A 230,686-nucleotide genomic window follows, 5' to 3' on the forward strand; every position below is an offset into this window, starting at 1 on the left:
CTGGTTCAGCGCAAAGTGAAATGTTTCCATAGCCCGTTCCTGCGCCGTACGATTCAGGTAGATCAGCACATTGCGGCAGGCGATAATATCCAGGTGGGAAAAGGGTGGATCTTTGAGGAAATTGTGATTGGCAAAGAGGATCGTTTCCCTTATCTCTCTCCTGATACGATAAACTTCACCTTCTTTATTAAAAAAACGGCGCAGTCTTTCCGGGGAAATATAAGCCGCATCATTCAGGGTATACAGCCCGTCACGCGCATGATTAATGGCCACTTCATCTATATCGGTAGCGAAGATCTGTATCTTTGGCGCCTCCAGCTCGTTCTGAACCAGCTCTGCGCAAAGCATGGCAATGGAATAGGCTTCTTCGCCGGTGGCACAACCTGCCACCCAGATCCTCAGTTGCTGATCCGGGGTTTTCTCTTTGATGATCTCGGGAAGCAACCGTTGTTCCAGCACCTCGAATGCCTTGGTATCCCTGAAGAAATTGGTGACGGAAATCAGCAGGTCTTTCAGTAACGACATTACTTCATCAGGATTGGTTTGAAGAAAAGCAGCATAGGAAGTAAGGTCGGGCAGGTTACGGATATTGATCCTGCGTTCGATCCGGCGCAGCAGTGTTGGCCGCTTATAATTTGAAAAGTCGTGCCCCGTACGAAGCCTGAGCTGTGTAAAAATTTCCCGGAGCGCCTGTTGCATTCCTTCCGGTCTTTTTTCTTCGCCAGACGATATACTCACATTGATGATACTATTCCTGTAATCGATAATTTTCTGAGGGATCTGCGCTACAGGAAGTACTTCATCCACCAGGCCGGTAGCGATGGCATTCCTGGGCATGTCATTATACTCTGCTTCCCGTGGATTCTGTACAAAGGCAACGCCACCCAGTTCCTTGATGCGCTTCAGTCCCATGGAACCATTGGCGCCGATACCCGAAAGGACTACACAAACGGCGTTGGAACCGTGCGACTCTGCGAGCGACCGGAAGAAGATATCTACCGGCGCCCTGCGCTCCTCCAGTTGAATATTGGGAGACACCAGGATATACCCGTCGTCCATAATAAGATGCTTGTTGGGTGGGATCACATACACATGATCCGGTTCCACTATTATCTTTTCTGTTACCTGGCTTACCGGTATGGGGCAAACCGCCTGGAGCACCTGGGCCAGTTTACTGTCGTTATCCGGGGAAAGATGAAGAATAACCACGTAGGCCATCCCCGAATCAGGCGGCACGTGCTCAAAAAAAACCTGCATGGCCTGTATACCGCCGGAAGATGCGCCAATACCCACTATCAGAAATTCATGTTTCCGGTGGCTGTTGTCTTCGCTGTTAAATGAAGACATAGAGTTAGAAGAATCCATGATGTATTTTGTGAATGATATAGACCGGTACGCAACAACTGCCCCTGCGTCCGTTATCGCAAGTTAAATATTATGAGTGTATATTTCCACATTTCACTGTTCAAAGATGCGGTTGTTTTCCGGAGCGATGTTTTTGTAATGCTGCTTCCGTTTCACGTCTCATAAAATCGGCATTAAGCTTCTCCATTTCATGTAATATTTCCCTGATCCGTTTATTATAACCCACAGTATCTTTTGCTTTCTTAAAATACATCGCGGCAAGCGCAGGCTGGTTTATTTCCGCAAAATGATCTCCCATGTGGTTCAACAGGTTAACGCTTTCCTCCAAACCGCGGGCCGTATTCCACAAATTGTTTTCTATATTGTCCGTAATGGCTGATAACAGGCTGCTTTCAGAAAAAGCATGACCGGTATGGCAACGGTAACGTATTCTTCCGCCTTCACTGAGCGCAGACAGTGCGCCGTGGCATTCAGGGCAGGCCAGGGAGGTTGGAATTCCGAAAATAGTCCCTTCGTCCGGCAGCTTTTCCTGGATAGCTATGTCGATCTCTTTTTTCACCAGTTCGCTATTCCCCGCTTCATCTTTTCCTGTAAACCGCTCCTGCAGCGGTTCAGCGGTGAGCCTGATCAGTAGCTCCGCCATTTCCGATACGGGCACTACATAATCTACCGCCACTTCCTGTATAGCGCTTTGGGGCATAGAAGATACCTCCGCATCTTCCGGCGCCTGTACAACGGCTACGCCTCCACGTTGTTTGACAAACCATAATCCGGCAGTGCCATCATCCAGGGCTCCGCTGAGGATGACACCAATCACACGCGGTCCGTAAGCATAGGCGGCAGACCGGAAAAGCGGGTCTACAGCAGGCCGGAACCGGTTTTCTTTTGGCCCTCTCGTTACCCGCATATGCCCTTTTTCCAGGATCAGGTGCCTGTCTGGCGGCGCCACATAAATGTTTCCGGGCTTGATAGGCTCCCTGTCTTCCGCATTGGAAGCAGGTAATTTCTTTTGTAGATTAAGCACCCGGGGCAGGATTCCCGTCATGTCTGCAGAAATATGCCACACTATGAAAATAGCCGCCGGAAAGTGGGGCGGCAAACCGGACACAAGTGTTCTTATGGCTTCAAAGCCGCCCGCAGAAGCGCCAATCACTATAATATTCCTTGTTTGCATAACCGTAGATTTTATGGATCCGTTCGTCCTCTATCTCCATGAAAACCGGTCACTAAAATCAGGCCGTTATGCCAGCCTTATTGTTGCGCTCCTTTGTTACTGCTTATTCGCGGTAATAGTCTTTCACGCCGCCGGCAGGTGTAAAACTGATGAAGTACCGTTCCCTGCTGCCGTTGATAGACTGTGGATACCAGGTGAGCCCGTTAGCGCCGAAAATGCCATAAACATGCGTAAGCGGTGCGGCGCCCTCTATATTCTCTGCTTTGCGGTTGTAATTGCGGTATACCACGGAAGCACACACGAAACTGATATTATCCAGGCTGATCAATGCTTCAGAGATATTGTCGTGCACCGATAGCTGCACAGGTTTGGGGTTCTGCCATTTTCCATTACTGTAATTGTATTCATCAATATATTCAGGGTTCTCCGGGTGTTGGATGTTTACATTTATTCTTCCGTCGTTGTAAAAATGAATGGCTTTATAGAGATAGATACTTTTCCCTGCGAAGGCCGGCAATGCTCGCAGCGCCTTTTCGGCGTCAAGTAGCGCGATGGCATCGCTGAGAAAATTGCCTTTCGTGGTGCGGGAATTATGGATAATAGTAGTACCATTACGGTACTCAATGGTTGTAGTGGTAGTAGTGGTATTGCTGCTCACGCTGGCGCCTGAACTGGAAGAAGTGGTGGTGACCGCCTCGTCCTGGCTTGCAGGCAGGTCTTTATAACTGCTGTCGGTATCACTGCCATACAGGGTATCATGTATAGATTCCCTGAACTGGCTGCAGGAAACGCACATCATCACTGTTATTATAATTCCGGTTAACTGTTGTAAACGCATCTTCTTTATATTTTTATTCGGCTATATCACTGGCAAATGCTACCTGCTCAGGGTCTTCTTTCAGATAAAAAATCGGGATGGACTCCTGCTTAGTCATATTCAGATCCAGGAGCGGCACTATTTTCTTTAATGAAGCCGTATGGGTTTTACCCAAATTATCCTGGTAGCGCAATTCAAAGCGTACCTGGGGCTGCTCATTAATATAGGTACCGGTTTGCTCTGCGGAAACTATCTGCGCATCGGTACGCAGGCCGTAGTACTTCAGCTGCAGCCCATTAGCGGGAGCTCCTATAAAAAGACTTATCAGTTTTCCGAAACCGATACGGCTCACCAGTACAATAAACGGGCACAAAACAAGCGGGTGATAAAATTCCAGGAAACGCCAGCCCCGCCCATGGTTCTCTAACCTGTAAGAATATACGTAATACGCCGCTACTGCGGCTACTATCAGTAACCAGGCCAGGAGCGATATAATAAGCCGTCCGGTTTTCATCTCCACCGTTACGCCATCCAGCGTTAAATGAGGCTGCGCTTTGAGCTTATCGTCGATCAGCAACCGGATGGTTTTTCCTTCATCATAGCGGTGCAGTTCCGGCTTGGTATCATTTACTTCCAGCTGTTCAGTGATTTCCGTGCCAACAAAATTCTGCAGGGAACATACTATTTCCCTGGTATCCACATCCTTACCCGCTGCGGGCAATTTTTTGCTGCTCACTATACGCGCATCTTTCCTTACACCTTCTTTTAAAAGACGCATGATATTTCCCCTCATGGTAAAAGGCAGTACTATCCATCTCCTGAACCATCCCTGGATCAGTATCAGCCATAATACAGCTGAAAGGGCCAACAACACAAGCGCCAGCCATGGCCTGCTACCGCCATTCTCTCCGGCTGTTCCATACTCCGTGTTGTAGTAAATGAGCATAGGAAAAGGGATGGCAAAAAACAGCATGTAAATGATCCAGAAATAATTCCAAAAACCTTTCATTCAGCTAATTTAATTTATTTAGTTAAGTAAAGCTTTCTACACGCGCTAACCAGGTTAATCTTTTTTATAGATCACCTTATTTTCAAATTCACCCAACACCACGCGGCCATAGATCACTTTTGTCCACCCGTTTTCAAACCCATGGTTATTCGCTATCAGGTAGCCTTTGCCTGCGTCTTTCTTTATCACTTTATGTGCATCAATATAACGGCCTTTTACTTTGCAGAATACAATATCGCCGATGTTGTATTCCACTGCCTTTACAAACGTAAGCAGGGTACCGCTTTTCAGAATGGGTAACATAGACGTGCCAAAGGCTTTCATTTTTCCTGTGCCGGTGGTTTCCAGCCCGGACTTTAGTCTTTCATACTTGTTCATGTTTTCATTATTTTTTTTAATAAATCAGATGATCATATAGTAAAATGATCGTAGTGAAGGCTCATGGGGTATCTTAAGCCAAAATGCGGGAATATTTAACTGAAAGGGCAAATTCAATTGTAAGCATGATGGTAATACACTATTGGGCTACACAAGAAAGGCGGGTATAACAAATGGTATGCTGTGAAATAACAAAACCTGCGGGCAGCGCAGGTATCAAACTATTTGGGGATACTGCCGGGGCATTTTCTATAAAGAACAACTACCGCAAAAATAATGAAATTTTATATACGGCAAATTAAAATAGTGTTATCATCGCCTTCGGCGATGCGGATTTTGTCTGACTCAGGATTAAACTGATTACGCTGATTACGCTGATTTGATTTTTTGGATTTTGTAACTGATTTAAAAAGATTCAGGGAGATATGAGCGAAAATATCCGCTTATATCTCCCTGAATCTTTTTAAAATCTGACAAAATCAAATCAGCGTAATCAGCGTAATCAGTTTAATCCTGAGTCAGACAACATCCGCGTTATTTAGCCGGCGTGATCACTATATTCCTGAACTCTATAGGACCGTGATCGCCCTGGAAATAAATCGGGCCTGGCTCACCTTCATTGCTGTCCAGCGCACCACCGGTGATACCGGGAATGGCTGCGTTACAGATAATGGTTTTACCGTTGGCAACCACAGTTACCAGGCGGCCTACCAGCGTAATATCATAGGTTTGCCACTGGCCGGGGCCAAGTGTCACCATATCGTTTGGCACCAGGAAACCGTATATGCCTCCGAACAGGTGGCTGGAAGGTGCTTCTGTTTTGGGATTGTCAATGATCTGTGTTTCATAACGGCCTCTCAGGTATACGCCGCTGTTGCTGCCTGCCTGGTAACGGAATTCCACATGCAGCTTAAAGTCGGAGAAGGTTTTTTCCGAGATCAGGTTAGCACCGGAATGCGGGCTGGTAAGGATACCGTCTTTAACAACCCATTGGTTTTCTCCCAATGCTTTCCAGCCGCTCAGGTCTTTCCCATTGAACAGCTTTACTGGTTTTCCCCACACCGGAGGCGCCGTTCTTTTGAGATCCGGCGCTCTAACCCCTGTAAAAGAATAGGAATGCCCGTCGCTGGTATGGATAGTACCGCTGATGCCAGCGTCTGTTACCGTACCTTCCAGCTTCAGGTCGCGGTCTTCCCTTTCCCACTGTGGCGGTATGGAGAAGCTGAACTTACCGTTGTCGAAGTTTACTTTGGAGATAGGCCTGGCACTTCCGCCGGTGCTCACAAAGCGGCCTACCAGGGTACTAAACCCGGAAAGCTCCACTTCCAGCCAGGAGGGCTTATCTACGCCGTTCTCACTGACCTTGATATCCCAGGCGCCTATCAGGGAGCCGCCTTTAACGCTTTCGTTCTTGATAGCCGATACCTGTGCCATAACACCGGAAGGAGTTACCAACCCCAGTCCCATGCAGCATACCAGCCCCGCGATAATACTTTTTCTATTCATGTTCATGTCCATGTTTGTTGAAGAAAGCTATAAAGATAAATATTTGGCCTGTAACTTTTATTCCTGTATTTGCGTTAAAAGGTCAAACCTCTCCCCCATGCATATTTCTACCTATATCAGATTCCCGGTTATGATCGCCGTTATGATAGCTCTCGGCGGATGTGCAAAGGACAAATGCACTAAAATAGTCCAGCGAAAAGTATACACCCCCATACTGATGGCGGTGAAAGACTACTGGGCCTCCATTAAATCGGAGGCGCCCAGGGAGATCGGAACAACAGGCAAGATCTATGTAAAAGACCAGTATATCTTTGTAAATGAGCCCTACAAAGGCATCCATGTGATCGACAACAGTACGCCGGCATCTCCCAAAAAAGTTTCTTTCTTAAATGTAATGGGCAACATAGATATCGCTATAAAGGGCAACTATCTGTATGCAGACAGCTTCACCGATCTTACCGTATTCGATATCAGCGATCCGCGTAATATCACGTTTGTAAAACGGCTGCCGGAAGCAACCGGCTATCCCGTAAGCGCAGATGGACTGCTGATAGGATGGAAAATGGCCAGCGACAGTATGGTGATCGGTTTTACCAGCCGGGATACCTCTTATTGCGACTGCTCCAACGACGAGTATATGCTGTATTTTGCCAGCTCCGAAGCAGCTTCTTCTTACAACAACAAAACCCAGCAAACCGGCAAAGGCGGTTCAATGGCCCGTTTTACCATCACCCGGAATTACCTCTATGCCGTTAACTTTTCCCAGCTGAAAGCATTTGATCTCAGCAATGCAGCCGATCCTGTATTTAAAAGTTCACAAACCATCGACGGCGGTATTGAAACTATTTTCCCTTATGGCGACTATCTTTTCATCGGCAGCCAGAGCGCCATGCACATCTATGACATCCTGAATCCAGCCACTCCCGTCAAACGTTCCATGGTGACGCATTTCAGGGCCTGCGACCCTGTTGTAGTGGAAGGAAACAAAGCATATGTAACCATCAGGAGCGGCTCTACCTGTGCAGGCTCGCTCAACCAACTGCAGGTATTCGATGTTACCAATGTAGACAACCCCATAAAACTAAGCACCACGGAAATGAAAAATCCTCATGGATTGGGAATCGATAACGGGAAGCTCTTTATCTGTGAAGGGAATTTCGGGCTGCGTTTCATGAACGCATCAGATGTAACAAATATCACCACCACCAAACTGGTAGATGGATTGGATACTTACGATGTAATACCTTTTGAAAACCAGCACCGCCTGCTGGTAAGCGCCAGGGATGGCATTTATCAATACGATTATAGCACAATGACTGATCCCCGGCTATTAAGCAAAATTGCAGTAAAGGGACATTCATATTAAACAGAAGGCATGCTGGGATCAGCATGCCTTCAATTATTCTGATAACCGCTACACAGCAGTTGTATACAACTCATCTCAGGTTATTAATTTCATTAAACTGCTGTAGCGTATTATGAAGCACTGCGCCTTTCTCACTTACCATTCCTGACATTGTAAGCTGTTCCTTATTTAACTCCAGCAACCTGTTCAGCGCTATACTTGCTTTTTCCTTGTCTTTATCATACGCAGCTTCCCGTTGCACTATTTCCTTCCGTTCCATGGTTTTCAGATCCCTGAGCGCCGTATAATAATCAACAGCAGCTTTCTTCAGTTCATCTCCCTCCTTCACTCCTTCCGCTGGCAATGCTTCTATTGTTTTAACAATATTATTGAGCCCTTTCTCTATTTTATCAACAGCAGCCTGCGCTCCTTTGAAATCTTTGTTGATCAAACAATTCAGCTTTTCTTCTTCCGCTCCGCTTTTACCTACTAAAATATTGAATGCTGCCCGCTCCTGCTTAACAATAACAGCCCTGAGCTCAATAGCCTTTTCAGGCTTACAGGAAGTAAAACCAGTTAATAAGAAAATAATTATAAAGATGTTCTGCTTCATTGGCGGTTCTCTTTAACAATGACATAAACAGGTTAAACAAAAACAGTAAGATAGTTTTTTTTCTCCACTTAGCTGATGCTGCTGAAAACAGCCATTGAATATGCATTACCATTTCCCGGGCTAAGGGGCTGCAGCCAATTCTGCGACGCCACATGAGCCGTACATGGCCCATATGTAATAATCCTGATCTTCCGTTGCAGCGATTCTTTCTCCAGCGCATTCAGCACCTGCTGCAGTATCTGCCCTTTGAAAGGAGTAAACATAAAGAATACCGTTCCGTCTGAATAGCAGGCCGTTCTTGCGTCTGCGTTGATGAATGCAGTATTGGCCAGGTGAAGTTGTGCAGCACAGTTGTTTGCATAGTCGCAAAAAGCAGGTTCAAATTCTATTCCCCTGGCGGGAACACCGCTAAGCAGATGTACAAGCATGGCTACCTGCCCAAGCCCGGCGCCTATATCATAGAAAACATCCTCTTTTGTGAAACCGGCTTTCTCCACCAGCTCAAAAACAATCCTGGCCGGTGTTTTCTGGTAGTACACCATGTCCGGCTCCAGCTCTTTTGTTTGCTCAGGCATTGTTTGAAAAGAGAATAACCCATTCATAAAAACATCTACATGGTCATACTCCGTTGCAGCTTCCTGCCGGGCTGCATTAAAACCGGTGTATTCCCGGATAAGCTCCCTAAACCTTTCTCCCCTCACTTCTCCGGCCCTGATACGGGCCTGCAGCCGCCGGAACATTTTAGCATCGATGCTTTCCAGTTGCTGCTTTATACTTTCTGCACGGTGCTTTAACAACAACAGATCCTGTTGATCTTCCTGTAGCAGGAGCTCATCAAGGCGGTCAATCACCAGGAAGTCCACCCTGTCTACCGCTTCCATACGCCTTTCAAATTCTTCTTCCCGGGAAAGCAGGGAATCAGCGGCAGTTTCTTCTATAAACGATTGCATCTCGGAGATGGTCATGTGGCAGAAATCCGGTTAATGAAATGAAACTATTTCCCAATCACTTTTTTCCGGTGCGACTGCCCCCAATGATACAGTGCGTCCAGCACTTTATCGAGCGAAGTACCATGTTTGGTGATTGAATACTCTACTGTAGGCGGGAAGGTATTATGTACTTCCCTTTTGATAAGCTTATTTGTTTCCAGCACTTTCAGTTCTTTAGACAATGTTTTGTCTGTAATACCGCCTACTTCTTTTGATATCTGCTTAAAGCGTTTACTGCCGGTCGACAGTGAAAGCATAATTAACAGCTTCCATCTGCCTTCCAGGGCTTCCAGCGCATCTTTTATAGCAAGTACACTTTTGGGGCATCCTTCGCGTGTCAGCATTTTCCCGGTTTTTGGATTTCACGATACTATCCTGTTGGATAGCGCTATCCAACAGGATAGTACTATCATTTGGATAGCAAATGTAGATACTTTTACTACAGAATTATTAACAGCTCAAAAAAATTACAATGACGATCAAAGCAAAGCGCATTCTCTCTACGGTATTAATGGCGATCCCTATCCTTGTGCTTATTATGGGAGGGATTATGAAACTGATTGATGCTGAACCTGCATCAGTGGTTCAATTCCTGACCAGGTACGGGTTTGGTAATTATATGAAACTGCTGGGCGCCGGTGAACTGATCATCGCCGCACTGCTGCTTTATCCCAAAACAAATAAGATCGGGTTCCTGCTGGCAGGTTGTTACCTGGGCGGGGCCTTTTGCCTGGAAATATCCGGTAGCCAACCCCCTGCTTCCGCCGTATTCCTGGCCATTCTCTGGATAGGTATGTTTTTGAGATCCAGGGAAATGTTTTTGAATGCACCGGAAGCTTCCTGACTCAGTACAAATATGATATAAGCCGGGCATCTTTCACCACACCCATATCCAGTATGTACCGGACGCTTTATACTCCTTTTCATTACATTTCATAGCGGGAACTACCCATTGTGTGTACGACTTCACACAAAAAAGGGCCGCCGCGCTGCAATAATGCAGAGGATTATCTATATAGAAGAGCCCGTTCTCATCTGGTATGCTAATTGCATTTTCAGGTATTGAATCTTTATTGAGTAACCTAAAATGTGAATTATGAAATCGATTCTTGGTGTTATTGGTGTATTGCTGTTATCTGTAGTTTTATTCACCTCCTGTAGTAAAGACACTGACCCCGCAGACGTAGATGTTTTTGCCGGTACCTTCAGAGGAAAGATCGGGTATGTTGACGATGAAAAGAATATCAGCCAGGACAATGGCAGCGTTTTCGTTACAAAGGTGGGTACCCGGTACGACTTCAGATTTTCAGATGGTATCCCGGACCTTACCGGTGTAGAGTTTCAAAAGAAAGATGATAATACGATGGTGAGTATCGGATCTTCCGGTACCGGGCTTATCACCATCAATAAAGACAAACTTGTGATAGGTTTTGCCAGGAATGGCAGAAACTGGACAGCCGACTGTGGAAGATAAAGCTCTAAAAAAAAGTTGATGTGTGATAAAACAGATTTATCACACATCAACTTTTATATAAGCAGCTGCAGGGAAACATTATCCCTCGTTACGCGGAAAATAATACCTGCGTACAATAATAATTACAGGCAAGGCCAATGCCACCCAGGAAAACGCATCCCATGCGCCATCGCCTACCAGTGCTGCAATTAATCCCGCCAGCGACAATAAGGCTATTAGCAGCGGTTTTCCCCATAACCTCATAAATGGATTATTCTTCATCTTCGTATACTGCTTTTTCTGTGAGCCGGCTCCACTGCTGACTGGTGGCTTTTCTTCGCGCAAACCAGAGGTAAAGGCCCGTAATTAATACTATGATAGTGCCCAGGTCGAACAGCGCCCAGATGATCTTTAAAGGCATACCCCCATAATCGCCGAAATGCAGCGGTTCAGATAAGAACAAGGTGTTCACATACCAGGGCATCGTGCGGGCATCCGTTAACTCGCCTGTTTTGGCGTCTATCAGCGCAGGCATCAGCAGCTTCGATGTAAGCGCGGTATTGCCCCGCATAAATACAGCATAGTGATGTTTGCTGGAAAACATGGTTCCCGGGTAAGTTACTATACTGGGCTCCATATGAGGCGCCGCTTTCCTTGCGGTAGCCATGGCGCTGTCTAATGAGCTCATGCTTCCTGTAAGCGGCTGCTGGTTTGCATATGGCGCCACCATTTCTTTCAGCTGCCCCTGTTGCCATAAGGCCACTATTACGTCAGACAATGTATTGATGACACCCGTTAAACCTACCACACTGGCCCATGTAAGCGTTACAATCCCGATCAGGTTATGCGTATCCAGCCATTTAAGACGATTTGATTTGTACTTCCGCACCATACCGAAATCGTACTTTTTCATGATACGCCCATAAAGCACCACACCGGAAACTATGGCAATAACGAACAGGATTCCCATCAACCCAAGGAATAATTTGCCGCCAATGCCAAGAAACATATTCATGTGGATCTTCAGGATAATGTCCATGATGCCGTCGGTAGTTGGTTTGGCCAGCGCGGCGCCGGTATATGCGTTGAGCGTAGCATACCTGCTTCCTTCAGGTGGCGCATCCGGTTTGGCTGCGAGGTCAAATATGACCTTGCTCCTATCATCGTTGTCCCAGAAAATATAGCGTATCTTCTCCGCCGGGTACTGTTTACCTGCAAGTATGGCCAGCGAATCGAGGCTCATTTTGCGGGCCCCTTCCGGCACTTCCGCCACCACCTGTTTTTCCAGCAGCCCATCCAGCTCCTCGTGAAAGATCAGCGGAAGACCGGTGATGCACAGCATCAGCATAAAAATGGTGCAGATAAGGCTGGTCCATTTATGCCATAAAAACCAACGTTTGGCGGTCCTGATATTCATTAACTGACGATTTGTATTTTAGTTATCCGGTCTTATAAACCCGGACACAATTCAACTTCCAAAGTTGCCTTCTTCAGCAGGTTCCCGGTTTACGAGATCCGGAATTTGATTTTACAAATCGGGAAATTTTCTATGGCGATGATCCTTCGCTCTTTCAGCCGCACATCTGTTTTGAAAACTCCTATCGCCGGGAGCTGCCGTTTGCCGGGAAATAATAAAAAAACGTTCAGAATGGATAAACAGTATCCATTCTGAACGTTTTACAGGAAGCTACAATCACTTCGCCAATACTTTCTCCAGCGTTTCCTCCAAAGCCGTTCCCCGCAGGTACTTGGCAATGATCTTCCCGTTAGGATCGATCAGGAAGTTCATGGGAATAGCATTTACTTCGTACAATTTTGCCGCTTCGTTTTCCCAGGCCTTCAGGTCTGATACCTGTGTCCAGGGCAATCCATCTTTTTCAATAGCAGCCAGCCATTTATCCCTGTCTCCATCTCTATCCAGCGATACGCCCAGTACAGTGAAGCCTTTATCCTTATAAGCCTGGTATGCTTTCACTACATTCGGGTTCTCCCTTCTGCAGGGGCCGCACCAGGAAGCCCAGAAATCAAGCAACACATATTTGCCCCTGAAATCAGAGAGCTTTACCGGTTTACCGTTTACGTCCAGTTGCGTAAAATCAGGCGCCACTGCCCCTTCCTGGGTCTTCTTCACTTTGGCGATCCTTTCCTGCAGTTCTATTCCAAGGTCTGATTTTCTTATGGCCGGATCCAGTTCATTGAAATCCTTTTCTGCGGTAATGGCATCAAACTCAGGCGGCAGTGTGGAATTGAAGGCCATCAGCGCCATATACTTACCGGGATTGGCTTTCACATATTTCATCTTCACCGCAATGATCTCCTTTTGTATATCATTGGCCCTGCGTTCCAGGCTGGCGATATAGGCGGAATCTTTCTGCTTTTCAGGGGATTGTTCTTTAAACTCATTGTTCAGCATATCGTATTTGCCGTAATAAGGCTTCAGCAATGCTGTTACCTTCACATTGTCATCATTTGCCGGGCTGCCGGTGATCACCGCATTTTTAATGGAATCTTTGGCGGTAATGGTAATGGTCCTGTCTTCGATGAGGAACGGCAGGATATCTTCCACCGGGCGGGTTGTGGGGTCCGATGGCAGGTTGCTGTGCTTTACCACAATATGCGCTTCCTTCGGCGCCCCTACGGTACCACGGAAAACGAATTTCCCGTTCTTCATAATAGTAGAATCCAGCTTCCGCTCCCCATTCACCTTATAGGTCAGAAAAACTTTAACCGGTTCCTTTATACTGCTTACGCTGCCTTTAAGGGTATACGCTTGCTGCGCGCTGGTTACAACGGGTGCGCCTAACGCCGCCAGTATCATTATTTTATTGAAGTTCATGTTCGTTTTTTTGATGAATACTATTTCTTCTCTTTCTTTACTGCTGGTGATTTCAGCTGCCGGTCAAAACGCCCGGGCTCTTCCAGTAACCGCAATGCCTCCTGTATGCTGGTATTATCCGTATTGAGCACGCGGAGATAATAATCATTGCCTGCAAATAACTGGCTGGCCAGCTGCCCTTTAATTTCCAGGGAGAGTAAGCTGATAATCCTGTCTTTCCCGGCCATTTGCAAAGGCAGTCCTGCTTTTTCCGCGGCGCCCACTACCTGTTGCACCAAATACTCCGGCACCTGGTATTGTTTATTAAACATTCTAAAATCCTGGTAGCTGGATAATAAGGAAGCGCGGTTGCTGTCGAGGTAATCAAAGGTGATCTTCCCCGCCAGGTTCTGATCTGCAACATCCTGGAGCCAGCCGTTATATTCAACGGTATCTAATGGAATAAACAGGTCTGGCATAATTCCGCCGCCGCCAAATACGGTACGTTTATTTACCAGTGTAGTATACTTCAGTGAATCGGGGAAATGAAATACATTGGCATTCGTAAGCTCCCCACTGGCAAAACGCGTTTGTACGTTATCATTATAGCTGGCGCCATGATAGGGCTTTTGAATAGACCTGCCTGAAGGGGTATAATAGCGGGCGCCGGTAAGCTCCAGTACGGAGCCATCAAACACTGGTACCGGGCGTTGCATCAGCCCTTTGCCAAAGCTCCTCCGGCCTGCAATCACTGCCCGGTCCCAGTCCTGCAGCGCGCCGGTAAGGATCTCACTGGCGGAAGCCGTGGACTGGTCGATCAGCACTACCAGGTTACCTTCTATAAAATTGCCAAAGCCGCCGGTGTAGTAGTAATCTTTCCCTTTGTCTTTTCCAACACTGTAAAATACCAGTTTATCTTTTGGTAAAAATTCGTCTGCCACACCAATAGCCGCCTGTACATATCCGCCACCATTGCCCTGCAAATCAAGGATCAGGCTTTTCATTCCCTGTTCTTTCAGCTGTATAAGCGCTTTGTCCATTTCCGCGCGGGTAGTTTCACTGAAGATGCGTAACGAGATATACCCTACCTTATCTGTGAGCATATAAGCCGATTTCACGGACCTGTCGGCCACCACATCGCGTACAATCTCAGTGGTAAATTTTGCACCGTTGGATTTACGGAGCACTTCCAGCGTAACAGGAGTGCCCTTTTCTCCCCGGATCCTTTTCATTATCGCGAAGTTGGCAGCGCCGGTAACAGGTGCTTTATCAATGGTCAGTATCCTGTCGCCGGCCAGCAGGCCAGCTTTTTCCGCCGGACCACCGCTTACGATCTGGGTAATATAAAGACTGTCGTGCTGCATCATGAACTGGATACCTATGCCGGCAAAATTGCCTTTCATTGCTTCCTGCATCTGTGCCGCCTCTTCACCGGAGAAGTAGCGGGAATGAGGATCCAGCTCCCGCATCATACCTGCAATGGCAGCATTTACCAGTGTTTCATCTGTCAGAGAATCTACATAATTTCCCTGGATAGCTTTCAGTGTTTGCCAAAGCTTTTCCTTGGGGTTCACCTGCGCATTCACCTGAAATGAAAGCCCCGCTATCCCCAGCGCTGCAAGCGCATATTTTTTCAGCATCATCAATTATTTTTCTGCTTTTAAAAGTTCAATAGCGTACGACAACTCATCTACCAATTGGCTCGGGCTACCGGAGTAACCTTCGGCGGTATAGCGCATCACGCCATCTTTGAGGATCACTTTTCTGGGAATAGCGGAAGAATGAAAGAAAGGAACAAAAGATTTAAATACCAGGTCCTGTTCTCCCGTTTTTTTATTCACGGCATCATGCAACAGGTTAAACCTGAACCCTTCCTGTTTAACATATCCTTCAGATTTTTCCTTGTAGTTGCCTGTCTGCATAGTGCCCACCATATACACTGCTACCTGGGGGTCCTTCGCATATTTATCTACCAGCATCTGCATGCCAGGGAATGCGCTGATACAGGGTTTGCACCAGGTAGCCCAAAAGTCGAGCACCACAATTTTATTGTTCCAATCGCTGGACCGTACCAGTTTACCCTCCGGGTTTTCCAGTGCAAAAGGCACATATTCCTGGTTGGTCATATGCGCTCTCACTGATGCTTTCAGGGCTTCCTGTTCTTCCGCCGACTTCAGTGAAGCGAGGTACTTATCGTACGCACCCGGGGTTTTATCTTTCGCCGTGAAAATACTTTTCAGCTTATCATACATAGCAGCCGTCATGGCATTTGCTTTCACACAATTTTCCAGGAATGGCTGTATGGCTTGCTGGTCACCGGTTTGCTGAAGGATGTTCATGTGAATATGATTCAGGTCTGCTGAACCATAAGCGCCTTTGGGCGACAGGTACCTGAAGTATTCCTTTGCAGTGGCATATTGTTTCAGATCATACAGCAACGAGATATGCGTATTCAACTCATTATCCAGCTGCTCTCTGGCATTGTCTGCTGCTTTTTCCGGGGTAAACACGCCCGCTTCTTCATATGATCTGTCGTTTACTTTTTTTACCAGCTCATTGATCAGGGCAGTAGAAATCCCCGCAAGGGTATCGCGGCCAACTGTTTTAAATACATAGGCGCGCATGACATTCCAGCGGTATATTTCATTTTCTGTTTTGAAGTTGAGCGGCGTACAAAAAGCCACCAGCTTGTCAAACTGCCGGGTGTTCATATAAGCGGCACCCAGCTCCCGGTGCGCACTGTAGTAAATAAACTCCTGGTTGGTTGGATTGGCTTTCCAGGCATCATAAGGAAATGCCTTCAGGAAAGTTTCTGCAACCGTTATCAGCTCGGCTGAATTTTTGGCACCGGAAAGGCGCTGAAAGGCATTCAGCCGGGCCGTTGTGCCTGAAGGATATTTATGGAGGATCAGCTGTTGCAACTCCTGCCCTCTTTTGGTATCTTTCAGTTCAAACTGGTAATATCGCTGGATATCCGCCAGTTGTTGCTCGGACAGTGTGGTGCTTTTTATCAGTTCATTTGGATCAGCGTCCCTGTAGTCTTCCTTTTTCTGTGCAAACACCATTGTGGCGCCGAACAGCAGGCAACTTCCGATTAAGCTTATTTTCGTTCTCATATCTTTCAGTAATTATTGTTATCGTTGGTTCTGGGTTAACTCCGGGTTCAGTTCAATGTTTTTCGGCGGGATAGGATACACGTAGCGGTCGCCCGGCACCAACGTATAGGTAACGCCTTTGAATACACGCGATTCCGTTTCTGCCAATGCGGGCTCTGTGCTGAGCCTGCGCTGGTCGAACCAGCGCAATCCTGTACCAAATAATTCACGTCTTCTTTCATCGATCACCAAACGCAGCGCTTCATCATTGGTAGCAGCGGTGAGGGCGGTATACTGTGCAGGAAGGAAACGCTTCTGCCGCAGCTCATTTACCAGGGCCATGGCCTCGTCTTTTTTACCGGACCTGGCCAGGCCTTCCGCCTGTATCAGCATCATTTCCGGTACAGATACACCGGCTGTCACATTGTCCTGCAGGAAAATTTTATCCCGGTAAGATCCTCGTCCTGTAAAGGATGGCTGGAAAGTATTCCCGCCCCGTGTAAACAGCTTGTAACGCAGGTCTTCCGGTGTAAGTTTGTTCATCAGTTCCGTGCTTAATGGCAGGTCAATATTCCCCGGCTTGGACACTTTTTTGCTGAGTATCACTTCCGGGTTATCGAGCCGGCGCGGGTAAACTTTTGTGCCATCTGCATAATCTTCCAGGTCTAACAGGGTATGCTGTACGCTCAGCGATCTGGCGGCATAATCGGCTGCTTCACTGTAGCGTTGCATATAGAGATAGGTCCTGGCCAGCAGTGCATAACCGGCAGCCTTCCCCGGGTGCAGTTTGTTGGATGGGTTATCAGGCAGTAAAGGCAAGGCTGTTGTGAGGTCGAGAATGATCTGGTCGTACACCTGTTTTACAGAAGCCCTGGTAAGGGGCACAAAAAGATCCGGGGAAAGCAGTAAAGGCAAACCGGGATCTGTAGCTGCGCTGGCAGCATTATACACTCTTGCATAAAGATTTACCAGGGTGAGATAAGTGGCAGCCCGCTGCACCTGCGCCTCTGCATATATGCTCCGTTTCTGCCCATCTGTGCCATTCATGCTTTCCATTACGTTGGCAGTGATCTGGTTGCATACATATACCTGGTTATAGAGCTGATCCCAACCGGCATCACCCTGGTCGGAAGTATAATAGTCTGCCGCCCAGGTATAAATATTCTGCAGTTCGCCGGTAAGCAGGTTTTGTAAATTAATATTTGATTCCAGGTTGATGTCATCGCTGGATAACATAGGCAGACTGGCCGAAACTTCAAACAGGCTTACATTGTTAAGCAGCATCTGGAAATCTGAGGTATATTTAAACACACGCTGATTGGGTTGTTCCACTTCCACATACTTACGGCACGAGGTGGTTCCCATCGCCAATACCAGCAGCGTAATACAAAAGCGTTTCATTGTCATTTTGATCATTTTTTCCGGTGTTAGAAAGAAGCGTTCAGGCTTATGAAATAACTGGGTGAAGGTGGCAGGTTGGTATAGTTGCTGCTCATCGCATAACTGGGATCAATGCCTGCTTTGTTCTGTTTCCAGATAATGCCAAGGTTCCTTACGGCAAAGCTGATCCCTGCCGATTTCAGCATAGTGCGTGATAATGCCTTTGACGGCACCTGGTACCCCATTGAAATTTGCTGCAGCCTGATATGACTGGCGCTTTCCACCAGTATATCGGACATCTTGTACCGGTTGCTGCTGTTGGTAGATACATTTGCCAAACCAGGCACATTTGTGAACTGCTCATCACCCGGCTTCCGCCAGCGCTGCGCCAGATCGCGCTGTGTGCCTATAAGCCCGTAATAATTGCTGGTAGCGTAATCCGGGTAATTCTGTATAGACAGGCGGCGGAACACATGGCCCATTTCATAGGAAATGCGCACACCAAGTGTAAATGATTTATAGCTGAAGTCATTGAAAAAGCCCCCGAAATAAGGCGGTGTAGTACGCCCTGCATATACCAGGTCCTTGGCAGTAATTGCGCTGTTGGGCATATCTGCCGTCACTATCTTTCCATCGGCAGTATATACCTGTGAGCGGCCTTTGTTATCCAGTCCGGCCCAGCGGTAAGCATACAGGTAATCAGTGGGCATTCCCTCTATGGGAGCGCTGCTGGCTGCTGCAGTGCTGCTGGTAGGCCGTGTAAACCGCGCATCCGTTACTTCGTTGGTGTTGTAGGCGAAATTAAAAGTGGAGCTCCAGCCAAAGTTCCTGTTCCTGATGATATCCCCGCGGATGCCGACATCATAACCGTGTCCTTTCATACTGGCGGCATTATAATAAAGTGAGGTCCATCCGTAAGTGCTGTTGACGGGGAACTGCCACAGGATATCGCTGGTTCTTTTGCGGTAGGCGTCTGCACTGAAATGCAGACGATTGTTCAATACATCCACATCCATACCCAGGTTCCAGGTTTTGGTAAGCTCCCAGCTGATCTTATTATTGGCGGGAGCCAATACGCTACCATATGGTTCACGGGTCACCTGGTCCAGTCCTCTCAGATCAAGCAGGGCAGCGTTGCTGGCGCTCCTGGGCACAGCGCCGCCGGTACCGTAGGTAAGCCTGAGGTTTAATTTATTGAGCCAGTTTACCGACTTCATAAAATCTTCTGAAGTAACATCCCATTTCACACCAGCGCTCCATAATGGCCTTGCGCGCTGGCGGCGGGAAGCGCCTGCCAGTGTAAAATCATCAAAACGTACGCTTCCTGATACGATGTAACGGTTGTTCATGATAGAGAGGGCGCCATTTCCGTAATACGACAGGAACCGGTTGATAGACTTGTTAATGTTGCCATCGGAAAAACCGAGCGAGGTAGTCCAGCCCATCACGGTCTGATAATACACATTGGGATCCCAGGAGGCGGAAGAATAGGTATCACTGTTAAATCCGTAACGCGTTTGCTGATAAGCGGTAAGCTGGTCTTCCCGGATCTCTGTACCTGCCAGCGCATTGAGCGAGAAATTATTGCCCCAGGATTTGTTGACGTTTACCTGTCCGCGCAGCCCATAGTTAACCGCATTGGTATTTAAATTTGTCATTTTACCTCCATAAGGCACACCGTATACCAGGCGGCCATTTGGGCCTACAGTGGTGCCGGTGTTCACCAGCACCCTTGTATCGTAGCTCTCCAGTTCACCCAGGATGGTATTTTCGGCAAGATTACGTTGTAAGGTACCTGCTATGCTTACATTTAACCAGTCGGTGACCTTAGTATTGATATCCGTTGTGAAGCGGTAGCGGTTTTCTTTTGTTACCGAATTGCCGTAATTCAATTCCTGTAAAGGGCTGTAAGTCCAGGGGAGATAACCTTTGCTGAGGAAATCTGCCGCCACTTCATCGCGGTAATCGATAGAGCGGGCAATGGGATTACCGGCATTGTCCTGCAGCATTTCATAGGGCCGCAGTCCCAGGCGCCCGTTGCCAATGGCATTCAGGGCGGCTGTATTGGCCGTACTGCTGGCATAATTATAATTAAGCCCCGTGCTGATAGTTACCCTGTTGTTAAACAATTCATTGCTCAGGTTGGCATTAACAAAATAATTTTCTCCTTTATTATTTCTGAACACGGGAACATCTTTGGTATAGTTGGTAGACAGGTAGTAAGTGCTGTGCGGGCCGCCCCCGGAGAAAGAGAGGTTATATTGCTGGGAAACGGCGCGTTGAAGCAGCAGGTCACGGATCTGGCCCCGGTTATCCATTTTACCAAGGGCAGATAATGCGGAGTCGCGCTGGCCGGCAGTTGCGGTGCCACGGTCTACTTTAAACATCCATTCCAGTGCTTCACTAACGGGCCTGTTCTGGTTGAACGTCATCCAGCTGTTGTCCCAGATGGCGGGATCGGTAAAAAATCCCAGGTCCTTCATTTCTTTCTCCAGGTCAATATATTCCGCGGTGCTCATGCGGTTAAGGTTCTTCATATCTGCCGGATTGGAGATGCTGAGGTTGGTGCTGAAGTTGATACTGGATGAATTCTTCTTTCCTTTTTTAGTGGTGATCACAATAACGCCGTTGGCCGCTTTGGCGCCCCAGATGGAGGTAGCGGCTGCATCTTTCAATATGGTGATGGATTCAATATCTTCGGGATTATAACGGCTTAATACAGAGCCTCCGCTGGCATTCCCATTTGTTCTGCTGGTGATGTCCTGGTCCACTGCCGGGAACCCGTCTATAACGATGAGTGGCGTACTGCCCGGGCCAGCGCCCAGCGTATTCACCCCGCGGATATTGATCTTATTGTTCCGCACATCAAAACGGACGCCGGGCGCAGTGCCTTCCAGGCGCTCCATTAAATTCACCGCTGGCACGGCTTTTATCTGTTTACTGGTGATCTGCTCAAAAGCGCCGGTAGCCCTTTCCTTTGGCAAGGTCTGGTAACCGGTAGATAATACATTCACTTCCTGGAGCTGGTGTATATCAGCTTCCATCCGGGCGTTCACAACGTTGTTATCTCCCACATCGAGCTTCAAAGGGTTCATGCCTACAAAGGTGAAAACAACCGCCGTTGTTTTCTCTTTCAGCCGTAGCGTGTACCTGCCATCGCTGCTGGTGAGCGCGCCAAACCGGATCGCATATCCCTGCGGTATAACGGTTACGCCTACCAGCGGGCGCCCTTCTGTATCCGTTACCACACCTGTAATGGTTTGCGCATATCCTTCATCAGGGATCTCGGAATTTTCTGCCGGTGTTGTATCCGGGCTTTTTACCGGGCGGTTATCCTTGATAATGGTGTAATAATTTTCCTGTACATAGAGGAAAACAAATCCTTTATTATACAACAGGTCCTTCAATACGGCTTCTACCGGCTCTTTCCTGGTGAGCGGACGTTTAACGCTCACGTAAATATTGTCCAGCAGGTGCTCTTCGTAGGCAAACCTGGTACCATATACCGCTTTCACTTCTTCCAGCGCCGCTTTCAGTTTTACCTGCTGTTGTGCAAATAACTTCCCCGGCAGTGTTACGCAGAGGCAACACATGACAAATAACATCCGTTTATACATGCTACTAATTTTGGCTGATAATTAAATGATTTGCTTTTTGACTGATTTTAAGATTAAATACCTTCCTGATAACAAAAAGGATATCGTCTGCACTGGCTGCAGGCACTGTTCCTGAAAGCCTTTTCTGCGCCAGCTCCGGCGCATCTAAAGTAATACTGTAACCGTAGTTGTCTTCCAGCACGTTCAGTATTTCCCGGAGGGTATAGCCGTCCAGGTCTAATTCGTTGGCTGTCCAGGCTTTATTGGCCTGTGGCTTTCTTTCCATTTCCTTTAACAGCTGTTTACTGCTGTCATAAACAAAAGCGTCGCCCGGTTTTAGTATTTTGACAAATGCCCCGGGGCCGTTCTTTTCAATTCTCAAACTGCCCTCCAGCAGGGAGATCTCCGTGATGTTGCGGCGGTTTCTTACATTAAACTTAGTGCCCAGTACAGTGAGCGCAAGGTTACTTACATGTACATGGAACGAATCCGATTGCTGCCACCTGTTTTTGATGGCTACATGCTTTACTTCAAAGTAGGCTTCCCCGTTCAGCCATATCTCCCGTGGCTTTGCCGATTTCCAGGTACGGGAGTAGTGAATAGAAGAATTACCGTTTAAAGTAACTACAGATTCATCCGGCAACACCACCTGTTCATGCTTTCCAAATGCGGTGGTATAGGATCTCTGGCCATGGGACGACAGCTCCCTGACAACTACCATGAACAACAATACCGCTGCAGCAGCCGCTGTCCATTTAGCCACCAGTTTCATGGGCCGGTAATATCGCCGCTGCCGTTGCTCATCTGCTGCTATATTGCCGGCAATTTTTTCCCATAGCAGTGATTTACCTGTAGCAGGACTATAAGCCGGCTCCCTGTTCAGGAGCAGTATCCAGGCACGGGCTTCTTCCATTGCGGCCTTCTTATCCGGGTACTGCATGGAGAGCTGTGTCCAGTAAGCAATTGCCGCCTCGTCCCACTTCAGTATATGACGAATAAATGTTTCATCTTCAAAGAAAGAAGTGGTAGTATAGTCCGTATAGTTCCCGTGCTGATGTTCCATAGCTGATTATATATACACTGCACTTTGAAATTTTATCCCTCGTTCGGGTTAAAAAATCAATAAATTTATTTTAATGGTTAGATATTAAATATTTTCTAACAGTCGTACCATTAGATATGACTGTATTAGATTTTTTTCAATGAAACAACCGCCAGTAAAATAAGGAGATCAGATTTGGATAAGTATTGCCGGAGGGTATCTATTGCTTTATACAGCAATTTATAAGTACTGGAAACGGAAAGCTGCATGAGTGCAGCAATTTCTTCGTATTCCATTTCTTCATAGTAACGCAGGTGGATGATTTCCCTTTGCCTGGGTGTCATTTTTTCCAGGGCCGCCACCAGGTTGTTGCGGATGGTTTCCAGTCGCTCGCGGCTGATCAGGGTTTGGTCATACCCCAGTTCCTGCCCGGGCCAGGTCCATCCGTCCAGCACAGAGAAACTATACTCCCGCTGCTGCATTTCCAGCATGCGGAGCAATACACGGCGAAACGATTTATACAGATAATTTTTAACGGAGCCGGTATCTTTAATACCATCCCGGTTTTTCCAGAGCTTAACAAACAGGTTCTGCAGGGCGTCTTCTATCAGGTGATCATCTGCAGAAAATTTATGACCATAATTAAAGAGAGGAGTATAATATTTATCAAAGATCCTTTGCAGGGAGGATTCATCTCCGGACCGGAATGCCTCCCATATATCTTTGTCATCCTGCATTATCCTGGTCAATTCAGTTGGTTCAGCTGCGAAATTGCGGAAAATATTTCAAATATTTTCCCCCACAACTGCCATGAGTTAATAAAACGCAATATGAATAAGGATTTGGGAGCAACAACAGGGCAATATAAATAAACAATAATTATATGTGTCACATATACACTATAAATTCCCGGGAGGCCGGCCGCTGATCCGGGGGAACAGCGGTCTTATAATGCTTATCTTGCTTCACTGATCTTATCTCCCTTAACAGGGGAATAATCTGTTTTTGGAGCTCCGTTCACTTCCAGTTTACTGAAATAACATTTAACGCCGGTGGCCTTATTCAGGTTTTCAATGTTTTGAAGATGAAAGTGCAGATGAGGCTCGGAAGAATTGCCTGAATTACCACATAAACCGAGCAGCTGCCCCTGTTTCACCTGGTCGCCCTCCTTCACCTTTACGGAATGCTGTTTAAAATGTGCAAAGAAAACATACTCTTTATTCCTGGTTTTCATCAGTACCGCATTACCCGGAACATAGATGGGGTTCAATTCACCGGGGATATTGTCTTTAACGCCATCTACCGCCCAAACCACTTCTCCGTCGCAAGGCGCTATAATTGGCTGCCCGAACGCGTAATAATCATCATTTGTTTTTCCATTGGTCCTGAAGCTCCGTCCTTCCGCGTTATTTATCACAATATCAAAGGCGTTCTTCTGGAACCGGACATTCACGTGATAATTTAATTCTTTTGTATCACCTCCCCAGAACACTGTCCATTCGCCTTTAAAAGGCAGGTGCATAGCGGTAATGTTCCTTTGCAACACCGGCATAGTATCCGGCTCATATGGCTTTGCATACAATCCTGTAATAGCATTGTTATTGTCGGCTGCTATGCTGAGAGAAATAATCCCTTTCTCAAACTCCGTTTTGTATACGGCAAATGGGGCCTGGTTTTCAAGGAAGGTTCTCTTTACAATATTGCCATAGCCGTTCTTTAAATCGGTAAGAAAAGCTTTTGTTTTGTCTAACGGTAAACTGGTTTTAGCCTCCGGAGAAAATATAGCATAGATACTATCGAACTGACCAGCATTGTAATACTTTTCAAATTTATCAGCCGTATACCGGTTTGCTGCATTTTCAGTCTGGCAGAAGGCAGTAAAAAAAGACAGGGATAACATTACTGCTAAAACAAATTTCAGTTTCATTTTCATCATTTAAAAGGGTTAGTAGCGGAAAGTAGCAATATTATTACATATAGCTGTAAAATAATTTGCCCGTTTCATTATACCCGTTCCGTAATTCTGTGCTATTCTTCCGCTCATCCGGGTTATTTCCGCGGTAAAGCCGGTGGTACTTTTGTCTTATCAAGATTAACAATATTTAAAAAAAGATATCATGAGCAAGATCATTCTGATTACAGGCGCGTCCAAAGGATTTGGGAAATTATGGGCGGAAGCCTTCCTGAAACAAGGCGATAAAGTAATTGCCACCGCAAGGGATACCAGCGCATTAAACGACCTCGTTGCGGCCTACGGGGATCACATCTTACCCCTGAAACTGGATGTCAATAACCGGGAGGAGGTATTTGCCGCAATAAGCCAGGCCAGGCAACATTTCGGACGCATTGATGTGCTGATCAACAATGCGGGCTATGGCCTGTTTGGCACTACGGAAGAAACCACGGAAGCACAGGCGCGACTACAAATGGAAACCAATTTCTTTGGCTCCCTCTGGGTAGTGCAGGCCGTACTACCGGTTTTCCGCCAGCAAAAAAGCGGTCACCTGATACAGGTATCCAGCTTCCTTGGTTTAACCACCCTGCCATTACTGGGATTGTACAATGCCTCCAAATTTGCCGTGGAAGGACTTATAGAAACGGTAGATTCCGAAGTGGCGCACCTGGGCATTAAAACCACTTTGATTGAACCTAACGGGTATGCCACCGATTGGGCCGGGGCCTCCGCTACACAAACCAATGCCGATATTGAAGATTATGCCCCCGTTCGCGCGGCTTTTGCCAAATCAGGCGAAAACCCGGATATATGGGGCGTGCCCGCAGCTACAGTGGCGCCATTGCTGCAAATTGTTCAAAGCGCCAATCCTCCCAAAAGATTACTGTTCGGGAAGATTGCCTACCATGGCATACAACAGGTATACACGCAAAGATTAAAAGAGATCGAAGACTGGAAAGAAGTAAGCATTGCCGCACACGGGCATTAAAACAAAGCATCTTTAGCAGTACCGGCGCCCAGCGCGCCGGTACTTTATATTTCGCTAATTTTGTACTTATGAAGCATTACAAAACACTCAGTGAGCTGAATAAAGATAACGGCTGGCCCGCCCCGGAACATCCGTTGCTGAACATGGTAAGCTGCCAGAGCGATTGCCCTTTGGGCGACAGGGAATTCACCACTGATTGCTACATCATCGCTTTTAAAAAGCTGAAAGCCGGTGTGGTCATGTACGGCCGCACACCGTACGACAGTACAAACGGATCCATGATGTTCATGAAGCCCCGGCAGATCATGGAAATGAAAGGGCTTCAGTTTGAAGAAGCCGGTTTTATGATCATGATCCACGAAGATTACCTCAACGGGCATGAGCTTTTCCATACCATCGGGAAATATGGCTACTTCGATTACGAGGTAAATGAAGCGCTGCACCTTTCTCCCCGTGAAGAAGAAGTTATCTGGGAACTGCACGATAAAATAAAAGCAGAATACACCAATAACCCGGATGAATACAGCAGGGAAATTATACTGGGCCATATCGCTTCCATCCTGATGTACTCCCAGCGGTTTTATAAACGGCAGTTCATTAACCGCACATCGCTTTCCGGTAAAACAGTCACAAAATTCAACCAGGTGTTGCAGCAGTATATCAGTAATGGCAACCTGCAAAAAGAAGGGCTCCCATCGGTCAATTATATGGCAGAACAACTGTTTATATCTCCCCGCTACCTCAGCGACCTGCTTAAACAGGAAACAGGTAAAACCGCACTGGAGTTAATTCATCTTTCCCTGATCTCGGAAGCCAAACACCTGCTGCAAACAGCAGATCAGGGCGTTGCCGAAATTGCTTATTTACTGGGTTTTGAAAATTCATCTTACTTCACCCGGTTATTTAAAAAACAAACAGGCATGAAGCCGCTGGAATTCAGGAAAAGTATACAATTGAACAGGTAACTACCGGAACTTTTTCAGCAGTTCTTCCTTTTTCCGCCGCGCTACTGTTACATATGCGCCGTTCTCCAGTTCTATCTGCCCTCCTTCTCCCCGGATGTAACGTTTGATGTAACGGAGATTGATGATATAGGAATGATGCGTGCGGAAGAAAAGATCCGTGGGGAGCAGTTCTTCGAAGTCTTTCATAGTACGGCTCGCCAGTAAACTGGGATGGTTGGCGAAATGGATAGCTGTATAATTGCTCTTTGCTTCAAGATATACAATATCCGTGATGGTGAAGAAAAGCAGGCCATCTATGGTGGGGATGGCGATCTTGCCCAGGAGGGGTCTTGTATCAAGGTTTTGCTGTAGTACCCGGAGCTTTTCTTCGGTATGATCCTGCGATTGCTCCCTTACTCTTTCAACTGCCGATTTCAGTTCTTCAATATCCACCGGTTTGAGCAGGTAGTCGAAGGCCGCATACCTGATAGCTTTGATGGCATACTGGTTGTAAGCGGTGGTAAAAATAAGATGAAAATCTTTTTGCGGAAGAAGATGCAGCATTTCAAAACCGTTCATACTTGGCATTTCGATATCCAGGAAAACGATATCCGGTTTTTGTTCCCGGATAAGATGCAACCCTTCTGCACCATCGGCTGCTTCACCCAGCAATTCTATTTCCGGGCAATAGTCGTGCAGTTTTTCACGTAAGGCAACACGCCCTTTTTTCTCATCGTCAATGATTACAGCTGTCAGCATTACTGAATTTTTAATAGTACCTGAACCCTGGTGCCGGTGGGCTTTCCTTCGTTCTTCAAATCTGTTACCTCCACAGAGGCGTATTCCTCGTTATTGAAAAATCTTACCCTGTCTTCACTCATTTGCATACCATAGGAGTGATCATGCCGCTTGCTGCCGGTTTTAACGGTATCCCTGCCTACGCCGTTATCTTCAATAACATATTCAATATGTTCTTCGTTTTTGGTTACTGTAATCGTAAGCCGGCCATTATTATCCGGGCGATACCTCAGTCCGTGCAGGATGGCATTTTCAACATAGGGTTGCACCACCAGCGGCGGCACCTGGAAATCGTCCTGCAGGAGGGATTCATCTGCCCTGATAGATGCGGTGAACTTATTTTCGTCGCGTAGCTGTTCCAGGTCGATATATAATTGCAGGGTTTCCAGGTCTTTCGCCAGGCTGATCACATTTTGCTTGGAGCTATCCAGTACATTGCGCAGCAGTTTGGCAAATTTGTTAAGGTATACCGTGGCGTGGTATTTATCATTGCTCTGTATCAGCGCATCAATACCGTTAATACAGTTGAAAATAAAATGGGGGTTCATCTGCGCCCGCAGCGCCATCATTTCTGTTTCGGCGATCCGGTGTCTTAGCTCCGCTTCCCTCCAGATATTTTTAATTCTCCGTTTTATCAGGAATACCACCAACCCTATGATCAGGATCAGCGCAGCAATGCGGAACCACCATGTTTGCCACCATGCAGGATGAGCGGTTACAAACAGCGTAAGTGTTTGTTGCTGCAGGTTGGCCAGGTTATCAGCTACTGCTATGGTAATGGCATAGTCACCGGGCCTGATATGATCAAGGGATAATTCCGGGCGATGTCCCAGGTCGTGCCAGGTATTCTCATCACTGTACTTATACCTGAATTGTACTTTATAAGGATCGAGGTACGACAGGTCAGAAAAAAACAGGTACAGGGATGTTTCTTTCCTGGACAGCTCAATATGGGTATTATTCTCTGACCTGGCCACATCATTCACCCTGGTTTGGGTAAGTCGCAGGCGGTTGGTTAACCGGGTTTGCAGCATCTTTTCAGTGTCTATCAGCAATAGCCCGTCCGGGATGCCCAAAGCTAGTTTTCCATTAAGTAATTTTTTATGGGCATTTACCAGGTAGTCTGTAGGCAAACCATCTATCTGCGACAGGCGCACCACTTTGTTCTTCCCCTTCAGCCATACATGCAGCCCTTCGCGGGTGCCAAAAAATACGTTCCCGTGCTTGTCTTCCGAAATACCCACCACATAGGTATCCGTTATCCCATAATCATGTGTGTCTACTTTCTGGGTGATCCTTCCTTTTTCATTGGTGCGGTTCCATCCGCCGTAGGCGGAAAACAACAAAGTGCCATTAGCTCCCTGTCCAATGCTGTTGTAATAATCACCCACAAACACGCCCAGGTCCTTTTTATTGATGCTGGTATCAGAGATCTCAATAAATTGATTTTTATCCGGGTCGTAGCGCGCAATGCCCCAGGCTTTGGGCATCCATCCTGCCAGCCAGATGTTGCCGCTGTTATCCACCAGTATATCGTTCCAGGTATTGCCTGTCCAGAAAGCGGTGTCGTTGTTAAATGCTTTGGAGAATTTTTTAAGACCGGGATAACTGTACCGTGCAATAGGCTGACCTGAGAATACCACCCAGTACTCGTTCTGCGGGGTGACCAACACCTTGCGTATGGCGCTCTTTATTTGCAGGTCCGGTAAGTGAAGCGGCTGGAAATGTTTATCACGCCAAATGAGTATTCCTTTGCTGGTAGATAACATCACCTGGTGGTCCACTTCATCCAGTGCATAACATTTGCTGCCGGCCTGTGCTGCAAAACGTTTCTCCCAAATTCCGTTTCCGTAAAACCAGACATCGCCCGACCTGGTAAGCATCCACAACCCGCTTGTTTTTTGTTCCACCACAGCTATCACCGGGTCGTCTTTTTCATTGGTACGTGGAATGGTGAGCGTTTCAAGTGCATCGGGAAGCGGAGTTAATTTAACCAGTCCTTTTGTTGTGGCTACCCAGAAGAGGTTGGTACGTGTATCAAAACTTACATAATTGATCACGGCGGCATCAATGCTGCAAACTTCCCGGTAATTATGCTGCTCCAGCTGATATATTTTTTGTGTGGTGTAAAGAAACAATCCTTTTGCAGTAAGCAGGAATCCTTTTACTACATCGTGGTTAGGAAGTGAAGGGAGATCATTAAATTCCCCTGTGGCCGGCTTTACCCTGATCAGCTTTCCGTCGGTGGTAGAAAGGATCACGTCTTCGTTATTCAACCGGATGGCGCTTTCATAGCTTAACCGGTTGATGGCTGTTTCAGGATGCAGCGCCAGTTTGTTGCCGGCTTCCTGCCATACCCAAAGCCCTGACTTTGCAGGTACCCATATGCTTCCATCGGCAACCTGCAGTATGTCGGTATTGATCCCTGCATCTTTATTATCGGGGCCGATGAGGAAGGAAGAGATCTTACCCGTTTGCGGCAGGTAGTATTTTACATAGTTAAAATCTGTTGACCAGATCCTTCCCTTACTGTCTACAAAAATATTTCTATATGCATCATTATTCGGATCAGTATCTGTAAAAATATTTGCCGTCAGTAGCCGGGGCGCATTGTTAAAGCCCTGCAGGCGGTTCAGGCCCCTGTCGTCATAAAAGTAAAAGGCATCATGATCCAGGAACAGATCGGTTACCCCGGATTGTACTGACGGGTGGTTTACAAATCGGTAGCCATCATAAATGGAAATACCTCTTTGTGACGCGATATATAAATAACCGGATGAATCAGGAATGGCGGCATTTACGTAGTCGGACGGAAGGCCATCCATATAATTCAGGGTTTGTTTCCTGTAGTGATCCTGGCCGTAAACACTTCCCCTGAAGGCGAAGCAGCTACAGCATATTAACCCAAACAGTGCATGCGATATCATCCGCGGAAAGGCCACCGTTTTTTATTTAAATTTACAAACATTTACAGTTATCCTCCTATGTTTCTGCCCTGCTGCTTTTTAAGGCTACCGGGGCAAGGGCTGGGCTGCACAGGAGCCCCCTGATTTTAACCCGTAGGTAGCATTGTTAATGATATCATTGCCATAAGGTGTTAAGGTGCCAAATTCCCCGTTGGTGGTCATTTCCCGCGGTTTACAGCAATCCTGGGTATAGGACCAGGCCAGCCAGCCGATACCGCGGCTGCAGGCTTCTCCCAGGATAATACGATACAGGTTGGTTATATCATAAACGCAACAAACATTATCATCCTGCCAGTTACCTACTTCTCCGAAAACAAAACAGGTACCGGTGTTATTGATCTCATCCAGTTTTGTTTTAACTGCGGCCGCGGTGTTTGCATAATCTGTCCAATAGGTATGCGCGGAGAAAATAATATTCTTCCTGGGATCAGCATTAAGAATGTCTTTCGCTACCCTTGCCAGTGCAGAAGAAGATCTGCCGCAATCGGGAGCGTCAATCATCAGTGGAATAGTAATGCCTGCATTACGCAGCTTTTGCACCGCCTGGATATAATTATTTTTGAATATCCCCTGTGCGGCCACGGGGTCTGCAGCCCATTCCACATCGCCAAACTCACAGGCAATGTTAGCGATCAGGTATTTCTTATGTTTATTGATCAGGTCAATCACTACCGGCTTTTGCCACCAGGCTACGGCTACATTATTAAAATAATTCCAGTCGTTGCTGCACACCGTATTCTGGATCACCAGGATGGGGATCATGCCTTTTTCGTAGCAATATCCAATGATATCACTTAACGTTCCGTTGTTCAGCAGTCCATCCACCGTTCCTGGAGTTCCTTCTTCCGGATCATCCATAAAATGGGTGCCATTGGTATACCATTGGATACGGATAGCATTGGCGCCGGTTTTTGCTGCTTCATCAATTTTGAACTTATACCGGGCCGGGGTTCCCAGGGTTGGCAAGCCTTCATCGATAACAGGGTAATTGATGCCACGCAGCACGAACGACTGTCCACCTGCCAGTACCAGGTTTTTGCCTGATACGGTAATGGTAGCAGCGGCAGCAGGGGGATCTGCGGGATCGTTGTTATCGTGGCTGCAACCTGTGCTCATGGCCAGCACTACTGCAAGAAAAGTTAAAAAGGCGGATCCTTTCAGTGTTTTCATATTAACTGGTTTTATGTTTCACTACAGGTGAATCAATTACAGGAGTACTGGTACCTTATCTCCCGGCTGGAACCAGCGCCGCTGCCGCTAAGCGTAGCTACTTTAATTTTTCCCGTTTCATCATATTCGTAGTTCACGTTGATGATCGTTGTCCCGTCTGTAAGCGATTTCACCAGGTTTTTATTGTTAAATGGGTTTACACCGGTATTTATCAGGTTATCAAAACTTACAGCGCCTCCTTTCTGCGCGGGCCTGTCGGTATAGTATTCAAAGCTCGCTATTCCTCCACCGGTTACTTCCTGTTTTACCACATTGCCATTAGCCCAGGTGTAGGTAATGGTGCCACTGGAGTTGTCGGCAGGTTTGTCGATGTATTCATATTTTTGAGTAGAAAGCTGTAGTTCTCCTTTGCTGTTGTATTCATAAGTAGTGGTAGTAGTAGAAGTATGTTTGGGTGTTTGTCCCTGTGGGACGATTTTGTAGTTCTTTTCAACAATAAGGGTAGGTAATCCCATACTATTAAGTTCTGCGCGCAGCTGGCCTGTTAATTGCCCATCCGCATGGTCTGAATATGCATCACGCGTGAACTGGCCCTGTATATAATTAAACTGGTAACGCGTCTTATAAAAATCATCCAGGCTTATTTTGCTGATCCTTCCGTCGTTGTCGTAACTCAGTGTATAGATAACAGTGCTGGCGCCTGATTTCGAGGTGGCTACAGCAATGCGGCAATTTTTATCCGGAGGAGGCGCCGGGCCGTTATCGTCTTTATGGCAGCTCCCCAGTATACAAGCTGATATTAATAAGAAAGACCTGAAAAATGATGTAGGTTTCATGATATTGTGTTTTGAAATTACGGGATTTTTCCTGTACTGTTTATAATGGTAGGTATATTATGCAGCGAGCCAGTCGCGCATCCTGGCATACAGCTGGTTGGTCCAGTTCCCTCCGCAATGGCTGTTACAGCTGTTATCTGTCACCCCCTGGCTTTTCGACTTAAAAGGAGAATCGTTACGGATGGCGTCATAGAGGGCTTTACCTGAAAGTCCGCCGGGATCGGGGGAACCGGAACAGCTGATGGAATATACCGGTACATGAAAATAGGTGGCTCCTTCAATAGCGCCGCAGGCGGCGAGTACTCCCTGACAATAGGCCAGTTTGGCGGTCCTGGCCGTATTGTTCAGGAGCATATAGGCAGCATAGGAATAACCTCCAATTACAGCACGGTTCTTATTAAGCCCGGATTTCCCGGCCAATGCAGTGATGCACTTGTCGTAATCCTCAGCCACCATATCCGAACTGGCATCCCAGTTGGCCAGGCCGGGGGTTTTGCGGTATTGTACAATGGCGGCTATATAATTATTTTCCGCCGCTTTACGGCACAGGGATATTTCGGTATCGCCATCCATACTGCCGGGGCCGGGCTTCTCTGCATCGTTGCCGCTGCCCATCACCAGTATACCGCTATAACTTGCGAGGCCTTCTTTTACAAACAATTTATAGGTAACGCCGTTATTGGTTTCCACCACGCCTTTCATGCCTCCATCGGGATTATTGCCGGTTCTCTTGCTGCAGTAAGACAACAGGAAGGCAAATAATGCCGCGCAACAGGATAGCCTGAAATAAGCATGTGTTTTCATGAGTTTATAATTAGTTGTAAAAACGTACATCCACTGATTCAATTCAAAAGTCCACCAGAAACAGGGAAGGCGGAAGTGCCGTTTAGCAGATGGGGGAAATTATTGAGCCGGCGGAGGAATAATCATGAAAACGTATGGAGTATATTGGGGAGATGCTATTTCAGTGCAAATGACATTAATGGCGCCACCAGAGTTAGCTGGCACCTATTACCACTATCTCTTCCGGGCGTCTTTACCGGACAACAGCGCGGGTATCAATAAAAAAGTGCGCCTGTAAAATTTTACAGGCGCACTTTTTTACTTAATCAGCTCAAGGTTCGGATGAGTTACGTTGCAATGATTTCAGCAATTTATTATAGGTGCTGAAATCTGCTTCAGGCTGATTATCCAGCCATCCATAGGTAAGTCCCTGGATTCTTCCCTGGTAAAAATCAGCATCCTCAGGATACAGTCTTAACCCCTCATAGTATCTTTTCAGCATCGCTTCATAACCCGCACGGTCTTTCCTGCTGGCGTATTTTTCGCCTTCCGCATAACCGTAATTATATTCCCGGTCAAACTCAGAAAGTACAGGTCCGGTTTTGCTTGGCGGTGTAAGTGTTTGGGCATGAACCTGAGAAGATCCTAACAAAACAATTAACAGCACAACAGCTGCTTTTGCAACAGCATTCCATTTCAGAAATAGCTTTCTTTTATTCTCCATAAAATAGTATTTAGACAATAAATTTAGCTATCCTTACTATCTGACAATAGTACAAAAGCGACAAGTTTATGTATAGACTTCTTTATATTTTTTACTCAACCTAATAAAAAGATCATCTCCGTTACCATGTTCTGCCTCTAATTCCTTTAATACCCAGGATACATTAATTTTATGCGGACCGGCAATACGATTCAGGACATCGGGCTCGTTTTTCCCTTCTTCCAGGATTTTGCCTAAAACAAAAATGAATTCCCTGGCAGCGTTGTCCAAATCTTTCAGGCCCTGGGCACGGTCCCCTTTCTTCAACAGGAAATCAATATCATCAAGCGTTTCAGGTGAAGTCCAGGCAGAACTATTTGCAAAAATAGCGTCAAAATTGTTCCGGCTTTCCCTTAGCTCATCTGTATCACCAGCTACAAACGCCAGGGGATCTACCGAAGCTACGAATGAATAGCCATTTAAAACGTCGAACAAAGTAGTGAATCCCCATTTAACTACGCCCCAATATTCTTTTTTCCCGGATTTACAGCCTTCAGCATCAACAGAAGTCTGGAAAGAAAATACCGATGGCTTACTACTCACCGGGAAATCATGTAATTCAGTTCTTCTCAGCTCTCCCTTACCACGATTGTACCCGGGAAACTGTTGCATTATAATTTTTTCCGCACTAGGGTCTTGTTTTTGAGTCATCAGATCATAGTGATTCCGGACTTTATCTGTTTTGCTCATAAAAACTTCGTCCATACGATCTTCACTATTTCCTGCATTTCTTCTCTCCGCGTTGTAGGCCATTTCTACATTGGGTACGCCTGATTTATGTCCCCGGGGTGCAGTGTTTGTATAAAGCAGGTCAATAAAATGCTGGCTTGGCGAACTATTCCTTACCATATTTTTTACAGGATTTACGCCGTCGGTATCCAGGTTGGTCTCCTTCACTTCAGGGGGATCTTTTTCCCCGGCTGATTCCGGCATCAGGCTTTTCTCGTATGCCGCCTGTCCGTTATCGTTCGTTCTTAATGAAGCAATCTGTACGAGTTCAATCTTCTCTGCCGTATCTCCATCCGGAAACGGGTTGAATGATATATAACCATACATACCAGCCGAAGAGCCCTTAATCATCTCCTCAAAATGAATCAACAAATTTCCCTTCCCTGTAAAATCCTTATTGCCTTTAATTTCCTTTTTTGCCTGGATAATATTACCACCGGTGACGGCCTGTTTAACTGCTACCGGAACACCGGTATTATTTAACGCCATCGCTTTTTCTCCCATTATATCCGCTTCATTCTCGAGCGAGGAATCATCGTTGATCATGGCACCTTTCATCTGTAAATTGGGGACCACCCTCCCCTGCTTTTGTTGTACCACATGCCAGGCCTCGTGCGGCAGGTGCTTCTCCTGCCCCGGACCGATATGTATATCGCTCCCCTGTGCATAAGCCAATGCTGTTAGCCGGGCCGGCTTATCAGAGTTGTAATGCACCTTTACATCGTCCATGGAATAACCCGATAGATTTTCGATACCGGTTTTTAACTGATGCGGCAAGCCCGTATTATTGGTCTTTAACTGAAATGGGGGGATAGCGGCAGGTGCCGGGTTGTTTTCATTTATTGCGGGTATGGGAAATGCCTTCGTCTCCGGGATGGGCTCATCTTTTATCGGCAGGTAATCATCATGCTCATGCTGCTTTCTCTGAACAGGCTGAACGGCGGGTACAGATACTCCCCGGGTATTCCTGCTTTGTGCAGCAGCCGGGGACTTGCGTACAAACTGAGGGGTGCTTTCCTGTAACATAAAATAGGGGAAATAAATGACCGGTTAAATAAATATACGGAAAAAAGCACTTATCTCCACTTTATTTTAACGCAGCCCCCTGGGATCACCGGACGCCAGTGATCCCAGGGTTATTGTTACCACTTTATCTGCAGTTCAGTGCGCCTGTTCTGTTTGTATTCCTCTTCTTTACACGGCACACCATCTTTACAGCCATTCACAGGATCACGTTCTCCTTTATTGCTGTAGTAAAGACGTTTGGGATCGATGCCTGCATTCACCAGGTAATCTATTACTGCATAGCAGCGCAATGCCGACAGATCGGTATTATACTGGTCGGAACCGCGGTTATCCGCGAAGGAAGCAATCACGATCCGCCAGTCGGGGTGACGTTTCAACACCAGCGCCACCTGGTCGAGGATCTTCCGGGATTCAACGAGCAGCGATGCACTGTTGTAATCATACAGGAACTTCAGTTGTTCCAGCTTTTGTTTATCGGTCTCTTCTTCTGCAGTATGTTTTTTCACCACCAAACCCGGGCGGTCGCCTGTTACAGGCGGCGCTGCATGGTTTGTAATAACCGGCGATGGCTCGCTGGGATTAATCCTGTTAAAGTAATCAGCATCTGAGAAGAAATAAATATCATCCTTACCCATACCGCCGGGTTTATTGGAAGCCACGTATCCTTCATAGCCGTTACGTTTCAATATCAGCCCTATATCATCGGCTCCGGAGTTAAAGGGCAATTTCATATTCTGTGGTACTTCCCAGCTGGCCTTCGCCCCTTTTACCCGGTAGATATCATAACCTCCCATGCCTGCATATCCCCTGCTGGAGAAATAAAGAATACCTTCTTCATTAACGGTGGGAAAAGTTTCCGCTGCTACCGTGTTTACCTGGCTACCACAGTTCACAGGCGTGCCCCAGGTGCCATCGGCCTGTTTTTCTGCATACCAGATATCGGTCTGCCCCAGCCCTCCCGGGCGGTCGGATACAAAATACAATATGTTACCATCTGTACTTAACACGGCATGACTGGAAGAATACCCTTCCATATTAATGCCGGGCATCAATACAGGAGTGGCCCATTTACCATCTTTTTTTACAGCCTGGTAAATCTGCAGGTGGCGCACGCCATTCACGAAACCTTTACTGGTAACGGGTATATTGCCGCCCTGTATATTGATGGTGGCATACAACGTATCTTCCGTACTGTTAAAACATACCGGCCCGATATGGTAATCATATTTGCCCAGCAGCGCCGGTACCAGCTCTTCCAGGTATGTATTGGAATTGCCGCTGGAATATTGCTGGTAAACGTATGCTTTATAATAAGGCTGCTCAGTACGTTTGTCGACAGGCGGGTGCGACTGCGATCCACTATTTAGCGCAAGGGAACGGTACCCGTTCGACATCAGCAGCAGCCCTCTCTTCACTACACCGCTAACCAGGTCTGAGCCATAGGTATTAAGCTCTTTAAGTGGTTTTAACTGCACAGCGGGCGCCTGTTTACTCCATACAACGGCACTGTCGCAGCCCTGCAGGGCAATGTCTTTTAATTTAAGGCTATCTGCATTGGATGTGGAAAACAATGCGTATTGCTGCTTTGCCGCATCATACTGTTCCAGTTGCCGGAGCACCTCTCCATAGGCAAAATAAGCGGCAGCCGGATGGTCCGGGCGACTTATAATCTCCTGGTATATATCCGAAGCTTCTTTATAGTAACCGATCTCCTGGTAACTATGTGCCATTTTCATCAACTGATCCACGGGCATCTTTTTCCCTTTGTTACGGGCAATCCTGTTATAGAGCGCTCCTGCTTCTGCATACTGCTGCCTGGCGTACGCTGCGTTGGCTAACTGCGACAGGCTTTTCTGCTCCTGACTATACAGGCTGAAGGTACTCAACAACATCAGCGGGATAATAATAATACAACGTCTCATACGGGTAGTAACTAAAGTTTAAAAATACCGGGGGTTCTTTACCGTGAAATTTTTCGAAGGGATTAAAAAGCCTAATGATATTTCATGCGATCCTCCCTGGTAACCCGCCATTTTATTAATACTCAGATCATAGGAATAGCCGATGCGAAGGTTCTCTGTAGCGTAAAACTCTACCATCACACTGGCTGCATCCAGTTCACTAAGGTCCTTTTGCAGGTTGGTCTTGTTCCACAGGCCCACACCGGTACGGTAGGAAGCGCCTGTCCACAGCTTTTCACCAATCAGCAGGAAAGCATTGATGTCCACATTGGTAGGTCCCTTAAAATCTTCCTTGATAAGGATAGAAGGTTTCAGCTGCAATCCCTCACCCAGTGGAAACATAGCACCTGTAGTAACATACAGGTGCTGTGTTTTGCGGATGGTGGAATAATTGTTCCCTTTCCAGTTGTACCGTGTAGCATCTGTGTAAAGGGAAAGCAGGTCCATCACGGAAGCTCCTGCATAAAAACGGGAAGTATAGTAATAGATCCCGAAGCGTGCATCCGGTACCCATACGCTCTTTTTACCCAGGGGTATGGCCGAGTCGTCGTTATCGGTGTATTGCAGGGCTGTGCCATCAATGGAATACTGGGTAACACCACCTCCTATGCCAAAGCAAAGCCGGCGTGTGCCTTCATCGTCAAGCGGGATCCGGTATGCATAGGAGCCATAGAGTGATAAGGCTTCCTGCGGTCCCAGTTTATCAAACAACATTTGCAGCCCCAACCCTACCTTGTTGTCACTGGCGGGCGTTACTCCGTCTACCGATATGCCGCCTGTACGCGGCGCACCGGGAAATGAGGCCCACTGGTGCCGGTATACCGTGTTCACATACAGGTCTTCCTTATAACCTGCATAAGCGGGGTTAATACTTAACCCGTTGAACACATACTGGCTGAACTGTATGTTCTGTTGCGCCACTCCGCGCATCCCTGTTGCCAGCAACATCACCATTATTCCTGCTCTGAGTATTGTTTGCATCTTTTACTTTTTTTGTAGCAGATATTATTATTGTCTTTTACCGCAATATTGTTATCCAGCCTTTATACTTTTTAATACCGTCCGGTTTCTTCACTTCCAGTATGTAGTAGTAAGTGCTTTCGTTCAGGTTAGAACCGTTCCAGTCGTTGCGGTAGTCTTTGGATTGGTACACCTGTCCGCCCCAGCGGTTGAAGATATACAGTGATGATCCCGGATATTTTTCAAGTCCGCCGATGATGAACCTTTCGTTCTTACCATCGCCGTTCGGCGTAATCACATTCGGGAACAAGAGGTCTGATCCTTCCACTCCCACTGCAGATACTCCTGTGTTATTCGTGCTGTCGGCATCCGGCATATTGGCGCTGTAGGCTGTCGCTTCATTGATCAGCTGTCCGCCTTCTATTACGCGGGAGGTCAGCGTCATTTGTACACTAGCCCCTGCTGCCAGGTCCCCGATATTCCATTCTACCAGTTTAGCAGCTGGTGATACCACTACCTGTCCCCTTTCGGCGGAAGTATGAGAAGGCACATCCAGTTGTACCGGCAGGCGGTCTTCAGCTTTCACGGCAGTCATTGCCACGTTGCCTGCGTTCCTTACCGTGATGCGGTAAGTAAGGTTCTGACCCATGCGGTAAGGCCCTGTTACCGGCGCCACTATTTCTTTGGTAACGATCAGGTCACCGGTATATGTATCAGTGTCGGTAATTGTTACCGTTGCTTCACCGGTGCTGCCCTTTGTGAAAGTATAGCTGGCTGATTGTCCGCCGGTGAGCATGAACACAACTGTTTCCGGCGATTCTACTTCACTGTCGTTCAGCACACTCACGGGAACGGTTACACTGCTGGCTCCTGCCGGGATGGTAATTGTGCCGGTAATAGTTGTATAATCTGCATCCGGTGTGGCAGTACCGCCAATCATATATTGAACGGTGATTGGCTCTGATGTGCGCTTGCCGCTGGCCAGGCTGATGGTGAACGCGCCGTTTACACCCGGTTCAGTAGCATCCGGCCTGCTGGCGGTAACCACCAGGTTCAGGTTAGTGTGATCATCGTCTGCAATGGTTACAGTGGCGGTACTGTTAGCACCGGTTGTGTAACTCATGCGGGCCGATTCTCCACCGGTAATGGTGAGTACCACTGTTTCTGCCGGTTCTATCAGGTCATCGTCTGTTACTGTTACCGGTACCACTACGCCCGACTGGCCCGCAGGGATCACTACTGTGCCGGTGAGGGCGGTGTAGTCGCTGCCTGCTGTAGCGCTTCCTGCGATAGTATAAGTAACTGTGATATCTGCAGCCGGTATTTTACCGCTGGCCAGGCCGATGGTGAATGCTCCCGGTGTGGATGGTTCTGCTGCATTTGGCGCAGTAGCGCTAACCGTTATATCCATGTTCACGTTATCATCATCTGCTATATTCACAGTAGCCGTATTACTGCTGCCTGGTGTAAACACAAGGCCTGTAGCTGTACCACCGGTGCCGGTGATGATCACTGTTTCATTTCCTTCTATCAGCTGATCATCGGTTACGGTTACCGGTATGGTGATACTGTTCTGACCTGCCGGGATCACTACTGTGCCTGTGAGGGCAGTGTAATCCGTACCGGCGTTGGCGGTACCTGCTATGGTGTAGCTGGCGGTGATATCCACTGCTGCGGTAACACCGGTTGGCAGGCTAATCGTGAAGCTGCCGTTAGTAGCAGGTTCTGCGCCATCTGCATTTTTGATGACGTTCAGTACCAGGTTACTTTCATCATCTGTGATGTTCACCGTAGCGCTACCCCCGGTAGTGAAGGTAAAGTGGGCAGCGCTGGCGCTGGTAGGTGTAAGGATCACTGTTTCTGTACCTTCTATCACCTGGTCGTCGGTAACGGTTACCGGTATAGTAACGCTGTTCTGTCCGGCCGGGATCACCACGGTACCTGTGAGGGCGGTGTAATCTGCGCCCGGTGTAGCCGTACCCGTTATAGTGTAGTTCACCGTGATATCTTCTGATGAAGTGATGCCCGCCGGCAGACTGATAGCGAAGTTCCCGTTAGTGGCAGGTTCTGCGCCGTCGGTGCCTTTAGTCGCTGTTACTACCATGTTGGCCGGTGTACTGCTTTCATTATCGGTGATATTTACGGTAGCATTACCGTTACCCGCGAAAGTGAAGTGAGTGGAAGTACCGCCATTGAGGGTGGCTATCACTGTTTCTGTTACTTCTATGATCTGGTCGTCCACAACAACTACGGGAACGGCTATACTGTTCTGGTCCGCAGGTATTACTACGGTGCCGGTGAGGGTGGTATAATCTGCTCCGGCAGTAGCGGTACCCGCTATTGTATAATTAACGGTGATCGCTTCGGAAGATGTGATACCTGCAGGCAGGCTCACCTTAAAGCCGCCGTTGGTAGCTAGTTCAGCGCCGTCTGTATCTTTGGAGATGGTCAGTGCCAGGCTGGCCGGTGTACTGCTTTCATCATCGCTGATGTTTACGGTTGCACTACCGTTGCCGGTGAAGCTGAGGCCGGTGGCTGTTCCTCCGTTTAAGGTCATGATCACGCTTTCGGTCACTTCGATCACCTTATCATCTTTTACTGTTACCGGAACGCTTACACTGTTCTGACCTGCCGGGATAGTAATGGTTCCCGTGATGGCAGTATAGTCTGTGCCACTGGTAGCGGTGCCGCTTACGGTATAGTTTACCTGGATATTTTCAGAGGTAATAATACCGCCAGGCAAACTGATACTAAAGCTTCCATTTGCAGATGGCTCTGCGGCGTCGGTGGTTTTCACGATACTCAGTGTACGGTTAGCAGCGGTGTTTTCATCATCTGTAATGTTTACCGTAGCCGCGCCGCCGCCGGTGAAGGCAAAGCTGGCTGATGTACCACCGGTGAGGGTCATGTGCACTGTTTCAGTGCTTTCCAGGATCAGGTCATTGATCACAGGCACCGGTACGGTAACACTGTTCTGACCTGCAGGGATCACTACAGTTCCACTGAGGGCAGTGTAGTCTGTTCCGCTGGTAGCTGTACCGCTGATGGTGTAATTCACGGTAACTGCTTCAGATGAAGCCAGGCCGGCAGGCAAACTAATAGTAAACTCACCATTTGTGGACGGTTCTGCGCCATCACTGGTGGCCGTTACTGCGAGTACGCGGTTAGCCGCTGTGTTGTCGTCGTCCAGTATGTTTACAGTGGCATTGCTGCTGCCTGTGAAAGTAAAGCTGGCAGAAGATCCACCGGTAAGCGTCACCACCACGGTTTCTGTATTTTCTATCAGCTTGTCGTCGATCACCGGTACCTGTACGGTAACGCTGTTCTGACCTGCAGGTATCACTGCTGAAGTATTCAATGCAGTGTAGTCTGTACCTGCGGTGGCAGTGCCGCCTACTGTATAATTTACGATCACGTTTTCAGAGGCTGTAATACCAGCTGGCAGACTGATAGTGAATGAGCCGGCTGTGGAAGGTTCTGATGCGTCGGCAGTTTTTGCCATACTGAGCACCCTGTTAGCCGCAACGTTATCATCATCTGTAATGTTCACGGTGGCATTACCTGTACCGTCCGCAGTGAAGGCGAAGCTGGCAGATGTTCCGCCGGTTGTTGTCAATACCACTGTTTCGGTTGGTTCAATCACCTTATCGTCTGATACATTCACTGGTACGGCTATACTATTCTGGCCGGCAGGGATAGTAATGACCCCGGTGATATTGGTATAGTCTGTACCGGAGGTTGCAGTACCTGCTATGGTGTAGTTAACCGTGATATCTTCAGCAGCGGTAATTCCTGCAGGCAGACCAATACTGAAGCTGCCGTTGGTAGCCGGTTCAGCGGCATCGGCGGTGTTGGTTACCAGCAATACGCGGTTAGCTGCTGTGTTATCATCGTCGGCAATATTTACCGTAGCGTTGCCGCTGGTTGTGCTGGCAATGAAGGCGAAGCTGGCAGATGTGCCGCCTGTAACGGTCATGATCACGGTTTCATTTCCTTCAATGATCTGGTCATCGGTTACGGTTACCGGTACGTTCACGCTGTTCTGACCGGCAGGTATCACTACTGTACCGGTGAGGTTTGCATAATCGGTACCATTCACCGCGGTGCCTGTAATCGCGTAATTCACGGTGATATCTTCCGCAGCGGTGATACCGGCAGGCAAGCTTACATTGAAGTTGCCGTTCGTGCCTGGCTCTGCGCCATCTGCTGTTCTGCTCACCTGTATTACACGGTTAGTGGAGTTATCATCGTCATCATTAATATTCACGGTCGCATTACCGTTGGTAGCGCTGGCGGTGAATGCGAAGCTGGTAGAAGTGCCACCGGTGAGGGTCATGATCACGGTTTCGGTTGTTTCAATCACCTGGTCGTTGATCACACTCACAGGAACGGTTACACTATTTTGTCCGGCAGGGATCACTACTGTGCCACTGAGAGCATTGTAGTCGGTTCCACCTGTTGCCGTACCGGCTATGGTATAGCTTACAGTAATATCTTCGGCTGCGGTTACTCCGGCAGGTAAACTGATAGCAAAGCTACCGTTTGTGCCTGGTTCAGCAGCATCAGCCGCATTGCTTACACTCAGCACCCGGTTAGTTGTGGTGTTATCGTCATCTGCGATATTCACTGTAGCATTTCCGCTGGTACTGCTTGCCGCGAGCGTAAAGCTGGCAGAGCTAGCCCCTGTAGCCGTCAATATTACTGTTTCTGTATTTTCTATGATCTGGTCGTTGATCACATTTACGGTTACCGGCACACTGTTCTGGCCTGCAGGGATCACCACAGTTCCAGTCAGGGCATCGTAATCAGTTCCGCCTATGGCTGTACCGCCTATGGTGTAGCTTACTGTGAGGTCTTCTGCCGCTGTGTATCCTGCTGGCAGGCCAACGGTAAATGTTCCATTGGTAGCTGGTTCTGCACCGTTCACCGGGTTAGTTACGTTCACGATCAGGTTAGCCGGAACATTGTCATCATCCGCGATGTTCACCGTAGCATTACCACTGGTAGTGCTGGCTGTGAAGTTAAAGCTGGTGCTGGTACCGCCTGTAAGCGTGAGGGTCACGGCTTCGGTATTTTCAATTATCTGGTCGTCGATCACCGGTACGGGTACGGTTACACTATTGTCGCCCGCCGGGATAATCACTGAACCGCTCAGCGCTGTGTAATCTTTCGCGCTGGTGGCAGTGCCACCGACGGTATAATTCACGGTGATATCTTCTGTTGCAGTGATGCCCGCAGGCAGGCTGATGGTGTATAAGCCATTGGTACCCGGTTCTGCGGCGTCGGTGGTTTTCACTACGCTCAGCACGCGATTGGCCGCGGTGTTATCGTTGTCTGTAATATTCACGGTGTCTTTACCGTTGGTGGTGCTGGCCGTGAGCGTGAAGCTGGTGGAAGTGCCGCCGGTCAGTGTCATGATCACGGTTTCTGTAGGCTCGATCAGCTGATCGTCCTGTACCGGTACTGATACGGCTACACTATTCTGACCTGCCGGGATCACAGCTGTACCTGTAAGAGCGGTATAATCCGTGCCGCTGGTGGCGGTGCCTGATACTGTATAGGTAACAGTGATGTCTTCCGCTGCTGTATAATCTGCAGGCAGACTGATATTAAAGGTACCGTTGGTGCCAGGTTCTGCTGCGTCGCCTGTGTTGGCAACACTCAGCACCAGGTTGGCGGCTACGTTATCATTATCGGTGATATTTACGGTAGCATTACCGGTGCCTGTAAAGGTAAAGCTGGAAGATGTGCCTCCCGCGAGGGTTGCTATTACTGTTTCTGTATTCTCTATAATCTTATCATCACTAACAATAACAGGAACGTCTACACTGTTATCACCAGCCGGGATCACTACTGATCCGCTTAAGGCCGTATAGTCGGCACCGGAGGCAGCTGTACCAGTTACGGTATAGTTCACCGTGATGTCTTCTACTGCAGTGATATTTGCAGGCAGGCTCACAGTAAAGGAACCGTTGGTTGCTGGTTCAGCCGCATCTGCTTTTTTAGTGATGCCCAGTACCAGGCTGGCCGGATTGCTGGCCTCATTATCTGTAATGTTCGCTATAGCGGTGCCATTGGCGCCGTCTGGCACAAGGTTGAAGCTGGTACTGTTACCACTTGTTATGGTGACAACCACTGTTTCTGTATTCTCAATGATCTGGTCATCTTTTACTATTACCGGCAGGCTAATGCTGTTCTGGCCTGCAGGCAGTATAATAGAATTTCCAATAGAAGTATAATCATCGCCGCTGGCAGCAGTACCGGATACGGTATAGTTCACCGTAATATCCTGTGATGCCTTATACCCGCTTGGCAGGCTGATGGTGAATGCAGCGTTAGTAGATGGTTCCGCTCCGTCTGCATTTTTGGCAATACTCAGCATAAGGGCAGCTGGTATATTGTCGTTGTCATCAATATCCATGGAAGCATTACCGCTGGTAGTACCTGGGGTGAAGCTGAAGTTGGCGCTGGCGCCGTTGTTCAGTGTCATAACTACTTTTTCGGTGCCTTCAATGATCTGATCATCAGTTACGGTTACCGGTACCACTACGCCGTTCTGGTTGGCAGGGATCACTGCTGAGCCAGAGAGGTTGGCATAATCGACGCCGTTTACTGCATCACCTGTAATGGTATAGTTCACTGTCACATTTTCTGCAACGGTAACGCCTGTTGGCAGGCTGATCCTGAATGTACCATTGGTAGTCGGTTCTGCAGCATCTGCGGTTCTTACCACGCTCAGCTCCAGGTTAGCCGGTATGTTGTCGTCATCTGTGATATTCACAGTAGCGCTGCCACTGGTAGTGCTGGCGGTGTAAGTGAAGCCGGCGGATGTACCACCGGTAAGGGTCATGATCACGGTTTCCGGGTTCTCAATTACCTGGTCATCTTTCACATTCACGGGTACGGATACACCGTTTTGTCCGGCCGGTATGATCACTGTGCTGCTCAGCGCCGTATAGTCGTCGCCGCTAGTAGCAGTACCTGTTATGTTATAGTTTACGGTGATGGGCACTGATGCGGTATAGCCTGTAGGTAAACTGATACGGAACGAGCCATTAGTACCCGGTTCAGCGGCATCTTTTGTTTTAGCTACGCTGAGCACAAGGTTGGCGCCTGTGCCATCATCGTCTGTAATATTTACAGTGGCGTTACCATTGGTGGTGCTGGCAGTGTACACGAACGACGGTGAGTTGCCACCTGTAACAGTGAGTATCACCGTTTCTGTACCTTCTATGATCTTATCATCGGAAACGGTAATGGGCAGGTCTACACTATTCTGGTCTGCCGGTAATACTATGGAACCGGAGAGGGTTGCATAGTCTGTTCCGTTGATGGCCGTACCGGCAATGGTATAATTCACAGTTACCGGCTGTGCGGATTTAACATTCGCCGGCAAACTAAATGTGAAGGCGCCATTAGTACCTGGTTCTGCAGCATCGGCTTTCCTGGTAACGCTGATCACCTGGTTAGCTGCTGTATTGTCATTATCAGCGATGTTTACTGTTGCTGTGTTGTTACCATTTGCAGGCGCAAAGGTAAAGCTGGTGCTTGTGCCGCCTGTAAGGGTAAGCACTACGGTTTCTGTGCCTTCTATGATCTGATCATCGGTTACATCCACAGGGATCTTAACATCAGGCTGACCGGCCAGTATCTGTGCGGTACCCGACAGGGTAGCATAGTCGCCACCCGCAGTAGCTGTACCGGCTATCGTATAATTGACAGTGATAGTTTCTGAAGATGTATAACCCGCAGGCAGGCTGATGGTAAATTCTCCATCTGTACCCGGCTCTGCGCCATTAGCGCTATTGGTAACAAGGAGCACTTTATTGGCATTGGTATTATCGTCATCCGCTATATTCAATGTTGCCTGGTTACCGGCAGGATCTGCACTATACGTGAATGAGTTACCGTCTGTACCACCTGCGAGATTTAGTATAGCCGTTTCCGTATTCTCAATGATCTTATCATTTATTACAGACAGTGGTAAAGTAATACTGTTGGTATTTGCCGGTAACGTAATAGTAAAGATCGAGTAGTCGGTATTACGGGTTGCCGTACCGGTCATAGTATACGACAGCGTAGTATTGGCGCTGGATGTGTAACCGGCAGGTAGGCTTACCGTAAAGGCGCCATTGGCAGATGGTTCAGCGGCATCGGTAGTTTTCACCACTTTCAGTACCTGGTTGGCAGCAGTGGCATCATTATCCGCTATGTTCACGGTAATGTCATTGTTAGCCGGATCAGGCGGGAAGATAAACGCATTACCACCACCACCATCTGTGGCACTACCGGACAAGACGGTAAACGTCATTGTTTCTGTAGGCTCAATGATCTGGTCATCTTTTACATTAAGATTTACAGTTACGGAGTTGGTATTAGGCGGGATCACAACAGTACCCAGCGCCTCGTAATCCACACCGGATACGGCTGTGCCGGATACGCGGTATCCAACTGTAACAGGCCATGCGGAGGTGGCAACACCGGCCAGTTTCACGGTAAGGAAACCGTTGGTGGCTGGTTCCGCGGCGTTGCTGCCGAAAATTACCTGCAATGGTGTGCTGGCGGCGGCATTGGCGTCTATAATATTTACCACTGCCCCATTACCTGAAGGATCTATAGTGAACGGATAACTAGCGGAAGCAGCGCCGGTAAGCGTTAGAATCACTGTTTCGGGGCCTTCGATGACGCCATCGTTACCAGCATCTACATCTACATATACTTCGTTGGCGCCGGCAGGAATAACAATATTTCCACCAGACAGGCCCAGGAAATTATAGTCGACCGTATTGTCAGCTGTTCCACCCACAGGGCTATTGGCAAAGGTGATCACCACATCTTCGGAGCTGGTAACACCCGGCGGCAGGGAAATCCTGTACTGACCGTTGGTACCGCCTTCTATTGCGTCGGATACTTTGGTGAGCAGCACAATATTGCTGTTAGCAACATGATCATTATCGTTGATCGTTACTGTGGCGGAACCTCCTCCACCTGCAACAGTATAACTGAACTGTGTATCATTTCCACCGGAGATATTCAGGATCACGGTTTCAGCTGGCTCAATCACGGTATTGTCTATCACATTCACGGGAACGGATACACTGTTCTGACCGGCAGGGATGATGATGGTACCTGTAATAGCGCGGTAATCTGTACCAGGAGTAGCGGTACCTGCGCCTATACTATAAGTTACCTGTATATCCCTGGCTGCTGTAATACCGGCAGGCAAACTTACCTTGAAGCTGCCATTGGTAGCTGGTTCTGCTGCGTCGGTTACTTTGGTAACAGCCAGTACCTGGTTGGCAGCGGTATTATCATCGTCTGCAATATTTACAGTGGCGCTGCCATTGGTAGTGCTGGCGGTATATGCAAAGTTGCTGCTGGAGCCACCGCTGACAGTAAGGATCACTGTTTCCAGACCTTCTATGATCTGATCGTCTTTCACGGTTACGGGAACAACTACACTATCCTGACCGGCGAGGATAACAGCGGTGCCGGTAAGCGCAGTGTAATCATCGCCACCTGTGGCTGTACCGCTGATAGTATAGGTAACGCTGATGTCTTCCGATGGTACTAAACCAGCAGGTAAACTGATGGTAAACTCTCCATTGGTACCCGGTTCTGCAGCATTGCCGGTATTGGTAACACTCAGTATACGGTTAGCCGTTGAGTTTTCATCGTCTGTAATATTTACTGTAGCGTTGCTGTTAGTGCTGCTGACAGTGTAAGTAAGTCCGGGACTTGTGCCGCCGGTGAGGGTAAGTATCACGGTTTCGGTGTTTTCCACGATCTTATCGTTGATCACACTTACCGGCACAGAAACCCCATTTTGTCCGGCAGGCAGGATTACCGAGCCTGTTAATGCAGTATAATCTGTTCCGCTTGTTGCGGTACCCGCTATGGTATAGTTGACGCTAATTGGCGCAGCAGCAGTATAACCTGCGGGCAAACTGATAGTAAAGGCCCCATTGGTGCCTGGTTCAGCGGCATCGCCGTCTTTCACCACACTCAATACCTGGTTAGCAGCTACGTTGTCATCATCCAGGATATTGGCCGTCGCGCTATTGTTGGTAGTGCTGGCGGTGAAGGCGAAACTTGTGCTGGTACCACTGGTAATGGTAACGGTCAGGGTTTCGGTGCCTTCTATGATCTGGTCATCTGATACGTTTGCCGGAAGAACTACATTGTTCTCACCTGCAGGCAGTACTACGCTGCCGCTTAATGTCGTATAGTCTGTTCCGTTAGCGCCGGTACCGGTCACAGTATAGTTAACCGTTACCGCTTCTGATGTTCTTATCTGTGCAGGCAAACTGATACGGAACGATCCGTCAGTGGAAGGTTCTTCAAGATCAGACAGTTTCACTATACTGAGCACACGGTTCGCCACTGTGTTATCATCATCTGCTATATTCATGGTTGCCTGACCATTGGTTGGGCTGGCAGTGAAAGTAAGACTACCAGCAGTACCACCGGTAATTGTTGCCACCACTGTTTCGGCGTTCTCAATGAATTTATCATCGATCACATTTACAGGCAGTGTTACACCGTCTGCACCCGCAGGGATAGTAGCTGCGCCGGTAAGGCTTGCATAGTCTGTACCTGGTGTGGCTGTGCCGCTAATGGTATAGTTCACCGTAATAGGCTGGGCAACTGTTACCCCTGCAGGCAGGCTGATTTTGAAAGTATTGTTTGTAGCCGGTTCTGCAGCGTCGCCGGTTTTGGTGATACTGAGCACACGGTTTTCAGGCCGGTCATCATTATCAATGATGTTGCCTGTAGCGCTACCCGCCGCCGGATCAGGGTTAAAGGTAAAGCTGCCGGAAGAAGCGCTGGTAATAGTGATCACCACTGTTTCTGTACCTTCTATGATCTGGTCGTCTACTATATTGGCAACGATAGCGGTTGCTCCCGTGCCACCGGCTGAAATCGTTGCTACACCACTAAAATGCGCTGGCGTAATACCAGTATAATCTGTTCCCTTAATGGCAGTACCGCCAACGGTATAATTAACGATCACCGCTTCTGAAGAGGTGATTCCTGTTGGCAGGTGGAAATTAAACCTGATAGAAGTACCGTCTTCAGTTCCGTCCCTCATTAATTCTACGATCACAGTGCGGTTAGCAGGTGTGTTATCGTCATCCACAATATCAACTGTAGCGGTTTTAGCGGTTGGAGATGCTGTAAAGCTAAAGCTACCGCCTGTTCCGCCGGTGATATTCATGATCACTGTTTCTGTGGATTCAATGATCTTATCATCTATCACATTTACAGGTATTGCTACACTGTCTTTACCGGCAGGGATGGTGATAGCACCGGTGATAGCGGTATAATCCGTACCACTGGTAGCTGATCCCGCAATGGTATAATTCACTGTGATTGGCACAGATGAAGTTATTCCGGCAGGCAGGCGTACTGTAAAGCTGCCGGCAGTGCCTGGTTCTGCTGCGTTACCATCGTTGCTTACGCTCAATACGCGGTTCGCAGCGGTGTTATCATCATCTGTAATATTAGCGGAAGCACCGGCATTTGTTGTGCTGGCGGTATAAGTAAAGTTAGTGCTGCTGCCACCGGTGATGGTCAGCGTCACTGTTTCAGTACTTTCTATTACCTGGTCGTCGGTAACAGTAACTGGCACGGCTACACTGTTCTGGCCGGCAGGTATGGTTGCTGAGCCGGTTAACGTAGTATAGTCTATTCCGTTAGTGGCCGTACCACCTATAGTATAATTCACGGTGATCGCTTCCGATGCGAGTTTGCCTGAAGGCAGGCTGATGGTGAACCCTGCATTGGTAGACGGTTCTGCGCCATCGGCTGTTTTAGCAATGCTCAGTATGCGATTGGCCGGGGTATTGTCATCATCTAAAATATTTACGGTAGCATTACCATTGGTAGCGCTGGCAGTGAAGGCAAAACTGGTGCTGGTTCCGCCCGTGAGGGTGAGTATCACCGTTTCTGTGTTTTCCAGTAATTCATCATTTGCTACAACTACCGGTACCAGGATGCTGTCCTGGCCGGCGGGTAATATCACCGTACCTGTCAGCGTAGTATAGTCGGTACCGTTAGCAGCAGTTCCGCCGATGGTATAACTTATAGTAACAGGTTCTGAAGAGGTAATACCTGTTGGCAGGCCGATCTTAAATGCCCCGTTGGTGGACGGCTCGGAAGCATCGCCACCGGCGTTCCTGACACCTAAAACGCGGTTGGCGGCGGTATTATCATCATCATCGATGTTGGCCGTAGCGCTGCCGTTAGTGCTGCTGGCGGTGAAGGCAAAGCTGGTACTGGTACCACCGGTCACCGTGGCTATAACGGTTTCAGTGTTCTCAATGATCTTGTCATCGGCAACGGTGAACGGTAAGGATACGCTGTTCTGTCCTGCAGGTAGCAGCACAGTGGTTCCCAGGGCAGTGTAATCAGCGCCACTGCTGGCGGTACCGGTTGGTGTATAGGTTATGGTTATATCTTCTGATGCGGTGATACCAGCAGGTAAACTGATAGTAAACTCACCGTTGGTAGCTGGTTCTGCAGCATCTGTTTTCTTCACGATGCTCAGTACGCGGTTAGCAGCGGTATTATCATCATCCGTTATGGTAACAGTAGCATTACCATTGGTAGTACTGGCTGTATAATTAAAGCTGGTGCTGGTACCGCCGGTAAGCGTTACAAGCACGGTTTCGTTATTCTCAATTATCTGGTCGTCGGTTACACTAACTGGCAGGGCTACACTGGGCTGACCCGCCAATAAGGTAACTGTACCTGTGAGGGCGGTATAATCAGACCCACCTGTGGCTGTACCACCAATGTTATAGCTGACGGTAATGTCTTCAGAAGAATGAATACCGGCAGGCAAACTGATCATAAAGCCGCCGTTGGTGCCCGGTTCCGAAGCATCGGCTGTTTTAGCGATGCTCAGCACCAGGTTGGCAGGTGTATTCTCATCATCTATTACATTCACAGTAGCATTACCCGCAGTAGCAGCCGGGGTAAGCGTAAAGTTAGTGGAGCTGCCGCCTGTTATGGTCACCAATACCGTTTCAGGTTTTTCCACAAGCTGGTCATCGGCTACTATTACCGGTAATACTACGCCAGGCTGGCCTGCAGGGATCACTACCGATCCGCTCAGTACACCATAATCTGCACCTGGTGTGGCAGTACCGCCAATAGAATAATTCACGGTAATATCTTCAGATGAAGTAACACCTGTTGGCAGGCTGATGTTGAATGCCCCGTTGGTAACGGGTTCTTTGGCATCGCTGGCCCAGGTCACCCCTATTGTGGTTTTAGCCGGGTTGTTGCTGTCATTATCAGCAATATTCAGGGAAGCGGCGGCTTGTGTAGTGCTGATATTATAAGCGTTGCCGCTGCCGGCGCCGAAAGCGCTGTTCAGCGTAACGGTCACCCCTTCTGTTATTTCAAGGATGTTATCGTCCGTAACCGTTACAGGAAGGGTTATACTGCTGCTACCTGCCGGGAAGACAACTGAACCGCTCAACGCCGTATAGTCGGCGCCGTTAGCTGCCGTACCTGTTACCGCATAATTCACGGTGATATCTTCCGTAGCGGTTACGCCTGCAGGCATGCTGATGCTAAAGGAACCGTTCTGTGTGCCTTCAGCGCCATCCTGTACTTTGGAGATGGCCAACACCTGGCTGGCAGTGGTTAAACCGCCAAAGGTGGAGAAGTTTTGAATACCGCTGAACTCAACGTATTCCACACCGTCCTGCTGACCGGTAGCTGATGGGGTGATCTCAGTAATATTAGCCAGTCCCTGAGGAGCCAGATCGGCCAGGGTGGAGGTAATATCACCGGTATGTTTGAACCATGCCCACCGTTGTGCGCCGGTTACGCCGCGGGTACCGGACAGCATATTTTCTGCATTGGTTCTTTCCGCAGGATTCCAGAAGAGACGGAGGGTAATACCGCCGTTCTGTGTCAGGTCTGCACCCGTGTAACTGATTTGTACCAGCCTGCGCATTAACTGCGTACCATAGTCGGTACCGCTGTTCTTGCCCAATGCTGCGCTCATATCCCTGTTCACATCTACCAGTGCAGAGAGTTTGGTTACATCCATGGTGTTGCCGTTCAGGGCAATGGATGCAATGTATTTGTTCGGATCTGAAGGATCAATGAAATAAAGTGTATTGTTATCAATACAGGTAGCTGTTACTGTTCTCACCGTTGCATCCGGCACCAGGTTAGCAGTGCGCTGGAGGTGACTGGTGATGAGGGTAAACACAACGCCATCTTTCAGGGCGCTCAGGTTCTCAAAGCTCACAATACCGCCATTAAAGCTGGTGGCAGGTATCTCAGTTACCGTACCGGTAGCGAAGTTACCGTCGCCATCTTCATCTATCATGATGGTAAAGTCTTCAGTAGCGGTTCCTTTTACAGTGATGCCGTTCAGGTTGAACTGCAAACTGAGAGGCTGGGTACTGATATCATAGTTGGTGAATTGTGTTTTCCATTCCTGTGTAAGGCGCTCTGGGATACAGCTGCCCACCGGCAGGTCGGTACCTGTTACAGTGAGGGCGTTGCTGTTGCTGCCGAGCATCAGGTAACTTTTATCTGCATCGAAAATATTGGTGTTGTCTGCATTCGTAGCAGCGATATTACGCATTCCGATTGTCAGGATAGAACCTGTGTGGATACTGCGGGACTGTTTCTGTACCAGTCCTTCGCGATCATCGCGGCCAATACCGAAGATGTTGTTTTTATAAGTGCTGTTATTCGTTGCATTCCAGATCACGGAACCGTCTGTAGCGAGGTAATTCTGTGCAGCAGACTGGTCGAGCGTGATACCGTATTTAACGCCAAGATATGATTCTACCCGCTGTGCCTCTGTAGCGGTGAGGGCAGATTTGTATACGATCACTTCAGGGATCTTACCATTGAAGATACGGTTGGTATAGGTAGAACCACCAGTAGTCCGACCGCCTACTTCAAAGAAAGAGCCATCCGCCTGTGGTACACATGAGTTACCCAGTGGACCCTGTACTCCGTTCAGCCAGGTACTTCCATTCAAGGAGTTAGCGGCGCTCACATAAATCCCCCTGGCGATAATCGGGCCCGCATAAGGAGGAGTAGATGGAGCTTCCAGGCAACCGTTGCCATCAAGAGTGAACTTGCCGGTGTTGGCATATATCAGTCCCCTTCCGGAACCGCCAGCCGCCAACCAATTTCCATTGCTGGCGAAGATACCACCCAAGCCATTTGCCGGGATACCTTCAGGAGCACTCACAGAGAAAATAGAAAGATTAGCAGATGTATTCCAGTTAGTACCGGCATCTCCTTTCAGAGATTTTCCCAGCGCACCTGTAAAATCAAGTGTTGGGTTAAAGTTAATGCCATTAGCTACCTGGATGATATCTGCCGAAGCAGTGATCGCATCTGTGTGGCTAGGCGTAGCCGCGCGCAGTTCAGTTTTCATGGCCCCTGCCTGGTTCAGCCATTGCTGTACCTGGTTGCTGCCGTTCACCTGTACATCCGCATCAGCTTTTACCCACAGCATTTCATTGGGCACGCCGCCCGGTGCGGTAACAAAGCTGGCGAAAGTGAAGTATTGGTTATTGGTAAGATCAATAGTGGTTGAATAGCTTGGAACACCGTTCACATCTGTCTGGGACAGCTGTATAAACTGGTCTCCCCCATCAAAAGTAGCATCGCTGCTTACTACCAGGTAAGGCGTTTTAGCAATTAATGGCAGCTGATCTTTTGCGACGGAAATAGTCACTGTACCAACGGTGCCTGTTTCCTGCACTTTCCATACTCTTGCCATACGCGTGGTTACAGCAGGGTTGCCGGTGATAGCAGTACCAAATAAAGTGCTGGCGCCATCATCTCCCCAAACCAGGTATGATTTATCGGTAGCAAATGTATTGGTATTGGCGATGTTGCTTGCAGCAATACCTCCCAGGCCCACTGTGGGCTGGAAGCCTGCATTGATACTCCGGCTCTGTTTCTGAGTAAGCCCTTCCACATCGTCGCGGCCAATACCGGTGATGTTATTTTTATAGGTAGCGTTAGCAGTTGCGTCCCATACTTTGGTAGTGCCATCCGTTGCGAGGTAATCGGTAGCAGCGGTCTGATCTATCGTATAGCCATACTTGATAGCAAGGTAAGTAGATACACGCTGCATTTCGGTGGTGGTTAACGCGGTCGGATATACGATAATATCTCCCATGGTGCCAACCCAGGCCTGGGCTCTATCCCATGGCCATGCGCCTATACCTGCAGCCACGCTGCCTGTATTCCATGCTTTTGCCACTGGTCCGCCCAACGCTTTCATTTTGCTGTACAGCGTAGCATTGCCACCATTACCAGCCCATACGCCTACCATTTCATTAAACACGCCTGCCTGCCAGTTACCGGCAGGGCTTACCACATCATTGGCCCATCCTACGAAATCGGCTGTTCCGTTTCCGCTTATGATCGCAAGACCTGTACCCTGGTTGGTAGCTCCGGCCCCATATGCCAGAATAAATTTATTGCCGGCGGCGGTGGTAGCTGTGTTACCAGTACCGAAGAGTGTTCTGGCACTGGTACCTACCGGCAGCTTGGTAATATCAAGATCCATAAAATCTGTACCATCAAATTTCACTACCGGGTTAAAATTGGCGTTGTCTGTAATGTTGTTCAGGTACAGTGGCTGATTAGCCGGCGTCACTGTTTGTGTGGCATTGTTCAGCACAGAAGCATAATCCGTCCAGCCACTGATAGCGGTGTTATCCGTAGTACTGGAAGTACCTGCATCAGCGCGCAGCCACAGGCTGGTGCCTACCACGCCACCCGGTGTTTTGATAGATGCAGCGTAAGTAAAGTATTGTCCACTGGTCAGATCCACCGTAGCGGCATATTGTTTCACGCCATTAAGGGTAATTGCGGTTACAGGGATAAACTGGTCTGTTCCGTCAAAAGTGGCATCGTTACTGATAACGAGATAGGTCTGTGCAGCATTGGGCAATGCATCATAAGGCACGGCTACCTGTACGTTACCAACAGTACCGGTTTCCTGTACCTTCCAAACTCTCGCCATGCGGTAGTTTGCCACAGGGTGACCTGTGATCGCGGTTTTAAACAGGCTGCTGCCGGCGTTATCGCCCCATATCATGTAGGATTTATCAGCAGTAAATGAGTTGGCATTTGCCGTATTCGTTTCAGACAAACTGTTTAAGGCTATGGCCAGCTGCATACCAGCTGCTGTATTACGGGATTGTTTCTGGTTAAGATCTTCCGCATCATCGCGGCCGATACCGGTGATATAGTTACCATAACCGGTGTTGGTGGCGGCGTTCCATATTGTACTGCCATCGGTGGCCAGATAATTGGAGGCGCCGTTATTCAAACTAATACCGTATTTGATAGCCATGTAGGTGTTCACACGCTGTTGCTCATTTGGCGTAAGCGCATTTGCATAAACGATCAGGTCGCCCATGCGGCCATTGTAGGAGCTGGTGTTAGCGCCTAACTGGAAAATGCTGTTGTTACCACTAAATACACTGGTATTATTACCGGTAGCCACACTCAAGCCATTCCTGTAAATGGCCTGCTTGTTAGTAGCAAGACTAATATCGTCGGTCGCTGTCCAGAGAATAACCTGGTTACTGATATCTCCCGCGTTGTAAGTAAGACGGTTACTGATATAAGGAGCATCCCAGTAAACAATGTTATCGCCCCATGTGGCATGCAGTGTAAACTGAGTGCCTGTACCGGCTTGTTCGGTAAAAATAACGGTATTAACAGGCGTCTTTTGACTGGCTGCAAAGAAGGCGTTAGCAGCGGTATAATTGCCTGTCTTCAGGAACGAGTTACCTGTCATCGAATGAGGCGCACCATTAAACCTTACCACCGGGTTAAAGTTCATGTTGTTAGCGGCATTGTTAAAATACAATGGCTGGCTGGCCGGGGTAGATTGTGACATGTTATTCCCGTTAGGGCTATAGTCATTCCAGCTGCTGATCCCTGTGCTGTCTGTATTGGCGGAAGTTCCCAAATCAGCACGTAACCATATCAGGTTACCGCTGTTTACACCGCCCGGGTATTTTACTGCTGCGCCGAAGGTGAAATATACACCATCAGGCATCAGGCTGGAGTTGAGCGTAATTGTTTTGTTCGCATTCAGCGGCAGTTCCTGGCTGATGGTAGCAAAAGTGGGATCAGTGCTGATCAGCAGGTATACTTTCGTACCCGGAGCATCCGCTTTCAGTGTAATAGACTGATCAGCCCAGTTGGTTTTATCTACTTTCCAAACACGCGCAAGACGGCGGGTAGCGTTTGTTCCGCTTACAATACTTCCATAAGAGGTAGCTGCTAACCCATTGTCTCCAAAAACAAAGAAAGATTTATCGTTGGTAATAGTATTGGTATTCTGTTCATTGGTAATAGCAATGCTGCTACCCAGGGAGATGGTTACAAAACCAGTGTCTACACTGAGCGACTGCCGGGTATTCAAAGCAGTGCCATTATCCCTTCCTATACCAGTAATGCGGGATTTATAAACAGGATCTGCTGTCCAGTATTTAGTGCCATCAGTGGCCAGGTAATCAGTGGCGCCGTTACCGATGGTAATACCATATTTAAGACCCAGGTAAGATTCTACTGACTGTCTTTCTACATCTGATAATATGCGATTATAAGCAATCACTTCTCCTATATTTCCCATCCAGTAAAATGCCCTGGAGGCCATGGTACGGGAGCCTATTGAAACAAGGTTGGCAGTGAGTGGCGTTAAATTAATGGTGCCCTGGTTGTCGAGTGTATAGTTTTCAAACACCCGTACTCCGTTGGCTGTATTATTTGACTGACTGCAACTGAAAATATAAGGTACATCAGGCAGGATCGTCTTATTACCGGTTACAGATGTAATAGCGCCGGCATTTTCAAGGTACTGCAGTTTGCTGGTCGCGATACGGAATTCTATACCATGAGCGCCGCCTACTGCACCCGAACCCAAAATATCTCTTACGGTACTATAACCATTACCGCTGCCAACAGCAAAAACGGTAGACGTAGCAGGATCAATGCGCGTAGTAGCAATGTCCAGGAAGTCATCCGTACCGTCGAACACCAGGCCGTAGTTAAAGTTGAGCGCTTTCGCATTTGTAATAGGCTGGCTGCCCACTACGCTCTGGAAAGCATCATTGCCATAGTTACTGTAGTCACTCCATTGGGTGCCGCCGGACATACCATCATCTGCACGCAGCCAGAAGGAAATACCATCTTTTACCCCGTTCGGGCCGGTGATCATCCTGGCGAAAGTGAAGTAAGCACCATCAGGCAACAGGTTACTATTAATTGTAACGGTGCTGTCGTCATTCAATGCGTAGGTAGCATCTCCTGCACCAAAAGTAGCATCAGTGCTTACGAGCAGGTAAGTACGTGCGCTGCCACCAGACAACCTGAAAGTGATATTCTGGTCGGCCCAGTTATTTTTCTGTACTTTGAAGATGCGGGCCATGCGACTGTTAACAGTACTGATACCGGTAACAGGCGTCAGGTACGTAGTAGCCCCGCCATCGTCACCAAAGCTGAGGAAGGAAAGATCGTTGGTGATAACTGTTGCATTGGCTTTGTTGGAAACTGCAACTGCAGCACCCACCGCAATGGTCACCAGGCCTGTGTCTGCACTTACCGATTGTTTCTGGTACAACATGCCCCTGTCGTCACGACCTATACCGGTGATATGCCTGGCGTAGCTGCCACCAACGGAAGCTTGCCACATTTTTGTGGTACCATCGCTGGCCAGGTAATCCACGGGGGTACCTATTCCCAGCGTAAGGCCGTATCGCAGCGCCATATAAGATTGTAACTGCTGACGTTCCAGGGCGCTCAGTTTACGGGAGTATAATATTATTTCGGATATATCGCCATTGAACGGAGCATTATGACCAGCTCCCAGATAATCCTTGGCGCCTGCCGGTGAAAGGAAGCTCACCGCGTTGGAATTGTCTGTCAGCAACACTTTGCCATCGATACCCGCCGCCCAGTCATTAGTCGCGCTCCAGATATTCAGCATATGTGCATTACGCACATTTACGGATGCAGGGTAAGTGAAATTCCTGCGTGCAGTACCGGATCCAAAATACGTATAGTGATTATTGTTACTCCAGGTATAAACAGATTGGTTGCTGGCATAAGTACCTCCAAATTCGAAAGGATAAGTTGGTGTCGCAACGGTGTTATCTATATTTGATAATTGTACAGAGAAGACTTCGCCAGAGGTCAGGACATTTGCAAACTCTGTACTCCTGAAATAGTTGTTGGTGAAACCGATACCCGGATTAAAGTTGAAGGCTGCTTCCTTCCAGGGCATTGCTCCTCCACCTGCGGTGGGCCATACCCTGCGTGACGGGCTCAGCTCTGTCCACTGTGTAGCAACGTTGCCGCCCGCTACCCCGCTATCTGCTCTTGCCCATACCACCAGGCCGGCGGCTATACCTGCCGGTGCTGCCTGTGTATTACCAAAAGTGAAATAAGCGCCGTCTGGCAACAGATCGCTGTCGAGTGTCAGCGAGCCGGTTGCATCCAGCGTATATACTTTATCTCCTGCACCAAAAGTTTCATCCGTGCTAACCAGCAGGTAGTTAGTGTTGTCTCCTCCTGTCAGCACCAGCGTGATAGGGCTCTTAGCCCAGTTGCTGCGATCTGTTTTATAGATACGCGCCATGCGCAGGGTAATATTGCCCAGCCCTGTAACCGCCTGGGTATACGTTGCCGCCTGGCCGTTATCGCTGAAAGTAAAGAAGGAAAGATCATTGGCGATATCGGAAGGATTCTCTCTGTTGGATGCTGTAAGGCTGCTGCCTGCGCTAATGGTTACATTGGCGCCGTCCAGTTGCGATAAGCTTTGCTTCTGAAGCAAGGTACCGTTGTCGTCCCTACCTATACCGGTGATACGTTCGCCGTAGCCGGTATTTTTAGAAGCTGTCCACATCCGGGTGGTGCCATTGCTGGCAATGTAATCAGTGAGTGCGCCGGCTGCTGTTTTTAAGGTGAGGCCGTATTTCAGTGCCAGGTAGCTGTTTACCTGCGCGCGCTCAGTGGCGTTCAATTGCCGGTTATAGAAGATCAGCTCTGACATGCGGCCATTGAAATTGGCGAAATGCCCTGCACCAATGGCGGTGTTCATCGCTGTACCTCTCGAAAAATTAACCGGGAAAGCAGCGCTGCTGCCTATCGTTTTGCCATCGAAGTTCAATGCCCAGCTGCCGGGAGCGCTCCAGTTATTCAGGATATGCGCCTGTTGTATGTTAATGCCCGTTAATGCGTAACCAGGTCTTGTGTTGGTACCGAAGTGCGTATAGTGACTTCCGTTATACACATAGACCGGCTGGCCGCCCGTCGCCGCAGGATCACCGCCAAATTCAAACGGAAAGCTTGCCGTGGTGGAAGTTGCTGCCAGGTTGGAGAGCTGTACTGAGAATATTTCTCCCGCTGTATAACCTTCGGTAAACTTCGGTACGCTGAAATAATTATTTCCCAGGAAATTGATGCCCGGGTTATAGTTAATAGCGTTCTTCTGCCAGCCGAGAGGTGCGTTGGCAAGGGCCAGTGGCCATTCTCTCTGCGCGGCCTGGTCTTCCCACTTGAGGATGTTACCATCAACAACCGTTGCACCTTCATCTGCCTTCACCCATGCCTGCAGATTAGTGGCTACCCCACCGGGGAACCGCTGCAGCTGGCCGAACGTAAAGAAAGCGCCATTGGCCAGGTCGGCACTGGAAAGGGTTACAGTGCCTGTGCTGCTCAGTTTCAGCTCGCGGGTAACAGTACCAAAAGCAGCATCTGTACTGATGAGCAGATAATTATCTTCTGAGCCACCAGCCAGCTGTAATGTTACAGGTTGGGTATTATCCCAGGAAGCAGTTTTCTGCACTTTCCATACACGGCCCATGCGGCTGTTGGCATTAGTACTGGTCACTGCAGTGAAGTAATTGGTGCTACCATTATTATCACTAAATACCAGGAATGATTTATCCTGTGTAAAATCAGTTGTATTGGCGGCATTGGAAGCAGCAATAGTATTGCCCAATGCGATCGTTACGATACCGGTATCCTGGCTCAGCGATTGCTTTTGAAGAAGCATTCCATTGTCATCACGGCCAATACCGGTGATGCGCACGCCATAACCTGTGTTGGCTGCGGCGGTCCATATTTGCCCGGTGCCATCGCTGGTAATATAATCTGTTGCACCTGCTTTAAGTGTGATACCGTATTTCAGCGCCATGTATGATTCTATGCGCTGTACTTCTGCGGGAGTAAGATCCCGGTTATAGATGAACACTTCAGGGATCAGTATTTTTGAGTATTCCCCGTAGGCCCCGCCGCCTACGTCCAGCGTCCATACGCCGCCGTCAGAAGTGGTACCGCTGGTCAGCAGGGCGCCATTGCCTTTAAATTCATAGGCGCCGGCAGCTGTTCTTTCAAAGGAGTAGAGCTTGCCTTTTGAAGTTACCGGGTTACCGGTGTTCAGCCAGGCTTCTGCATACAGCCGGTTTTCCATCGAAGCGTGCCAGCCGAATAATTTGTTGCCGGTAGAACTGGTGAACACACGACCGGTTTGTGAGCCTTCCAGCTGGCCCATACCCATAATGGAATAAGCACCGGTTACTCCTGCCGAAGCGGGTACCCGGTGAGCATCGTTACCATCATAATAAATGGCAGGGTTAAAGTTTACCAGGCCGGTGGTGTTATCCGGGTCACCGATTACGGTCATGTGGTTGGCATTCCCGGAGATGTCTCCCCAGTTTATGCCATTCACGGCCTGATCGGCCCGGTACCACGCGAGGACGCCGTTGCTCACTGCAGCAGGTCCCCGGAACGTCATAGGTATGCTATTGCCAAATTCAGATGTACCGCAGGTATTCGCTGGTATACGAAGCGTGGCTGTCCAGAAACCAAGGCCGGTAGCTCCCGGCCCTGCATTGTAGGTAATTGTTTGGGTAGATGTGCCGGCAGATAATCCCGTTAAGGAAGTAACAAAATATTGCCCGCTCGTTTTGCTCGTAGCGGGATCACTGGCATAAATATCCACGGTATATTGTGCACCGGCTGTTATATTAGGTATCGTAAGTTGTAGCTGGTACTGTCCTGCTCCCTGCGCGGCAGACGACACCAGCACCGGCGTTTTGCCCGCGGCAGCCGTGTAGGTACAGTTACCGCCGGGATTTGCAATACCCAGACCGGCATTATTATAAATAGAGTTATTGCTGATGATTACCTTGGTAGGTGATTCATTATTAATACCTGCCCCACCGTTATCATGTATTACGCAACCGGTCACCTGTGCATCTGTTACACCGGCCCCACCGTAAAACCAGATACCGTGGCTGGTGCTGTTCACTACTGTATCACCTGTCAGGTCATAATCAGAAACGGCATTGGCGCCATTAAGCACAATGGCCGACCGCACACTGTTGCGGAAGGAAGAGTTGATAATATCTACATTATTGCGTGCAAAGTTCCCGGCGATTCCAATACCATCATTATTATAGTTAAATCTTGAATTGGTCACCTGGAAATTAGTCGCCGCCCCGCCTGCCACCAATCCTCCAATATCAAATCTATTTATGGTCACATTGTTGATGCTCACACCTGTTGCCGTACTCAGGAAATAGATCCCATAGTCCGAATCGTTCGTGTTACCGGCCTTATCACCATCCAGTACTGAATTATTAATGTTAACGCTGTTTACGGCACCCTCAAATCTTATATAAGACGAGGCGGGGTAAAGCCCGGGCACAGGGCTCTCCATCGTGGTATTGCTGATTGTAATATTGCTTGCAGCACCATTGAACCATACGTTATAAATATCATTTTCAACTATATCGATAGTGTCAAGAGTGATACCGCTGGTGGTATTGTCGAAACGGATAGCATAGTCACCGTCATCATCGGTGCCTGCTACATCCATATTCACCGTGGTCCGGTTGATCTCAAAATTGGTAGCCGGGTAATCACAATAGATACCCAGCGCTACCCCGCTCCACAAACTGTCGATGGTTACATTCCTTAACAACACGTTGTTGGCCGTTTCTACCGGGCCGGTGGTATTATCAAACATCAATGCATTCTGGAACCCGCTGATATTACTGTTGGTCAGTGTCAGTCCGTTCACGCCTGCATCACGGAATACGATACCTTCTCCCCCGCGCGTATTGCCGGCTGTGCGGAGTTGGATGTTATCCATTACCAGGTTGGTTTGCATACCGCCTGTAAAATAGAAGGCCCGTCCATTATATACGCCTCCTGCAGGTTCCACGTCGGTAGAGTATATATTTCTTACTGTCAGTCCCGTGGAGGCTCCCTGTACCCTCATAAATGCATTCAGGAAATTACCCACGGTACTGAAAGAGCGTATATTCTCCACCGTTACCCCTGTTGTATTGGGAAAAATGTCTACATCAATGTCCCCGCTGTTCTGCACGGTGAAATTCCGGATGGTCACACTGTCTGCATTAATCACAAAAGGATTAATAACAGAGTTGGTACCGGTGGCATACAATGTGATCCTGTTCTGACCATCGATCGTCAGCTTCTTTGCCGTAATGGTGGGCATAGAAGAAGCCAGCGTGATCTGTCCGTGCACATTGAACACGATCTCGTGCGGTCCTGCGCCTGCGGCGTTTGCATCCAGGATGGCCTGCCGGAATGAACCGGCCCCCGCGTCATTCGTATTGGTGACAGGGAAGCTGTTTGCCTTTGCAGCAACAGCTGTCATCATCCCAAACAGTGCCAGCAACAAATGCCTGCAGCCTTTGCTGAAAAATCTCGAATCGGGTTTCGTAACATTAAAGAGGGACATAATGCAATAAACTTAGGGTAATGAGGGTGCCTTTCCGCTATGTTGTACACAACGAACCGGCAGGGTTCTTTAGGAACCCATGCATGCTTGTATTCAGATATGGTTGCTCGTTAAAACCGGCACACGTCTTTTCTCAGCCGGTATTGACAGAACAGTATAAGGCTCACGATTTAAGGGATTTGTACCAACACACGATTCCAAAATCCGCATGTTGCGGTGGTTGGGTAAAAATTTCCATAGGAAAACATTAAAGTGACTAAAAAGGATACTGGTATTATTTCGGTCCTAAATTTCCCAGGATGTTCACATGACTCAACGGAACAAACTGTTTAGCGAAAATAGATAAACTATACCTACACCGTTGTCGTTATAGTTTAATATCAATGTAGTATTTACACTACAAGAAAAGTTGCGCTGAGCATCATATGAACATCTTAGTGTTGAAGTCACCCGGGGGCTAAATTATAGTGTCGTATCGACACCATAACGGACGGAACCACCTTCTTATCAAGTTATAGCTCAGCACAGGTAAGCGGAAGCAACCGGGCAGGTCTGTCTCAGAATGGCATTATGTCAATATTATTATCTAGCAAAAAAAATATTAAGATGAAAAAAAATGTTATTTTAGTTGCCGATAAACAACTGTGCTATCCGCGATTCCCTAACCTGAGCCAAAAATGATAAACGTATTAATAGCAGACGACCATTCTATAGTAAGACTTGGTATGAAACAAATTCTCTGCTCATTGCCTGGGGCAATGCTCGTTACTGAAGCAAAAACATTTGACGAAGCCATTTTCCTTATTGAAGCCCAACCTTTCAAACTGCTGATATTGGACATTAATATGCCTGGTGGAAACAACCGGCAAATGATAGATGCCGTTAAGCTGCGGCAGCCTGGTATCAAAATACTGGTTTTTTCTGCGTATGATGAAACACTGTACGCCCTTAATTATCTCCAGGCAGGCGCCGACGGTTACATTGAGAAAAATTCTCCGGATGAAGAATTCAGGACGGCCATCACCGCCGTTCTGGGGGGCGAAAAATATATCAGCAGGGCAGTCCGCGAATTATTGATCGGTAAATTCACCGGGCAGCAGGAACTTCGCAACAATCCATTCACAGTACTTTCTCCCCGGGAGATAGAAGTAATGAACCTGATCACCAAAGGGCTTCCCCTGATAAAAATTGCGGAAATGCTCCATTTACAGCTAACTACTGTCAGCACCTATAAAACACGCATCTTTGAAAAAGTAGGTGTAAAGAATGTGATAGCGCTGATCGAAAAAGCGCAGATGTACCAGGTTACAAGCCATTAATCCGGAGCTGCAGGGAAACGCTGGTACCTCCGTCAATGCCGGGATAAGCAAACAGCCTGCCTTTTATCAGCGGGAGCAATTCCTTTACCAGGATCAGCCCTATCCCGGCATTGCTTAAATTCCCCATGCCATCATTTTCGGTATTATTGATCCAGTCCCTTACTTCGGGCGGCATACCGAAACCGGTATCCAGCAAATGTATGGTAAGCATCCGCTCATCTTTCTCCCCACTTATTTTTACTCCTCCCCTGGCGGTATATTTTACGGCATTGTCTAACAAGTTGTGTAATACCACTGCCAGTAACTGCTTGTTGATGATCACTTTCATTCCCGCCGGAATATTATTGACGATATGAATCCCTTTTGAAATGGATACCGGCCTGAAGATCTCCATCTTTTCTTCCACCAACCGGCCTATGTCTACTATTTCTTCTGAAAATTCACCAGTGAAAAAGGAAATACGCATGTAATGTATCAGGTTATCTACCAGGTGATGCATGCGGTAAAGACTATCATAGGTCACGGTCTTTACTTCCTTCTCCTGCAGCATACCGGATGATGGCTCATCTTTATTCACCCTGAGCAAAAACTTCAACGGTGTTTTAATATCGTGAGTAATAGCGGCCAGCAAACGCTTGTGCATAAAGCTTTGCTTGCGAAGCTGTTCATCCGATTCCTGGAGTATGTTCATTGTTTCCTCAAGCTCCCGGGTGCGGCTCATTACATTCAACTCCAATTGCCTGTTCTTTTCCCGGATACGCCGGATGCGTATCTTGTAAAACAGCACTACCAGGCAGATCAGGGCGATCAATACCGCCAGCCTGAACCATCCTTTTTCATAAAAAGCTTTCTGTACACAAACAGCTATCACTTTTTCGGTATACTGGTCGTCCCCAAATCCTTTCAGCTTCCTGATGCGGATACGGTAATCGCCTGATGGTAAAGTAGAAAAGGTAATCGTTCTGTCGCTGCTCACTGGCAACCATATCTGTTCTTCCGGATTTTCTTCTGCTTCCAGGCAATAATAAAACTGCAGGTTCCTGGGATCTCCGAAATAGGGGGAGCTGATATGAAACCGGAAACTCTGAAAATTATTTGGCAGGCTAAATTGTGATGAGGCGGCTGCTGGCTTCAGGTTATGCTCGGCCCAATCTATATAGATCCCTTTATCCGGCATCTCCATCCGGATAGCAGATGGTGTGAACTGTACCAATCCATCCAACGACGGCAAGGAAATATCCCCGTCGTCATACTCAATGGAACAGGGCTCGCAGCCGCCATTAAACTCATTCGTGTTAAAGCCCTGGTCTTTCCCGAAGTAGTAATAATATAGATCCCGCTGCTTTCCATCCGCGAAATCAATGGCATCCTGCCTGTTGATCCTGAATAACCCCTTGTTGGTAGTAAGCCAGAAATATCCGTGGTCATCTTCTGTAATACAATGGGTGGTAGCCATATAACGCTGCCGGTCCTGCGGCAGCGCTGCCAGCCGTTCATTATGGTACAGAAAAACGCCCCGGTTATAAGTGGTGATCCAGACTTCTCCATATTTGGGTATATAGATGCTTCTTACATTCCCCTGCTCCAATCCTTTGATAGTATCGGTGTGCCCCGAGGGTAAATGTACCCGGTACAGTCCTTTACCGGTACCTACCCATAATATTCCCGGTTTCCCCTCTTTTATATAGGTTACGTCGTATACTGCTGCGGGGAGCGACTGTAACGCCAGGCCGGGATCGGCTGTTCTTATATAATACAGCCCGGGATATTTCCCTCCCACCCATAAGTTTCCTGCCTGGTCGGCATATACCTGGCTAATAAGGAATGGCAATTCAATTTTATGTAACACCCGGCTGAAGTCCCCTGATACAGCAACTAATGTTGTTCCATTCTTTCCCCAGTATCTACCCTCTTTATCACGGGCCAATGTGTAATTTTCCAACGGGCTTTCCTTGAGCGACAATGGTAGCCAGCGGTGTTTTCCTTTCTGGTTAAAAACCAGCCCTACTCCTGTTACCACCGCGTTTCCCGGAAAAGGAGCCTGTGCATAAAATACTTCGGAACCCGCAATATCAGACTTACGTGCAGTAAATTGTTGCCTGGTCCCGATATACAAGCCCTTTGTGGAGCTTCCAAGGAAAACCCGGCTATTAAGCTGATCATAATAGATCGAGGTGATATAGCTCTGGTAAAAATTAAAATCCCGCAGTACCATCGAGCTATGTATACGTTTTCCCTTTCCCGGCTCCAACAGGTAGCAACGGTTATCCGTATAAATAAAAACCTGGTGTGCCGCCAGGTTCCAGTATAACTCTATTTTACATTTACTAAATGCTGCGTCCGACAACAGGTCTCCCGTAAGAGACACCTTCACCGGCTTGTCTTTCTCCCACCCTGTTATATGCCCATCCCTGCTGAGATAAAAAAGCCGGTCGCCACAAACAAACAAACGCAACGGGTCCAGCTGTGACTGTATGATACGATACTCCACCCTCCCTTTTTTTACAAACGAGATGGTATCATGCCAGGCAGCAAAATAACTTTCCGTGCCGTGCGGCATCACTACAGGACGCTGTTTGGAGAAACGTGCGGCAAGGTCATCCGGCCACCCCCTGATGGGATAATAATCATTCTCAATATCCTTGTATCGCTGGTATTTGTATCCCGACAGCTCTTTTCCTATATCCTTTACCGTGCTTTCTGTAACGGTCAGGAGCTCGCCAATATCCGTTTCTGCAACTATGGCGGTATCATTTGGATAGAGCCTGGCAATCCTGCTGCTTTTCAAACCAGGTACATTATCGCTGCTAAAATTGAGAAAATAGCTGCCGTCGAACCTTGTTAAGCCGTTTTCAGTTGCCAGCCATAAAAAGCCGTTCCTGTCCGGCACAATAGCTTTTACGCTATTCTGCGGCAAGCCATCTTCATCCGTAAAATGCCTGACAGTATAATGCACCGACGTGTCCACTGTAGCAATGGGCGCTATCGGCATGAAGTCCAATAAAGATAGGCTGAGACAAAAAATAAGGTTCATCTTCGAAATAAAAGCATCACGACAATACTATATCAATTGCGATATCCACTATCACATCGGGTAAAGATATAAAACTTTTATTTGTATTACTGATGATGTCGCTCATACAAATATCTTATTTTGCCATTATGAATACTCCGCGCAACCATCCGGCAGCATTACCTTTCCTTTTTCTCTCCGAAATGTGGGAGCGATTTGGTTTTTACCTGATCCTTGGTATTTTCCAACTGTATCTTACCGACACGTCGAAAGGTGGCTGGGGCATGGATCGTGCTACTGCGGCGGATATATTCGGTACCTTCATCGCCTTCGTGTACCTCACGCCTTTCCTCGGCGGCCTGATAGCCGATCGTAAACTGGGTTACAGCAAATCAATTATTATCGGCGGGCTGCTAATGGGCATAGGATATATAGGCTTATCTGTACACCGCCTCCCTGTTTTCTACGGATCGCTGGCCCTGATCTGTATAGGGAATGGATTCTTTAAGCCCAATATCTCCACTTTGCTGGGTAATGTATATAACGATGATCAATACCGCAGCCGGAAAGACACCGGCTATAATATCTTTTACATGGGTATTAATATCGGGGCGTTTATCTGTAACTTCTTTGCCGCCTTTCTCCGGAACACCATCGGCTGGGGCGCGGCGTTTATTGCTGCCGGCATAGGCATGTTCCTGGGCGTGCTGATCTTCGTGATAGGGATGAAACACTACCGGCACGCAGATGTACGCAAACCGGTACAGCCCGGTGATATGCCGCTGAGCAGGATCTTCTCTGTGGTATTCCTGCCTGCTATTGTAGTAGGACTGGGCGCCTGGTTTATTCCCGGCAATATCTTTGGCTCGGACTCTACCGATGCTTTCATCTTCGCCTGCATTCCCATACTATTCTTTTTCCTGTCGCTGCTGCTGAAGGCAGATGCAAGGGACCGCAAGCCCATAGCTGCGCTGCTGGCCATTTTTGCGGTGTCTATTGTGTTCTGGGCCGTGTTCAAGCAAAACGGTACCGCTCTCACTACCTGGGCGCAATATTATACCGACAGGGAGATACCCGCAGTCATTGAACAACCGGCACAGCAACTTTACCTGGTAGAAACAGTATACAACAAACCTGATTCAGTGACCCGTTACGACGAAGAATTCAGGGTAGTGCGTGACGCGGCAGGCAAGCCGGAAAAAGTATGGGACAAAGTGCCTTACTTCAAAAATGTAGCGCCGGAAAAGATGCCGGCAACGGGAAGCAGCATCAGCCTGTACAATACAGAGTTGTTTCAATCCATCAACCCTTTCTTTGTAATAACACTCACTCCATTGATCGTGGTATTCTTTGCATGGCTGCGTAAACGGAACCGCGAACCTTCCACTCCGTCTAAAATAGCATGGGGACTGATGATTTCAGCAGTATCCACACTGATGATGGTGGGCGCTGTATATGTATGCAGCAACGGCGCGGTGAAAGCATCGCCCTGGTGGCTGATAGGATGCTACGGTATCATTACGGTAGGGGAATTATTCCTGAGCCCGATGGGACTGTCGCTGGTGTCAAAGCTCAGCCCCGCGCGTATCACCTCGCTGATGATGGGGGGCTGGTTCCTCGCTACATCTATCGGCAATAAACTATCGGGTATCCTGGCCACCTTATGGGATACTTATGATAATAAGGCGAATTATTTCCTGGTCAACTTCTTCCTGCTGGGAGGTGCGGCACTGGTGATATTTATGATGCTGCGCTGGCTGAACGGGATCTTCAGGGAGTATGTAAAATGATGTTACGATTCAAACCGCAACAATTTTCTCATCTGGTAAAAAAATCTTTCCAGTAGGCGCAGGTCCCGTGTAACTACTTCTGCATTGCCTTTTAATTCTTTATCAAAAGGAAGGGTTTTATGAAAAGATGTTTGCAGGCCGTTGGGAAGGATCACGTTCACATAGTAATTGCCATCTTTATCCGGTGCATTGGCCATATTCTTTACGCGGCCTTCCACCATACCAAATTCCTGGTAAGGATAATTGTCCAGCTTAAGCAGTACTTTCTGCCCTTCCTTTACTTTGCCCGAATTGGTAGCAGGGATCTGCAACCGGCCAATGAGCATATCCCTGTTGTTTGGCATAACAGACATCAGGATATCGCCTGCTTTTACAAACTGGTTCCTGCCCAGGAACTGCTGAAAGCTCACAACACCATCAACCGCCGATACCAGCAGGTAGTTTTGTTCCCAGGCATTGAGGGATTTTCTCAATTGCTCAAAAAGCTGTATGGTCTGGGAAGTTAAATTGATCTTATCTTTCTCTGCATTGATAGTAACGCCGCTCCTGGTTTTCTCAATACCAAGAATGCCTTCCTGGAGCTGCGATATAGTAATATTGATGTTTTCCAGGTTCTGTTCCGCCTGTAGAAATTTCATTTTTTCCTGGTTCAGCTCCGATGCAGAAACTACCTTTTCCTTAAAAAGCTCCTGGTACCTGTCGAATTCCCTTTTAGATAATTCATACTTTGTCTGCTCCAGGCTCCTCTGTTGTTCCAGCGTGCGTATCCTGCTGCGCGATTCTGCCAGGCTCCTGCTGGCCGCGGCATAGTCTGGCGAATAGGGCTGCAGCCTGGCATACAGCTGTTCTTCGGTTAATGCCTTGGCAAAGGCGTTATAATCCAGCTGGATGTCGCCCAGCTTGAAGCGGGCCGCTTCATCAAGCGGGAAATGCGCCAGGTTCCTGTTATCCAGCGAGTCAACGATGCGTCTCAGCGCAATCACATCCCGGTAGTCGGCCGTGGATTGCAATACCATCAGCACCTGGTTCCTGGACACAGCCTGGTGATCTTCCACAAATATTTCCGTTACCCTGGTATTGGTTCTTGCTTCCAGTTTCTCCGGCGGGTTTTGGGAAGAGATGATAACGGTGGAAGGAACAAACTCCGGGTATTTTATGAGATAACTCATGAGCAAAATAAGCAGGAGTATAAAAAAAATAGTGGTATTCCCCCAGCGCACCATCCAGTGCGGCGGTTGCGTGAGAATGTCCTGCACGCCTTCCGAATGCAGGTGAATAGTGTCTATTATATCTTTCTTAGTTTCCAAGTTCCAGTTGATTTTTTACCAGCCTGTAATATTCCTGGCGGAGTGATACCAGTTCATCATGACTTCCTTCTTCCACCACTTTTCCTTTATCCAGTACTATGATCTTATCTGCATTTTTCACGGTCGATAACCGGTGGGCGATGATTACAGCCGTTTTTCCTTTCAGGAACTGCTCCAGGTTGCCCATGATGGCTTTTTCTGTATTGGCGTCCAGTGCGCTGGTGGCTTCGTCAAAAAATATAAATTCCGGTGATTTATATACTGCCCTGGCAATAAAGAGCCGTTGTTTCTGCCCCCCGCTGATGCCGATCCCTTCGTTACCGATCTTTGAATTATAACTCAGTGGCAGGCTTTCCACGAAATCCCTGATACAGGCCACATCCACGGCTTTCCTGAGCTGCTGCCGGTTAATATCATCTGCGCCTACGGCGATGTTTTTAGCGATGGTATCATTGAACACATATCCCTCCTGCATTACTACCCCACACTGGTCACGCCAGTACCGCGCCGAAATATTCTGCAACTGTACATTCCCGATCTTCACTTCACCTTCCCCGGGCTCATAGAATTTCATCAGCAGCTTTAGCAGGGTGGTTTTACCACTACCGCTGGCGCCTACAATAGCGGTGGTTTTACGGTGGGGAATACGCAGGCTCAGGTGCTCAAACACGGGTGCGCCGGCGCCTGTGTATCGGAAGGAAACATTGTTCAGCACTATATCCTGTTCGGGTATTTCCGCTGCGGTTTGTATCCCGGGGCGTTCCTCATCTTCTTTATCATGGATCTCTCCCAACCGCTCCAGCGATATTTTTGCATCCTGCAGCTGCTTTACAAAATCCATCAGTTGTATCAGCGGTCCGTTCAGCTGGCCAATGATATACTGTACGGCCAGCATCATTCCCAGGGTAAGATTGCCATCCAGCACCAATTTGGCGGCAAGGAAGCTCACGAAGATGTCTTTCATCTGGTTAATAAAATTCGATCCCACTGTTTGCCACTGCTCCAGCGACAACGCCCTGATCTGGATCTTAAACAGTTTCACCTGCATAAACTCCCAGCCCCAGCGCATCTGTTTCTCTGCGTTGTGCATTTTGATCTCCTGCATCCCATTCACCAGTTCAATCACTTTACTCTGCTCCTGTGATAACTGCGAAAAACGTTTATAATCCAGTTCTTTTCTCTTCTTCAGGAAAAAAGAAATCCATCCCACCGATAAAACCGCGCCCAACAGGTAGATCAGGAATAAACGGTAATCGTACAGCAGCAGCACCACGCTGAAAATAACCAGGTTCACCAGCGAGAAAAGAGTATTCAGGGAAGAATTGGTCAGCAGTTGCTCTATCCGCTGGTGATCATTAATGCGCTGCATAATATCGCCTGTCATGCGGGTATCAAAATAGCTGATCGGCAATTTCATAAGTTTTATGAAGAAGTCGGACACAATAGAAATATTGATCCGGCTGGAAAGATGCAGTAAGATCCAGCTGCGCACAATGTCTATCCCCATTCTACCCATAAACAACATTACCTGTGCCAGTAGCACCAGGTAAATAAAGTTCAGGTCATGGTTCTGGATGCCTATGTCTACAATGCTTTGTGTGAGAAAGGGAAAAATCAGCGACAGTATGCTTCCCGCTAAAAGCCCGATGGCCAGCTGTGCAATCAGTTTTTTGTACCGGGAGAAATAACCAAACAGGAAAGAAAAATCCTTCCTGCTGCGCGGCGCCGCTGCATCTGCTTCATAAAACCCCGGAGTAGGATCCAGCAGCAGGGCAATACCTTCCTCATCCCGCTCATTCTTTCCTCTTCCTATCCATCCATCTATAAACTCCTGCTGCGTATATTTAAGGAGGCCATAGGCAGGATCGGAAACATGCACAATGGTGTCCCTGCCAGACTTCTTCACTTTGTAAACTACCACGAAATGCTGTTGCCCCCAGTGGCAGATACAGGGCAGTGGCGCCTCTTCCACCAGGGTGAGGAAATCGATCTTTACGGCCAGCGACTTAAAGCCTAATCCCTCTGCAGCTGCCGACAGGCCCAGTAAAGAGCTCCCCTCCCGCGTGGTTTCTGCCAGCGACCGGATCGTTTCTATTTCCGTTAACCTGCCGTAATGCTTACTGATAATTTTTATACAGGTAGGACCGCAATCCTTCCCGTCCGGCTGCATATAAAAAGGGAATGCTTTCAGCTTCATATTATTTTATTATCTCTTCCAGCCCATACCAGGCAATGGCGGATTGCTTCAGCGGGTTCTCCGCCCAGTTTTCCCAGCTGTTGGTATACGGATCGTACCCGCATTTCAGCGGCCTGGAATACATATCCTGCGGGTCTTCCACATATGCCCTGCAATCAGTGCATACATGCCGGAATTCACAATCTTTGCAAACGGTTATTTCATCTTTACGGATCTTCCCATACCGTTGAAATGCTTTATTATCCAGCACTTCCCGTACAGATGTTTTAGTGACATGCCCGAAGCTTTCCGGTAAGGAAGGACAGTTTTTAATATACCCGTTCCCATCTATGCTCAGCTTCCTGTTCAGGCAGGTGTTAAAGTGCTGGCTTTCGGTGAACAGTTCCATATTGGACATGAAATAGTCCGCGCGGATCTCCCCGCAGGCCAGGCAGGAATTGATATTGCTGCTGAAGAAAACCACCGGTACGGAACCATCGAATATTTTTTCGAGCTTGTCTACCGGTGAGGAATGTATCAGCAATGATCTCACACGCGGATACTTTTTCACCAGCTTATCCAGTGCCGGCAGGGCCAATGTTGTATCATAGGGAAGCACCAGCTTGATGAACTTCAGGGTAGTGCCGTTGAACACTTCCAATAATTCACGGATCCTGTCCAGATCCGTTTTATGGTAACACCTGATCTCCAGTCCCTGTACATGCAGGTCAAACAGTTCCCGGAAAAAATCCCCGGTATAGCAGATCTCTTCATTGAACTCAATAATCACATTGGTGATATCCGAGTACCTGTCCCAGCTGAGATCCAGGGGCGTTAATTCAGGTAACAGCCGGTTATCTTTAAAGCCCAGTTCCTTACTGAGCAGGAAACCGATGTAGCCGGCAATGGCCTCCCGGTTATCTTCCCCGTAATGCGTCATGCATTCTTCTATGGAATGCTGTTGCAGGAACAGGAGCACATCGGCCGTATCATTCGGGATATGATAAAATCTGCGCATCTGCAGATCGCATAGCAGCGACATGCGGGCGCCCTTTACGAGCTGGCAGTTTGCGTATAAATTAAAATATTCCATGATCAGAATTTGGAAATCACTTTATAAAAATTAAACAGCTCGTATCCTTCGGACTTTATTTTCCGGGCTTTTTCAAACTTGAGGATTGGCATGTTCTGCTGTCCGTTATTTTTTTCCAGGAAATACAGTGACAAAGGCAATCCTTCCTTCTCTTTCAGGTTACTGGTAAATTTCTTTTTCATGAGAGATGCTTTTACTGAGCAGCTGTGCTACTTTCCTTTCCAGGTAATAGTTGCAGGGATAAGATACCATGCCGAACTGGCCTTCGGGGTTAATTTCGAGGAAGTAGTAATTCCCCTGCATATCCACCATCAGGTCAATGGAACCTGTGCGGAAACACAGTAATTTCATCAGCTGGTCCAGCCTAAGTTCCAGGGCGGCCGGCAGTTTATAGGGCACTGTTCTGTTGGGCCGCTGGTTGTCGTAGTTCCGGAAATCATCTTTTGTTTTCCGGTTATTCTGTGAAAAGATAGCCATGGAATGGCATTCACCATCCAGGTAAAAAGTACGGATCTCGAACTTCTTGGTAATTTTTTCCTGGACCAGCGAAGGGAAAAATTTTTCGGGCACCAGGTGCAGGTTGGTTTGATGAATGGTTTTTGTAAGCATCTTGTATTGCCCACCTGCAGTGTCTTCAAGAAAAATGCATTCACTAACGGGCTTTACAATGATCTCATGGTAGTTGTTCAGCAGTTGTGCAATTGCTGCCCTGGTGGTTACCACCTCCGTGAAAGGTGTGCTGATACCGCATTTGCGGGCGAGGGCCAATACGTGCAACTTGTTCAGGTTATCTTCTGTAATGGGGTCATTCAACCATTTTTGCCGGTCAATGGTGTAGAACAGCAATGAATGAAGGCCGTTGAATTCATCTGCCAGGAAGCGTTTCAGGGTGTATTGCGTTTGGAAGTCGGCCTGCTTAAGACTGTACTTCACCGGGAAGCTGCTGATCTTTCTCCGGTACCAAACCACTGCTATCTCGTCGTTTCCGGGCAATTCGCCCAGGTGTTGCATATCGAACAGGTCCTCCCCATTCATCCGCAGGTAGGGTATGCCCAGGTGGCTCAGCCACTGGCACACGTGATCTGTGGTGCCTTCCAGGTGCGACTGGCTTAATATGAGGATCTGTTGAGACATGGTGCACGGTTAATTACTGGTAGTAAGGACTGCCGGTTATTGCCGGCAGTCCTCGTGTTTCCGGTCCTAATGGCGGAAGGAGCTATTTTTTGGGATCAGCCTTGTGATCACACAGGTAAACATCCGGACCTGAATAGTGGGTTGGGGTGTGAACAGTGGTGCCAGCCGCCTCGCCTGAATCATCCAGAGAGAAATCGGCTAACATGGCCCTGCCACCTTTAATTGTTTCCAGGGATTCAACTTTTTTTGCATTCAGTTTTTTCAACTTGTCCATAGTGTTTAATTTTTAGAGGTTTACGTTGTGGGTTACTTAGGGTCATTCCGGGTGTCTGTTACCCAATGCTGTCCGTTCCAGGAAGCATAGTTTTCCGTGGTTCTTTCCTGGTCTTCGAGGGCAAATTCCATCAGAGCTAATCTGCCGCCCTTCACAGTTTCCGGAGATGTTACCTTTTTGGCAACCAATTTTTCTAACTGTTTCATGTGATTCAATTTTAAATCCGGTCTAAAATTAGGCGACAGGATTAACTCTGCATCGGGCGGATGTATATTTGAATGCCCGGGGTTTATATTCGCGGCAGTTTGGGGGATATTTGCGGAGTAACTGTTTTTCCCGTAACAGATATCCTTCGCTTTTCACCTGCCTTTACCGTTACTTTGGGCCAATGGAGAAAAGCGGTATAACCCACAGGCCGCTTTGCTTCAGCGCTGGTTTCCGGCATAATGGTCACACTTGCATCGTAGGGAGTTGGGTTATATAGTTCCATTACCAGGCCTTTGGCCTCTTTCCTTATAATGCTGGCTTTTATATGGTCAAAAACATAACATGTTGCCTGGTCGGTGAGCACATACACACCTGGCAATTCGAGTGCCATGAGCATACCGTTTGTTTCCGTCCAGGAATTGCGGGTATGGATATAATTGCCAATGCTTTCTTTTCCTTCGGCATCACTGGGTTGGATCCGTTCCATAGAAGATCCTTCGAGATAGTTGGTGGTGATATGCCCGGGCATGTTAACTGCCTCTGTATGCGCATGCTGAATATCCCGGATGAGATCTGCATATATTGATTTCCCTGTAGCCCTGAACAATTTAAAAAGATAATCCCCGGAGGAAGTGCAGATACCCGGCGCTGCATGTTTGTTCTGTATACTGGCCCAAACAGCGCCTGTCATATTGGATTGCAGCTTCCCTATAGTGCTTGAGGCAGGGAATACCGGTGCATAAGACATTGTCCAGGTAGCGCAAAGCGCCGCTTCCACTTCCGCCTTTAACAACCATTTACGGTCTCCGGTATAATTGTATAATGCCATTAAGGACTCCAGGAGCCCAAAGGCCGATTCAGCATCGGCATCCTGCGAAATATCCCCGCAACCGCCGCCTGTAAGCCCCTGCCCTGCCACATCTCTCAGGTAGTAATAATCCGCTGCAGCAACGGCGGTTTTCAGCCAGGAAGTTTTTTTAAAGTAACGGGCGGCCAATACCAGGCCGGCCGGGGCAATGGCGCCTGCCGTAGAATTAAATACCGCAATATTGCCTGTTCCCGGCGCTATATACTGCCCAAACTGACCGTATTTTTCCCAGGTATTTTGAAAAGCGTTCGCCAGTTTTACAGCAGCATCTTCCCAATCTTTACTGATCATGGCGGCACGCCCGCTCTCCCTCAGCAAAAACAGGTGCTTCATCAGCCAAAATAAGGCATCGCCGTTCTTTCTTACCATTGTTTGTATTTCCGGGAAATCAGGCGACATCTTCTCTCCCCTGATCTCCCCGTTTGCGCTTATACTTCCATAAAAAAAACCGCTTTTCCCCTGTAGCCGGTGTACTACAAAATCAAGTTCCTCACCTACCCTTTTATTTTCCTTCCCGTCGTTCAACGCCAGCATCGGATAGGTGTTAATCATGCCGCTCACCCATCCCAGCTGGAAGTCGTTGCTGTTTTCCGGCTTATAATAACTACCGGCCGGTTGTTGTGTAAAGTTACTGCTGCAGATAGCTGTTCCCAGCTCCAGCAGCCTGCTCATAGGTACCAGGTTACGGGAAGCAACAGCAGTGGAAAGATCTTTCCGAACTTCCATAAATTTTGTCAGCAGACCGGGAATACCTTCTGCCTTAAATACATACAGGCGAAAACGGAGTGTTACTTCATCACCTGCTTCCCAGTCGGGCGCATGATCGCCGCTCTGGTGAAAATCCCCGAAACCTGCTGCCAGCTTACGGACCGCAGGCGCTGAAATATCAAAGGAAAAATGATCTTTACGGGCATTCTCTGTCATAGTCACCCCGCTGTTTCCCCACTTGGTTTGTTGTTCTGTAAGCAGGATAAATCCTGTTTGTTCCGCAGGAGAAAAAAAACAGACTGCCGGGGTAGCCATATTCCCCGTTTGCAATTCTACGAGGGAAGCCTCATTCTGCACTACCGATAAACGGGGGTTATTTGAGATGGTAAGCGGTACCTGCGGATTGTAATACATATCATGCGGGTAAGCAGGGTTATATCCGTTGCCTATTGAACGATAGCGATTGCCGTTATAAAGGGAAGCCGGCACCAGCACATAGTTGGCGGCGCTCCAGTTGCTGAAGTCAAATTTTACAGCTACGGCGGCAGCAGTGGCCCTGCCTGCAGTTAACCGGAATGTGGCCGCCACGTCTATTGCATCGCTACGGTCCTTTACCGGGCTGGCTTTCAGCGCCAGTTGCCAGCCTCCCGGCAGTTCGCCGGAACGGAAAACATGCGCTGTTACCAGGCTGGTACCATTATACTGCCTTTGTAAAAAAGTCAGGGATCCTCCTACCTGCTGTAGCATCCTGTTCACTGCCGGATCAGAGAGTTGGGCGAAAGAACTTCCGGATACGGCAATAGCTGCCAGGAACAATAAGCAATACTTCATGCTATACATACCTGTTATTTGGAATGAAGGTCTGATTCCCTGTATACGAATGCAACCCTTAATTTGACAATTTCGGATGCTATCTTTGCTGTATAGAACTTCCCCCGTATTTTATTATCTTTGGATTACCTGTAACACACAACCAGACCGACCAACCGATGCAGTACATATACGAGAATTTCACCTTTCCGCCGGACCAGTCATTCACAATAAGGTCTGAGATTTTTGAAATTAAAAAGCATACCGCTTTAAAATCGCATGTTAATTTTGAGATCGCATTGCTGGAGAACTGCAGCGGCAAAAGGTTTATCGGCGATCACATCGGGGATTTCGATGGATCGGAGCTGGTGTTGCTGGGCAGTTATCTTCCGCATTGCTGGCAATATTACAAGGCGGCAGATCCGCTTATCCCCACCCAGGCGGTAGTGATCCATTTCTTTCCTGATTTCCTTGGAAAGGAGTTGCTTGAAAAACCTGAAGCCAGGCAGTTGAACCTCCTCTTCGCGAAGGCTGCCAAAGGAGTATTATTTTCAGGCAGCACGCTCCGGGATGCCAAAATGATCATGCACCAGATGCTTTATGTATCGGGCTTAAGCAGGGTGGCGCTGATGATCCGCCTGCTGGATGTACTCGCACAATCCGAGTCATCAACGGTGTTATCATCTCCCTATTACAATACTGTTGAAAACTCAGGAGAAGCAAAAAAGATCAATAAGGTATTCGATTACATTTTTCAGCATTTTAAAGAGGACATTGTATTACAGGATGTGGCAGATCTTATTCCTATGTCGTCGGCTGCTTTTTGCCGTTTCTTTAAACGTAATACCAACCGGACATTAATCGACTTTGTGAAAGAGGTTCGCATTGGCCATTCTGCCAAACTTTTACTGGAAGGAAACCATAATGTGGCAGAAGCCTGCTACAACAGCGGCTATAATAATATCTCGAATTTTAATAAACATTTTAAGGAGATCAAAGGGCTTTCGCCCCGGGATTTTTTAAAGCAATACGAAGACAAAGAAAATAAAAAAGTTAGTGTTCATGACGAATGATCACTCTTTGTTAAACTGGTAAAATGGGGTTGCCTCTACCCACTTTTCATGTGCCCCTGCACCAGGTACACCGGTCTGGTAGCCATCCATTAACCTGTTCCACTCCGCGCAGCGCTTATCATAAGCTTCAGCTGTTTTCCCCATCTGGCCCAGGTCGGCCCCGGCCGGCACAGTAATGGTCATTACCAGCAGATAGTTGTACCGGTAAAGGGTTATTTTCCGGTAACCTGCTTTCTTAAACCCCGCTTCTACTTCCGGCCATATATGCTGATGATAATCGAGATAAGCCTTCAGTTTCTCCGGATCATGTACAATATTCACTACAAATACATGCTCCTGCAGCGCTGTCTCTTTCCGGGAGGTGTTACATGCGGTAAATATAAGAATAGCAGCAGGCAGCAATACGCGGCATAAAGCAGCAAATGATACTTTATTCATGAACCGTTAGTTTAATACTATATAGATCGTAATCATCAGGAATGCCAATGCCCCCCAGCCTGCCCATAACCATTTATCCATGGGCGATGCCGTTTTAGCCGGGAAAGAAAATGACACCTGTTCTTTTTCAGGTGCTTTAAATGTTACCGTTATCAGGGCCATTACAATGGCCAGGCAAATAAAGATATAAACGGAAAGCAACAGGAAATGTGGCCAGAACCCTTTGTAGGGATAATTCAACACGTAACAGACTCCTATCACCAGGCAAAGAAACCCGCCTCCGAACAAAACTGCTTCTGCGGCCAGCCTGTGGGTACGCTTCCAGAAAATACCGCCTAAAAAAACAACCGATAATGGCGGCGCCAGTATAGATACCAGTCCCTGTGTTAATTCAAAAAGACTTTTATCCGAATAAGAAAACAATACCGCAATGCCTCCTCCCAGAACAGCGCCCGCAGCCGTCATCCATTTTCCTACCGTGGTCTTATCCGCTGTTTTTAAAGACACAAACTGCGTCACCACATCCAGGGTAAAAACCGTGCTGAAAGAGTTCAGTGCAGACGATACCGTATCTATCAGGGAAGCAACAAGGGCCGCTATACAAAGCCCGCGGAGCCCCTGGGGCATCAGGTTGTTAACCAGCGTAAGGTAAGATTTATCCGGAGTGGTGCTATCCCTGTATAATAAAAAACAGATAATACCCGGCAATACGAAAATAAGCGGCGTAATCACTTTAAGCGCCGCCAGGAAAAGAATACCACGCTGCCCTTCTTTAACGTTTTTTGCTGCCAGTACCTTTTGTACGATCGTTTGATCCGCACACCAGTAATAAACAGCTACCACCGGGTAGCCCGCTATAATAGCCAGCCAGGAGTACTCCGGATCAGAGCTTGCATGAAACAGTTTCCAAAAGTCAGGAGGAACAGTGCCGGTGGCATCTTTCACCTTACCGAGTTCTCCAATAGCCAGTAACGTTAGTATAAGGGAAGATACAATTATGATCAGCGATTGAAAAACGCCGGTTCTTACCACGGCCTTTAAACCACCAATAGCGGTATAGCTGGTAGAGATAACCGTTATCAGCACTACGGCTTCCGGCAACGAGCATTGGAAAATTTCCGAGATAACAATTCCTCCTGCATACAACGCGCTTCCAAGCCATATAAACAGGATTGAGAACAGGCTGTAAACTACCAGGAAATTATAGGATCTGCGCCCATAGCGCAACAGCAGGAACTGCGGGATAGTGCTGATACCCGTTGAAATGTAATGCGGAATAAAGAATGCAGACAACAACAGCAGGAATATCCATGCCAGCCATTCAAAATTGCTGCCTACTACTCCCTGCGAAAAACCGAGGCTGGATAACCCGATCAGCATCATTGGCCCTACATTGGCGCTGAACATGGAAAAGCCGATCTGCCACCATTTCAAAGAGCGCCCTCCCAAAAAAATGTCTCCTCCCGATTGTACCCGTCGGGATCTCAGGTAAAAACCAAAAGTGAATAACGCTACTACATAAACAACGAGGACGAGATAATCAATTCCGGTTAATATTATCTTCACAGAAAATGCTTAAGGATTATAAAGATACAACAGGCTTGTATTCCCTGATGTTCTTTTTATTCCATACCCGCGTCCTGAGCAGCTGGCGGGTATCTTCGCTGTGTTGCCAATTTATCCTGACAGGTAAACCTGGTAGTTCCGGCAGGAAAAACCTGCCCTCTTTCCATGCCGGTTTTACACTAAAATATGTTTCCAGCCCACGCATAATAGAGTACAGGTACTCCACCTGGCATTGCTCAGAGGCGGTGGTCATCAGGGAAGCCGTGAACAGTGAATAGCCTCCCGATGAAAAATCCAGGTGATGCCTGGCGGCCAGGTCTTTCACGGCGGTCCATTCCCTTACGCCTGCCAGATGCCCCGGCACCGGCTGCAGATGCGCCACGCCTATGTTTACCAGTGTTGGAAACACCCTGGCGGTACGTTCCGATTCACCAAAAGCGATCTTCAACGGTGTTTGTTTGCACAGCGCTTCTATCTGGTCGTAAGATGCTGAATGAACAGGCTCCTCCAGCCAGGCCAGGTTTTCACCTGCCGTTTGATCAATAAACCGGAGCGCCTGCTCACAACTCCATATCTGGTTGGCATCTACTGCCAACCGGGTATTCTTCCCCAACAAACTACGTACAAACTTTACCCGCTTCACATCTTCCGTCATGCTCATCCCAAAGTCCTTACCTACCTTCATCTTATAACAATCTACCCCTGCTGCGATAAAATACGCTACTTCTTTTTCCAGCTCCGCATAACTATAATTGGTACCACCACCGCTGCCATATACTTTTACATTATCCCGGCCTGCGCCCAGGTATTTATATAACGGGATACCTGTCCGGCGGGTAGCCAGGTCGTGCAATGCCATATCCACCTGGCCCAACAGCGCAGAGGCAGGGCCTTTGAAGCCTTCGTTCCGGATAGACCAATACAGCTTTGAATACAGCTGTTTATAAGAAAGATTGCGGGAATACAGCAAATGAGGCACCAGGCAAGCTTCCAGTATATTGGTATAACTGCTGTACACCGGCGCTTCGCCAATATTGTGATCCTCATCTTCAATGGTGATCATCGACAATCCAAAAGCCGGGAACGGTCCCATAGTGGCGTCCTGGAATGGGGTGACCACCTGCACCGGGGCTAACTCCCTGATTTGTATACTCCGGATATTAAAGATCTCGTTGTCGATATTACACATCTTAAGTTCTTTTACCATTACTGCAATTCAGCATCTCTGCCAGGATACTTTCCGGCAACTTACCCTCGTTAAAATGTTCTATACTGGCCGCCAGCTCCTGTTTATCGGATGGCCCCAATACAATGTTAAAGTTGTAGGGTAAAGACAACAGGAACCGGTGGGCCATGGCCGGCAAGGCAAGCTGATGTTTCACGGCCACCTGTTCCAGGCGTATGGCCATTTCCAATGACTCCGCAGGCAGCCACTCGGGGCGCATCTGTTTAAACGATCCTATGCATTTTCCCAACAACCCCATATTTAAAGGACTGGCAGCATAATACTGTATACCACGGGATAAACAGTAAGGCAACGAATCTCCCAGGGCTGTTGTATTGGAGGCATTGAGACGGTTAAATTCCATTACCACATCAAAGATCCCCTCATCCAGGAAGGGCTTCAGCCAGGCCGGCCAGTTACCGCCAACGCCTAAACGTTTTGCCAGCCCCTGCTCCCTGAACTTTATCAACCTGGCTATGATCCGCTCCCGGCCTGTTCCCGGTATGGCCTGTGGATCGTGCAGGAACAGGGTATCGAGAGAAGAGATACCGAGCAAATACAAACTTTTCTCCAGGCTTTCCGTCATGGCCTCATCTGTATAATCGTACAAGGCTTCATCGGCAGCATAAGATTTTAACCGGCCCACTTTAGAGCTGATAGCAGGCATTCTCCCCCGCCATTGCTGTAATGCCTGCCCAAGGTAGTTCTCAGCATCTCCATAGGCCGGCGCTGTATCGATAGCAGCGATACCAGATTCCAGGGCAAATAAAATTGCCGATACAGATTGATGTGGATCAACCTTCCCCCAAACACCGCCTAATCCTGCAGTACCAAGTACCAAGCGTTCGTTGATCATAAACAAATGTAAATGCGGTTAACTTGTTTTATCCCGTTTCAATATCCTGGAAACACCCAAAGTACCATCTGCAGCCACCGGGTAAAGCTGCCAGGTATTATTGTCCAGCTGCTCCAGGTGATACCTGTTCTTTTCTTCCTGCATTTCTTTTTTCAATGCCCTTCCGAATACACCCGCGCTTCTTGCATCCTCCCAGGTACGGAAGGCTTTGAATATCGCCTGCTTATCGCTCCTTTTCTCTACCGCCTCCTGGCTCAGCCCCAGCATATAGGTAGCATCCCAGGCAACAGACTTACACTGAAGGTTCTCTATCACCTGTACATCCCAGCCGGGTTGCAGGTTTTGTATCCCAAAGGTAGCCGGGAAATAACTTCCGTTAAATGAATAACGGATATCTTTCCCCTCAATACCCCATTTATTATTTACCGGGTCAAACATATGATTGCCGCCGCCCACATTACATACGCTCATGTAATGCCAGTTGCCTTCAAAAACACAGGATCCCATCACCCTGAGATAGGGCACTCCCATTTTCTCAAGATCACCAAACATCTTCCTTAAAAAACGTTTAAAAGAATACTGCCCATGTCCCTGGTAAGTAAAACTTTCAAACCCGTCAAAATCGATATAATTCATACCTCCATCATGCAGCAGGCTGGCATAATAGGCTGCATACTCATCCTGAAGGGCGATACCGGGAATAAAACCTCCATAGCAGTTTGCCTGGAGCTTGGCCAGTTGCTCACCGGCATTATGCGCGGCCGCATTTGTTTTGAGCGCGCCCCGCTCCACACCGGTAAGTGTATAGGGTTTTGTGGTGGTTACGCCTTTATACCTGATAAGCTCCTTTCCAATTCTCAGCACATTTAACTTATTATCATCCCAACCGCCAAACTCATTCAGGTAGCTGGTATCTGCTACCTGGATCAATGTATCATTTGAACCGATCGCTTTTATGATACGGGTTTTCAATACGGTGCACAGGCCTTCGTTTGGCACGGGATGCACATCGCTGCTGAAAGGCTGAACAAATTCAGTTAACGTATGCAGGCCATAGGCGATGCCTTCCTTATTGGTTAAAGCGGTTAAATCACTGATAGGGCGTTTTTGCTGGTTAAGCGTTACTTTCTTGTCGCCCCAGCGATTGGCCGGATTGGTATAATACTCTCCCAAACCCTCGTCCTGAACGGCTTTCAGCCCCAGCTGGCTGGCATACGATACCAGGCTATCGTGCGGCCCCCACCAGGCAATATCAGTTTGATAATTAGACGGATCCTTCACCCACTTTCCATTGCGGGTGATATAAGGTAACCCTTCCTTTTTCACCACCTGTTCTATAGTCTGCAGCCCCAGTGAATCCGGGCATGCATAAAAGGCAATAGCAGAGCCTATATAGTCTACGTCAACCGGCGTTAGCTCCATATGCCGGGGCGATTTAATACCGGGAAAGTCATTAAAATGCGGGTAAAAAATGGTATACGGCTTTTTCCTGTCGCGCGAATGCAATACAATGGAAGACCCGTAGTCCGGCTCCAGGCTGGCGCCGTTGCCGTTCATATACCGGTAATATTCCTCCGGATGAGAATAAAATGCCACATCATTGATACCATCGCCGCCGATACGGAAGCGCTGCCCTTCTTTGAGATTGGCAGGCAACGGGTATTTCACCGGGTCCGGGGAATGAATGATGTAGCACGACTGGTACATGTCGCCATTACAGGGCGGGCCGCTGGTGGTATTGTCGTTAAGCGCCAGGATGCCGATGGCAAAGTTATCATCTCTTACCACCGACAATATTTCGCCGATGGTTTTAGAGATATTGGTTTTATAAGGCCCCCATACAATGTTATCAATACCATTACGTGGTACGAGTGACTGCAATTCAAACCGCAGGTACTCCTGTTCCTGGTTCACTTTTAACGTGGCCACCGCACCGTTGGGGAAGCTCAGTTTTAATTGTTGTCCCTGGAGCCTGGCAGCGGCCGGGTAAACATTTTTTCCATCCTTTTCCAGCACCAGTAATGGTGAGCTCAGTCCTTTGGGATTGTATTCCCTGTTCGTTTGTTTATCCCTGATGCTGGTAATGAACCCGCTTTTATTAACAGTAACAGACGCATACCTGGTGGCAAACGTAATATGCTGTGCGCCCAACTGCTTGCTAAAAGCCAGTAAAGTACAGATGATAATTCCTGCGCCCAGGCGCCTGCTACCATTCCCGCTGATCTTCTTCATTATGCTGTTATTGATTGATCCTGAAAACTATGCTTTTTATTTACGTTATTGCCTGAATAAAATCTATTGCAGGGGATCGAATTCACCACCCCAGTTATTATTCTGTTTTAATAATGGATTCCTGTCCAAAACGGTTTTAGGAATGCCATATATGTAGTACTGATCTTTAATGGCTATGTCAACTGCATCTGTAGGAATAACAGTAGATGTAAACCTGTTCCATATGGTATTTATATCCGACATGGGGCTTACATCCGGCTGACCTGCTTTCAGCAAAACAGCAATTCCATGACGCTGGGTAAGCCCTCTCAGGTAACCAAACATTTTCCAGCGGCGCAGGTCATTCATTCGTTTACCTTCAAAACAGAACTCCACAAAACGTTCTTTCTGGTAGGCCTTGCGTATATCCGGCTGCAGCAGTGCGGTAATACCATAGTTGCCGGCAACACCGGGCTGCACACCGGCACGGGCCCTGATCTGTTTTAATACATCCAGTGCCACGGCAGTATTGCCTGTTTCATTGGCGCACTCCCCGTAGTTCATCAATACTTCAGCATAACGGATTTCCACCCAATCAACGCCTGCATTGTAAACGCCTCCTTTATCAATGGTTTTATCAATTGCCTTTATACGGTAAAAACTGGAGTTTGACCATAATACATCGGGTGTAATAGCATTATGCACACCTTCAAGCCCGGTGTTGCCATTATAATTTGTGATGGAAGTAAAGTAAGTCCACAAGTAAGTTTTACCATCACGCATTCCCTTTAAATACTGGTTGGGAGATCCGTTATAATAAATATTGGCATAAAACCGGTCGTCCCTGTTAAAGAACAACGTATCATAGCTTCTTGGCTGGGATTCCCAGCTGGTGCCGTCTTTCATAGGAAAGGTATTTACCAGTTCCAGTGATGGCCGGTCATATCCCACATCATCTTTTGACCAGTCGAGTGGTATTAAACCTCCCTGGAAATAAACCGCCTGCGGATAATTGTAACGGCGCACCATCACTACTTCTTTGTTCAGCTCATCATCCCATATTTTACTGTAAGGACTATACAGACCTTTGCCACGCGCATCGAGGAATTCTTTAGCCGCTTTATTGGCGTCGTAGGCTTTCTGCCAGGAGGCAATGCCACCCAGGCCATTGAACAACGGGCTGGCATAAAATAATAATACCCTTCCTTTAAAAGCCAGTGCCACGCCTTTATCTACCCTGCCCATATCATCGTCTGTAAATGCATCCGGTAATAAAGCAGTAGCATCATCTATATCTTTCAAAATCTGCGTTACACATTCTGATGTTTTATTACGGGGCTTCTGCAGTGTTGTTAAATCTGAAGTAGGCAGCTGGGCTTCCAGTATAAGCGGCACCCCGCCGTAAGCGCTCACAAGACTATGATATGCCCAGGCTCTCCAGAACAATGCCTGTCCCTTGATCTTGTCCTTATCCGCCTGGCTGAAGGTGGCTTTGTCGATATTACCCAATAAAATATTAATGGTCCGTATACTGTTATACGTTGTAAAGTTGTTTTGTGAATCAAAGGTAGCAGTGCCCCTGAACCATTCATTGGTTTGTTTCTGATAGGGTACTCCCTCGTCTGTATTGTTCCCGCTGCCATAGGTATTACCGGGCATCAGGGAGGAATAGATCTGGTTTAAATAGGCAGTTGCGATATTTACATCAGACCATACCTGGTCGGGGCCTACAGCTGAAAGGTTTGTTTTGTCAAGCACCTTGCTGCAACTCATCAGCAAAAAAGGAATGAAAAAGATGAGTGTTGCTATATTTAACTTATTCTTCATTTTCTTGTTTTTTAATTTAAACACGCTTTTCTACAACTTTATATCAATTCCCACGGTAAATGTTTTCATGGTTGGATAACTCATGAACTGAGACACTTCAGGATCATACAACTTAAACCTGGAGATATTAAACAGGTTCGATCCTGCCAGGAAAATCCTTGTGTCCCTGATCGCTAATTTATTCAGGACAATATCAGGCAGTTTATAATTGATGTTCAGGTATTTCATCCTTAAAAAGCCGCCGTTGTATACGTTGAAGGTGGAAGTCCAGGTATAGCCGGCAGAGTGGGGATCGCCCCATGGGTACATTTTTGGAGTAGACCCGTTGGGGTTTTCGGTGCTCCAGGAATCAGCATGATACTGGGGCACTTTTCCGCCGCCGCCAAAGTTCCTGCCCCAGGCGTCGTTATAGCTTATCTTATATCCTGTAAGCCCGGAAAATAATGCTTCTACTGTAAATCCTTTATATGATAAGGAGATGTTTAACCCGTAGGCCATAGGTGCATTCTCTGCTCCGAAATATTTTCCCAGCACCATCTGGTCGTAGCTGTCTACCTTATTATCGGGCTTGCCATCGGGGCCACTAAGATCTGCCAGCAGCATGTCTCCCAGGGCAGGCGCCACTCCATTGATGGTATAACCGGCAGGCAGCTTATTCAGGTCTTCTTGTGTGCGTATTACACCCAGGGCCTGGTAACCATATCCATACGCCAGCGTTTTACCGATCGGGTTAGCATAATCCTGTGTATTGGCAGCAACATCTCTCCTTATGGCCTTATTGGTAGCATAGGTAAATACGCCCTTTACATTATAGCTGAAGTTTCTGCCGATGTTATTGCTGTATCCCAGCTCTATTTCAATACCATTGGAGCTCACCTTCCCATAGTTTTCCGGTGGTAAGGATGCGCCAAACTCATAAGGGATAGCGAGTATACGGCTGCCTAATATATCGTACGACTGGCGTTTCCAGTAATCGAAGCTAAAACGGACATTTTTCAGAACTGTTGCATCTATACCGAAGCCGGCGGAATTTGATTTTTCCCAGGTTAAATTGCTGTTGGGTAAACCTCCATATGCAAGTCTTGATGCAGGGATACCGGAAGCGCCAAGATAATAGGTGCCACCCTGGATAATATACTGCTCCATCCATCTCCACCTGCTGTTGGGATCATCCTTATCCAGAATATCATTACCGGTTGTAGCATAGGATGCTCTCAGTTTTAAGAAATCAACAGCCCTGCCAAGCGACGATCTTTCAAAAAATCCTTCCCTGGAGATCACCCAGCCTCCTGATACAGACGGGAACCATCCCCATCTCTTAGCCGGTGCAAAGTTGGTAGAACCGTCCCGCCTTACAGAGGCGCTGAAAAGATACTTGGCATCATAGTCATAGTTAATCCTTCCGATATAAGACAGTCTTCCTATCTGGCCTTCATTACCGCTTGTAGACCAGTCTGCGTTATTAGCGCTGGTATACAGGAACTGGTCGGTGGCCACCAGCGGGAAATTATACCGGTACATGCTGAAGTAATTGGTGTATCCTTCGTATTGCTCGTAAACAGCCAGTGCGCCTACCGTATGTTTTCCAAACGTGCGGTCGTAATTGATCTGTGCATTCAGCTGATAGGTATTGGATTTATTGTATTCATTTCCCAGGTATTGGGTGCCGGGATCACCGCTTAAAACAGTGCCTACCAGGGTATCCGTATAAATCAGACCATTAGGCCCCGTTTTCTTGAAATTGTACAGCTGCTGCTTTTTGGCAAAGGTTTTTATATAACTATTATCAAAGTTCTTACTGTAGGTGCCTTTTATGCTCAGTCCTTCTATAGCGGGTATCTTGTACTCGGCCGTTACCAGGGCGTCTATCTGCTGGTTGTTATTACGCCAGTAGCCCCCGTTCCTCATCATCTCTATCGGGTTGCCCAACCAACCGGGATTATTGGGTTTACCATCTATATACGGGGTTGCAAATACGTCCCAGTACAGGAGCTTGCCCCAAAGATTATTCAGATCATCGGAACCGTAATCATAGGTAAAGTTGAAACGGCTCCTGGTGCCATAACTTGTTCCCAGGTTTAAGCCAAGGGTAAGATTTTTCACGAGGTTAGCCTGCACATTTCCGCGCAGGTTATATTTCTTGTATGATACCTGCGGAAGAAAGCCATCCTCTTTAATATAGGAGCCTCCGATATATCCCCGCAGTTTTTCATTGCCCCCCGAAACGCTCAGGGCATAACGCTGGCTGGAAGGATTGGTATAAGCGGCTTTGTAATAATTATCGCCGTTAGGATTATTTTTAAGCACCCAGTTAATTTCTTCCTCGCTTAACCCGCCGTTAACTGCTTTGGATAAATTCAAACCATCTTTAACCGGCATGTATTCGGGCAGCTTACCCACGCGTTGTGTATTATAGGTAGCGTTAAAATTTACAATGGCCGTACCGCTTTTACCGGTTTTTGTAGTTACCAGGATAGCGCCGTTAGAAGAACGGGAACCATAAATAGCTGCAGAAGAGGCATCTTTCAGGATGGTGATATCTGCCACTTCATTGGGATCAAGTGCATCAAAACTGGTTTTATCCCGCACTACGCCATCAATTACATACAACGGTTCTACCGCACTGTTACTGAATGAGGAACGGGATCTTACTTTAACGTTAGAACCAATACCAGGCGTGCCTGTAGGTGAACTGACAAAGGTGCCGGATAAACGGCCGGCCAATACGTTCGATAAATTTGTAGCGGGGATGAGCTGTATATCCTTCGCGTTCATAGACGAAACAGCGGAAGTCATTTTAGCCCGTTTCTGTGTTCCATATCCCACCACTACCACGTCTGTAAGCTCTGTGGCAACGGGGTGCAGGGTAATGCTAATCTGTGAAGTGCCGGCAACGGCAAAGGCCGTACGAAAACCAGTCATGGTAATTTTCAGACGGCTACCCGGAGGAGCGTTTAACTCAAAGCGGCCTTCCGGGCCGGAAACTGTCCCGTTCTTCAGATTCCCCTCCTGGCTTACAGTAGCGCCAGGCAGCGGTGCACCGGTAGAATCGGCAACAATGCCTTTAACGCTGATCTTATTCTGGGAATAAACAGGCCTGGATTGCAGCAGTGTGAACAATAGCGCAATCGCCCATAGCAACGACTTAGTTTGGCTCATAAAAAAAATTGTACAGGTGGCAAATTTGTGGAATAGTAATTCATTGTTCGGTTGATGACATCTCTGGTCTACATAAAGATCTTATTAACCTGCCCGGTGTACAACACTTAAATTGACCATTACAAATGCTATTTTTGCAGGGCGGCGGCGGCATTCAGCAGCCAGCTCCCCGGTTATTTCCCCCAAATCTTCTCCTGATACGGTTTCCCGTAAAACCCGTTTCCCTGTCATGATTACTTTTGATCTACATTCAACCACAATACCATGACTATCAACTTGCAAAAAATCACACTGGAAAAGAAAGGCGATACCCATATAATCGATCTTTCCAAAAAAGCAGGCAGCATTACACAGGAGATCAACATCAACCTGAACTGGTCCAAAGGCACAAAGAAGGGCCTGTTCGGGAGTATGTTCAATAACGACATCGACCTGGATCTTGGTTGTTTCTATGAGCTGAATAACGGGGAAAGAAATGTGATCGACGGCTTACAATTTTCCCAGGGCCTGGGTGGCCCCAGAAACAGGCTTACCAGGCAGGGACAGTATACCGGTAAACCATGGATATGGCATACGGGCGACGACAGGGGCGCTGCCGCCGGATCAGGCGAAAACATTATCGTTAACCCCCAGGGCCTGCATGATCTGAAACGCATGGTCATTTACTGCTTCATTTATGATGGCGCCGCACGATGGCAGGAAACCAATGCCGTTGTTACGGTGAAAGTACCCGGAAGCCCTGAAATAGAAGTCCAGATGGGAAGCCAGGCCAGTCTTAATAAATTCTGCGCCATAGCGGAAATACTGTTTACTGCTGACTCCATAGGCGTAAGAAAACTGGTGACCTTCCACACTTCGCATGGCGAGTGCGACATCGCATATAACTGGGGCCTGCAATGGACTTCCGGTTCCAAATAACCAATATCGCCACCTCTCCGCTCTCCGCCATTCTAACAATTACCCTTAAAACCCAAATCAGAAAAGTCATGTCAATTAACCTGATCAAAGGACAAAGAGAAAATATCCAGTCGCCCGCATTTACCATCGGCCTGGGTTGGGATACCAATACCTCCGCCACCGGCAGCGCATATGACCTGGACGCATCCGCATTTATTCTGGGCGAAAATAAAAAGCTGCTGTCCGACCAGCATTTCATATTCTATAACAACCTGAAATCCCCGGATGGCTCAGTGCTGCACACCGGCGATAACCTCACCGGGAACGGGGATGGAGACGATGAGCAAATTCATGTAGACCTCTCCCGGATCGATGCAGGCGCCAGTGAAATATGCATCGTTATCACCATCCATGATGCCACTGCCCGCAGCCAGAACTTCGGACAGGTACGCAATTCATTCATCCGCATCTTCGATACCAACACCAGCCAGGAGCTGCTTAAATATGAGCTGGAAGAAGACTTCTCCGTTGAAACAGCCGTTGAATTCGGCAGGATCTACAAAAAAAACGGGGAATGGAAATTTGAAGCGGTTGGCGCAGGCATGAAAGGCGGACTACAGGATTATTTGAACAAATTCAATTAACGGCCTTCATCTGAACCCCACAAAGAAAACAACCCCCCTAATAAAAAACACTTCAGAAAAATGAGAAGACTACCCGTATATCTATTGTTGGATACCTCCGGCTCCATGACCGGCGAGCCCATTGAAGCCGTTAAGAACGGCGTGCAGATGATGATCCATTCACTGCGCCAGAACCCACAGGCCATTGAAACCGCCTATGTAAGTATCATCACATTCGATTCCGACGCCAGGCAGGTGGTCCCGCTTACAGACCTGGCTTCCTTCCAGATGGTGAATATCAAAGCCTCCGGCTTAACATCCATGGGGGCGGCGCTTTACCTGCTGGCAGATAAGCTGCAGACAGAAGTGGCCAAAACAACACCGGAACAGAAGGGCGACTGGAAGCCGATGGTATTTATTATGACCGATGGCGTTCCTACCGACAACTGGCAGGCCGGCTTTAATAAGCTCAAGGCGGTAAACAAAGGACTGGTGGTAGGTTGTGCAGCAGGGCACAGCGCGGATGATACCGTGCTCAAAAAAATAACCGATTCGGTAGTGCGTCTTGCCAATGCAGATGCAGAAAGCATTTCTAAATTCTTTCAATGGGTAACCGCCTCCGTGTCCACCTCCTCTACCAAAGTAGAGGAATCAGGGAAAGAAGTTACCGGCCTGGAGCAGCTCCCTCCTCCCCCTTCAGAATTAGTAGTAATAGCTTAGCCATGAACAGAAGACTCTTAGCCTATTTCCTCCTGGATACTTCCGGATCAATGCAGGGCGAACCTATACAGGCGCTGAACAATGGCTTTAATGGCCTTATCAGTATGCTGAGGGCCGATCCGCAGGCAATGGATTCCCTGCATATCAGTGTGATCACTTTTGATAAAGAAGTGAAAAACATTGTTCCGCTCACAGACTTAGCCAGTTTTCAACCGGTAGAAATAAAATGCCCGGAAAGCGGTCCAACCCATACCGGCGCAGCCCTGGAAATGCTTTGCAGCATCGTGGCCACAGACCTGGTTAAAGGTTCTTCCGACAGGAAAGGCGACTGGAAGCCACTATTGTTTGTATTTACCGATGGCAAGCCTTCCGACTTACAGCAATACCGCGCCGCTATTCCCAAAGTAAAAGCCCTCGACTTCGGCGTTATTGTTGGCTGTGCCGCAGGCCCGAAAGCAGAGATCAGTTTCCTGAAAGAACTTACGGATGAAGTAGCAAAACTGGACACCACTGATGTAAATACATTAACCACTTTCTTCAAATGGGTGAGCTCTTCTATCGAAATGAACAGCAAGTCGCAGGGCACAGGGGAACATATGGCACTGCCTCCCCCGCCCGGCGAATTAATTATTGTAGTGTAAACCAACATCAGCATGATAGTGGAAACATTTTTAAAACAGTTGATGAGCGAATCCAACATCGCACAAAATAAATTTTCCGATAACACGGTAGCCAGGCTAACGCATAATGCAAAGATCAATGAGCTGGCAAAATCCATTACCGCAGCCAAGAAACTGGCGCTAACCATTTTCCATATGTATAAAGAGACGGAAGAATTTAAAGACAGCACCATAATCCCACCGAACGCCGTTTCCCGGAAATACTACGAATACCGCTTCGATCTTTCCCTGTTCCCCAATATCAGCATCAGGGAAATAAAAAACCTGGATAAGGTAGGTTTAACATTTGACCCCGCATCAGTAATGATCTGCGGTATACCAACAGCGGCGCTCAGTATAGATCTGCAAGTCTTATTCACCAGCAGCCAGGAAAACAACCAGGTAGAAGATATCAAGGTAATCCCTTTCATTGTGAACGCAGATCCAAAAGATCTGTGGCTGAATAAACCCAGCAACAAAAATGATCTCTTTGCCAAAGACGACAGCGACAGGTATGCCGGTCCTTTCCTGGACAAGCAGATTGTAGTGGCCTCCCAGCGTGGCAGATCCCATGCACATGAAGGCACTTTCCGGGATGATCATTTCTGTGTCCGTAAATTACCTCTCGAATGGGAAATCATTGCCGTTGCAGATGGGGCAGGCTCCGCAAAATTTTCCCGGCAGGGCTCAAAGATAGCCACGGAATATATTGCCGAAAGCTTTAGTGATGAATTACTGTTGAAAGAACTGGATGAGCAGTGCACTCACTTCTTCTGCCCTGAAGCCGTTGCTACCCCCGGTAATAACCAGGAAACAGGTTCGCCCGGCGAAGATCCCCGGATAAAAATCAAATCATCTATCATCAATATCCTTTATAAAAACGTAAGAAGCCTGCATACAGCACTCGCAGATTTTGCCGGGAAGGAAGAGATACAGCTGAAGGATCTTAACACCACATTGATCTTTGCGCTGTTAAAGAAATTCGACTTCGGCTATGTGGTGCTTACATTTGGTGTAGGAGATTGTCCTATCAATATTATCACTGAAAACCCCGATGATATCAGGCTGCTCAACATGCTCGACATCGGCGATTTTGGTGGGGGAACACGGTTTGTGACCATGCCCGAGATCTTCAGCCATACCAATATGGCAAGCCGCTTCGGCATCAATAAATTTGAGCGCTTCTCAAAACTGATCCTGATGACAGACGGCATTTATGATCCCAAATTTGTTACCGAGAATAAACTGGAAGATAAAGAAGCGTGGGCAAATTTCCTGGATGACCTTAACGGGCAAAATGAAGATGCGCTCAAAGTAGATTTCCTTCATAATGAGAATATCCAGGATCAATTGCTGTTGTGGCTGAACTTCTGGAGCAAAGGCAATCATGACGACAGAACATTGGCCATAATTTATTAAAGCTATGCGTACAGTAAAGGTTACTTCTATCATAGATCCGGGAAAATCCTATGAATATATAGATGATGGGAATCCGAAGCAGGGCGGCGTTAAAGATGTTTACTTCGCGCCGGATAAAAAATATGTGGTTGCTTTTTTCAGGGCCCCGCTGGACTTCAATCAAAAAGACAGGATTAAAAGGATCGTCACACTTTATCTCGACAATATCAAAAAAGGCAATGCGGCAGATTATTTCCTGCAGGACATCTACCGGTGGCCCTATGATGCTGTGGAGCGAGATGGAAAAACAGGTGTGATAGTACCAATTTATGATACCAGGTTTTTCTTCTCCAAGGGTTATGGCGCCAACAACAGTATTAAAGGTGGGGAAAAGGTGGGAAAATGGTTTACAGCGCCTTCGTTCAGGAACAACCAATACCCGTTGTCGCTCGACAAATCCGAGTTAGGGGATTGGCTCAGTTACTTCCAGATTGCTATCAGCATCTGCCGGGGCGTTAAGAAAATGCACCAGATGGGGCTGGCGCACTCCGACCTGTCGTACAACAATGTGCTGGTAGATCCTGTTACAAAATCAGCCAACATTATTGACCTCGATGGTTTGGTAGTGCCCGGCCTCTTCCCGCCTGAAGTGATTGGCACTGCTGATTTTATTGCCCCGGAAGTACTTAAAACAAAGCACCTCAACATCAGTGATCCCGGGCGCATTCTGCCTAACCAGCGGACAGACCTGCATGCATTGGCTGTACTTATTTATATGTATTTACTGAGAAGACATCCCCTGCGCGGCGGTAAAATATGGGACCTGGATGCAGAAAAAGATGAGCTGATGGCGATGGGAGAAAAAGCACTGTTTGTAGAACATCCTACCGATCCTACCAACAGGGTAAGAACAGACCAGCTGCGCAAATGGGATGCCTTTTGGGGCAACCCGGATAAAATTCCCTATACCATTACCGGGCCTTACCTGTCCGACCTGTTCAGGAGGGCGTTTATTGATGGGTTGCACAACCCCATGCTGCGGCCTATCGCCAATGAATGGGAAACCGCCTTATTAAAAACGGTGGACCTGGTACAGCCCTGCAGCAACCCTGCATGTGATGAGAAGTCGTATATCTTCGACAATACCACCAAACCTGTCTGCCCGTTTTGCGGCACCCCGCACAAGGGAACATTGCCTGTGATTGATCTCTATTACAAATTTAAGAACGATGTCTGGAAGCCGGAAGGGCATCGTCTTATGGTTTATCATAACCAGTATCTCTTCAAATGGCATGTTTCCAGGAAAATTATCCGGAATGAAAGCCTGGCGCCCGAAGACAAAAAGCCGGTTGGTTATTTCTCCTTTTACCAGGATAAATGGGTATTGGTGAATCAGGGCCTCGATGGCATGAAAGACCTGACTGAACAAAAGGATATACCCCGTAATGCCATGGTGGAGCTTGGCAATGGTAAAAGAATTCTCCTCTCCAATGAAGAAGGAGGCCGGCTGTTGTATGCCACTATTGCCAATCAATAAGATCTTAGCTCATTAAAGTTTGAGCTTAAAAAAAACAAAGGGTGGCTCTTTGGAACCACCCTTTTGATCTTAATGATATATTTCCCTAAGCGCCAACATCGCCTGTTATCACCTCGCCGGCCCGCTTGTAACTGGCTACAATAACGCCTTTTGGCGTTGCCTCGCATCCTGTTAAGGTAAATGCTGCCGGGATTGCGCCATTTTCGAACAGTCTTTTTCCTTCACCGAGCGTCAACGGGTAGATTTTAAGCCGGATCTCATCCACCAGGTCATGTTTAAGTAACAGCTGTATGAGTTTACTGCTGCCCCAAACCTGGATATCGGCGCCCTCTGTATGTTTAAGTTTCTCAATATCTGCGACGCTTTTAAGGAAAACGGTATTTTTCCAATCTGATTTTTCCCTGGTCTGCGACAAAACATATTTGTTGCCATCATTGATGCCTGGCCAAAAGGCAGCATGCTGAGGCCAGTAGGATTCAAAAATATCAAACGTTCTTCTGCCCAAAATGTAATCTGCCGGTTTTAGCTCTTCTCCCATAATCCTGTTAAAAACCTCATCGTCATAAGATACGGTCCAGCCGCCATATTCAAAGCCGCCTGATGTGTCTTCCCCGGGGCCGCCTGGCGCCTGTATAACACCATCCAGTGTAATCATCGATATAACAGTTATTTTTCTCATTTTATTCAGTTTTTTGTGATTAAAATTAAAAGGAGTTACTTTAAAAAATTGTTCAGGTAGTTCAGGATTGTTCCCGTCTGCATCATCAGGCTAACATGCCCCTGTGAAGGAACAATGGCCAGTTGCGATTTTGGCATTGCCCCCATATCGGCAGCAACAGCGCCTCCGAGTAATTGGTATGTTTTTACCAGTTCAATTTTATCCAGCCCGTCGTTGTCGCCGGCTATGATTAATACAGGCGCAGTGATTTTCGAAATATTGGCGTCGCCAAAATCAAACGGCTCCTTAGCGGAAGCGATCATCTGCTCTAAGAACTTTGTCCATTTTGTTTTATCAGGGGCCACTGCATCGTATGCGGCTTGCATAGGCGTGTTCGTAAAAAATTCAGGTTTCATTCCCTTAAACGCATTGTTTATAACGGGTAGCCAGCCAGCGCTTTTATAGGTAGCAGAGATGATTACCAGGTTTCTTACCCGTTTAGGGCTTTGTATAGCAAACTTATAAGCTACGGCGCCACCAAAACTATATCCTGCTATATCAGCACTGTCAATTTTCAGGTAATCCATTACGCCTTCCACATCACTTGCCAAAGTAGCATGCGATAATTTTCTGTCTGAAAAAGGTGTATGTCCGTGTCCCTGCAGCTCAATGGCAATTACCTTCCTGTTTTTTGACAGCTCGGGGATCAATTGGCCCCAGTTCGTATTAATTGTCATAAACGCACCATGCAATAAAACGATAGGTCTGCCCTCGCCATACACTTCATAATAAACCCTGGTGCCATTAACAGGGGCGTAGCCACTGCTGGAGGGTTTGATCTGTCCGTTCGAAAGAGATGCTTCCAGCATAATGATCGCGATCAGTAATATTGATTTAAGAAGACCAGATGTTTTGAATGAATTTTTCATACCGTTATTTGAATTTTAGTTTGAATTTTAGCTTGAATTTTTTTGACAACACAAAGATGAAGCTCATTTCAGAATCAGACCCGGTGCAAAAACGACAACTTGGGGGATGAATGCGACAAAACAGGTTTGTTGATGTTATTGCCTGGCGGAAGTATGAGATGAATGGATTAGCCGGTAAGTACCCGCTAATTTTCATGCCATAACTTTATTACCTATTTTTGCAGCAACCTATAATTCCAGGCGTTAACTATCAACCATATGAAAAACACTAAACGCAAACTCTCTTCCGAACAATCCCAGTCACTGCTCAGCGTGTTAAAAGTCCGCTTTGAGAAAAACAAGCAACGTCATAAGGGGCTCGATTGGGCCATGGTACAGGCAAAGCTGGAAGCTAATCCGGCAAAGTTATGGTCGCTAGATGAAATGGAACTGACCGGTGGCGAGCCGGATGTGGTGGGGTATGATAAAACCAAAGACGAATACATTTTCTTTGACTGCTCACCGGAAAGCCCCAAAGGCCGCAGAAGTATCTGCTATGATCATGAAGCCCTGGAGTCAAGGAAAGAGCACAAGCCGGAAAACAGTGCCGTTGAAATGGCTGCCGATATGGGTATTGAGCTTTTAACGGAGGCGCAATACCGCGACTTGCAACAACTTGGCAGCTTTGATCTGAAAACATCAAGCTGGATAGTAACTCCTCCGGCCATCAGGAAACTTGGTGGGGCGCTTTTCTGTGACCGCCGTTATGATCATGTTTTTGTGTATCATAACGGGGCTGAGTCCTATTATGCCGCCAGGGGATTCCGCGGATGTTTAAGGGTATAGTCTTTTATAACTGTACAAATTTTGGCGTATGGCCGGTAGAGGGGATAAACTCGTTTATCACCCATGCTGTGCTAAGCTTGAGGTAACTGGTAGTTGTGCCATCACTGCAACCGTACCATTCCTCCGGGAGAATATCGTTATCGATTACCAGCTGCACGGCCATTCTACTGTCCAACATAAGGCCGAACACCGTTGCTGCGCCAATATCCGTACCCAGCACAGACTTAAGCAGTTCAACAGGGGCAAAAGACAGGCGGGAAATTCCCAGTGCTGCGCTCAGGTCTTTTGTTTTGAAAGGCTTTTGGGCGGTAGTGATCACCAGGTAGAAGTTTGTTTGCTGCCGGTTACAGAGAAAGAGTGTTTTCACTGTTTTCATGTTCAGTCGCTCGTCTATCCTGGTACAATCTTCCATGGTGATAGCTGGGTCTGTGTCTACCCGGTCAAATTTCACCCCTTTCTCCCTGAACATTTCATATACCATTTGTTGTAATGGAGTGTTGAACACGGATGGTTCGGTTTGTTTGGCCTCACTAACAAAAAACATATCAATACTTATTTACTATTCCTTTTCAATTGGCCAAAGATAGCCGATAGGGGCCAAAAAATGAACCTGGTCGCAAACCACCCTCCAAATTGTCGTATATCCCCACTGTGCAAATCTGATTTTCTTTTCACCTTTGTTATGTCGGTAAGAAATAAACAAGCGGCATAAAAATAAGTGGAGCAGCTACCACTTTAAAAACGGGCGAAACCGAAAAGCCAGATGAGTAGGAATAAAATTACATCTTATGTCAAACAACACTGTTTCATTGCACCGGGTTCTTAAAACATCGCCCGAAAAGGTTTATCGCGCATTTACTGAGTCTACTGCAATCGCTTCATGGTTGCCTCCCTATGGATTTCTTTGCACGGTTCATGAGCAGGAGGTAAAAGTTGGTGGCGCTTTCAGGGCATCCTTCCAGAATTTCACTACCGGCCACAGTCATTCATTTGGTGGCGTGTACCTGGAGATCAAGCCTAATGAGTTTTTGAAATACACTGATAAATTTGACGATCCCAATCTTCCGGGAGAAATGGTTACTTCTGTATGGCTCCGGAAAACTATTGCGGGCACAGAAATAAAGATCACCCAGGAAGGGATCCCGGCTATGATACCTGTTGAAATGTGTTACCTGGGCTGGCAGGAGTCCCTGGAAAAACTGGCGAAGCTGGTAGAACCTGAAATACCTGATGCATGAGGTATCAGCTCCATACAATAAGGCCTTCAAATCCGTTGATCTGAAGGCCTTATTTTTTTAATACTGGACCGGATATAAATACCCACAGAAGCACCAGGGCCAAAACAGCTATCATAAACAGTATTCCTGCCAGGAAATTCTTCAGGGCGCTTCCACTCCAATAAAACACTTCCGTGCTGCTAAAGAAACGGCTGCTGCCTGGCTGGCGATCATTTACCATGATCACGTAACTCCCCTGCTGTTGTAGCTACTTAAACCTCCGGGCTGCCTGGTCTCTTAAATAATCAGTTCTGGCATTTGAAAATATGGGGAAGGAATAAAATTTAAGCACCTCTTTCTGATGCTGTTGATAACCCTGGCCATTTACCTGGTAGCTATAATCAACGTTAACAAAACCGTATAAATTACTCCGTTGTTTATACACTCCATACCCGGAAACGGTAACTTCCCCCTGCACAGCATGATAGCCGGGGTGCGTCCATTGAAATTCTTTCAAACGCAGGTAAGGTGAAAGGGAATATAACGATACTGTTAAGAAATAGATCTCCCCGGTATAGAAAAGATACTTTCTTAAATGATACCTGCCTGATGGCTGCTTTCCCAGCTCCCTGGTGTTTAATATAAAAAAAATAACAGCGCCGATAAGAAGGCTGTAAATGGCCAGCTGAAAGGGATTCCAGATAACTATAAAAAAGATGCCAACGGCTGCAAATAATATATACGCGGCAATATTTCCTAAAAATTTCTTCTTATTCATTTAAATGATCTGTTCACTTAAATCCAATGCTATTTTTTCCTGCTCTTCTTGTTACCCTTTTGGGAAGATGCTTTTGTCTGTTTCTCCTCGGCGGGCTTGGTTTCAGCAGCTTTTTTCCAGTATGCAGAGATTCCATCTACCATGGCTGCAATAACACCTTTCCCGTCTTTCAGTTTCTCAGATGCCGCCACTACAGCTTCCCGGTTGTTGCCCAATGGGATCTTTGCAAAAGCCTGCAGGTCAAAACGCAGCTCCTCCAACCTGTCGGTACCGCTTTTCAGGAAGCTCAGTTCCTCTTTCAGGATGGAATCATCCCCTTTTATAATAGTTTCTAATAAGTTGGTTATGGCCAGATTTAACTCCTGTACTTCAGTGGAAAACTCATTGAGGGTGGCGCTGTTATATTCCTTGTCCATCGCCTCTTTTTGTTCTTTCGCCACTCTTTTCTTTTCTATATTTTCCGGAGACATTTCTTCTTCCCGGTATAACTTAAATTTATGGCTCTCTGCCAACCGTTCGTGCAGGCGTTTTTCCAGCCCCTGCATTAAGTGCTGGCAAGCCTTACAGGAAGGTACAATTTCACCACTGCCGTATTCTCTGACTTTGCCGTGCGCGTCGATAATAGGCACCGTACTGTTTTCATTAAGCGGCGACACCCATCTTTCCGTCATGGAAGCGTGCCGCATGGTAGTAGGATGAAGTTTCAGGCCGCCGCCCTCAATGACAGACCAGATCAGCTTTGGAGCTGCACAGGTACCGGTAGCCCCGGTTTTCACCTCCTTCTCCCCGACCCGTTCTTTCACAATGTTCTTTTCCTCTCCTGTTCCAAAACTTTGTTTGCCTATTTCTTTGGCAACAATTTCCCTGGCCTCATCCACGTCCATCACGGACCTCACATACTGCATACCCAGCGACTGTGCAATGGTTTTAAATCCCGCGGATGCACCGCCTGAACAGGTGGCAAATACATGTCCATCCATGATCAGTACGCCCAGCATATATCCCTTATAGGAGTCCTGCTCTTTATCATAACGTAACAAATTTCCCAATTCCGTTTTTGCACCATTATTTCCACCTCTTACCTCGGCATACAGTTGCTTCGCTTTCTTGTCAATGGCTTCATACAGTTCCAAGGAAAGCGTCTGGCTTCGCTCACTTTGCGGAATGGTAAACGGTTTGTCTGGTCTGTGGTCGTCCGTCACGTTGGGATAGGGCGTATGGCTCATAAAAACAGCATTCACACTTTTCGATAACCGGAGGATATGTTCAGTCATGGCGCCAACATTTTCCCCGGATAAGGATTCCTGCAGCAAAACCCATGTTTGGGGGATCGCCAGTTCATTGCTCAATTCCGGGAATAATTCCATCACTTCTTCCACCGCTTCCGCAAAAGTCTGCTTACGCGTATTTACCGGTATATTCAGGTAGTCTTCAATCGCTTTTTTATCACTTCCGGGATCCAGCATCGTGTCAATTTTAAGCTGCATAATCCCCTTGCCTTGTAATAAAGGCGGCGTAGCAACAGCCGGATAGGCAATACCATTACGAGGAACCGTTTGGTTAGCAGCGGCGCGGGAAGCGCCGGGAGCAGTTGTTTTGAGGAAACCTGATGACATATGGAGGGAATATATGTCTACATAAAGTAACCAATTGCTCCTTAATAAACAAATATTATTTGCGGGTGGCTCATGGATACTTTCCTGCCGCTGTTTTCGCAGCATCACTCATGGGCCAGCGCCAGGTAGTTACAAACAGGGTAGTAAGGTTCTTATTGGCAGCCGCGCATGCCGCCAGGATGAAGTTATCAACTGCATCCTGTGTTGTAAGCGCCGCAGGGCGGCTGCCAGCTTGTTTCCACACATTGCGGATAAAATTTTCCCCTCCATAATCCCTTGTTAACCGCATACAGAAAGAGGCAAACAAATCCGTAGCTCCGCCAAATCCACCGGGTACACCAGCGTTTACGCCCAGCGTATTGCCCCAGTTCAGCGAAGCATTGGCGGTATACTGATCCACTAATTTTGTAACAGCTCCTTTGAACTCGGCAAAAGGTATCACGGTACTGCCAACAAAAGGCCCTCCCTGTACCCCGGTAGCGTCAAGGCTCATGAAGCGCATCAGCACTGCATAACCGGTAGTAACAGGATCATTTGTTTTATAGGCCAGCTGATCTCCGTAGAACCAGAAATTCCTGCCGAACTCATAAAAAGGCACCTGGTCGAACTGGTTGTTGTTACGGATGCCATTATAAATAATATCGAAGTTGGTATTCAGGATCTCGATGCCCGTTGCCCCCAGGTAACCACAGCCAGAACCGCAGGTAGCAGGAACATCCGCAATCACACTACGGCCATTCAGTATTTTGGCAGGCCCGGGATCCCGTCCTGTACAGGTCCTGTAAAAACCATAAACGCTGTCCATAGTGCTCACCCATTTAGTCATTACCGCTGGATCAAGATTAAGGTTGCGGGATAAAATAACGACCCGGTTACCGGGCCAGGGGAACAGACTATACTGTTTGCCATCAAATGAAGTATAGGAAACTGTATTGCTGATGTTTAGTTCTTTGGACACTGTCGCTTCCCCGGTAGGATTTTTCACCGTTAGCTTTACGGTAAACCTGCCGGAGGCGGCGTAAGTATGCGTAGGATCCGGCAACGCTGAAGTGCTGCCATCCCCGAAGTTCCACAGGTAATCTTTTCCCCTCACCGCCGTACTGGTAAATGCAAGCTGGTTGGGTTTCAGGATATCAGGCGTGGCAAAAGTGAAATCCGCGAGCGGGCTTTTGATGTTGATGGTAACAGTTTTCTCTACAGAGTCTTTCCGGCTGCCATCCGCCGCTATGAGGCGCACCGTATAATTGCCGCTGGTGGTATAAATGACAGCAGGCTGCCGTTCCGTGCTGGTTTCACCATTCCCGAAAGACCAGGAATAGGATCTGGCATTCTGGGAAAGATTCTCAAAATTCACTTTAAAAGGATAAACAGCAGTATCGGCAATGGTATAGGAAAACGCTGCCGATATTTTCGGATCACTTACTACGGGAGGCGTTGAGTCATCGCCTTTTTTACAGGCGGCAACGCCGGTAATGAGGCATGCGGTCAGCAATATCTTTTTCATACTTCTTAATATAGCTGTTTGATGGTAATGGGAATGGAAATGGTATAATCCAGGGTACCGAGAGCGCCGTCGTTCCGGTCCATTGTAATGGCGCCGGTAATAACGTTGTCTTTTAGTGTGCCCGTGAGGGTTACATAACAGAAAGGGCGGCCGCTGGTCCAGGTGTATTTAATATTCACGCTATTGCCTGTGATACCTCCACTTGCATACGTATATACGTGCTGGTTAACAGGAATTACCGGCGTTGGGGAACAGGAAGGATTGATCTTCGTTTCTTTCTGATAGATGAAGATCTTTGAGCTGATGATGGAACTGGTTGATCTCTTCAGTTTGATATCCACAAAAGCATCGAAATATTCACCATTCAGCACACAGTAAATTCCTCCGCCGTAGCTGAACTGGAAAAGCTTACTGGTTCCCAGCATGTAATTGGTGGTTTCTGTCTGGTTGTTTCCCGTTTGTTCTTTCGGGCTGGGCGGCGCATCCACCGGAGCGTGGTCAATATCCATTTCACTGGCATTGGCCGCATCGGTGCCCACCATAGCTGCTGCTATACCTCCCGCAATACAGGCTGGCAAACTGATAGTACAACCAAGTGCGGATACGCCCAGCACTACCATGTCAATTAGTTTGACGGCTCCCTGTGTAGTGATCACCTGCGACATCCACGGATCAGGACTTGTAGCACCGGCCTGAAGCAATAATATGAGCAAGCCTCCATTTAACGAAGAATAACTTACTTTAGACTCGAGCTTACCGGAAGGATTATCTACCACAAAGCTGTACAATAACTTCGAGTCGTTATTGGAAAAATTATAATCAAATACCCTGATGGCGGTCTTATTGGTTTCATCGTAGTGGAAGCTCACCAGCCCGTTCATTTTAATGCCGGCAACACTTACAAAGCAATACTTTGGCCGCTGCAACTGGTCCAGCACAACGCTTACCGTTGTGTCGCCTGCCGTTTTCCTGAGCACCATTTGCCCGATCTTTTCAGGTGCGCCCTTGCTGTTAAAGTTACCATAGTAGTATATGCGGTAATTGTTATCTGCACTGGTGTAAATTCCTTGTAATTCATTGCTCTTATTAGCCAGGGAAGTGTTGCTGATCACTTCCAGTTTGCCCTGATCTTTGGGTGGTTCGGTAGATGACTTTTTACAGGTTACCGTAACATAGGCAAGGAATAACACAACGCCAACAATTTTGGTTTGATGGTATTTCATACGTAAATGGTTTATCCCGATGGGGTACCCCAAAGTTCAAGACCTGCAGCCATTTAAAAAATACCCACTAGTGGGTAATTAGCCAAACACCTGGTAGTACATCAGTTCAGCGTTATTCTCACATCGTAATTTGTAGATGATATTCTTTCGGTGGGTTTTAGCAGTATTCAGCGTGATAGTATATTTGTCGGCAATTTCCTGGTTACTGTAATGCTTTGTGATCAGTGATAAAATTTCTTTTTCCCGCTTGCTGAGAGCTGCATACAAGTGCATTTTCTCTACCAGGAATGCCCTGTTTTCAAACATCCGCCTGAACTCATGCAGGTAATCCGGCAACAGATCTATAGATACATCCAGAATGATCCGGGCCCGGTTATCTTCACAGTTCTTATCCACCTGCATGTTTACATCGTCAGGATGATGTTGTGGCAGGGTCATACACTGCATGGCCTGGTTGATATGTGAAAAGTACCTGGGGCGGTAACTCAAAGGATCGTTTTTGGAATAGATCTCCATCACAGATACCAGTGCAAATACATCAGGCGATACCACATGGCCTACGTTGAACTCCATACCGGTATCGCTGGCGGGCTTGTCGAGGAAGCCATATACCCACCGCTGCAAATCCGGGGGGATAACGAAATGGAAGTCCGACGAATCCCAAAGTATACCGGATGGGAATATGCGCTCAAAAACTTCCTTAAAGAGGGAGATCCCACGCATAAAATCTTCCGTACTTTGACATTGCACAAACCGGTTATGCATCAGGTCTTCTTTTTCATTATAACTCACCCAAAGGAGCTCGTTGTTTTGGAGAATCGCAGACATACCTTTTATAGATTTCGCTTGAAATAACAGTTTGCTGAACAGGGATAATTATTTATTCCGGGCGTATGGGGCGCTGTCTGTCTTACTGGTATTTCACAGGCAATGGGACCAGGGATAAACAAATATAAGGAATTTTACTGATTCTGCATTTTGCATCAATGTCATTTAAGGAAGATTACATTGCCGGCATATCCAGCCTCCTTATCTTCTTCGCAAAGCGCTCATTAAGCGCGGCCCACACTGCGGCATGTTCCGGCTTGTTATAACGCTGCTGTGCATAGGCATATGTCGTGGCCGACAGGTGCCAGTTAAATATATTCTCCAGGTACCTGATATCATCTCCCATTACCCGCTCCAGCACTTTATGTTTGGATACACCCGACTGCTGGCAGTACCTGTCAAGCCAGGCACCACGACCGGACTTCACGTACAGCACCAGCATATCTTCGGTCATAAAAGCAACAGGCACATGTTCCATCTGCCAGTCATTTTCTTTAATCACGGTGCATAGCAACGCATGTTCATAAAACTGTTCGGGTATATCCAGCCGTAATACAGCGCCGTGCCGTGCGGCAATATAGCACAGCTCCCGTGTGATCAGTTCCGGGGGCAGGTAACGCAGGGCTTTCCCATCGCGCTCAGCGGCGGCAGTAGCCAGCTCCATAGTGATGGAATCCGGCGGAAAATATTGCAGCGCCCCTATATTGTAGCTCATGGCTTCATAACAAAGGTTGGTGGTACGCATCTCCATGGGCACCCGCTTCAGGTCGCGCCAGTTACGGCGTACTTTATTGCGCCAGTATTCGGGTGTTCTTTCCCGGGGCTGCAGTACACTTTCCCCGGCGGCCAGGTCGCGGCGGATTTCTTCAAAGCTGGTGGTCATGGGATTGCTGAGCAACGCCCGCAGGTTTTCCGAAATCACCTGATCACCATCTTCATCCTCACTGCATTCGTTGGCTTTGGGGCTTTCAGGGTCGTTGTCGTTATAATAAAACCGGCTGATCTCTTTCCGGCAGGGCATCAGGTGATAATCATCCACAATCATCACGGGCGTCGTAATAGTACGGTCGCATTGCATCCAGCCGTGGTTGTAATGCAGCATGATCACTTCCTCCACCCGGATATCCCCTTCCACCCTCACGGGGGATCCGCCGATGAGCAGGTTGCGGCAGCTGAGGTTCCCGTTTACGTACAATGCCGGGCCATAATCACCCGTTTCGTTTAGCACGTTACCGTCAACGGTCAGGTGACCGATCACTATAAATCCCGACATGGGCCGGCCATCGGGCATTTGGTCAAGTTCCTCTGCTTTGAGTATTAAGTCGCCCTCCAGGTGCAGGTCGCCTTTATACACATAAAAATAGCCTTCTGTTCCTATGATATCCATGAAAGCATCTTCACTTTCAAGAATTTTTATCTGTACCTGGTGTTGATTCATCGCCTGCGGAGAGGGCACAATCTGAAATTCTTTAAGCATAGCGCTAAGATCGTATAAATATGATTACTATATTTGTGCTAATCCGAAGATCTCTTATAAAGTCCAGATTATCGATTCCTGATTAAATAGGTTGTTATATTTATGTCCACGTCTGAAGGATCACCTGCTTTTTTAGCCGACGGTGATAGAGATTTATTTAACGATTTATACAAACGGTATTGGGAGAAATTGTTCATTGTTGCCAATAAGCACCTGAAAGATGCTGTGGCAGCAGAAGACGTGGTGCACGACGTATTTTTAAGTTTGTGGAATAACAGGAAGAAAGTGGAAATAGGACAGTTCGAAAACTACCTTGTAACGGCTGTTAAATACCAGGTGCTCACCCAGATCAGGAAAAAGGCTTACGCCCGGAAATATACCAGGGATGCGGCCATGGACAAACATGCTGAACTGACGCCCGAAATCAGCGATGCGGTACATAACAGGAAAATACTGGAGCTTGTATATAAGGAAATAGACCAGCTGCCGGAAAAATGCAGGCTCATTTTTCAATATAGCCGGGAAGAAGGCATGAGCTCAAAGGAGATCGCCCAAACACTGAACATCAGCAAAAAAACGGTAGACAACCAGATCCACAAAGCCCTGGAACGTTTAAAATTCAGGCTGAAACATATGCTTTTTTCATTTTTAGGATAAATAAAAAACGCCGGTACATCTGCAAATGTACCAGCGTTTTTATTTGTTTTTACCAGCCGAAATTCTGCACCAGCTTACCACCTCCCTTATCTATTTCTGATTGGGGGATTGGCATGAGATAGTGCCGCTTTGTAAACACACGGCGTTGTATGGCGGTGAGTTTGTAGAACACAGCAACACCGGCTTCTTCGCTACCCGGATCAAAACCCGTGGCCTGTAGTTCGCCTGAAGACGGCCGTGCGTTCATACCATGCACATCCCCGTTATCTACATTTTCAGCAATCAGCCAGCGGCGCACATCCCAGAAGCGTTTCCCTTCAAAAGCAAATTCCACACGCCATTCATTCTGGATCCGTTTCCGCATTCCCGCTTTTGTATTATCATTTGTGCCGCTCACCGGTAATGCCGGCATCGATACGCGGGCCCTTACTTTATTGATAGCATCGTACACATCCTGGCTGGGAGCGTCCAGGTATTCATTCATGGCTTCAGCATAAATAAGATAAATTTCGGCCAGCCGTATTACCGGGAAATTCCGGTTACCGTTTCCTCCTCCTCTCAGGTTTACACCCGGATCGCACCATTTCCTCCAGTTATACCCGGTTTCGCAGTTGGTACCCGATTTGGGCCACCCGTCGGATGCCCCGCCATTGTTTCCAAAATAGGCATATTTCAACGGGCGCCTGTGGTTAGTGGAATCCCAGAAGGTATATTGAAAGTTGATGCTTGCATAGAAACGGGGATCCCTGTTTTTGTACATATTGGAAACGTTTTTCGCCTGCCGGTACGCTTTCCCGTCCCACAGCGGCCCGTCCCAGAAGCCATCTTTGGTATAACCTGAATTCACGTCTGTGATTGGCAGCCCGTTATTCATTTCATACGCATCCACCATTTCCTGGAATACGCTGAATTTGCCATTCCCCCCGGCGGATTGTGCATCCTGGCCATTCGGCTGCATCGTTTGATCCAGGTCCCTCGTGGAGCCTATCAAATAAGGTAAAATAGTTTCCTTATACTCCCGGGAGTAGAACAGGCGGGCGTAGTTATCTATTGGATTCGACGGATTAGGGTTGTTTAACGCATATACATTCATGTCCAATACCGCCCTGGCGGCATCGGCAGCCTTCTTCCATTTCTCCTTGTCATAAGTTTGCGGAAAGAGCTGTGCACCGTCTGTATTTTTTACACCAGCGTACATGGTGTTCCCGTTAAACAAAGGGCTGGCTGCGTATACCAGCGTAATGGCTTTTAATGCCATCGCTGCGCCACGGGTAATACGGCCGGTTTCCCCGGGGTTATCTGTATAATCTATGGGCAACACCGGCGCTGCCTGGTCAAGCTCCGCTATGATATAATTCACCACTTCGTCAACCGGCTTCCTCGTATTCAGAGCTTCAGGAATGCTTTCACTTACATCTGTAACATCATCGCCCAACAACGGAATTGCTCCATAGGACCTGAGCAGTTCAAAATATAATTTAGCTCTCAGGAAACGAACTTCCGCTTTATACTGGGGGATCCGGCTGCTGTAGTAATCAACCCTGTCCTGTGGAATAGGGGTTTTATCTATATTTCTCAGGAATATATTGGCTCTCCGTATAAACTGGTAAGCCCATCCCCAATTGTCCAGCGAGTTATCCGTAGGCCCCCATGCACCGGAGTTAAATTTCTGCTCCGGCACATTTTCCCAGTGATTTTTGCACTCATCTGTACAGGCGCCCAACACGGTATTATAGTAAATGTTGGTGGTGCTTGTGTTTAACGACGTATACATATTGGCCCAGGCCCGTTCCGCCGTATTTATATTATCGTAAATGTCTTTTTCTGTAACAATTTCCTTGGGAACAACATCCAGATACTTCTTACAGGATATGGCTGTTATCCAGAGAAATATGAGTCCGTGGAATAATATTTTACGTATCATTTGTTGTTGATTTTAATTTATTCAGATGATCAGTGCCTGAAAAGTATAATTGCCCGATCGCGTTGATATTATTAAAATGAAAAGGTTAATCCCGCATTGACCACCCGCTGCTGGGGATAAGTGCCTGTACCCTCATTGGATATTTCCGGATCAAAAATTTTCAGCTTATCCCAGGTGATGAGGTTGATACCATTTACAAAGATCCTCGCATTACTGAACCCTATCTTACTAAGCCAGTACCGGGGAATATTATATCCTATCTCCACTGTTTTTAAGCGCAGGTAATTACTGGAGTAGATCCAGAACGTGGAATTCTGCTGGTTATTGGTATTGTCCTGCGACGACAGGCGCGGATATTTATAGTCTCCATCGGGATTGGAAGCTACCCAGTGATTATCTTTGACTTCCGCCAGCACACCGGCAAATCTTGAAAAAGGAAAGATACCGGATCCATTCACCAACAGTGAGCCGCCATAAGCGCCCTGGAATAATACGCTCACATCAAAGCCGGCGTAGTGGTAGGAAAGACTTACGCCCAAAATAGAAGTAGGCTGGTTACGTTTTCCGGGCAGGTAACCGGCATCAAGGGAGTTAATGATACCATCGCCGTTAATATCCTTGTACTTGATATCGCCGGGCTGAACAGTTCCAAATACGGATTGTGAAGGGCTTTTTGCAATATCATCATTGCTTTTGAAGAAGCCGATGGCCGTATAACCATATATGGATCCCACTTCGCTGCCGGCCCTGGCCTGCCATTCCCTGCCTTTATATTCCGGTTGTGCATAATAGGCAATTTTGTTTGTTGCATAGGAATAGTTAACACGAACAGCATAGCCCTGTTTCCTGAATTCGTGCCGGTGCTCAACAGACAGATCGATACCCTGCTTATTCACAATGGCGGCATTCAAGGCAGGTTGGTTCATGAGCCCTACCGTGGCCGGCACCAGTTCGGAGTTAATAAGAATATCCTTTCGTCTCTCCCTGAAATATTCTACGGTCATATTCAATCCTCCATTCCATAATCCCAGGTCCAGTCCTACGTCGGTTTTATAGCCTTTCTCCCAGGTGAGATTGGGATTGGGAATCCGCTGCTCATAGGCGCCACCATAGCCTGTGCCATCGCGGTTCACCCCAAACTGGTACCCCCCATCATTGGGATTCCACTGGCTCAGGTAAGAGAACCTGCCGGATGGCAAAGCATAGGTTCCGGTGATGCCATAAGAGCCTCTTATCTTCACCTGGTCTACAAACGACAAGCCCGGGGCAGAGCGGATAAATTGTTCCTTTGCTATGTCCCAGCCTGCGGAAACAGCGGGAAAAAAACCGAAGCGTTTACCGGCAGGAAAGTTTTCAGCGCCGTTATAAGCACCGGAGAACTGTATGGTGTAGCGGTTATCATAGTTATACATCACTCTTCCTACAACGCCCTGGTTCTTGTAAGGCAGCCCCGGAATGGCATTGCCTATTCCACCGCCTACACCGTCAAAAAAGGAGGATTGGGTATAAAGCACCATGGCCTGTATAGTATGCCTGCCGAAAGTATTATCATAGTTCAAGTATGTTTCCAGCGTTGTGCGCCTGTTGCTGTTTGCATTCACATCATAGCCCAGGGTACCATCGCCGTTTTCAATTACCTGGTAGGTACCACTTTTTGCCAGGTCAGTAACCGTGTCTGCAACTACACCAGGCAATAACTTATAAAGGAAGGTGCGCCTGGAAAGGCCCCGTTTCATATTTCGATAACTGGTGTTATCAAATGAGAGTCTTACTCTTGAGCTCAGTCCTTTAAGGAAATAATGCATGTCCCATTTAAAGCCTGCGGTAGACTGAAGGTTCGTTTCAAAATTCCGTTGGTAACCGGATTGGGTTAACTGCACATATGGAGAGGCCGGCACCGTATTAAACGCAGCAGGACTGCCATCCGGATTGGTGATCGGGTACCACCAGGCGGGTGCTGATTTAATGGCGTTAAAAATATCGCTCGCATTGGCGCCCGGGTAGTTCCTGTCGCGCACAATGGCTCCCAGTCCCAGTTCCATGCTAAGGTCTTTTGAAATCTGCAGGTCTATATTGGAGCGGAAATTATACTTGTTAGTGATAGCCTGCATGTTGTACCCTTCAATCTGATCTTCATACCTGTACAACCCGTTTTGCCTTAAATACCCCATGGATACAAAGTACTTGGCGAATTCATTACCACCTGTAACATTAATATTACCCTGTTGCATCATGGAATAAGGCTTCAGCATGGCATCCATCCAGTTTACATTGGGATAGATGTATTGGTAAGCAGGCTTGCTCCTGTCGCGGTAATATTTTAAAACAGAATCCGTGTACTGTATGGCCACCGGCAGCCCGTCATTGATCAACCCTTCGCGGTACATGGTGAGCCCGTCGTACGAGTCGGCATACTCCGGCAGCCTGGTAGGGCTTTGCCATCCGTTTTGTAAGGTCACATTGATACGGGGTTTGGAGGTGGCGCCTCTTTTGGTGGTAACCAGTATTACGCCGTTGGCGCCGTTGATACCGTAAATGGCCGTAGAACCCGCATCTTTCAGGATACTGATGTCTGCCACTTCGTTTGGATCAATATCGCTGAAGGAGCGCTGAATACCATCTACCAGGATAATGGGACTGTTGTTGCCCGTGGTGCTCAATCCCCTGATAAACAGGTTAGATCCATCGGCTCCCGGCTCTCCGCTGTTTTGCACGGTAATGAGACCCGGTAACCTGCCGGCCAGCGCATTGCTGATATTGGCAACAGGGCTTTGTCTTAGTTCCCTTGGGCCGATAGAGGCTATGGAACCGGTGAGGTACTTTCTTTTTTGCGTACCATATCCTACCACCACTACTTCTTCAATACTTTTTGCATTCAGTTGCAACACTACATCAATGGGAAAGCGGGTGCTATTGAGCACACTGATCTCCTGGGAAATATAGGTGGCATAACTGATCACTAATGTAGCACCGGCATCAGGCACCTTTATAGAAAACTTGCCGGCATTGTTGGTGATAGTGGAGGTTTGTGTGCCTTTGATCACTACAGTGGCCCCCACCAGCGGCTCGCCGATATTGTTGTAAACGGTTCCTGTTGCCTGGAGATACTGGCCCTGCCCGGCTTCCGCCCTGGGACCAGGTTTTCCCCTGACCACAATTGTGTTGTACTTTAATTCATAAACAAATGGCTGGCTTTTGAATACCTGCAACAGTATTTCTTCCAGCGGTTTATTTATTTCGTTAATAGTTACCGGTACTGCTTTTTTAAGCAGGTCGTCCTGGTACACAAACGCATAACCGGTTTGTGTTTTGATCTTTTCAAATATGGCCGGCAGCGACATGTTCACCCCTTTTATTGTCACTGTTTGCGCCATGGTGCTGGCATTCACCTGGAAGGTGGCAACAAGAATAAAACAAGCAATTAACTTCATGGGTAGAAAAAACGAGGCATGGAAGGGCCGCAGATATTTAAATCTGCCCCAAATGGGAATAAGATTCATTATCTTTATAATGTTTGGGTGATAAATGGTTGTAAAGCGAAATTGTTACAGGCTGTTTGGACCCAAATATTCTCATCCGGAAGTGTGACCGCACTTCCGGATTTATTTTGGATCTGCATGTACGCGGAATTTTATGTACTGTTCATTGGCATTAAATTCTTATTTGGTTGATACGATAATTTTATTTCCTTCCAGTTGGTAATGTACGGCGCCAGTGGCTTCCAGGATATCCAGCATCTGGCCCACTTCACTTTTCCTGGAAAAAACGCCTGACAGGTAAATATTATCCATATTCCCCCTGTACTCTATTGAAACATCATACCATCGTGCAATTTGCCGCATGATACCTTTAATATCCAGCCGGTTAAACCGGAACTCTCCGTTTTTCCAGGCAAGCGCCCGCTCTATATCGGCTTTGGCAACTTTAAATTTCAGTTTGTTTTTTCCAGTATCGACTGTAAGCCCGGCGACAGCGAAGCACTGCCTGCTGAATAAGCAGTTTCTACTTTTCCTTCCAGTAATGTTGTTTCAATGGATGCTTCGTCGTTATAAGCCATCACGTTGAACTTTGTTCCAAGTACTTTTACCTTCATGGCATTGGGCAGGCCGGTGTTATGTACCGAAACCGTAAACGGCACCTTATTGCCCTGTTCTGAAAGCACGGTGGCTACTTCAAAATATCCTTCTCCGGATAATTCCACTTCCCTGCTACCCGCATTAAATACTACCGGGTACCGGAGAGACGATGCCGCATTGAGCCAGACCTTTGTTCCGTCAGACAATGTAACACAGTATTGCCCGCTCCTGGGTGTAATAATGGTATTATAAGCTACCGATGATGATTCCGGCTGTTGCCTGGTTGGCACATATGCCACTTCCCCGTCTTCGGACTTTATGATCTGTATCCCGCTTTTACTGTCGATGGTCCCATCGGCAGTACTATCCAGTGCTATTTCTTTTCCATTTGCCAGGATGAGTATTGCTTTGTTATTTCCGGCTCCTCCCTTTTTTACAGGAGTTGTGGCAGCAAGTACCGGTTTACGGGAGAACATGCCGCTTCTCTGGGCCAGGAAGAAGATTCCGACGCCTAAAACAATCGCCGCTGCAGCAGAGAATTTCAGCACCCTGAAGCGCTTTTCTTTCTGTTCCTTTATGGTCAGGTCTATACTTTTATCCAGGCGGTTATGTATTCTTTTACCTATTTGCTCTCTCAGGGCTGCCAGCGTCTCATCAGGGATATCCTCCTGTGCATCGACGGAATAGAACCAGTCGTTTACCAACCTGGTTTCCTCCTCGCTGGCTTCTCCGCGCAGGTATTTTTCTATAACGTGAATGGGTAAGTTCATAATAATAGAAGTATACTGAACAGGAGATTATACCCATCGGAAATAAAAAAAAAGTGCAGATATTTCTAATTATTTAGAATTCAGTTAATTATAACAGTGCGTTCATTTGCGCTTTTATCCTCGAAGCCTGGAAAGCAAGCCATATCCGGCGTGCCATGGCATATCATTTATCAAATATTGTTGTAAGTTTGGAGAAGTATCCAATACCCTGGTTATGTCCCAAAACCTTTACCAATCTGACACCTTTTCTGTCGAATACATTGCTTCGCTCAAAACACTCAAGGGCACTTTTTTTGAATGCCGGTCGTCCAACGACTATACCAGCGCTATGAGAGCATTCAAGGAAGTATATTACAAAGTAAAACCTGCACGTACCCTTTGGGATAATTCAAAGTTCAGCTATATCATCAGCCCGGAAGAAAGAAAATGGACAGACGAGTTTTTAAATGCCCCTGCCATGCAGCTGGGCATTACCAAAAAAACAGCGATCATAGTAAGCGGGCATGCCCTGGCCATGTTGTCGATCCTTGATATTTTTGAAGAAGGAGAAGCCCCGGTAAGACCTGGCTTCTTCGCCTATGAGCAGCAGGCCCTGGAGTGGATCAACCAAAAAGTTGTGCAAACGCCTCCCCCGCAAAAAGGGGGTGATCCGGTCATCACTTTGCAGCAACATATGGCAACGGGAAGGGCAAACATTACGCTTGACATTGAAATGAGCCAGCTGCCGGAATACCTGAAATGCCTGAAACATGTACTGAAGCATCATAAGTTTTTTGAGGAACATTATGTCCGTTTCTCCTCGCTGTCCTTCCAGGAGAAGAAAATACTCGGCCTGATCCTCAAGGGGCTGCTGAATAAAGCCATAGGGAATGAGTTATATATTTCCGAGGATACGGTAAAAACACACCGCAGGAATATACTTCGTAAACTGGAATGTCATACAATGACCGACCTGGTGAGGTATTCTATATTTTTATAAGGGTGTAAATTACCCCGGCTACCTCCTGTGGGTATTTGCTGACAAAGAACCTGGTAAAATTCCGGGTTCAGGTAAGGCTTCTTCTCTTCCGGTATGGCATCCACTATCCCTGGATGGTGGATGCCGGATACTTTATATACGCTTCCGAAGAAAGCAGGTAAACAGACAACAGCATAATAGCGGAGGCGGCGAACTAAGTCGACCTGCAATAACAGCTATCACTTATCAGCTACTTTATACGCTTCAACTAACAACGCGCTGTGTAAAGGTAATGACCGGATCACGTATTCATCTTTAAAATTACCCAGCTTCCTGCCTGTCCATTTGTTCACTAACCGGTAAGTGCCTTTGGGCAATTTAATACGGCGTTCTGCAGCCTGCTCTCCCCAGTTGAAAACCGCGAATACCAATTGGTCGGGCAATACGATGGTTCCCACTTCGAATGCTTCGTTTTCAAACCTTGCTGCCTTTCCTGTTGGAGGAATCAGCTTCTTTAATATCTCAAGCCGTGCCGGCGTAATTTTTGTAAGATCGTCGCCACTCAGCAACATTCCCCCGGAAGCATATACGGTGGCTGCATGAAACAGGTATTCATTTTCAGTTGGCCCTGCCGGTCTCTCCTGTGCATTTACGCTGTTGCCTGCCTGGTCCATGATATCGGTGGCTCCCCCGTTTGTTAATAAAATGCAGTCGGGATCATTCCACCATAACCTACCATTTTGCCAGCTCCTGAGCAAATTTTCCCGGCCAATATTCCTGAACGCTTCCCATTTCCGCCATATGTCCATTGAGCTGCGGGAACCGTGAATCAAGCCCAGGGAAGCCCATACAGGATGATTGCAGCCAAGTACAAATGCATCTCCTGCACCTTTCAGTATCGCTTTCATCCCTTGGCGATAGGCTTCAATCCTGGTAGCATTTTTATCGTAGTGTACGCCCCCATGGATAGCTCCCCAGTAATTGGCGTCCAACTTGAAATAAGTACAGCCCCATTCCTTTCTCATCCTGCTGAAAAGTTCCGTAAAAAAAGCCTGCACCTGCGGATGCGTACCGTCAAGTACATACCATGGGCCCAGGCGCCAGCCGCCAAAGCCAATTTTATCAGAGCGCAAGGGCAATCCCTGCTCATCTTTAACAAACCAGTCGGGGTGATTTTTAAACAACTGTGATTCAGGGCTGGCCACAAACGGAGCTACCCATATGGCAGGCTCCAGTCCTTTATGCTTTATTTCATTCAGCACATTTTGCACATCGCCGCCAAATGCGTTTCCTTTGCTCATCCAATCACCCATCCAGGGCTGATACCCGTCATCAATCTGGATATATTTGAGTTGCGGCAGGTGACCGGCAATCCAGTCTGTATTATCAGCCACATTCTTTGCGGTTACATTAGGCCCGAAACAATACCAGGAACACCAGCCCATTGGTACCGGTTCATGTTTCAAACGCGGGTGATGTTTAGCAATGGCTGCGGTTAGCTTATCATACAGCCCTTCGCGGTCTGATCCTGATATGGCCATAAACTCTTCCAGGTTCCAGGTTTCCCCGGGTTGCAATACAAGGTTCTCACAATCCAGGGATATACGTATACGCCTGCCATCAAAAGAAAACCTGGATATAAACCTGTTGCAGGAAGTGGTAGCCAGTAGCACCCGGTCGTTCTGCTGCAGTTGCAGGGTAAGCATACCATAGGTGGTACGCATGTTTTCGGGCTCGGGAATTTTATAATGATCCCTGTCTGTATAGGTCCCCAGGTCTGCCGGCTTGTCCAGGGTACCTCCTGTCTGGGCAAGTTTCTGAAATCCCTCTCCATAAATACCGGTATTGCCGGGCAGGCCATGCTGGAAATCGAACAGGATAATTTCCCGGATGCCGACAGGCTTCCCGGAATTATTACGGACTGACATGGTACAGATTTCCCGGCTCCATGTCCGCTGCAATGAAACCCCGTTATCCGCCGGCGTACCGGCAGCGGTGATAACTTTGGCTGGCGACTGTTTCAAATTTTTTATAAACACCTCTCCCGGCGAATAGGGTATGCCCAATAACTGGCCCGGGGCAACGATGATAGTAAGCAGTAATATCAAAAATATTCTTCCCTTACGCATATATTAATTTTTCCTGCCCTTGAGCGCGGGCAGGGTTAATAAATTTAATAAATCCCCGGCGTCTTCCTTCCTATAGTGTTATCATTCCGCCACTACCCAGGTGCTGCCGTTTGCCGGAATAGTGATACTGATCATTGCCTCCCTGCCGGAGTTTAATGTAACCGGGATGGGCGCTGCACCTTCTATACTGATCTTTGCGTTGTTTTTCAAACCTGCATAGTACAAAGGCAACCTGATGGTACGGGTAACAGGCTGGCTGAGCGGGTTGAAGAACATAGCAAACGCCTTTTGTTTCAATTGCGGGTCTGCATGCATAAAGCCATCCCAATCCCTGCCGGTAGGCCGCTGTAAGTGAATAATATCCGCATTCAGGATATCGCGGTACTTTTTATAGTGCGCAATTTCTTTCGTCACCAGCGCTTTTGTAGCTTCGGTATCATAGAGGCGGTTCCCGCGGTAACAGGCCTGTATACCGGCGCCATAGTTTTGCTTCATATGTGCCTCATAGGCATCCAGGTGTTCGGAAAGCGGCTCCAGCGTGGCGGCAGCGCCTCCCCCGTGATATTCCACCAAAGGTACAAAGGTCCAGTTCATACTGGGAATCCTGGTCCAGGTACCATCGTAATTATTCTGCCTTCCCAATATTATTTGCTGCGCGCGGGGCAAAGACCAGTTCACTTCTTTATACCCAACAGATACCTTGTTACTTCCTGATAAAAAGTAAAAATCAGGAAGGTTCATGTAAATGCCTTTCTTTGCCAAGGATGCGTAGAAATTGATACTTTGCTTCCATTGATTCCATTGGGAATCGCCGTACCCATGGTGCCCGGGATGATTTTCAGAGGCACAGAAATCGCCGGGATACGGCCCGTCGTGCTCCAGCAGGTCAAACCCGGTTGCTTCAAAAAATTTGTTCAGCTTCTCCAGGTAAGCAATGCCCCATTTGCTGCCAAGACAAGGCGCTGTTCCGAATATGGTACCTCCTGGTTTTCCGGTTTTAATATTGATAACATCATTTTCCGCATCTATGCTGCGACTCGAAAACAATGAGTATCCGCCTATCTGTATGCCTTTGGAATGCGCGTAAGCGGCAAGGGACCTGAATTTCTCCAGGTTGGCGGCACTGGTATCCTCCATATGCAACCCGCTTCCGAAACTCAGGATGATCATTTCATAACCGGTGGCCTTACATTGATCAACGGCCTGTTTTACTACTTCTGGTTTGGTAGAGGTAAGATGTAAAAAAATCGGGTTTTCAGTTGACCAGGGTGCTAATGTGCGATACATTTTCCGTTGACTAAGCCCGTTCCTTTCCCTGTCGGTACCATCAAGCGCCAGTAAATAGGTACGGAAAGTTTCCATTGCCTGGCCGGGCTGCAGCACCTGCTCCGGTCCCTTCTCCGGCATACTCTTCACTACGCAGGGCATAGATACGTTATAATCTGCCTGGGAAGTATAGGTTTTATCTGTTTGCCAGAAAATGGACTGGTCCGAGCCTTCGTAGGTAAAACCACCAAACGCATAATCATTTTCCAGATGAAAATTCGGTTTCATCCATTCCTGTTTTCCTATAGGTGAATTTGACGGTTCAATGTAGGCGATTATTTCGGAGGCAAAATGATTCACCTGCACTTTTTTATTTCCCTTGTTTTTTATCTCCACCCATTTTGAGATCAGCGGTATGTTATCATAAATTTCGTAGTGAACTTCCACGAAAACATCTTTCAGCTCAGGGTGCTCATAATAACAGGTAAGCTCTTTGCCACTGGCTTTCCATTGTGTACTGGCCAGCCACCGCTTACTGGTCCACTGAATTTTCGGCTTAAGCTCACTTACTGTAAAGTTTTTGAATAAAAAGGAATGGGGAATAACATCCATTTTATCGAGCCAGTCCGGCAACAAGTAGGCCTGGTCCACCTGACCGGTTAGGCCGCCCACCGGGTAATTTACACTGTCTATCATCACATCTGCTTCCGGTTTTACCGCACGCAGATATTCTTCACCTGTCACCAGGTTCCTTATACTGGTGGTAGCTATATTGGCGCTTACATAAAAAGTTCTGCTTACCAGGCCATTGCTCAGTATAATCTGGTGATCACCTATCCTGGAAACCGACGCTTTCTGCGCAGGTTTTTGAATCAGCCAGTCGGTTGCAGCTACTGAAAATGTGAAAGCGGGTAACGACAACAACCGGGCAGATAATTCTTTACTGATGCCGGCCCCGCTCTTTTGGGCTGCCGGTGAAAAAATTTCCTGTTTAATATCGCCGTTATTTAACTCTGAAAGAGGAAATTGTTGCTGTGCAGTAAAATACAGACTGCTCCAAAGGAGGGAAGCTGATAAACCTAATAAATATCTTTTCATACGTAGTCCTGTAATTTGAATAAGAACCGGTTAAGTCCGCAGGTACAGGACTTAACCGGTCATTTCTCTCCTGTTATAACAATGGATCAAAGGTGCCGCCATCCCATCCTTTGGTTTGCTGCAGGTTGGGATTTTTCTGGAGATGCTCCAGGGGAATGGCATAGAAATAATATTCGTCTTTATAATTAATCTCATTGTTCGGGTCCAGCATCTTAGGCGTTTCACTAAAATAGCTAAAGTAATCGGTAGCCAGGTTAATAGTTCCGGTGGCATATGCTGCAAAAAAATCTGCCGCTTTACCGCCGAACTTGATCAGCCTGATATCAAGACCGGTACGTTTCTTCCCGTTTAATACAGACGCGTACAACCGCCGTCTTCTCAGATCCTGATCGCGTTTACCTTCAAAAGCCAGTTCCAGTCTTCTTTCCAGGAGAATAGCCGCTCTCATTTCCGCTTTCGTCATGCCTGGTTTTAATCCATGGTTACCGTCTGTTCCGGCATCAATGCCCGCTCTTTTCCGGATGGCGTTCAGCATATCATATCCCACCTGTACATTACCAACTTCGTTAGCAGCTTCCGCATAATTCAGCATTACTTCAGCCATTCTTATTTCTATCCAATCGGTTCCGCTATGCTCGGCATCGAATGGTTTATATCCCTCAAAAATTGTTTTCCGGGTATAAAAACCGGAGAAAGTTCCGCTGATGGCTTCTCCCCCGCTGAATGTCCATTGGATACGGCCTGTTTTTCCTGAAAGCGCCCAGGGATCACCATTATGCACAATGGTGGTGGCAAAGCGCGGATCGCGGTTCAGCCAATATGCCTGCGGGTTATATCCCGATCCCTGCGCGGTGACAGGCAACCCGTTCTTCATGGGAAACGCGTTTACCAGTTCCAGTGAAGGCTGATCCCCGCCTGTAAAATTCTGCGACTCTTCCAGTGGCCTTACGGATGCATCATGTGTTTGCGCGCGACCCGGGTAGCTGAAACGGGTTACCATTATTGCTTCTGTATTCGCGTTGCCTTCAACAAACCACAGGTTCCTGAAATCAGGCATCAGTGCATTACCGTATTTAGTCAGCGAGTCCATAGCAGCTTTATTAGCGTTGTAAGCTGTTTGCCATCTTGATTGATCCTGTGCGGGATTGAACTGCTCGGAGGCATAGTGCAGCAATACCCTGCCTTTAAGCGCCAAAGCGGCGCCCCGTGTAGCCCTTCCTGCGTTATCTGTACTCCAGCTGGCAGGTAATAATGCCGCGGCATCGTCCAGGTCTTTTATGATCTGTGTAATACACTCGGATGTTTTATTACGTGTTACATTAAGATTATCTTCCAGGCTCTGCGGGGTAAGGATAATGGGTACGCCCCCGTACCTGCTTACCAGCTGGAAATAAAGCCATGCCCGGAGAAATAATGCCTGCCCTATCAGCGAGTTCTTATCGCTTTCAGTAAATGGCGCTCCCGGAACCTGTTGCAACAGGAGATTTATGCTTCTCACATCTGCATAAGGCCAGTAAGTAATTGAATTAACAGTAAGCTGCCCATATAAGGTACTGCCTCCCCCGGCGCCTTCATCGGAAACATGGTTAGTAGCATCCGGCCAGTTGGGCATTGCATTGAAATATATATTGTTCAGAAACGCGGTGCTCAGGTTCAGGTCCGTCCAGACTTCACTGCCCGGTATAGCCCCCAGGTCCGGCTTATCCAACACCTTTTTACAACCCAGCAAGCCGGAAACCGACAATACCAGGCCTGTGATAAAAACCTGTATTAAATTTTTGCAGCTGAAAAATCTATTCATAGCACTAAAGAATTATGATTTTTATAAAGTAACATTCACTCCTAAAGTATAATTGCGGTTAAGCGGGTAAGACACCAGGCTCTGTGCCTCGGGGTCATATACTTTGATCTTGTTTTTCAGGAGGAACAGGTTGGAACCGTTGAAGTATACTCTCACACTTTTGAATACGGATTTGCCGGAATGAGATAAAGGCACCGCCCAACCCAGGTTCAGGTTCTTTAGACGGATGAATGAAGCATTATCCAGCCAGAAAGTGGAAGCATTTCCCCCTCCTCCTTCATCCACATAAATCGGGTACCTGCCATTGGGATTCTGCGGGCTCCAGTGGTCGCCCCAGAACGCGGCACTACCTGCTTCCTGTGTAAGATATTGTGCGTTGTTAAGTAACGGGCTCCGAACTTTATAGTAATTGCCTGTGCCCTGGATCAGCAGATCTATACTGAAAGATCTCCAGGTAACTCCCAGGGTCAGGTTATAGATAGAGGGCGGCGTGGAATACCTGGCAATAAACTCCTGGTCGTTTGCGTCAATTTTGCCATCCGGTTTATCGGAAGTGGCGCCGCGTATGTCTTTGAAATTAAGCATACCAAGTTTGGGCACTGCGCCGTTAATGGTGTAACCGGCCGGCAATGCGTCAATATCTGCCTGTGTACGGAGAATATCTGTGGCGATATATCCCATTATACCACCTGTTGGCCTGCCAAGCTGATTCTGATAATCCCTGATATTCTGGGCCTGGTTAATACGCACCTGTTTATTTACCGCGTAGCTGTAGTTAATACCTGCATTGAAGGTTAAATGCTTATTGAGGGATTTCCTGTAGTCAACACTTATTTCATACCCTTTGGATTCCATTGCGCCAAAGTTTACCAGGGGATAAGTGGCGCCCCAGGTGGTAGGCACACTGGCGCCAACATCGCCGAGAATGTCTTTCCTTTTGGTCATAAAGCGTGTTGCGGAAATGTTTACACTGTTATTAAACAGGCTGGCATCAAAGCCGATGTCAATTGATTGTTTTTTAGCCCAGGTGATATCCGCATTGGGATATGCTCCCAGTGAAACGCCATTGGAGATACTGCCAAAGATGGCGCCCTGGTTCTTCCGGTAGTATTGCTCCCATTGCAACGTGGTGTTCAGTGATCCGTCGGCGTTCAGGTTAGGTTCTTCACCGGTCATACCAAAGGAGGCCCGGAGTTTAAGATCATTCACAAACCTTACATTATCCTTAAAAAAGGCTTCATCACTGATGCGCCATCCTGCAGATACTGCGGGGAAGAGGGCATACCTGTTACTTGGAATAAAATACCTGGAGCCTTCATACCTGAAAGATCCCTCCACCAGGTATTTTCCTGCATAGTTATAGCTCAAACGGGCAAATGCAGCCAAACGCCCATCGTCAAATTCACTGCCGCCAACACTATAATTCAGCGGATCGCTGCTGGCCAGGCTTAACTGGTCGAGCTGCCGGGAAAGCACAAACTGGTTCCTGGCATTAAACGCGTCGTTGTTGGTTTCGCTCTGCTCGTACATGGCAGTGGCTGAAATATTGTGTTTGCCAAATGATTTATCATAATTGACATAAAAGTTCAACTGGTAAAAGCTGCCTGCATTATAGGTTTCATTGATAGCATTGCCATCGTTCCGTTGCTTTGTACGCGAAAAATCTATCTCATCGCCTATGAGGTGGTTGTTGCTGCCAAACCGGTTGGTGATATAAAGGTTGTAAGGCAGATTGAGCGTTTTCCTGAAATCATGCCTGGTATAGTTGGCAAAGGTAGCTCTCAGCTTTAGCCCGTCTACCAGCGACGACAGGTTATAATTCACATCCACCAATGCCTGGTAATTACTCCATTTCTTACGGTTGTATCCTGTATTACCGTTGATCACTTCTCCCGGATGCCATGCCATCAGCGTTCCAACGGGATAGCTTTTACCATTGTATTCCACGTAATCCGGCGCCATTTTTCCCCTGGACAGTAATCCCTTGTACAGATCGGGCATATCATCGTTATCGTAATCATACTCCCAGTAAGGCTTCTGGTCGTTCCTGATATCCGTAGTGAGATTGAGGCCTATACTAAGATCCCTGGTGATCCTGGCATCTACCTTTGCCCGGATATTATATTTCTGGTAATCTATGTTGTCAAAGGAGCCGGTTCCCTTGTAAAAAGACCCGCTTACGAAATAGTTGATCTTTTCACTCGCACCGGAAATGTTGGCGGTAGTACGGTATTCTGTAGGCCGTTTGTAATACTTCTTCAGCAGGTTTACATCATGCGTTTTCCAGTAGTCCAGTTCATCTTTTGCGTAATACCTGGAATCGGTCTGGTAACCGGTAGGATTTACCTGCTGCAGGATATCATTTGAAAGTACAGCCTCATCATAAGCGCTCAGTGTTTTCGGTTGCACGGTGGGCTCATTAATGCTGTAGCTGGAAATAACATTTATCAGGGGCGGACCGGTGATACCTTTTTTTGTTGTTACCACAATTACCCCATTGGCGCCACGTACGCCGTAGGCAGATGCAGAAGCCCCGTCTTTCAATACGGATATGTTATCAACTTCGGAAGCATCCAGACCGTCAAACGCAAACTGATCGGAGATCACACCGTCAATTACAAATAAAGGAGGCTTGGCGGGGCCAAATCCATCGTAGGCGCGTACACGTATGCTGGATGATCTGCCTGGTTTTCCGCCGGTTTGTGTGATAACAAGGCCAGGCACCCTTCCTGCCATGGTTTGCGACAATGTAGCGGAAGGTACCTCCACTACGTCCTTTCCCTTCATAGAACTTACGCTCTGTAACAGGTTCCGCTTGCTGCTCTTGCCATATCCCAGCACCACTACTTCTCCCAGCTCGGCATTGGTTTTAAGGCTAACAATCAGGGATGATTGCTCTGCCGGTTTTAATACAAAATTATCAATGGTCCAGGTTTTATAACCAATATAGGACACGCTGATCTGGTAGGCCACTCCTGCTTCCAGGTCCGGTATAGTAAACTTTCCGTCCGGGTTGGTAAGCGCAGATTTCTTTTTCTGTACATCACTTTTGAGCGTCACCGTAACAGTGGCCGCAATCAGTGGCGTGCCTGATTCATCCTTTACGATACCGGTTATTTCGGGAGTTTGCGCCTGTAACATAGCGGTGCAGAGTATAAAGGATAAGATGAAGAACAGATTTCTTGTAATTCTTTTTTGCATAGTTTTTTTAGCAATTTTGGTTTTAAGCAAAAGGAACCCCTTCCCGGTAAACCGGGTAAATGCAAATTCTAAATGGCGCTGATTATTTCTTTATTATAAATCCTTTGTTGGTTCTGGCAGATGTTAAATTGTTCACTTCTGTAACATCTTTTAATATTTGATCAAGTGGAATTTGTAAATCTATTGTTCCCGTAAAATACATTGTTTTCAATGCTGCATCGTCAAAACTTATTTTCACCCTGAAATGGCGTCCCAGCTTATTAAAGACATCCGGCAAGGGTGTTTGTACAAAATTAAATGATACGGAATCTGTTAACGGAACAGGCGCCTGTTTGTCTGCCACCTTAACGGTTCCGGCATTTTTGTTCAGCACCAGCACCTCTCCGGGTGTTAGCACATTACTGAAAGAGGGCACGCCCTTCTCTGAAATAATGTTTTTAACCAATACCTTCCCGGTATGCAATTTAATACTAACAGTATGGCCGCCTTCCAGTGCCGTGATGGTGAAAGAAGTACCGAGCACGGTGGTGGAAACGCCGCCGGCATACACAATAAAAGGATGCTGCTGGTTGCCTGATACTTTAAAATAAGCGCTTCCCTTCAGGTATACTTCTCTTTTTTCCCGGATAAAATCACGCGTATAGCTGATTTCGCCTCCCGGGTATACCCTTACTTCCGAACTATCCGGTAGTATTACTATTTCGCTGTTATTACCATAGTTATAGGTAGATTTCCACGGTGTTACGTGGGCTTCTTCTTTTTGATGCTTCTCATTTTGTGCGATTTTAGGATTTGCCCGGGGCTTCATGAACAGGAAATATCCCACGGGTATCGATATAGCAATAACCGCTGCTGCCGCAACATTCCTGGCCCAATGTATACGCCTGGGCTCAGGGAAAACGCTTTCTTTTATCTTTGCAAAAAGTTGATCAGTCTTTTCGGCTGATAATAAGGCGTCTTCCACATCGTCCCATTCTGCTTTTGTAACCAGGTAATCCGGTAGCTCATCCACCTGGCACAAAAAGGAACTTACTGCCTGTTGCTCCTCCTGCGTACATTGGCCTTTAAAATATTTGTCCAGCAATTTATCGGTTATATCCATATCTCTAATCCTAATACGATCCTGCCTGCAGGATACCCGTAATCAATAAAAAAAAATTTCAGGAAATATGATACGCTAAAAAGATGATGACCGTTGCACTTCCATAACCACCTAATTGTTTTAATGCCAACGATATGTGTTTTTCAACTGTTCTGGGAGAGATCGACAGCCGGGCCGCTATTTCCGAATAGCTGTAGCCCTCTATTCTACTCAGGATAAAAACCTGCCTGCGGGTAGGTGGCAACTGGTTTAATATGGCAGTAAGCTGCTCATTCGTTTCGTAAGTGGTGGGAGAAACAGTGGTCCCAGGGAAATAATCCCGGTAATATGATTTCAGGTTCCTTTCTTCTGCAGCTACTTTTTTGAAATGATCCAACAATGTTGATTTAGCTATCCGGAACAGCTGTATATCCATGCTGATATTAGTTGCCAGCGTATGCCGGAAACGCCATAATTTTATAAAAGCAAGCTGCGTCAGTTCATCCGCCAATTCCGCGGATGCCGTCTTCTTAAGATAATAGGCATAAATTTTCCGGTGACTCAGTTTAAATACCATTTCAAATGCCACCTGATCATCATTTATGATATTTTGAATGTACTCCTGCATTAAGTCCCGGATATTACTTATTTAGTTCTTGGAAATTGGAGAGGTATTTCCGTTAAAATAAGTAATTTCCTGCAAAAACGAAATAAAAGATACCGGGCCACCTGCGTAATAAGCTGCACCTGGATACCTCCGGATAAACCAAAAGAGATTCCGCCGTAGTACGAAGGTACTGGCAGATCCCTTTTGGTTAACTTATACTTTGCACTTTGAAAGATGCTTTACTTTTCCCTCCCGTTTTAATTATCCCACCAAACTTTCGTGCTCTGTACAGCTGATTGTTGTGGCTGTGCATTCGTTAATATTTCGCTCTGCGGATACAATAACCGCCGGGGGATGTCTATCAATGCGCCGTCTACTTTCTGCAATTTTGGGAAACCTGTTCTCCTCCAGTCGTTATACGTTTCAAAGTTGAAAATATTGGCTACTGCTTTTTCTTCCATGATCAGCTGTAACGCATTGCCGGCAGTTAATTTACGGCTGTTTACATAAGCTGTGGCTGCGGCGGAAGTGGTATCAATACCGAGTTTGGACAAATGGGAATTGATGGCATTTACATACACCGGCTGCGCTGCAGCAAAACCATTGGTGATCAGCAGGGCCTCCGCCTGTATGAATAGGGTTTCTGAATAATTGAATATATAATTGGAAGATGCCTTGGCGCCATAAAACGCGGCGGGGTGAGAATACTTATCCAGGTCGCCCGTGGGAGTGCCTATCCTCCTGCCGGTATACAGCCCGGTTGTCTTTGCCGGGGCAATCATCTTCGGCAGCCGGGGATCATTCCGGTTACGCAATGTATCTACCAGCGTGGCATTCATCACGTAAGTAGTTACAGGAGTAAAGGTGAGGTACCAGATATTTTCCGATCCGGCTGCACCTGTGTAGGTGAACTTAAAATCGTCGTTGTTGGATGACATGCCGTTTTTCAGGGCGGCCATTGCGCTTTCTGCCTGTGTTTTGGCGGCATAGCCGGGCGCTTTCGTGAGATGCATATAATACCTGGCTTTCAGCGACCAGGCGAGTTTACGCCAGGCATCCATATTACCGTTGTAGAAGTAGTCGTCGCCTGCGGGGGTCTTTGGGCTGCTGTTCTTATCAATGTTGGCAATGGCATCGGTGAGGAGCGACTGTATACTTTTATAGATATCTTCCTGTTTATCGTAAGGCACTGTGAACACCCCGCTGGTGAACCCTTTGGAATAAGGGATATCTCCCCAGAAATCGGTAGCGGTGCCCAGTGTATAGGCAGTAAGTATTTTGGCGATAGCTGCATAGTTCCAGTTGTTATTCGCTTCCGCCTTTTTATTCAGGGTGATCAGGTTATTGAGCGAGGTCACGTAGAAGTTGGACCAATCGCCATCCATATCAATATTAAACAACTGGTAACTGCCCACGTAAGGATTCAGCTGGTTGGCAGCTATGTTCTGCACATAGTTCTGTATAATGATCCCCGCATTGCCACCCTGGATATTATCGGAAATGTTCAGCTCCAGCGGCGGCAGGATCAGTGATTCCTGTACATCCACCGGGTTGTTGGGATCTTTGTTAACGTCCAGGAATTTTTTACAGCCCTGTAAACAAAGACCTGTAAGCAGCAGTATATAAAAAGACTTTCTCATGTTGATAAATTTTAGTGGTGCTGGCATACTAAAAACTGAATTTCAGTGAAAAGTTGATAGAGCGGGATGTAGGCGTAGAAAACGCGTAGATGCCCTGCGAGCTGTTGCCTGTGCCATAAGAGCTTACTTCCGGATCAGCGCCTGTAAAATGCGGGCTGTAGATCCAGAGGTTCCTGCCGGTAACTGCCAGCGAAGCGGATTTGAAAGGAGTTCTTGCCAGGAAAGACCCCGGCAGGAAGTAGGAAAGGCTTACGTTCCGCAACTTGATATAAGTACCGTCCTGGATGGTAGATTCGTATTGCCTGGTCTGGTAGTAAGTTTGTGCATCTACTTCCACGTTGTTGGCCTTTCCGTCTACTTCACTGATCCCCTTCACTACTATTTTACCACGGTTAGCCGTTACCTTCGCAGTGCCATAGTAAAAGCCGGCTGATTCCACATCGTTTTGTACATCCCCGCCTTTTTTCATGTCGAAGAAAAAGGAGAAGCTGAACTGTTTATAGCGGAAGTTGTTATCCATGCCAGCCAGCCAATCCGGGTTAATATCGCCTACAATACCCTGTTGCGGGTCTACTACCGGCAAGCCCCCGGCGTCGATGAGCAATTCGCCGTTATCTGCACGCTTATAACGGGGGCCAAAGAAAATATTATATGGCTGGCCTTTGATCAGGCGCCCCAGCTGGTCAATGCCCGGTCCCAGCGTAAGCACCTCGTTTTTGATCTTTGAAAAGTTCAGGGTAATATTCCAGCTGAAATCTTTCGATTTCACAGGCGTAGCAGCCAGCAGCAACTCTATTCCTTTGTTGGATATTTCAGCGGAGTTAAAAGTGGTACTGCTGTAGCCGGTGGCATTGGAGATCTGTGAACCGGGAATAAGACCGTTTTTGGAACGGCGGCTAAAATAAGATCCTTCAAAGCTGATCCTGTCTCTCAGGAAACGCATTTCAAGCCCTGCTTCATACTCGTTGAGCCGTTCATTGATGAGCGACGGGTTACCCAGTGCAGGTGTGAGTAAAAATCCCTGTTGCCCCTGGAACGGGTACAGGAAGTAACCGGCATTGGTGTTCCTGCCTGCCTGTACATAGGGAGTAGACAGCGCATAGGCCCCTACCCCGTCGTTACCTACCGTGGCATAACTCAACCGCACCTTTCCGAAGTTTATGACACTGGAAGCCTTAGCGCCCAGGAATTCGGAAAAGATAAAACTGGCGGCTGCCGATCCGTATGGATAAAAGTTCTTATCAGGATTAAGCACGGAGCTGCCATCGTACCTGCCGGTGAGCGACAGGTTCAGGAAGCGGTTATACTCAATGTTTGCCTGTGAGTAGAAGCCCACTTTCCTGAGCTGGGTATGGCTTTCCGTACCGGTGATAGTAGTACCGGAGGATAAATTATTGAAATCGATAATATTCAGCCCGGTGCTATTGATATTCATATATTGGTTGTAGGTGGTATAGATATTATTACCGAGCAACAGGTTCACATTAAATTTGCCAAATGTTTTTGTAGCATTAATGATCAGGTCATTGTTGAATTGCCTGAAGTTGATGTTCTGGTTCCTGATCTGCCCGGTGAGCCCTATCTGCGGACTTGGATACTCTACATATTTATCGGACTCGGTGTAAATATCAGCGCCAAGTCTTTCAGTAATAGTCAGCCAGCTGGTGGGAGTGATATTGGCGGTAAATACCGGGAGAAACCTGTTTACTTTGGAATTGTTGCTGATATTATCGAGCGTCCATAGCGGCATATTCCTGGAATTGCGGTAGCCGCGCTGGCTGCCATCGGGCAGGAGCACGGGGTAAGGATTCCAGGATACCGGCTGCAGCAACAGCACAAACAAAGGCCCGTTGCTGGCGCCTTCCGGCAGCCTGTCCTGGTTGGAGTTGCTATATCCCATCTGGAAAGTAGTGCTTACATACTTACCTATTTTGGAATTATATTTTGCAAAAAACGAATGCCGCTTAAAATCATTTTCCGGCATCACCCCTTTCTGGTTGAAATAAGAATAGCTGAGGAAGTAGTTGGAACTGTTGTTACTCCCGGAAGCAGAAATAGTGTTGTTGGTAGTAATACCGGTACGGAAAAAATCGTATGGATCATAGGTTGGCGCGGGTTTGCCGTTTACTTTGAGCGTATCCATGCGGGGCCCCCAGGAAAGGCTTGTTTTTTTGTCAGCATCCTCCCCGTTGTAAAAGATACCTTCCGTGCCCTGGCCGTAAATATTCTGACGTTCCGGTAACAGCGGATGCTCAAAGGAGGCATCAGAAGAAAAACTGAACACCGGCTTTCTGTCTACCCCACCGTTCTTAGTGGTAATGAGCACTACTCCCCTGGCGCCGGAAGAACCGTATAATGCCGTAGCAGCAGCGCCTTTAAGGATGTTCACATTTTCTATGATAGCAGGATCAATATCTGAGATACGGTTTACACCGGAGCCAGCCGCCCCGCCGCCAATATTGCCGGTTTCCGTGTTATCTACAGGCACGCCATCTATTACAAATAAGGCCTGGTTCTCGCCGGTAGGAGAAGAATTCCCCCTGATCACAATGCGGGACGAGGCCCCTGCATTACCGGAGGAACTGGTGATCTGTATACCCGGTACCTTACCAGCCAAAGTGTTCACCAGGTTTGGCTCCTTGGTTTTTAACAGTTCCTCCCCGTTCAGCTGCTGGGAGCTGAACGTAAGGTTACGCTTATCCCGTTTTACACCCAGCGCCGTTACCACCACCGTATTCAGTGCGGATGTATTGCTGCTTAAAGTAATGGCGAAAGTGGTTCTGCTGCCCACCGGTACTTCCGCATTAAGGAACCCGACGCTGGATACGACCAGCGAATTCTTTTCATCAACGGTTAATTTAAATGATCCGTCGGCCCCACAGGTGGTAACCGCCTTGCCATTCTTCTCCCGGACGGTGGCGCCAATAACAGGCATACCGGTGGAATCGGCCACGGTACCAGTGATCGCCTTTTTCTGCGCCGCGGCAGAAAAGGAAAAGAAAGCAATAAAACATACCACGCATAGCGGTACAATACATCGTGATACTGCTGATTTTGCTGATAGTGCCATTTGAATAATGTTTTGGTTGACAGGTTGAAGGACCTCATAGAATAGTTAGCACACTAAAATTAGGAGTAAGCTGGGTAGATGGATTCAGAATAATTAACCGATTATATACGAATATTATCCCAAAGTTCTTTATGAGATTAATTTATACGCATGTTAAATGTCGTATTGACAATAATGTACATAAGAAGGGGAAGAGCAGTTACAGCAATATATTAAAACGGATAAACGTAACCCGGTTTTATACTTTCAGAAACTTCTCATACCCTCTCAGGGTAACTACTACCCACTTTAGCGGGAAGCATTCCCTGCTTTTTACCTGGTCATAACCCGGATCTTATAAATACAGGTTATATACGGGGCAACAGCGGCTTATATATGGGGGATATATGGGGGAACCGGGGAGTATCCATACAGTAGCCAGGGAGTAACCATATGGTAACATGGCTTTTCAACAGGCTGGAAATTGAGGTTAAATTAAGCGTCTAGGCTCACTGGGAACAAATTTACCCAAATCTCCGGTAATATAACACCCGGCAAGCGCATATTACATTAACAAAGGCCTCACAGCAGATGGAAATAAAAAATACTACCTGCCATACTGAATATTAAAATGTCGTACTTTATGTCCAACAAAAATTTAGTGCCTGCTGTGATTCTGCAGATGGTCTGAGACAACAGAAAACAGTTATTGTTATCACTAAAAAAACACCTCGTTGAAAAAACTATTCCCTATATTCTGTATGTTGGTCGTTGCACTGTCGTGCAATGAATCAAAATTGTCTAAAGGCCCTGTAGGCAGTCTGTCGCTCATCCGCGCAGAAATCAATATTACACAGCGTTTACATAGCAGGATCGAAAACCAGGTAGTTGTCATTTTGTACGATGAAGAAGGAAAAACCATAAAAAACGACGCTATTAAAATCTATGTGAACGGGGCGGAGGTAAAGTACACGGTCAGAAAGGAACTCTATTACACATCCAGCACTTATTATTTAAAGGATAGTGCTAACCCCGAAAACAACCAGTTCAATTTTGAAATAGTGCTTCCGGATGGCAAAAAATCATTCCTGGCCCGGATAGATGCCCTTGACCTGGTGGATGGTCAAAACATCAGTTATACCGAAAAGGGGAACCGGTATAAGGACTATGAAATAACCTGGAAAGGGCTCACCGGCGTAAATTACCTGGCCATCGCGAGATCCATGAAAGTAAAAAAACAGGAGGAGCCCAATATCACTACCTATGAAGGACAATTACCGGATACATTCAGCGTTCAGCCTGCAGGGCGTTACGTGGTATCCAGGTCTGCCTTTGATAATCCAACGCACCAGCTCAGTATACTCTCGTTTACATTTATCGCCCAAAAGAATGGAAAAGTAAGCCCGGAGCTGGTCAAAGGCAGCAGTATCAGTATTATCGGGACTATTGAAAGAAATGTGTCATTTGAGTAGCGGTCTAACCCTTTATAGAAAATCAATCAGTTACATCAGTCTGACATAATCTCACCAAAACCTCCAGTAAATATAACACCAGGCGACCGCATATAATGCCAGCCAAAGTTTCAGGCTTTGATACCAGGGACGTTTAACTTCGCCCTCTCCCCAGGTACGCAACCATGCTATATTCCAGATGAATGGCTTTATTTGCTCCGGCTGAGGGGCGGGCGTGTAAAGGGATACCACTGCTATCAGCCCCATCGTAAGCACCTGTGCGATAGCGCCAATATACAACCAGTGAAGGTTAATATCCATCGCATACAATGCCACGGCAAGTAACACCTGGATAACTACACCTCCCAGCAACCCGGCAATTGCGCCGCCATAGCTGGCTCTTTTCCAGAAGATGCCCATCAGCAATACTGAAATAAACGGCGTAGCGATATAGGTTACGCCGGTCTGAAAATACCTGAATAATCCTACCGTACCAACATACGGCGCCACCAGTGAAGAGATCAGTAAAGCAGCACCTCCCGAGAGCTGGCCTGTGGTGATTAACTCCCTGTCTCCCGCCTTTTTCCTCCAGAAGCGGCGGTACACATCCAGTGAGAAAATAGTAGCCACACTATTTGAAAGTGCGCTTACGCTCGCCATTACAGCTGCAAAAAAACCACCCAGGATAATCCCTCTCAAACCTGAAGGAGCAAAAAGCTGCAGTGCTACAGGGAATGCACGGTCCTGCTCATCGGGCAACAGGGAAGGGCCCTGCCGCATTATATCCAGCCAATGATAAATAATCAATCCTAATAAACAGGTTACGAGTGGCCGTATAATATTGATAAACCCTGAGAAGATAAGTCCCATCATCCCATCCCATTTGCTGCGGGCGGAAAGGATCCGCTGGATCATTACCTGGTTGGAAGACTGATAAAAAAGAAATACGCCAAAAGATGCAAGTATCAAACTTAGGAAAGGAGCCTGCGGATCGGATGGAGGATGGTAGAGATGAAATCTTTCGGGAGCCGCCGCCACCATGGCATTCCAGCCGCCGGGTATTTTATCCAATGCTACAAAATAGAATATTACGCCGCCACCAATGAGCATCACGCATTGAATTGCGTCTGTCCACATCACTGAGCTTAAACCTCCTGCCAGTGTGTAACTGGCGGTAACTAATATTATACCGGCCATGACATAATACCGTGGCCAGCCGGTCAATTCGCTGAGAGTGATACTGCCTCCGTATATTACGGGTGGCAGAAAAACAAAAATATACCCTATAAGGATCACTATACTGTATATCGCTCCACAGGCAGGGCCAAACCTGCGATTGAGCAGCTCCGGAACCGTCATAATCTTATTGCGCAGGTAGAGCGGGATAAAAAATATCATCATCAGCAAATAAGTGGGCAGGCTCCACCACTCCCAGTTTGCAATAGCCATACCGCCTTTGTAGGCGGCTCCTATCGTTCCCACGATCTGTTCACTCGAAACGCTGGTGGATACAAATGCAGCGCCGATAAGGTACCAGGGCATATTACCTGCAGCAAGGAAATATCCCTGCGTGGTACGCTTTACTTTCCTGGCCGCCACCAAACCAATGATTACCACTAACAGGATTTCCCCGGTGATGATCAGAATATCTGTTAATGAGAGATGAAATTTTTCCATGCTGTTATATAAATATGTGCCAGTGTTGCAGGTGTTCCGTACTGCAGCCTGGCGCGATCGTTTGCTGCGGGCCAAGTGTTTCCAGTTCCGCGTAATCTTTACAGACGAATACTTCCAGGTTATTATGCTGCTTTTCTATGTTATGATCTTTGTTCCGGATGATCAGTGTTCCCGCCGGTTGTATGGCGGCAAGCCACCCCCACTCTTCATACCATCCTGTTTTACCCCTGTGCTCCCCCGGTGCGGGGATCATGTACCCGGCAGCCAGTTCCCAGTTTCCCGGATCTGTACCCGGCCAGTAATTGACTTCCGGCGTATTACAGGAAGCCAGTATATCTGCGGTGCGGGGAACACAGGTAATGCCCCATAACGCCCCGGTCCAGTTTTCTGTTCCATTGTTCTCCAGGATATGATGTATATTAAAACCATCAGTTCCAGCTGTTGTGATCTTTATGGAAAACCTGAGGCCATCCGGCCTTTGCCGCGCCTTTATCAACAACCCGGCTGCTGTTTCCAACACTTCGCAGGGCGTATTGTCGGGATAGTAACTGGCTGCTGTTTCAGGTGCAATGGTGAAGCGATGCCCTCCGTACATCTTCCATTCCCCTACGCTGAAACCTGTATGATCCACGTACAGCAGGTTCTCCCCGCCGTTGTAACGCAGTGAAAGTATACGCGGGCCGGCGGATACGCCCACTATCATTTCGGTATCTCCTGCCGCGTATTTTACAGTACTTATCATGGCAGCACCCTGCTGGTTAGTCCACGCTGATAAGCATCCAATCTTGTGAAGCCTTCTGCATACCTGCAACCGGCGGCTAATCCTCTAAAGCGGGCCTGTACCGATACCATATCTGCCAGATCAGTAGCTGCCAGTTCTTTCATGGCTTCCACCTGGCTTTTATGACAGGCCAGCATTTGCTGTTTTACATCCATAACATCGCTGATATTCACATACTCCGACGGCAGAAATCCTATGCCCCCGAGATTGTCCATGTAATAAAGTGATGCATGACCGAAACGGCAGGCAGGTTTCGACTGACCAGGAATGAACGGCAGGCCTTTCTGAAAATATGCGTCGAACACCAGCTGGCTTACATAGCGATGATCCGGGTGATAATCGTTGGGAGAATGGGTGAAGATCACATCAGGATCTGCTTCGCGCAGGATGTCTATCATAAGCCGCCGTTGTTCCCTGTCCGGGAAAACGTGTTCATCCATCACCCCGGCCCAGATCACGTTTGCGTTTATAATGGCTGCGGCATCGCGGGTTTCTTTCTCTCTTATCTTTTCCAGCTCTTCCGGCGGGATCTTCGTATCTCCCATATTTCCGCTGGTGAAAATGGCCATTGTTACTTTATGGCCTTCCCTGGCGTAACGGATCAGTGTTCCGGCGCAAAGTATTTCTATATCATCGGGGTGTGCAGCCACACAAAGTATATTCATCATAATACACCGTATCTGTTGTATACTGTTCTTAAAGAGTCCCCGTTCAACAGGTCCCTTCTTGACTGGTCTTCTTTAGATCCTTTCTCAAAAGCAAGCTCCAGTACTTTATCTTCTACTTCTCGTGGGATCACCACAATACCATCGAAGTCGGAAAAGATCAGTTCCCCGGGATGTACCACCACATCCCCGCAACGAACGGGAACATCGTAAGCCATTACCCGGCCTCTTCCCAAGCTGTCAAGGGGGCGGATGCCACCATAGAATACGGGGAAGCTCATGTCCATGATCTTGCGGCAATCCCTTATCATGCTGTCACAGATGCATCCCACAGCGCCGTTGCGCTTGGCGATAGTGCTCATTAATTCGCCCCAGGGTGCATTGGTAGAGCCAAAGTCAGTGGAATGTACCACTACATCCCCTTTCCTGAGAGAGTCTACCGCCTCTATTTCTATGGAGTAGGCATCATCTTCTACATAATCCGTTTCCATCCACCGGAGCGTTCTGGCTCTTCCGATAATGGTGCAGTTATTTACATCCAGGGGCCTTAAGCGCTGGTGCATGGCCTGGTTCCTGTATCCAAGGGTATCCAGCACATCACAGACAAGAGGAACATAGAGGTGCTCTCTTATCCATGCAAATTTGTCGTCATCATTTAGTGCTATCATCTTTATATATTTTATACGCTACTATTTTATTCCCAAACAAAGGGTTGCATACGCTCAGGAATAATGCATTGTTCCTGCATATTCATTTTAGTGCAGTGCCATTTGAAAACACCAGGGTTTTCAGCATTTAAGGCCATCATATCGTAATGATTCGGCATCACGAATCTGGGCTGCAGGGCATATGATAATTCAGCGGCCTGCTCAGGTCCGGGGTTGCCCCATTTACCATTGACGGGTACCAGCATCACTTCCGGTGTCCGGGGCGCGGCAGCCACCAGGAGCGGGTGAAACTGTGTATCACTGGTGTGATAAACATTCCTGCCATTGGCAAACTTTATATGGTACCCGGTGGTATCCAACACATCGGGACCGGTGGGTAAGGCAAAGACGCCACTGACCACCAGTCCTTCGATGGTTTTACTTTCCCCAACACTTATTATAACAATCCTTTGTTCCGGGATGCCAATTGCTATGAGCTTCCTGGCAGCTAACAGGGGCGATACAAACCAGGTATCCTGCTTGTATTGATACCCCGAAAGGGTATCCGGATCCAGGTGATCGAGATGATCATGTGTGATGATACAGATATCTGCCATAAGATGTTCCGGCTGAACAGGCGCAGGATATAATCTTGTGAATTCGGGGGCGCCCCTTGCTGCGGAATCAGACAGGTAAGGATCTATCACCACTGTGAGGCCTGATGCCCGGATGATATACCCTGCCTGTCCCAGCCACCATATAGCGGCCTGTGAGGGGGAAAGTGCATACTCCAGGATCGATCTCATGTTATCTATCACATTTACAGGTTTACACAAAAACGTTTTACGGCTTTCTCATCTATTTCTATTCCCAGGCCGGGCCCGGTGGGCACTGCGATGTAGCCATCCTTGTCCATTTGCACGGGGTTCCTGATGATCTCCGTGAGCATGGGATTTTCGCTGACATTGTATTCCAGGAAAAGTGACCGTGGCAGTACCGCATTTAAATGAAGGCTTCCGGCAGTGAGGAGGTCTGTCAGCCAGGCATGCGGACAAACATCGATCCCTGCATATTCCGCTTCCCAGATGATCTTCCTGGCCTGTGTGAATCCCCCGCAACGGGTAAGATCCGGCTGGATCACATCTATTCCGCCTTTGTTGATCAGTTCCCGGAAGCCCCATGCAGTGGCCTCCTGCTCACCGGCAGCCAGCCTGGTTTTTACGCCTGCGGCTTTTGTTTTTGCATATCCTTCATAACATTCCGGGTGCAGGAAATCTTCCAGCCAGAAAATATTATACGGCTCCAATGCCTGGCAAAGCGCTATGGCATCGTATGCACTGCGGTTCACCATCCAGCCCGCATCCACCATCAGTTCCACATCAGGGCCAAGGGCTTCTCTTGCTGCTGCCACCAGTTTAATATCCTGTTTACGGTCCTGTCCAAAAACGCCCCAGCCAAACTTCACGGCGGTAAAGCCGCGCCCCAGATAAAATGCACAGGCGTCTTTGATGGCTTCCACCGTTGGGCGGAAAAGCGTGGAAGCATAAGCCCTCACGCGATCCCGTCTTGCCCCGCCGAGTATCTTATGAACAGGCTGGCCAATGGCTTTCCCTATAATATCATGACAGGCAATATCAAATCCGGACAATACCTGCATAGCTACTCCTCTTCTGCCAAAATAAATAGTGCCGCGGTAGATCTTGTCCCATAGTCTTTCCACATCAAAAGGATCTTCTCCGATTACCAGTGAGCGTAATCCTTCAAATACACCGGCCCCGCTTTCCGGCGCATTTACCACTGCTTCTCCCACATGCGGTGATGTTTCAACATCCGACCAGCCGGTAATCCCCTCATCTGTACTTACTTTTAGCAGCAAACAATGTTTTACTCCCCTTGCTTCATCACTGCCTTCAGGAGAACGTATCTCAAAAGGCGATTGCAGTATAAATGCTTCTACGTTTGTTATTTTCATGTGATCAGTTGAAAGTAATGGCCACTTTTAATGTTTTATCCTGTTTATAGCGTACCAGTGAAAATGCTTCTTCCCAGTTTTGAAAATGTACCTGGTGTGTGATAAGTGACGCGAGGTTGAGCGTTTCATCCTGCAGGCATTCCAGTGCTTCTTCTATCCGGTCTTCATCATTACAGGCGCCTGCGATCTCCAGCTCTGCCAAATGGAGTGTAAAGAGATCAATAGCTACGGGCTCTTTCAGTGCGCTGAAAACAACCAGCCTGCCACGCGGGCGCAATGCTTTCATGCAGGTGGCCACTGCATCCGGCGAGCTCACAGCCAGTATAGCAACATCTGCACATCTCACCGGGTCTGCATCCGGGATTTCAACGCCCGGGATACTTTGTAAGCGGAATGGTACCCTGCCGGTTACCATCACTCTTGCCGCTCCTGCCCTCTTTGCCAGGCGGGCAATGATATTTCCAAAGGGACCATCACCGGCAACCAATACCGTGCGTCCTCTTATATCGCCGGCACGTGCAATTGCCTGCAAACAAACGGCCACCGGTTCAAGTAATGCGCCGGTGGCGTTTGATATGCGCAGCGGTAATGCCGTTACCCTGTCTGCTCGTTGTGTAAAGTATTCTGCAAAGCTTCCATCCCTGTCGTATCCCAGGTGCCCCATATTGGAACAGATATTTGACAGTCCTCTTTTACATTCATTACAATTACCGCACGGAACAACGGGATGTACCGCTACGCGGGCTCCCAATGCCACATTCCTTACATCCTCTCCGGCAGCTACAATAATGCCTGCAGCCTCATGACCCAATACCCTTGGATAAATGATCCCGAAGGGATTACTTTTGAGGTCATGCAGATCTGAAGTACAGATCGTGGTGGCCAGTGTTTGTATCAGCACCTCTCCTGCCCCGGGAACAGGGATGGGCATTTCCGTTTTCACAAGGGTATCCGGCCCTCTCATTTGCAGTGCCTGCATAGTTTGTTTCATGTCCGGGCTTTTGTAGGATCAGGTAAACCCAGCAGCTCCAGTGTGTTCCGGTATATGATACCTTCTGTTACCTCTTTGGGGATGGATGGAAGGCCGCTGTTTGCCAGTATATGATTGATGTTGCGAACGCCGCTTAGTGAATCTGCGGTGGTAGTGAAGGGAAAGTCGGACCCGAATAACACTTTTTCATGTGCACGGTACTCTACCAGCAACTGCATGGAATTATAAAATTGCCAGGGCCGGTAATATAATGCAGATAAGTCTGCATATACATTCGCATGCCGGCGGATAACGGCAATTGTTTCCCCTTCCCATGGATGTCCGAGATGTGCGAGCACCATCCTGAGATCCGGGAAATCCACTGCTACTTTATCAAAGTGAACAGGGCGGGAATAGTCCAGGGGTGTACCGCTTACAAATGAGGTCCCTGCATGAAAGAGCACCGGCAATCCATGTTTCACACAATAGCGGTAAACCTGGTAACACCTGGGATCGCCGGGGTGCACATCCTGGTATAAGGGCGACATTTTTACACCCACTGCACCATCCTGCCGGTGGCTCTTTTCCAGTTCTTCCATAAAGCCCGGCAATGTGGGATCTATGGAAACAAAGTACAATAAACGGGAAGGAGCCTGCGCTACATGCGCTGCCACCATATCGTTCGGAATGTTCCAGCCGGTGGCGGCGGCCTGTAATCCGAATACGATAGCCACATCTGCTGCTTTTGTACTTTCCAGATGTTTTTCTCCCAGGTCCCTCCAGACGGTGGGATCTATGTTACACCGTTTCATATCGGCCAGCAACCCGGGGCCGAAATCGGTATCGGGACGGAAAACATGCGTGTGAATGTCTACGATCATATCTTATATCTATTCAAATGACCAGTAATGTACTGCCCATGGTTGTAAGGTTAGTTCTATCAGCTGATCCCCCTTTTTAATCTTTATAAACGGATCGGGCCTCAGGCGGTGGTTCTCATCGCTGCTGCCACCTTCAGCATCCAGTACAATGTGGCGCACCTGCATATCTTTTGGCAAAGCGCTCAGCTGTATTTTTACTTTTACCGGGTCTGCCGAGAAATTCCATAACATCATGTTATGCATTTGCAGCTGGGTGTCGTGCGTGGCGAAACCATGTACGGTTTTACTGTCTGTATTAAGCTCCAGTTTCCGGCCTGCCATACGGGATAACAATTTGAATGAGAAATACGCAGGGCGTATATAGCCCTGGTAATCTATCAGGCCGCTGAACTGTGCCTGGCGGTTCCACCAGCGGCTCATAAAAGCAGCGCCATGAGCGGAGAATATTTTTGCAAAGGTGTCATAATTCACATACCAGTCCCTGATCTGGTAATAACAGGACCAATCCAGTCCTGCGTCCTTCATCTGCCAGATGACTTCTGCAACGAAGCAAGGCTGGAAACGGGGATCCAAAGGAGGATTGAATAAATGCATATTCCATTCATTCATGATAGTTTCCGGATGAAGATCAGGATATCCTTTCAGCATTTCCTTCACATAATCTATCTGGCTGCGGATAAAGGCGGGCCTGTTATCATAATTATGCCAGGATACAAAGTGCAGGGGTATCTTCTCTGCAGCGCAGGCGCGAAGCAGTTCAGGGAGTATAGGTGATTTGTAATTTGCCAGTGCCGGGCCGCCTACTTTTGCTTCCGGGTCTGCTTTTAATATAGCAGCTACTGTGTGTTTGTAATAACGTGCATAACTTTCCGGTTTGAAACGGTAGGGCGTACCGCCATCTTCCCCAAAATCCACTTCATTACCTACTTCCCAATATTTTATTCCGGCTCCTTTATCTACAAAATGTTTTACCACATCATACACAAATTGTTCCCATCCCTTATAATCATCCGGCTCTACGATATCATGATCTACCACGGGGAAAAATACTTTTGGTTTCAGGCAAAAGCTCATGAAAGGTTTGCTGCCGGTTTGCAGGATGTTATTCACGGTGCTGTCCAATGTGGTAAAATGATACTTCCCTTTTTCCGGCAACACATTATAATACTCACTTACAAAAAGCCGGATAACAGCAGGATGTAAGGCCCTGATCTCATTAATATGTTCGCTTAACATCGGCTCTTCCGAAAGCCCGCCCTGGCCCAAAGCCATCTGGTTGATCTTCATGGGGCCAAGCTCCTTCGCAAAGTTCACCTCCACGGTTGTTTGCGAAAAGGCTGTCCGACTGATTATACAGGCTATAAAAAATATCAGCTTTCTTACACTCATTTTGGTCATTTAATACGTGGCGGTAACGATGAACTTATCTCCTTCCGGCGATGGTATTTTTATGTGTTCCTTTTTTACATCATAATCCATCCAGGCTTTCCCATTTACGGTTACGCTGCGTATCTGTTTATTGCCGGGATGCCTGAACCTTACCAGCAGTTCCTTTGGCGGGTTGCGCTTTGCCAGTTGCACGGTAGCGGTGATCTGGTGCTGATCGTTCTCTCCTGTTATTGTGAATGAAACAGGCCCGAAATAGGAAGGGGCATTTTTCACTTCGATCTGTTTTCCTTTTTGCAGCCATTCTCCCGGAACAGCCTGGCCGATGATGAGGGTATCTCCTCCCAATTCGTTCAACAACATTTTCCTGTATATTTCAAACCATGCACCGTCTGTACTGGGTGGCCCATAATATTGCCCCCAGGCCCACCTGTGCTCCAGCGGGGTTAATTGCCCATGTGAAAAACCGCAGGCCATGAGGCTGTAGAAAGAGCGGATAACTGCTTTGGGCTCATCTCTCAGTAAATAGGTATTGCCCTGCTGAACATATACGGGCTCATTGGCCGCTCCCTGGTTCTTAAACAACAGATTATCTTCCTGATCATGCAACAATGCAGTGGTAAGCCAGCTATGCGGATCTATTACGCCGAGCCTTGACATATGCAAGGCGCCGCAATCCACATCCGTAGGATACCATTCTTCCATGATGCGCCGGGGCGTTAAAGCATCTGTAGGCACATAATTGATCCAGGTGCCATCTTCCAGCTGCACAACAGGTGATCTGACGCTGCTGCGGGAAAATTCCTGTGTTACATCTTTCTTCATTTTTGCGGCGGCAGCCCGCACTTCATTTGCACGCGGGTGGCCATAGAGGGCTAATGCTTTTCCAAAGGCTTCCAGTCCTCCTCCGAAATAAGCCTGTATAAAGGCCCATTCTCTTTTTGCCGTGGTAAGGTCGTTGAGCGGCTGTTCTATCAGGCCCGTTTTATTTGCCTTTGCCAACTGCGCCATACACCAGTCCAATGTTTTGAGCGATTGCGGCAACAGGCTTTCGAAGCTTTCCCGGTTTCCTGTAAGTAAATAATTTTGTGCCACTGCATAGAGGTGACCGGGTGAATAAACGCCCCAATTGGCATTCCCTGCCATCCGCCCGTCCGGCTGCTGCTGTGTTTTATACATCGACGCAATTTCCTCCTGCGCAATTTGTTCATAGCCCCGTAAACCATAGATCATGTAATCTACATACACCGCCTGGTTGATGGGCCACATGGCATCTTTTTGCCCATAGCCGATGTTGGTATAAGGAAGGTCTATATGCCTGTTGCCTGTACTATCTGTTGTATGACGGGGCAATGAGAGAGCATGCCACAGGTTTGCACGATACAGGTTATTCACGGCTTCTTCCGGCACTTTGAAGGAAGCGCCTTTGTTCATCCAGTTTTCCCAATATTGTATGGTTGCCTTTCGTGCTGTGCTATAGGTTAACGCTGCCAATGTTCCCGTTGTATCAACTACTGGCGAAGGTAATTTCAGTATTAATTCCTTTGCAGTCCCCTCCGTTAATTCACCATTTACTGTTATCCCTGTTTCACCGGGCACTATATTTAAACCATCGGTCCCTTCCAGCATTAACCAGGTATTGCCTGTTGTATCTGTCATCGTCCAGTTGCCCCTGTTCTTTATTGCCCGCAGCGGCTGGTGATCCGGTTCACCTTTCAGGCGGATGCCAAAGCTTATGGGGCCGGCTTTCCCGGAAATGCGCACCTTGGTGAACATCACTGCTTCTTTATTTCCGAAAGCGGCTGCAAACTGTTCTATTTCACATAGCTGTCCGTTCTTCTCCAGCCGGGTAATGATCACAGGGAGGCCATTCTCTATATGCTGGCTTTTCCATATGCAGTTTCCATATGAAATGTCTAACCTGAATTTATGCGGTGAGGCAAAGTCGGGCCGTACATTCCCAAATCTGTCCACGGCAAATTTATAGACAGATCCATACGACGGAGCAATTACCGTGAGATGCCCTTTTATGCCTAACCAGGTGGTTGCCCAGGATACGTTCCAGGCAATGGGATCGCCGATGTCTTCCCATAGTTTTTTAAACTGTGAAAGGCTGGCATCCGGAGCTTCCTTTACACGGTCGAGAATGCGCCGGCCTTTTAAAGAGGCAAGATGTTCCTCAAAGCTAACAGGGTTATCTGCCAGCGTGATAAAGATATCCTGTTCAGGCAGCCACATTGCGCCTTGTTCCAGTAATTGCAACAAACCAATTGTAAATCCGCTTGTGCCTTCTTTATTCAACTGCACTGTAAGCAAAGGCGCATCAGGATGATACCAGGGATCTTTGCGCAATCTTGCAGACTGCCCGGGAGAACCGTGTTCCATCAGGTACCCCCACATGGCATCGCCGTTTATTGAATGCGGGTCCCTGAAGTTTGCCAGCTTTCGCAGAGGCGCTGTGGGCTCAGGAAAGCTTACTTCTGCGATCAGTTCATCCACATCGCCTGCTCCGCAAAAAAGCGCTGACACAGGTGCGATGCGGTCGTTCTTTTCTATACGGCTGCCAACAGGCGTTCCTGTTTGCAAACCCGCTGAATTACCGAGCAGCTGTACGGTGAACAGGCGGGGCTTGGGGCTCTTCAGCCCAAAAGCTATCTTTATTTTTGTTCTCTGCACCCCATGGCCATGCCTGGCAGCAACCATCAGTATGATGATTGCCATCATCGCTATTCTCTTCCAATGTTTCCAGTTAGTCATGTTGAATGGTTTCGGGCTGGCTTCTTAAATATAATAAAACACGCCCATACGCTTTATTAATAATTGGGATTCTGTACCAGTTTGCTGTTCTTATCCATGGCCGATTGGGGAATGGGCAGGAAATAATTCTTATCAGGATAGAATTTCCTCATTCCACCGCCGGCGGGCACTATCGTATATACGGGTACGTTGTTCACCAGTTCTATTTTAATAGCATGTACCGGCTTGTTCAGGATCACTTCTGCCAGTTTTAAACGCAGCAGGTCGGGCAGGCGTTTATCTTCAAAGGCCAGCTCTACCCTTCTTTCCCTGTAAATGGCCGTGCGCAGCTGACTTTGATTCATACCGGGTGTAAGCTCCGGCAACTCTGATCTTTTCCGGACGGCGTTGACAGCATCGTACACCGACTGATCCGGCCCGGTGGCTTCATTCCTTGCTTCTGCATAACTGAGCAATACTTCTGCATAGCGGAAAATGATCCAGTTGGCGCTGTTAAGATTGCTCCTGGCGCTTGCATATTTAGGATTAATTCCCTTACGGATATAATAACCGGTTCTTGTAGATATGCTGCTATTATTCAGGTCTGTGGCGTTCAAACTTCCAACGCCCTGTTTCATGATCATTACGTCTCCCAACCAGGTGGACCCATCATAGACAATAGACTGATAAAATCTTTTCTCCCTGTTCTCGTATGGCTTCTGCGGATTATAACCGGAAGCGGGATCCGTAATAGGCAACCCGTTGGCCATGGCATATTCATCAACAATGTCCTGTGTAGGATCCACATGCCCGTAACCCGTTAATGCGCCCGCTACAAAACGGGGCCCTATGTTGCCATCTCTTAAATTAGCCAGGTCAGTGCCCCCGAGATGCTGCCTGCTGAAGATCACTTCCACATTGTTATTGTTCTCTTCAAAAAAGAGGGTGTTATAATCCGGGAAAAGTTTATAGGTATTCAGGTCGATCACTTTTTTGAATGTAACAGCCGCCTGCTCCCACCTGGTTTTATCATTAGCGGGATTGTACAATGCGCCTGCATAGAACAATTCACAGGAACCTTTTAATGTAAGGGCAGCTCCCCTGGTTGCCCTTCCTGTTTCCGCTGTGATTCCAAGATCAGGAGCAATAGCTTCGAGCTCACTGACTATAAAATCAAACGTTTCTGCAGCAGTATTGCGCGGCCTGAAAATCTCATCACCCTGTTCTTTCAGATTCAGCACTTCTTTAATAACAGGTACTCCGCCATGGTAAGTCCAGAGGATCGAATAAAAATAAGCGCGCAAAAACCTTGCTTCGGCAATCCTCGACTTTTTCCAGGCTTCCGGTAGCGCAGAAGCGGTAGCTTTGGCTATAAACAGGTTGGTTTTCCTGATACTGGTATATAGCCCCCATTTGCTGGGTGCATTGCTGGGCGTATAAATAGAAGGACCGTATATATTGGTGCTCACTCTTCCTGCCTGTCCGTTCATCGAGTTGTCTGAATAGTTCTCCCAGGGATCGCCAAAATCAATGCTGGGAACAGACGCATACACATCATTCAGGAAAAGATCTGCATTCGCCGTACTTTGCCAAAGGGTACCATCCTCTACCTGGTCCTTGGGAGATACATCGAGGAATTTACCACAGGAACAAAAGGTGAGTGCAATGAATATTATGCTTAAAAGTTGATGTTTCATACCAGCTTTTTTGTTTGATTAAAAAGTAATGTTTGCACCTATAGAAATGGTTTTCTGATTGGGATACCCCCAGCCGCTCTCCGGCTGAAAGGAATCGTTCCTGCCGATTTCCGGATCATAGTTCTTCAGTTTGGTCCAGGTGAGAATGTTCTGTCCTGATACATAAAGCCGGACGCTCTGCATCTTTATCCTATCCAGTACCTTGGCTGGCAGGTTATAGGAAAGGGTGGCATTCTTCAGGCGCAGGTAAGCGGCATTTCCCATCCAGAATGACGACTTTTGCGAATTGTTCACTGTAGGGGCCGAGGTGAGTCGTGGGTTGGAGGCATTGGGATTCTGGGGCGTCCAGTAATCAAAGTTATGTTTGTAAGGCAGCATGGTTTCCCAGAACGGCATAATGGATGAACCATGGTAATACCAGTTGACTTTTGCCGCTCCCTGGAACAGCACATCAAGAGAGAAATTTTTAAATTTCACACCGGGAGAAATGCCGTATATGATCCTTGGGGCGGCAACAGGATCGCCGATCACCGTAAGGTCGTTATCATTTATCTTCCCGTCATTATTAATATCCTCGTACCTGATATCTCCGGGCTGTACAGGGCCCCATGGTTGTGTGGCAATACCTGATTTCAGTGCGCCTGAACCATCAAAATCGCTTTCCTGGAAATAGCCCAGTGCATGGAATCCAAACTGGGTACCCAATGGCCGGCCTGTTATGCGGCGGTTAGGATTGTTAAAAGTAGTAGCGGTTTCAAACACCTGCAATACCTTGTTCCTGGCGTATGTTAAATTAGCGCCGAGCGTAAGTTGTAAATCGCCCGATACATTATATACCGAACTTGCAGTGAGATCAAAACCACGGTTTTCCATTATGCCTGCATTCACCTGGCTTAACCCGATACCGTATTCAGCGGGTACTGTAACATCCGGGTTCACCAGCATGTTGGATCTTTTTTCGTAGAAATAATCCACCTCGAAATTCAACAGGCCTTTCCAGAGGTTCACTTCCAGACCAACATCTGTTTTACGGGCGCGTTCCCAGGTAATGTTGGGATTAGATTCCGCTCTTTCACGGATGCCCTGTACTGCATTATTGCCCAATACATAATTTGTTCCCAGCACGCTATAAGTGCTCATGAACTGAAAAGGGCTTCCTGCCAGTGCGCCTACTTCACCATAGGATGCCCTGATCTTCAGATTATCTATCCAGTTGTAATGATCCTTAATAAATTTTTCTTCAGATAAACGCCAGCCAACTGAAAATGCAGGGAAAAATCCAAACCTGTTCTCCGGGGAGAAATAATAACTTCCATCGTACCGGCCGCTTGCTTCCAGCAGGTATTTCCTGTTAAAATCGTATGCTATGCGATACACTACGCCCACCTGCCTGGCAGCACTGGAAGTACCGTTAGTGCTCATATCCGCCTGGCTGGAACTTCCGAGATTAATTTCATCAACAAACAAATTATAATTTCTCCGGGAGGCGCCTAAGCTCAGGTAGTCGTTACTTTTTGCTTCAAATAATCCCAATACGCTAACACCGTGCTTACCAAAGGTTCTGTCGTAGTTCAGGCCAAACTGGTAAGTAAGCTGGTAGTCGTTTGCATAATTCTGGGTGAGGGAAGGTTTTGTTGGGCCGAAAACGCCATCCTTGATCACATAAGGTGTTTGCGACCTGTCAAGGCTGGCCCTTTGTATAGGCAGGGCCCATACTTTATTCATCACATACGTGGGGTCATACGCAATGGTTCCTTTTGCTTTTAAACCTGGGATGAAAGGTAACTGCTGTTCAACAGACAACTGGGAATATATAGCTGTGGTATTGATTTTCTGATAACCGCTGTTAAAGAGGCTTGCGGTAACAAAAGTACCCGCCATGCCGTTACTGAACCTAAGCGGCCCATATAAGGGATGCAGGTAACCGATCAGCTCAAATATACGGCCGGTACCGATAGAAGGATACTGGTCTTTCTGATGGCGGCCGTTGATGCTAAAAGACACATTGGTGGTATTTGTCACCTTGGCATCCAGGTTAAGCGTCATGTTAAACCTGCGGTTATTGGTAGCCGCCCACATCCCCTCCTGGAATTGGTATCCGAGGGCTGCATAATACTTCACTCTTTCCGCGCCGCCTGATATTTCAATGCTGTGGTTAGTAAGTATGGCATTCCTGTTAATGAGATCTTTCCAGATATTTTTAAAAGTAGGATATGCATCGGGGTCTGAGCCATCCTGGAACTTTTGCAGTTCGGCATCGGTGTATGGTTTTGGCAGGCCTTCATTGACTGCCGCTGCATTCCTCAAAGTGGCGTACTCATAAGAATTGACATAATCGGGTAATACCACGGGGTTCTGGAACCCAACGTACCCGTTATAGGTGAGTGCAGGAATACCTGTTTTCCCCTTTTTAGTGGTTACATGGATTACCCCGTTTGCACCGGCCACGCCATATGGCGCTACGGCTGCCGCATCTTTAAGCACGGAAAAGGATTCAATGGAATTAGGATCTAATTGCTGAAAGCTACGGGGAATACCATCTACAATGATGAGCGGCTGTGTAGAACCGGTAGAGGAAATACCCCTGATAAAGATGCTGGAGCCATCTCTCCCCGGCTCTCCTGATCCCTGTTTAACAATAACGCCGGCTACCCTTCCACCTAATCCATTACTGAGGTTACTGATAGGCAGGGAAGATATTTCAGCGCCCTTCAGTGTGGAGATAGCCGCCGTAACGGATGTCTTCTTTTTTGTACCATAACCAACCACTATCACGTCGTTCAGAATATCCCTGGAAGAGGCTTCCATAGTGATATCCAGGGGCTCCGCATTAGTGATCCTTACTACCTTCCCGGCAAATCCCATATGAGAGATCACGAGCGTTTGACCGATCTGGGCACTCAGCGAAAAAACACCCTGTTCATTGGTGGTGGCGCCATGATTTGTGCCCTGTACAGATACGGATACATTAGGTAAGGGAATTCCACCGCCGGTAATCCTTCCGGTAACTACCTGCTTTGTTTGTCCGGAAACGCTTGTTGAGAGTAACAGGAACAAAAAAGGCAACAGCATAGCTACAACGGTTATAACGAATTTAATTGCGCGTAAATTCATAATAATAGTTTTGATTGATATGTTACTTACAGTTAAATAGGCGGGTCAAAACCGGAGGAAAAATTACGTATGTTAAAATTTTGATTGCCTGACAAAGGTATTTGTTAGTCCCGCCGGATTACTATATCATCTTGTTGATTCTATATCCTATTTTGCGCTTCTTCCCCGTTTATGGCCGGTATTACCCTATTTATACCAATCAATACCCTATTTTGTCATTGTATAGGTGGCAGGCTCAAAAATCCAGACGGATTTGTATATATTAACAACATGAAACCGCGTTACAAACCAATTCCCACTGAATCCAACCTTTTCAAAGTTGAGTTTCAAAATACGAGCGAGGTATTTGACTATCCCTGGCATTACCATCCTGAGCTGGAGATTACCTATATCCTGAACGGAGAAGGCGTGCGTTATGTAGGCAATACCATTGAAAATTTTTATGAAGATGATCTTGTATTGCTGGGCTCCAACTTACCGCATGCGTGGAATAACACAGCTGGTCAATCCCAGCAGGTGATAGCGATTGTGATCTATCTGAAAGTAGAATTCATCGACAAAATATGGATGCAGAGCATGGAGTTTGAATCTGTGCGAAAACTACTGGCAGCCATGAGCAAAGGGATTAAAATAGATGAACAAACGGCCGCCAGACTGAAACCGAAATTCATAGACCTGCTGAATGCTACTTCCTTTGAAAGGCTGATGATATTACTGCAGATATTACATGAACTATCGCTTAACACACAATTCAGGTACCTGTGCGAGCAGGAGTTCACCGTTGACCTGAACCTGAATGATAAAGAGCGCATCAATGTGGTATATGAATACATCCAAAAACATTATCATCAACAGATCACCCTGACAGATATCGCTTCCAAGCTAAATGTAACGGAAGAATACTTTTCCCGTTTCTTCAGTAAAACCATGAAGAAACCTTTCTTTGAATTCCTGAATGAATATAAGATCAACCGCGCCTGTAAACTGCTGATAGAAACAGATAAACAGGTGAGTGAAGTATGCTATGCCTCCGGCTTTGAGAGCCTTCCTTTCTTTTACCGACAGTTCAAAAAGTTTAAGAACTGCCAGCCTAAAACCTATAGACTGAATTATCAGAAGATCTCCTTCTGACTACAATAAATAATATTAAGAGGCTGGTATTGTGACCCGATTTAATAACCCTTGTTCTAAGAATACCACTATGGACCTTTATGTTGAAAGAAACCTCATTGATCTTATCGCCAAAGGTGATGAAAACGCCTTCAGGGAATTATTCAACGAACATCGCGGGGCCATTTATAAAACAGCACTGCGTTTAACAGCATCTCCCGTGGCAGCGGAAGATGTATTACAGGAGGTTTTCCTGGTAGTATGGCTGAAGCGGGAACAGCTTTCCTCTGTTTTAAATTTCAGAGCTTATGTGAAGACTATCGCGAAAAATCATATGATCCGTTCTTTCAAACACCTGAGCCGGCAGCGGAATGCTTCACAAACGCTATATGTCATTAAAGGCGATCAGCACCAGGATACGGAAGATATAGTTCAGGACAGGGAATTTTATAAACTATTACAAAGCGCGGTAGCCACATTATCGCCACGGCAGGCTACTGTATATTCCCTTATACGTGAAAAAGGATTTTCCCGTGAGCAGGCAGCCGCTTACCTGGATGTTTATCCTGAAACCGTGAAAAGCCACCTGGAAGTAGCGATGAAAAAAATCAGGGCTTATTGCCTGGCGCGTTTGGCCATCTATCTCATTTTCTTCTTCTGTTAAAAAATTTAATTTTCTCTATACTCCCCCAATCATCTTCCCTTAGACTCTTTATATATTGGAGATATTATTCTTTACCTGAGATAGCATGGCAGACCACCTGTTCAACAATGGAAAGAATATGCAGTTGTCCATCCCAAAGAAAAAACTATTGAATAACCGTCTGATTCAAAACCCTTGTTCCGAAAATTGATGCGCATCAATAAACAATAATCCAATAACTCTTAAACTCATTTTACCATCACCTATTTCTGCTAGCACGCGGACGGGAGGCTTTTTTGCCGTATCTCCCTGGTAGGGGGACTGTCCAAAGCCCTTCCTGCAAGGCTACATACAGGATCATTCTTTTAATATCTCTTTTAAAAAATCAATTATGAAAAAATCATTAAAATTAACTTCCGTTGCAGCGCTGGCGATAGTCATTGCAGTTGCTGCCTGTCAAAAAGAAAAGACCAGTGCTACGCTTGAAACGCCAAAAGTGAAAGTTTCTTTAGCAGACCTGGTACAAAAACTATACGCAGCAAATACCCCTGCCAACTATGCAGCATTTAAAGAAGCATACTCGTCGCTGACTGCAGAGGAACTGGAACAATTCGAAGAACTACGCCTTAAGAGTGATTCTGTTTCCATGACACGAAAAGCAGAAGCTTCCAATGGCAGGATCAGCACTGCCCAGAAGACGCTGATCAGCGCTGATCTCAGAAGAGCAAAGGATATGCGCTCAAATGCATACGCCATTTCACTCAGCAGATTCCAAAAGCCATTCAACAAACTATCTCAGAAGGAAACGAGCGAACTATTTAGTTCACTGGAAAAGAAATCAGACGTCACAATAGCTTCCTGTCCTACCGCCAGCTATCCATCTTCTGCAACCTATAGATCATATGCCGGCACTAATTATTATGGCATATGGGATATGGGTAATGCCGGGAGTACAGACTGCGATTATGAATACCGGTTTGATGGTTATTACTACTATGTTTCTGCCCGGAATGTAGCTAGCCAATGGCTGCTCGACTCTTTCGGAAGTGCAGTTTCCCGCAGGATCATTTATTACACTGATGGCTATGATACTGCAGTATTGCTTGGAGCTAACAGAGTATGGATTATTGTTGGACCACCCAGTTATGTAGCTTTGCATATGGTGAATTAAAACAAATCCCCTGGTGGTTTTTGCTGCCAGGGGATTCCTTACTTTGATACAAACCTTTTCCGGGCTTACATCAGTTAACCGCATGCATAGGATAAAATATTTCGCTTAATGTTGTATCCAACGCTTTCCCGGACAATGTTCTTCCAATTATAATTCCATTGGGATCGACCAAAAAATTCTGAGGAATTGCCTGGACACCATATGATTTCGCAGCCGCACTGTCCCAGAATTTCAGATCGGAAAGCTGAAGCCATTGAAGTCCATCATTTTTGACTGCCGCCAGCCACAACGCCTTGCTGTCAGACTTATCGAGAGAAATACCGACAATTGTGAAGTTCTTATCCTTGAATTTATTGTAGACTTTAACCAGGTTGGGATTCTCTGCCCTGCATGGCCCGCACCAGGAAGCCCAAAAGTCGACCAATACATACTTGCCGCGAAATGACGAAAGTTTAACCAGCTTCCCTTCTGCATCGGGTACTTCAAAGTCCGGCGCCGGTTGTCCTATTGCAGTTACTCTCATTTTATCCAGGTTAGCGGCTACTTTTTTACCTTCCTTACTATTTTTAACTTTGAATGACAACCCATCGAACAAAGGCTTCACTACATCATATCGTTGCTCATAAGCGATCTTTGGAAACAATTCCAGGCTAAGCATTGATGCAGGATGGGACCTGATGAACTTAATATAGGCATCCTTGGTCATGTCACTAAACCGCTTTCGAAAGCCTTCCACTTTAGCCTCATAATCCTGCGTGGTCTGTGGCGACAATTTCCCTTCCATGAATTGCCTGTCTTCACTGGTCATTTGTGAAAAGCCGGCATCAACCAGGCTATTAAGATCATTATAATCATTATTCCGGGGCGTTCCGGTTATCTGCGCTCCTTCTACTGTAGCTCCATTCGTTTTAATATGAATGCTACCGGGTTCAAGATAAACGGTTACCTGCTCAAGGCTGTTAGCTCTCCCAACCCCTTTCGTATCAAAGGTTAATGTAGCGGATACCGGCGAAGTGGGCGCCACACCGGCAAATTTGAAAACGCCATCCTTTAACACAACAGAATCAATGATAGACTTTCCTTTCATTGTATACTCCAGGTATGCCTTTTCAGGAGCGTTGCCCGTACCATATTTGCCATTGATAGTAAACTTATTATTACCCTGGGCGAAGGCTGTCAATGGTATTATTGACAAACCGGCTATAATTAACTTTCTCAATTTAAATAAGATTAATTTGGATTCAGAAATCGGACCCGGTATGAATTTCCACCGGTGATTATGTTGCCTTAAAGGGGAACACCTTTAGTTAAACAGTTCCATCAGCTTTGCTTCCAGCTCTTTTCCATGGAGATCCCTGGCAACAATTACACCTTTATTATTGATCAGAAAATTCCTGGGAATAGCTTTGACCTGATATTTTTTAGTAACGGGGGAATCAAATCCTTTCAGGTCTGCCAGGTTTATCCAGGTATAACCATCCTTCTCTATTGCCTTTTTCCAGGCAGCAGCATCCGTGTCAAGAGAAACGCCGATTACACCCAGCCCTTTGGCCTTATACCTGGCGTAAAGCGGAACAAGCGCTTTTGCCTGCATTCTGCATGGAGAGCACCAACTGGCCCAGAAATCAATAAATGTATACCTGTTCGCGGAAATGATTGCTTTGGTGTAGATTTTTTTTCCTTTTACATCCGGCAGCGCAAAGTCCTCATACTGTACTGCTTCCTGCATACCCGGCACCTGTGCACTTTTTTCGTTTTCAGCAGTAACAGTAATACTGTTAGCATCATTTACAACCAGCGTATACTCCTTTGATGAAGGAGGAAGACACATTTGATTATTGCATGCCATGTACCTGATCCGGAAATGTAATACTGTCTTCTTATCTGTCCTGAGTTTGATAGTTTGTGAAAACGTAACACCCTTCGCGTAATAAGCCACAGTTTCCCCGGCAGAAGATGCTGCTCCTTTTTCCTCCACCTCTCCTATCAACTGAACATTCGGATTCTCCTCCCATGTAATAGTAGTAGGCATTCCCATTCCGCCATCATAAGACTGTGGATAAATATGAAACGGTTCGTTGACAGACGCTACGAGGGAAATCTTAAAAGTGAGTGGCGCTATTGAGTCACTGCGGAATTTCCACGAAACCGGATGGTTATCCTGCGCAAGGCCGGACAAAGCTGCCAGACTGGTCAATATCAAAAAAATCACTCTTCTCATAAATACTTTTTGCGGGGCTAAGCCACATTCGTTTAAATTCAGTTATTATCACCTAACAGGCGCAAACTGCATTACCCTTTATACCTGGATTTTGTGATCTCTACCATAGACTTCAGTTTATAATACTCCCTGTCTGTAGAACCAGCATAACCAGCACTAAAGAATCTTATATTACCCAATGGGTCAAATATGATTTTAGTGGGTGTTCCCTGGATATCAAAGAACTTGTTTTCTTCATCCTGTAAAACATCGAGGGTAATCCCCTTTTTCTTCACAAAAGTTCTCACGGTAGCCCTGTCTTCAAACAGGCTCACCACAAACATTTGAAATACATCTTTTTTATAGTCTGCCACCACGCGCTCAAATCCGCTGAAGGCGGCTACGCATGGGGTACAACCTGTAGACCAGAAATCGAGGGCCAGTACCTTGTTCTTATAATCTCCCAGATGAACGATCTTTCCATCCAGGTCCGGCAGCGATACCTCTTTTACAGGTTTCGCAGCGTGAAAAAGCGTAAACATTTTACCATCTCCTCCCGGGCTGGGTATTGTACCGTCGAGCGTTGTTTTAGGTGATGCTATGTACAGCTTTTCCACTTCCTTATAGCACTCATGATATGCTTCCTCCTTCAGGGATTTAAGATATTCCTCAAATCCATTTTCGGTACCCTTTACCTTTTTATATACCAACCTGAAGGTATTAACCATAACCGGATTTGATTCTGCCTCCCTGAATGCTTTACTTAAGGTATCGAATGCCACCTGGTACTTACCGGCAGCAAACATCACTACTCCATACCGGTTCAGGTAATTGGATTTTGCATCTTTGAAATAGCGCATTTCGCGCATACCGTCTTTTACTTCCGAAGATTTCGCCAATAACAGTAATGCCGTATCTGTATTTCCCAGTTGAGCATTAGTTGCGGCATTTATCTCCAAAACGGTCTGCGTTCTGCCAATTCCATCTTTCAGTGCTCCTGTGCTCAGGTCTTCCAATATTCCGGCAGACACCTTTTCCACTTCGCCCGGATTGGTATTTGCATCAAAGAGGTTGTCCAGTGCATAGGTCAGATACAGGAATTGAAGTACGTTGAATTTCGGCCTGGTGTTCTTGTAGTACCAATAACGTTCAAAGTTTCCTTTGGAAAGCCATCCTGTAGCCAGCTGCGCACGGTATTCCTCGTACATGGACGGTTTGGCAGGGTCTATTGGATTTTCTTTCAGCATTTCATTGTATTGCTTCTCCTGGTCTTCCACGTTTACTATTGAAGTAAAGTCCTTAAAGTTATACTTCGCGGATGGCGATTGCTGCGCGAAGACGGTTCCCGAAATCAAGAACAGCAAGATTAACATTTTCATTTTCATCAGATTCAGATTAAACGGTATTGAAAATTTTGATTTATTACGATTAAAATTTCCTGCCAGGTAAATGTGGCACAACTGCGTGTTGCCATTAACTTACCAGTTCTATTCATTTTCCACTAATCCCTTGTTGGCAGCCAGCATCCTTTCCCCGAACTTCAGTGCAAATCTCTCCGGCCTGAGCGTATAGGTTGCCACCACGTTGCCGGTGTCGTCATAAAGTTTATGTGTGTACTTCACCGTATTGCTATAAACCGGGTCAACTGAAAGCCGGCGCATATCCCACCAGCGCATGCCGGAGGTGGCGAATTCACGAATACGTTCATCAAGGATATAGCGAACCAATGCCTCTTTGTTTTCCGCTATATTTGCGGGTATAGTTGCGATATTAGCAGGCATTCTTTTGGACCGCAGCATTTCGAGATCGCTCCTGGCCCCTGCAAGGTTGCCTGCCCTTGCTTTAAGCTCTGAGCGCATCAGGTAGAGGTCAGGCAATGAAGGACCGATTTCCAACCCGGAAAAAAGCGATGCAGAGTAGCGTCTCATTCCCCCCGGAAAGGTTTTATCGGGATTGAACATTTCAATTCCTGAAAACAGTTCCAGGCGTTTATCTGCCGGATCATACAAAGCTGCCGTTTCCGGGGAAAACACATAGGTATTGACCTGTTGCAGCTGAAAATTAATCATACTGAGATTGTATATCACCTGCGCATTGTTGGCAGCCAACGGATAATTTGAGAGCCCGAAACCGAAGTCAGGAAACCATGATTTATCGCTGTCAGGATCAAGCACTACGTTATAATCGTATAACGCGAGAGGCACTGCAGCTTTGTTGAGCTCCGCGAATGCAGCATCCACATGTGCACTGGCCTCATTGAACTTTGCCATATACAGATAAACACGACCCAATATAAATTCTGCCGCCAGCCTGGAAAATTTCCGCCTGTGTGTTAATGGGCCAAGGTCTGGCAAGGCATCTGTTAAATCCTTTATGATAAAATCATAACATTCCTGTACAGAGGCCCGTACAAATGTTGTTTGCGTTACATCTGCCTTTGTAAGCAGCGGCACTCCCAAATCTGTAGCAGCGGTAGCAGCATTATAGGGCAACGAAAAATCGTTCAGAAAATAAAGATGGCAAAGCGCCCGTCCGACCTTAGCCTCTGCGAGGATGGCACGTTTTTGCTGATCGGTTCCACCCTCTGATTGCATTACTTCGTTTATGACCTTATTAAAGGTATAAATGTTGGTTAGCGGCCATGTTTCATCGGGAAGCTGATCTTCATCATATATCCTTGCTTCAAACCTGAACAGCCTTTGTGTCCTGATCTGGGCCGCATCCATGTAGGTTGCCTGGGCTGCCATTTCATCACCCATGTACAAAGACGGAGGATAGGAAACCTGCAGGCTCACTGCATTCATTAATTGCTCATAGTCCAGCGTCGTTTTTGCCACACGGGAGCCTTTAGGCTCAATTTCCAAAAAGTCTTTGGAGCATGAAGTCTGAAGCATCAACGATATAAACAGAATGGGTAATAATACCCTATGAATGGATTTCATCATCTTAAGCAGGTTTAATTAAAGAGTAATGTGTGCGCCAACTGTGAATGTACCTTGTCCTATACGGATATTCCTGGCACCTGCAGGCGATTGAAACTCCGGATCGATCCCGAGGTGGTTCTTCTTCCAGAGCATGAGATTAGATACCTGTGCCCTGAAAGTTAATCCTTCAGCATGTAGTCTCCGAACCAACGTTTTACCTACATCATAGGAAAGCGTGATCTCCCTGATCTTTGCATAGGAAGCATCAAACGAATTCAGGTTGGAGTAGGTGTAGTAATAAATATTTCTGCCGTTGTCGATGGTAGTGTTATAGGCATACCTGGGGATATTGGTTTTATTCTCATCTCCCGGCGTCTTCCAGCGATTAACGAATTCGGGTTGAGGCGTATTCTGATAAAGGGGGTCCTGCCAGAAATTATTAAAATCCCGGAACAATACATGTCCTAAGTTAAAGCTGATATTAATTCCCAGTTGAAACCGCCTGTAATAAAATGTATTAAATACTCCACCTGTTGCGATAGGTTGAGAAGTTCCTGCCAAATGAACGTCTTCAGGCTTGGAGCCATTTTTATCGGACAGTATTTTTCCATCGGCCTGGATGATCTGTGGATCTCCTGCTGCGTTAAGTCCGCCGTTGATGAATTCGAATACAGCATATGCAGGTTTACCTTCCGCGAAGGATGTTCCTATCATTCCTGTGCCGGTTGTGATGGCGGTTGCCGTTGCCATCCTCGTTATTTTATTTTTGTTGTACGACAGGTTCAGGGTGGTATTCCAGTTGAAATCCCGGGAAATGACATTAAGTGAGGTCAGACTAAACTCAAATCCTTTATTTTCAAGGTCTCCGTAATTGCCGATAACCGTTGCATACCCGGTCAGCGGCGCCGTCATCAATGAGCCGATCAGGTTACTGGTCTTTTTTATATATCCGTCTATCGAACCGCCCAATCTGCCACCGAGCACTGTAAAATCCAGTCCCGCGTTATAGACAGTGGTTCCCTCCCAGGTAAGCTTGTCGTTGCCCGGAGTTCCGACAATCAAACCAACTCCTGTTACATAGTTTACGTTCGATGAGGATTGCAGGATATCGAATGATGCTGCCTGGGCAGGCTTGGGAGCATTACCAGTTATGCCATAGGTGAATCTCAGGTGGAGCCGGTCCAGCCATGTAAATGATCTCATGAAGTCTTCCCTGTTCAGCAACCATTTGCCGCCTATGCTATAAACGGGCCTGTTTTGAGCAGATTTGGCAAGACCGAATAAATTGCTTTCATCAATCCTCCAACTCGCATTCAGTGCATACTTCCATTGATACATGTATCCCAATGTAGAATAGTAAGAGGTGGTTCTTGCGATAGCCCCTTCTCCTCCACCCACATTATTTGATGGTAACACTCTTCCCAGCTGGCCGGATACTGTTCCTGTAATCCCCTTCATGAGTGTATCAATATTTACCGGACGGGAAACCTGTAACTGGTCGTCCCATCCATAGTAGGTAGCGGATGATGTCAGTGGTGTGGAACTTGTGGCTTCCTGTCCTGCCATTACAGTCAGCTGATGCGGATCCCAGTTGCGATCGAATATCAGCTGATTTCTTACCGTCCAGTTTTTCTGGGACGCATTATTTACATTGAGCATCCCTCCATCCTTTGGCAACCAATACCTGGGTGTGCTGTTTACAGTTGGCGCCTGTGTAAAACCTACCAGCTGGTCCCTTACCGCGTAACTTTCCTGGTACTGAACTGTCCGGTTGTTTCTTGCAAATGTCTGGTAGCCATAAGTACCCTCAAAGCGAAGTCCTTTCAGCAATTGTAATTTCGCGCTTCCCACTACTCTTCCGGATATACTGCTGCTCTTTGAATATCCCCTGTTAAACTCATCGAGCGGAACATAGTCGAGGTTAACCCGGCTCCTGGCAGCATAATCAAGCCTGAGAGAATCGCTGTAATTTCCCAGGAAATTCACTGCCAGCGGATTTCCTGCATTATCGCGGAACCGCTGATAAGGTACGATGGAAACATCCGGGGCCAGCACGCCTATACCCAGATTTGAAGTACTTGCTACTGTATTGGTAAGATCAGTGATTACCGATAACTGCAATTTTTTATTGAAATTGAAATCCTGTCTGACATTTACCTTATACGAATTGTTCCGTTCACCGGGTGTGCTGCTTTGAATACCGGTGTAGCTCAGCGATCCATAAAAACTGTAAATGTCGCCGCCTCCTGAAAGCGAGACCGTATGATTAGTTGAGGCTGCATTCCTGTAAAAAATACTGGAAATTTCACTCCTGTTACCGATGGCAGCCAAACTGTCCAACGCCATATTCGCCTGCGCACCGGAAATTAGCCCCCGATACTCATTATATTGAATTTGCAGGTGCGGAGGAACCGGAGCAAAGGCCTGTACTGCGTTCCAGCTATAGTAAGGTGCAAATTGGGGAAAGATTTCCTTTGCAGTAGCAATAAACTCCCTGCTGTTCATTTTCGGGATATAGGACAGATCCGGTTTACCCTGGAAATTATAATAACCGTCGTAATCGACCTGTAATTTTTGTCCTGTTTTTCCCTTTTTGGTAGTAATAACAATTACCCCGTTCGCTGCTTTTGCGCCCCAGATAGAAGCTGCCGAGGCATCTTTCAGAACAGTTATATCCGCAATATCCTGCGGATTGATGTTGGCGATGGGGTTAGAGGTATTCATAATGTTATTACGGGATGCATCACTGGTATTATCACCCGGTAATTCCACGCCGTCCACCACGATCAATGGCGACCTGGTAGAGTTGAGGGAAGTCAGCCCCCGGACCAGTAACGGCTCTCCACCTGGTGCATTGTTTACCACCAGGCCGGGTACAAGCCCATCCAGTCTTTGGAGAATATTGGTACTGCTGGATCTGCCGGCAACAATGTCCATGTCTACTTTTGCTACTGCCCCCGTGTTTCGTTCCCTGGTAATATTCTGATACCCTGTGGAAACAATTTCAATAGATCCCAGCTTTTGTTCGGAAGGCGCCAGGATAACCGAAATTATTTCTGAATCGTTCACCTTCACCTCTCTTTCATTGAATCCTATGAAGCTTATTATTAGCACGGCGCCTTTTTCCGCTTCTATATGAAACATGCCCTTTTCATCACTTACAGCTACTACCTGGCTACCTTTAATACGGATAGTGGCCCCGGGCAGAGGATTTTTATCAGAGTCGGTGATTGATCCTGACACTTTTGTTTTAGGCCCCGCAGCATCAGATAAACTTCCGTTTTTTCCTGACGCGCCAATATCTCTGCGCATCACTACCACATTACCCTGCTTCATCTCGAAAGTAAGTTTCTCCGGCTTCAAAATGGCAGTAAGGAAATCATCCAATGGCATCTGCTGTGCCTCAATAGTCACAGGATGGGCATTCTTAATATGTTCATCATTATAAAAAACAGTTACTCCCGTCTGTTTCTCAATAATTTTAAACACATTACGCAAAGGCTCTTTGTGTAGTTTGGCAGTGATAGATTGCGCCAGTCCTGTGGCTTGTGCCTGAACTAAGACGACAGTTAATAAAACAAATGTTAGTTTCATCGCGACCCGTATTTTGGTTGATACCGGACGGCAGGAGAAGCCATGCCAGGCTAATCCGAGCCTCCACGGCTGGTTTAAAGCAGAAAAACGCATACTTTCTGAATAATTTTGGTTGGTTTTTATTGATCCCGAACAAGCTACTTTATTGGCATACCAGGTCATTACCGGAGAGATTCCGGTAACTTTGGTTCTTACCAAGCGATCTATTTTGTTATCAATGATACTTGCTGAATGGTTAATAAACAGCCATCAGGGAAGTATAATTAATGTCCTGTTTCCTTCCAGTTTGTAGTGAAGTCCCACGTTGCTCAGAAAATACAGAACATCGGTAAAGGGAAGGCTTCTCTTTATAGTACCGCCCAGCTGTACTTCCGGAATTGTTTGCTGATAAATTACTTCGATATCATACCACCTTGCCAGTTGCCGCATAGCCTCTTCCAGCGGAACATCATCAAAGTCAAAGACGCCATTTTTCCAGGCAACAACCGAAACTGCATTTACATTGTCAAAAACCTGGACAGGCCTGTTTCCGGTGGTTGTGAGCGCCTGTTGTCCGGGCTTAAGCAGTTTGGGGGCTGCCCCTTTCATTGCAACCCGTATTGCTCCATCGAGCAGCGTGGTTCGAACGGATTGCTCATTGCTATATGCATTCACGTTAAAGCTTGTTCCGAGCACTTCAACAGAAGTTCCGCCGCTAACCTTTACCCTGAAAGGAATGGAAGGGTTTTGAGCTACTTCCATGTATACTTCTCCTGTAACACTGATAAGTCTTTCCTTACCCGTAAATACTGCCGGGTATTTAATGGAACTTTGCGCGTTCAACCACACGCTGGTTCCGTCTGATAGCCTAAGCTGGAACTGCTTTCCCTTCGGGGTGGATATTGTATTATACTGAACTTCTGAACCTGTTCTTTCGTACTCAAATATCCCATTGGTGACTTTGGCAACTGTGCCTCCCTGTAATGCTATCCTGCCGTTTTTAACAGTATCCAAACGTACCTGTGATCCGTCTGATAAGGTGAGTAAAACGCTACTTTCCCCTTGTTGTCCATTTATCGACTGCACCACGCCAGCCGGCGTTTCCACTTGTTTTTTGTGATATAAATAATAAACACCAACACCAATTATCAATGCCACAGAAGACGCTACAGCCCAACTCCATTTCCGTATGAACGGATTCCGGTGAGCAACATGCATACTCTCCCCTGTTTCCTTATCAACAGGGAACTCCCTGCCGGGATAGCGATCCAGGATATTTTTGATCATCGTTTGCTGCTGAGCTTCACTAAAGAGGCCTTCATCCTGTATTTTTTCCCACATATCCTCTAGTACAGGAATAATTTCCTGTTCAGTAGAAGCCGATTGCAACATCTCAATAAGCTCCCGTTTTTCTTCTTCGGTAAACCGGTCATCTGACCAGCGTTCCAATAGGTGCTGTAGTCTGCTATTCACAGTCGATCAATTTATTTCAACGGATATGGTCCGTCTTTATCTTAGGAGAAGGCATTTGTAAAAAAGGGGGTATTCCAATGGAAAAAAAATTTACAATTTTGTAATCAGGAAGGAAATTATGATTGGCAGGCCATTATTCCGGATATAGTCAACGATAGATGAAGAGGCAATCTGGAGGTATTTTTTTACAGTTTCGCGGCTAATGTGCATTTCCGCTGCTATTTCGGCATATTTTTTTCCTTCTAACCGGGCAAGCATCCAAACCTTCTTTTGCTGAGGCGGGAGCCGGTCTACCGCAGTTTTCACCAATATATCGTATGCTTCCTTTAAAGAGGCCTCATCCTGTGTCTCCAAGCCATCGGCCGCGGATTGTGTAATTTGATGCCATTCCTCCCGTTTTTTGTACTCTCTGTCGATGTTCTTCAGCATCCTGACTGCATGATGCCTTGAGATTACGAACAACCAGGAACGAAAGCTTTCCACTTCTCTCAGAGATTCCCTTGTTAGCCATAGCTGGGTGAAAATCTCTTGTACCACGTCTGAAGCTATATCCTGATCTTTGGTAATTTTGACCAGGTATGTAAAAAGAAGACCGGAATACGCTTTCACAAGCATAGCAAACGCCTGCTCATCCCCTTCAGAGATCTGCAGCAGCAGTTGGCGGTCACTGTTATGTTTAATGGCTGACAATTAATAAGTTGATTGATCCCAATTAACCACAATGTTATTAAAAATTTCACACAATTAGTATCAGCCGTGGGCTCATAACATAATTCTTTTCTCAGGCAGGACCAACGAAAAGAGGCTACTCACCTATATTGTGAGACAGCCTCCCCTATTTACATCTGATTAACTTCAGCTGGTGATGTTGAAACTATCATCATATTCCACAGTCCCCTCTGGTATCTCTCCTGTAAATGACTGTACCTGGAAATACTCCGCAGGAGCATGCAGGTACTGCAAACGGGCATCGTTCCTGAATCCGAACCGGCCATAATAGGAAGGCTCGCCCAGCACCACACAGCCGGCTGCATGCAACCCGCGCAATGCGTCAATAGCGGCCCTGATCAGGGCGGACCCTACACCAGATCCCTGCCTGGAAGGGTTCACCGATACAGGTCCCAGTCCAAACCAGCCCTCACTTCGGGAAGAAATAGTTACAGGCGATATAGCAATATGCCCTATTAATACTCCTTCTTCCTCTGCTACCAGGGAAATGGTGAGCTGGCCATTTTCGCGCAGGGCCTTTATGATGGATGATTCCGTTCCACTGCTGTATGCTGCTGCGGCAAAGGCAGTTTTTGTTACCTGATCTATAGCGTTGATGTCAGAAGGTTTTTCCCTCCTGATAGTATAATTGTATTTGTGCATTACTTGAAAATAAAGAAAACTTTGATACGACCTTCATAACGGGGAAGCATATTTTTTATGCTATTCATTAACAGTTTTATGAAAAGGAAATATAGAAAAGAAGACCTGCCGGTGTTTTAATTAAAAAGAGGAGGGCAGGTAGTTCCCCGCCCTCCTGATCAAGATTACCTTGATCGTTTAACTAGGATAGGTATCTATTTGCGATGGTTATATACGAGATACATCATCATTCTTTTTTTACCCGGCACTAACGGGGCATTAACTTTTGATTAACAGACAAGGGAAAAAAGGCCGTACCAACGCATTCTGTCTATTAATGACAGTTACTTAAAAAAGGCTATATCTCACAGCAGCAGTTTTTCCTGCCAAAAATTCTGTGCTGATATTGATATAGCCACGCTGTTGCTGCTTTCAAAGGCAGGCGCCGAAGCGCCTGTGGTTGGTTAATAAATTGCGCCTTACTGGTAAAAAGAGCGGCTAAATATTCTTCTCTCTGCGTGCCCACCAACTGTGGGGCAAGGTATGATTCCACTCCGTTTCCTGACCATGCCTCCCCCTGCGTAACTCTCGGTTCTGCAGGAAAGTAGCATACTGCCCATTGCCAGGGCCAGGATCAGCAGGAAAACATTACACCTCATTTTCATTCTCATACTATTATCTTTTTAATAAAGTAAATTCAACTCTTCTGTTCTGCAGATGCTCTGCTTCCGTACAGGGCACTCCATCGCTGCAGCCATTCACCAGGTGTGTTTCTCCATAACCTTTAGCCTCCAGCCTGTCTTCATCGATACCTTTTTCCTTCATATAGTCCACTACGCTTTGCGCTCTGTGCTGGGAGAGTTTCATATTATAGGAAGCATTTCCCCTTGAATCAGTATATGCACTGATTTTTACTTTCAGGGTAGGTTCCATCTGCAGAATGTGCACTACCTTATCTACATCGGCTTTCATTTCCGGTTTCAAATCCCATTTATCGAAGTCGAAATAAATATTTCCAATCTGAGCGAACAGCCGCTGTGGCTGATTAAGCAGGATGCTATCCAGCTTTAATAATACAAATGCACTGTCTCCGTTATCCAGTGTGCTGATATCAACGGATGTTCCGTTATCATGCAAATAGCCGGTCTTTTCGGCTTTTACCTGATAGGTAGAAATCGTATCCAGCCTGAAGCTAAAGACGCCCTCATTATCTGTTGATGTTTGTCTTCGTTCATTCCTGCTGCTATCAGTGATAGTGACAACAGCGTTGGCGATCGGCGTTAAAGTTGTTTTGTTAACCACTTTACCATTTAGTTTGATAAAGGATGGCGCCAGGGTCGAAGCGTTCAGCTGAAAACTGTAAACATCATCGTTCCCCTTTCCGCCCTGCCGGTTGGAAGACAGGTATCCGGCTGAGCTGTCTTTAAACCGAAGTGAAAAGTCATCTTCGGAGCTATTGACAGGGTATCCCATATTCACCGGATCAACTTTCTGGTAGTTGCCGCCCGGCACGATAAATATATCCAGTCCTCCCATACCGATCAGGTTATCCGATGCGAAATAGAAGTTTCCTTTTTCATCAAATGCGGGGCATCTTTCATCTCCATTGGTATTGACTTTAGGGCCTAAATTTACGGGAGTGCTCCAGCTACCGTCCGACAAACGATCCACCTGGTAAATATCTGCTCCGCCATAACCGCCAGGCATATCGGAAGAGAAGTAGAGATGCTTGCCGTCAGTTGTCAGAAAAGGGTCGCCAATAGAATAACCCTTCGCGGCAGCTCCAAATGACAGGGGTGTAATTGCAGACCATTTACCATTGGCATACCGGCTCTGGTACAGGCTGAATCCCACTGTACTCACTTCTTGCCCGCCAACCTTGTGTTCCCTCTTTACTGCATTATCTGTTTTACTGAGTATCATTTCTGATGCATCAGCACTCAGGGTAACTAATCCGGTATGGAAAGCGCCATTGATGTTATTATTATCCAATGGCTTGATGGCCCTTGCGGCATCTGCAAAAAACAACTTGGTATATCCGTTACCGGTCCATCCATACTTTTTATTGTCATATCCATGCTCCAGGCGATCTGACAGGAATAGCAATCCTCCACTAAAGGAAAGACATCCCCAGTCGGCATATTCAGTATTGATAAAGGATAGATTTCGTAGCTGGACGTCTGTGGGATGATTCATCCAGAAGACAGCAGAGTCGCAGGAGCGGATCATTCTGTTCATCGCCGACCCCTCCACTCCCGGGAAATGGTTGTCCCGGAGATATTGGTACTGCTTCTTCGCCTCTGTATACTTACCGTTATTTTTCAGCACCGCTGCGTAACTGATGTAACTGTCTGCCGGAGCGCCAGGCATTGCCACCAGTTTTTCGTACCATGCCTCCGCAAGCTGAAAATTTCTCATTTGGAGATATGATTTCGCCATGCCTTCTACCGCCTTCATGGATGGCTTGCTTACATACGCCTTTTCATATTTTTTTACTGCGATGGAAAAGTTAAGTTTGTCGAATTCACGATCTGCTTCTTTCAGGCTGTATTGTGCCATCACATTCATCGTAAAGAAGCCGCTGCACAGCAATGCTATGCTGAATTTGCGTATGGTAAAAATATGCATCAGATAAGTTTCTGTCGTTTATCAAAAAATTTATGCTCAGAAAAATCTGGGTGTAAGCATCTGTTGATCCCTTCTTGGGAAAAGAAACCCGATGGATATCTCATGACTGCTGGGGCCTAATTTCGCTGTGGTTTTCAGGGACCGGTCGTATGTATACCCAATCCTGAACTGATCTCCCAGGTAGAACTGTGCACCAACTATCAGCGCAGATGGCTTTTCCAGCTTGGGATCAATATCCTTATTGAACAGTGTAACACCTGTTCTGTAACCCGCTCCTATCCATACTATCTGCTGAATCAGCAAATATGCGTTCAAATCCAGGCTGCTGGGACCGGCCATGGCGTTCTTCAGCATCATAGACGGTCTTACTGCCAGTTCCTCTGATAAAGGGAAGAGATATCCCGCAAGCATGTAAATGTTTATTTTTGTTTCCGGCAGTAAACGGTTAGGATCTTTCTTGGGTTTTATAAATTGTACGCCAATATTATCAGCGGAAACCCCTGCATAAAATCTGTCAGTATTATATAAAACACCAACGCGTGCATCCGGCATCGTTATCGTTTTCCGCTGATTCAATAACCGGAGGTCAGCCGTCTCATCATATGGGTTCAGCTTGGAGCCATCCAGCGCCTGTTGCGTTATGCCGCCGGCAACGCCGATCGCCAGCGTTCTGGGCACTCCCTCATAAGAATCGAATTTGATCCGATATGCAAAATTGGCGTAAGCACCCAGTGTGCTGGCAGCCCCCAGTTTGTCGGAAATAACATTAAGCCCCAGCCCCACCTTGTCATCATTCACTGTCCCATCTACAGCCAGAGAAGCTGTGTTTGGCGCTCCTTCCACACCCGTCCACTGATTCCTGTAAACGCCGGTCAGATTCAGCTGTTCACGGTACCCTGCATAAGCAGGGTTAATGAACAGCCCATGAAACATATACTGGCTAAACTGAGCGGCCTGTTGGGCCTGCGCTGTGAGGGATCCTAAAAATATCCCTCCGGTTATAATACTCCTTATAAATTTAAATTTCAACATAACAAAGCTTTTAACGTAAAACCATAACATATCCACGCTTTACGATCACTTTTCCGGTATCGTCCTTCACTGTCAGTACATAGAAATAAGTCCCTTCCAATAAACCTGACCCATTCCAGGTGTTGTCATAATTACTGTTTTTGTATACCAAGTTGTTCCAGCGATTGATGATTACCAGCTCGGGATCTTTGTATTTTTCCAATCCCCTTATTCGCAGTACATCATTTACGCCATCTCCATTAGGAGTGATCACGTTCGGTACCATCAGGTCGTCCTGATCAACTTCTACTGTAGCGCTGCCACCGTTTTCAACCGGTATATCATCTCCGTTGGGCGTAAGACCAGTTACCCTGTTGGTCAGGTTATTACCCTTATAGCCAGGAGCCACCGTACCTCTCACCAATAAGCTCGCACTTTGGCCTGCTGTCAGGTTCAGACCCGTCCAACGACCGCTGGTTGCATCGTAGTTACCGCCGGTTTCGCCTACCGGTACAAAGCTGGTCACTATGTAACCTTCCGGCAGCTTGTCTGTAACCATTACCACATCACCCGGCAGGATTTGTTTTGGACCCTGGTTCTTAAGCGTGATGGTAAAGTCAAGCGGACCGCCAGCCTTAGCTCTAGCGCTGTTCGCCGTTTTGCTCAACAGCAGATTATACGACGTTTTGGTGCTGTCTTCAACTGTTACGGTAGCACCACCACCGTTTTCAACCGGTATAGAATCTTTCCGCGGTGTAAGACCGACTACTTTATTGGTCAGATTGCTGCCTTTGTAATCAGCTGCCACTGTACCTTTCACTAACAAGGTCGCATTCTGGCCTGCTGCCACATTCAAACCGGTCCAGCGACCGCTGATGGCGTCATACTTACCGGCGCTTGGTACAAAGCTGTTCACGGTGTAACCTGCCGGGATCTGGTCTTTTACCACTACTGTATCACCTGCCTGGATCACTCTCGGACCCTGGTTCTTAAGCGTGATGGTAAAGTCAAGCGGACCGCCAGCCTTAGCTGTAGTGCTGTTCGCTGTTTTGCTCAACAGCAGATGATAAGCTGTTTTGGTAGTGTCTTCAACTGTTACGGTAGCTCCACCACCGTTTTCAACCGGTATAGAATCTTTCCGCGGTGTAAGACCGACTACTTTATTGGTCAGGTTGCTGCCTTTGTAATCAGCTGCCACTGTACCTTTCACTAACAAGGTTACATTCTGGCCTGCTACTACATTCAAACCGGTCCAACGACCGCTGGTAGCATCATACTTACCGGCGCTTGGTACAAAGCTGTTCACGGTGTAACCTGCCGGGATCTGATCTTTCACCACTACTGTATCACCTGCCTGGATCACTCTCGGACCCTGGTTCTTAAGCGTGATGGTAAAGTCGAGCGGACCGCCAGCCTTAGCTGTAGTGCTGTTCGCCGTTTTGCTCAACAGCAGATGATAAGCTGTTTTGGTAGTGTCTTCAACTGTTACGGTAGCTCCACCACCGTTTTCAACCGGTATAGAATCTTTCCGCGGTGTAAGACCGACTACTTTATTAGTCAGGTTGCTGCCTTTGTAATCAGCTGCCACTGTACCTTTCACTAACAAGGTTACATTCTGGCCTGCTACTACATTCAAACCGGTCCAACGACCGCTGGTGGCGTCATACTTACCGGCGCTTGGTACAAAGCTGTTCACAGTGTAACCTGCCGGGATCTGGTCTTTCACCACTACTGTATCACCTGCCTGGATCACTCTCGGACCCTGGTTCTTAAGCGTGATGGTAAAGTCAAGCGGACCGCCAGCCTTAGCTGTAGTGCTGTTCGCTGTTTTGCTCAACAGCAGATGATAAGCTGTTTTGGTAGTGTCTTCAACTGTTACGGTAGCTCCACCACCGTTTTCAACCGGTATAGAATCTTTCCGCGGTGTAAGACCGACTACTTTATTGGTCAGGTTGCTGCCTTTGTAATCAGCTGCCACTGTACCTTTCACTAACAAGGTCGCATTCTGGCCTGCTGCCACATTCAAACCTGTCCAGCGACCGCTGGTAGCGTCATACTTACCGGCGCTTGGTACAAAGCTGTTCACAGTGTAACCTGCCGGGATCTGGTCTTTCACCACTACTGTATCACCTGCCTGGATCACTCTCGGACCCTGGTTCTTAAGCGTGATGGTAAAGTCAAGCGGACCGCCAGCCTTAGCTGTAGTGCTGTTCGCTGTTTTGCTCAACAGCAGATGATAAGCTGTTTTGGTAGTGTCTTCAACTGTTACGGTAGCTCCACCACCGTTTTCAACCGGTATAGAATCTTTCCGCGGTGTAAGACCGACTACTTTATTGGTCAGGTTGCTGCCTTTGTAATCAGCTGCCACTGTACCTTTCACTAACAAGGTCGCATTCTGGCCTGCTGCCACATTCAAACCTGTCCAGCGACCGCTGGTAGCGTCATACTTACCGGCGCTTGGTACAAAGCTGTTCACAGTGTAACCTGCCGGGATCTGATCTTTCACCACTACTGTATCACCTGACTGGATCACTCTCGGACCCTGGTTCTTAAGCGTGATGGTAAAGTCAAGCGGACCGCCAGCCTTAGCTGTAGTGCTGTTCGCTGTTTTGCTCAACAGCAGATGATAAGCTGTTTTGGTAGTGTCTTCAACCGTTACGGTAGCACCACCACCGTTTTCAACCGGTATGGAATCTTTCCGCGGTGTAAGACCGACTACTTTATTGGTCAGATTGCTGCCTTTGTAATCAGCTGCCACTGTACCTTTCACTAACAAGGTCGCATTCTGGCCTGCTGCCACATTCAAACCGGTCCAGCGACCGCTGGTAGCATCATACTTACCGGCGCTTGGTACAAAGCTGTTTACTGTGTAACCTGCCGGGATCTGGTCTTTCACCATTACTGCATCAGCAGGCTGGATCACTATCGGACCCAGGTTTTTAAGCGTGATCGTAAAGTCGAGCGGACCACCTGCTGTAGCTGTAGCGCTGTTCGCCGTTTTGGTTAACAACAGGTTGTATTTTACAGTATCTACTTTTACAATTGCCTGTTCTTTGCCAGGTACTGCAGGGATAGGATCTTTATTAGGATCTTTACCACTTACAGTGTTAGTAATGGAACTGCCGGCAAAATTCTTGCTCAATGCGCCTCTTACGAGGATGGAAGCACTATCGCCTGATTTCAGGTTCAATCCGGTCCATTGGCCGGTTGTACTGTTATAGCTACCCTGACTCGCTTCAAAGCTACGCACATCATAGCCGCCAGGAATCTGGTCTACAACAGTAACGGTATCTTTCGGCGTTATCGCGTTACCGCCGTTATTATTATATAACGTGATTTCGAAGTTGAGTGAATCCCCTGTCCTGATCGGGCTTTGGTTTAATTTTGCCACCTTGGCAAGCGCCAGTTTATAAACCGGTTTAACAGGGTCTACATCTACCTCCGACCTGTTTGCAGGTGTATTGGTGATCGGAATTCCCATGGGGTCAAGGCCGCCTACCGTATTTATAAGTTTGCCGCTAAAGGTGTTGCTAACCCGGCCTTTCAGCATCAGGGTAACGCTTTTACCAGCAGGAAGCGTCAGGTTGGCCCAACGACCCGTTTGAGGATCGTAATTGCCATTGCTTACCTGGTAGTTGTCCACGATATAACCTGTGGGCAGGGTATCTTTCACGGTTACAATAGTATCTGTCAGATTCTGCGTACCGTTATTGAACAGTGTAATAGTATAGTTAAGTGAATCGCCTGCTTTCACGCGGGGCTTGTCTGCTTTCTTTTGAAGCAGCAGGTTGTATTTCGATGCAGGAGGATTTACCACTACGGTTGCACGGGCCATATTATCCGCACTTCCGGCTGCCGGAATCGGTAAGTTATGCTGATCAAAGCCCAGGGCAATATTTGTCATTTTACCCCAGAAGTTGCCCGCTACCATTCCATTCAGCTGAATAGTCGCACTATCTCTGGCCGGAATGCTAAGCCCGGACCAGTAACCGTTTGCTGCGTCGTATTTACCAGCGCTGACCACTATTTGCTCTTGCTTGCCCAGTACATACCCTTCGGGAACCATATCCCGTACAGTGATGGTATCTGCTACAAAAGCGGTGTCGCTGAGGTTTTTCAGAATAATTGTAAAGCCAAGCGAATCTCCGGAAGTAACCTGGTTCCTGCTGGCTACTTTACGCAGCTGCAGTTTACTCATCCGCATGGAAGTATCTATTTTTACAACTGCGGTTCCGCCGGTGCTATCAATGTCAATATCGGTTCCATCCGGTGTTTTACCGCCTACTTTGTTGACCAATGAATCTCCCTTAAAGTCGGGCCTTACCCGTGCCTTTACCAGCAACCTGGCATTTTGTCCGGAAATAAGGCTCAAACCTGTCCAGTAATGTGTTGTCGGATCATAGGTCCCCATCGAAGGTTCATATCCGGTCACTTCCAGTCCGGCTGGCAGTGTGTCCACCACCAATACCTTGTCTGATGGCTTAATATCCACCTTTCCTTTATGGCGAAGCGTGATGGTAAAATCTACCGGGAAACCAGGTCCTACAGGTTTCTGACTGTTCGCAACTTTAGCCAGTTGCATCTTGTATTTTATCTCATTTACAATCGGCGCAGGAGGTATTTCATAGTTGGTACTGTCTATCCGGGCTTCCACCTTGTTGCCAATCTCGCCGGTTTTATAGTTTGCGCTGATATGACCTTTCACCAGCAACATAATTTTTCCGTTCGGAGCCACAGGAGCTGTTGTCTGAAGCATTGAGGTCTTCATGTCATATACGCCTGTATTGCCTGTTACGCTAATGTTGTCAATAACATAAAACTCTGATTGCGGCACATCTTTTACATACACCTTCTGTCCTGCCGGCATTGCATTATTTCCGCTGTTGACAAGCGTGATCGTATAATTCAGTGTTTCGCCGGCTTTGGCTTTCAGCCTGTCGGGTTGTTTATCTCCGCTCAGTTTAAAGCCAGGATTGATCACGGGTGAAGGCGTAATATCAATGGGGGTGCCATTCTCTGTTCTGCCGGTAACCCTGTTCACAAGCGTATCTCCTTTATAGTTACCGGAGAGTTTACCTCTTACAATCAATCTTACTGAATCTCCGGGCGCCAGGGTTACGCCTGTCAGCACCGGCTCATTGTACTGGCCTTTATTATCTGCAACGGATATCTCCTGGATAATGTAATCCTGGGGCGCCACGTCGCGGATATAAGTTTGGGCACTCGCAGGCATGGTTTCGGGACCTTTATTGCGAAGAACGATCACAAAATCCAGCTGGTCTCCCGCTTTCACATCACCAGTACGGCTAATAACATACTTATCCCCGTACAGCGTATACTTTTCGGTCCCTGCGTTCACCGTAGGCGTAGGTTCAACTTCCAGCGGCACTTTGTTTTCATACGTTGCGATCACATCGTTATTGATTGGCCCGCCCGTATATTCGTCGGTCAGGAAGCCTTCCACACGTATTTTAGCAGTTCCGCCCGCAGGTATTTCAGCGCCGAAGAGGGTCTGACTTCCCATCACGTAGTAACCGCCGGAGGGGCTGCTGTCTGGTACATACATTGTATCAATCCGGTAACCCTTTTCCCTGGGCACATCTTTGATATACAGTTTCGATCCCGACGGGAAGCTCTCTGTTCCGGTATTTGTGATGGTAATTGTGTAGTCCAGTTTCTGAAGATTACCTACTCTTAACTGATCAGGCACTTTTTTCACCTTGAGGCGGTAATTGGGCGTCACTGGCGGCGCCTGCCTGATCGGAATCTGTTTGCCATTCATGCGCCAGCCGGATACCTTGATATTTATCGGCTGCCCGGCATAGGTTGGAGGAATGACGCCACTGATCAACAATGTCACTTTTCCTTTGGGAGGAATGGAATCACCGGTGAATTCTCCTGTGGTCATATTGAAGCGTCCACGCCCTAACACCGTGATGCTGTCTATCTTGAAATTTTTATCGTTTTCAGATAATGCCTGTATTTTCAGACGGGCCGTATCAGACAGCGTTTGTAAACCGTTGTTGTCAATGGTTAGTGTGTATCTTAGTCTGGTGCCTTTTTCTACTTTGGGATTTTTGTCTTGTGTGGTAACTACCCCCTCCAGCATAGGAGAAGGTAATACGGTCACTTTTACTTCCAAAGGCGCTGAAGGATTATCACTACAAGCGTTTGCCAACGCCTGGAGATAATAGTATTTTGTTCCGGTAAAGCCGGCAGGCATATTAACGATGGCTTCCGGACCCATAGCAAAAGGTGTTTTGCCCAGGTCTTCCTCGGTGTACCATTTATAGAGCATGCATTGGCCACGCTTGTCGTCCTTCACTTTCAAACGCACTTGTTCACCCTGTTCTACCTGCACGGAAAGTGAGTCTTTGTCTATAAAGTTTTTGATGTCTGGCGTTTTAGGCTTCCGTGCAATTTCATAAACACTTGTACTTGCTGTTCCAAGGTCAATACCGATCCCTGCAACACTTACCTGAACCGCATCAACTGTTTCCGGTACCGGGAAAGAAACCCTCCGGTAGGCTAAACCGCCGCTCACCCAGGGAATTATATTCATGATAGCCAACCCTTCTTTTAGTTCCATCGGTCCACCCACTTGTTTGCCATCATTATACATCCATACACGTATAGCTCCTATCTGTATACGTGCGGTTGCAGCCTCACTGTAGAACACAACAACAGAGTCGCCGGCGATGATAGGGTTTGAATCAAAGTGTGCGGTTATACCCTGCCACTGCCCCAATTGGAGAATATCAGGGTTAAAAACAACTGCTGTTCCCTCATTTCCATCTCCCGCATATTGAAGATTTGGCGGAGCCGGGGGACCCTGGCTCCCCGTGAAAATGCTCAGAATACCATTCACCAGGTTATTAACGGCGGAAAGAGGATCAAGCCGAAGGATCGACTCCAAAACCTTCTTTGCACCGTCGCCAAGCGCCAGAATTGAATTTATAACTGATTTGGGTAAGTTTACGATGTCCTGTTGCAGACTTTTTCCCCATTCAACATCCATTGCTGTTTCGTAGGTAATATTATCAGGTCTGTTACATATCCTCTCAGTGGTCGGGCATGTATTACCGTTATTATTTCCGGATGTATCATTTACATTGACATAAACAAAGGGAGATTCCGTAATAGGTATAGAAAGACCCAGTTCATCACTGCCACTGGCACTATTCCTGAGTATTCCTGTATAAGAAGTATCCACAACGCCGAGTACCTGCAGGCTGGCAGTGTCTCCTGGGTTTAGCGTAACGCCCGTCAGCAGGCCCGTTGTTGTATCATACTTTCCGGCTTTGCCTTGTGGAAGTGTGATGCGCTGGATCTGGTACCGGCTGGCAGGCATCGGGAAATCATTTATAAATAATCTTGCGGAAGATTGAAGTTGAGCCGCTCCCTTGTTTACAAGTTGAATCAAATAATCCAGGCGACCTGTTTCACCAGGTGTTCCTTTGTTCACCTTTGTTCTTGAAGGAGCTATGCTACCCTGAAGCTGCGCCTGGGGGTTTACAATCAGATAAACAGGTATTTTGCTTTGCAGCAAACACCCGTCTTTTTCAATCGTTACATAATAGGTATACCGCTGTTCTGTAACAGACGGCCTTATTTCCGGTTTAAAATCATTTCCGGTGTATATAGGTGTTTGATCACGATATCCATTAAACCATTTGAAGCTATAGCCCAAATTTCTCTTGTCATCTTTTACCGAGAAGATCGCGGTTTCCCCATTGCTGATAACAATTTTACTTTGCTTGAGAATGCTGTCCATTCTTGGTACGCCCAGTGAACCATACACTTCATATACTTTAAGCGAGGTGTTCTTATTTGACCCCGCAAGAGGAGCCACCAACTGACTGATGTCTGCGCTGGCAAGCCCAGAGCTCAGCGTAATGCTAACACGATCTACATCGCCGGGAACTGCTTGTTTGAATATGGCAAATGGTTGGCCTCCATCCTGCCAGCCGCTAACATTCAGAAGAGACATTCCCCTGATGTCATAGGACCCAACCTGCTGGCTGCCATTTTTATACATTGTTACATTAATGGTACCAAGGATATCCAGCTTCCAGGCTGCCGGCATCTCGAACTTAACAACAACGGTATCCGGGATACCACTGCGAATCTGAAGCGGCGTACCAAAATTAATGTTCAACGTAGACGCCGCAGCCAGAATACTAAGCGGTCCATTACTTATTGTAGCTGCCGTTTGCATATTACCATCAATGGCAAAACCCGGGTCACTGACAGCCTGCGAACCACTTATCAGTTTTACACCCCACGAGGAGCCATCCGCACTTGTTGGCCTGCCACAATCCTGCTGCGCAAAAGCGGCAAAACCTGTGCACAACAGCAACAGCAGCCAAAGGCTCATCTTTCTCAAAAGGAAGCCCGGCTTTACAATGCAATTGTCAAAAATCTGTTTGGATAATTGACGGACGAACATCAGCGATGTAGATACGTGTAAATGTTTTTGCATAAAAATTGCCTGTTATTTATACTTACTATAATTATTTCAAAATGGTCCTTTCGTTTTTGCCATCGCCACCAGGTAATGCCTGTGGCATGCGCATAACCCTCCACTCCCCTGATCCGATCAGGAGCGTACTTTTTTCCATAAAATTTTATGAGGGTGGCCCTGTAATGAAATTCTATCACTTCAGCCCTATCTCGGGAACTACCAAAGTGGCATACAGCTTATAACTTGTTCACGGTACAAAATTATTGGACTAAAAGAGTGATTTCATTAAAGTTGTTTAATAAGTCTCCCCGTTAACTTCCGATTAACAAAATCGTTTCATTATTGCGGAGCATATTTTTTGATAAAGCAGTTGACTCATATGTGTTTTGATAAAAGGAGGACCGGGGCGAACACCAGTCCATGTATTTACGAGCATTGCCCTTTGCCATAAAAAGGGCCTAACCTTGAAAACCCACTGTTATGAGATACTGTCAACCAAAAGAGACATCTACCTGTTAATTTTACCCATCATTTTTAGAACTTTTTTTAGATTAATTGAGACATTACTGTGAGGTCCCCACTATTTGCGCCGGCAACATGCCTGCTATTGGAAATCCTGGATCTGATCTTGCTCAGCCCTACCGGTGTAATGCCTAAATAAGAAGCAATCAGGTACTGCGGTACCTGCTGCAGAAGCGCCGGCCGTTCTCTCTGAAGATTTAAATACCGCATCTCCGGGCTATCATGCTGAAAAGAAAATAAACGGTCCGTCATGCGGCACAGGTAATGCTCCGTCATTCTCCGGGCAATACGCTCAAAAACAGGACTAGACTCGTATAAAAGACTAATATCATTATAGTGCAGTTCCTGCACTTCTACCTCTTCCAGCGTTTTAATGTGGTACCTGCTGGGTTCCTGGCAAACAAAACTGCAATAGTCACCCGCAAGATCTCCTTCGTCATAAAACTGAACAACATTATCCCCTTTATGATCTGCCAGATACTTGTAACATATTCCGCTGGTAATAAAACAAAGTTTTCTACATGTTTTACCGGCATTCAGCAAAAAATCGTTTTTTACGATCGATCTTGTTCTGATCAACGGGCTGATCTGATCTATCAGTCTCCTGTCGCAGGAAGGCGTGAATCCGAGTATGAACTTCAGTAGCGTACTCATAATAATTGGCTGTTGTTAACCAATAGAGACACACTCTGTTAAAATTTACCCATCACCGGCAAAAATTATTTCGGATATGTATTTTTTATATATTAATGACCGGAAAGGAAATGGCCGGACTGCCTTAAACAGGGAATTGCGCTGTTAATATCATTGTTCATTTTGTACCATCTTTGGGTTGGCATCCATTTCGCGCTGGGGTATCAGTAACACTACCCTCTTGTCTGTCGGGAGCACTTCGAAGGCCGTATCCGCATCTATTGCAGGCCGCACCATAGGTAATCCATTGCGATAATCATCGAATCCGCTATGTCCTTCGAAACAAAGCTCCAGGCGCCGTTCCCGGATAATATCTTTTTGGAGCTGCGCCCTGTTTGAATAAAGCAGTGGTGGAAGACCGGCACGGGTGTGTATAACATTAACGGCATCCAGGGCTTCTGTGGTATTGTCCATTTTTAAAAGGGCTTCCGCCTTGTTCAGATAAACTTCCGCGAGCCGCAGATGTATAAAGGGAGCGCTCTTCCTTCCATATTTTGTAGTTACTGCGAAGGAGATGGTTGTCCAAAAAAAATCGCGACGGTAATCATGTTCCATAAAAGCCTGCAGAAGAGAGGGTGCAGCCTCCAGCAATGCGTTGAATGTATTCACACCCAGGTTATTATTAACATCTATATAGATAGAAGCAAAAATGGTTTCAGGATTATTGTATTTACCGTTATATAACAGGGTATCATATGCTTTTCCCTTCAACAACTGAAACTTCCCTGCGTTAATCACTTTGTTGGCATACAGCAAAGCCTGTTGATTGATATCCTTATCCGGCGTATCATATGTGCCGCCCATATAGAGATACACCCTCGAAAGCAAAGCCCATACGGCCGGCCTGGTGGCAAATGCGTTAGTGCGCCCAACATCCGCCGCCATTATACTATCTGCTGTCTTAAGGTCTTCGATGATCTGTGCATATACCTCGCTTACGGTGCTGCGGCCCGGAATAAAGTTTATATCTGTATTATTTTTAACTATAACACCGGGGTTCATTTGCGGGCGCTGGTAGTAAGGGCGCCCGAACAGCCTTACCAAATTAAAATAAGTATACGCCCGTAGGAAATAGGTCTCTCCTTTTGCGTGCAGCAATAAAGCGCTGTTGGCTGGCGGCAGGTCGGTAAACTGTTTGCTTTTTTCAAAACGTGCCAGGCCTTCCAATACCCTGTTACAGGCAATGATCAGCGTATAAGCGCCTACCCAATAGTCTTCCGCTGACAAAAGACCCGGATCCCGGCTGTAGCTGAAAATATCCAGGTAGTCGAAAGGGTTGATGACAGGCATACGAAATGTATTTCCTCTTAGTTCATTCAACCAGTATAACGCGCTATTGTTATTTCTTAGCAGCATGTAGTTGCCATTCACTGCTTCCATAATACCTTCAAAGGAAGATAACTGTTGTTCGCTGTCCGTCCAGTTATTGTTGGTTGGAACAACATCCAGCTGCCTGCGGCAAGCAGGAAAAAACAACAACAGAAAGAAGATGTAACAGTATACTACGCTTTTCATCACCTTTTATTTAAAACTAAAGAGCAGGCCTGCCGCATAACGCCTGGGTAAACCGAGGCCGCCGCCCACGCCGCTAAAAGAACTATACAGATCACCGCCAACATATGCGCCTTCGGGGTCCACCTGCGTAAAGTACTTACTGGTAAAAGTATGAAGATTATCGATGCTCAGATAAATTCCTGCTCTTTCTATATAACGGTTCAGCCAATTTTCCGGAAGTTGATAATCCAGCCGGATATTACGTATTCTCAGAAAACTGTTGTTTTCATAGAAATAAGAATTCCGGATATCAGCAAACAACTCAGTTGTTTGTGTTGCTGTGGAGGGTATATTCGCGTCTTTATCTCCCGGGTAACGCCAGGGATGCTGGAACGGCGCGTAGGCCACCCTGTTCAATGCGCCAAAGCCGAGGCCTTGTGCGTCTGTCGCCTGAAACAGCATCCGTTCAAAGTTCAGCGAGTGCGTTCCATATACAAATTCGGCCAGGATACTCAATGTAAAGTTTCCATACTTCAGCGTATTTGAAATGCCCCCGTTAAACCTGGGCGTTTTAGTGCCCAGTGTTTGGAGGCCCTTTCCATCCGGCCCCAAAGCTTCTTTTATACCGGCCACCTTTTCTATTTTGATAATATTCCCATTCCCGTCTCTCACCGGTTTTTCAAACAACGGCTTCCCGGTTGCAGGGTCCACCCCCGTATAAATAACTCCTTTCAGGGTATTAATATCTTCTCCCGGATATAAATAATATTGATCTATCTCGGGACTTCCGGCGTCCGGCCCATACCCTGCCCTCAATGCTCCGCCATATACGCTTATGATCCGGTTTCGATTAAAAGTAATATTAAAGCTGCTGGACCAACTGAATTTATGAGCGGATATATTTTGCGTATTCAGGGTTAACTCTAATCCGTAGTTGCCCAGTATGCCGGTATTACGGAATTGCGCCGACATATTACCGGCAGCAGCCGATTGCGGCACTGCCTGGATCAAATCAAAGGAACGTTTCCGGTAATAATCCAGGCTAACCGTTATACGGTTCAGCAACCCCACATCCAGCCCTATATTTAATATACGCGTGGTTTCCCAGGTCAGATCCGGATTACCTGTCTGGAATGGGTATACGCCGGGCGCTCCATTGTACCTGTCTCCGTCAAGGCCCAAAATACCGCCCGGTCCATAAATGGTTCTTGTAAGCAGCAGATTTCCGAGCTGTGATCCGCTCGTGCCAATATTTACCCTCAGCTTCAACAGATCAACCGCTTTCCACGCCTGCATAAAAGACTCCTTATTTATTAACCAGGACGCCCCTGCCGACCAAAAGGCGGCATTCTTGTGTCGGGGGCCAAACTCAGATGAAGCATCATTACGCAAAGAAGCGCTGATGAAATACCTGTTCCGGTAACTATAAGCAACCCCGCTAAATAAAGAAAACATCCGCGACTTTCTTCTTCCGCCATAGATATCCTCCCAGGTGAGGGAAGGATTATAATCGGGGAGTAATGCCAGCTGCCGTGCTCCAATATCGGATAATATCCTATAACTTTTTGAGATCACCGGGTTCAACACCTCCGTGTTCAAACCACTTTTTTCACTAAAGAACTGTTGGTATTCCTGGCCTGCTAAAAACCGGAACCAGTGTTTTTCATATGTCCGTTCAAGGACCAGGGTGTTTGAGCTAATGAAATAATCGCTGTTGTTCCCACTGGTCAATAGAAAACCATTACTGTCCTTACCATATTCTTTAGCCGTAAACGAACGCGGGTCCGCATAAAATTTCCCGTTGCCCCGCATAAGGTTACCCGCATTACTGGAGGAGATCGTGAGCCAGTCGGCAGGCCGTAGTGTCAGCTTTATGTTTCCCCAGAAATTTTGCTGCTGGTAACGTTTGGTATTATATTGCCGCTCAAATAAGAAGTTAGGCTGTTTTTCAAGCGGCTTACCGATCGGGTTCAGGAACGGCCTTAGTTCCCCATTTTCGTCGTAAGGCGACAACCAGGAAGGCATCTTATACAAACCCGGAGCTACCACCGGCTGCGTTTCATGATCAAATATACCACTCAGTCCAGCCTTTAGCGAAAACATCCGGTTAAAGTCGTGATCAAGGTTCAGGCGAAAAGACGTACGTTTGAGGCCATTATCCTTTAATGTTCCCTGTTCATCATAATGGCCTGCTGAAAAATAGTAGCGGCTCCGGTCATTGCCGCCACTGGCAGATATATTTGTTTCCTGTAAAAGGGAGCGCACATAATAATATTTACTCCAGTCAAATGCGTGCGCGATCGTTTCTTCAGTTGGCAACGCCTTATTCAACAGTTCCTGGAGGGAATTAACCTCGAAATCCGACCTCCATATACCCTCATAATAGGCCCATCCCTGCGTGAAAAGCTCTGTTCTTACGTCGTATAGCTCGCGCGCATTCATCCACCTGAATTTGCCCCGGTTGGGGTAATTAAGCCCAAACTTTGTTTCCAGGTCAATTTTTATCTTTCCCGGCTTACCCCGCTTGGTGGTAATGTCTATAACACCTGCCGCCGCCCTGGAACCATAGATGGCTGTTGCAGCCGCATCTTTCAGCACCGCCAGCTCTTCAATGTCCCTGGGATTAACAGCATCTTTCAGTTCCGAATAGGGGGAGATAATTCCGTCAACAACTATTAAGGGCCCGAATATGGTGTTCGGGATCACCGGGTAACGATTACCATCCCTGTCCTGTGCCTGGATGGCCTGTGTTCCTAACAGGGTACTCTGCCCCCTCATCAGCATTTTCCCGCTTCCTCCGGCAGGATTGGCAGAAAGTTGTTCAGTGATATAGAGGCCCGCCACTTTCCCTTTGATCATTGATGTTGCATCGGCACTGGTTACGCCCTGGGTCAGGTCTTTTCCTTTCAGTTTCGACAGCGCACCCGTAAGCTCTTCAACGCGTTTAACCGTATACCCTGTTACTACGGTGGCACCCAGGTCTACAATATTTTCCTCCAAAAGGATGGTCGGCAGTGTTTCCCCGCCTGCTGTTACCTGCCGGGTCCTGTAACCAATAAGACTGAAACTGAGCTGATCGCCGGGAGAGGCATGAATGCTATATTCCCCTTTTTCCCCGGTAATATTGCCGGTACCATTGTTATAATTGCGTATAGTGACGCCTGGCAGGGATGCTCCCATCTGGTCCACTACCCTGCCGCGAAGTAACCGGCCTGTTTCAGCAGGCGCCGTTTGGACCGGTGAATGTGAAGACGGATGTACATGTACGACCTTTGCTGTGAGATCATACCGAAGAGCGGTCTCTTTTGTGAGAACATCCAGCATTTCAACCAGGGTTCGTTTTTTCGGGGGTAAGTAGACCTTTATCCTGAGCTCCATTATTGCAGGGGGGTATAGGAAAAAAACATTGTACTTTTCCCCCACCTTTAGAAAAACGGTTGCAAGGTCGGCTCCATCAAATCCCAATGCCAATCGATCCTGAGCAGCCGCCTGCCGGTATGAGAACAGGATAAGGCATACGTATAATGACCAACATGGAAATTTTTTGATCATATTCCTGACAAGGCTGTTGTATAAGAATGCTCAGTCCGCTACTGCTGTGCCCCCACGATCTCCAGCACATCTCCTTTCCTGCTCACTTTCATATTCAGGATACCGGCAAGCACTGTTTCCAGCTCCTGTACCGGGGGCGCTGTTACTGATGCGGTAATCCTGTAACGAAGCAGGGAGGAATCTTTCACAGTTATCGTGCAGTTATAAAAATCTTCAATCTGTTGTATTGCCTGGTCCAGGGGGGTATTGGAAAAAACAAACCGTTGCTGCCTCCACGCACTGATACTAAGAGAATCTACGGCTTTGTGCAGTATGGGCGCTGTGCCCGGTGCAAACTCCAGCATTTCGCCGGGTTTAAGCAGCACGGTGTCATATGGTTCCTTTCTGAAGCGCACAAGAACGCTTCCATGCGCTAACATAACATTGGTGGCTGATCGACGGGTTTTTACATTAAAACTGGTACCCAATACCTCCAGGTCAAGTTCCGGGGTATGTACAATAAAACTATGCGGAGTTATTGAAGCGCTATCTTCAAGATGCCTGACATTAAAATAGGCTTCTCCTTCCAGCCATACTTCCCGTTTGGCGGCGCTATTGAAATTCTTACGGTAAGTAAGCCTGCTATTTGCATTCAGCATAACAGCCGATCGATCGGCCAGCACAAACTCCCGCACATCAGCGCGGCCGGTCTAGATGGTAAGGCTCCTGCTGTTCATCCACCACATTCCCAGCGAAAACAGTATTATAACCGCTGCAGCAACGGATATCCACCTCCTTACCGGAGACATACGGCGTACAATTGTTTCAGGTGCTTCCGTACCGGCTTGTATATTTTGCCAGATCCGTTGGTACCGGGCATGATCCGGGGGCGCTTCCACAAACTTCAGCCGGCTAAGCAGCCTATGTGCTTCTCTCACCTCTTTTTCCTTCTGGGGATAGGTGTATATAAACTTTTGCCAGAATTCCCTGTCCTCCGGAAGATCCTTCTTCACCCACTCCTGGAAACTATCATCTGCAAGAAAGTCGTCCATCTCATATCCCGCGTAAGCCTCTATTGAATGATCATTTTTCATAAATCTGTCCAGCTACTATCGTTTGAAGATATGGTTATATAATTCAAGAGAAAGACACCTTACCTGAACTGTTTTACCCTTCAGTAGCGGCAATTCTTCAAAAAAAGACCCGATGCCCACACAAAGGAACAACACCAGCGTAACGATCACCATTTCCCGCAACTTCTCCAGCCCCCTGAAAACTGTTTTATAGGTAGCTTTCACAGAAATGCCCATAATCCCTGCGATATCATCATAAGAAGCATCCGTATAAAAACGCAGGTACAAAGCCTCCTTCTGCCTGGCAGGCAATTGCTGCCAGGCTTTTTTTAACTTTTGATCCGTTTCAACTGAATGTTCTTCCATGATCAATTGCGCTTCAAAAGACGGCTCTGCATCAGCCACATATTCCTCTTCCAATTCGCTATGGGCACGTTTGACTCTCTGGGATAATTTTCTGAAAAGAATATTTCTGAAAGATTTAAGCAGGTAGTACTCAGCAGAATCGGGCGCAGCCAGATTCTCCCGTTTTTGCCAAACGCGAATAAAAAGATCTTGTATAGTATCATCGATCAGATCATCTTCCCTGGTAAACTTTAGTCCATAGTTAAATATGAGATGTACATATTTCTCATAGAAATAGGTTAATGCACTCATATCACCTGATTGTAACAGTCGCCATTGACGATGCTCCTCAATGTTTTGATTTTTAGGCATTAAGGTCAGTGAGTTTTTCAGTTTAAAGCTAGTATATTTAACATATATAGCCCAAATTTACATAAGTATAAAGCTACGACCAATCAGCCTCTCTATCCTGATAAACATATTATTATAAGAAATTAATTAAACGAATTTAATGAAAATAAGAATTTATTAGCGTATTTATAGAAAGTCTTTTTTGCACATATTAAATGTTCGTGTTTTATCGCCTGGATTAATGCTCCACCACCGCGCTTTCTGAAAATTGTGCTGTCTTTTGTCCCGGCCAGGAGGGCCAATTGAATTATTATACTAGTTTAATGATCTTTTATCCGGCTAAGCATAAATTGAAAAAAAATTCAATCTTATGCAAAACAAAAAAAGACTTCTCCGTCTTCCGTTGGTAATGCTTTCGTACGGTATACTGGCAAGCGTCTCCTGTAATAAAGCCTCCAAGGATACTTCTCTTGTTATTAAAAAACCGGTGGAACAGGCCACCAACGCTTCTAATCCGTGGAAAGGCAAAACCGGCCTGATGATCGCGGCAGTAGAAGCGAACGACCATTATTTCGCCAATGTGCTCTGCTATAAGGACACGGCTGGCAAGTTTATGTTTGACATGGCCTTCCCATTTTCAGCCAATATTAATATTGATCAAAGAAGTGTGTTGCCTGACCCTACTACTCCCGGTAAAACCATTTCCAATACGAATTATGGTAAGGCATACATACAATATAACGCACAACATGTTGCTATGATGAAGCCCGGAGGCGTTTTTGACAAAGTAAAGGCGGCCGGTATGCCGGTAGGACTGTCCATTCTGGGTAATTGGGACGAGGCAGGATGGGATAATTTCAAAACGCTTGCTGACGCTACCGCTTTTGCCGGCGTTGTAGCCAAAGAGGTGAGAGAAAAAGGATTCAAAGCCATACTTGCGGATGATGAATATTCACGGCACGCTTCCGGCGCCCACCCATCATCATATGTGATGGTCATGTCTGAAATAAAACGGTTGCTGCCCGATATCTTTTTATGTTATTATCAATACGGCGCCGGCGCTGTCCCTTATACAAAACCTGATGGCACTACTATCAGAATGGGAGATGTAGCTGATGCCATTATTTGTCCCTACTACCCACAATATCCGGACGCAGACTATTTAACCACCTATGGGTTCCAAAAAAACAAATGGTTTGCTACCGCCACAGAAGATGCATATAGCACTGACTATGCCCAAAAAGCAAAGGCTGATGGCATTGGAGGCATGTTCTTTTTTGATGTGCGGGGCCGGTCATCATCTCCCAATGTTTACAGGCCTTTTGCCCAAAAGCTAAAAAACATGAAGCTTGCCGATCCTTCGGGCTGCCTGTACGAACGCGAATTTTCAGGTGTTAACGACCAGGTACGGTAGTACCATCCGGATCTTTAAAAGTCCCGGATGATTAAATGAGGAAAGCTAATAAAAAACGGGATAGTCTTTCGACTATCCCGTTCAGCGAAAACCTATTACTATTTATCCGGATTTAACAGAAACAGGTTAATTTTTAACGCCTGTATAGGTAACTATACTTTTAGCGGGTACTACAACATTAAATGTACCGTCGGTATTTACAGGGACAATGCCGGATTTCCAGTGACTGCTACTGGCGTCGCTTGTAAGGTACCCTGTCAGACTACCGGATTTAAAACCCGTCAGGCTTAATGTACAGTGCTGCTCCCCATCTCCCGTATTGATGGCAACTATGGAAAATTTACCGGTTAAGGGATCTTTGAAGGCTGTTATCCGTAAATCGGGATTGGGTTGTGTTGCTCCCATCCTAACATACCCCGCGCCTATATAACGGGAGAAATTACCCATTACATCGTACAGTTTGGGATATGTCAACGGCCCGGTTGACCCATCTCCCCATATCAATGCTTCATTATTCCTGTTATCTAAAAGTCCAAGCCAGAAAGTATAGGCACTTGCGTTGCCTGTTGTCAGGGCATTGAATATGTTTATACCAAGATGCAGCCCTTCAGCCATGGATGCATCCGCCGGAGCCATAGCATCTGAGGCTTCTGTTACCCATACAGGTTTCCCTGATACCGCCAGTGAACCGGGCTTCAGGTCAAGAAGACCACCAGCTTTACCACCAGTTCTCCATTGCTCCCCTGCATCGGCGGCATCTGAATAAGTATGCGTGGCATAGATATCAATATTGCTTTGATCCATCGGGTCCTTTCCGAAGAACGCCTGCTGAAAACCCGACACAATAGCATTAGCTGTTTCCTCCAGAAATGATCCGGAATTATGCAATCCAAACCCGTTCAGGTATGCATCAGAGGTTTTCCAGGAAGCAGCTTCGGGAGATAAGATCTTCACATTTGAAAAGCCTGAACTGTTTAATACCGGCCTTAAATTATTCGAAATAAACTGTCCAAGCTGTTTAGGCGACCAGACACAATTTGCCCACTCCGCAGCGATATTGTCTGGTTCGTTAGCAGGGCTTACACCATAAAAGCGGATACCTTCCTTCTGATACGCCCGCAAAAATCCCGCAATGTAGCGTGCATAACTGTCTGCCGAAGTCTTAAAATTCAGTGTATTAAACAGGGTGTCGGCGCCGGTGGCAAAGGAGTTACCATTTCTCAGGAAATCAAGCATGCCGGTTGTGTCCTCATGATTAATAAGGGCGTTAATAAACTTCACAAGTTGCATCGTCCCTGGTTTCTCCGATTTGGGATTAATCCGCATAGCAAGAGGAGGACTCCATGCTGAGGCATACATGATAGGCACATTATAACGTTCTTTTGCTTTCTTCAATATCCACAGTTGACTGAGTTCCTGTTTTTTTAACCAATCCAGTTCTCTATACGCAGCGTTCTGGGGATCTGTCGTAATATTGACATTGGAAGGATGCAGCGCTACATTCCAATTGGATGGATTGTAAGAATAAGTCCACAAAATTTCTCCACGGATCATATTCAGGCGAAGCCCATTATCGCCGAACAAATTTGCAAGAACAGTGTCTCTATGGGTTGATTCGAAAAACGGTATAGCCCTTCCTGCAAACACGCCAAAACCCTGAATGTGCTGATAAGTTGTATTCCAGTCCAAGGTTGCACTACTATTAACAGCGGGCTTGATCGTACCGGGAACATCATCCAGCCGAAAAATGCCTGGTTTGCCGCAACCTGATGTCATTAAAACCACGGCTGCGTATATCAGCCACAAATTTCTAAACATTTCCAGTTTCATTTTGATTATTTTTAAACGATAAAGAATCAATTAACCTGAATTAGCCAAATTCGAATAAATAGCATTCAGCGAAGGACTTACGGAAGGCCACAGACATTACGAGACAATTACAGTCCCGGCAGACTGCCAGCCTTTATTTAAATGAACGGCCTGCGCTGTTTTTGCCTGCCGTTTAGTATAAATTGTAAAACCGGAAAAACTGAACCGGCTCTCTGCATGCAGAAGGTGTCTCATTTTGGGTCTGTCATTTTTTTCAACCTGGTCATTTTCAATATTGCTGTCTTCTGAAGGCATAACCGGACAGGATTGCCCAGAGATGCATTCCAGGCTTTCATCATGGCTTAAATTCTCTGAACAGGGGCTACACAAAACGAAAAAAAGGAGTTTTTTACCACCCCGGTAATAAATAACAACTGAACATTGACGGATATTTGATGATAGCCCTTTTCCAGGAGCGTAAGGTCCTTCAGGCAAACAGGGAAAGACAGCAGCGCTGTAGTCTTTAACAACGTGGAAATACCTTCTTTTCTCAGCATCGATACGTCAGGTTAAGATAAAGATTCTGGATTATTCATTCTCCCAAAGAATGGAGCCCATCATAAAGAGACACTCAATTCGATTTTTTACCCTTACGGGAAAAAAATTCCGAACCATTTGTCCTGCCTCATCTTTTCCAACCCGTTCTTAAGAAATAGGCAGATAAGCTATTATTTTATGAAGGCCATTCCGGTATTCTCTCACGGTTTTAAAAGAGCCACTCCCCCAATAAGTTCTCATACGCCGGAAATTAGCATCTTCAATGTGATCTGTGGTCAATGTGACATTTCGGAATATAGGTTAACCAATAAGCAGGGTATGAACATTTGTGCAACAAATTTGGTGATTATTAGCATTGTTCCATTTTTAAATATGCTTTTTTTGCTTCTTTAACCAAATAAACCACGATATGAAAAAAGAAAACCCACTGACAAAAGTAACCAGGAAGGTTGCTTTTGGCGCTGCTGCAATCGTTGTGCTTGCAGGCTCTACAATTTTAACGGGCTGTAAAAAAGAAGCAAAGACCCAGCCCGATATAGCTGGTATTGAACGTCTTTCGAAAACTGAAGTCGCGGCCCAATCCTACCAATCGGGTACGCATAACGGCTTTTTTTGGTCACTTTGGAAAAGTGATGGTGCTACCGGTACAGTTAATTACGCGAATGGCCCTGGAGGAAATTACAGCGTTAACTGGAACGGATTCAACGGCAACTTTACGTGCGGTAAAGGCTATTCTGTAGGTTCTGCATCCTACAAAATAGGATATAATCTTGGTATTTATTCAAATTCCGGTGGAGGTACTTTCGGCTGGTATGGATGGAGCAGAAACCCTTATTATGAGTATTATGTGAATGAAACATGGGGGGCAGTATCACCGCATACCGGCACTTATTTAGGGACGTTTGAAAGCGATGGTGCAGGTTATAACGTATGGACCCGTTGGGTGACAGGTAAAAATATTGATGGTGGTGATGGCTTCAGACAGATCTATAGCTCCAGAGTTACAAAAGTTACTACCGGACAAAACCGCGTCATTACTTTTGCCAACCACTATAACAAGTGGAGTAGTTTAGGGTATACTCTTGGCCAGTTAAATATTCCGGCCATTATGGTTGCAGAGACATGGGGCACTAATACTAATGGCAATATTAACTGTACCATTTGGGCGCAATAAACATTGGTTTAAATTAATAACAGACAAATACTGCCGGGCTTTCTGCCAGGTAGTATTTGTCTGTTATTTCCTATCACTTCTTACCTGGATTAAGAATACCACTTTAATATACTAACAATTAGTTATGATGAAATCAATACCCTATTTACTTGCATTTTTGATTTTTTCTCTTTCTGCCTGCGATTCACCGGATCCTAAATATATTGAAGGAAACAGAAAATTTCTGATCGGAAAATGGCATAGATTCTCAATGGCAAATGGGTATAGCGAATTTGATATTGATTCGCAATACATAGTTTTCTATAATCAGAAAGTTGGCCGGTTCGGGCTTCCTTACAAAATAGAAAATGATTCTTTGAAATACCTTACGAATCACTACGCGGCTAAGATTACAGATTATGGTGATTCTGTGCTTCTTGAAGGCAACGATAGCACTAAAGCTACTTTATATAGGTTTAAAGAACCGCCTGCTCCTTTTAAGACAATCCCTGAAGTAAAAGATTCTTCGTCATTTGCATTATACATCGCAGGCTTCGATAAAAGATTAACCCGGGAATTTGAGAAAGCCGGAATAAAAATTTCTGATGGTACGGAAAAGCGTGAGGAACCTGCGTATCAAGAACTGTTAGAAAAAAGCAATAACAAATAAAAAAGTGGGAGTGTAAATTGACGCGCATAACACGGTTTGGGCTCACAATTGGTTATTGTATAAAGAAAGCTGAACGAAGCAATTTACCGGCTTTATCAGCTCTGCCTATTTCCCGGCCATTTTCGCGGGTGTGCTGGACGACGGGAAAAAGCGATCGCACTGCCTGTGAGCTAATGCAAAAACCATCGTCTCCAAAGCCGCTATTTTTAATTTTGCCTCTGCTAATGCCTTTTCTAATTCTACTGATTTTGGATCCGATGAGCCATCCGGGCTGGTTGGCATTTGTTTCATAATAGATGGATTTATAGCAATTAAAGCCATATCCTCCTGTCTGTACTGCAGCTGCCACTTTTTTATAGTATCCCGTCCTTTAATTTTATATGCCGACATGGCTTGCTGTACCGTCATGCTACCTTGTTCAATATGACGGAGAATGTTTCTTTTTTGCTGGTCTGTAAACGACGCATTTTCTTACGCTGATAGTCTTCTGAACCATAAAGGCAAAGGTGCCAAATTAAGGGAATGTTAAGCGTATGAAAATTGTTCCTGGAATCAGACCGGTTTGGATTCGATTTCCTCTAAATCCATTTGACAATCTGATTCATTGTATGTATATTCAAAATAATTCAAGTATTTTAAAATTAAACCTAACTAACAATAATGTCCAGACTTATCTTATCATTTTTGCTTTTATTCGCTTGTTCTGTTGCATTTAGTCAGGAAAAGCGATCCGGAAAATCCCCAAAACACAACATTGCTGTTGCAGAAAAGGGGTTAATTAAGATATCCGTCATGTATCCATATGCCGAGGGTAAAACTTTCAATATGGAATACTATGAAACTAAGCATATGCCTATGGTTGCGGGTTTTTTAAGGTCAAATCTGGTTAAATACACTATTGAAAAAGGGCTTTCCAGTGGTGTTCCTAATCAACCTTTACCTTTTATGGCTATTGGCACTTTTTATGTAAAAAGTTTAAGTGAATATCAAGCAGCCATCGCTCCAAACAGAGATGCGATCCGCGCAGATTTTGCAAACTATACCAATGCCGCTCCTATCATCCTGGTAAGCGAAGTCATAAAATAAAGCTAACTTATTTTATGAAGTAACGTGCAGGCGGTGCGTAGCCGCTGGTTCGGTTAACAGGGTTGGGTGATCAAAGCGTAGAAATTGCGATGATGGTTACTCCGGACGATCCGTTTACATTACTATATTATTGATTGCCGTTAAGGGCTGCGGCAGATCCTTTTCGCCCAGCATCTCCCTGAGGTCTATTTCTATATTCCGGCTTATCTGGGTAATTGGTATATCATTGGCATTCCCTTCAAATGGATTTTCGGTGGACTCTCCGATCTGTTCCAGGACAAGAAAGACCCAGCCTAATAAAATGCTGAGCGGTACAGTAAGCCATACAATATTTGCACCCAGTTTCTCTGCAAGTTTTGAAAGTTCGCCTATAAAACCCAGTGGCAGCAATAAGCAAAAAGCCTGGGTAAAGTACAGGTTGATACTGGAAAACTGGCGTGGGTATGGGAAATTCTTGATGCGTTCACATTTACCCTGATGATCAAGCAAGTCCCTGAGCTGGTTTTCCAGCGCCACATAATTGTAATCGCTGATCGTTCCCGCCTCGTTCAGCTCCTTTAGTTGTGCGGACTGAACTGCAATCAGTTGTGTTGCCCGGTTTTTGGTATCCAGGATGTATTGCCGTTCGTGTTCCGGTAGTAAGCCCTTCAGCTCTTCATCCAGGCTGCTTTCCCATTCAGGGACTTTATAGTACTTCAGGTATTCCTGGTTATAGCTCCGGGTTTTAACGTTCTCCCAGCTTTTAGTTTCACGCAGCTGAAAGCGCAGTGCGGTAAGCCAGGCAAAATGCCGGTAAATAATCTGCTGGTGCAGAGTGGCATCTTTTGCCTTATCCCGGGTGCGTATAAAATCCCTGACCATTATCCCCAATGCCCGGCTGCTATTGATGATAGCGCCATATACCTGTCTTGCCTCCCAGGTACGGTTATAGGTTTGCGTATTCTTAAACCCTGAAATAAACGCAGCCGATGTACCTAATAGGGCAATAGGTACCCAGGGCAGGGCCAGCCATCTCCAATCCAGGAAATAAAATAATGCGGTAGGAATAATGCTTATGAAAAGCATTTTATAGATCTTCGTCCGGGTCCAGGGGATGAAATGATGAAGCTTATAGTAACCTGCTGTATTCATGATGCTTTGCTATCTGAAGAAAATTTACTAATCAAGATACCCACCAGCACTACGGTATAAAACTGACCTGCAATCCCGATAAAAGAGGTGATCAGCTTAGTAGTGGGCAGGTTGGGTGTAATATCGCCAAAACCAATACTGGTAAAGGTTATGGAACAGAAATATACCAGATCGATAAATGTATGGGCAGGCGACGAGGTATCGACCCCTTTGAATGCCTGATGATTCTGGTATTCAAAATACTGTAACAGGAAAACGGATATTTCTATTAACAAAAAATAACCGCAGGCCGACGCCGAGATAATATCCGTATTAATGTACCCCGGTTTTACAAGAAAATGTAATACCTCTATGAACAGGAAGCAAAAAAACACCACATAATTAATATTCAACACGGCAAAATACCAGGTAACATTCTTGAAGAACGGGATACCGATGGGTAGTAATAAGACAACAACAAAATGCAGGTTACGGAGCCAATGTTTCCAGCTATGCTTCCCCGTGAATAAGAAAACACTACCCAGACCCAGTATCAGCATGTTCGCAGGCCAGATAACCCTCGTATAGAAATCAAGATCGGTAAGAAAGATACCAATAAATAAATGCTGGAGTAATACCAGCAGAAGTATTTCGTATTTCCTGCTTTCAAGCCTTTTTACAATATGCATAACTATTTTCCATATAAAAATGCAGGTTAAACCCAGGACAATGCATCCCAACAAAACAAATATAAACGGTTTCAGCTGATTAACAACCCGGGAAAGCGGCGCCTTTACCCTGGGAGATGTTTTTATGTATCACTATGGGCAGGTACCGTATTCAATCTCGGTATGCCGCAAGGGTAGATCAGATCTTTTTATATGACAACTCCCTGTCAATTGGAAGGGATGGAAGTACGCCCGCTATGTACAATAACGATCAGGACTACTAACTTTTTAAATCGCCCAACACTTTATTAAACAAGTTTAACAATATTCTATTTGGTTAGGTATAATTTACAGCGGTACGTTCACCCTTTAAGTAATACATCTTAAGTAATCTCGAGTCAACCCGAAACATAATACTCTTTTCCTTCACTCATTCTTTAAACCATGTATCAAAACGATTATGGAAATAAGTTGGTAGCAGCCTTACCAAAACATTTAAAGCAGTACACTGTAGATCAAAAGTATAGCCAGTACACAGCAATAGACCACGCTGTGTGGAGATATGTTATGCGTCTTAACTACTCCTATCTCAAGACGGTAGCGTATTATCCATATATAAAGGGCCTCGAAGCTGCAGGACTATCGACGGAGCGTATACCTGACCTGCAGACAATGAATGATAAACTATCCTTATTAGGATGGGGCGCAGTAGCAGTGGATGGGTTCATTCCGCCCGCAGTTTTCATGGAATTTCAACAATACAATGTCCTGGTCATTGCTGCCGATATCAGAACGCTTGATCATATAGCGTATACGCCATCTCCCGACATTATCCATGAATCTGCCGGCCATGCTCCTATAATTGCAGATGTCGACTATCGTGCATATCTACAGTATTTTGGAGAAATTGGTTCTAAAGCGATTATCTCCTCTAAGGACTATGAACTTTATCATGCCATAAGAAAGTTGTCGGATTTAAAGGAACAACGCGGCGCCAGCGAAGCAGATATTTTAATGGCCGAAGAAGAAGTCCACTTTTGTTTTCAAAACCTGGGCGAGCCATCAGAAATGGCAAAACTTTCAAGATTACATTGGTGGTCCGTAGAATATGGGCTGATAGGGACATTAGATGATTATAAGATTTACGGTGCTGGTTTGCTGTCCTCGGTTGGAGAAAGTTATAGCTGTATGCAACCAGATGTAAAAAAGATAGTTTATGATATTAATGCCGCTAACCAGGCCTATGACATCACTAAGCCGCAACCACAGTTATTCGTTACGCCCAGCTTCCAGAATTTAATTGATGTATTGGAAGAGTTTGCTGGTACAATGGCATATAGAATCGGTGGGTTAGAAGGTGTCAATAAGGCGATTGACAGCAAAAGTGTAGCCACTGTTGTCTACAGTTCCGGCTTACAGGTTAGTGGCATTTTTAAACATGCCTATTGTGATGACGCAGGTAAACTATCCTTTATTAAAACAGGTAGTCCAACAGTGCTATCCTATAAGGGGCAGCAACTACCCCTTCACGGAAAAGACAGGCACCCTGATGGTTTTTCTTGTCCGGTAGGGTTTCTTACCGGGCATATAACACTTGAAGATTTAGATATGTCGGCACTTGGACGCCTCGGTATTATCGCTGGCAATCATGTTACGCTACAATTTGAAAGTGGAATTTTAGTTTCCGGTATCGTCATCACTATCCTCCGGCAGGAGAATAAGAATTTGCTGATTAGCTTTTCAGATTGTGCTGTAATAGATACTGTTTCCGGAGAGTACCTGTTTAACGCCGATTGGGGACCGTATGATATGGCTATTGGGCATAGCGTAGTTTCCGTTTTCAACGGTTATGCCGATCCCGAAAGTTACGAGCTTTTCGACGTCCCCGCCAACGACACCAACCCCGGGCCATATGATGAGAAGACAGTTAAGTTGAATGAAATATATCAATGCATCCGGGATTTGAGAAATAATCCGGAGGATAAAGCGCCGGCGTTTTCCTGTTGGCGGATGCTGAAGAATAAATTCCCCGACGATTGGCTCGCGCCTCTGGACCTACTGGAGATACTGATACCGGATGATCGATTTAAAACCCTGGCCGATGAAATCCGGCAATATCTGAATGATTTAAAACAACGGTCTCCCCATAACCGGAAGTTAATAGACGACGGTATGCATATGCTCCCTTCATCTGGTGATATCAAACGAATGTCGGAAAGCGGTGCCGGCGAATACCACGCGCCCGATAGTGGAATATAAAACGAAGAATCGTTTTACACCTATGCATAACAACCATTACTCCAATACCGAACAATCTATCAGGGTGGCCGGCAGGCTTCTGATGTATGTATTCACGTTATTGGCAGCCGTGGTGCTGTTACTGGCAATTTTGTTATGGGTTAACACCGGCAACTTCGTTTTTACCAAAAAAATCTTCATAAAAGAAAAACGGGAAAAAACCGGAGCTATCAAAGAGGATTCTACAGTCAATGCTTATAGCGAAGTGGTAGGGAAAACGCCGTAGAATTATTGGAAGAACGCATCAATGGTTGCTTTGAACGCAGCATGAACGGAAAGGCGATTGATGTGAATAGCAAAGAAATGCGCGCAATTGTTACTTACATTAAGCATTTAAGCAGAGGTATTCCGGTGGGTGCGCGTATCCCGACAGGGCTTTATTGATTTTAAAATTCCTGATCGCGCTGCCAACCCGAAGAAGGGCGAAATTCTTTATTAAACTACTTATGATATCGCAGCCTTCGTGAATAGCCATGAACGCCCGTCAAAAGCAAATAAAGAGCTGGACTATCCTGATTTATCCAGGAAACCGATGGACTGGCCTTACCCGCCTATAACGATTCGATTTCACAACAGCAGCATCCGTACGGGCCTTTCAATTTTTCAAAAAAGTAAACCAGAAAAAAATCAAATGATCCTTTTGAATACCCCCTGATATCAAAAACGATCAAGCCACCCTAAAACAAATCTGATGAAAGCAGCACTACTCATTTTTATCTGCTCCATTACTTTTATGGTCATTGCCGATAAAAGCACAAAGGAAAAAGAAGAAGTAATTACAATTTTACAAACTTCGGATATTCATGCCTTCCTGAACACACATTCGGAACTATTTGTTGAGCATGACTCCATCGTATTTCGTGATGCCGGCGGTTTGGCGAATATTAAAACACTGGTCGGTATTGCCCGGAAGGAGAACCCTGAGGGAACGCTATTTATTGACGGAGGCGACTTGATCCAGGGCAGTGGAGAAAGCGTACTTTCCGAAGGGAAAATATTTCCTCCACTCATACGTGAAATGAATTATGACCTGCTCATTCCGGGAAACTGGGAAGTCATTTATGGCAAGCAGGCCATGCTGAATATAATGAATGACTACAGGACCCATGTGATTGTATCCAATATGTTCCACGAGACTAACAACGACCCCATTTTTCCTCCCTACTGGATTACCAGTAAAAAGGGAATCAAAATAGGTTTCATTGCGTACAATGATCCGGAAGTACCTGTTCGCCAGAACCCCGGTTTCAGTAAAGGTCTGAAATTTTCCAAAGTGGAAGACAATCTAAAAGTGCTCATTACAGCACTACGGGTAAATAAAAAGGTAGATGTACTATTTCTGGTAACTCATATTGGAATATCAAAGCAGGTCCTGTTAGCGGATAATCCGGCAGTGGAAGGCGTCGATTTTATTCTGGGAAATGATACGCACGAACGTATCCGGAAACCTATTGAAGGTAAATATGCCAAAGTAGTTGAACCCGGATCGTTTGGATCGTTTGTTGGAAAGCTGGATTTGAAAATAAAAGACAAAAAAATTGTGGATTACGACTATGAATTGATTGAAGTCAATCCTGAGAAGTATCCTGCCGACAAGACTATGCAGCGTTTGGTGGATCAGGCTAAAGCTCCTTATAAAGAAGAAATGCAACGAATATTAGGCTATACAGCGACGCCGATGTATCGCTATCTGGTCGTTGAGAACCCGATGGACAATATGATTACCAACGCTCTTTTATGGAAATCCGGCGCTGATTTCGCTACGTCCAACGGATTCCGTTTTGGGGTGCCGATTGTTCCTGATGAAAGTGGCAGGAAGGCGATTACCAAGGAGGATTTGTGGCGATTGCTGCCTGTAAATGAACACATGAAGGTAGGAGAAGTTACCGGGCGGCAAGTCAAAGATTGGTTAGAAAAGGAAATCAACAATGCTTTTTCAAAAAACCCTGGCGAACGTTTTGGTGGATGGCTGGTACGTTTTTCGGGAATGACTTTAAAATTCGACAGTTCAAGGGAAATGGGTGAACGCGTTTTGGAAATTACCATCAATGGCAAGGCTTTAGACCCCTACAAAACCTATAAAATGGCTTCCTGCAACCGTACTGGCGAGCCTCTTCATATGTTGTGCCGAATGCCTAACGCCCAAAATGTAGTTATCAAAGACTATACGCTGCATGATGCAGTAGAAGAATACCTAAAGGTTAAAGGCACTGTTAGTCCTAAACTGGATGGACGTTGCATAGCTGTGGATTTAGGACCGAAGACCTTTTCACAAATGTCGGGAAGGGGCTATAGATTCAGATAGAATCCATCAGGGCTGACGACTGTGGACTTTCGTCAATTTTTCATAATGTACCCCTCATTTCCCAGCCGTTTTATACGCTCATAAAGGAGGGTCTTGGATATGTGCAACAAGTCTGACGGCTCTTTCACGTTCAGCTTAGCATTATCCTGCAAGGCACTTAAAATAGCCAACCAACAGGCGTTGTTGCCAATACCTTAAGCATCTTGCCTACCACCCCGGGCAAACAGCTGGGAAGTATTATAGGACAGGTTTTCCGATGTGGCCCAAAAATACAGTACATACGACCGATGGTAATAAAAAGGGCCCACCTCCCGGTAAGCCCTCTCTGCTGATAACCAACTATCTCTTAATTCCGATTCTTCTCCTCTTTCTTCATTTTCTCCAGGGTAGTTTCATAGTTCTTTTTCTCTTCACCATTAGCTTTGTTCATGGCTTTTTCTTCCCAGGCCAGGGCGTCAGCCTTTTTGCCGGCTTTGTACAGCAGGTTGGCGTAGGTGTCCATAAATGCGGGCTTCTCATTTTCTTTGAAAGAACGTTTGCTCCATTCCAGGGCCTGTTCTAAGTATTTCTGATCGTTGCATTTTTTAAAGATGATCCGGGCGAATTCGTTGAGTGTCTGCGGCTCAGCTCTGTTGCCGTATTTTTTCATATAGGTGTCAATATTCGCTATCGCGCTATCACCGTCTTTTTTATCACTGAAATACTGGATTTTGGTTTTCAGTACCAGTCTTTCTGCAATGGACGGATATTTAGCCTTTGCCTTTTTTTCGATGGCTGCCCAGTCGGGTACAGTATTGCCTTTGGTACGCAGTGCAGCGTCTACTTCCTCCTTACCGACTATTTCCATTAATTTAGCTTCTGTGGTACCAAGCTTGTCGATAATGTCGGGTATTTCGGTACGCTGTTTGACGTCGAAAAGCGCAAATCCTTGGGGCATGAAGGTAATAGCATGTGCAAAATCAATGTTCTCGGGTGTGTAAAGATCGGTCTGCTGTGCAAGGTAGGCTCTGGCTACCGCTAAAGCATTTCCATCATCACCTGCATTCTTTGCCATGTAAGCCAGCTTACGCAGGAAAACAGTGTCTTCCTGACCGTTTTTGAACTTTCCCAGCTGGAAATAATACTGTTGATCAGGGTCCAAAGAAGCAGCACATTCCGCGAGGAACTGGTCCGCGTCTCCTGCCGCACCTGCGTGGCGGTCAACGATGGTACCATCCGGTGAAAAGATCAGGTGGGTAGGATAACAGTTGATACTATAGTCTTTCTCCAGCTTTAGAGCATCATCATACCATTTTTTCACCTCTTCGTCGTCTTTGGGGGTCCGGTCCATCTGTACCTTCACATTGAGGTATTTGGCATTCATGAACTCTCCTACTTTTTCCTGCGGGAAAATGTTAGCTGACATAGCCTTACAAGGGCCGCAAAAGGTGGTGAAGCAGTCCACGAAGATGTATTTGTTCTCTGCTTTGGCTTTTGCTTTGATCTCTTCCCAGGACAAACCATGCTCGAAATGCATCCCTTTTTCCTGCGCCATAGCAGCGAATGGCAACCAGAAGGTTAATAATAATAATTTTTTGATCATAAATTTAATGTGTTGGTTTGGTTTTACGACTTGAAAGTAGGGAACATACCCTGCAGCGATGCCGTGAAAGGCGAGAGCGGCGGTAATTACGCACCGGCGTATGTTGAACAGAAAAAGGTTTTCATGGGCATACTTGCAAAATAGCTGCTGATATCTGATGCGCTGACCCTATAAAACGCTATGGATGCGGTAATCCCTTTCTTATGAAAATCACCGGCATCGGCACTGGTCCGCCTCTTAACGCCGCTTCTGCCAGGATAAATTAAACGCTGCAAAGGTGAATTTCACATAGGCGTTTCAGCGTGTCGGGCTGGTTCTTGTTGCCGGTTTCAGTGCACGCGCAGAAGTGTCAAGAAACGAGGCGGCACTCATGCTGCCATGTCCCACGTGCACCAATTTACCCTCGGGAGAGAAATACAGATACGTGGGATAAGACCTCACACTGTACTTTTTCTCAATGGCTGCTGCATCGGCGTACCAGCTTTTTACCGCCTCGTTGTCCGCGGACGTTTTGTCCATCTGTACTTTCACCGATACAAATTTTTCCCTGAAGAAGTCACCGACTGCCGGCTCGGAGAAGACCTCGGTGCTCATCTTTTTACAGGGACCGCACCAGGTGGTGAAACAATCCATAAAAATAAACTTGCCTTCTTTTTTGGCTTTCTCCTTCACCTCTTTCCAGCTCAGGGCATGTTCAAAACGAATGCCCCGATCCTGTGCCATGGCGGCTAATGGTAACAAAAAAACTAACAGTAACATTTTTTTCATCATACATCAATGTATTGGTTTGATTTTTTACAAAACTAAGTTAAGGTCCTATATCCTTTACGTTATAGCCTTCATTTTTTAACAACGGTTTAAAATAGCCCTCCGGCGGCGTATGTCTATTATTTTATTTCCTTCCGTTTGGTTTCAGTTCCGGATTCATCTGTATCGGCTTAGGCACAATGAGGAACAGGTAGTGATCCTCATTGTGCCTAAACGTATAGGTTTGTCCGTTATAGGTATGCCTGCGTGCTTTTGCAAAGCGCGGGGTCTTTGCCGAGGACAAAACATTCATCCGCCAGAAAACCTTCCATCAGATAACCTTGATAGTTTTTCCCCATCATCCTAAAGAGACAATGGAATACAAAATTTACCCTCATTTTCCGAAAATTTTTTTAGAAAAATTTTTTAACGGCATTGCAACAGGTATAACAACACAAGCAGGGAGAAGTCGCCGGATTGCTCTCGTAAGCGTTCCAGCGCACGATAGACGAGTTGGTATATACTGCCTGTATTGATTTGCAGGATTTCTGAATCTCTTCATATGACAGAGCTTCGGAAAATTTCAAAAAGATAGCCTCCTGTTGCAGGTGCGTCTGTGTACCAATCACAGCAGCGGTCAGTTGTTCAATATCTACTATGGGTTTTCGCACCGGTCTTTTTTACCTGAAACAATAGGACAGTGAACTGGAAATTTACAAAAAAATGACACCGGTCTCTGGCCAAAACTTAACATCCACTGCATCATTAACAAAAAGAAGTGGTGAAACTACAAGTATAGAGCATAATATGCTTATGTCGTGGCTGCCGATATCTCTAAGACTTGCCATTGCGTAGCAAAATGGTGTTAAATGCTAATACTTGCATTCCTGTCGAAGTTGTGGTAACCATTTCACGGCTGCTACATCGAAATATATTGTCTCTGCCTAAACTGAATGTCAAATGCATGCGGAAAAAGAACTAGTCACACTCCTTCGGCTGGGAGATAGCGATGCCTTAAGCCAGTTATACTTCATGCACGTAAAGCCGCTCAGCTATTTTATCCTGAAAGCGGCCAAATCAACAGTACTGACGGAAGATGTGGTTCATGATGCTTTCATTAAAATATGGGACCACCGTAGCAGGTTGGACCCTGAACGGTCTTTTAAAAGCTACCTGTACACAATAGCTCGCAGGACGCTTATAAATCTCTTTGACCGTATGCACCGGGAAGAAGATATTCTTACTGAAATTAAAAAGTACGAGATCACGAATCCTCTTTCTACAGATCAAATACTACTTGCAAAGGAAACAAACAAGCTGTTGAATGACGCGATTATCAGTCTGTCTCCCGGATGCCGCAAAGTCTTCATCCAGTGCAGGATCAACGGGTTAAGCCACAAACAAGCCGCGATGGTGCTGGGCGTGTCTGAAAGTACTGTTAATAACCAAATGGGCAAGGCGCTCAAAAAAATGAAAAATTTTTATACAGGATTGTAATCAATCGATATATAGTCAATATGGTATAGCTAGATAAATTATGCGAAAAGATTTTTACCAGTGTAGTTATGGGATCTTTTTCATTTGTATAGGTACAGAACAGTTAGCCACCAGGGCGATATTTTATCCGGCACATATGCCGGCCGGCCAAATGGTGTACAACAACCCTGGAAATGGGCAGTCATTCTCTCCTGGGCTGGCAGATGGCAGGTTTTGCCTGCCGACCCTGGAAGCCGCCCTTGTGTAGAAGAACAATGAATTTATGTTTGACTGTGAACCGATTGAAGTCAGTATGAAGAGGATCAGCCGTTGGTATGATGTAGAAATTATTTATCAGGGCGAAAAGCAAACAGAAAATTCATAGAACCAATTTCAAAAACCAAAAGTATCGTGGACGTATTGGCGCTGCGGTCCGCTACCATTGACGCTCACTTCACGATTGAAAGGAGTACTATTTACGTAATGAAATAACCACCAGTCATTACAATTTATTTCCCGGGGAGCCTTCGCGGTCGGCTAACCATATAGAATCAGCGATTGAAAAATAAAATCCAACCAAAATTAAAAGTTCATGACGCCCACAGACGGTAACTATTCGAACAACCTGACGGCAAAAGAGGTACACTGGCAGGCCTTTCATAAGAAGCACTTGTACCAGTCTTTCCAAAACAGGAATTATGAATCTCTAATCTATATGAAGAATGTTTAATTTTTACACTTGCTTCCTAAGCAGCAATATCAAACACCTGACGGCGCATTGCAGAAAATTGTTAATCATCCTGGTATTGATGCACATGAGCATATCCGGAAATGCCCAACAGCGTATCCCGTTGCCTATTACTCAGGAGCAGCTATCGCTTATCACAATCAGCGGGCGGCTGGTAGATGAAAAAAACAGGCCGGTAGTGGGTGGTACCGTAAGGGTAAAGAAGGGAAAGTCAGCCATCACGGATCGAAACGGCGCATTCATCATTGGCTGCTTCGACATTAAAGCAATGGTCCAGTTCAGTCATGTGGGTTTTCAGGAAAGATCATTGTCGGTCAAGTCCCTTGCTGAAAACCCCGTGGTAAAGCTGGAAACCGGCGTCAATACCCTCAGAGAATTCAGTATTGAAAGCAAGAAGACCGTGGGTACTAAGGTGGATCTGCAACATAAGGGGCATCTCAATCTCAGCCAGGTGTTGGAAGGAGCTGTTCCCGGGCTGACGCTCCGGAGAGGATCTCAGACAAATACAGGGGAATTAAAAGTATACACGGGCGTTGGAGTAATGAGCCTTGAAGAGTATTATAGGGAGCACCCACCAACTAGTTCTGCTGGATTTGGTGGTGCTTTGAGTGGTGGCAGACCAATATATCAGTCTTTCGAAGACTTTAAAAGGGCAGTGGAAAACGGGGACGTGCCCGATGTTAGTATTGGTGTTCAGGGTTCTGATCCAGAAGCTAACACGTATAAAGCAGAGAAGGTTACCAGCAGTACGGGCATTATACCAGAGTTACGAGGGGCCAACTCCTTTACTGGAGGAACATCCGGTATGGTGGTGGTAATCGATGGTTTTATCCGGGACGACTTTCCGGCAGACCTGCCTATGAACAATGTGGAGTCTGTTGAAGTTATCAGAGATCCCGAGGAATGTCTTAAGTGGGGACCCAAAGCCGCCGGTGGTGTAATTTTAATTACAACCAAGGCCCCTCAAAAAGGCAAGCCGCAAATCAGCTACAGCAGTAATTTTTACTATACGCCGGCGCCAGATATAAGCGCAGAGAAATTACGGCTGGCGTCCTCAGCTGATATACTGGATTACTACAAAGAAGCCTATGACAAAGGGATTGTGACTTATAAAACTTTTGCTACGCCTGGTTTTCTGTCTCCCGCTGAGAGGATCCTGGCCGATCTTTATAAGAAAACACTGACGCAGACGACATTCCAGCAAAAATGGGATTCGCTCGCGCTGCTCTCTAACCGAGAGCAAATGAAGCTGCTGCAACGGGACGGGCTCCAGCAGAATCATTCGCTGTCCGTTGCAATGGGGATGCGTAATTACAGCTTCACGGCAACAGGCCTCTGGAGCACGAACCGCAATCAGCAGATCAACGATAAAGCCCAAAGATTTGGCTTCAATATGAAGCATAACCTTTCCTTGTTAAAAAACACACTGAAAGTAGCCTTGATGACCGATTTCTATAATAACAAGACGGTGAATGGCACACTCAACAATATAGACTGGGATCCCTACCAGCTTCTGCTGGACCCGCAAGGTAAATATGTTTACAATTACAATGAAATTCCACCCAATGTGGGTGAGAAGATGATGGAGGCTGGGTATTTAAACAGCGGATACAATCCTTTGGAGGATGCACGATTAAATAACAGTACATCGAACCAGAATAACATTAATTCCAACCTGAACATTAACTGGAAACTGGCCAAAGGGCTCAACTGGTCCACGAATATCACCTACCAGTGGTCAGGAGTAAATAAAACCGAATACACAGCAGCGGCATCCAGCCAGGGAAGGACATTGATAAATCGATATGGAGAAAAGGTCACTGATAATAACTGGAATATTAAGGATGTTATTTTTCATATACCCAAAGGAGATATCCTGAAAAAAGGACAGAACAGTACAAAAATGTTCAACGTACGCACAGGATTAAGTTTTAACCATACATTCGGAACCGCCCATAGTCTGTCTGTTAGTATGGATGGCGGCGCCACCAATGTGGAAAATGCCGGTCTCCCTACATACACCTTTTACGGGTATGATCGGGCGACAGGCCACAGTCTACCCGTTTTAACCGGGCCAACCTCCAGTTTCTATAACTATCTTGGCAGTTCCATGGACGCTGCTCAATTGCTGGTACCTACGCTCGCCACTAATAGCTATAACAGAAGTATAACGATGAACGCCAGGGTGAACTACAGTTACCTCGACCGCTTTTTATTGGGAGCATCCTACTCCGGAATGTTCACTCCAAATTTGGGGGAATCTTCTGCCTATGCCTCAACTACCACGAAACGCATCAACGGTTCCTGGGATATCAAGCAGGAGCCTTTCTTTAAAGCGTCCTGGATCAGCAAGCTTGAAATGAGTGTCAGCGCTTCAGAAACCGGGGCCGCCCGCCTGCCGCCGGCGCTGATTAATGCCAACAGGCAATTGCAGCCCTTGTGGAATAATGCGGCAATTATCGTATCCAGCGTTAACAATACAGAATTAAGCGGTCAAACCTACAGTGAATTAAGGGGTGGGTTGAAAGTTGGCTTGTCCAAAAATCGTTTGATGCTATCTTTTGATTATACAAAGAATAAGGGTAACGCTTTGGGTCAATGGAATGGCCGTGCAATATATGACATCGCCGGTGAGCCCTGGTTCCGTTTTCCTGCTCTGAGCACGCTCAGAGTGGAAGCAACACTACAGAATATCAACCCCTACCAGGGCATGAATATCGTTACGGAGGCAAATTCACTTTCAAACGGTGGTGGATTCAACACGCCTGCCAACAATACACAGGGGACATTGCCGCCTACAATCATCAATAAAGAAATAAACCTGATCGTAGGTGCGTTGAATGACCGGTTCACGGCCGAATTGCGTTACTATAACAAAACCGTTGCTGGCCTTGCAAACGGAAATGCTCCTACAGACCCGGCTACAGGTTTGTCTTCCAAACTAAACTACAGCATAGCTGCCAACAAAGGGGTGGAAATGTTGATAAAGGCTGGGATCATCCGCCGTGGGAAAGTGGACTGGACGGTGACGGCAAATGCCGCCTATAATATCAACCAGGTGATCAGTGCGCCGCCCGTGGCCTTTACGCTAACCGACAGCTATCTGTCGGCCCAGCGTGATGGCTATAGCACAACGGGCCTCTGGGGATTTCGATGGGCAGGACTGGACACAACCGGCGCCCCCCGGGTCTATAATCAGAAAAACGAAAAGGTAACCAGGCCCGATTCTCTTTCGTTGGTATATCTGGGAACATCAGTGGCGCCCTGGTCCGGCGCGCTAAACCAGAGCTTGCGCTTCGGCCCTTTCTTTGCCAGTGTAAGAATGTTATTCCAATTCGGGCATATCATGAGAAGATATATGCCGGTACTGACTACAGAGCCAGACAGGAACATTGCCATCAGGGACCGTTGGCGAAAGCCGGGCGACGAGGCCTTTACAGACGTTGCGGCCATTGCCCAACCTAACCCCTTAAGGGAGTTGCTCATCAGGAATTCCAACAACAGCCTGATGCCGGCCGATAATGTGCGGCTGAGAGAAATCCAATTAGGTTATGAGGTCCCTCTTGGAAAACGCATAGAAAAGACCATCAAAAGCCTGACATGGTCTGCACAGGTATTGAACGTGGCAGTATGGACCTGGAACAAATATCACCTTGACCCTGAAAAGGTCAGCAACACAGGGGTAGTAAGCTCGCCCACGCCCATGCAATATGTGCTGAGTATGAATGCAAGTTTTTAACGCGAAAAAAATCACAATGCAAATGAAACCAACCTTCCGGCTCATACTTGTCATTTCACTGGTATTGCTGGTCAGCAGCTGCAAAAAATTTTTGAATGTACGGCCGGACAATACAACAAACCTTAATCCTCGCACCGTAAGCGATTTTGAGGAGATACTCAATAACAGTAACCTCGCAACCCCCAATTACATGCTGGCCGACTTCGCAAGCGACGATGTGTATCTTTCCGACTATGTGATGAATTCCGGGAATACAACAATGGCTTATTACATGAATACCTACGCCTGGGCGCCCATGGTGTGGCAGCCTTCCGATGACGACGCAATGTACAATGGCACCTACAAACTGATATTGCCGATGAATATCATCCTGGACAATATTGAAAAAGCTGATGGAGGTACAGGTGAACAAAAAGCTATCATAAAAGCGCAGGCCTGTATCAACCGGGCCTACTATTACCTTCAGCTGGCCAATATCTACGGACCCGACTACCAATCCGCCAGCGCGGGACAGGACCTTGCAGTTCCACTCGTACTTCACCCGGATGCCACAGAACAACCCAGGCGGAAGACGGTAAAGGAAGTCTATGATCAAATATTGACAGACCTTCAGCTGGCGATAAACACCCCCTCGCTCCCGGATTTTGGCGTGGATGTGATCCATCCCGGCAAGGCGGCGGCATATGCCATGCTGGCCAGGACTTACCTGTTGATGAGCGATTACGAAAAGGCGTTGGCGGCTGCGGACGGAGCGTTAAAAATCAAGAGTGTATTATTGAATTATGAAAGTACCGCCTACAAGCCATTTACCCTTAGAGATCAGGAAGAAAATCCTGAGGTGTTGCTGGCAAGGGTTTATATTGACCAATCATATGTTCGGCAGTTTAATGACGCTATATATGCCAGTGTATCCTTATCAGACCTCCTTGGTACCAAAGACCTGCGGTTTGTTGCCAACTTTGAGACATGGCCCACAAAAAACCACTTCAGGTATGAACAATATTCAGATAATAACATTCCCTCCATGCAATTCAATTACAGCCTTACTGTGGCTGAAATGATGCTCATTAAGGCTGAATGCCTGGCCAGGAAAGGAGCTGGGGAGAGTTCAGTGGCACTGTTAAATCAATTAAGGCAATCCCGGTTTAAAAAAGCAGACTATACCCCGTTAACTGTGTCTCCTGGTGAAGATGCTCTTACGCTCGTACTCAAGGAAAGAAGAAGAGAACTTTTCTTTCATGGCGGCCTGCGGTTGTTTGATCTTAAAAGACTGAACAGGGACCCAAGGTTCAAACAAGACCTTACAAGAGTGAATAGCAAAGACAGTGTGATAGCGACCCTTCCGGCCCTTTCGCCCAGATACCTGATGCCTTTTACGCCGAAGGTGATCGCCAACAATCCCGCCATCATTCAAAATCAAAGATAACGCCCAATGAAAGCTTCCAAATTAATAAATACTGTTATACCATCTGCCATCGTAATGGCAGGTAGCTATATATGTTTCAACGCTTGCAAAAAAGACAAGTCCCCGGTTAAGGATGAAGTGACCGCTTATGTGCTTGACAACCTGGCTGCTTCCGGCACTAATATAAATATACCCATAAACGATGGCGACAGCGTATCGCAAAGTATTGGCGCGTATACCCGGCGTTCCCCGACCTGCTTTCCTGTACTACTCACCGATCCAGCCAAGACAGATGTGGAGATAACCGCCTCCATAGATGAGAATCCCCGGTTGGGCCAGGTGTTTGACAGTATCTACAAGGCCGGAACTGCGCAGCTCTGGCCAGGAATGTTTACAATATTGGGAAATGACAAGGTAACTATCAAAGCGGGTCAAACAGCATCCACCGACTCCATCAAGGTGATATTAAAGGATATTTCCGGTATAAAGCAGCCAGGTTTATATATCATAACCATCCCTGTCAGGTTGAATACCAGTTCTCCGAATGCCCGCCTGAAAAGTAGCCTCATGTTTGGTCAATATAAAGTCATCGTGGTAAAATGAAAAAATCCTCTGATTTATCGGACTATATGAGATCGGAATTACGCTAGATACTTTTGACAATTTATAATGTATATTTAGGATTAGCCTGCTCATTCGAAACTCCACCATGTTTAAAGCATCTGCAGCCATAGCGGCGGCATCCGCGTTCTCTGGGAAAATAGCTATCAGCAGCAGATCAGCGGAGAAAACTGCCTGTTAGTTAGTTTGGCTCCAACTTTAGGCCGAAGGATTGACGATGCTGGCAATATTTATTCACCGAATATGGATCGCTATCTATTGTTTCGTAAAAATACGAATGGTGATATCTATTTTGAGGTTGTTGCTATGTGGTTTAATGGAAACCCGGAATATAAGCTATCAATATTAGTATTTGATAATAAAGGGGAATTTAAATCCAGCTTGCTATCTGATGGAAAAAAAGACTACCCCAGTAGTATTGAATTCTTAAACCACAATGGAAACCTCTCCAGGACTTTAGGAGGCACCTTATGCACAGAAACTGATTGGTATAGCTGCGTTTATTTCCATGGTATTAGTTTAGGTTGTAATTACAACTATACCACCAGGCAATGTTTAGATTTACCTGATGCTGGCGGAGGGATACCTTCCATTCCCAAGCCCGTGGGGAATCCGAAGTTTAGCTATACAGATATTGCTGCGCTTAGATTTACTCACTTTTATGTCAGCCCACCAGCGAATAGATTAATCCATGATCTGCCAAAGTATCTAAGTTGCTTTACGATTAACAATTCTTCCAATTATAGTGTAAGCGTCTGCGTTAAACAACCCATCCCAAACTCTCGCATCGTTATTTCCGACGCCTATGGGCACCGATCTCCCGCGGAACTTGATTTGCAAACACTAACAGTGGGCCATGCCTTCTTAACCTTTTCACAAACTTCTGCTGGTCTGCCTGCTGTCACAAGATCAGTAGGTTTTTATCCCGGCACTATGGTATCCTCATTTATTCCAGAAACGGAAGGCGCGGTTGCGGACAATTCAAATCTTCCGTATACAATTTCCGTTACCTTTAAGGTTTCAGCTGCTCAGTTCAAAACTATGTTAGATGCCTTTATGGCCCAGGTACGGGGACCTTATAACCTGAATTGGAATAATTGTACAACTGCGTGTATCGATGTAGTGAATACAGTAGGCTTAAAGATTCCCCGCACCGCCGGAACATGGCCTTTAGGCGGAGGTCCTAATCCCGCCGACCTTGGTGAAGATATGAGGAATTTTAACTCAGATAAAACTATAGCTAAAGTTCTAAACGGTGGGAAATCACCAGAAAATAGTGCACCTTGTAACTAATATAAAATCTACTATATGCATACCTTGATCTTTCTATTGATACTCTCCAACTTCCAAATACCAGCCGATGGTTGTGTGGATTGGCGCAAGGCCAAAAATCTCGATTTTTATAATCTACCTTCTAATAAATCAACAGAACAAACCAGTTGGGACGAAATATCTAAAATGCCTCATCTGCGAAACAATGAGGCGCTGAAAATTCTGCAAAACTCAGCTTGTAAAGACACCAAAAATTGCGACCTGGATGGACGAGTACTTGTTAGTCGTGGAATTTAAGGATGGAAAAAAAATAAAATTAAAAGTTAGCGGGTATGGAGGTTTTCTATATGAACCCAAAGGTCGGTTCTACTATGTTTCTAAATCAGATCAGGATAAATGGCAACAGATTATTTTAGCAATTACGAAATTAAAATAAAATTACATCCCGTCTTTTCTTTGTTTTAAAGTTCTTTAGCTTGTATCAGTGAAAGTGGCGGGTTATACCAGAGATGACAACATCCATTATTGGGAAAGTATTTCAAGCAAATATGGAGCTATGGAATAGCATGTATTGTATGGATCACCCCATGATGTGAATCAAACCCATTCGAGCTCAATTCAACTTTCAGTGTCCCATTATTTATGTTTGTTTAGTTTATTTAACATCCCCCACTTTTAAATTATTCCTTAATGCTTAAAGATTAGGTTGTTTACTTGGATAGCTCTAACTGTCAGATCTAATTACAATTTCTACCATAATTTTATCCGGCTATTTCATAAGTCGTGTTATCCCATTTATATTGGTTAGAGCAAGTGTACATTCGTACAGCGGAAATACATAAAGCATTTCATGGACAACTAGATAGGTTGACCCCTTTTTTTTTTATCTGTGTATAAAATATACCGCTTATCTTTGAAATGAAAAGACACCCTATTATTTAATCTTAACCCAAATCCTGTTCTTAACCCAAATCCAAACATTTTAAAATTTTCACTATGAAAAGACTCAATTCTCTTGGAGTTGTAATAGCTCTCCTATTTCTATCCATTTCATGCACAAAGGACAAAAACATTCCTAGCTCAGACATTGAATCGTTAAAGGCTCAATTAAAACAATTAAATAGCGCGCAGGTAACAGAAAATACTGCTATTACGGATATGTCCGCTCCCTTTATTAGCCAAATCGATCAAAAAAAACTTAGCCTCCTAACTAAGATAAACCGTATAATGGTACCTTGGGAAGGCCCATTTTATGTTACTGGAACATTACAATTAGTAGCTATAAATCAGAAAATTTTGATCACGAATACGGAGTCGCCTTTACCAACTGGATATTACTTCTGTAATGTTTATGCGCTTTCAAAAGAGGTGGATCTGCCCGCAGGGGCTCTTGCAAGAGTAGACGCAAACTTGATGACTAAAAATGGTTACTCAAATTGGACGACTAAAGAGATAGGGATTAAATTTGCTCAAGGAACCGGACCAACCAGTAATAAATTCGGTATGACAACTTATTCAGTCTTGCCAATGACTAATATTGTTGGCCAGTCTGTAAGTGCGCCTGCCTTACCTGCTGGGGATTTAACAGGTGTACAATTTGCCTATTCTTATGTTCTATAAAATTTAAGTCAAAAGCCAGATCCACATAACGATAAACCCGGATCTGGCTTTTGATTTTTATAAATGTATTTACCTCAACCTATAGCCCAAACTTAAATAAAACGCTAGTGACCTGGCTGCCATCGAGGTATACTGACTTTTAGCAACAGGTGAGAACGCCAGCAAATAAGAGCAATTTACACCGATTCGTAACCTATTGATATTTTCAGTGATACCAGCTTCGGTTTTACATCCCCAGTTGGCTCGTTGAGTGGAATAACCTGAATACATCTCCTTATTAAAAGCTCCTGAACCAACCAAAATATTCATATATGGCCCTGCTCCCAAATAAAGCTCGGTTTTGCGACTTTGAGTACGCACACGAAATGAAGTATTTAATTGGATGTAATTCCAACTCTGTTTATCGCGGTTTGTTGTATCCCCAATTGTAGGACTTTCTTTTCCCCCTAGCTTTAAAAATCCAATTTGACTTGAAAGATAAAAACATTTTTTCTCAAGATACTCCATCCCCAATAGTCCACTGTAAGAGCTAATTTGCCCAGGAAAAAGATCTACTTTCTTCCCTTTCAAACTATATATTGAAATTCCATTGTCAATTTTTAACGTTTGACAGTAGCAATTCCTGATAAAAAACAAACATGATAAAAATAGGGTTATTGTTTTCATAAAATTGTACCGGATTTAAGATTTATACTTTCAATAAGAAGATCATTTAATTTAATAACGGTCAAATAACGGGTTCTTGTCTGTAATATATCGATTTTTCACTACAGGGTTGACATATTAACTCCAAACGCACCATCAAAAATACTGATAAACACTCTATTGATTGTTTTTAAGTAAAATTAATGACCAAAATAGAAAAACTAATTTAAAGAGATTCCTATAATTATTTACATACTCAATTGTTCCTTATCTGATAATCAAATTCTATCACCTAACAAATCAGGTGCTCTATTCTGGATGATTTTTCCTACAACGCTCAATTGAATGCAAGTGCTACAAAAATCATCCAGAATAGAGCGCAAGCCCGCAGCGGATGTCGGGGTAATCTATTTTATACTCGCTTTCCTTCGAAGTTGCTTTGCATTCTCCTCTTTTTCATTTGCCAACTGTAATAATTCCAGCCTTTTTTGTAAATACTGTTCTTTTTTTATTATACTGTCTTTAAAGCGGTTTTGGTCAATGCTATAAATACAATCCACTTTATAAACAACACCCATAAAGCCCTTATCTGGCAAAAATTTCATTGATCGATACTTTATTTATACTGTACTTCTACCCCTTGCTTTAAGAGCATATCCGCTAACACTGATAGGCTACTGCTATGGGGTAATTGTTCATGAATTGCGTTGTATTTCGTAGCGGGTAGCTTCCTCGGCGCTTAAGGATTGGAGGTTAGTAATGGCTACTTCTTTTTTCACGGCAGGGATTAAACTAATATTTTTCTGTTAAAGCTTGTGCGACCTTCTTTCCGCTGTACCCTATCCAACTATCACGAATCGCCTTCCCTTTATTTCCTACAAAATTGGCTACTATATGCAGGTGCAGGTGTTTTCTGTCTGTGTGTTTGGCTATGACATACTGCGTATCTGACATATTCAACTTTTCAAGATACTCCTTTGCTATGATTCTCATCTGCTCATCTGTCAAAGATTCTCCGAGATAAAAACTTAATATCCCATGAAAGACGGCTTTACTCTTACCGGGTAGATCGCGCCTTTGCATTTCAAAATAATGGGCCATCAGGCGATAACTATAATCCCTCACACCTTCGGCCTCCAATGTCATAGCCCGACCTTCATCCTCACATACCGGCAGCTGCAATAAAAGCTACTACCGGTAATTACCTTACTTATCATCTTTCAACTGGTTTATGATCTGATCTAAAGTCTGTCGATATTGCTCAAAGAACACAATAGCAGATAAAAAACCTTGCTGGCGCGCTATCTTCACCATCTGATTTACATTGGATGCCATTCCTATTAGCTACCTCACTGCCTGTTTCTCCTCGCTGCTTTGCCACGCTTTAACCTGGCCCTTTAGGGCCATATACAGTGAGGGGTAACCCGCGGCAGCGGCTTTCTCCTTCACTGTAGCATATTCGGCTCCGGTGAATCGGAGGTCGGATTGCTGATCCCTCCGAACGGCTTTAGCCGGTCGGCCGCCCTTACTTTTGGACCTTTGCTCTAATCTCTCCATGTGATCTCCTTTTTTATCTTCGCTGCATTTCCCCCTTTGCGACCACCGGGAGCGAAGGGGCGAGCGGTTTTTGCGGAGCAAAAACACCGCTCGCTAACGGAGGGAAGATCCGTTAGACCTCCGCAACCGGCTGGCTTTGCCATCCGGTTTATCTCCGCATACATATAGCGAAGCAGCCTGTATTATCTCCCCGAACTGGTGGCAACACCGCCGGTTCAATCTCCGCAAGACAGATAGCAGCACTGTCTGTCTGGTCTTCGCAAAGGGGCAGCAAAGCTGAACGTTTAATCTCTGCTGTCTTGCTCGGGTTGTAATAGTTGCTGAATATCATTCCAGAGAAAAAATACACGGGATTTGATTTTGTGGCGTTTGAGCCTGCCACGTCTGATCCATTCGTAAATGGTGGGCTTAGTAACCTGGAATAGTTTGCAGACCTCTGCCAGCTTAAAAAGGGGCTTGTAGGTCAAGTCGGGAGTTTCATAAAGAGGTTCAGCGGGTCTGCTCCTTTCGGCATTTGGAACTTCCTCCCGGATAATGATTCTTACCCGTTGCCAAAACTGGTCGGGATCAAAGGGAAACCACATGGGGCTACAGCTTTTTCAATTTGCACATTTTCTTTCATACACTTACTGTTTTAGGCGACAAACATACGCCTGTGGGCAAGTTGAAAAAAACTACGTATACTTGCGGTTAGCTATTAACGCAAAAAGAGGGGCTTTATGCCCCTCTCAATTTCATTTCCAATCCATCCAGCAGTTTAATAGCTGGTGAGTGGCTCAGTTTCTCAAAGTAAACCTTTGCAACGGCTATGCCTTTCACCATTTCTGCTCGTTCCTTTGGCGTGAGAGTTTTGGGGTGAATAATCCTACGAAGATTTTCGTTAACGCTGTCATTATCCACACCAGTTAATTTGTTTATCATCTGAGCGGAAAACGCATCACTGGCGTTCCTTTCGACACCGGCTGTCTTGAATAAAGCATACAGAGTGACGGTAAGTGTCGGAATTTTCGATTGAGTTTTAGCGCTCTTGGTTTGTGGTGTTTCAATCTGTGCCAGTTTATGGTTTGCAATCAATGTTTCCAATTGCGGAAGAAAGGCTGATGAAAAGAAAGGCAAATAGACAAAAGGTATACTATACCAAAACTTATGCCCCCATCATAAATAGTACAGATAAATAAAGTAAATTAAAGTAAGGGCTAAATGGCAAAATAATAAGTAGTGCAATGCCGAACAATGATAGGAAGTGATAAAACACATGTCTATACCAATAATGAGCGATTAACTTCCTTCGTGTACCTTCAATAGTCCAACGGGAAGTAACTGCTGTTTGCTCATTGTGAATTGTACGCAGTTGTAACAGATTATAGCCCACATTAAGAGGGAGATCAAAAGTGGCAAAGGATGCCAAGCGCTGCAAAATCTTTTCCATAACACATATCCTTTTTTTCTTAAATTACAGAAAAGAAAATGCAAAATCAAGCTTTTTTTTGAAACCACCCCTATCATGATAATTTTAAAGACTGTAATATTGGATTACTTAACCAAAATTAACGACACGAGGAGGACAGTTCTATTCCCCCATAAGGAAAGAATACCTATGAACTTCATTCTGGCAGCAAATATCTATCATTTGCTAACTGTGTAGCAACTCTATCCCTGAACCAGAACCAAAGGAGAGAAGCAGTGAAATAGGCCACAATCGAAATTCGATCAATTACGCATTCAAATAATGTCGATCTTATGGAAACATTAGCCACAAATGAGCATCATCTACTTAGAGTTGATTCAGAATATCCGTTTACTTTTCCTTATAACAGAAGTATCTCACCCGCCTGCAAGCAATCCCGATTAACCGAGACGGAAAAGCGGAGTGATCGATATAATCAATTTTGAGTTATGACTATTCACCGCACTTCATTTTTCAATAACTATATAATGTAGAATTATTATGAATCCAAATGGACAGAGCGCAGCACATGATCTTCTAGGAAGGACGCTAAAGAATGGTTGGAAAGTTGTAAAAAGACTAGAAAAACCACCCGGATCTACAGGGGGCTTTTTTAGCGTATGCTATATTGTTGAAAATGAAGAAACCTCGGCTTTTTTGAAAGCTTTAAACTTTCAATCATTTTTTCAATTATTCAAAGGAACAGGAAAATCTATAGTAGACATTCTAACGGAACAGACTAATGCTTACAAGTTTGAAAAGGATCTTTTAATAAGATGCAAAAATAGCAAACTATCAAAAGTATCAATGATCCTGGATGAAGGGGAAGAAGAAGTAGAAGGTCATATAATTAGTAATGTGCCATATTTGATATTTGAAATGGCTGAAGGTGATATAAGAAGTCATTTAAACTTTAGTCAAGATGTTGATATTATATGGAAACTTAAATCCGTTCATAGTGTTGCTGTTGGACTTAAGCAACTCCACAGTATTGAAATTGGACATCAGGATTTAAAACCATCCAATATTCTTCTGTATGAAGAAAAAGGAATATCAAAGATAGGGGATTTGGGTCGGTCTCTTTGTAAAGACATACAAGCGCCTCATGAAGATGGAGGTGACTTTCCTGGGGATTTTACTTATGCCCCTCCTGAATTTCTCTACAGATACATCGACCCCAATTGGAATAATCGGGTTAAAGCTACGGATCTATATTTATTTGGCAGTTTAATTGTTTTCTATTTTACTGGCACCAATATGACTTCCCTTATTTCCAAAAATATGAATACCGACTTTAGATGGGATAAGTGGAATGGAAGCTTTTTTGATGTTAAAGATTACCTTATTGACGGATTTTACAAAGCTATTAGAGAGTTCAAAAATCATATATCGAATAAGCTATTAGCTGATGACCTTGGTTCCATATTGGAATATTGCTGTTTCCCATATCCGGAAAAACGTGGACACCCTAAAAATGCACAGACATTGAGAACTCAATATGATTTTGAAAGAATTATTAGCACTTTAGATTTATTATCAAGAAGAGCTATTTTTACGTTGAAATATAATTAATAAAATGATTGTTGAGATAAAAGAAAGAAGAGTTATTCCGAATTGGCGAGATTTTAAGAGAACGTGCCAATTAGGAGAACTAAATTTTACGAATAGTATTCCGTCTAACAAACGACTCAATTTTAATATTGATAGGGCGATTGCAGATTGGAAACGAGATGAAAATATAGGTAATGCAGCAGATCTAATAAACGCCGCATTCATTTCCGGCATTAATGATTCTCAGGAAATTAGGGAAGCTATCAACTTCATTCACCAAAATAAAAACGCGGCTTCACCAAGCTTATTGAGTTTAACAGCAAGAATTTTTCCAGAAAATATTCCTAATAATCAAACATCGCTCCTAGAATTAGATATTGAAACTGTCAATGGATTCAAAAATTTCATTAATAATAATACTTTGCACAAACTAATTCATAAAACCAAACTGATAACGCATAATGAGAGTCACAATCCTATTTCTTGGGTAGAACTCGCAAGACTTTACTCTATGGTTGGTCAGGAAGGCAAAGCGGAAAAAGCAATAAATATTGCCCTTTCGCTATCTCCTCACAACAGGTTCGTACTGAGATCAGCCACACGTCTTTTTATTCACAATGAAAAATTTGACAAGGCCTTATTTTTTTTAAGAAAGAGCGATCGAACCAAAGCTGATCCTTGGCTAACATCAGCACATATTGCAACTTCCTCAATGATGGAAAGATTTTCTCCTCTAATCAATTCTGGAAAGATGTTGCTTGCCTCAAACAATTTTTCAAATTATGACCTAACCGAACTTGCCAGTACAATAGGTACTTTGGAACTGAAAAATAGTTCTTTTAAAAATGCAAGACCATATATCGAAAAAGCCAAACTAGCGCCCAATGATAATAGCTTAGCACAACTTGAATGGTTATCAAAAGAAGATAATCGCTTACTTTTCAATCCGCAGAATTTTACTAATGTAGTTAATCCTTTTGAAGCTTTCGCTATAGATCATCTTCAAAAAGGCAACTGGAAGGAAGCGTTCACCAATTGTCTAAAATGGTTTCTTGATATACCCTACTCTAAAAGACCAGTTCAACTTGGAGCATATATCGCGGGCTCTTTGCTTGATGATATCGAAACAGCAATTACCCTCTTACAAGCGGGGATAAAAGCAAACCCTAACGATCCTGTTATTTTAAACAATCTCATCTACTATCATATAATTTCAAATGATACAAAGTCTGCTGAGCTATATCTTAATAATCTAAAAAGTATAAATGTTCAAAATTTATCAGATGAAAATAAAGTAATGCTTCTTGCTACATTTGGTTTAGTTGCTTTTAGAACCTCTCAAAATAAGAAAGGTGAAGAATTGTATGAAAGAGCTATTAGTAGTGCTGAACCACTAAAAACTAAATACATGAAAATATCTGCCACTTTGAACTATGCTCGAGAATTAATTATTAGCAACTCCAGTAAAAAGGATATATATATTAAATTAATCTCTGAAATGGAAATAGATTCTGATTACAAGGATTTAATTTATGTACAGAAAAAAATTCTATCCCAACTTAAATAATATACTACTATAAAATCCCATAAACTCCGCTAGAATCATAAAAAAATAATTCTATGACTCAAACTACGAATGTTGTAATTTAGTAACGATAAGTCAACCCAAATAAAACGGATCAAGTTTTCAACTTGATCCAATAAAACCAAGTAAACGAGAATCGTGCAATCATACTTTGATAGACTATCAAATAGACCAAAACAACAAAGCCCGCGACCAGCGCAGGCTTTGAAAATTTCCAGTGATCCCCTTGGAAGTAGCACGTATCTTCTCAATGCCTTGTAAAATCTGTGTTTGATAGTGGCGAGCGTTTATTGCTAACCGTAATGCTGACCTGATTACGTGTAACCGTTATAGTCAGGAGTAATGATAGGTGAAGATAAAAAATAAGGTTATAATATCCCAAGGAAAGCAACCACAATATTTTTTAATTAATTTATTACAGAGTTCGTACCGCTGCCTTCACACTAATAAGTCCAATATGGCTTTTTCATAACTATGAGCAATACCACCTGGGTTCCCCATGCATAGGTAGTTTATATTAAAATTAATTAAAACATTTAAAGCTGGAAAAACAAATACTAATCGCAAGTAATTTAATTGAAGTGAATACCTCCCTCAGATAAATATTGAAATCCTTTCATTATATTTTTATTGGATTCAAGTTCCAACTCAGTATCTGAATTAACATAAGCCAACATACCCTGGAAAGTCCCAATTTTAGCCCAAATAACAGGGAAATTATTATCAATTATTAGAATTTCTTGAAGTAGGTTGATGCATAACGGCAGTTGTTCAACGTAAATAGCATCAATTATAGATTCTCCTTTAGGAATATGTTTTTGAATTTCGCATCTTGTCATTAAATGGAACGGGTTATTAGGGTCTAATTCAGCTAAACATTCTTCAAGGTATTTAATGACATCATCATTCAAATTGTCTCTAATAATACTTTTTACAGTTTCGTAATTATACCCTGTTTCCACTGCCTTCACTTTATTTTTTAATTTATCAATCGCATTACGTATTGAATCCAACTTAACTTGGCTATCCTGTTCTGGAAAAGCTATATATGCTTCTTCAACATACGGCAAAATCTGGATAATATACTTGTACGTGAAGTCAAATTTCAAAGTTTCATAATTATTATAAGGAAAATAAGGATTTTGATGAATCGACTTGAAAATACTTTCCAAAGCAGGTATTATTAGTTTCTGCTTAAACATAGATATGCTTTTTAATCTTGTAGTAAACCCCAACCAATAAGCACAAAAATTTAATATTTTCTGTTTAGAAATTTCCGAAACAAGGTGGCTTTTATCTTTGACAGATACTATATTTCTTTCAACATCTTGTAACATAAACATCAATTCCTGGTGAAAATTGTCATTTATAATATGATCTACATAACAAAGGGATAAAGCTAGCATGTAAATAGTGAGTATCAGATCAACCTTCATATTTCCGGCCAAATTTTTCTCATTGTTGATAGTATTAATTAGCTCTTCGCAATAATCAAGTGGAAGAGGGTTTGCAAATTTCGAGTTATTAAAATAAACTTTTGCAACCAAGTTTTCATCAGATATACTTTTTATAAAATATATAGAAGATAATTGAGCACGTGTCTGTGCCTTTCTTTCTAAAAACTTGTTAAATCGTTCATACCCTAGTAGCGCTGGTAGAAATTTGGGAATGTTGAATAACTCAAGAGTAATGATTTTTAATTTATAAGCTGTCGAATCTTTAGTGAATCCTTGAACTATTTTTTCAATTTGCACATTTATATGCGCTGCCTCAAGATCTGTAAATAAATAATCATTCTCTTTGGCTGTGTAACAAGGTCCAATGTAAATATCATAAAAATTCCTCCTCGCCTTGTTACGTTCCATAATCATTAAAGCAAGGTTTACGGCCACCATTTCGACTATGCAAATGATTAATATCTGCTTGAAGTTTAAAATGTTTAAGTTGGTTAGGTACCAAAAGAAAATGATGCTAAATGTTACCAGAAGTAATATAACTCCCCAAGACCGCAATAGTAAGCGTAATGAATACATGATATACTCCCTTAATATTATTGTTAGTCTTTTGGGCAAAAAAATTGAGACAACTAAAGCTCCAATTGCTACAATAAATTGTTGATAAATCTCCTTCATACTTGATTTATTGACTATAGTCCCCTTAATTCAAAAACCTCTTACAAGTAAATTTATACTAGAGGGTAATTGTCTTCTATTCATGAAAGAAAAAGAAAAATGTTAATTCAAATTAAATACACTGGTTATTTCTCTACTATAATGCCTTACTAAAGAATCAATGTAGCCTAAAACACCCAATATTTTAGAATTGTATTTGCTGTCCATTAATTAGTTAATATGGGGTTTGATTGGGGCGAATTAAGCTCATGTACATACGAAAATAAGAAATGTTGTATGTATAACAAAATTGCACCTTTATATACGAAATAAACTTAGCTATCGTGATACTATTGGGTTAAAACGGTATAGCCAGCTATGTTTTGGTAATACCAAAACCCTTAAACTTTTCATGCTAACGCATTCAAAATCTATTGACAGGAAACTATAATACAAAAATGGCGCAAGAAGAATCAAGCGCCATTATTGCTCAAAATGAGCACTACCAATGTTTACTTTTCCTTGACCCCGAAAATGTAGGTAAATAGGCCATTAGTGACCTCCTCCGCAATCTCACGCATCTTCTCTTTCTCAGCTCTACTTAAAGCCTGTATTAGCCGACCGGTTTATCTCCGCATACAGGTTGCGAAGCTGCCTGTATAATCTCCCCCGAACAGGTGGCAACGCCGCCGGTTCAATCTTCGCAAACGGGTAACAAGGCTACACATTCTATTTTCCCTCCTATCTGCATAAGCCACCAAATTCTCAAATCTCCACTCAGTAAAAAATATTTATTTATATTTAACGGGTAAACCTCAATCCACTATAAAATGATTGCCTGTGAATAATTTAACATCTTGTCCAAATTGCGGCGCCAAAATAAAGGATGGCGTATTCAGTAGCAATTTCCTTATGAGTGACGTAAAATCCGAATTAATAGCGGAAGTAAACAACTCGCCTAAAATTACGGGATGTAGCAAATGCCTTTCTGATACATACGAACAGGCATTTAGCAAATTTGTGGCTAACCGGAAGAAGATTCAGGATGAAATACTAGAGCATATTAAAAATGTCCCTGTGATTACCACACATAGCCCATTTAACTGGGATTACAAGGTATTGGGCTTAGTGACTGGCCAAAGTACAACTGGCACAGGTCTCTTTACAGAAGTCGGGGCCTCTTGGACGGATTTTTTTGGAATGCAATCCCAAGCATATAACAAGAAAATAGCCAGCGGAGAGGAACTATGCCTCCAACAAATCAGGTCCAAAGCCGTGAGGGTGGGTGGCAATGCAGTTATTGCAGTTGATATTGATTACTCTGAAATGGGAGGGGAAAAAGGCATGATCATGGTTTGCATGTCCGGTACTGTGGTAAAATTGAATAACTTGGAAGTCCTTGACCAGTATAAAGTTGAATCAATAAAGAAGATATCGTTTCTGGCTGACAAACTGCATGCTTCCAATAATAAATATGCGGAAATACTTGAAAAGTTTAATTAAAGCACTGTAAAGAAACTATTACACATCTCTTCCTCCCTAGATAGTTGGAAAAGATGCTTAATTATACAAAACACAGGTGCCTTATGAACAGATGTTTTTTCCGATGCGGCCAAATAGAGAACCGCCGTTGCAAAAAACATCTATTCATAAGGCACCAGCCCGCGGCAGCGACACCAGGTTAAACCATCCGCTGCAATCCTACTCCAGGAGCAGCCAACCGATCCCGCAAAGCCCGCATATTATTGCTGACCTTCTGCTGCGTGATCTTGGCGTAAATCTGCGTTGTACGGATACATTTATGCCCTAACATCTGGCTCACCGTTTCAATCGGAACATCATTCTCAAGCGTCACCGTGGTAGCAAAAGTATGTCGGGCGGTATGTGTGGTTAAATGCTTTTTAATGCCGCATACAATAGCTATTTCTTGCAGATAGGCATTATACCGCTGGTTACTATTAACCGGCAACAAACGGCTGTATGCCTTGCAATACAAGCTTTCTTTGTACCGGTCTATTATCTCCAATGGGATAGGTAAAAGCGGTACACGTTCCGCTGTGTGGGTTTTCATCCTGTCTTTCATAATCCACCTTTCGCCGTCAATTCCAATGACGAGATTATCAGGTGTAAGGTGCAGTACATCTGTGTAAGCATAGCCAGTAAAGCAACAGAACAAATAAATATCCCTCACCTCTGCCAATCGTGGAATCAGCTCTTTATTATACAAGGACATAATTTCATCCATTGTAAGCCGTTCCCGTTGCGGTTCTTCATAGCTGCATTTAAACCCGCTCAATGGGCTAACGACTAACCAACCCTGATCCACAGCCAATTTGAGCATCTGTTTTAAAATCTTTACGTACTTCATGGCGGTGTTGGCCCCTATCCCCTGCACGGTGGTGAGGAAGTGTTCAAAATCCGGGGCAAAAGAAAAACGAATCTCAGAAAGGGGCTTATCAGAAACATGAAAATGAGCTTTCAGGAAGGCTACCACCTTCTCTTTCGTAATCTCAAAGCGTTTCAGCGTCCGTCCGGACTTCATGCCGGCTTTCACCTTCTCTGCAAACCGACGGTTATGGAAATCTATCACTTCGCATAATGTGCGCGAGTGTTCCGTAATTCCTGAAAAGGAATTTTTCACGGATTGAGCGGTCACCATTGAACCCGATGTAATTAAATGGCTGTAATGCTTGTGTAAATTGGCTTTCAGGGTGAGTAACTGCCGGTTAATCGCCTGCGCTTCTTCTGAATTTCCTTTTACGGATTGTGTAGCAGCGTTCCATAATGAGGGTGTTACATACTGATACGTGGAAAGTTCTGCACGTTTGCCGTCTACGCTGAGAGGCAGATAAATAGCGGGCTTATTGTTTTTAGAGCGGCTTTTATTAAGCCAGAAAAGAACAGAAAAACTGGTCATACAACACTTGTTTTAAGTTAACCAAAATTGTTTCAATTTCACTTATCCTGACATCACTTAACGTTGGTCAAACGCAACACGGTGCAGCATTTGGGGCCTGTGACGGTTAGCACAATTTAATAATTCTATTGCTAACCGCAACGCTCACTTTTCTATCCTTACTTATCTTTTCACAATTTTACCACTAAAAGCAAAAAAACCTTGTAGAATCAGCTTCTACAAGGTTTTAATTACTTCAGAGTATTTACTTTTACTCCTGATGGTGATCCCCTTGGGACTCGAACCCAAGACCCATACATTAAAAGTGTATTGCTCTACCAACTGAGCTAGGGAATCATTCCCGCTAAACGGGAGCGCAAAAGTATGAATTAATTTAAAACTTCCAAATACTTTTATAAAAAAATACTAACTAACACGTATACACGCTTGCCGATTTCCTATCTTTATATCTATGGCAACTCCTAAAGAACTACCCGAACTTTTCTTTGAAACCCAGGAGCAATGGGAAAAATGGCTGGCAAAGAACCATGCCAAAGAAGATGGCGTATGGCTCCGCATGTATAAAAAAGATACAAAAATCCCTTCCATTAATTATGCCCAGGCGCTGGATGAAGCGCTGTGCTATGGCTGGATCGACGGGCAATCCAAGTCCATTGACGAAAAATGTTTCAAACAGAAATTTACACCGCGACGGGCTAAGAGCATCTGGTCAGAAAGAAACACCAAACATATTGAGCGCCTTACCAAAGAAGGGAAAATGAAGCCGGCCGGTATTCACCAGGTGGAGCTGGCAAAGGCCGATGGCCGATGGGAGAAGGCGTATGCTACGCAGAGCGAGGCCACTGTTCCCGAAGATTTTATGGCGGCGCTGAAAAAGAACAAAAAGGCAGCGGCTTTTTTCGAAACGCTGAATAAGCAGAATAAGTTCGCTATTTATTTCCGGTTGCAGAATGCGAAAAAAGCGGAAACACGGGCTAAGCGCATTGTTGATTTTATAGCAAAACTGGAACGGCACGAGAAATTTCACTAACGGCCGCTCCAGCTGTAAAGGAATTATATCATACCATTGTTATGCGGTATGGTGGCAGGGATGGCCTGCCTCACCTGCCAGTGTTCGGCCAGCAGGCTGTTTTCCAACCGGAATATATCATAATATACCGCTGCTGCAGTAGAGGATTGTACCATTACAAAATTCCCCTCTCCTATAACGCGGTGTACTTCCACATCCTGTGAAGGCAAAGGTGAATGTGATTGGTAACCCGGCTGTAGCAGCGCCTTATCCGGCTGCCGGAAGTACTGCGCTATAATTGCCTTATTAGAGGCCGTCAGGTGCAGATCCCTTATTTCAGCGGCTCCTTCCGTAACGGCATTTTCCTGCGTGGCATCCCAATGCTCGGCCAGCTTCCCGTTTTCAAGGCGATAAAGATCCACAACCGCCACGTTTTTACCCATAAATGCTACATCCATGTGCAGCATTACATAGTTGCCGTCTGCAATGGTGCGCACTACAGGGCTTCTGGCGGATGCCGGCGCGGGGTACTGCTTCAGTTGTTCCACGGCTTCCAGCAAACCGGCTTTGCCGTCTTTTACCATGGGGCTGTGCTGGATATAAGAATCATGAACGTAGGTATCTATAACAGAAGTGTTGCGCTCCCCTATGAGGTGCTTCAGTGCGGCCAATACAATGGCCTTATTGTATGATGACATAAAAAATAAACTGGTTAATAAAAAAATACAGGAATAGCAGGGAAAGAAAACTCAGTTCCTTTCCGGGGAGTTCCGGTGTTGGGTAACCGGAAGAAGATATGTGATGAGAATAATGATGATGTAAACCTACTATTTTCCGGGATATTCAGCGGTAATTAATTGGGGCTTGATAAAAAAAGCGCGCCGGGGTGATCCGGCGCGCTTTTAAAAACTTATGTAATTTACCCCATTGCATTGCTGTAAATACCATTGGCCTCTGCTTTTGCTTTGCGTGCATAATCACGCATGGTGCCGGCAGTTTTATTTACAGTATCGCGGGCATCTTCGATTAAATCATGTCCCTGTTGACGTTTCCTGAGATATAAGATAACCAGGGAGGCGGCAGTACCTACCGCTGCTGCTGCAAACAATATCTTTTTCATATACCAGTTTTTAGTCCGGGTAATGAAATCCAATAGTCATGCCAACAGCGGCATACACAACCGTTAGAAAACTTCCTTTCCAAATGGCGTGAAACTAAGGCTCATCAGCTTAAAATGCTGCCGGCCCCAGGGAATGCCAATAATGGTAATGCAAAGCAACAAGCCAAAAAACAGGTGGGTAAGGGCTATCCAAACACCGCCTATCAGGATCCAGATAATGTTGAAGATAGTTGACAGGCAACCGGTTTGCCCCGGCGCCTCTCTCACCTGCCGCCCGAAAGGCAGCAGCGTAAAGAGGCCAATCTTAAAACATTGTAACCCAAACGGGATACCAATGATGGTAAGACAAAGCAGCAAGCCGCTCACCATATACTGTACAAAGGCGATAAAGCCGCCGAAAATAAGCCAGATGATGTTACCTATTAAGTTCATCTTTCAAATGTAAAAAGGTTAAAGGATATTTGGAGAGCCCTTTATAATTCTTTTTTCTCCGGCAAAAGTTACCCCGCCATTACCATTCATCCGGGTGCACATGGAAAAATAATGAACGGAAATCCTTTATTCCAGCTATCTTCACCGGGATAGGAATAATGCTGTTCCTATAAGCACTCCTCTTTTGCAACAGGCCTTTGACACATTAATAAACAGCTTCATCGAAAGCAAGGTAGGTATCTCAGAAAATTTTTTAAGCAGTGAGCTTTCCGGCAGCTTAAAGGAAAACCTGTTACATCTTCATTCCCTGAAAAATATGCTGGCAGCGGGAACCGGCAATCAAGCACAGGTGAACCAGGACAGATCCGTTCGAGGGGATGTTATTTATTGGCTCGACAGGCAGCACAACAACGCGCATGAAAATGCTTTTTTTGATGTGATGGATGCCTTTGTGGTTTATTTGAACCAGTCGTGCTACACAGGCATCACCGGGTATGAGTTCCATTACACCCTGTATGAAACAGGGAGCTTTTACCGCAGGCACCTGGACCAGTTTCGGAACAACGACAGCCGCCAGTACTCTATGATCATTTACCTCAATACCGGCTGGCAGCCCGCCGATGGAGGCCAGTTATCCATTTATCATACAGAAGGCAATGCGCAACAGATAGACCCCAGCGCAGGGAAAACCGTTTTCTTTAAAAGCTGCGAGCTGGAACACGAAGTGCTGCTTACACACAAGCCCAGGATGAGTATTACCGGCTGGTTGAAGCGTTAAGCCATCCCATAACTTCCTGATAGCACCGGGGTACATATATAGCTCCTGATAGCTCCAATACAGGATTTACCCTGTGCCTGCAATCATATTCTCATTTAATAATATTAGAGCAAACTCCTATTAACCGGAAATATACCATTCTGATGTTCCACCTGCATAAATATTATTCAAATATTTGAATACCAATATATTGTCAATATTTCTCCATCTATCTATATTAATATTATAATAAAATATATATACTAATAAAATCAACAGATAACATAAATTTTAGCCAGTTTGTAAAAAATTTTATGAATTAAGTAAATTAATCTTCTACTTTTATACTTAAGTATACTGATCGATCAACCAAAAAAGTACTTAAGTACATTATTCAATTTTTAATTACTTATTTTATGAAATTGTCAGCCACTTTTACCTTCATACTTGCTATTGCTCCCTTTATTGCCAAAGCCGAAAACAACGATCCCCCGAAAAAGAAAAAGAGAGGCGGTTACTTAATTGAGCTTCCCGCCTCTTTAAATACCAGCACCGACAGTGCTAAAGCCATCACCCTTTTCCAGGCATCTGAACTGCCGTTTAAACCATCTATCCAGGTAGGCGCAATTGTACATATGTTCGCCTCCGGGGAACAAACCGGGTTTGGCGCTCCCAGCAACGATAAAACGGCGAAAGACTGGAACAAGGGCTTTTCCATTTACCGGGCCAGGGTACTGGTAGGCGGTCAGCTTACCAAAAAAGCCAGCTTCTTTATAGAAACGGAAATACCTTCTCCTATCGGTATCCAATCAAACGGGGAAAAGAATGTGAAGGTATCGCCCATCATCCTGGACGCACAGCTGGAATATACTTTCACCAACGCATTCCAGCTCATAGCAGGTATGCAGCTGGTATCCAACAACCGTAACGGCTTACAGGGCGCTGCCGGGTTAATGGCCAACGACTTCACCTACTTCCAGTATCCTTATAACCTGTTTGCCAACAGTCCGCTGCAGGGGAATTTCGGACGTGACCTCGGTATCAACGCCCGCGGGTTCCTCGCAAACGATAAACTGGAATACCGGCTCGGCGTTTTCACTGGCCGTAATGTAGATGGCGGCGCCCCCCTCCGTACGGTAGGCCGCGTAGCCTACAACTTCCTGGATGCGGAAAAGGACTTTTATTACGCAGGCACCAAACTGGGCAACGGCAAAACCCTGGCATGGGGCGCCGGCTTCGACGCACAGGCCTCTTATTACAATCTCAGCACGGATGTGTTTTTTGACCACCCGCTCGGCAATGCCGGCTCCGTTACACTCAACGCAGCCTTCCAGTACATGACCGGCGGCACCAGCCTGGATTCCAAATACTCCTTTGCTACCCTCATTCCCAAACAAACGGTTCAGTTCCTGGAGCTCGGCTACTACTTCAAAAAGTCGAAACTCCAACCCTGGATCCGTTACGAGAACCAGGACGTAAACGCAGAAGCCGCACAAACCGGCGCCGTAAAGCCTGCCAACTTTGATAAGCTAAACTCCAGCACCGTTATGGGTGGAGGGCTCAACTACTTTTTCAATGGCACCGGTACCAACCTGCGCCTCTCCTACACTACCCGTACCTACAATGTAGCCACTGCTATACCAGACGACTATACGAAAAAAACATTCGGCCAGGTATGGCTCCAGGCCCAGTTCTTCATCTTCTAATGCACAAACATTCATTCATCTTCTTTATAAAATATAAGTCAACATGAGAAACGCTTTCGTGAAACAACTACCCATCCTGCTCCTGGGCGCTACGGCACTCTTTTCTTCCTGTAACAACAGCGCCGGGAAAACCGGCGGCGCCGACTCCGCCGCTACCAAAGAAACCGTGAAAATAGGCGTGCTCCACTCCCTCAGCGGTACCATGGCCATTTCTGAAGTATCGTTAAAAGATGCAGTACAAATGGCGGTGGATGAAATCAATGCCAAAGGCGGCGTACTCGGCAAACAAATAGAACCGGTGATCGTAGACCCGGCGTCCGACTGGGACCTGTTTGCGGAGAAAGCCAAGGAACTGCTCATCGATAAAAAAGTATCTGCTGTATTTGGCTGCTGGACTTCCGTATCCCGCAAATCAGTACTGCCGGTATTTGAGCAGAACAACGGCCTGCTCTTTTACCCGGTGCAATACGAAGGGGAAGAATGCTCCAACAGCGTGATCTATACCGGCGCTACGCCCAACCAGCAACTGATTCCAGCCGCGGAATACCTGATGAGCGAAAAAGGCGGCGGATATAAAAAGTTCTACCTGCTGGGAACAGATTATGTGTTTCCCCGTACAGCCAACAAGATCCTGAAAGCTTACCTGCTTTCGAAAGGCATCCCGAAAGAAAATATCATTGAAGAATACACACCGTTCCACCACCAGGATTACCAAACCATCATCTCTAAAGTAAAACGCTTTGCAGCAGATGGCAAGGCCTGTATCCTCTCTACCATCAACGGCGATTCCAATGTGCCTTTCTATAAGGAATTTGCCAACCAGGGCCTCTCCTCAGCTACCTGCCCTATCATGGCATTTTCTGTGGCAGAAGATGAGCTCCGCTCTATGGACACCGAATTCCTGGTAGGCCACCTCGCAGCATGGAACTACTTCCAGTCGAACGACCTGCCTGAGAACAAAAAATTCGTAGCAGACTTTAAAGCCTTCTGCGCAAAGAAAGGGCTCCCTGGCGGCGATAAAAGAGTAACAGACGATCCTATCTGCTGGGCTTACACCGGCGTATACCTCTGGGCCAAAGCCGCTGAAAAGGCTGGCTCCTTCGATGTATCGAAAGTACGCAACGCTCTCTACGGACTGGACTTCCCTTCTCCCGACGGACTGGTAAAAATGGACCCACGGAATCATCACCTGGCTAAACCGGTAGTGATAGGCGAAATAAAACCCGACGGCCAGTTTGATATCATCTGGAAATCTGAAGGACTGGTAGATCCGCAGCCATGGTCGCCCTTAACATCACCTGATAAAGATTGCGACTGGGTGAACCACAACGGTACCTACGCAAAAAAATAAGCGGGTGCTTTTTTACAGAAGACAGGCTATTTCCAACTTATCAAAAACGATGCGATGAATACTTCCTTACGGATGCTGATGTGCTGCTTACTGCTGCTGCCGCTGTTTTCAGCGGGGCAGGACAGCGCCTCCATCTACACCGCACAGCTGCTGCAACCACCCGCCGACTCCGTGCGCACAAAAGCTATTGGCAGGCTGGCCGCCCTTCGTATACCGGCCACCTTTCCTTTGCTGATGGCGATCAATGATAAAAAGCTGTACCTGCTGGATCAGAAAGCGGTTACGGTGGACAGTAAACCTACCGGCGAAGGAACCTACCGGCTTTACTCCCTTTATCCCGACAACATACTTCTTACCAACAGCAGCGGGCAACCGCTGCTGTTACCATTGTCTGCCTTAAAAACAGTGGACATTCCGCGGGGCGACCGCCTCCAGCTGGCGGGCATCGCACCGCTGCTCAACCTTTTCAGCAATGATGCGCAGAAACGCATCCTTGCTTATTCACAACTCAAAAACACCGGCGACAGTGCCACGCTCTCTGTCCTGCAGGCCGCACTGGCTAAGGAAACCAACGCCGATGCACTCCGCACCGGCAAAGATGTGCTGTATGCCGCCCGGCTATACAAGGCTACCAGCACAGCTAACGCCAACGCCTATATCGACAGCATCGGCGATAACTGGAGCGATAATGCCCCCGTGTTATTACGGAACTATGCCAAAGCAGGATTCCTTAACCAGGAAACGGCCCACTATGCCGCGGCAAAGGCCATCAGCCTGGAGAAGCGGTACGACAGCTTGCAGCGCATCCAGAATTTTTTCAGCGGGCTAAGCTTGGGCAGCATCCTGATTCTCATTGCCCTCGGCCTTTCCATTGTGTATGGATTAGCCGGTATCATTAACATGGCGCATGGTGAGTTTATGATGATAGGCGCCTACACCACTTATTGCACACAGGTATTTTTTACCCACACACTGGGCATTCCACAAACAGATATTTTCTTCCTCTGCGCACTGCCCTTGTCATTCATCGTGGCAGGCGCTATGGGCTGGATCCTGGAAAGGCTGGTGATCCGCCACCTGTATGCCAAACCCCTGGAAAGCCTGCTGGCCACCTGGGGAGTAAGCCTCATACTGATCCAGACTGCCCGTTTGTTATTCGGCGATCTGACCGCGGTGAAAACGCCGCAGCTGCTATCCGGCGGCTGGCAGGTATCACCGCATCTTACCCTGCCCTACAACCGCATCTTTATTATAGTGCTCACTTTGTTCATGGTGCTGTTCACCTACCTCATGCTGTTCCGTACCAGGCTGGGGTTACAGATCAGGGCAGTTACACAGAACCGGCAAATGAGCGCCTGCCTGGGTATAGAAACCCGGCGCGTGGCATCCATCACTTTTTTTATTGGCTCGGGACTGGCCGGGCTGGCCGGTTGCGCCATTACGCTGATTGGCAACGTGGTGCCGGATATGGGACAAACTTATATCGTAGATTCTTTCCTGGTAGTGGTAACAGGCGGCGTAGGCAAGCTGGCCGGCACTATCTTTTCCGGCCTGGGCATTGGCTTCTTTACCAAAATATCAGAGTCCTTTTTCCAGGCAGTATACGGAAAAGTGTTTATCCTGGTGTTTATAATGCTGTTCATGCAATATAAACCCAAAGGCTTATTTCCAGACAAAGGCCGCATAGCGGAAGATTAAAAACCGGGCATTATGAAAACGAACAACAACACACTGCTATATATTTTGTTCATCGCTGTTTTTGCGATCCTGCTGCCGGCAGGTTACCTGTCGGGGCTTTTATCTGTGAACACTATCTCCGTATGGGGACGTTATTTCTGCTTTGCGATTGCGGCGCTGGGCATAGACCTGATATGGGGTTATACGGGCATTCTCTCCATGTGCCAGGCATTCTTCTTTTGCCTGGGCAGCTATGGTATTGCCATGCATTTGCTGCTGAAGAAAACCGCCGCTGCCGGCGCTGTGCTGCCTGATTTTATGGCCTGGAATAAAATAGACACATTGCCCTTCTTCTGGCAACCGTTCCAATCATTCGGCTGGTCGCTGGTGCTATGCCTGCTCATCCCCGCGGTGTTTGCCTTTATTGTAGGCTTCGTATTATTCAGAAGCCGTATCAAAGGTGTGTACATGGCTATCATTACGCAGGCGCTTACACTGGCGATGTGGCTTATTTTCCTGCGGAATGAAACTAACCTGGGCGGTACTAACGGTCTTA

At 46.2% G+C, this 230,686-nt stretch carries 163 protein-coding genes, 1 tRNA gene and 1 pseudogene (2 of these 165 only partly in view); 48 read left to right on the plus strand and 117 right to left on the minus strand.

Annotation, left to right across the window (positions count from 1 at the left end; all coding sequences use genetic code 11):
• The 6 genes from ABIE50_RS24525 to ABIE50_RS24550 all read right to left on the minus strand — a co-directional run.
• Positions 1-1,365: the start of a CheR family methyltransferase gene (locus ABIE50_RS24525; protein WP_209858662.1), read on the minus strand. 3,147 nt of this gene lie to the left of the window's left edge; 1,365 of the gene's 4,512 nt are visible here — the first part of the coding sequence; it begins with the start codon at positions 1,363-1,365; the stop codon falls past the left edge of the window.
• A 100-nt stretch (positions 1,366-1,465) separates the two neighbouring features.
• Positions 1,466-2,539, minus strand: a complete 1,074-nt coding sequence (locus tag ABIE50_RS24530; RefSeq protein ID WP_209858660.1) for a chemotaxis protein CheB — start codon at positions 2,537-2,539, stop codon at positions 1,466-1,468.
• A 103-nt stretch (positions 2,540-2,642) separates the two neighbouring features.
• Positions 2,643-3,377, minus strand: coding sequence for a hypothetical protein (locus ABIE50_RS24535; protein ID WP_209858658.1), 735 nt, complete (start codon positions 3,375-3,377; stop codon positions 2,643-2,645).
• Positions 3,378-3,390: 13 nt separating this feature from the next.
• Positions 3,391-4,365, minus strand: a complete 975-nt coding sequence (locus tag ABIE50_RS24540; protein ID WP_209858656.1) for a hypothetical protein — start codon at positions 4,363-4,365, stop codon at positions 3,391-3,393.
• Between the two features lie 54 nt (positions 4,366-4,419).
• On the minus strand, positions 4,420-4,743 hold the full coding sequence (locus ABIE50_RS24545; RefSeq protein ID WP_209858654.1) for a S24 family peptidase: 324 nt from the start codon (positions 4,741-4,743) through the stop codon (positions 4,420-4,422).
• A 534-nt stretch (positions 4,744-5,277) separates the two neighbouring features.
• A complete protein-coding gene (locus ABIE50_RS24550) occupies positions 5,278-6,249 on the minus strand; it encodes a 3-keto-disaccharide hydrolase (protein WP_142687993.1) in 972 nt (323 codons plus the stop codon).
• 97 nt (positions 6,250-6,346) lie between these two features.
• On the opposite strand from ABIE50_RS24550, the gene ABIE50_RS24555 reads away from it, so the two are divergent.
• Positions 6,347-7,615, plus strand: coding sequence for an LVIVD repeat-containing protein (locus tag ABIE50_RS24555; RefSeq protein ID WP_209858652.1), 1,269 nt, complete (start codon positions 6,347-6,349; stop codon positions 7,613-7,615).
• Between the two features lie 70 nt (positions 7,616-7,685).
• On the opposite strand, the gene ABIE50_RS24560 is transcribed toward ABIE50_RS24555, so the two are convergent.
• The 3 genes from ABIE50_RS24560 to ABIE50_RS24570 form a co-directional block, all read right to left on the minus strand.
• Positions 7,686-8,207, minus strand: a complete 522-nt coding sequence (locus ABIE50_RS24560) for a hypothetical protein (protein WP_209858650.1) — start codon at positions 8,205-8,207, stop codon at positions 7,686-7,688.
• A gap of 68 nt (positions 8,208-8,275) precedes the next feature.
• A complete protein-coding gene (locus tag ABIE50_RS24565; RefSeq protein ID WP_209858648.1) occupies positions 8,276-9,172 on the minus strand; it encodes a class I SAM-dependent methyltransferase in 897 nt (298 codons plus the stop codon).
• A gap of 29 nt (positions 9,173-9,201) precedes the next feature.
• Positions 9,202-9,540 (minus strand): winged helix-turn-helix transcriptional regulator, encoded by a 339-nt coding sequence (locus ABIE50_RS24570; protein WP_209858646.1) that lies wholly within the window; start codon positions 9,538-9,540, stop codon positions 9,202-9,204.
• A 128-nt stretch (positions 9,541-9,668) separates the two neighbouring features.
• Between ABIE50_RS24570 and ABIE50_RS24575 the strand changes: the two genes are divergently transcribed.
• Positions 9,669-10,040: a DoxX family protein gene (locus ABIE50_RS24575; RefSeq protein ID WP_209858644.1), complete on the plus strand. Its 372-nt coding sequence runs from the start codon at positions 9,669-9,671 to the stop codon at positions 10,038-10,040.
• Positions 10,041-10,292: 252 nt separating this feature from the next.
• On the plus strand, positions 10,293-10,670 hold the full coding sequence (locus ABIE50_RS24580) for a hypothetical protein (RefSeq protein WP_142687987.1): 378 nt from the start codon (positions 10,293-10,295) through the stop codon (positions 10,668-10,670).
• 78 nt (positions 10,671-10,748) lie between these two features.
• Here ABIE50_RS24580 and ABIE50_RS24585 read toward each other — a convergent pair whose 3' ends face one another.
• The 10 genes from ABIE50_RS24585 to ABIE50_RS24630 form a co-directional block, all read right to left on the minus strand.
• Positions 10,749-10,931: a hypothetical protein gene (locus ABIE50_RS24585; protein WP_209858643.1), complete on the minus strand. Its 183-nt coding sequence runs from the start codon at positions 10,929-10,931 to the stop codon at positions 10,749-10,751.
• A complete protein-coding gene (locus ABIE50_RS24590; protein WP_209858642.1) occupies positions 10,921-12,066 on the minus strand; it encodes a PepSY-associated TM helix domain-containing protein in 1,146 nt (381 codons plus the stop codon). The genes ABIE50_RS24585 and ABIE50_RS24590 overlap by 11 nt, the downstream gene beginning before the upstream one ends.
• 276 nt (positions 12,067-12,342) lie before the next feature.
• On the minus strand, positions 12,343-13,485 hold the full coding sequence (locus ABIE50_RS24595) for a redoxin domain-containing protein (RefSeq protein WP_209858641.1): 1,143 nt from the start codon (positions 13,483-13,485) through the stop codon (positions 12,343-12,345).
• A gap of 20 nt (positions 13,486-13,505) precedes the next feature.
• Complete coding sequence (locus ABIE50_RS24600; RefSeq protein WP_209858640.1) at positions 13,506-15,104, minus strand: S41 family peptidase; 1,599 nt, start codon at positions 15,102-15,104, stop codon at positions 13,506-13,508.
• A 6-nt stretch (positions 15,105-15,110) separates the two neighbouring features.
• Entirely contained in the window at positions 15,111-16,580 is a 1,470-nt protein-coding gene (locus ABIE50_RS24605; RefSeq protein WP_209858639.1) for a TlpA family protein disulfide reductase, read from the minus strand.
• A gap of 18 nt (positions 16,581-16,598) precedes the next feature.
• Entirely contained in the window at positions 16,599-17,960 is a 1,362-nt protein-coding gene (locus tag ABIE50_RS24610) for a RagB/SusD family nutrient uptake outer membrane protein (protein WP_354028162.1), read from the minus strand.
• 26 nt (positions 17,961-17,986) lie between these two features.
• Positions 17,987-21,556: a SusC/RagA family TonB-linked outer membrane protein gene (locus tag ABIE50_RS24615; protein ID WP_209858630.1), complete on the minus strand. Its 3,570-nt coding sequence runs from the start codon at positions 21,554-21,556 to the stop codon at positions 17,987-17,989.
• A gap of 4 nt (positions 21,557-21,560) precedes the next feature.
• The gene (locus ABIE50_RS24620; protein WP_209858627.1) at positions 21,561-22,598 is read right to left on the minus strand and encodes a FecR family protein; all 1,038 of its coding nucleotides are present in this window, start codon (positions 22,596-22,598) and stop codon (positions 21,561-21,563) included.
• Between the two features lie 125 nt (positions 22,599-22,723).
• Positions 22,724-23,314, minus strand: a complete 591-nt coding sequence (locus ABIE50_RS24625; protein WP_209858625.1) for an RNA polymerase sigma factor — start codon at positions 23,312-23,314, stop codon at positions 22,724-22,726.
• A gap of 218 nt (positions 23,315-23,532) precedes the next feature.
• Positions 23,533-24,504 (minus strand): peptidoglycan DD-metalloendopeptidase family protein, encoded by a 972-nt coding sequence (locus ABIE50_RS24630; RefSeq protein WP_354028163.1) that lies wholly within the window; start codon positions 24,502-24,504, stop codon positions 23,533-23,535.
• A gap of 190 nt (positions 24,505-24,694) precedes the next feature.
• Between ABIE50_RS24630 and ABIE50_RS24635 the strand changes: the two genes are divergently transcribed.
• Together ABIE50_RS24635 and ABIE50_RS24640 are read left to right on the plus strand one after the other, a co-directional pair.
• Positions 24,695-25,519, plus strand: coding sequence for an SDR family NAD(P)-dependent oxidoreductase (locus tag ABIE50_RS24635; RefSeq protein ID WP_209858621.1), 825 nt, complete (start codon positions 24,695-24,697; stop codon positions 25,517-25,519).
• 68 nt (positions 25,520-25,587) lie between these two features.
• Complete coding sequence (locus tag ABIE50_RS24640; RefSeq protein ID WP_209858619.1) at positions 25,588-26,484, plus strand: helix-turn-helix domain-containing protein; 897 nt, start codon at positions 25,588-25,590, stop codon at positions 26,482-26,484.
• Here the strand turns inward: ABIE50_RS24640 and ABIE50_RS24645 are convergent, their stop codons facing one another.
• The 5 genes from ABIE50_RS24645 to ABIE50_RS24665 form a co-directional block, all read right to left on the minus strand.
• Positions 26,485-27,222, minus strand: a complete 738-nt coding sequence (locus ABIE50_RS24645) for a LytR/AlgR family response regulator transcription factor (protein ID WP_209858617.1) — start codon at positions 27,220-27,222, stop codon at positions 26,485-26,487.
• On the minus strand, positions 27,222-30,086 hold the full coding sequence (locus ABIE50_RS24650; protein ID WP_209858615.1) for a sensor histidine kinase: 2,865 nt from the start codon (positions 30,084-30,086) through the stop codon (positions 27,222-27,224). Before ABIE50_RS24650 ends, ABIE50_RS24645 begins: the two co-directional genes overlap by 1 nt.
• Positions 30,087-30,272: 186 nt before the next feature.
• On the minus strand, positions 30,273-31,397 hold the full coding sequence (locus tag ABIE50_RS24655) for a cellulase family glycosylhydrolase (RefSeq protein ID WP_209858613.1): 1,125 nt from the start codon (positions 31,395-31,397) through the stop codon (positions 30,273-30,275).
• Positions 31,398-31,429: 32 nt separating this feature from the next.
• Positions 31,430-32,233, minus strand: coding sequence for a hypothetical protein (locus ABIE50_RS24660; RefSeq protein ID WP_209858611.1), 804 nt, complete (start codon positions 32,231-32,233; stop codon positions 31,430-31,432).
• 57 nt (positions 32,234-32,290) lie between these two features.
• Positions 32,291-33,037: a hypothetical protein gene (locus ABIE50_RS24665; RefSeq protein ID WP_209858609.1), complete on the minus strand. Its 747-nt coding sequence runs from the start codon at positions 33,035-33,037 to the stop codon at positions 32,291-32,293.
• 124 nt (positions 33,038-33,161) lie between these two features.
• On the opposite strand from ABIE50_RS24665, the gene ABIE50_RS24670 reads away from it, so the two are divergent.
• Positions 33,162-33,314, plus strand: coding sequence for a hypothetical protein (locus ABIE50_RS24670; protein ID WP_209858607.1), 153 nt, complete (start codon positions 33,162-33,164; stop codon positions 33,312-33,314).
• A 33-nt stretch (positions 33,315-33,347) separates the two neighbouring features.
• Here the strand turns inward: ABIE50_RS24670 and ABIE50_RS24675 are convergent, their stop codons facing one another.
• The 5 genes from ABIE50_RS24675 to ABIE50_RS24695 all read right to left on the minus strand — a co-directional run bounded on the left by ABIE50_RS24675 (position 33,348) and on the right by ABIE50_RS24695 (position 63,251).
• Positions 33,348-33,740, minus strand: a complete 393-nt coding sequence (locus tag ABIE50_RS24675) for a hypothetical protein (RefSeq protein WP_209858605.1) — start codon at positions 33,738-33,740, stop codon at positions 33,348-33,350.
• Between the two features lie 66 nt (positions 33,741-33,806).
• Positions 33,807-35,534 carry an eCIS core domain-containing protein gene (locus ABIE50_RS24680; RefSeq protein ID WP_209858603.1) on the minus strand — a complete coding sequence of 576 codons (1,728 nt, stop codon included), beginning with the start codon at positions 35,532-35,534 and terminating at the stop codon, positions 33,807-33,809.
• Positions 35,535-35,650: 116 nt separating this feature from the next.
• Positions 35,651-37,456, minus strand: coding sequence for an OmpA family protein (locus tag ABIE50_RS24685; RefSeq protein ID WP_209858601.1), 1,806 nt, complete (start codon positions 37,454-37,456; stop codon positions 35,651-35,653).
• A gap of 18 nt (positions 37,457-37,474) precedes the next feature.
• Positions 37,475-38,476 carry a PorP/SprF family type IX secretion system membrane protein gene (locus ABIE50_RS24690; RefSeq protein ID WP_209858599.1) on the minus strand — a complete coding sequence of 334 codons (1,002 nt, stop codon included), beginning with the start codon at positions 38,474-38,476 and terminating at the stop codon, positions 37,475-37,477.
• A 37-nt stretch (positions 38,477-38,513) separates the two neighbouring features.
• Complete coding sequence (locus ABIE50_RS24695) at positions 38,514-63,251, minus strand: DUF8202 domain-containing protein (RefSeq protein ID WP_209858598.1); 24,738 nt, start codon at positions 63,249-63,251, stop codon at positions 38,514-38,516.
• Between the two features lie 677 nt (positions 63,252-63,928).
• On the opposite strand from ABIE50_RS24695, the gene ABIE50_RS24700 reads away from it, so the two are divergent.
• Positions 63,929-64,570 carry a response regulator gene (locus tag ABIE50_RS24700; RefSeq protein WP_142687967.1) on the plus strand — a complete coding sequence of 214 codons (642 nt, stop codon included), beginning with the start codon at positions 63,929-63,931 and terminating at the stop codon, positions 64,568-64,570.
• Here ABIE50_RS24700 and ABIE50_RS24705 read toward each other — a convergent pair.
• A complete protein-coding gene (locus ABIE50_RS24705; protein WP_209858596.1) occupies positions 64,557-67,562 on the minus strand; it encodes a ligand-binding sensor domain-containing protein in 3,006 nt (1,001 codons plus the stop codon). The genes ABIE50_RS24700 and ABIE50_RS24705 overlap by 14 nt on opposite strands.
• Positions 67,563-67,732: 170 nt before the next feature.
• Between ABIE50_RS24705 and ABIE50_RS24710 the strand changes: the two genes are divergently transcribed.
• Positions 67,733-69,373, plus strand: a complete 1,641-nt coding sequence (locus ABIE50_RS24710) for a peptide MFS transporter (RefSeq protein WP_209858594.1) — start codon at positions 67,733-67,735, stop codon at positions 69,371-69,373.
• A 2-nt stretch (positions 69,374-69,375) separates the two neighbouring features.
• Here the strand turns inward: ABIE50_RS24710 and ABIE50_RS24715 are convergent, their stop codons facing one another.
• The 8 genes from ABIE50_RS24715 to ABIE50_RS24750 all read right to left on the minus strand — a co-directional run bounded on the left by ABIE50_RS24715 (position 69,376) and on the right by ABIE50_RS24750 (position 77,971).
• Complete coding sequence (locus ABIE50_RS24715) at positions 69,376-70,680, minus strand: HlyD family secretion protein (protein WP_209858592.1); 1,305 nt, start codon at positions 70,678-70,680, stop codon at positions 69,376-69,378.
• Complete coding sequence (locus ABIE50_RS24720; protein WP_354028164.1) at positions 70,670-72,877, minus strand: peptidase domain-containing ABC transporter; 2,208 nt, start codon at positions 72,875-72,877, stop codon at positions 70,670-70,672. The genes ABIE50_RS24715 and ABIE50_RS24720 overlap by 11 nt, the downstream gene beginning before the upstream one ends.
• Before the next feature lies 1 nt (position 72,878).
• Positions 72,879-73,949 (minus strand): grasp-with-spasm system SPASM domain peptide maturase, encoded by a 1,071-nt coding sequence (gene gwsS / locus ABIE50_RS24725; RefSeq protein WP_209858590.1) that lies wholly within the window; start codon positions 73,947-73,949, stop codon positions 72,879-72,881.
• Between the two features lie 2 nt (positions 73,950-73,951).
• On the minus strand, positions 73,952-74,131 hold the full coding sequence (locus tag ABIE50_RS24730; RefSeq protein ID WP_142687962.1) for a hypothetical protein: 180 nt from the start codon (positions 74,129-74,131) through the stop codon (positions 73,952-73,954).
• A complete protein-coding gene (gwsG, locus tag ABIE50_RS24735) occupies positions 74,109-75,083 on the minus strand; it encodes a grasp-with-spasm system ATP-grasp peptide maturase (protein ID WP_209858588.1) in 975 nt (324 codons plus the stop codon). Before gwsG ends, ABIE50_RS24730 begins: the two co-directional genes overlap by 23 nt.
• 82 nt (positions 75,084-75,165) lie before the next feature.
• Positions 75,166-75,357 (minus strand): hypothetical protein, encoded by a 192-nt coding sequence (locus tag ABIE50_RS24740; RefSeq protein WP_209858586.1) that lies wholly within the window; start codon positions 75,355-75,357, stop codon positions 75,166-75,168.
• Positions 75,358-75,389: 32 nt separating this feature from the next.
• Complete coding sequence (locus ABIE50_RS24745) at positions 75,390-75,563, minus strand: hypothetical protein (protein WP_185937408.1); 174 nt, start codon at positions 75,561-75,563, stop codon at positions 75,390-75,392.
• Positions 75,564-75,646: 83 nt separating this feature from the next.
• Entirely contained in the window at positions 75,647-77,971 is a 2,325-nt protein-coding gene (locus tag ABIE50_RS24750; protein WP_209858585.1) for a glycoside hydrolase family protein, read from the minus strand.
• 158 nt (positions 77,972-78,129) lie between these two features.
• On the opposite strand from ABIE50_RS24750, the gene ABIE50_RS24755 reads away from it, so the two are divergent.
• Entirely contained in the window at positions 78,130-79,023 is an 894-nt protein-coding gene (locus ABIE50_RS24755) for an AraC family transcriptional regulator (protein ID WP_209858583.1), read from the plus strand.
• Here the strand turns inward: ABIE50_RS24755 and ABIE50_RS24760 are convergent, their stop codons facing one another.
• The 7 genes from ABIE50_RS24760 to ABIE50_RS24790 all read right to left on the minus strand — a co-directional run bounded on the left by ABIE50_RS24760 (position 79,024) and on the right by ABIE50_RS24790 (position 90,305).
• Positions 79,024-79,461 (minus strand): L-rhamnose mutarotase, encoded by a 438-nt coding sequence (locus tag ABIE50_RS24760; RefSeq protein WP_209858581.1) that lies wholly within the window; start codon positions 79,459-79,461, stop codon positions 79,024-79,026.
• 6 nt (positions 79,462-79,467) lie between these two features.
• Complete coding sequence (locus tag ABIE50_RS24765) at positions 79,468-81,027, minus strand: sodium:solute symporter family transporter (RefSeq protein WP_209858579.1); 1,560 nt, start codon at positions 81,025-81,027, stop codon at positions 79,468-79,470.
• 16 nt (positions 81,028-81,043) lie between these two features.
• The gene (locus tag ABIE50_RS24770; protein WP_209858577.1) at positions 81,044-82,216 is read right to left on the minus strand and encodes an enolase C-terminal domain-like protein; all 1,173 of its coding nucleotides are present in this window, start codon (positions 82,214-82,216) and stop codon (positions 81,044-81,046) included.
• Position 82,217: 1 nt separating this feature from the next.
• A complete protein-coding gene (locus ABIE50_RS24775) occupies positions 82,218-83,108 on the minus strand; it encodes an aldo/keto reductase (RefSeq protein WP_209858575.1) in 891 nt (296 codons plus the stop codon).
• Between the two features lie 18 nt (positions 83,109-83,126).
• Entirely contained in the window at positions 83,127-85,340 is a 2,214-nt protein-coding gene (locus ABIE50_RS24780; RefSeq protein ID WP_209858573.1) for a hypothetical protein, read from the minus strand.
• 63 nt (positions 85,341-85,403) lie between these two features.
• Positions 85,404-87,146, minus strand: coding sequence for a RagB/SusD family nutrient uptake outer membrane protein (locus tag ABIE50_RS24785; protein WP_209858571.1), 1,743 nt, complete (start codon positions 87,144-87,146; stop codon positions 85,404-85,406).
• 30 nt (positions 87,147-87,176) lie between these two features.
• A complete protein-coding gene (locus ABIE50_RS24790) occupies positions 87,177-90,305 on the minus strand; it encodes a SusC/RagA family TonB-linked outer membrane protein (RefSeq protein WP_209858569.1) in 3,129 nt (1,042 codons plus the stop codon).
• A gap of 264 nt (positions 90,306-90,569) precedes the next feature.
• On the opposite strand from ABIE50_RS24790, the gene ABIE50_RS24795 reads away from it, so the two are divergent.
• The 6 genes from ABIE50_RS24795 to ABIE50_RS24820 all read left to right on the plus strand — a co-directional run bounded on the left by ABIE50_RS24795 (position 90,570) and on the right by ABIE50_RS24820 (position 96,139).
• Entirely contained in the window at positions 90,570-91,223 is a 654-nt protein-coding gene (locus ABIE50_RS24795) for a hypothetical protein (RefSeq protein ID WP_209858559.1), read from the plus strand.
• Positions 91,224-91,291: 68 nt separating this feature from the next.
• On the plus strand, positions 91,292-91,846 hold the full coding sequence (locus ABIE50_RS24800; protein ID WP_209858557.1) for a TerD family protein: 555 nt from the start codon (positions 91,292-91,294) through the stop codon (positions 91,844-91,846).
• Between the two features lie 60 nt (positions 91,847-91,906).
• Entirely contained in the window at positions 91,907-92,545 is a 639-nt protein-coding gene (locus ABIE50_RS24805) for a vWA domain-containing protein (protein ID WP_209858555.1), read from the plus strand.
• A 2-nt stretch (positions 92,546-92,547) separates the two neighbouring features.
• Complete coding sequence (locus tag ABIE50_RS24810; RefSeq protein WP_209858553.1) at positions 92,548-93,186, plus strand: vWA domain-containing protein; 639 nt, start codon at positions 92,548-92,550, stop codon at positions 93,184-93,186.
• Positions 93,187-93,198: 12 nt separating this feature from the next.
• Entirely contained in the window at positions 93,199-94,623 is a 1,425-nt protein-coding gene (locus tag ABIE50_RS24815) for a PP2C family serine/threonine-protein phosphatase (RefSeq protein ID WP_209858551.1), read from the plus strand.
• A 4-nt stretch (positions 94,624-94,627) separates the two neighbouring features.
• Entirely contained in the window at positions 94,628-96,139 is a 1,512-nt protein-coding gene (locus tag ABIE50_RS24820; RefSeq protein WP_209858549.1) for a helix-hairpin-helix domain-containing protein, read from the plus strand.
• 85 nt (positions 96,140-96,224) lie between these two features.
• Here ABIE50_RS24820 and ABIE50_RS24825 read toward each other — a convergent pair whose 3' ends face one another.
• Both ABIE50_RS24825 and ABIE50_RS24830 read right to left on the minus strand, forming a co-directional pair.
• Positions 96,225-96,818, minus strand: a complete 594-nt coding sequence (locus ABIE50_RS24825) for a dihydrofolate reductase family protein (RefSeq protein WP_209858547.1) — start codon at positions 96,816-96,818, stop codon at positions 96,225-96,227.
• 35 nt (positions 96,819-96,853) lie between these two features.
• Positions 96,854-97,726, minus strand: coding sequence for an alpha/beta fold hydrolase (locus ABIE50_RS24830; protein WP_209858545.1), 873 nt, complete (start codon positions 97,724-97,726; stop codon positions 96,854-96,856).
• 258 nt (positions 97,727-97,984) lie between these two features.
• Here ABIE50_RS24830 and ABIE50_RS24835 point away from each other — a divergent pair, with 258 nt between their 5' ends.
• On the plus strand, positions 97,985-98,551 hold the full coding sequence (locus ABIE50_RS24835; protein ID WP_209858543.1) for a DUF4256 domain-containing protein: 567 nt from the start codon (positions 97,985-97,987) through the stop codon (positions 98,549-98,551).
• Positions 98,552-98,555: 4 nt separating this feature from the next.
• On the opposite strand, the gene ABIE50_RS24840 is transcribed toward ABIE50_RS24835, so the two are convergent.
• Positions 98,556-99,095, minus strand: a complete 540-nt coding sequence (locus ABIE50_RS24840; protein WP_209858541.1) for a prolyl-tRNA synthetase associated domain-containing protein — start codon at positions 99,093-99,095, stop codon at positions 98,556-98,558.
• A gap of 244 nt (positions 99,096-99,339) precedes the next feature.
• Between ABIE50_RS24840 and ABIE50_RS24845 the strand changes: the two genes are divergently transcribed.
• Positions 99,340-99,789: an SRPBCC family protein gene (locus tag ABIE50_RS24845; protein ID WP_209858534.1), complete on the plus strand. Its 450-nt coding sequence runs from the start codon at positions 99,340-99,342 to the stop codon at positions 99,787-99,789.
• Positions 99,790-100,036: 247 nt separating this feature from the next.
• On the opposite strand, the gene ABIE50_RS24850 is transcribed toward ABIE50_RS24845, so the two are convergent.
• The 6 genes from ABIE50_RS24850 to ABIE50_RS24875 all read right to left on the minus strand — a co-directional run bounded on the left by ABIE50_RS24850 (position 100,037) and on the right by ABIE50_RS24875 (position 107,194).
• Positions 100,037-100,546 carry a hypothetical protein gene (locus ABIE50_RS24850; protein ID WP_209858532.1) on the minus strand — a complete coding sequence of 170 codons (510 nt, stop codon included), beginning with the start codon at positions 100,544-100,546 and terminating at the stop codon, positions 100,037-100,039.
• Between the two features lie 29 nt (positions 100,547-100,575).
• Positions 100,576-102,162 carry a hypothetical protein gene (locus ABIE50_RS24855; protein ID WP_209858530.1) on the minus strand — a complete coding sequence of 529 codons (1,587 nt, stop codon included), beginning with the start codon at positions 102,160-102,162 and terminating at the stop codon, positions 100,576-100,578.
• A 70-nt stretch (positions 102,163-102,232) separates the two neighbouring features.
• Complete coding sequence (locus ABIE50_RS24860; protein WP_209858528.1) at positions 102,233-103,666, minus strand: PKD domain-containing protein; 1,434 nt, start codon at positions 103,664-103,666, stop codon at positions 102,233-102,235.
• 5 nt (positions 103,667-103,671) lie between these two features.
• Entirely contained in the window at positions 103,672-104,889 is a 1,218-nt protein-coding gene (locus ABIE50_RS24865) for a hypothetical protein (protein WP_209858526.1), read from the minus strand.
• A gap of 78 nt (positions 104,890-104,967) precedes the next feature.
• Positions 104,968-105,717 (minus strand): helix-turn-helix transcriptional regulator, encoded by a 750-nt coding sequence (locus tag ABIE50_RS24870; RefSeq protein WP_209858524.1) that lies wholly within the window; start codon positions 105,715-105,717, stop codon positions 104,968-104,970.
• 175 nt (positions 105,718-105,892) lie between these two features.
• Positions 105,893-107,194, minus strand: a complete 1,302-nt coding sequence (locus ABIE50_RS24875) for a polymer-forming cytoskeletal protein (protein WP_209858522.1) — start codon at positions 107,192-107,194, stop codon at positions 105,893-105,895.
• A gap of 102 nt (positions 107,195-107,296) precedes the next feature.
• On the opposite strand from ABIE50_RS24875, the gene ABIE50_RS24880 reads away from it, so the two are divergent.
• A complete protein-coding gene (locus tag ABIE50_RS24880) occupies positions 107,297-107,851 on the plus strand; it encodes an RNA polymerase sigma factor (protein ID WP_209858520.1) in 555 nt (184 codons plus the stop codon).
• A 49-nt stretch (positions 107,852-107,900) separates the two neighbouring features.
• Here ABIE50_RS24880 and ABIE50_RS24885 read toward each other — a convergent pair whose 3' ends face one another.
• The 4 genes from ABIE50_RS24885 to ABIE50_RS24900 form a co-directional block, all read right to left on the minus strand.
• On the minus strand, positions 107,901-109,775 hold the full coding sequence (locus tag ABIE50_RS24885; RefSeq protein WP_209858518.1) for a RagB/SusD family nutrient uptake outer membrane protein: 1,875 nt from the start codon (positions 109,773-109,775) through the stop codon (positions 107,901-107,903).
• A 71-nt stretch (positions 109,776-109,846) separates the two neighbouring features.
• Positions 109,847-113,206, minus strand: a complete 3,360-nt coding sequence (locus tag ABIE50_RS24890; protein WP_209858516.1) for a TonB-dependent receptor — start codon at positions 113,204-113,206, stop codon at positions 109,847-109,849.
• Positions 113,207-113,434: 228 nt separating this feature from the next.
• Complete coding sequence (locus ABIE50_RS24895; protein ID WP_354028295.1) at positions 113,435-113,797, minus strand: FecR domain-containing protein; 363 nt, start codon at positions 113,795-113,797, stop codon at positions 113,435-113,437.
• Positions 113,707-114,621, minus strand: coding sequence for a FecR family protein (locus tag ABIE50_RS24900; protein WP_209858512.1), 915 nt, complete (start codon positions 114,619-114,621; stop codon positions 113,707-113,709). The genes ABIE50_RS24895 and ABIE50_RS24900 overlap by 91 nt, the downstream gene beginning before the upstream one ends.
• A 214-nt stretch (positions 114,622-114,835) precedes the next feature.
• On the opposite strand from ABIE50_RS24900, the gene ABIE50_RS24905 reads away from it, so the two are divergent.
• Complete coding sequence (locus tag ABIE50_RS24905; RefSeq protein ID WP_209858510.1) at positions 114,836-115,600, plus strand: response regulator transcription factor; 765 nt, start codon at positions 114,836-114,838, stop codon at positions 115,598-115,600.
• 218 nt (positions 115,601-115,818) lie between these two features.
• Here ABIE50_RS24905 and ABIE50_RS24910 read toward each other — a convergent pair whose 3' ends face one another.
• The 8 genes from ABIE50_RS24910 to ABIE50_RS24945 all read right to left on the minus strand — a co-directional run bounded on the left by ABIE50_RS24910 (position 115,819) and on the right by ABIE50_RS24945 (position 131,472).
• Positions 115,819-117,708: a glycoside hydrolase family 36 protein gene (locus ABIE50_RS24910; protein WP_209858508.1), complete on the minus strand. Its 1,890-nt coding sequence runs from the start codon at positions 117,706-117,708 to the stop codon at positions 115,819-115,821.
• 81 nt (positions 117,709-117,789) lie between these two features.
• On the minus strand, positions 117,790-120,072 hold the full coding sequence (locus tag ABIE50_RS24915) for an alpha-galactosidase (RefSeq protein ID WP_209858506.1): 2,283 nt from the start codon (positions 120,070-120,072) through the stop codon (positions 117,790-117,792).
• Positions 120,073-120,145: 73 nt separating this feature from the next.
• The gene (locus ABIE50_RS24920) at positions 120,146-121,873 is read right to left on the minus strand and encodes a RagB/SusD family nutrient uptake outer membrane protein (RefSeq protein ID WP_209858504.1); all 1,728 of its coding nucleotides are present in this window, start codon (positions 121,871-121,873) and stop codon (positions 120,146-120,148) included.
• A 21-nt stretch (positions 121,874-121,894) separates the two neighbouring features.
• Complete coding sequence (locus ABIE50_RS24925; RefSeq protein ID WP_209858496.1) at positions 121,895-125,074, minus strand: SusC/RagA family TonB-linked outer membrane protein; 3,180 nt, start codon at positions 125,072-125,074, stop codon at positions 121,895-121,897.
• A gap of 82 nt (positions 125,075-125,156) precedes the next feature.
• Positions 125,157-126,176, minus strand: a complete 1,020-nt coding sequence (locus ABIE50_RS24930) for a FecR family protein (RefSeq protein ID WP_209858490.1) — start codon at positions 126,174-126,176, stop codon at positions 125,157-125,159.
• 58 nt (positions 126,177-126,234) lie between these two features.
• Positions 126,235-126,783 carry an RNA polymerase sigma factor gene (locus tag ABIE50_RS24935; protein WP_209858489.1) on the minus strand — a complete coding sequence of 183 codons (549 nt, stop codon included), beginning with the start codon at positions 126,781-126,783 and terminating at the stop codon, positions 126,235-126,237.
• A gap of 236 nt (positions 126,784-127,019) precedes the next feature.
• A complete protein-coding gene (locus tag ABIE50_RS24940) occupies positions 127,020-128,402 on the minus strand; it encodes a SusD/RagB family nutrient-binding outer membrane lipoprotein (protein ID WP_209858487.1) in 1,383 nt (460 codons plus the stop codon).
• Between the two features lie 28 nt (positions 128,403-128,430).
• Complete coding sequence (locus tag ABIE50_RS24945) at positions 128,431-131,472, minus strand: SusC/RagA family TonB-linked outer membrane protein (RefSeq protein ID WP_209858486.1); 3,042 nt, start codon at positions 131,470-131,472, stop codon at positions 128,431-128,433.
• Positions 131,473-132,185: 713 nt separating this feature from the next.
• Here ABIE50_RS24945 and ABIE50_RS24950 point away from each other — a divergent pair.
• Positions 132,186-132,923 carry a hypothetical protein gene (locus tag ABIE50_RS24950; protein WP_209858481.1) on the plus strand — a complete coding sequence of 246 codons (738 nt, stop codon included), beginning with the start codon at positions 132,186-132,188 and terminating at the stop codon, positions 132,921-132,923.
• A gap of 51 nt (positions 132,924-132,974) precedes the next feature.
• Here the strand turns inward: ABIE50_RS24950 and ABIE50_RS24955 are convergent, their stop codons facing one another.
• The 12 genes from ABIE50_RS24955 to ABIE50_RS25010 are packed head-to-tail and all read right to left on the minus strand — an operon-like array spanning position 132,975 to position 149,428.
• Entirely contained in the window at positions 132,975-134,579 is a 1,605-nt protein-coding gene (locus ABIE50_RS24955) for an SLC5 family protein (protein WP_209858479.1), read from the minus strand.
• Between the two features lie 4 nt (positions 134,580-134,583).
• Positions 134,584-135,321 carry a hypothetical protein gene (locus ABIE50_RS24960; RefSeq protein ID WP_209858477.1) on the minus strand — a complete coding sequence of 246 codons (738 nt, stop codon included), beginning with the start codon at positions 135,319-135,321 and terminating at the stop codon, positions 134,584-134,586.
• Positions 135,318-136,028 (minus strand): PIG-L deacetylase family protein, encoded by a 711-nt coding sequence (locus ABIE50_RS24965; protein WP_209858475.1) that lies wholly within the window; start codon positions 136,026-136,028, stop codon positions 135,318-135,320. The genes ABIE50_RS24960 and ABIE50_RS24965 overlap by 4 nt, the downstream gene beginning before the upstream one ends.
• Positions 136,025-136,693, minus strand: coding sequence for an RraA family protein (locus tag ABIE50_RS24970; protein WP_209858472.1), 669 nt, complete (start codon positions 136,691-136,693; stop codon positions 136,025-136,027). The genes ABIE50_RS24965 and ABIE50_RS24970 overlap by 4 nt, the downstream gene beginning before the upstream one ends.
• Before the next feature lie 26 nt (positions 136,694-136,719).
• The gene (locus tag ABIE50_RS24975) at positions 136,720-137,478 is read right to left on the minus strand and encodes an MBL fold metallo-hydrolase (RefSeq protein WP_209858471.1); all 759 of its coding nucleotides are present in this window, start codon (positions 137,476-137,478) and stop codon (positions 136,720-136,722) included.
• A 14-nt stretch (positions 137,479-137,492) separates the two neighbouring features.
• Positions 137,493-138,644 carry a mandelate racemase/muconate lactonizing enzyme family protein gene (locus ABIE50_RS24980; protein WP_209858470.1) on the minus strand — a complete coding sequence of 384 codons (1,152 nt, stop codon included), beginning with the start codon at positions 138,642-138,644 and terminating at the stop codon, positions 137,493-137,495.
• Positions 138,645-138,648: 4 nt separating this feature from the next.
• Positions 138,649-139,635 (minus strand): zinc-dependent alcohol dehydrogenase, encoded by a 987-nt coding sequence (locus tag ABIE50_RS24985; protein ID WP_209858468.1) that lies wholly within the window; start codon positions 139,633-139,635, stop codon positions 138,649-138,651.
• On the minus strand, positions 139,632-140,495 hold the full coding sequence (locus ABIE50_RS24990; protein WP_209858466.1) for an amidohydrolase family protein: 864 nt from the start codon (positions 140,493-140,495) through the stop codon (positions 139,632-139,634). The genes ABIE50_RS24985 and ABIE50_RS24990 overlap by 4 nt, the downstream gene beginning before the upstream one ends.
• A 9-nt stretch (positions 140,496-140,504) precedes the next feature.
• On the minus strand, positions 140,505-141,884 hold the full coding sequence (locus tag ABIE50_RS24995; protein ID WP_209858464.1) for a GH39 family glycosyl hydrolase: 1,380 nt from the start codon (positions 141,882-141,884) through the stop codon (positions 140,505-140,507).
• A 9-nt stretch (positions 141,885-141,893) separates the two neighbouring features.
• Entirely contained in the window at positions 141,894-144,638 is a 2,745-nt protein-coding gene (locus tag ABIE50_RS25000) for a hypothetical protein (RefSeq protein ID WP_209858462.1), read from the minus strand.
• A gap of 56 nt (positions 144,639-144,694) precedes the next feature.
• A complete protein-coding gene (locus ABIE50_RS25005; protein ID WP_209858460.1) occupies positions 144,695-146,314 on the minus strand; it encodes a RagB/SusD family nutrient uptake outer membrane protein in 1,620 nt (539 codons plus the stop codon).
• An 18-nt stretch (positions 146,315-146,332) separates the two neighbouring features.
• On the minus strand, positions 146,333-149,428 hold the full coding sequence (locus ABIE50_RS25010) for a SusC/RagA family TonB-linked outer membrane protein (protein WP_209858458.1): 3,096 nt from the start codon (positions 149,426-149,428) through the stop codon (positions 146,333-146,335).
• 270 nt (positions 149,429-149,698) lie between these two features.
• Between ABIE50_RS25010 and ABIE50_RS25015 the strand changes: the two genes are divergently transcribed.
• From ABIE50_RS25015 to ABIE50_RS25025, 3 genes are all read left to right on the plus strand, one after another.
• Positions 149,699-150,559, plus strand: coding sequence for an AraC family transcriptional regulator (locus ABIE50_RS25015; protein ID WP_209858456.1), 861 nt, complete (start codon positions 149,699-149,701; stop codon positions 150,557-150,559).
• Between the two features lie 70 nt (positions 150,560-150,629).
• Complete coding sequence (locus ABIE50_RS25020) at positions 150,630-151,202, plus strand: RNA polymerase sigma factor (RefSeq protein ID WP_209858455.1); 573 nt, start codon at positions 150,630-150,632, stop codon at positions 151,200-151,202.
• A gap of 370 nt (positions 151,203-151,572) precedes the next feature.
• Positions 151,573-152,352 (plus strand): hypothetical protein, encoded by a 780-nt coding sequence (locus ABIE50_RS25025; RefSeq protein WP_209858454.1) that lies wholly within the window; start codon positions 151,573-151,575, stop codon positions 152,350-152,352.
• 70 nt (positions 152,353-152,422) lie between these two features.
• Here the strand turns inward: ABIE50_RS25025 and ABIE50_RS25030 are convergent, their stop codons facing one another.
• From ABIE50_RS25030 to ABIE50_RS25115, 18 genes and pseudogenes are all read right to left on the minus strand, one after another.
• A complete protein-coding gene (locus ABIE50_RS25030; RefSeq protein ID WP_209858453.1) occupies positions 152,423-153,571 on the minus strand; it encodes a redoxin domain-containing protein in 1,149 nt (382 codons plus the stop codon).
• Between the two features lie 84 nt (positions 153,572-153,655).
• Entirely contained in the window at positions 153,656-154,573 is a 918-nt protein-coding gene (locus ABIE50_RS25035; protein ID WP_209858452.1) for a TlpA family protein disulfide reductase, read from the minus strand.
• 71 nt (positions 154,574-154,644) lie between these two features.
• Positions 154,645-155,931, minus strand: a complete 1,287-nt coding sequence (locus tag ABIE50_RS25040; RefSeq protein ID WP_209858451.1) for a TlpA family protein disulfide reductase — start codon at positions 155,929-155,931, stop codon at positions 154,645-154,647.
• A 108-nt stretch (positions 155,932-156,039) separates the two neighbouring features.
• Positions 156,040-157,497: a RagB/SusD family nutrient uptake outer membrane protein gene (locus ABIE50_RS25045; RefSeq protein ID WP_209858450.1), complete on the minus strand. Its 1,458-nt coding sequence runs from the start codon at positions 157,495-157,497 to the stop codon at positions 156,040-156,042.
• A 15-nt stretch (positions 157,498-157,512) separates the two neighbouring features.
• Positions 157,513-161,070, minus strand: a complete 3,558-nt coding sequence (locus tag ABIE50_RS25050; protein WP_209858443.1) for a SusC/RagA family TonB-linked outer membrane protein — start codon at positions 161,068-161,070, stop codon at positions 157,513-157,515.
• 249 nt (positions 161,071-161,319) lie between these two features.
• A complete protein-coding gene (locus ABIE50_RS25055; protein ID WP_209858433.1) occupies positions 161,320-162,522 on the minus strand; it encodes a FecR family protein in 1,203 nt (400 codons plus the stop codon).
• Positions 162,523-162,612: 90 nt separating this feature from the next.
• Entirely contained in the window at positions 162,613-163,212 is a 600-nt protein-coding gene (locus tag ABIE50_RS25060) for an RNA polymerase sigma factor (RefSeq protein WP_209858431.1), read from the minus strand.
• Positions 163,213-163,377: 165 nt separating this feature from the next.
• On the minus strand, positions 163,378-163,893 hold the full coding sequence (locus tag ABIE50_RS25065; protein WP_209858428.1) for a GNAT family N-acetyltransferase: 516 nt from the start codon (positions 163,891-163,893) through the stop codon (positions 163,378-163,380).
• A 654-nt stretch (positions 163,894-164,547) separates the two neighbouring features.
• Positions 164,548-166,500, minus strand: coding sequence for an OmpA family protein (locus ABIE50_RS25070; protein ID WP_209858426.1), 1,953 nt, complete (start codon positions 166,498-166,500; stop codon positions 164,548-164,550).
• Between the two features lie 36 nt (positions 166,501-166,536).
• On the minus strand, positions 166,537-167,532 hold the full coding sequence (locus tag ABIE50_RS25075; RefSeq protein ID WP_209858425.1) for a PorP/SprF family type IX secretion system membrane protein: 996 nt from the start codon (positions 167,530-167,532) through the stop codon (positions 166,537-166,539).
• 10 nt (positions 167,533-167,542) lie between these two features.
• Positions 167,543-175,993 carry a T9SS type B sorting domain-containing protein gene (locus tag ABIE50_RS25080; protein WP_354028165.1) on the minus strand — a complete coding sequence of 2,817 codons (8,451 nt, stop codon included), beginning with the start codon at positions 175,991-175,993 and terminating at the stop codon, positions 167,543-167,545.
• Positions 175,994-176,521: 528 nt separating this feature from the next.
• Positions 176,522-177,151, minus strand: coding sequence for a Crp/Fnr family transcriptional regulator (locus tag ABIE50_RS25085; RefSeq protein WP_209858419.1), 630 nt, complete (start codon positions 177,149-177,151; stop codon positions 176,522-176,524).
• Positions 177,152-177,301: 150 nt separating this feature from the next.
• Positions 177,302-178,705, minus strand: coding sequence for a RagB/SusD family nutrient uptake outer membrane protein (locus ABIE50_RS25090; RefSeq protein ID WP_209858416.1), 1,404 nt, complete (start codon positions 178,703-178,705; stop codon positions 177,302-177,304).
• A gap of 6 nt (positions 178,706-178,711) precedes the next feature.
• Complete coding sequence (locus tag ABIE50_RS25095) at positions 178,712-182,008, minus strand: SusC/RagA family TonB-linked outer membrane protein (RefSeq protein WP_209858414.1); 3,297 nt, start codon at positions 182,006-182,008, stop codon at positions 178,712-178,714.
• Positions 182,009-182,274: 266 nt separating this feature from the next.
• Positions 182,275-182,655, minus strand: coding sequence for a FecR family protein (locus ABIE50_RS25100; RefSeq protein ID WP_354028296.1), 381 nt, complete (start codon positions 182,653-182,655; stop codon positions 182,275-182,277).
• Positions 182,647-182,913, minus strand: a pseudogene (locus ABIE50_RS25105) (FecR family protein); the annotation flags it as partial. The gene ABIE50_RS25100 and the pseudogene ABIE50_RS25105, both read right to left, overlap by 9 nt.
• A gap of 12 nt (positions 182,914-182,925) precedes the next feature.
• A complete protein-coding gene (locus tag ABIE50_RS25110; RefSeq protein WP_209858403.1) occupies positions 182,926-183,309 on the minus strand; it encodes a hypothetical protein in 384 nt (127 codons plus the stop codon).
• Positions 183,310-183,324: 15 nt separating this feature from the next.
• Positions 183,325-184,005, minus strand: a complete 681-nt coding sequence (locus ABIE50_RS25115) for an RNA polymerase sigma factor (RefSeq protein WP_354028166.1) — start codon at positions 184,003-184,005, stop codon at positions 183,325-183,327.
• Between the two features lie 349 nt (positions 184,006-184,354).
• Here ABIE50_RS25115 and ABIE50_RS25120 point away from each other — a divergent pair, with 349 nt between their 5' ends.
• A complete protein-coding gene (locus tag ABIE50_RS25120) occupies positions 184,355-185,398 on the plus strand; it encodes a glycoside hydrolase family 18 protein (protein WP_209858399.1) in 1,044 nt (347 codons plus the stop codon).
• 126 nt (positions 185,399-185,524) lie between these two features.
• Here ABIE50_RS25120 and ABIE50_RS25125 read toward each other — a convergent pair whose 3' ends face one another.
• Together ABIE50_RS25125 and ABIE50_RS25130 are read right to left on the minus strand one after the other, a co-directional pair.
• The gene (locus tag ABIE50_RS25125; protein WP_209858397.1) at positions 185,525-187,087 is read right to left on the minus strand and encodes a glycoside hydrolase family 30 beta sandwich domain-containing protein; all 1,563 of its coding nucleotides are present in this window, start codon (positions 187,085-187,087) and stop codon (positions 185,525-185,527) included.
• A gap of 237 nt (positions 187,088-187,324) precedes the next feature.
• The gene (locus ABIE50_RS25130) at positions 187,325-187,522 is read right to left on the minus strand and encodes a hypothetical protein (protein ID WP_209858395.1); all 198 of its coding nucleotides are present in this window, start codon (positions 187,520-187,522) and stop codon (positions 187,325-187,327) included.
• A 652-nt stretch (positions 187,523-188,174) separates the two neighbouring features.
• Between ABIE50_RS25130 and ABIE50_RS25135 the strand changes: the two genes are divergently transcribed.
• Positions 188,175-188,939: a glycoside hydrolase family 11 protein gene (locus tag ABIE50_RS25135; RefSeq protein ID WP_209858394.1), complete on the plus strand. Its 765-nt coding sequence runs from the start codon at positions 188,175-188,177 to the stop codon at positions 188,937-188,939.
• A gap of 124 nt (positions 188,940-189,063) precedes the next feature.
• Positions 189,064-189,588 (plus strand): hypothetical protein, encoded by a 525-nt coding sequence (locus ABIE50_RS25140; protein ID WP_209858392.1) that lies wholly within the window; start codon positions 189,064-189,066, stop codon positions 189,586-189,588.
• A gap of 105 nt (positions 189,589-189,693) precedes the next feature.
• Here ABIE50_RS25140 and ABIE50_RS25145 read toward each other — a convergent pair whose 3' ends face one another.
• Positions 189,694-189,996 carry a hypothetical protein gene (locus ABIE50_RS25145; RefSeq protein ID WP_209858390.1) on the minus strand — a complete coding sequence of 101 codons (303 nt, stop codon included), beginning with the start codon at positions 189,994-189,996 and terminating at the stop codon, positions 189,694-189,696.
• Between the two features lie 252 nt (positions 189,997-190,248).
• Between ABIE50_RS25145 and ABIE50_RS25150 the strand changes: the two genes are divergently transcribed.
• The gene (locus ABIE50_RS25150) at positions 190,249-190,674 is read left to right on the plus strand and encodes an EthD family reductase (RefSeq protein WP_354028167.1); all 426 of its coding nucleotides are present in this window, start codon (positions 190,249-190,251) and stop codon (positions 190,672-190,674) included.
• A gap of 114 nt (positions 190,675-190,788) precedes the next feature.
• Here the strand turns inward: ABIE50_RS25150 and ABIE50_RS25155 are convergent, their stop codons facing one another.
• Positions 190,789-191,805, minus strand: a complete 1,017-nt coding sequence (locus tag ABIE50_RS25155; RefSeq protein WP_209858388.1) for a bestrophin family protein — start codon at positions 191,803-191,805, stop codon at positions 190,789-190,791.
• A complete protein-coding gene (locus tag ABIE50_RS25160; RefSeq protein ID WP_209858387.1) occupies positions 191,802-192,473 on the minus strand; it encodes a potassium channel family protein in 672 nt (223 codons plus the stop codon). Before ABIE50_RS25160 ends, ABIE50_RS25155 begins: the two co-directional genes overlap by 4 nt.
• Before the next feature lie 423 nt (positions 192,474-192,896).
• Between ABIE50_RS25160 and ABIE50_RS25165 the strand changes: the two genes are divergently transcribed.
• The 4 genes from ABIE50_RS25165 (at position 192,897) to ABIE50_RS25180 (ending at position 197,055) form a co-directional block, all read left to right on the plus strand.
• Positions 192,897-194,711: an aromatic amino acid hydroxylase gene (locus ABIE50_RS25165; protein ID WP_209858386.1), complete on the plus strand. Its 1,815-nt coding sequence runs from the start codon at positions 192,897-192,899 to the stop codon at positions 194,709-194,711.
• Between the two features lie 22 nt (positions 194,712-194,733).
• Positions 194,734-194,976, plus strand: coding sequence for a hypothetical protein (locus tag ABIE50_RS25170; RefSeq protein ID WP_209858385.1), 243 nt, complete (start codon positions 194,734-194,736; stop codon positions 194,974-194,976).
• A 5-nt stretch (positions 194,977-194,981) separates the two neighbouring features.
• Positions 194,982-195,134 carry a c-type cytochrome gene (locus ABIE50_RS25175; protein ID WP_354028168.1) on the plus strand — a complete coding sequence of 51 codons (153 nt, stop codon included), beginning with the start codon at positions 194,982-194,984 and terminating at the stop codon, positions 195,132-195,134.
• Between the two features lie 307 nt (positions 195,135-195,441).
• Positions 195,442-197,055 (plus strand): bifunctional metallophosphatase/5'-nucleotidase, encoded by a 1,614-nt coding sequence (locus ABIE50_RS25180; protein WP_209858384.1) that lies wholly within the window; start codon positions 195,442-195,444, stop codon positions 197,053-197,055.
• Positions 197,056-197,087: 32 nt separating this feature from the next.
• Here the strand turns inward: ABIE50_RS25180 and ABIE50_RS25185 are convergent, their stop codons facing one another.
• From ABIE50_RS25185 to ABIE50_RS25195, 3 genes are all read right to left on the minus strand, one after another.
• Positions 197,088-197,225, minus strand: a complete 138-nt coding sequence (locus ABIE50_RS25185) for a winged helix-turn-helix transcriptional regulator (protein WP_209858383.1) — start codon at positions 197,223-197,225, stop codon at positions 197,088-197,090.
• 176 nt (positions 197,226-197,401) lie between these two features.
• A complete protein-coding gene (locus ABIE50_RS25190; RefSeq protein ID WP_209858381.1) occupies positions 197,402-198,637 on the minus strand; it encodes a thioredoxin family protein in 1,236 nt (411 codons plus the stop codon).
• A 297-nt stretch (positions 198,638-198,934) separates the two neighbouring features.
• Positions 198,935-199,408 (minus strand): thioredoxin fold domain-containing protein, encoded by a 474-nt coding sequence (locus ABIE50_RS25195; RefSeq protein WP_209858379.1) that lies wholly within the window; start codon positions 199,406-199,408, stop codon positions 198,935-198,937.
• Between the two features lie 936 nt (positions 199,409-200,344).
• On the opposite strand from ABIE50_RS25195, the gene ABIE50_RS25200 reads away from it, so the two are divergent.
• The 8 genes from ABIE50_RS25200 to ABIE50_RS25235 all read left to right on the plus strand — a co-directional run bounded on the left by ABIE50_RS25200 (position 200,345) and on the right by ABIE50_RS25235 (position 210,265).
• On the plus strand, positions 200,345-200,881 hold the full coding sequence (locus tag ABIE50_RS25200) for an RNA polymerase sigma factor (RefSeq protein WP_209858377.1): 537 nt from the start codon (positions 200,345-200,347) through the stop codon (positions 200,879-200,881).
• 262 nt (positions 200,882-201,143) lie between these two features.
• Positions 201,144-201,245: a DUF4974 domain-containing protein gene (locus ABIE50_RS25205; RefSeq protein ID WP_354028169.1), complete on the plus strand. Its 102-nt coding sequence runs from the start codon at positions 201,144-201,146 to the stop codon at positions 201,243-201,245.
• Positions 201,246-201,675: 430 nt separating this feature from the next.
• On the plus strand, positions 201,676-205,347 hold the full coding sequence (locus tag ABIE50_RS25210; protein ID WP_209858375.1) for a SusC/RagA family TonB-linked outer membrane protein: 3,672 nt from the start codon (positions 201,676-201,678) through the stop codon (positions 205,345-205,347).
• Between the two features lie 22 nt (positions 205,348-205,369).
• Complete coding sequence (locus ABIE50_RS25215; RefSeq protein ID WP_209858373.1) at positions 205,370-206,773, plus strand: RagB/SusD family nutrient uptake outer membrane protein; 1,404 nt, start codon at positions 205,370-205,372, stop codon at positions 206,771-206,773.
• A gap of 6 nt (positions 206,774-206,779) precedes the next feature.
• Positions 206,780-207,355 carry a hypothetical protein gene (locus tag ABIE50_RS25220; RefSeq protein WP_209858364.1) on the plus strand — a complete coding sequence of 192 codons (576 nt, stop codon included), beginning with the start codon at positions 206,780-206,782 and terminating at the stop codon, positions 207,353-207,355.
• 261 nt (positions 207,356-207,616) lie between these two features.
• Positions 207,617-208,666: a hypothetical protein gene (locus tag ABIE50_RS25225; protein WP_354028170.1), complete on the plus strand. Its 1,050-nt coding sequence runs from the start codon at positions 207,617-207,619 to the stop codon at positions 208,664-208,666.
• A gap of 15 nt (positions 208,667-208,681) precedes the next feature.
• Positions 208,682-208,942, plus strand: coding sequence for a hypothetical protein (locus tag ABIE50_RS25230; RefSeq protein ID WP_209865011.1), 261 nt, complete (start codon positions 208,682-208,684; stop codon positions 208,940-208,942).
• A 699-nt stretch (positions 208,943-209,641) separates the two neighbouring features.
• Positions 209,642-210,265 (plus strand): hypothetical protein, encoded by a 624-nt coding sequence (locus ABIE50_RS25235; RefSeq protein WP_209865014.1) that lies wholly within the window; start codon positions 209,642-209,644, stop codon positions 210,263-210,265.
• 69 nt (positions 210,266-210,334) lie between these two features.
• Here the strand turns inward: ABIE50_RS25235 and ABIE50_RS25240 are convergent, their stop codons facing one another.
• The 7 genes from ABIE50_RS25240 to ABIE50_RS25270 form a co-directional block, all read right to left on the minus strand.
• Positions 210,335-210,931 carry an outer membrane beta-barrel protein gene (locus ABIE50_RS25240; RefSeq protein ID WP_209865017.1) on the minus strand — a complete coding sequence of 199 codons (597 nt, stop codon included), beginning with the start codon at positions 210,929-210,931 and terminating at the stop codon, positions 210,335-210,337.
• Positions 210,932-211,317: 386 nt separating this feature from the next.
• Positions 211,318-211,515, minus strand: coding sequence for a hypothetical protein (locus ABIE50_RS25245; RefSeq protein WP_209865020.1), 198 nt, complete (start codon positions 211,513-211,515; stop codon positions 211,318-211,320).
• Positions 211,516-211,702: 187 nt separating this feature from the next.
• A complete protein-coding gene (locus ABIE50_RS25250) occupies positions 211,703-212,056 on the minus strand; it encodes a relaxase/mobilization nuclease domain-containing protein (RefSeq protein WP_209865023.1) in 354 nt (117 codons plus the stop codon).
• 198 nt (positions 212,057-212,254) lie between these two features.
• Positions 212,255-212,467: a hypothetical protein gene (locus tag ABIE50_RS25255; protein WP_209865026.1), complete on the minus strand. Its 213-nt coding sequence runs from the start codon at positions 212,465-212,467 to the stop codon at positions 212,255-212,257.
• A 284-nt stretch (positions 212,468-212,751) separates the two neighbouring features.
• Positions 212,752-213,051, minus strand: coding sequence for a helix-turn-helix domain-containing protein (locus ABIE50_RS25260; RefSeq protein ID WP_209865028.1), 300 nt, complete (start codon positions 213,049-213,051; stop codon positions 212,752-212,754).
• 133 nt (positions 213,052-213,184) lie between these two features.
• Positions 213,185-213,583, minus strand: coding sequence for a hypothetical protein (locus ABIE50_RS25265; RefSeq protein ID WP_209865031.1), 399 nt, complete (start codon positions 213,581-213,583; stop codon positions 213,185-213,187).
• 28 nt (positions 213,584-213,611) lie between these two features.
• Positions 213,612-213,896 (minus strand): hypothetical protein, encoded by a 285-nt coding sequence (locus tag ABIE50_RS25270; RefSeq protein WP_209865034.1) that lies wholly within the window; start codon positions 213,894-213,896, stop codon positions 213,612-213,614.
• A 519-nt stretch (positions 213,897-214,415) separates the two neighbouring features.
• On the opposite strand from ABIE50_RS25270, the gene ABIE50_RS25275 reads away from it, so the two are divergent.
• Positions 214,416-215,486 (plus strand): protein kinase domain-containing protein, encoded by a 1,071-nt coding sequence (locus tag ABIE50_RS25275; protein WP_209865037.1) that lies wholly within the window; start codon positions 214,416-214,418, stop codon positions 215,484-215,486.
• Between the two features lie 4 nt (positions 215,487-215,490).
• Entirely contained in the window at positions 215,491-217,032 is a 1,542-nt protein-coding gene (locus ABIE50_RS25280) for a tetratricopeptide repeat protein (RefSeq protein ID WP_209865040.1), read from the plus strand.
• A gap of 590 nt (positions 217,033-217,622) precedes the next feature.
• On the opposite strand, the gene ABIE50_RS25285 is transcribed toward ABIE50_RS25280, so the two are convergent.
• On the minus strand, positions 217,623-219,182 hold the full coding sequence (locus ABIE50_RS25285) for a hypothetical protein (RefSeq protein WP_209865041.1): 1,560 nt from the start codon (positions 219,180-219,182) through the stop codon (positions 217,623-217,625).
• 819 nt (positions 219,183-220,001) lie between these two features.
• On the opposite strand from ABIE50_RS25285, the gene ABIE50_RS25290 reads away from it, so the two are divergent.
• Complete coding sequence (locus tag ABIE50_RS25290) at positions 220,002-220,664, plus strand: heavy metal-binding domain-containing protein (RefSeq protein WP_209865044.1); 663 nt, start codon at positions 220,002-220,004, stop codon at positions 220,662-220,664.
• A 178-nt stretch (positions 220,665-220,842) separates the two neighbouring features.
• Here ABIE50_RS25290 and ABIE50_RS25295 read toward each other — a convergent pair whose 3' ends face one another.
• Together ABIE50_RS25295 and ABIE50_RS25300 are read right to left on the minus strand one after the other, a co-directional pair.
• Positions 220,843-222,078 (minus strand): site-specific integrase, encoded by a 1,236-nt coding sequence (locus tag ABIE50_RS25295; RefSeq protein ID WP_209865047.1) that lies wholly within the window; start codon positions 222,076-222,078, stop codon positions 220,843-220,845.
• A gap of 260 nt (positions 222,079-222,338) precedes the next feature.
• A tRNA-Lys gene (locus tag ABIE50_RS25300) sits at positions 222,339-222,414 on the minus strand.
• Positions 222,415-222,529: 115 nt separating this feature from the next.
• Between ABIE50_RS25300 and ABIE50_RS25305 the strand changes: the two genes are divergently transcribed.
• Positions 222,530-223,108 carry a YdeI/OmpD-associated family protein gene (locus tag ABIE50_RS25305; protein ID WP_209865051.1) on the plus strand — a complete coding sequence of 193 codons (579 nt, stop codon included), beginning with the start codon at positions 222,530-222,532 and terminating at the stop codon, positions 223,106-223,108.
• Between the two features lie 23 nt (positions 223,109-223,131).
• On the opposite strand, the gene ABIE50_RS25310 is transcribed toward ABIE50_RS25305, so the two are convergent.
• From ABIE50_RS25310 to ABIE50_RS25320, 3 genes are all read right to left on the minus strand, one after another.
• Positions 223,132-223,785, minus strand: coding sequence for a nuclear transport factor 2 family protein (locus ABIE50_RS25310; RefSeq protein ID WP_209865054.1), 654 nt, complete (start codon positions 223,783-223,785; stop codon positions 223,132-223,134).
• A 221-nt stretch (positions 223,786-224,006) separates the two neighbouring features.
• Positions 224,007-224,207, minus strand: a complete 201-nt coding sequence (locus tag ABIE50_RS25315; RefSeq protein ID WP_209865057.1) for a hypothetical protein — start codon at positions 224,205-224,207, stop codon at positions 224,007-224,009.
• A gap of 63 nt (positions 224,208-224,270) precedes the next feature.
• Entirely contained in the window at positions 224,271-224,639 is a 369-nt protein-coding gene (locus ABIE50_RS25320; protein ID WP_142687899.1) for a YccF domain-containing protein, read from the minus strand.
• Between the two features lie 184 nt (positions 224,640-224,823).
• Between ABIE50_RS25320 and ABIE50_RS25325 the strand changes: the two genes are divergently transcribed.
• The 5 genes from ABIE50_RS25325 to urtC form a co-directional block, all read left to right on the plus strand.
• The gene (locus ABIE50_RS25325) at positions 224,824-225,417 is read left to right on the plus strand and encodes a 2OG-Fe(II) oxygenase (protein WP_209865060.1); all 594 of its coding nucleotides are present in this window, start codon (positions 224,824-224,826) and stop codon (positions 225,415-225,417) included.
• Positions 225,418-225,812: 395 nt separating this feature from the next.
• Positions 225,813-227,102 (plus strand): porin family protein, encoded by a 1,290-nt coding sequence (locus ABIE50_RS25330; RefSeq protein ID WP_209865063.1) that lies wholly within the window; start codon positions 225,813-225,815, stop codon positions 227,100-227,102.
• Between the two features lie 43 nt (positions 227,103-227,145).
• The gene (gene urtA / locus ABIE50_RS25335; RefSeq protein WP_209865066.1) at positions 227,146-228,453 is read left to right on the plus strand and encodes an urea ABC transporter substrate-binding protein; all 1,308 of its coding nucleotides are present in this window, start codon (positions 227,146-227,148) and stop codon (positions 228,451-228,453) included.
• A 54-nt stretch (positions 228,454-228,507) separates the two neighbouring features.
• Positions 228,508-230,151, plus strand: coding sequence for an urea ABC transporter permease subunit UrtB (gene urtB, locus ABIE50_RS25340; protein WP_209865069.1), 1,644 nt, complete (start codon positions 228,508-228,510; stop codon positions 230,149-230,151).
• A 12-nt stretch (positions 230,152-230,163) separates the two neighbouring features.
• Positions 230,164-230,686, plus strand: partial view of an urea ABC transporter permease subunit UrtC gene (urtC, locus tag ABIE50_RS25345; protein ID WP_209865072.1) — the 5' portion only. It continues 557 nt past the right edge of the window; the window shows 523 of its 1,080 coding nt (coding positions 1-523); it begins with the start codon at positions 230,164-230,166; the stop codon falls past the right edge of the window.

Source organism: Chitinophaga sp. OAE865 (genome assembly GCF_040546735.1).
Classification (GTDB): Bacteria; Bacteroidota; Bacteroidia; order Chitinophagales; family Chitinophagaceae; genus Chitinophaga; species Chitinophaga polysaccharea_A.

Excerpts from the sequence above, each read along its gene's own strand:
- ABIE50_RS25190 (WP_209858381.1), bottom strand. The coding sequence starts at position 198,637 with ATGATCAAAAAATTATTATTATTAACCTTCTGGTTGCCATTCGCTGCT.
- ABIE50_RS25020 (WP_209858455.1), top strand. The coding sequence starts at position 150,630 with ATGGACCTTTATGTTGAAAGAAACCTCATTGATCTTATCGCCAAAGGT.
- ABIE50_RS25135 (WP_209858394.1), top strand. The coding sequence starts at position 188,175 with ATGAAAAAAGAAAACCCACTGACAAAAGTAACCAGGAAGGTTGCTTTT.
- ABIE50_RS24860 (WP_209858528.1), bottom strand. The coding sequence starts at position 103,666 with ATGAAAAAGATATTGCTGACCGCATGCCTCATTACCGGCGTTGCCGCC.
- ABIE50_RS24945 (WP_209858486.1), bottom strand. The coding sequence starts at position 131,472 with ATGGCACTATCAGCAAAATCAGCAGTATCACGATGTATTGTACCGCTA.
- ABIE50_RS24625 (WP_209858625.1), bottom strand. The coding sequence starts at position 23,314 with ATGCAGGATGACAAAGATATATGGGAGGCATTCCGGTCCGGAGATGAA.
- ABIE50_RS24535 (WP_209858658.1), bottom strand. The coding sequence starts at position 3,377 with ATGCGTTTACAACAGTTAACCGGAATTATAATAACAGTGATGATGTGC.
- ABIE50_RS25330 (WP_209865063.1), top strand. The coding sequence starts at position 225,813 with ATGAAATTGTCAGCCACTTTTACCTTCATACTTGCTATTGCTCCCTTT.
- ABIE50_RS24705 (WP_209858596.1), bottom strand. The coding sequence starts at position 67,562 with ATGCCGATAGCGCCCATTGCTACAGTGGACACGTCGGTGCATTATACT.
- ABIE50_RS24750 (WP_209858585.1), bottom strand. The coding sequence starts at position 77,971 with ATGAAGTATTGCTTATTGTTCCTGGCAGCTATTGCCGTATCCGGAAGT.
- ABIE50_RS24700 (WP_142687967.1), top strand. The coding sequence starts at position 63,929 with ATGATAAACGTATTAATAGCAGACGACCATTCTATAGTAAGACTTGGT.
- ABIE50_RS24710 (WP_209858594.1), top strand. The coding sequence starts at position 67,733 with ATGAATACTCCGCGCAACCATCCGGCAGCATTACCTTTCCTTTTTCTC.
- ABIE50_RS25065 (WP_209858428.1), bottom strand. The coding sequence starts at position 163,893 with ATGCACAAATACAATTATACTATCAGGAGGGAAAAACCTTCTGACATC.
- ABIE50_RS25120 (WP_209858399.1), top strand. The coding sequence starts at position 184,355 with ATGCAAAACAAAAAAAGACTTCTCCGTCTTCCGTTGGTAATGCTTTCG.
- ABIE50_RS24585 (WP_209858643.1), bottom strand. The coding sequence starts at position 10,931 with ATGAAGAATAATCCATTTATGAGGTTATGGGGAAAACCGCTGCTAATA.
- ABIE50_RS25275 (WP_209865037.1), top strand. The coding sequence starts at position 214,416 with ATGAATCCAAATGGACAGAGCGCAGCACATGATCTTCTAGGAAGGACG.
- ABIE50_RS25100 (WP_354028296.1), bottom strand. The coding sequence starts at position 182,655 with ATGTTAGCGCATGGAAGCGTTCTTGTGCGCTTCAGAAAGGAACCATAT.
- ABIE50_RS24910 (WP_209858508.1), bottom strand. The coding sequence starts at position 117,708 with ATGCGTAAGGGAAGAATATTTTTGATATTACTGCTTACTATCATCGTT.
- ABIE50_RS25025 (WP_209858454.1), top strand. The coding sequence starts at position 151,573 with ATGAAAAAATCATTAAAATTAACTTCCGTTGCAGCGCTGGCGATAGTC.
- ABIE50_RS25045 (WP_209858450.1), bottom strand. The coding sequence starts at position 157,497 with ATGATGAAATCCATTCATAGGGTATTATTACCCATTCTGTTTATATCG.
- ABIE50_RS24785 (WP_209858571.1), bottom strand. The coding sequence starts at position 87,146 with ATGAAGAATAAGTTAAATATAGCAACACTCATCTTTTTCATTCCTTTT.
- ABIE50_RS24975 (WP_209858471.1), bottom strand. The coding sequence starts at position 137,478 with ATGAGATCGATCCTGGAGTATGCACTTTCCCCCTCACAGGCCGCTATA.
- ABIE50_RS25160 (WP_209858387.1), bottom strand. The coding sequence starts at position 192,473 with ATGCATATTGTAAAAAGGCTTGAAAGCAGGAAATACGAAATACTTCTG.
- ABIE50_RS24875 (WP_209858522.1), bottom strand. The coding sequence starts at position 107,194 with ATGCTTAAAGAATTTCAGATTGTGCCCTCTCCGCAGGCGATGAATCAA.
- ABIE50_RS25320 (WP_142687899.1), bottom strand. The coding sequence starts at position 224,639 with ATGAACTTAATAGGTAACATCATCTGGCTTATTTTCGGCGGCTTTATC.
- ABIE50_RS24560 (WP_209858650.1), bottom strand. The coding sequence starts at position 8,207 with ATGAAGCAGAACATCTTTATAATTATTTTCTTATTAACTGGTTTTACT.
- ABIE50_RS24810 (WP_209858553.1), top strand. The coding sequence starts at position 92,548 with ATGAACAGAAGACTCTTAGCCTATTTCCTCCTGGATACTTCCGGATCA.
- ABIE50_RS25070 (WP_209858426.1), bottom strand. The coding sequence starts at position 166,500 with ATGCATATTTTTACCATACGCAAATTCAGCATAGCATTGCTGTGCAGC.
- ABIE50_RS24900 (WP_209858512.1), bottom strand. The coding sequence starts at position 114,621 with ATGAACTTACCCATTCACGTTATAGAAAAATACCTGCGCGGAGAAGCC.
- ABIE50_RS24780 (WP_209858573.1), bottom strand. The coding sequence starts at position 85,340 with ATGAAGAAGATCAGCGGGAATGGTAGCAGGCGCCTGGGCGCAGGAATT.
- ABIE50_RS24790 (WP_209858569.1), bottom strand. The coding sequence starts at position 90,305 with ATGAGCCAAACTAAGTCGTTGCTATGGGCGATTGCGCTATTGTTCACA.
- ABIE50_RS24805 (WP_209858555.1), top strand. The coding sequence starts at position 91,907 with ATGAGAAGACTACCCGTATATCTATTGTTGGATACCTCCGGCTCCATG.
- ABIE50_RS24795 (WP_209858559.1), top strand. The coding sequence starts at position 90,570 with ATGACTATCAACTTGCAAAAAATCACACTGGAAAAGAAAGGCGATACC.
- ABIE50_RS25000 (WP_209858462.1), bottom strand. The coding sequence starts at position 144,638 with ATGACTAACTGGAAACATTGGAAGAGAATAGCGATGATGGCAATCATC.
- ABIE50_RS25090 (WP_209858416.1), bottom strand. The coding sequence starts at position 178,705 with ATGAAAAGCGTAGTATACTGTTACATCTTCTTTCTGTTGTTGTTTTTT.
- ABIE50_RS25305 (WP_209865051.1), top strand. The coding sequence starts at position 222,530 with ATGGCAACTCCTAAAGAACTACCCGAACTTTTCTTTGAAACCCAGGAG.
- urtA (WP_209865066.1), top strand. The coding sequence starts at position 227,146 with ATGAGAAACGCTTTCGTGAAACAACTACCCATCCTGCTCCTGGGCGCT.
- ABIE50_RS25195 (WP_209858379.1), bottom strand. The coding sequence starts at position 199,408 with ATGATGAAAAAAATGTTACTGTTAGTTTTTTTGTTACCATTAGCCGCC.
- ABIE50_RS24890 (WP_209858516.1), bottom strand. The coding sequence starts at position 113,206 with ATGAAGTTAATTGCTTGTTTTATTCTTGTTGCCACCTTCCAGGTGAAT.
- ABIE50_RS24770 (WP_209858577.1), bottom strand. The coding sequence starts at position 82,216 with ATGTGTAATATCGACAACGAGATCTTTAATATCCGGAGTATACAAATC.
- ABIE50_RS25115 (WP_354028166.1), bottom strand. The coding sequence starts at position 184,005 with ATGCCTAAAAATCAAAACATTGAGGAGCATCGTCAATGGCGACTGTTA.
- ABIE50_RS25210 (WP_209858375.1), top strand. The coding sequence starts at position 201,676 with ATGAGCATATCCGGAAATGCCCAACAGCGTATCCCGTTGCCTATTACT.
- ABIE50_RS24685 (WP_209858601.1), bottom strand. The coding sequence starts at position 37,456 with ATGAGACGTTGTATTATTATTATCCCGCTGATGTTGTTGAGTACCTTC.
- ABIE50_RS24575 (WP_209858644.1), top strand. The coding sequence starts at position 9,669 with ATGACGATCAAAGCAAAGCGCATTCTCTCTACGGTATTAATGGCGATC.
- ABIE50_RS25315 (WP_209865057.1), bottom strand. The coding sequence starts at position 224,207 with ATGAAAAAGATATTGTTTGCAGCAGCAGCGGTAGGTACTGCCGCCTCC.
- ABIE50_RS25145 (WP_209858390.1), bottom strand. The coding sequence starts at position 189,996 with ATGACGGTACAGCAAGCCATGTCGGCATATAAAATTAAAGGACGGGAT.
- ABIE50_RS24835 (WP_209858543.1), top strand. The coding sequence starts at position 97,985 with ATGAAAAACACTAAACGCAAACTCTCTTCCGAACAATCCCAGTCACTG.
- ABIE50_RS24695 (WP_209858598.1), bottom strand. The coding sequence starts at position 63,251 with ATGTCCCTCTTTAATGTTACGAAACCCGATTCGAGATTTTTCAGCAAA.
- ABIE50_RS24985 (WP_209858468.1), bottom strand. The coding sequence starts at position 139,635 with ATGAAACAAACTATGCAGGCACTGCAAATGAGAGGGCCGGATACCCTT.
- ABIE50_RS25150 (WP_354028167.1), top strand. The coding sequence starts at position 190,249 with ATGTCCAGACTTATCTTATCATTTTTGCTTTTATTCGCTTGTTCTGTT.
- ABIE50_RS24580 (WP_142687987.1), top strand. The coding sequence starts at position 10,293 with ATGAAATCGATTCTTGGTGTTATTGGTGTATTGCTGTTATCTGTAGTT.
- ABIE50_RS24590 (WP_209858642.1), bottom strand. The coding sequence starts at position 12,066 with ATGAATATCAGGACCGCCAAACGTTGGTTTTTATGGCATAAATGGACC.
- ABIE50_RS24640 (WP_209858619.1), top strand. The coding sequence starts at position 25,588 with ATGAAGCATTACAAAACACTCAGTGAGCTGAATAAAGATAACGGCTGG.
- ABIE50_RS25200 (WP_209858377.1), top strand. The coding sequence starts at position 200,345 with ATGCATGCGGAAAAAGAACTAGTCACACTCCTTCGGCTGGGAGATAGC.
- ABIE50_RS24595 (WP_209858641.1), bottom strand. The coding sequence starts at position 13,485 with ATGAACTTCAATAAAATAATGATACTGGCGGCGTTAGGCGCACCCGTT.
- ABIE50_RS25235 (WP_209865014.1), top strand. The coding sequence starts at position 209,642 with ATGAAAAGACTCAATTCTCTTGGAGTTGTAATAGCTCTCCTATTTCTA.
- ABIE50_RS25075 (WP_209858425.1), bottom strand. The coding sequence starts at position 167,532 with ATGTTGAAATTTAAATTTATAAGGAGTATTATAACCGGAGGGATATTT.
- ABIE50_RS24620 (WP_209858627.1), bottom strand. The coding sequence starts at position 22,598 with ATGGAACATCAGCACGGGAACTATACGGACTATACTACCACTTCTTTC.
- ABIE50_RS24670 (WP_209858607.1), top strand. The coding sequence starts at position 33,162 with ATGAAAACGTATGGAGTATATTGGGGAGATGCTATTTCAGTGCAAATG.
- ABIE50_RS24855 (WP_209858530.1), bottom strand. The coding sequence starts at position 102,162 with ATGTCATCAGGTTTCCTCAAAACAACTGCTCCCGGCGCTTCCCGCGCC.
- ABIE50_RS24965 (WP_209858475.1), bottom strand. The coding sequence starts at position 136,028 with ATGATGAATATACTTTGTGTGGCTGCACACCCCGATGATATAGAAATA.
- ABIE50_RS25005 (WP_209858460.1), bottom strand. The coding sequence starts at position 146,314 with ATGAAACATCAACTTTTAAGCATAATATTCATTGCACTCACCTTTTGT.
- ABIE50_RS25295 (WP_209865047.1), bottom strand. The coding sequence starts at position 222,078 with ATGACCAGTTTTTCTGTTCTTTTCTGGCTTAATAAAAGCCGCTCTAAA.
- ABIE50_RS25035 (WP_209858452.1), bottom strand. The coding sequence starts at position 154,573 with ATGAGAAGAGTGATTTTTTTGATATTGACCAGTCTGGCAGCTTTGTCC.
- ABIE50_RS24530 (WP_209858660.1), bottom strand. The coding sequence starts at position 2,539 with ATGCAAACAAGGAATATTATAGTGATTGGCGCTTCTGCGGGCGGCTTT.
- ABIE50_RS24830 (WP_209858545.1), bottom strand. The coding sequence starts at position 97,726 with ATGAAAAATTCATTCAAAACATCTGGTCTTCTTAAATCAATATTACTG.
- ABIE50_RS24675 (WP_209858605.1), bottom strand. The coding sequence starts at position 33,740 with ATGGAGAATAAAAGAAAGCTATTTCTGAAATGGAATGCTGTTGCAAAA.
- ABIE50_RS24610 (WP_354028162.1), bottom strand. The coding sequence starts at position 17,960 with ATGAAACGCTTTTGTATTACGCTGCTGGTATTGGCGATGGGAACCACC.
- ABIE50_RS24865 (WP_209858526.1), bottom strand. The coding sequence starts at position 104,889 with ATGAAATACCATCAAACCAAAATTGTTGGCGTTGTGTTATTCCTTGCC.
- ABIE50_RS24540 (WP_209858656.1), bottom strand. The coding sequence starts at position 4,365 with ATGAAAGGTTTTTGGAATTATTTCTGGATCATTTACATGCTGTTTTTT.
- ABIE50_RS25130 (WP_209858395.1), bottom strand. The coding sequence starts at position 187,522 with ATGCCTTCAGAAGACAGCAATATTGAAAATGACCAGGTTGAAAAAAAT.
- ABIE50_RS24605 (WP_209858639.1), bottom strand. The coding sequence starts at position 16,580 with ATGAGAACGAAAATAAGCTTAATCGGAAGTTGCCTGCTGTTCGGCGCC.
- ABIE50_RS25170 (WP_209858385.1), top strand. The coding sequence starts at position 194,734 with ATGCATAACAACCATTACTCCAATACCGAACAATCTATCAGGGTGGCC.
- ABIE50_RS24920 (WP_209858504.1), bottom strand. The coding sequence starts at position 121,873 with ATGAATAGATTTTTCAGCTGCAAAAATTTAATACAGGTTTTTATCACA.
- ABIE50_RS24690 (WP_209858599.1), bottom strand. The coding sequence starts at position 38,476 with ATGCAAACAATACTCAGAGCAGGAATAATGGTGATGTTGCTGGCAACA.
- ABIE50_RS25260 (WP_209865028.1), bottom strand. The coding sequence starts at position 213,051 with ATGTGGTTTCCCTTTGATCCCGACCAGTTTTGGCAACGGGTAAGAATC.
- ABIE50_RS24545 (WP_209858654.1), bottom strand. The coding sequence starts at position 4,743 with ATGAACAAGTATGAAAGACTAAAGTCCGGGCTGGAAACCACCGGCACA.
- ABIE50_RS24820 (WP_209858549.1), top strand. The coding sequence starts at position 94,628 with ATGCGTACAGTAAAGGTTACTTCTATCATAGATCCGGGAAAATCCTAT.
- ABIE50_RS24850 (WP_209858532.1), bottom strand. The coding sequence starts at position 100,546 with ATGAATAAGAAGAAATTTTTAGGAAATATTGCCGCGTATATATTATTT.
- ABIE50_RS24955 (WP_209858479.1), bottom strand. The coding sequence starts at position 134,579 with ATGGAAAAATTTCATCTCTCATTAACAGATATTCTGATCATCACCGGG.
- ABIE50_RS24650 (WP_209858615.1), bottom strand. The coding sequence starts at position 30,086 with ATGGATGGCCTTCCGTCCGACTACGTAAATGCCGCCATTCCTGATTCA.
- ABIE50_RS24680 (WP_209858603.1), bottom strand. The coding sequence starts at position 35,534 with ATGTTACAGGAAAGCACCCCTCAGTTTGTACGCAAGTCCCCGGCTGCT.
- ABIE50_RS25050 (WP_209858443.1), bottom strand. The coding sequence starts at position 161,070 with ATGAAACTAACATTTGTTTTATTAACTGTCGTCTTAGTTCAGGCACAA.
- ABIE50_RS24870 (WP_209858524.1), bottom strand. The coding sequence starts at position 105,717 with ATGTCTGCGATTCTCCAAAACAACGAGCTCCTTTGGGTGAGTTATAAT.
- ABIE50_RS24970 (WP_209858472.1), bottom strand. The coding sequence starts at position 136,693 with ATGATAGCACTAAATGATGACGACAAATTTGCATGGATAAGAGAGCAC.
- ABIE50_RS24960 (WP_209858477.1), bottom strand. The coding sequence starts at position 135,321 with ATGATAAGTACTGTAAAATACGCGGCAGGAGATACCGAAATGATAGTG.
- ABIE50_RS25015 (WP_209858456.1), top strand. The coding sequence starts at position 149,699 with ATGAAACCGCGTTACAAACCAATTCCCACTGAATCCAACCTTTTCAAA.
- ABIE50_RS24665 (WP_209858609.1), bottom strand. The coding sequence starts at position 33,037 with ATGAAAACACATGCTTATTTCAGGCTATCCTGTTGCGCGGCATTATTT.
- ABIE50_RS24915 (WP_209858506.1), bottom strand. The coding sequence starts at position 120,072 with ATGAAAAGATATTTATTAGGTTTATCAGCTTCCCTCCTTTGGAGCAGT.
- urtB (WP_209865069.1), top strand. The coding sequence starts at position 228,508 with ATGAATACTTCCTTACGGATGCTGATGTGCTGCTTACTGCTGCTGCCG.
- ABIE50_RS25140 (WP_209858392.1), top strand. The coding sequence starts at position 189,064 with ATGATGAAATCAATACCCTATTTACTTGCATTTTTGATTTTTTCTCTT.
- ABIE50_RS24925 (WP_209858496.1), bottom strand. The coding sequence starts at position 125,074 with ATGCAAAAAAGAATTACAAGAAATCTGTTCTTCATCTTATCCTTTATA.
- ABIE50_RS25110 (WP_209858403.1), bottom strand. The coding sequence starts at position 183,309 with ATGAAAAATGATCATTCAATAGAGGCTTACGCGGGATATGAGATGGAC.
- ABIE50_RS24885 (WP_209858518.1), bottom strand. The coding sequence starts at position 109,775 with ATGATACGTAAAATATTATTCCACGGACTCATATTTCTCTGGATAACA.
- ABIE50_RS24775 (WP_209858575.1), bottom strand. The coding sequence starts at position 83,108 with ATGATCAACGAACGCTTGGTACTTGGTACTGCAGGATTAGGCGGTGTT.
- ABIE50_RS24565 (WP_209858648.1), bottom strand. The coding sequence starts at position 9,172 with ATGACCATCTCCGAGATGCAATCGTTTATAGAAGAAACTGCCGCTGAT.
- ABIE50_RS25285 (WP_209865041.1), bottom strand. The coding sequence starts at position 219,182 with ATGAAGGAGATTTATCAACAATTTATTGTAGCAATTGGAGCTTTAGTT.
- ABIE50_RS24655 (WP_209858613.1), bottom strand. The coding sequence starts at position 31,397 with ATGAAAACACTGAAAGGATCCGCCTTTTTAACTTTTCTTGCAGTAGTG.
- ABIE50_RS24930 (WP_209858490.1), bottom strand. The coding sequence starts at position 126,176 with ATGGATATAACCGATAAATTGCTGGACAAATATTTTAAAGGCCAATGT.
- ABIE50_RS25245 (WP_209865020.1), bottom strand. The coding sequence starts at position 211,515 with ATGAAATTTTTGCCAGATAAGGGCTTTATGGGTGTTGTTTATAAAGTG.
- ABIE50_RS24845 (WP_209858534.1), top strand. The coding sequence starts at position 99,340 with ATGTCAAACAACACTGTTTCATTGCACCGGGTTCTTAAAACATCGCCC.
- ABIE50_RS24550 (WP_142687993.1), bottom strand. The coding sequence starts at position 6,249 with ATGAATAGAAAAAGTATTATCGCGGGGCTGGTATGCTGCATGGGACTG.
- ABIE50_RS24720 (WP_354028164.1), bottom strand. The coding sequence starts at position 72,877 with ATGAAGCTGAAAGCATTCCCTTTTTATATGCAGCCGGACGGGAAGGAT.
- ABIE50_RS25155 (WP_209858388.1), bottom strand. The coding sequence starts at position 191,805 with ATGAATACAGCAGGTTACTATAAGCTTCATCATTTCATCCCCTGGACC.
- ABIE50_RS24940 (WP_209858487.1), bottom strand. The coding sequence starts at position 128,402 with ATGAGAAAGTCTTTTTATATACTGCTGCTTACAGGTCTTTGTTTACAG.
- ABIE50_RS24645 (WP_209858617.1), bottom strand. The coding sequence starts at position 27,222 with ATGCTGACAGCTGTAATCATTGACGATGAGAAAAAAGGGCGTGTTGCC.
- ABIE50_RS24600 (WP_209858640.1), bottom strand. The coding sequence starts at position 15,104 with ATGCTGAAAAAATATGCGCTTGCAGCGCTGGGGATAGCGGGGCTTTCA.
- ABIE50_RS24740 (WP_209858586.1), bottom strand. The coding sequence starts at position 75,357 with ATGGACAAGTTGAAAAAACTGAATGCAAAAAAAGTTGAATCCCTGGAA.
- ABIE50_RS24615 (WP_209858630.1), bottom strand. The coding sequence starts at position 21,556 with ATGTATAAACGGATGTTATTTGTCATGTGTTGCCTCTGCGTAACACTG.
- ABIE50_RS24635 (WP_209858621.1), top strand. The coding sequence starts at position 24,695 with ATGAGCAAGATCATTCTGATTACAGGCGCGTCCAAAGGATTTGGGAAA.
- ABIE50_RS25215 (WP_209858373.1), top strand. The coding sequence starts at position 205,370 with ATGAAACCAACCTTCCGGCTCATACTTGTCATTTCACTGGTATTGCTG.
- ABIE50_RS25010 (WP_209858458.1), bottom strand. The coding sequence starts at position 149,428 with ATGAATTTACGCGCAATTAAATTCGTTATAACCGTTGTAGCTATGCTG.
- ABIE50_RS25180 (WP_209858384.1), top strand. The coding sequence starts at position 195,442 with ATGAAAGCAGCACTACTCATTTTTATCTGCTCCATTACTTTTATGGTC.
- ABIE50_RS24555 (WP_209858652.1), top strand. The coding sequence starts at position 6,347 with ATGCATATTTCTACCTATATCAGATTCCCGGTTATGATCGCCGTTATG.
- ABIE50_RS24995 (WP_209858464.1), bottom strand. The coding sequence starts at position 141,884 with ATGAGTGTAAGAAAGCTGATATTTTTTATAGCCTGTATAATCAGTCGG.
- ABIE50_RS25280 (WP_209865040.1), top strand. The coding sequence starts at position 215,491 with ATGATTGTTGAGATAAAAGAAAGAAGAGTTATTCCGAATTGGCGAGAT.
- ABIE50_RS24745 (WP_185937408.1), bottom strand. The coding sequence starts at position 75,563 with ATGAAACAGTTAGAAAAATTGGTTGCCAAAAAGGTAACATCTCCGGAA.
- gwsS (WP_209858590.1), bottom strand. The coding sequence starts at position 73,949 with ATGGAATATTTTAATTTATACGCAAACTGCCAGCTCGTAAAGGGCGCC.
- ABIE50_RS25240 (WP_209865017.1), bottom strand. The coding sequence starts at position 210,931 with ATGAAAACAATAACCCTATTTTTATCATGTTTGTTTTTTATCAGGAAT.
- ABIE50_RS24630 (WP_354028163.1), bottom strand. The coding sequence starts at position 24,504 with ATGAAACTGAAATTTGTTTTAGCAGTAATGTTATCCCTGTCTTTTTTT.
- ABIE50_RS24815 (WP_209858551.1), top strand. The coding sequence starts at position 93,199 with ATGATAGTGGAAACATTTTTAAAACAGTTGATGAGCGAATCCAACATC.
- ABIE50_RS25205 (WP_354028169.1), top strand. The coding sequence starts at position 201,144 with ATGTTTGACTGTGAACCGATTGAAGTCAGTATGAAGAGGATCAGCCGT.
- ABIE50_RS24990 (WP_209858466.1), bottom strand. The coding sequence starts at position 140,495 with ATGATCGTAGACATTCACACGCATGTTTTCCGTCCCGATACCGATTTC.
- ABIE50_RS24840 (WP_209858541.1), bottom strand. The coding sequence starts at position 99,095 with ATGTTTTTTGTTAGTGAGGCCAAACAAACCGAACCATCCGTGTTCAAC.
- ABIE50_RS25270 (WP_209865034.1), bottom strand. The coding sequence starts at position 213,896 with ATGGAAAAGATTTTGCAGCGCTTGGCATCCTTTGCCACTTTTGATCTC.
- ABIE50_RS24800 (WP_209858557.1), top strand. The coding sequence starts at position 91,292 with ATGTCAATTAACCTGATCAAAGGACAAAGAGAAAATATCCAGTCGCCC.
- ABIE50_RS25165 (WP_209858386.1), top strand. The coding sequence starts at position 192,897 with ATGTATCAAAACGATTATGGAAATAAGTTGGTAGCAGCCTTACCAAAA.
- ABIE50_RS24880 (WP_209858520.1), top strand. The coding sequence starts at position 107,297 with ATGTCCACGTCTGAAGGATCACCTGCTTTTTTAGCCGACGGTGATAGA.
- ABIE50_RS25220 (WP_209858364.1), top strand. The coding sequence starts at position 206,780 with ATGAAAGCTTCCAAATTAATAAATACTGTTATACCATCTGCCATCGTA.
- ABIE50_RS25085 (WP_209858419.1), bottom strand. The coding sequence starts at position 177,151 with ATGAGTACGCTACTGAAGTTCATACTCGGATTCACGCCTTCCTGCGAC.
- ABIE50_RS24905 (WP_209858510.1), top strand. The coding sequence starts at position 114,836 with ATGTCCCAAAACCTTTACCAATCTGACACCTTTTCTGTCGAATACATT.
- ABIE50_RS25080 (WP_354028165.1), bottom strand. The coding sequence starts at position 175,993 with ATGCAAAAACATTTACACGTATCTACATCGCTGATGTTCGTCCGTCAA.
- ABIE50_RS25040 (WP_209858451.1), bottom strand. The coding sequence starts at position 155,931 with ATGAAAATGTTAATCTTGCTGTTCTTGATTTCGGGAACCGTCTTCGCG.
- ABIE50_RS25250 (WP_209865023.1), bottom strand. The coding sequence starts at position 212,056 with ATGACATTGGAGGCCGAAGGTGTGAGGGATTATAGTTATCGCCTGATG.
- ABIE50_RS24980 (WP_209858470.1), bottom strand. The coding sequence starts at position 138,644 with ATGAAAATAACAAACGTAGAAGCATTTATACTGCAATCGCCTTTTGAG.
- ABIE50_RS24935 (WP_209858489.1), bottom strand. The coding sequence starts at position 126,783 with ATGCAGGAGTACATTCAAAATATCATAAATGATGATCAGGTGGCATTT.
- ABIE50_RS24825 (WP_209858547.1), bottom strand. The coding sequence starts at position 96,818 with ATGAGAAAAATAACTGTTATATCGATGATTACACTGGATGGTGTTATA.
- ABIE50_RS25230 (WP_209865011.1), top strand. The coding sequence starts at position 208,682 with ATGCATACCTTGATCTTTCTATTGATACTCTCCAACTTCCAAATACCA.
- ABIE50_RS25095 (WP_209858414.1), bottom strand. The coding sequence starts at position 182,008 with ATGCTGGATGTTCTCACAAAAGAGACCGCTCTTCGGTATGATCTCACA.
- ABIE50_RS25225 (WP_354028170.1), top strand. The coding sequence starts at position 207,617 with ATGGATCGCTATCTATTGTTTCGTAAAAATACGAATGGTGATATCTAT.
- ABIE50_RS25310 (WP_209865054.1), bottom strand. The coding sequence starts at position 223,785 with ATGTCATCATACAATAAGGCCATTGTATTGGCCGCACTGAAGCACCTC.
- ABIE50_RS25255 (WP_209865026.1), bottom strand. The coding sequence starts at position 212,467 with ATGGAGAGATTAGAGCAAAGGTCCAAAAGTAAGGGCGGCCGACCGGCT.
- gwsG (WP_209858588.1), bottom strand. The coding sequence starts at position 75,083 with ATGTCTCAACAGATCCTCATATTAAGCCAGTCGCACCTGGAAGGCACC.
- ABIE50_RS24760 (WP_209858581.1), bottom strand. The coding sequence starts at position 79,461 with ATGAATAAAGTATCATTTGCTGCTTTATGCCGCGTATTGCTGCCTGCT.
- ABIE50_RS24660 (WP_209858611.1), bottom strand. The coding sequence starts at position 32,233 with ATGAAACCTACATCATTTTTCAGGTCTTTCTTATTAATATCAGCTTGT.
- ABIE50_RS24570 (WP_209858646.1), bottom strand. The coding sequence starts at position 9,540 with ATGCTGACACGCGAAGGATGCCCCAAAAGTGTACTTGCTATAAAAGAT.
- ABIE50_RS24755 (WP_209858583.1), top strand. The coding sequence starts at position 78,130 with ATGCAGTACATATACGAGAATTTCACCTTTCCGCCGGACCAGTCATTC.
- ABIE50_RS24730 (WP_142687962.1), bottom strand. The coding sequence starts at position 74,131 with ATGAAAAAGAAATTTACCAGTAACCTGAAAGAGAAGGAAGGATTGCCT.